Origin of the sequence: Brachymonas denitrificans, from assembly GCF_907163135.1 — a bacterium.
Classification (GTDB): Bacteria; Pseudomonadota; Gammaproteobacteria; order Burkholderiales; family Burkholderiaceae_C; genus Brachymonas; species Brachymonas denitrificans_A.
Genome location: NZ_CAJQUA010000001.1, coordinates 687,596 through 916,411 on the forward strand (window position 1 = coordinate 687,596; position 228,816 = coordinate 916,411).

The 228,816-nt window shown below is 64.1% G+C and carries 194 protein-coding genes, 6 tRNA genes, 1 pseudogene and 1 riboswitch (2 of these 202 only partly in view); of the genes and pseudogenes, 96 read left to right on the forward strand and 105 right to left on the reverse strand.

Annotation, left to right across the window (positions count from 1 at the left end):
• Positions 1-554 carry the end of a serine hydrolase gene (locus KKQ75_RS13170; RefSeq protein WP_434087716.1) on the forward strand. It extends 1,525 nt beyond the left edge of the window, so the window shows 554 of its 2,079 coding nt (coding positions 1,526-2,079); its start codon lies beyond the left edge, outside the window; the stop codon is at positions 552-554.
• Between the two features lie 92 nt (positions 555-646).
• On the opposite strand, the gene KKQ75_RS03295 is transcribed toward KKQ75_RS13170, so the two are convergent.
• Entirely contained in the window at positions 647-1,459 is an 813-nt protein-coding gene (locus KKQ75_RS03295; protein ID WP_213360277.1) for an IclR family transcriptional regulator, read from the reverse strand.
• 69 nt (positions 1,460-1,528) lie between these two features.
• Positions 1,529-2,257 carry an arginyltransferase gene (locus KKQ75_RS03300; protein ID WP_213360280.1) on the reverse strand — a complete coding sequence of 243 codons (729 nt, stop codon included), beginning with the start codon at positions 2,255-2,257 and terminating at the stop codon, positions 1,529-1,531.
• An 82-nt stretch (positions 2,258-2,339) separates the two neighbouring features.
• On the opposite strand from KKQ75_RS03300, the gene ung reads away from it, so the two are divergent.
• Positions 2,340-3,023 carry a uracil-DNA glycosylase gene (gene ung, locus KKQ75_RS03305; protein WP_250130984.1) on the forward strand — a complete coding sequence of 228 codons (684 nt, stop codon included), beginning with the start codon at positions 2,340-2,342 and terminating at the stop codon, positions 3,021-3,023.
• A 4-nt stretch (positions 3,024-3,027) separates the two neighbouring features.
• Entirely contained in the window at positions 3,028-3,510 is a 483-nt protein-coding gene (locus tag KKQ75_RS03310) for a GNAT family N-acetyltransferase (protein WP_213360284.1), read from the forward strand.
• Between the two features lie 28 nt (positions 3,511-3,538).
• Here the strand turns inward: KKQ75_RS03310 and aat are convergent, their stop codons facing one another.
• Complete coding sequence (gene aat / locus KKQ75_RS03315) at positions 3,539-4,297, reverse strand: leucyl/phenylalanyl-tRNA--protein transferase (protein WP_213360286.1); 759 nt, start codon at positions 4,295-4,297, stop codon at positions 3,539-3,541.
• A gap of 33 nt (positions 4,298-4,330) precedes the next feature.
• Between aat and KKQ75_RS03320 the strand changes: the two genes are divergently transcribed.
• Positions 4,331-4,693 (forward strand): excalibur calcium-binding domain-containing protein, encoded by a 363-nt coding sequence (locus KKQ75_RS03320; protein WP_213360288.1) that lies wholly within the window; start codon positions 4,331-4,333, stop codon positions 4,691-4,693.
• Between the two features lie 30 nt (positions 4,694-4,723).
• Here KKQ75_RS03320 and KKQ75_RS03325 read toward each other — a convergent pair whose 3' ends face one another.
• The 6 genes from KKQ75_RS03325 to KKQ75_RS03350 all read right to left on the reverse strand — a co-directional run bounded on the left by KKQ75_RS03325 (position 4,724) and on the right by KKQ75_RS03350 (position 10,697).
• Entirely contained in the window at positions 4,724-6,691 is a 1,968-nt protein-coding gene (locus KKQ75_RS03325; protein ID WP_213360290.1) for a peptidase U32 family protein, read from the reverse strand.
• Positions 6,692-6,812: 121 nt separating this feature from the next.
• Complete coding sequence (locus KKQ75_RS03330) at positions 6,813-7,625, reverse strand: hypothetical protein (RefSeq protein ID WP_213360292.1); 813 nt, start codon at positions 7,623-7,625, stop codon at positions 6,813-6,815.
• Between the two features lie 34 nt (positions 7,626-7,659).
• Complete coding sequence (locus KKQ75_RS03335) at positions 7,660-7,938, reverse strand: BolA family protein (RefSeq protein ID WP_213360294.1); 279 nt, start codon at positions 7,936-7,938, stop codon at positions 7,660-7,662.
• Between the two features lie 114 nt (positions 7,939-8,052).
• Entirely contained in the window at positions 8,053-8,595 is a 543-nt protein-coding gene (locus tag KKQ75_RS03340; RefSeq protein ID WP_213360295.1) for a septation protein A, read from the reverse strand.
• A gap of 52 nt (positions 8,596-8,647) precedes the next feature.
• Entirely contained in the window at positions 8,648-9,094 is a 447-nt protein-coding gene (gene msrB, locus KKQ75_RS03345; RefSeq protein WP_213360296.1) for a peptide-methionine (R)-S-oxide reductase MsrB, read from the reverse strand.
• Positions 9,095-9,221: 127 nt separating this feature from the next.
• Positions 9,222-10,697, reverse strand: a complete 1,476-nt coding sequence (locus KKQ75_RS03350; RefSeq protein ID WP_213360297.1) for a protein adenylyltransferase SelO — start codon at positions 10,695-10,697, stop codon at positions 9,222-9,224.
• A gap of 179 nt (positions 10,698-10,876) precedes the next feature.
• On the opposite strand from KKQ75_RS03350, the gene KKQ75_RS03355 reads away from it, so the two are divergent.
• Positions 10,877-12,502 (forward strand): 3-(methylthio)propionyl-CoA ligase, encoded by a 1,626-nt coding sequence (locus tag KKQ75_RS03355; RefSeq protein ID WP_213360298.1) that lies wholly within the window; start codon positions 10,877-10,879, stop codon positions 12,500-12,502.
• Positions 12,503-12,517: 15 nt separating this feature from the next.
• On the opposite strand, the gene KKQ75_RS03360 is transcribed toward KKQ75_RS03355, so the two are convergent.
• Entirely contained in the window at positions 12,518-13,126 is a 609-nt protein-coding gene (locus KKQ75_RS03360; RefSeq protein ID WP_213360300.1) for a hypothetical protein, read from the reverse strand.
• A 267-nt stretch (positions 13,127-13,393) separates the two neighbouring features.
• Complete coding sequence (locus tag KKQ75_RS03365) at positions 13,394-14,152, reverse strand: 3-hydroxyacyl-CoA dehydrogenase (protein ID WP_213360303.1); 759 nt, start codon at positions 14,150-14,152, stop codon at positions 13,394-13,396.
• Positions 14,153-14,387: 235 nt separating this feature from the next.
• Between KKQ75_RS03365 and KKQ75_RS03370 the strand changes: the two genes are divergently transcribed.
• Positions 14,388-15,383, forward strand: a complete 996-nt coding sequence (locus KKQ75_RS03370; RefSeq protein ID WP_250130985.1) for a patatin-like phospholipase family protein — start codon at positions 14,388-14,390, stop codon at positions 15,381-15,383.
• Positions 15,384-15,546: 163 nt separating this feature from the next.
• Here the strand turns inward: KKQ75_RS03370 and KKQ75_RS03375 are convergent, their stop codons facing one another.
• The gene (locus tag KKQ75_RS03375; RefSeq protein WP_213360304.1) at positions 15,547-16,113 is read right to left on the reverse strand and encodes a phasin family protein; all 567 of its coding nucleotides are present in this window, start codon (positions 16,111-16,113) and stop codon (positions 15,547-15,549) included.
• Positions 16,114-16,490: 377 nt separating this feature from the next.
• On the opposite strand from KKQ75_RS03375, the gene KKQ75_RS03380 reads away from it, so the two are divergent.
• Positions 16,491-17,486 (forward strand): 2-hydroxyacid dehydrogenase, encoded by a 996-nt coding sequence (locus KKQ75_RS03380; protein ID WP_213360305.1) that lies wholly within the window; start codon positions 16,491-16,493, stop codon positions 17,484-17,486.
• 3 nt (positions 17,487-17,489) lie between these two features.
• The gene (rmuC, locus tag KKQ75_RS03385; protein ID WP_213360306.1) at positions 17,490-19,142 is read left to right on the forward strand and encodes a DNA recombination protein RmuC; all 1,653 of its coding nucleotides are present in this window, start codon (positions 17,490-17,492) and stop codon (positions 19,140-19,142) included.
• Positions 19,143-19,216: 74 nt separating this feature from the next.
• Here rmuC and KKQ75_RS03390 read toward each other — a convergent pair whose 3' ends face one another.
• From KKQ75_RS03390 to efp, 3 genes are all read right to left on the reverse strand, one after another.
• Positions 19,217-19,495, reverse strand: coding sequence for a hypothetical protein (locus tag KKQ75_RS03390; protein WP_213362830.1), 279 nt, complete (start codon positions 19,493-19,495; stop codon positions 19,217-19,219).
• Positions 19,496-19,581: 86 nt separating this feature from the next.
• A complete protein-coding gene (locus KKQ75_RS03395) occupies positions 19,582-20,517 on the reverse strand; it encodes a TIGR00730 family Rossman fold protein (RefSeq protein ID WP_213360307.1) in 936 nt (311 codons plus the stop codon).
• 126 nt (positions 20,518-20,643) lie between these two features.
• Positions 20,644-21,198, reverse strand: coding sequence for an elongation factor P (efp, locus tag KKQ75_RS03400; RefSeq protein WP_091816406.1), 555 nt, complete (start codon positions 21,196-21,198; stop codon positions 20,644-20,646).
• 265 nt (positions 21,199-21,463) lie between these two features.
• Between efp and dut the strand changes: the two genes are divergently transcribed.
• Positions 21,464-21,919, forward strand: a complete 456-nt coding sequence (gene dut / locus KKQ75_RS03405) for a dUTP diphosphatase (protein ID WP_371687083.1) — start codon at positions 21,464-21,466, stop codon at positions 21,917-21,919.
• Here the strand turns inward: dut and mnmC are convergent.
• Together mnmC and KKQ75_RS03415 are read right to left on the reverse strand one after the other, a co-directional pair.
• Positions 21,903-23,711 carry an FAD-dependent 5-carboxymethylaminomethyl-2-thiouridine(34) oxidoreductase MnmC gene (mnmC, locus tag KKQ75_RS03410; protein WP_213360308.1) on the reverse strand — a complete coding sequence of 603 codons (1,809 nt, stop codon included), beginning with the start codon at positions 23,709-23,711 and terminating at the stop codon, positions 21,903-21,905. The genes dut and mnmC overlap by 17 nt on opposite strands.
• Positions 23,712-23,746: 35 nt before the next feature.
• A complete protein-coding gene (locus KKQ75_RS03415) occupies positions 23,747-24,028 on the reverse strand; it encodes an oxidative damage protection protein (protein WP_213360310.1) in 282 nt (93 codons plus the stop codon).
• Positions 24,029-24,338: 310 nt separating this feature from the next.
• Here KKQ75_RS03415 and acs point away from each other — a divergent pair, with 310 nt between their 5' ends.
• The gene (gene acs / locus KKQ75_RS03420) at positions 24,339-26,333 is read left to right on the forward strand and encodes an acetate--CoA ligase (RefSeq protein WP_213360313.1); all 1,995 of its coding nucleotides are present in this window, start codon (positions 24,339-24,341) and stop codon (positions 26,331-26,333) included.
• 90 nt (positions 26,334-26,423) lie between these two features.
• Here acs and KKQ75_RS03425 read toward each other — a convergent pair whose 3' ends face one another.
• On the reverse strand, positions 26,424-26,747 hold the full coding sequence (locus KKQ75_RS03425; protein WP_213360315.1) for a c-type cytochrome: 324 nt from the start codon (positions 26,745-26,747) through the stop codon (positions 26,424-26,426).
• Between the two features lie 105 nt (positions 26,748-26,852).
• On the opposite strand from KKQ75_RS03425, the gene KKQ75_RS03430 reads away from it, so the two are divergent.
• Genes KKQ75_RS03430 through KKQ75_RS03445 form a run of 4 tightly spaced genes read left to right on the forward strand, consistent with a single transcriptional unit; the run spans position 26,853 to position 32,033 of the window.
• Entirely contained in the window at positions 26,853-27,896 is a 1,044-nt protein-coding gene (locus KKQ75_RS03430) for an HlyD family efflux transporter periplasmic adaptor subunit (RefSeq protein ID WP_213360317.1), read from the forward strand.
• A 4-nt stretch (positions 27,897-27,900) separates the two neighbouring features.
• Complete coding sequence (locus tag KKQ75_RS03435) at positions 27,901-29,775, forward strand: ATP-binding cassette domain-containing protein (RefSeq protein ID WP_213360318.1); 1,875 nt, start codon at positions 27,901-27,903, stop codon at positions 29,773-29,775.
• On the forward strand, positions 29,772-30,911 hold the full coding sequence (locus KKQ75_RS03440; RefSeq protein ID WP_213360319.1) for an ABC transporter permease: 1,140 nt from the start codon (positions 29,772-29,774) through the stop codon (positions 30,909-30,911). The genes KKQ75_RS03435 and KKQ75_RS03440 overlap by 4 nt, the downstream gene beginning before the upstream one ends.
• A 3-nt stretch (positions 30,912-30,914) precedes the next feature.
• Positions 30,915-32,033, forward strand: a complete 1,119-nt coding sequence (locus tag KKQ75_RS03445; protein WP_213360320.1) for an ABC transporter permease — start codon at positions 30,915-30,917, stop codon at positions 32,031-32,033.
• Between the two features lie 135 nt (positions 32,034-32,168).
• Here the strand turns inward: KKQ75_RS03445 and KKQ75_RS03450 are convergent, their stop codons facing one another.
• Genes KKQ75_RS03450 through hppD form a run of 4 tightly spaced genes read right to left on the reverse strand, consistent with a single transcriptional unit; the run spans position 32,169 to position 35,598 of the window.
• Positions 32,169-33,200 (reverse strand): class 1 fructose-bisphosphatase, encoded by a 1,032-nt coding sequence (locus KKQ75_RS03450; RefSeq protein WP_213360321.1) that lies wholly within the window; start codon positions 33,198-33,200, stop codon positions 32,169-32,171.
• 34 nt (positions 33,201-33,234) lie between these two features.
• Positions 33,235-34,155 carry a phenylalanine 4-monooxygenase gene (gene phhA / locus KKQ75_RS03455; RefSeq protein WP_213360323.1) on the reverse strand — a complete coding sequence of 307 codons (921 nt, stop codon included), beginning with the start codon at positions 34,153-34,155 and terminating at the stop codon, positions 33,235-33,237.
• Positions 34,156-34,187: 32 nt separating this feature from the next.
• Positions 34,188-34,487, reverse strand: a complete 300-nt coding sequence (locus KKQ75_RS03460; protein ID WP_213360325.1) for a 4a-hydroxytetrahydrobiopterin dehydratase — start codon at positions 34,485-34,487, stop codon at positions 34,188-34,190.
• Positions 34,488-34,509: 22 nt separating this feature from the next.
• Positions 34,510-35,598: a 4-hydroxyphenylpyruvate dioxygenase gene (hppD, locus tag KKQ75_RS03465; protein ID WP_213360327.1), complete on the reverse strand. Its 1,089-nt coding sequence runs from the start codon at positions 35,596-35,598 to the stop codon at positions 34,510-34,512.
• Between the two features lie 168 nt (positions 35,599-35,766).
• Here hppD and KKQ75_RS03470 point away from each other — a divergent pair, with 168 nt between their 5' ends.
• Entirely contained in the window at positions 35,767-36,249 is a 483-nt protein-coding gene (locus tag KKQ75_RS03470; RefSeq protein ID WP_213360329.1) for an Lrp/AsnC family transcriptional regulator, read from the forward strand.
• A 355-nt stretch (positions 36,250-36,604) separates the two neighbouring features.
• Positions 36,605-36,865: a translation initiation factor IF-1 gene (gene infA / locus KKQ75_RS03475; RefSeq protein WP_213360331.1), complete on the forward strand. Its 261-nt coding sequence runs from the start codon at positions 36,605-36,607 to the stop codon at positions 36,863-36,865.
• A 178-nt stretch (positions 36,866-37,043) separates the two neighbouring features.
• Here infA and pepN read toward each other — a convergent pair whose 3' ends face one another.
• Both pepN and prfB read right to left on the reverse strand, forming a co-directional pair.
• Positions 37,044-39,749, reverse strand: a complete 2,706-nt coding sequence (gene pepN / locus KKQ75_RS03480) for an aminopeptidase N (protein ID WP_213360333.1) — start codon at positions 39,747-39,749, stop codon at positions 37,044-37,046.
• Positions 39,750-39,923: 174 nt separating this feature from the next.
• Positions 39,924-41,046 (reverse strand): peptide chain release factor 2 gene (prfB, locus tag KKQ75_RS03485; RefSeq protein ID WP_213360336.1). Its coding sequence is split into 2 segments (ribosomal slippage): positions 39,924-40,964 and positions 40,966-41,046, totalling 1,122 coding nucleotides; the frame shifts between segments, so codons are not numbered across the junction.
• A gap of 227 nt (positions 41,047-41,273) precedes the next feature.
• Between prfB and ppa the strand changes: the two genes are divergently transcribed.
• On the forward strand, positions 41,274-41,801 hold the full coding sequence (gene ppa, locus KKQ75_RS03490) for an inorganic diphosphatase (RefSeq protein ID WP_213360338.1): 528 nt from the start codon (positions 41,274-41,276) through the stop codon (positions 41,799-41,801).
• 441 nt (positions 41,802-42,242) lie between these two features.
• Positions 42,243-44,396, forward strand: a complete 2,154-nt coding sequence (locus tag KKQ75_RS03495; protein ID WP_250131106.1) for a c-type cytochrome — start codon at positions 42,243-42,245, stop codon at positions 44,394-44,396.
• A gap of 154 nt (positions 44,397-44,550) precedes the next feature.
• Here the strand turns inward: KKQ75_RS03495 and KKQ75_RS03500 are convergent, their stop codons facing one another.
• Positions 44,551-46,617: a bifunctional 2',3'-cyclic-nucleotide 2'-phosphodiesterase/3'-nucleotidase gene (locus KKQ75_RS03500; RefSeq protein WP_213360342.1), complete on the reverse strand. Its 2,067-nt coding sequence runs from the start codon at positions 46,615-46,617 to the stop codon at positions 44,551-44,553.
• Positions 46,618-46,916: 299 nt separating this feature from the next.
• Here KKQ75_RS03500 and rplS point away from each other — a divergent pair, with 299 nt between their 5' ends.
• From rplS to KKQ75_RS03515, 3 genes are all read left to right on the forward strand, one after another.
• Positions 46,917-47,294, forward strand: coding sequence for a 50S ribosomal protein L19 (gene rplS / locus KKQ75_RS03505; RefSeq protein ID WP_091816450.1), 378 nt, complete (start codon positions 46,917-46,919; stop codon positions 47,292-47,294).
• A 153-nt stretch (positions 47,295-47,447) separates the two neighbouring features.
• Complete coding sequence (locus tag KKQ75_RS03510; protein ID WP_213360344.1) at positions 47,448-48,221, forward strand: CoA pyrophosphatase; 774 nt, start codon at positions 47,448-47,450, stop codon at positions 48,219-48,221.
• Between the two features lie 89 nt (positions 48,222-48,310).
• Positions 48,311-49,363 carry a cobalamin biosynthesis protein gene (locus KKQ75_RS03515; RefSeq protein ID WP_213360345.1) on the forward strand — a complete coding sequence of 351 codons (1,053 nt, stop codon included), beginning with the start codon at positions 48,311-48,313 and terminating at the stop codon, positions 49,361-49,363.
• 7 nt (positions 49,364-49,370) lie between these two features.
• Here KKQ75_RS03515 and rsgA read toward each other — a convergent pair whose 3' ends face one another.
• The gene (gene rsgA, locus KKQ75_RS03520) at positions 49,371-50,348 is read right to left on the reverse strand and encodes a ribosome small subunit-dependent GTPase A (protein ID WP_213360346.1); all 978 of its coding nucleotides are present in this window, start codon (positions 50,346-50,348) and stop codon (positions 49,371-49,373) included.
• Between the two features lie 4 nt (positions 50,349-50,352).
• The gene (locus tag KKQ75_RS03525; RefSeq protein WP_213360347.1) at positions 50,353-51,636 is read right to left on the reverse strand and encodes a M48 family metallopeptidase; all 1,284 of its coding nucleotides are present in this window, start codon (positions 51,634-51,636) and stop codon (positions 50,353-50,355) included.
• A gap of 103 nt (positions 51,637-51,739) precedes the next feature.
• Between KKQ75_RS03525 and orn the strand changes: the two genes are divergently transcribed.
• Complete coding sequence (gene orn / locus KKQ75_RS03530) at positions 51,740-52,375, forward strand: oligoribonuclease (RefSeq protein WP_213360348.1); 636 nt, start codon at positions 51,740-51,742, stop codon at positions 52,373-52,375.
• A 34-nt stretch (positions 52,376-52,409) separates the two neighbouring features.
• Here the strand turns inward: orn and dnaG are convergent, their stop codons facing one another.
• Positions 52,410-54,404, reverse strand: a complete 1,995-nt coding sequence (gene dnaG, locus KKQ75_RS03535; RefSeq protein WP_213360349.1) for a DNA primase — start codon at positions 54,402-54,404, stop codon at positions 52,410-52,412.
• Between the two features lie 158 nt (positions 54,405-54,562).
• Between dnaG and KKQ75_RS03540 the strand changes: the two genes are divergently transcribed.
• Positions 54,563-55,861 (forward strand): Glu/Leu/Phe/Val family dehydrogenase, encoded by a 1,299-nt coding sequence (locus KKQ75_RS03540; protein WP_250130986.1) that lies wholly within the window; start codon positions 54,563-54,565, stop codon positions 55,859-55,861.
• A gap of 29 nt (positions 55,862-55,890) precedes the next feature.
• Here the strand turns inward: KKQ75_RS03540 and KKQ75_RS03545 are convergent, their stop codons facing one another.
• Positions 55,891-56,592, reverse strand: a complete 702-nt coding sequence (locus KKQ75_RS03545) for a GntR family transcriptional regulator (protein WP_213360351.1) — start codon at positions 56,590-56,592, stop codon at positions 55,891-55,893.
• A gap of 262 nt (positions 56,593-56,854) precedes the next feature.
• Between KKQ75_RS03545 and scpA the strand changes: the two genes are divergently transcribed.
• The 10 genes from scpA to KKQ75_RS03595 all read left to right on the forward strand — a co-directional run bounded on the left by scpA (position 56,855) and on the right by KKQ75_RS03595 (position 68,738).
• A complete protein-coding gene (gene scpA / locus KKQ75_RS03550) occupies positions 56,855-59,029 on the forward strand; it encodes a methylmalonyl-CoA mutase (RefSeq protein ID WP_213360352.1) in 2,175 nt (724 codons plus the stop codon).
• A gap of 97 nt (positions 59,030-59,126) precedes the next feature.
• A complete protein-coding gene (gene meaB / locus KKQ75_RS03555) occupies positions 59,127-60,152 on the forward strand; it encodes a methylmalonyl Co-A mutase-associated GTPase MeaB (protein ID WP_213360355.1) in 1,026 nt (341 codons plus the stop codon).
• 83 nt (positions 60,153-60,235) lie between these two features.
• Positions 60,236-61,768, forward strand: coding sequence for an acyl-CoA carboxylase subunit beta (locus tag KKQ75_RS03560; RefSeq protein ID WP_213360358.1), 1,533 nt, complete (start codon positions 60,236-60,238; stop codon positions 61,766-61,768).
• Positions 61,769-61,816: 48 nt separating this feature from the next.
• Positions 61,817-63,877, forward strand: a complete 2,061-nt coding sequence (locus KKQ75_RS03565) for an acetyl-CoA carboxylase biotin carboxylase subunit (protein ID WP_213360361.1) — start codon at positions 61,817-61,819, stop codon at positions 63,875-63,877.
• A 73-nt stretch (positions 63,878-63,950) separates the two neighbouring features.
• Positions 63,951-64,595, forward strand: a complete 645-nt coding sequence (gene pncA / locus KKQ75_RS03570; RefSeq protein ID WP_213360363.1) for a bifunctional nicotinamidase/pyrazinamidase — start codon at positions 63,951-63,953, stop codon at positions 64,593-64,595.
• Between the two features lie 66 nt (positions 64,596-64,661).
• Positions 64,662-64,961 carry a DUF167 domain-containing protein gene (locus KKQ75_RS03575; protein ID WP_213360366.1) on the forward strand — a complete coding sequence of 100 codons (300 nt, stop codon included), beginning with the start codon at positions 64,662-64,664 and terminating at the stop codon, positions 64,959-64,961.
• Positions 64,955-66,166 carry an 8-amino-7-oxononanoate synthase gene (gene bioF / locus KKQ75_RS03580; RefSeq protein ID WP_250130987.1) on the forward strand — a complete coding sequence of 404 codons (1,212 nt, stop codon included), beginning with the start codon at positions 64,955-64,957 and terminating at the stop codon, positions 66,164-66,166. The genes KKQ75_RS03575 and bioF overlap by 7 nt, the downstream gene beginning before the upstream one ends.
• A gap of 11 nt (positions 66,167-66,177) precedes the next feature.
• Positions 66,178-66,948, forward strand: coding sequence for a dethiobiotin synthase (bioD, locus tag KKQ75_RS03585; protein WP_349772147.1), 771 nt, complete (start codon positions 66,178-66,180; stop codon positions 66,946-66,948).
• Between the two features lie 14 nt (positions 66,949-66,962).
• Complete coding sequence (locus KKQ75_RS03590) at positions 66,963-68,189, forward strand: cytochrome P450 (RefSeq protein WP_213360369.1); 1,227 nt, start codon at positions 66,963-66,965, stop codon at positions 68,187-68,189.
• A gap of 39 nt (positions 68,190-68,228) precedes the next feature.
• Positions 68,229-68,738 (forward strand): VOC family protein, encoded by a 510-nt coding sequence (locus KKQ75_RS03595; protein WP_213360370.1) that lies wholly within the window; start codon positions 68,229-68,231, stop codon positions 68,736-68,738.
• Positions 68,739-68,744: 6 nt separating this feature from the next.
• On the opposite strand, the gene KKQ75_RS03600 is transcribed toward KKQ75_RS03595, so the two are convergent.
• The 3 genes from KKQ75_RS03600 to KKQ75_RS03610 all read right to left on the reverse strand — a co-directional run bounded on the left by KKQ75_RS03600 (position 68,745) and on the right by KKQ75_RS03610 (position 72,938).
• Entirely contained in the window at positions 68,745-69,458 is a 714-nt protein-coding gene (locus tag KKQ75_RS03600) for an RnfABCDGE type electron transport complex subunit B (RefSeq protein ID WP_213360371.1), read from the reverse strand.
• An 85-nt stretch (positions 69,459-69,543) separates the two neighbouring features.
• On the reverse strand, positions 69,544-71,406 hold the full coding sequence (gene phaZ, locus KKQ75_RS03605) for a polyhydroxyalkanoate depolymerase (RefSeq protein WP_213360372.1): 1,863 nt from the start codon (positions 71,404-71,406) through the stop codon (positions 69,544-69,546).
• A 335-nt stretch (positions 71,407-71,741) separates the two neighbouring features.
• Positions 71,742-72,938 (reverse strand): amino acid aminotransferase, encoded by a 1,197-nt coding sequence (locus KKQ75_RS03610; protein ID WP_213360373.1) that lies wholly within the window; start codon positions 72,936-72,938, stop codon positions 71,742-71,744.
• A gap of 312 nt (positions 72,939-73,250) precedes the next feature.
• Between KKQ75_RS03610 and uvrB the strand changes: the two genes are divergently transcribed.
• The 12 genes from uvrB (at position 73,251) to KKQ75_RS03670 (ending at position 83,976) form a co-directional block, all read left to right on the forward strand.
• Complete coding sequence (gene uvrB / locus KKQ75_RS03615) at positions 73,251-75,350, forward strand: excinuclease ABC subunit UvrB (RefSeq protein ID WP_250130989.1); 2,100 nt, start codon at positions 73,251-73,253, stop codon at positions 75,348-75,350.
• A gap of 237 nt (positions 75,351-75,587) precedes the next feature.
• Positions 75,588-76,127, forward strand: coding sequence for a Fe-S cluster assembly transcription factor (locus KKQ75_RS03620; RefSeq protein ID WP_213360375.1), 540 nt, complete (start codon positions 75,588-75,590; stop codon positions 76,125-76,127).
• Positions 76,128-76,178: 51 nt separating this feature from the next.
• On the forward strand, positions 76,179-77,393 hold the full coding sequence (locus KKQ75_RS03625) for an IscS subfamily cysteine desulfurase (protein ID WP_213360377.1): 1,215 nt from the start codon (positions 76,179-76,181) through the stop codon (positions 77,391-77,393).
• Entirely contained in the window at positions 77,393-77,818 is a 426-nt protein-coding gene (locus KKQ75_RS03630; RefSeq protein ID WP_213360378.1) for a hypothetical protein, read from the forward strand. The genes KKQ75_RS03625 and KKQ75_RS03630 overlap by 1 nt, the downstream gene beginning before the upstream one ends.
• A complete protein-coding gene (gene iscU, locus KKQ75_RS03635) occupies positions 77,805-78,197 on the forward strand; it encodes a Fe-S cluster assembly scaffold IscU (RefSeq protein ID WP_213360379.1) in 393 nt (130 codons plus the stop codon). The genes KKQ75_RS03630 and iscU overlap by 14 nt, the downstream gene beginning before the upstream one ends.
• 72 nt (positions 78,198-78,269) lie before the next feature.
• Positions 78,270-78,593 (forward strand): iron-sulfur cluster assembly protein IscA, encoded by a 324-nt coding sequence (gene iscA, locus KKQ75_RS03640; RefSeq protein WP_213360380.1) that lies wholly within the window; start codon positions 78,270-78,272, stop codon positions 78,591-78,593.
• Between the two features lie 6 nt (positions 78,594-78,599).
• Entirely contained in the window at positions 78,600-79,127 is a 528-nt protein-coding gene (gene hscB, locus KKQ75_RS03645; RefSeq protein ID WP_213360382.1) for a Fe-S protein assembly co-chaperone HscB, read from the forward strand.
• Positions 79,128-79,283: 156 nt separating this feature from the next.
• Positions 79,284-81,155: a Fe-S protein assembly chaperone HscA gene (hscA, locus tag KKQ75_RS03650; protein ID WP_213360384.1), complete on the forward strand. Its 1,872-nt coding sequence runs from the start codon at positions 79,284-79,286 to the stop codon at positions 81,153-81,155.
• 18 nt (positions 81,156-81,173) lie between these two features.
• Positions 81,174-81,512, forward strand: a complete 339-nt coding sequence (gene fdx / locus KKQ75_RS03655) for an ISC system 2Fe-2S type ferredoxin (RefSeq protein ID WP_213360385.1) — start codon at positions 81,174-81,176, stop codon at positions 81,510-81,512.
• A 64-nt stretch (positions 81,513-81,576) separates the two neighbouring features.
• Positions 81,577-82,299, forward strand: coding sequence for a DNA polymerase III subunit epsilon (gene dnaQ / locus KKQ75_RS03660; RefSeq protein ID WP_213360386.1), 723 nt, complete (start codon positions 81,577-81,579; stop codon positions 82,297-82,299).
• 66 nt (positions 82,300-82,365) lie between these two features.
• A tRNA-Val gene (locus KKQ75_RS03665) sits at positions 82,366-82,440 on the forward strand.
• Positions 82,441-82,614: 174 nt separating this feature from the next.
• Positions 82,615-83,976, forward strand: a complete 1,362-nt coding sequence (locus tag KKQ75_RS03670) for a TAXI family TRAP transporter solute-binding subunit (RefSeq protein ID WP_213360389.1) — start codon at positions 82,615-82,617, stop codon at positions 83,974-83,976.
• Between the two features lie 44 nt (positions 83,977-84,020).
• Here KKQ75_RS03670 and KKQ75_RS03675 read toward each other — a convergent pair whose 3' ends face one another.
• The 6 genes from KKQ75_RS03675 to KKQ75_RS03700 form a co-directional block, all read right to left on the reverse strand.
• Complete coding sequence (locus KKQ75_RS03675) at positions 84,021-85,880, reverse strand: nitric oxide reductase activation protein NorD (protein ID WP_213360392.1); 1,860 nt, start codon at positions 85,878-85,880, stop codon at positions 84,021-84,023.
• 25 nt (positions 85,881-85,905) lie between these two features.
• A complete protein-coding gene (locus KKQ75_RS03680) occupies positions 85,906-86,709 on the reverse strand; it encodes a CbbQ/NirQ/NorQ/GpvN family protein (RefSeq protein WP_213360394.1) in 804 nt (267 codons plus the stop codon).
• A gap of 36 nt (positions 86,710-86,745) precedes the next feature.
• The gene (locus KKQ75_RS03685; protein WP_213360396.1) at positions 86,746-87,009 is read right to left on the reverse strand and encodes a cytochrome C oxidase subunit IV family protein; all 264 of its coding nucleotides are present in this window, start codon (positions 87,007-87,009) and stop codon (positions 86,746-86,748) included.
• Between the two features lie 60 nt (positions 87,010-87,069).
• The gene (locus KKQ75_RS03690; protein WP_213360398.1) at positions 87,070-87,705 is read right to left on the reverse strand and encodes a cytochrome c oxidase subunit 3; all 636 of its coding nucleotides are present in this window, start codon (positions 87,703-87,705) and stop codon (positions 87,070-87,072) included.
• A gap of 108 nt (positions 87,706-87,813) precedes the next feature.
• Entirely contained in the window at positions 87,814-89,274 is a 1,461-nt protein-coding gene (locus KKQ75_RS03695; RefSeq protein WP_213360401.1) for a cbb3-type cytochrome c oxidase subunit I, read from the reverse strand.
• 43 nt (positions 89,275-89,317) lie between these two features.
• On the reverse strand, positions 89,318-89,743 hold the full coding sequence (locus KKQ75_RS03700; protein ID WP_213360403.1) for a c-type cytochrome: 426 nt from the start codon (positions 89,741-89,743) through the stop codon (positions 89,318-89,320).
• Between the two features lie 146 nt (positions 89,744-89,889).
• Here KKQ75_RS03700 and cobA point away from each other — a divergent pair, with 146 nt between their 5' ends.
• The gene (gene cobA, locus KKQ75_RS03705) at positions 89,890-90,717 is read left to right on the forward strand and encodes a uroporphyrinogen-III C-methyltransferase (RefSeq protein WP_213360405.1); all 828 of its coding nucleotides are present in this window, start codon (positions 89,890-89,892) and stop codon (positions 90,715-90,717) included.
• Positions 90,718-90,851: 134 nt separating this feature from the next.
• On the opposite strand, the gene KKQ75_RS03710 is transcribed toward cobA, so the two are convergent.
• The 11 genes from KKQ75_RS03710 to KKQ75_RS03765 form a co-directional block, all read right to left on the reverse strand.
• On the reverse strand, positions 90,852-91,112 hold the full coding sequence (locus tag KKQ75_RS03710; RefSeq protein WP_213360408.1) for a hypothetical protein: 261 nt from the start codon (positions 91,110-91,112) through the stop codon (positions 90,852-90,854).
• Positions 91,113-91,184: 72 nt separating this feature from the next.
• A complete protein-coding gene (locus KKQ75_RS03715; protein WP_213360410.1) occupies positions 91,185-91,889 on the reverse strand; it encodes a Crp/Fnr family transcriptional regulator in 705 nt (234 codons plus the stop codon).
• Between the two features lie 38 nt (positions 91,890-91,927).
• A complete protein-coding gene (locus KKQ75_RS03720) occupies positions 91,928-93,454 on the reverse strand; it encodes a nitrite reductase (protein WP_250131109.1) in 1,527 nt (508 codons plus the stop codon).
• Positions 93,455-93,588: 134 nt separating this feature from the next.
• Positions 93,589-94,854: a heme d1 biosynthesis radical SAM protein NirJ gene (gene nirJ, locus KKQ75_RS03725; RefSeq protein ID WP_213360412.1), complete on the reverse strand. Its 1,266-nt coding sequence runs from the start codon at positions 94,852-94,854 to the stop codon at positions 93,589-93,591.
• A gap of 152 nt (positions 94,855-95,006) precedes the next feature.
• Positions 95,007-96,074 carry a siroheme decarboxylase subunit beta gene (ahbB, locus tag KKQ75_RS13025; RefSeq protein ID WP_250130991.1) on the reverse strand — a complete coding sequence of 356 codons (1,068 nt, stop codon included), beginning with the start codon at positions 96,072-96,074 and terminating at the stop codon, positions 95,007-95,009.
• Positions 96,061-97,056: a siroheme decarboxylase subunit beta gene (gene ahbB, locus KKQ75_RS03740; RefSeq protein WP_213360414.1), complete on the reverse strand. Its 996-nt coding sequence runs from the start codon at positions 97,054-97,056 to the stop codon at positions 96,061-96,063. The genes ahbB (KKQ75_RS13025) and ahbB (KKQ75_RS03740) overlap by 14 nt, the downstream gene beginning before the upstream one ends.
• A gap of 9 nt (positions 97,057-97,065) precedes the next feature.
• A complete protein-coding gene (locus KKQ75_RS03745; RefSeq protein ID WP_213360417.1) occupies positions 97,066-98,274 on the reverse strand; it encodes a cytochrome D1 domain-containing protein in 1,209 nt (402 codons plus the stop codon).
• 19 nt (positions 98,275-98,293) lie between these two features.
• The gene (locus KKQ75_RS03750; protein ID WP_250130992.1) at positions 98,294-98,602 is read right to left on the reverse strand and encodes a c-type cytochrome; all 309 of its coding nucleotides are present in this window, start codon (positions 98,600-98,602) and stop codon (positions 98,294-98,296) included.
• Positions 98,603-98,764: 162 nt separating this feature from the next.
• Complete coding sequence (locus KKQ75_RS03755; protein ID WP_250130993.1) at positions 98,765-100,597, reverse strand: nitrite reductase; 1,833 nt, start codon at positions 100,595-100,597, stop codon at positions 98,765-98,767.
• A gap of 189 nt (positions 100,598-100,786) precedes the next feature.
• Positions 100,787-101,098: a c-type cytochrome gene (locus tag KKQ75_RS03760; protein WP_213360419.1), complete on the reverse strand. Its 312-nt coding sequence runs from the start codon at positions 101,096-101,098 to the stop codon at positions 100,787-100,789.
• Between the two features lie 84 nt (positions 101,099-101,182).
• Entirely contained in the window at positions 101,183-102,757 is a 1,575-nt protein-coding gene (locus KKQ75_RS03765; protein WP_213362662.1) for a cytochrome D1 domain-containing protein, read from the reverse strand.
• A gap of 319 nt (positions 102,758-103,076) precedes the next feature.
• On the opposite strand from KKQ75_RS03765, the gene KKQ75_RS03770 reads away from it, so the two are divergent.
• Positions 103,077-103,469, forward strand: a complete 393-nt coding sequence (locus tag KKQ75_RS03770) for a sirohydrochlorin chelatase (RefSeq protein WP_213360420.1) — start codon at positions 103,077-103,079, stop codon at positions 103,467-103,469.
• Here KKQ75_RS03770 and KKQ75_RS03775 read toward each other — a convergent pair.
• The 5 genes from KKQ75_RS03775 to KKQ75_RS03795 all read right to left on the reverse strand — a co-directional run bounded on the left by KKQ75_RS03775 (position 103,466) and on the right by KKQ75_RS03795 (position 110,843).
• Positions 103,466-104,809 (reverse strand): NnrS family protein, encoded by a 1,344-nt coding sequence (locus tag KKQ75_RS03775; protein WP_213360421.1) that lies wholly within the window; start codon positions 104,807-104,809, stop codon positions 103,466-103,468. The genes KKQ75_RS03770 and KKQ75_RS03775 overlap by 4 nt on opposite strands.
• Before the next feature lie 198 nt (positions 104,810-105,007).
• Positions 105,008-108,193 (reverse strand): error-prone DNA polymerase, encoded by a 3,186-nt coding sequence (locus KKQ75_RS03780; protein WP_213360422.1) that lies wholly within the window; start codon positions 108,191-108,193, stop codon positions 105,008-105,010.
• A 9-nt stretch (positions 108,194-108,202) separates the two neighbouring features.
• The gene (locus KKQ75_RS03785; protein ID WP_213360425.1) at positions 108,203-109,519 is read right to left on the reverse strand and encodes a Y-family DNA polymerase; all 1,317 of its coding nucleotides are present in this window, start codon (positions 109,517-109,519) and stop codon (positions 108,203-108,205) included.
• Positions 109,473-110,282 carry a translesion DNA synthesis-associated protein ImuA gene (gene imuA / locus KKQ75_RS03790; RefSeq protein ID WP_213360428.1) on the reverse strand — a complete coding sequence of 270 codons (810 nt, stop codon included), beginning with the start codon at positions 110,280-110,282 and terminating at the stop codon, positions 109,473-109,475. Before imuA ends, KKQ75_RS03785 begins: the two co-directional genes overlap by 47 nt.
• 60 nt (positions 110,283-110,342) lie before the next feature.
• Positions 110,343-110,843, reverse strand: coding sequence for a 3'-5' exoribonuclease (locus KKQ75_RS03795; RefSeq protein WP_213360429.1), 501 nt, complete (start codon positions 110,841-110,843; stop codon positions 110,343-110,345).
• Positions 110,844-111,083: 240 nt separating this feature from the next.
• Here KKQ75_RS03795 and KKQ75_RS03800 point away from each other — a divergent pair, with 240 nt between their 5' ends.
• Positions 111,084-112,463, forward strand: coding sequence for an L-serine ammonia-lyase (locus KKQ75_RS03800; RefSeq protein WP_213360431.1), 1,380 nt, complete (start codon positions 111,084-111,086; stop codon positions 112,461-112,463).
• 69 nt (positions 112,464-112,532) lie between these two features.
• Here the strand turns inward: KKQ75_RS03800 and KKQ75_RS03805 are convergent, their stop codons facing one another.
• The 10 genes from KKQ75_RS03805 to thrS form a co-directional block, all read right to left on the reverse strand.
• On the reverse strand, positions 112,533-112,802 hold the full coding sequence (locus tag KKQ75_RS03805; protein WP_434087717.1) for an Ohr family peroxiredoxin: 270 nt from the start codon (positions 112,800-112,802) through the stop codon (positions 112,533-112,535).
• A 398-nt stretch (positions 112,803-113,200) separates the two neighbouring features.
• Positions 113,201-113,277: transfer RNA gene (locus KKQ75_RS03810), tRNA-Pro, on the reverse strand.
• A gap of 103 nt (positions 113,278-113,380) precedes the next feature.
• Complete coding sequence (locus tag KKQ75_RS03815) at positions 113,381-113,848, reverse strand: MerR family transcriptional regulator (RefSeq protein ID WP_213360433.1); 468 nt, start codon at positions 113,846-113,848, stop codon at positions 113,381-113,383.
• Positions 113,849-114,152: 304 nt separating this feature from the next.
• Positions 114,153-114,488 carry an integration host factor subunit alpha gene (locus KKQ75_RS03820; RefSeq protein ID WP_213360435.1) on the reverse strand — a complete coding sequence of 112 codons (336 nt, stop codon included), beginning with the start codon at positions 114,486-114,488 and terminating at the stop codon, positions 114,153-114,155.
• A gap of 49 nt (positions 114,489-114,537) precedes the next feature.
• On the reverse strand, positions 114,538-116,964 hold the full coding sequence (gene pheT / locus KKQ75_RS03825) for a phenylalanine--tRNA ligase subunit beta (protein ID WP_213360436.1): 2,427 nt from the start codon (positions 116,962-116,964) through the stop codon (positions 114,538-114,540).
• A gap of 75 nt (positions 116,965-117,039) precedes the next feature.
• The gene (pheS, locus tag KKQ75_RS03830; RefSeq protein WP_213360439.1) at positions 117,040-118,092 is read right to left on the reverse strand and encodes a phenylalanine--tRNA ligase subunit alpha; all 1,053 of its coding nucleotides are present in this window, start codon (positions 118,090-118,092) and stop codon (positions 117,040-117,042) included.
• Positions 118,093-118,378: 286 nt separating this feature from the next.
• Positions 118,379-118,738, reverse strand: a complete 360-nt coding sequence (gene rplT / locus KKQ75_RS03835; protein WP_091815225.1) for a 50S ribosomal protein L20 — start codon at positions 118,736-118,738, stop codon at positions 118,379-118,381.
• Positions 118,739-118,764: 26 nt separating this feature from the next.
• A complete protein-coding gene (gene rpmI, locus KKQ75_RS03840) occupies positions 118,765-118,968 on the reverse strand; it encodes a 50S ribosomal protein L35 (protein ID WP_091815223.1) in 204 nt (67 codons plus the stop codon).
• Positions 118,969-119,121: 153 nt separating this feature from the next.
• Positions 119,122-119,727: a translation initiation factor IF-3 gene (gene infC, locus KKQ75_RS03845; RefSeq protein WP_213362663.1), complete on the reverse strand. Its 606-nt coding sequence runs from the start codon at positions 119,725-119,727 to the stop codon at positions 119,122-119,124.
• Positions 119,728-119,800: 73 nt separating this feature from the next.
• Positions 119,801-121,732 (reverse strand): threonine--tRNA ligase, encoded by a 1,932-nt coding sequence (thrS, locus tag KKQ75_RS03850; protein ID WP_213360440.1) that lies wholly within the window; start codon positions 121,730-121,732, stop codon positions 119,801-119,803.
• 401 nt (positions 121,733-122,133) lie between these two features.
• Here thrS and KKQ75_RS03855 point away from each other — a divergent pair, with 401 nt between their 5' ends.
• Positions 122,134-122,757: a DUF6806 family protein gene (locus KKQ75_RS03855; protein ID WP_213360441.1), complete on the forward strand. Its 624-nt coding sequence runs from the start codon at positions 122,134-122,136 to the stop codon at positions 122,755-122,757.
• Between the two features lie 59 nt (positions 122,758-122,816).
• Positions 122,817-124,130: an MFS transporter gene (locus tag KKQ75_RS03860; RefSeq protein WP_213360442.1), complete on the forward strand. Its 1,314-nt coding sequence runs from the start codon at positions 122,817-122,819 to the stop codon at positions 124,128-124,130.
• A 57-nt stretch (positions 124,131-124,187) separates the two neighbouring features.
• Here KKQ75_RS03860 and murI read toward each other — a convergent pair whose 3' ends face one another.
• The 3 genes from murI to KKQ75_RS03875 all read right to left on the reverse strand — a co-directional run bounded on the left by murI (position 124,188) and on the right by KKQ75_RS03875 (position 127,670).
• Positions 124,188-125,072, reverse strand: a complete 885-nt coding sequence (murI, locus tag KKQ75_RS03865) for a glutamate racemase (protein WP_213360443.1) — start codon at positions 125,070-125,072, stop codon at positions 124,188-124,190.
• A gap of 221 nt (positions 125,073-125,293) precedes the next feature.
• Positions 125,294-126,847, reverse strand: a complete 1,554-nt coding sequence (locus KKQ75_RS03870) for a fumarate hydratase (RefSeq protein WP_213360444.1) — start codon at positions 126,845-126,847, stop codon at positions 125,294-125,296.
• Positions 126,848-127,088: 241 nt separating this feature from the next.
• The gene (locus tag KKQ75_RS03875) at positions 127,089-127,670 is read right to left on the reverse strand and encodes a hypothetical protein (protein ID WP_250130994.1); all 582 of its coding nucleotides are present in this window, start codon (positions 127,668-127,670) and stop codon (positions 127,089-127,091) included.
• A gap of 254 nt (positions 127,671-127,924) precedes the next feature.
• Here KKQ75_RS03875 and KKQ75_RS03880 point away from each other — a divergent pair, with 254 nt between their 5' ends.
• From KKQ75_RS03880 to KKQ75_RS03890, 3 genes are read left to right on the forward strand one after another with little or no spacing between them, the layout of a single operon-like run.
• Positions 127,925-129,055 carry a patatin-like phospholipase family protein gene (locus tag KKQ75_RS03880; protein ID WP_213360445.1) on the forward strand — a complete coding sequence of 377 codons (1,131 nt, stop codon included), beginning with the start codon at positions 127,925-127,927 and terminating at the stop codon, positions 129,053-129,055.
• A 27-nt stretch (positions 129,056-129,082) separates the two neighbouring features.
• Positions 129,083-130,063 carry an alpha/beta hydrolase gene (locus KKQ75_RS03885; protein WP_213360448.1) on the forward strand — a complete coding sequence of 327 codons (981 nt, stop codon included), beginning with the start codon at positions 129,083-129,085 and terminating at the stop codon, positions 130,061-130,063.
• Positions 130,064-130,089: 26 nt separating this feature from the next.
• Complete coding sequence (locus KKQ75_RS03890) at positions 130,090-130,995, forward strand: YbgC/FadM family acyl-CoA thioesterase (protein ID WP_213360451.1); 906 nt, start codon at positions 130,090-130,092, stop codon at positions 130,993-130,995.
• A 60-nt stretch (positions 130,996-131,055) separates the two neighbouring features.
• Here KKQ75_RS03890 and KKQ75_RS03895 read toward each other — a convergent pair whose 3' ends face one another.
• The gene (locus KKQ75_RS03895) at positions 131,056-131,937 is read right to left on the reverse strand and encodes a universal stress protein (protein WP_213360454.1); all 882 of its coding nucleotides are present in this window, start codon (positions 131,935-131,937) and stop codon (positions 131,056-131,058) included.
• A gap of 142 nt (positions 131,938-132,079) precedes the next feature.
• Between KKQ75_RS03895 and chrA the strand changes: the two genes are divergently transcribed.
• Positions 132,080-133,306 (forward strand): chromate efflux transporter, encoded by a 1,227-nt coding sequence (chrA, locus tag KKQ75_RS03900; protein ID WP_213360456.1) that lies wholly within the window; start codon positions 132,080-132,082, stop codon positions 133,304-133,306.
• A 102-nt stretch (positions 133,307-133,408) separates the two neighbouring features.
• On the forward strand, positions 133,409-134,701 hold the full coding sequence (locus KKQ75_RS03905; protein ID WP_213360458.1) for an O-acetylhomoserine aminocarboxypropyltransferase/cysteine synthase family protein: 1,293 nt from the start codon (positions 133,409-133,411) through the stop codon (positions 134,699-134,701).
• 105 nt (positions 134,702-134,806) lie between these two features.
• Here KKQ75_RS03905 and KKQ75_RS03910 read toward each other — a convergent pair whose 3' ends face one another.
• Positions 134,807-135,403, reverse strand: a complete 597-nt coding sequence (locus KKQ75_RS03910) for a BPSL1445 family SYLF domain-containing lipoprotein (protein WP_434087718.1) — start codon at positions 135,401-135,403, stop codon at positions 134,807-134,809.
• A 101-nt stretch (positions 135,404-135,504) separates the two neighbouring features.
• Positions 135,505-136,659, reverse strand: coding sequence for a lytic murein transglycosylase B (gene mltB / locus KKQ75_RS03915; protein WP_213360461.1), 1,155 nt, complete (start codon positions 136,657-136,659; stop codon positions 135,505-135,507).
• 204 nt (positions 136,660-136,863) lie between these two features.
• On the opposite strand from mltB, the gene KKQ75_RS03920 reads away from it, so the two are divergent.
• The 5 genes from KKQ75_RS03920 (at position 136,864) to KKQ75_RS03940 (ending at position 143,247) form a co-directional block, all read left to right on the forward strand.
• On the forward strand, positions 136,864-137,820 hold the full coding sequence (locus KKQ75_RS03920) for a histone deacetylase family protein (protein ID WP_213360462.1): 957 nt from the start codon (positions 136,864-136,866) through the stop codon (positions 137,818-137,820).
• 189 nt (positions 137,821-138,009) lie between these two features.
• Positions 138,010-139,410: a mechanosensitive ion channel family protein gene (locus KKQ75_RS03925; RefSeq protein ID WP_213360463.1), complete on the forward strand. Its 1,401-nt coding sequence runs from the start codon at positions 138,010-138,012 to the stop codon at positions 139,408-139,410.
• Between the two features lie 198 nt (positions 139,411-139,608).
• Positions 139,609-140,358, forward strand: a complete 750-nt coding sequence (locus KKQ75_RS03930; RefSeq protein ID WP_213360464.1) for an electron transfer flavoprotein subunit beta/FixA family protein — start codon at positions 139,609-139,611, stop codon at positions 140,356-140,358.
• Between the two features lie 28 nt (positions 140,359-140,386).
• Complete coding sequence (locus KKQ75_RS03935; protein ID WP_213360465.1) at positions 140,387-141,319, forward strand: electron transfer flavoprotein subunit alpha/FixB family protein; 933 nt, start codon at positions 140,387-140,389, stop codon at positions 141,317-141,319.
• 122 nt (positions 141,320-141,441) lie between these two features.
• On the forward strand, positions 141,442-143,247 hold the full coding sequence (locus tag KKQ75_RS03940; protein WP_213360467.1) for an acyl-CoA dehydrogenase: 1,806 nt from the start codon (positions 141,442-141,444) through the stop codon (positions 143,245-143,247).
• A 138-nt stretch (positions 143,248-143,385) separates the two neighbouring features.
• On the opposite strand, the gene mnmH is transcribed toward KKQ75_RS03940, so the two are convergent.
• On the reverse strand, positions 143,386-144,441 hold the full coding sequence (gene mnmH / locus KKQ75_RS03945; RefSeq protein ID WP_213360470.1) for a tRNA 2-selenouridine(34) synthase MnmH: 1,056 nt from the start codon (positions 144,439-144,441) through the stop codon (positions 143,386-143,388).
• A 76-nt stretch (positions 144,442-144,517) separates the two neighbouring features.
• Between mnmH and selD the strand changes: the two genes are divergently transcribed.
• Both selD and KKQ75_RS03955 read left to right on the forward strand, forming a co-directional pair.
• Positions 144,518-145,567, forward strand: a complete 1,050-nt coding sequence (gene selD, locus KKQ75_RS03950) for a selenide, water dikinase SelD (RefSeq protein ID WP_213360472.1) — start codon at positions 144,518-144,520, stop codon at positions 145,565-145,567.
• Between the two features lie 46 nt (positions 145,568-145,613).
• A complete protein-coding gene (locus tag KKQ75_RS03955) occupies positions 145,614-146,573 on the forward strand; it encodes an NAD(P)H-dependent flavin oxidoreductase (RefSeq protein ID WP_213360475.1) in 960 nt (319 codons plus the stop codon).
• A gap of 186 nt (positions 146,574-146,759) precedes the next feature.
• Here KKQ75_RS03955 and dnaJ read toward each other — a convergent pair whose 3' ends face one another.
• The 10 genes from dnaJ to KKQ75_RS04005 form a co-directional block, all read right to left on the reverse strand.
• Positions 146,760-147,893, reverse strand: coding sequence for a molecular chaperone DnaJ (gene dnaJ / locus KKQ75_RS03960; protein ID WP_213360477.1), 1,134 nt, complete (start codon positions 147,891-147,893; stop codon positions 146,760-146,762).
• Positions 147,894-148,036: 143 nt separating this feature from the next.
• Entirely contained in the window at positions 148,037-149,962 is a 1,926-nt protein-coding gene (dnaK, locus tag KKQ75_RS03965; protein WP_213360479.1) for a molecular chaperone DnaK, read from the reverse strand.
• A 134-nt stretch (positions 149,963-150,096) separates the two neighbouring features.
• Complete coding sequence (grpE, locus tag KKQ75_RS03970) at positions 150,097-150,642, reverse strand: nucleotide exchange factor GrpE (RefSeq protein WP_213360481.1); 546 nt, start codon at positions 150,640-150,642, stop codon at positions 150,097-150,099.
• 92 nt (positions 150,643-150,734) lie between these two features.
• Positions 150,735-151,460, reverse strand: a complete 726-nt coding sequence (locus tag KKQ75_RS03975) for an amino acid ABC transporter permease (RefSeq protein WP_213360483.1) — start codon at positions 151,458-151,460, stop codon at positions 150,735-150,737.
• A 68-nt stretch (positions 151,461-151,528) separates the two neighbouring features.
• Entirely contained in the window at positions 151,529-152,392 is an 864-nt protein-coding gene (locus KKQ75_RS03980; protein ID WP_213360485.1) for a basic amino acid ABC transporter substrate-binding protein, read from the reverse strand.
• Between the two features lie 160 nt (positions 152,393-152,552).
• Positions 152,553-153,356, reverse strand: coding sequence for a phosphodiesterase (locus KKQ75_RS03985; protein WP_213360487.1), 804 nt, complete (start codon positions 153,354-153,356; stop codon positions 152,553-152,555).
• Between the two features lie 105 nt (positions 153,357-153,461).
• Positions 153,462-153,821: an FKBP-type peptidyl-prolyl cis-trans isomerase gene (locus tag KKQ75_RS03990; RefSeq protein WP_213360489.1), complete on the reverse strand. Its 360-nt coding sequence runs from the start codon at positions 153,819-153,821 to the stop codon at positions 153,462-153,464.
• A 194-nt stretch (positions 153,822-154,015) separates the two neighbouring features.
• Complete coding sequence (rpoD, locus tag KKQ75_RS03995) at positions 154,016-156,490, reverse strand: RNA polymerase sigma factor RpoD (RefSeq protein ID WP_213360491.1); 2,475 nt, start codon at positions 156,488-156,490, stop codon at positions 154,016-154,018.
• Positions 156,491-156,908: 418 nt separating this feature from the next.
• Positions 156,909-158,387, reverse strand: coding sequence for an RNB domain-containing ribonuclease (locus KKQ75_RS04000; protein ID WP_349772148.1), 1,479 nt, complete (start codon positions 158,385-158,387; stop codon positions 156,909-156,911).
• Positions 158,388-158,488: 101 nt separating this feature from the next.
• Complete coding sequence (locus tag KKQ75_RS04005) at positions 158,489-159,379, reverse strand: CoA transferase (protein ID WP_213360493.1); 891 nt, start codon at positions 159,377-159,379, stop codon at positions 158,489-158,491.
• A 192-nt stretch (positions 159,380-159,571) separates the two neighbouring features.
• Between KKQ75_RS04005 and KKQ75_RS04010 the strand changes: the two genes are divergently transcribed.
• The 3 genes from KKQ75_RS04010 to KKQ75_RS04020 all read left to right on the forward strand — a co-directional run bounded on the left by KKQ75_RS04010 (position 159,572) and on the right by KKQ75_RS04020 (position 160,374).
• Positions 159,572-159,648: transfer RNA gene (locus tag KKQ75_RS04010), tRNA-Pro, on the forward strand.
• Between the two features lie 108 nt (positions 159,649-159,756).
• Positions 159,757-159,833 (forward strand) — tRNA-Arg (locus KKQ75_RS04015).
• 28 nt (positions 159,834-159,861) lie between these two features.
• Complete coding sequence (locus KKQ75_RS04020) at positions 159,862-160,374, forward strand: disulfide bond formation protein B (RefSeq protein WP_213362664.1); 513 nt, start codon at positions 159,862-159,864, stop codon at positions 160,372-160,374.
• A gap of 87 nt (positions 160,375-160,461) precedes the next feature.
• Here KKQ75_RS04020 and ppk2 read toward each other — a convergent pair whose 3' ends face one another.
• The 6 genes from ppk2 to KKQ75_RS04050 all read right to left on the reverse strand — a co-directional run bounded on the left by ppk2 (position 160,462) and on the right by KKQ75_RS04050 (position 167,031).
• The gene (gene ppk2 / locus KKQ75_RS04025; protein ID WP_213360494.1) at positions 160,462-161,613 is read right to left on the reverse strand and encodes a polyphosphate kinase 2; all 1,152 of its coding nucleotides are present in this window, start codon (positions 161,611-161,613) and stop codon (positions 160,462-160,464) included.
• Positions 161,614-161,692: 79 nt separating this feature from the next.
• Entirely contained in the window at positions 161,693-163,042 is a 1,350-nt protein-coding gene (gene argA / locus KKQ75_RS04030; protein ID WP_213360495.1) for an amino-acid N-acetyltransferase, read from the reverse strand.
• Positions 163,043-163,259: 217 nt separating this feature from the next.
• Positions 163,260-164,336 carry a tetratricopeptide repeat protein gene (locus KKQ75_RS04035; RefSeq protein WP_213360496.1) on the reverse strand — a complete coding sequence of 359 codons (1,077 nt, stop codon included), beginning with the start codon at positions 164,334-164,336 and terminating at the stop codon, positions 163,260-163,262.
• Between the two features lie 26 nt (positions 164,337-164,362).
• Positions 164,363-166,027, reverse strand: coding sequence for a DUF4384 domain-containing protein (locus KKQ75_RS04040; RefSeq protein ID WP_213360499.1), 1,665 nt, complete (start codon positions 166,025-166,027; stop codon positions 164,363-164,365).
• Between the two features lie 70 nt (positions 166,028-166,097).
• Positions 166,098-166,523: a hypothetical protein gene (locus tag KKQ75_RS04045; RefSeq protein ID WP_213360500.1), complete on the reverse strand. Its 426-nt coding sequence runs from the start codon at positions 166,521-166,523 to the stop codon at positions 166,098-166,100.
• A gap of 82 nt (positions 166,524-166,605) precedes the next feature.
• Positions 166,606-167,031, reverse strand: a complete 426-nt coding sequence (locus KKQ75_RS04050; RefSeq protein ID WP_213360501.1) for a hypothetical protein — start codon at positions 167,029-167,031, stop codon at positions 166,606-166,608.
• Positions 167,032-167,459: 428 nt separating this feature from the next.
• On the opposite strand from KKQ75_RS04050, the gene KKQ75_RS04055 reads away from it, so the two are divergent.
• The 4 genes from KKQ75_RS04055 to KKQ75_RS04070 all read left to right on the forward strand — a co-directional run bounded on the left by KKQ75_RS04055 (position 167,460) and on the right by KKQ75_RS04070 (position 173,733).
• Positions 167,460-168,176, forward strand: a complete 717-nt coding sequence (locus KKQ75_RS04055) for a response regulator transcription factor (protein WP_213360502.1) — start codon at positions 167,460-167,462, stop codon at positions 168,174-168,176.
• A gap of 60 nt (positions 168,177-168,236) precedes the next feature.
• A complete protein-coding gene (gene hrpA / locus KKQ75_RS04060; protein ID WP_250130995.1) occupies positions 168,237-172,376 on the forward strand; it encodes an ATP-dependent RNA helicase HrpA in 4,140 nt (1,379 codons plus the stop codon).
• Between the two features lie 188 nt (positions 172,377-172,564).
• Positions 172,565-173,137, forward strand: a complete 573-nt coding sequence (locus tag KKQ75_RS13030) for a c-type cytochrome (RefSeq protein WP_250130996.1) — start codon at positions 172,565-172,567, stop codon at positions 173,135-173,137.
• Between the two features lie 233 nt (positions 173,138-173,370).
• Complete coding sequence (locus KKQ75_RS04070) at positions 173,371-173,733, forward strand: hypothetical protein (RefSeq protein ID WP_213360503.1); 363 nt, start codon at positions 173,371-173,373, stop codon at positions 173,731-173,733.
• Positions 173,734-173,736: 3 nt separating this feature from the next.
• Here the strand turns inward: KKQ75_RS04070 and KKQ75_RS04075 are convergent, their stop codons facing one another.
• The 5 genes from KKQ75_RS04075 to lptF all read right to left on the reverse strand — a co-directional run bounded on the left by KKQ75_RS04075 (position 173,737) and on the right by lptF (position 178,478).
• A complete protein-coding gene (locus KKQ75_RS04075; RefSeq protein ID WP_213360504.1) occupies positions 173,737-174,912 on the reverse strand; it encodes a pyridoxal phosphate-dependent aminotransferase in 1,176 nt (391 codons plus the stop codon).
• A 60-nt stretch (positions 174,913-174,972) separates the two neighbouring features.
• Entirely contained in the window at positions 174,973-175,914 is a 942-nt protein-coding gene (locus tag KKQ75_RS04080; protein WP_213360505.1) for a CysB family HTH-type transcriptional regulator, read from the reverse strand.
• 156 nt (positions 175,915-176,070) lie between these two features.
• A tRNA-Pro gene (locus KKQ75_RS04085) sits at positions 176,071-176,147 on the reverse strand.
• A 76-nt stretch (positions 176,148-176,223) separates the two neighbouring features.
• Entirely contained in the window at positions 176,224-177,330 is a 1,107-nt protein-coding gene (gene lptG / locus KKQ75_RS04090) for an LPS export ABC transporter permease LptG (protein ID WP_213360507.1), read from the reverse strand.
• A complete protein-coding gene (gene lptF, locus KKQ75_RS04095; RefSeq protein ID WP_213360509.1) occupies positions 177,327-178,478 on the reverse strand; it encodes an LPS export ABC transporter permease LptF in 1,152 nt (383 codons plus the stop codon). The genes lptG and lptF overlap by 4 nt, the downstream gene beginning before the upstream one ends.
• A gap of 40 nt (positions 178,479-178,518) precedes the next feature.
• Here lptF and KKQ75_RS04100 point away from each other — a divergent pair, with 40 nt between their 5' ends.
• The 3 genes from KKQ75_RS04100 to KKQ75_RS04110 all read left to right on the forward strand — a co-directional run bounded on the left by KKQ75_RS04100 (position 178,519) and on the right by KKQ75_RS04110 (position 181,953).
• Positions 178,519-180,120: a leucyl aminopeptidase gene (locus KKQ75_RS04100; RefSeq protein ID WP_213360511.1), complete on the forward strand. Its 1,602-nt coding sequence runs from the start codon at positions 178,519-178,521 to the stop codon at positions 180,118-180,120.
• Between the two features lie 13 nt (positions 180,121-180,133).
• Positions 180,134-180,577, forward strand: a complete 444-nt coding sequence (locus KKQ75_RS04105) for a DNA polymerase III subunit chi (protein ID WP_213360512.1) — start codon at positions 180,134-180,136, stop codon at positions 180,575-180,577.
• Between the two features lie 167 nt (positions 180,578-180,744).
• A complete protein-coding gene (locus tag KKQ75_RS04110) occupies positions 180,745-181,953 on the forward strand; it encodes a branched-chain amino acid ABC transporter substrate-binding protein (protein WP_213360513.1) in 1,209 nt (402 codons plus the stop codon).
• Positions 181,954-182,070: 117 nt separating this feature from the next.
• Here KKQ75_RS04110 and KKQ75_RS04115 read toward each other — a convergent pair whose 3' ends face one another.
• From KKQ75_RS04115 to dapC, 7 genes are all read right to left on the reverse strand, one after another.
• Positions 182,071-182,664 (reverse strand): hypothetical protein, encoded by a 594-nt coding sequence (locus KKQ75_RS04115; RefSeq protein WP_213360514.1) that lies wholly within the window; start codon positions 182,662-182,664, stop codon positions 182,071-182,073.
• A 67-nt stretch (positions 182,665-182,731) separates the two neighbouring features.
• Positions 182,732-182,980, reverse strand: a complete 249-nt coding sequence (locus KKQ75_RS04120; RefSeq protein WP_250130997.1) for a GlsB/YeaQ/YmgE family stress response membrane protein — start codon at positions 182,978-182,980, stop codon at positions 182,732-182,734.
• 93 nt (positions 182,981-183,073) lie between these two features.
• Entirely contained in the window at positions 183,074-185,161 is a 2,088-nt protein-coding gene (gene abc-f / locus KKQ75_RS04125; protein WP_213360515.1) for a ribosomal protection-like ABC-F family protein, read from the reverse strand.
• On the reverse strand, positions 185,158-186,048 hold the full coding sequence (gene prmB, locus KKQ75_RS04130; RefSeq protein ID WP_213360516.1) for a 50S ribosomal protein L3 N(5)-glutamine methyltransferase: 891 nt from the start codon (positions 186,046-186,048) through the stop codon (positions 185,158-185,160). The genes abc-f and prmB overlap by 4 nt, the downstream gene beginning before the upstream one ends.
• Positions 186,049-186,191: 143 nt before the next feature.
• Entirely contained in the window at positions 186,192-187,355 is a 1,164-nt protein-coding gene (gene dapE, locus KKQ75_RS04135) for a succinyl-diaminopimelate desuccinylase (RefSeq protein WP_213360518.1), read from the reverse strand.
• A gap of 97 nt (positions 187,356-187,452) precedes the next feature.
• Positions 187,453-188,280: a 2,3,4,5-tetrahydropyridine-2,6-dicarboxylate N-succinyltransferase gene (gene dapD / locus KKQ75_RS04140; protein ID WP_213360521.1), complete on the reverse strand. Its 828-nt coding sequence runs from the start codon at positions 188,278-188,280 to the stop codon at positions 187,453-187,455.
• Between the two features lie 70 nt (positions 188,281-188,350).
• On the reverse strand, positions 188,351-189,562 hold the full coding sequence (gene dapC / locus KKQ75_RS04145; RefSeq protein WP_213360523.1) for a succinyldiaminopimelate transaminase: 1,212 nt from the start codon (positions 189,560-189,562) through the stop codon (positions 188,351-188,353).
• Positions 189,563-189,714: 152 nt separating this feature from the next.
• On the opposite strand from dapC, the gene smc reads away from it, so the two are divergent.
• The 7 genes from smc (at position 189,715) to KKQ75_RS04180 (ending at position 200,571) form a co-directional block, all read left to right on the forward strand.
• Positions 189,715-193,233, forward strand: coding sequence for a chromosome segregation protein SMC (gene smc / locus KKQ75_RS04150; protein ID WP_213360525.1), 3,519 nt, complete (start codon positions 189,715-189,717; stop codon positions 193,231-193,233).
• Positions 193,234-193,292: 59 nt separating this feature from the next.
• On the forward strand, positions 193,293-194,447 hold the full coding sequence (locus KKQ75_RS04155; protein ID WP_213360527.1) for a cell division protein ZipA C-terminal FtsZ-binding domain-containing protein: 1,155 nt from the start codon (positions 193,293-193,295) through the stop codon (positions 194,445-194,447).
• Positions 194,448-194,532: 85 nt separating this feature from the next.
• Positions 194,533-196,629: an NAD-dependent DNA ligase LigA gene (gene ligA / locus KKQ75_RS04160; RefSeq protein WP_213360528.1), complete on the forward strand. Its 2,097-nt coding sequence runs from the start codon at positions 194,533-194,535 to the stop codon at positions 196,627-196,629.
• A gap of 165 nt (positions 196,630-196,794) precedes the next feature.
• Positions 196,795-198,300, forward strand: a complete 1,506-nt coding sequence (locus KKQ75_RS04165; protein WP_213360529.1) for a CHAD domain-containing protein — start codon at positions 196,795-196,797, stop codon at positions 198,298-198,300.
• A 62-nt stretch (positions 198,301-198,362) separates the two neighbouring features.
• Positions 198,363-199,280, forward strand: a complete 918-nt coding sequence (locus KKQ75_RS04170) for an EamA family transporter (RefSeq protein ID WP_371686401.1) — start codon at positions 198,363-198,365, stop codon at positions 199,278-199,280.
• A gap of 70 nt (positions 199,281-199,350) precedes the next feature.
• Positions 199,351-200,427 carry a 3-deoxy-7-phosphoheptulonate synthase gene (locus KKQ75_RS04175; protein WP_213360530.1) on the forward strand — a complete coding sequence of 359 codons (1,077 nt, stop codon included), beginning with the start codon at positions 199,351-199,353 and terminating at the stop codon, positions 200,425-200,427.
• A gap of 55 nt (positions 200,428-200,482) precedes the next feature.
• Positions 200,483-200,571, forward strand: a tRNA-Leu gene (locus KKQ75_RS04180).
• A gap of 79 nt (positions 200,572-200,650) precedes the next feature.
• On the opposite strand, the gene KKQ75_RS04185 is transcribed toward KKQ75_RS04180, so the two are convergent.
• The 3 genes from KKQ75_RS04185 to map all read right to left on the reverse strand — a co-directional run bounded on the left by KKQ75_RS04185 (position 200,651) and on the right by map (position 204,753).
• A complete protein-coding gene (locus tag KKQ75_RS04185) occupies positions 200,651-200,941 on the reverse strand; it encodes a hypothetical protein (protein WP_213360531.1) in 291 nt (96 codons plus the stop codon).
• Positions 200,942-201,086: 145 nt separating this feature from the next.
• On the reverse strand, positions 201,087-203,921 hold the full coding sequence (gene glnD, locus KKQ75_RS04190; protein WP_213360532.1) for a [protein-PII] uridylyltransferase: 2,835 nt from the start codon (positions 203,919-203,921) through the stop codon (positions 201,087-201,089).
• A gap of 13 nt (positions 203,922-203,934) precedes the next feature.
• Complete coding sequence (gene map / locus KKQ75_RS04195; protein WP_213360533.1) at positions 203,935-204,753, reverse strand: type I methionyl aminopeptidase; 819 nt, start codon at positions 204,751-204,753, stop codon at positions 203,935-203,937.
• 139 nt (positions 204,754-204,892) lie between these two features.
• Positions 204,893-205,166: riboswitch (cobalamin riboswitch) on the forward strand.
• A gap of 195 nt (positions 205,167-205,361) precedes the next feature.
• Between map and KKQ75_RS04200 the strand changes: the two genes are divergently transcribed.
• From KKQ75_RS04200 to purL, 5 genes are all read left to right on the forward strand, one after another.
• On the forward strand, positions 205,362-207,380 hold the full coding sequence (locus tag KKQ75_RS04200; RefSeq protein WP_213360535.1) for a TonB-dependent receptor plug domain-containing protein: 2,019 nt from the start codon (positions 205,362-205,364) through the stop codon (positions 207,378-207,380).
• A gap of 99 nt (positions 207,381-207,479) precedes the next feature.
• Positions 207,480-208,328 carry an ABC transporter substrate-binding protein gene (locus KKQ75_RS04205; RefSeq protein WP_213360537.1) on the forward strand — a complete coding sequence of 283 codons (849 nt, stop codon included), beginning with the start codon at positions 207,480-207,482 and terminating at the stop codon, positions 208,326-208,328.
• An 8-nt stretch (positions 208,329-208,336) separates the two neighbouring features.
• Entirely contained in the window at positions 208,337-209,341 is a 1,005-nt protein-coding gene (locus KKQ75_RS04210; RefSeq protein ID WP_250130998.1) for a FecCD family ABC transporter permease, read from the forward strand.
• The gene (locus KKQ75_RS04215) at positions 209,338-210,156 is read left to right on the forward strand and encodes a heme ABC transporter ATP-binding protein (RefSeq protein ID WP_213360541.1); all 819 of its coding nucleotides are present in this window, start codon (positions 209,338-209,340) and stop codon (positions 210,154-210,156) included. Before KKQ75_RS04210 ends, KKQ75_RS04215 begins: the two co-directional genes overlap by 4 nt.
• Positions 210,157-210,365: 209 nt before the next feature.
• The gene (gene purL / locus KKQ75_RS04220; protein WP_213360544.1) at positions 210,366-214,415 is read left to right on the forward strand and encodes a phosphoribosylformylglycinamidine synthase; all 4,050 of its coding nucleotides are present in this window, start codon (positions 210,366-210,368) and stop codon (positions 214,413-214,415) included.
• Between the two features lie 66 nt (positions 214,416-214,481).
• Here purL and KKQ75_RS04225 read toward each other — a convergent pair whose 3' ends face one another.
• Positions 214,482-215,606, reverse strand: coding sequence for an LD-carboxypeptidase (locus tag KKQ75_RS04225; RefSeq protein WP_213360547.1), 1,125 nt, complete (start codon positions 215,604-215,606; stop codon positions 214,482-214,484).
• A 148-nt stretch (positions 215,607-215,754) separates the two neighbouring features.
• Positions 215,755-216,366, reverse strand: a pseudogene (locus KKQ75_RS04230) (cation diffusion facilitator family transporter); the annotation flags it as partial.
• 93 nt (positions 216,367-216,459) lie between these two features.
• Between KKQ75_RS04230 and KKQ75_RS04235 the strand changes: the two are divergent.
• From KKQ75_RS04235 to KKQ75_RS04275, 9 genes are all read left to right on the forward strand, one after another.
• Complete coding sequence (locus KKQ75_RS04235; RefSeq protein ID WP_213360553.1) at positions 216,460-216,735, forward strand: metal/formaldehyde-sensitive transcriptional repressor; 276 nt, start codon at positions 216,460-216,462, stop codon at positions 216,733-216,735.
• A gap of 267 nt (positions 216,736-217,002) precedes the next feature.
• Positions 217,003-218,349 (forward strand): sodium-dependent transporter, encoded by a 1,347-nt coding sequence (locus KKQ75_RS04240; protein ID WP_213360555.1) that lies wholly within the window; start codon positions 217,003-217,005, stop codon positions 218,347-218,349.
• Between the two features lie 3 nt (positions 218,350-218,352).
• Complete coding sequence (dusA, locus tag KKQ75_RS04245; protein WP_213360559.1) at positions 218,353-219,363, forward strand: tRNA dihydrouridine(20/20a) synthase DusA; 1,011 nt, start codon at positions 218,353-218,355, stop codon at positions 219,361-219,363.
• Positions 219,364-219,376: 13 nt separating this feature from the next.
• Positions 219,377-220,114, forward strand: coding sequence for an AzlC family ABC transporter permease (locus tag KKQ75_RS04250; protein ID WP_213360562.1), 738 nt, complete (start codon positions 219,377-219,379; stop codon positions 220,112-220,114).
• Positions 220,111-220,449, forward strand: a complete 339-nt coding sequence (locus KKQ75_RS04255; protein ID WP_213360563.1) for an AzlD domain-containing protein — start codon at positions 220,111-220,113, stop codon at positions 220,447-220,449. The genes KKQ75_RS04250 and KKQ75_RS04255 overlap by 4 nt, the downstream gene beginning before the upstream one ends.
• A gap of 239 nt (positions 220,450-220,688) precedes the next feature.
• Positions 220,689-222,788 carry a 3-hydroxyacyl-CoA dehydrogenase NAD-binding domain-containing protein gene (locus tag KKQ75_RS04260; RefSeq protein WP_213360564.1) on the forward strand — a complete coding sequence of 700 codons (2,100 nt, stop codon included), beginning with the start codon at positions 220,689-220,691 and terminating at the stop codon, positions 222,786-222,788.
• Positions 222,789-222,820: 32 nt separating this feature from the next.
• Positions 222,821-223,996: an acetyl-CoA C-acyltransferase gene (locus tag KKQ75_RS04265; protein WP_213360565.1), complete on the forward strand. Its 1,176-nt coding sequence runs from the start codon at positions 222,821-222,823 to the stop codon at positions 223,994-223,996.
• A gap of 35 nt (positions 223,997-224,031) precedes the next feature.
• Positions 224,032-224,313, forward strand: a complete 282-nt coding sequence (locus KKQ75_RS04270) for a Dabb family protein (RefSeq protein ID WP_213360566.1) — start codon at positions 224,032-224,034, stop codon at positions 224,311-224,313.
• Positions 224,310-224,825, forward strand: a complete 516-nt coding sequence (locus KKQ75_RS04275) for a PaaI family thioesterase (RefSeq protein ID WP_213360567.1) — start codon at positions 224,310-224,312, stop codon at positions 224,823-224,825. Before KKQ75_RS04270 ends, KKQ75_RS04275 begins: the two co-directional genes overlap by 4 nt.
• Positions 224,826-224,864: 39 nt before the next feature.
• On the opposite strand, the gene KKQ75_RS04280 is transcribed toward KKQ75_RS04275, so the two are convergent.
• A complete protein-coding gene (locus KKQ75_RS04280; protein ID WP_213360570.1) occupies positions 224,865-225,383 on the reverse strand; it encodes a hypothetical protein in 519 nt (172 codons plus the stop codon).
• Positions 225,384-225,618: 235 nt separating this feature from the next.
• Between KKQ75_RS04280 and KKQ75_RS04285 the strand changes: the two genes are divergently transcribed.
• The 3 genes from KKQ75_RS04285 to KKQ75_RS04295 all read left to right on the forward strand — a co-directional run.
• Complete coding sequence (locus KKQ75_RS04285) at positions 225,619-228,015, forward strand: Tex family protein (protein ID WP_284069724.1); 2,397 nt, start codon at positions 225,619-225,621, stop codon at positions 228,013-228,015.
• A gap of 51 nt (positions 228,016-228,066) precedes the next feature.
• Positions 228,067-228,423 carry a DsrE/DsrF/TusD sulfur relay family protein gene (locus KKQ75_RS04290; RefSeq protein WP_213360575.1) on the forward strand — a complete coding sequence of 119 codons (357 nt, stop codon included), beginning with the start codon at positions 228,067-228,069 and terminating at the stop codon, positions 228,421-228,423.
• A gap of 234 nt (positions 228,424-228,657) precedes the next feature.
• On the forward strand, positions 228,658-228,816 hold the 5' portion of the coding sequence (locus tag KKQ75_RS04295) for a helix-turn-helix transcriptional regulator (protein WP_213360577.1). The gene runs 105 nt beyond the window's last position; the window shows 159 of its 264 coding nt (coding positions 1-159); its start codon is at positions 228,658-228,660; the stop codon falls past the right edge of the window.

A 228,816-nucleotide genomic window follows, 5' to 3' on the forward strand; every position in this document is an offset into this window, starting at 1 on the left:
CCCGACAGGAATTGCTGCACCTGGCGCTGATGTCCAGCGAAAACCGTGCGGCCCATGCGCTGGGTCGCACCTATCCGGGTGGCATGCCTGCTTTCGTGCGCGCCATGAACATGCGCGCCACCATGCTCGGCATGCGTGACACCAACTACGTCGAACCCACCGGCCTGAACAGCGGCAATCGCTCCAGCGCCCGCGACCTGGCGCTGCTCACCCGCGCCGCCTACAGCTTCCCGCTGATCCGCAGCTACACCACGCATCCGGGCCAGTCGTTCGATGTGGCCGGCCAAACCCGCCGCTTCAACAACACCAACCGCCTGGTGCACAGCAACAACTGGAACATCGGCCTGCAGAAAACCGGCTACATCTCCGAAGCCGGCCGCTGCGTGGTGATGCAGAGCAACATCGATGGCCGCAACGTCATCATCGTGCTGCTCGATTCCAACAACAGCTCGCTGCGCGTGAAGGATGCCGAATCCATCCGCTACTGGGTGCAGAACAACCTGGGCCGCGGCGGCAGCCGCAGCTACGGCGGCGTGGTGGCACAGGCCTACTGATTCAGCGCCCCCTCAAAAAACAAACACCCCAAACGCGTACGCCGCTTTTGGGGTGTTTTTCATGGGGCCATCTTCCCGGGCCGGAAACAGGCTCAGCGCCGCATCAAATCCTTGCCCCGATAGCCAATCGATGTCGAAATCTGGTTGGCCGCATCCCGCAGTTTCTCGATCCAGCTTTCATCGATGCGATGCGCCGGAGCCGAAATCGACAGGCCGGCGATCATGGTGCCCTGGTCGTTGTAGATGCCGGCCGCCATGCAGCGCACGCCCAGTTCCAGTTCCTCGTTGTCGCGCGCCACGCCGGACTGGCGCACATGGCTCAGTTCGCGCTCCAGTTGCGGCAGCTGCGTGATGCTGTTGCGCGTATTGCCCTGCAGGCCGGTGCGCGTGGCATAGGCGCGTACCTTCTGCGGGTCGTCCATCGACAGGAACAGCTTGCCGGTGGAAGTGAGGTGCAGCGGCGCATGGCCGCCAATGGCGCGCACCACCTGCATGCCGGAGCGCTCGCTGTTGAAGGCACGTTCGATATACACGATCTCGTCTCCCTGGCGCACGCTCAGGTTGATCGGCTGCTGGACCTGGCGATGCAGTTCGCGCATCACACTCACGGCTGCATCGCGCACGCTCAGGCGCGCCTTCACCAGATTACCCAGCTCCAGAAAGCGCATGCCCAGACGGTAGCTGCCGGTATCCGGCCGTTCCACAAAGCGGCCGATCACCAGGTCATTCAGGATGCGGTGCGTGGTGCTGGGGTGCAGTCCTGCCTTTTCGCTGATTTCCTTCAGGCTGAGGGGTTCGTCGCGTGAGGCAAGAATGTCGAGCAGGGCGAACATGCGCTGCAGTACCTGAACGCTGATTGCAGCGTACGCGGGATCAGGCACGTGGGGGAGAGGAGTGTCGGACATGATATTTACTTCGCTGCTTTCCGTTTGTGTGAAAGCAACTCAATTCTACTATGTGAAATCATGTCCTGCCTACAGCAGGTGCGTGAGCCAGACATCTCGCTCCAGCACCTCGCAGGGCCGAAAGCGTGTCTTGTATTGCATCTTCCGGCTCTCGGCGATCCAGTAGCCCAGATACACATGGCGCCTGCCTGTCTGCTGCGCAAACGCAATCTGCCACAGCACCGCATAGGTGCCATAGGCCGCGCCCGCGTCATCGGCGTAGAAGGTATACACGGCCGACAGCGCATCCGGCAGCACATCCACCAGGGCCACCATCTTCAGCACATCGCCCTGGCGGAATTCCACCAGCATGGCATCTACCGGGCTCTGCAGGATGAAGCTCCGGTAGTCCTCCGGATCGTCCTTGTCCATGCCACAGCCGGCGTGGCGCGCGAGCTGGTAGTCGCGGTAAAGCGCGTAATGGTCCGGGTATTCCTGCAGGGGAAGCAGGCGCACCGTCAGATTCTGGTGCTGGCGTTGCGCCCGGCGCTGGCTGCGGTTGGGCCGGAAATCCGCCACCGGCACGCGCAGCGGCACGCAGGCGCTGCAGTTGTCGCACCAGGGCCGGTAGGTGGTGCTGCCGCTGCGGCGAAAGCCCTTGGCAATCAGTTGCGCGTAGATGTCGGTATCCACCACATCCAGGGGCACCACCACTTGCGAGCGGGCGGTCTGCTCGGGCAGATAGCTGCAGGGATAGGCGGCCGTGGCGTACAACTGGAGTACGCGTTCCGGCAGGGGCGGGCGACGCAGGTCGGACATGGCGATAATGGTAGCGCAAGGTGGGCGCATGCGCTGTTTCAGCGTGTGCAGGCGCTTTATGATTCAGTCTATGGACTCCCTGATGACACCCACCGCTGACACGGCCTTGCACACCTGGCACGATGCCATCGGTGCCGAAAGGCAGCAGCCCTATTTCCAGCAACTGTGGCAGCGCGTGAAGCAGGCGCGGGCAGAAGGGCAGACCATCTACCCGCCATCGGCCGATGTGTTCAGCGCCTTCACCGCCACCGAGTTCGACCGGGTGCGTGTCGTCATTCTCGGCCAGGATCCGTACCACAACGAGGGCCAGGCACACGGGCTGGCGTTTTCCGTGCGGCCCGAGGTCGATATTCCCCCCTCGCTGCAGAATATCTACAAGGAGCTGGCCGAGGATCTTCCCGGTTTCGCGATTCCGCGCCACGGCTACCTGCAGCACTGGGCGGAGCAGGGCGTGCTGCTGCTCAATGCCGTACTCACGGTACGGGCCGGACAGGCGCACTCGCATGCCAACTGGGGCTGGGAAACCTTTACCGATCGCGTGGTGCGACAGCTCAACGATCACCGTCAAGGGCTGGTATTCTTGCTATGGGGCAGCCACGCACAGAAAAAAGGCGCGTTCATCGACAGAAAGCGCCACCTCGTGCTGCAAGCGCCGCATCCGTCGCCGCTATCGGCGTATCGCGGATTTTTCGGATGCCGGCATTTTTCCCGCGCCAATGTCTGGTTGCAGCAACAGGGTCTGGCGCCTATCGACTGGCAGGTATAAAACCATGGAGACAAAACCCCCCATCCGCATCCGCAAGGGCGTCGAAGCCGACATTCCGGCCCTGACCGGCATGGCAGCCAAGCTGCTGCAGGAAATCCAGCTCGCCACCCATGACCTGGATTTCGAGGTCGAGCCGCTTCCGGTGCGCCGGCATCTGGAAAACCTGCTCGAGCGCGGCAGCTACCGCGTGCTGGTAGCCGATTCGGGCAGCGAGCAGATCGGCTTTGCCGGTCTGTTCGAAGGCCATGCGCTGTATGCCGGCGGTGCGCTGGGGACGATTACCGAACTCTTCGTCAAGCCCGAATGGCGCGAAAAAGGCGTGGGCCGCGAGCTGCTGGCCGGCATTTTTGCACTCGCCCGCAACCAGGGTTGGCGCCGCGTGGAAGTCACCACGCCGCCGCTGCCGGAGTTCGAGCGCATCATGCACTTCTACCAGTGTCAGGGCTTTGCCGTCACTGGCGGACGCAAGCTGCGCAGGTTGATGTAATTTATCGGAAACCAGCGATAGCGCCATGTTATTGCTGGATTTTCTGCAGCAGGATACCCCATAGCCGGGCGCTGAACTGCCACTGCATGGCGGGCTTTTGCTGCGCCTGCGCAATGGACTCCACAAAGACCTCGCGCGCAATGGCGCTGGCGCCCAAGCTGGCCAGATGGGCCGTTTCCTGCTGGCAGTCGATCATCTCCACGCCATGCGTGCGTGAAAGGGCCACCAGTGCGGCCAGCGCAATCTTGGAGGCATCGGGCACACGGGTGAACATGCTTTCGCCGTACACGGCCCGCCCCAGCGCCACGCAGTACAGGCCACCCACCAGCGTGCCGTCGACCCAGGTCTCGACGCTGTGGGCCAGCCCGCGCCGGTGCAAGGCGGTGTAGGCGTCCAGCACATCGTCGGTGATCCAGGTGCCGGACTGATGCGCCCGCGGGCCGGCGCAGGCACGCATCACGTCCGCAAACTGCGTGTCGATGCGGATTTCGCACTGCGGCGATGCCGCAAAGCGCTGGATCGTCTTGCGCAGCGAGCGGTGCAGACGGAAGTTGTCCGGCCGCAGCACCATGCGCGGATCGGTGCTCCACCACAGAATGGGCTGGTTGTCGCTATACCACGGAAAAATCCCCTGGCGATAGGCCTGTTCCAGCGTATCGGCATCCAGCACGCCGCCGGCCGCCAGCAGACCTGGCCAGGGCGTATCGTCCTGCAGCGCCTGCTCCACGGGGGGAAAGGGCTGGTGCGGCTCGAGCCAGGGCAGGGTGGTCTTGGGGTGGTAGGTCATGGGCGATTTGTAAAGCGATGTTATCCTAACGCCATGGTTTTGCGCTATGTACTGGCGAGAATGCTGTTCCTGCTTTCCGGCACGGATGCCGAAGCCCATGGTGGCGGCCTGGATGCCCAGGGTTGCCACCACAACCGCAAGACGGGGGACTACCACTGTCATCGCGGTGGTGGAGGCGCTCGCAACCCGGCCTTGGGCACGGGTGGCTCGGCGGGTCCCGGCGTTCAGCGCTTCATGGCCGAACCATCGCCCCGCCGCGCTGCGCCTGCCGGCAGTCGGGTGTATTACCCGAATTGCGCCGCTGCCAGGGCGGCAGGTGCGGCAGCCATTCGCGCTGGCGAACCCGGCTATGCGCGGAGGCTGGATCGGGATGGCGACGGGGTGGCATGCGAGTAGTGCCGCTGCCTACTCCGCGGAACTATCGCGTCACCCCCTGAAGAACCGCACCGGCACTTCCGCGAGCTCTCCCGCCGGCACCACGCCACGCCGCTTGATATGCGGTTGCAGCTTGCCCATCACGTGCATCTCGCAGGGCTTGCAGTCGAACTTGAGGGTGTAGCTCTGGTCGCCGTGGGTGATGGTGAGCGGCTCGGCACGCACCTGGCCCTGCACGCCTTTCACGCCCTTGGCCTGCTTGGGGCACAGGCTGAGCGAGTAGCGCACGCAGTGCTTGGTGATCATCAAAGGCACTTCGTTCTCTTCCTCGTGCGCTTCGTAGGCGGCGGCAATCACCTGCACGCCATGCTTCGCATAGAAGTCGCGCGCCTTGTGGTTGAACACATTGGCCAGATAGGTGAGGGTGTCTTCCGGATACGGCGCCGGCGGTTCGACCGGCGTTGCACGCTGCGGACGCTGCCAGCCCTGCAGGCGCGCAGCGTCCAGCGCTTCCACAGCCTGGCGGCGCAGTGCGTTGACCTGAGAGGCGGGAATAAACCAGGGTTGTGCGGTGGCGATGTCCAGATGTTCGACTTCATAAATGGTCGTGCCGAGCTTGCCCAGGTTGTCACGCAAGGCCTGTTCCCCTTTGGCAGCATCGCGCGCCGGGGTCTTGTCGCATACCAGCTGCGCCGTGGCGCTGAAACCGTCGGCATCGTTCAGCACCAGTTGCACGCCATCGGCTGTGTCTTCCAGCCGCAGCCACAAGCCGATGCGGCGCTCGGCGCTCGGGCGCTCCAGTGAGCGCACCCATTCCATGTCACGGTTGCGGTTCACCACCGTATCGCGTCGCAGATCCTTGAAGCCCGCCACCGGATCCTTGGGAAACACCCGCCATTGCCCCGGCTTGCCCAGGCTTTCGGCACGGTTGATCTGCAGGCCGACCAGATTGTTGTGCAGGTCGAAATAGCACAGGCCATCGCCGTTGTGCAGTTCGGTGGCGTGGTCGTCCGTCATCAGGTCCACGCTGTTGCTGCCTACTTGCAGCACGTAGCCGATGGGCTGGCCGGGGTTCTTCGGGCTGTCGAAGGCGCCGATGTCCTGCTGGCGGCCGTGGGTGAAATAGTCGGTGCTGCCGCGGTTGAAGTTCTGGCGCGGATCGGGCTCGAAGGCAAAGCGCGTGCGGCCGCTGCTGCCGGGCGCCAGTTCGGGACGCTGCTCCAGCAGCTCGTCTAGCAGCTTGCGGTAGTGGGCGGTGATGTTCTTCACATAACCCATGTCCTTGTAGCGCCCCTCGATCTTGAAGCTGCGCACGCCCGCGTCCACCAGCGCGGCCAGATTCGCGCTCTGGTCGTTGTCCTTCATCGAGAGCACATGCTTGTCATGCGCCACGATGCGGTTCTGGCTGTCCGTCACCTGCCAGGGCAAGCGGCAGGCCTGGCTGCAGTCGCCCCGGTTGGCGCTGCGGCCGGTGCTGGCATGGCTGATATAGCACTGGCCACTGTAGGCCACGCACAGCGCGCCGTGCACGAAGTATTCCAGGATCGTCTCCGGCCGTGTCGCGGCGCGGATGGCGGCAATCTGCTCCAGATCCAGCTCGCGCGCCAGCACGATCTGGCTGAAACCCGCATCCTGCAGAAAGCGCGCCTTCTCCGGCGTGCGGATATCTGCCTGCGTGCTGGCATGCAACTGGATCGGCGGCAGGTCCACTTCCAGCAGGCCCATGTCCTGGATGATGACCGCATCCACGCCCGCGTCGTACAGTTCCCAGATCTGCTTGCGCACCGGCTCCAGCTCGTCGTCGCGCAGGATGGTGTTCTGCGTGACGAAGATGCGCGCATGGTAGCGGTGGGCGTGCTGTACCAGGCGGGCGATGTCCTGCACACTGTTGGCGGCGTTCACGCGCGCGCCAAAGGCCGGGCCGCCGATGTAGACGGCATCGGCGCCATGGTTGATGGCCTCGATGCCGATATCGGCGTCACGGGCGGGGCTGAGCAGTTCGAGCTGGTGCGGGAGCATGGCAAATCGGCACGCCAGCGAGGGCGCGCGGCAAAAACGGAAAGGGCGAAGCGCCAATGGTAGCGATTCGCCCGGAAAAACGATAGCACTCGGGCTTTGGCCCGGCGCTCCGTCAAGGGATTCAGTGGATGCGGGCCTTGGCGCGCAGTTCGTCCTGCAGCTTGACCATCTGCTGCTCGACCATGCCGTCCTTCACTTCCTGCTTGACTTGCTCGAACGGCGGCACCTGGCCGTGCGCCGCGGGGCCCATGCCGGCCACGATGCGGTCGTATTCGGCCTTGGCATCGGCGTCGGAGACGGGATTGTTCTTGCCGTACTGCTGGAACAGCAGGCCCATCAGCACCATGCCGTGGGCGCCGTCCATCTGGTTGCGGTATTCAGGCGTAAGCTGCAGGCCGCGCTGCACGGCTGCCTGCACCGGCGTCACGTTCTTGGCATTCAGCTCCGCCTCCAGCTTGCCCACCTGCTGTTCGGCCAGATCATCCTTGACCTGTTGCTTCACCTGCTCGAAGGGCGGCACCTGCTCCTTGGCGGCCGGGTCGAGACCGGCGACGATCTTGTCGTATTCCGCCTTGGCGGCTGCGTCCGACACCGGGTTCTGCTTGCGGTACTGCTCGGCCAGCAGACCCGACAGGATCATGCTGCGTGCGCCATCCATCTGCTGGCGGTATTCCGGCGTGCGATGCAGGCCGCGCTGCTCGGCCACCTGCACCATCACGGCATCGCCGATCAGCTTCTGGCGGACCTGTTCCTCCATGCCGGCGGGCAGCGGCTGGCCCATCTGGGCGGCACGCTCCTTCATGCTGGCCATCACGGCATCGAAACGGGCCTTGGGCAGGGGTTTGCCATTGACGATGGCCAGGTTCTGGGCGTGGCCGGCAACGGAGGCGGCCAGCAGCAGGGCGCCGATCAGGGCGGAAAGACGGAAAGACATGGTGAAAACTCGCTAGATCAGGACAGGGGCTGCTTCAGTCGCGCACGATTTCGATGGCCAGCGCATGCAGCCCCGCGGTAATTTCTTGTTGCAGTGCATCATACACAAGCCGGTGGCAGGCCACACGTGTCTTGCCGGAAAAAGCCGGCGCAGCCACACGCACGCGGAAGTGGGTGCCATAGCCCAGGCCATTGGCACCGGCATGTCCGGCATGGTGGCCGCTTTCGTCGATCACTTCGAGCACGGTGGGCTGCAGGGCCTGTTCCAGGCGGGACTGGAGCAGCGCGGCGGTGGGGATGGTGAAGTCATTCATGGGAGGAACTTGTTGCAGGGTTGTGAACAATGGCAGGCAGGATAGGGATGCCGGATGGTCAAGGCCTGCGACGATCATTCATGGCGGAAGTCGCAGAAAACCACGGTCGCACAATCAGCGCGGCAGGCTGTTGTCCCCTTGCCAGTGGCGCGAAATATAGACCCCTTGCCCCACCAGGAAGATCAGCGGAAACACATAGCCCCACAGCTTGAAGTTCACCCACTGCTCGGTACTGAAATACACGGCCACATAGGCATTGATGGCGGCCATGAACAGACAGTAGCCGATCCAGGCCACGGTCAGGCGGTGCCACACGGGTTGCGGCAGATTGAGCTGGGTGCCCAGCATCAGTTGCAGCACATTCTTGCGCATGCCCCACAGGGCCACGGCCAGAGCCAGCGCCATGGCGCCGTACAGCACGGTGGGTTTCCACTTGATGAAGCGTTCATCCTGCAGCACCAGCGTGAGCGTGCCGAAAACCAGGATCAGCGCCAGCGTCACCTTGTGCATGGTGCCGAGCTTGCGGTCGATGAAGTAGAGGATGGCCATCTGCGCCGTGGTCGCCGCCATCAGCACCGCGGTGGCGGTGTAGATGCCGTACAGCTTGTAGGCTGCGAAGAACAGGACGATGGGGAGAAAGTCGAGCAGTTGTTTCATCGGCAGCCATTATGCGGCCTGCGCGCGGCATGCGCACAGGTCTTGCGCAAGGTTACGGGTATTGCGGATCCACGTCCTGGCCGGGCTCACCGAGGGGCACGAATTCGAGCGAAGCCGAGTTGATGCAGAAGCGCTCGCCCGTGGGCTGCGGCCCGTCGGGGAACACATGGCCGAGGTGAGCGCCGCAGTTGCTGCACAGCACTTCGGTGCGCACCATGCCATGGCTGGTGTCTTCACGCGTGACCACTGCTTCGGCGCTGATGGGCTGGTAGTAGCTCGGCCAGCCGCAGCCGGCATCGAACTTGGTGGCGCTGGCAAACAGGGGCTGGTCGCAGCAGATGCAGCGGTATACGCCTTCGGCATAGTGGTCGGTGTAGATGCCGGTAAACGGATGTTCGGTCGCCGCAAAACGGGTGACCTGCATGGCGACGGGCTCGGCGTTCTTGGCGTTGAGCACGGCTTCCCATTCGATCGGGGTTTTCTGGACCGGAAATTCCATGACCTTGTCTCCTGGTTGTAGTGGGCGGGCATGGTGCCCGCATGCGCCGAGTGTAGAGGGTTTTGATGGCAGCCATGCTGCAGGGTAGCCCTGAGAGCTGCCAGGGCATGGTGGCCGGGGCAGCGGCTTACGAGGAGCAGCTCACGCAAATGCCCGCTGCCCAGTCGGGCGGCAGTCCGGCATAGGGGTGTTCGTCCCAGCGTGTGTCGAATGGTGTGGTACAGGCCTCGAGCAGCCGGTGGATTTCCGCGAAGTCGCCTTTCTCGGCCGTGGCAATCGCGTTCTGGCACAGATAGTTGCGCGGCACCACGGCCGGATTGGCGCGCAGCATGGCGGCGCCGGTGTCGGGCAGGGCATGCTCGTCCAGGGCGCGCAGATAGTCTGCCAGCCAGGGGTCGAGGGCATCGCCGCGCATCAGCAGAGCGCGCACGCCGTCAAAGTCCGCCTTGCCTGCGGCCACCGCCAGCGACAGGCGTCGCCAGAACAGCGTGAAGTCGGCCTGGTTCACGCTCAGCTGTTTCAGCAGGGGTTGCAGCAGTCCGGTCGCAGTGGCCGGGTCCAGCAGGCCCAGCTTGGCGGCCCAGCAGCTGGCCATGCTCTCTGCCAGCCGCGCCGGGTACACGTCCACCGCGGCCTTGGCATCGGCCACTTCGCCGATCAGCGGCAGCAGGGCCTGGCCCAGTGCATACAGGTTCCAGTAGGCCACATCGGGCTGCTGGTCGTAGGCGTAGCGGCCGCGCTCGTCGCTGTGGTTGCAGATATGGCCGGGATCGTAGGCATCCAGAAACTGGTAGGGGCCGTAGTCGATCGTGAGTGCCAGCATGCTCATGTTGTCGGTGTTCATCACGCCATGGCAGAAGCCGATGGCCTGCCATTGGGCGATCAGGTCGGCCGTGCCTTCGGCAACGGTTTGCAGCAGCGCTGCGTAGGGGTTGGCCGCCTGCCGGCAGTGCGGGTAGAACTGTTCGATCACGTAATCCGCCAGGGTGCGCAGGGGGATGTCATGCTGGCGCGAGGCGAAATGTTCGAAGTGGCCAAAGCGCACAAAGCTGGGGGCAAAGCGCGTCACCACCGCGGCGGTTTCCACCTGCTCGCGGTAGACCGGATCGCGCGACCCCGTCAGGCACAGCGCGCGCGTGGTGGGAATGCCCAGTGCCTGCATGGCCTCCGATGCGATGAACTCGCGGATCGAGGAACGCAGCACCGCACGGCCATCCCCCATGCGGGAGTAGGGGGTCAGGCCACTGCCCTTGAGCTGGATTTCCTGCAGCGTGCCGTCGGCAGCGGGCAGGGCGCCCAGGGTCAGTGCGCGTCCGTCTCCCAGCTGGCCGGCCCACACGCCGAACTGGTGACCGCTGTACACGCTGGCCCAAGGCCGCGCGCCTTCCGGCAGGGCATTGCCCGAGAACAGCTTGAGCGCATCGTCCTGCGCCAGCCAGGCTTCGTCCAGGCCCAGCCAGGCGGCAGCCGCAGGGCTGTGCGCGATCCAGTGCGGTTGCGTGAGCGGTACCGGATTGAGGAAGGTGACGAAGGCCTCGCCCAAGGCTCCCAGGCCGGGCTGCCATGTGGCTTGCGAAGAGGGGTGTGGCGCGTGTTCGGACATGTGTCGATTGTGCGGGAGCTGTCAAGTCCGTGAGGCGGGGCAGGGCTTTGCCGCCAAGGGGTAGGCCGGGTGGACACCGGCGCGCATGTTCACACGATTCCATGAAATCCCCTGCGGTCGTGCGCATTTTTGCGGGCACAATGCCTTGTGAGACCCGAAACACCTACAAGGAGACAGACATGCTGGGCCTGATGCAGAACCAACCCCTGCTGCAATCGTCGCTGATCGAATTTGCGGCAGCCAACCACGGCGATACCGAAATCGTGTCGCGCCGGGTGGAGGGGGACATCCACCGCTACACCTGGGCCGATGCGGCACGGCGTTCGCGCCAGCTGGCCCATGCGCTCGATGGCCTCGGCCTGGCCGCCGATGCCCGCGTCGGCACCCTGGCCTGGAACGGCTACCGCCACCTGGAGCTGTACTACGGCGTGAGCGGCACCGGCCGGGTCATCCACACCATCAACCCGCGCCTGCATCCCGAGCAGATGGCCTGGATCGTCAACCACGCCGAAGACGAAGCGCTCTGCTTCGACATGAGCTTCCTGCCGCTGGTGCAGCTGATTCACGGCCAATGCCCCACGGTGAAGCACTGGATTGCCCTGTGCGATGCCGACAAACTGCCAGCCGACAGCGGCATTCCGAACCTGGCGAGTTACGAAGCGCTGATCGCCAACCAGAATACCGACTACGACTGGCCGCAGCTCGACGAAAACACCGCCAGCGGCCTGTGCTACACCAGCGGCACTACCGGCAACCCCAAGGGTGCACTGTATTCGCACCGCTCGAACATCCTGCATGCCTACGCTGCTGTCATGCCCGATGCCATGGCGCTGAGTTCGCGCGATGCCGTCATGCCTGTGGTGCCCATGTTCCACGTCAATGCCTGGGGCACGCCCTTCAGCATGGCGATGACGGGTTGCAAGGTGGTCTTCCCGGGCCCGCAGCTCGATGGCAAGTCGCTGTACGACCTGATCGAGGCCGAGCAGGTCACCTTCAGTGCCGGCGTGCCCACCATCTGGCAGATGCTGCTGATGCACGTGCAATCCAAGGGCCTGCGCTTCAGCAGCCTGAAACGCACGGTGATCGGTGGCTCGGCCTGCCCGCCGGCCATGATCGACGCCTTTGCCGCACTGGGCGTGCGCGTGATCCATGCCTGGGGCATGACGGAGCTGTCGCCATTGGGCGCACTGAGCACACTCAAGCTCAAGAACGAGTCCCTGCCGGCCGAGGAAAAGCGCCGCCTGCTGGCCAAGCAGGGCCGCCCGGTGTTCGGGGTCGACCTGAAGATCATCGACGAAAACGGCGAAGACCTGCCGCATGACGGCACCACCTACGGCAACCTGATGGCGCGCGGCAACTGGGTGATCGAGCGCTACTTCAAGTTCGACAAATCGGCCGTCATCGACGGCGGCTGGTTCCACACCGGCGACGTGGCCACCATCGACCCGGACGCCTTCATGCAGATTACCGACCGCAGCAAGGACGTGATCAAGTCCGGCGGCGAGTGGATCAGCTCCATCGACGTGGAAAACATCGCCATGGGCCACCCGGCCGTGGCCATGGCCGCCTGCATCGGCATGCCGCATCCCAAATGGGACGAACGCCCCATCGTGGTAGTGGCGCTCAAGCCCGATGCGCAGCTCACGCGCGAGGAACTGCTGGCCTTTTACGAAGACAAGCTCGCCAAGTGGCAGATCCCGGATGACGTGGTGTTTGTCGACGCCATTCCGCTGGGCGCCACCGGCAAGATGCTCAAGACCAAGGTGCGGCAGATGCTGGGCGACTACAAGCTGCCCTCGCTGTAAGCAGGGCAGGCGAGATCATTCGCGGTGCGGATTGCCGCGACCACGGTCCCAGCCCAGCTGCTTGCCGCGGCCTTCGTTGCCACGCTCCCAGCCCTTGTGGCGGCGATCATTGCTGCGGTACTGGCGCTCGTATTCGTTGCGGTAGCGGCGCACTTCACGGCGCTCGCGACGTTCGTCGTAGCGGCCGTCGTCCCGGTCGCGGATCACCACCGGACGATGCACCACCACCGGATCACGCACGATCACCCTGCTGCCCGGGCGATGGATCGCATAGGCACGCGGCGAGGCGGCATTCACGAAGTACACCGGCCGGTTGCAGGCGTTGTAGCGGCTGCAGTGCTTGCTCCACTTCTTGCGGTGGCCCGGCGGCACGTACAGGTACATCGGGTCGTAGCCGACGGCAGTGCGGTGGATGATGACCGGGCGCGAACTGTAAACCGGCGGCGGCACCGCGGCGTCGCCCAGCACGATCTGGCCGTACACGCCCTGGGTAAGGGGCGCACCGACGGTGATGTTGTTGTACCAGGGATTGGCGTTGACCGTGACTTGCGCCTGGGCAGCCCCCAGGCCCAACAGGCTGGCTGCGCCCACCAGCGCGGTGGCAATCGAATGACGGATGTTCATGGAGGTCTCCTTCTGCTGCGCCATACAGGCGCCCAACCCGATTGTGGGCCCTTGGAGACGGCGCAACCCAGCCAGGCGTTGACCATACGTAACCAATTGCCAGGCCGTTAACGGTTGCCACCGATGAATGTTGCATGGCCGCCGGTGTAGCTGCTATTGCTTACGAATAGCCCAGGCATGCCCGCGGCAGGAAAGCAACACATCAGGACAGCGGCGCAGGCACGAAAAACGGCGCCGCAGCGCCGTTCCTCTCGAGCCTGGGCGAGATTACTTCATGCCCATGCGGATCGCCCCATCCAGACGGATCACCTCACCGTTCAGCAGGTCGTTTTCGAAGATGTGCTTGGCCAGCTTGGCGAAATCTTCGGGACGGCCCAGACGGCTGGGGAAGGGCACCATTGCAGCCAGCGAATCCTGCACTTCCTGCGGCATGCCGAACAGCATGGGCGTGCCCATGATGCCCGGAGCGATGGTCATGTTGCGGATGCCGGTACGGGCCAGATCGCGGGCAATGGGCAGCGTCATGCCCACCACGCCGCCCTTGGAGGCGCTGTAGGCCACCTGGCCGATCTGGCCTTCGAAGGCGGCCACGGAAGCGGTGGAGATCATCACGCCGCGCTCGCCGGTGGCTTCAGGCTCGTTGGCGCTCATGGCTTCGGCCGCCAGGCGCATCATGTTGAAGGAGCCGATCAGGTTGACGGTGATGACCTTCTGGAACAGCTCCAGGCTGTGCGGGCCTTTCTTGCCGACGATCTTCTCGGCGGGAGCGATGCCGGCGCAGTTCACCAGACCCATCAGCTTGCCCAGGCCCGTGGCAGCTTCCACCACCTTGCGGCCATCGGCCTCGTCGGCCACGTTGGCCTTGACGAACACGCCACCGATTTCCTGCGCCACTTGCTGGCCGCGCTCTTCGTTCATGTCAGCGATGACGACCTTGCCGCCATTGGCTGCCAGCATGCGCGCCGTGCCTTCACCCAGGCCGGAAGCACCGCCGGTCACGATGAAAGACTTGCCTTGAATCTCCATGTCGAGCTCCTTATGTCGAATTGAAATGGGGTCGCTGTGGTTGACGTTGACGTCAACGGAATACCGCATTGTAGGGCGAACGCGGGGCCGTACGCGAGAAAAATTCCGGATCCGCACGCGGAGCGGGGCAGGGCTTGCACTGCGGCCGCCGCTGCTTTCATCCGCGCAGGATCATTGTAGGCGGCACAGGCGGCTGTTTACTTTTGCTTGCACGGTGAATTGCCGGCGGCTTACCATGCCATGTCCGATCCAGAATCCCTCTGTATTTACCGCCATGTCGCCATCCGAAGTGCCGTCTGCTGATTCCCTGCATCTCCACCTGCAACGCCGCCAGGCCCTGCGTCTGCTGGGAGGCAGCATGGGCGCGGCGACACTGCTTGGCCTGACGGCTTGCGGCAGCGCGCCGCCGGCACCGAGCCCGCAAAAGCCCGCGGCCCCGCCGGTCGCCCGGCGCAAGCCGCGTCTGGCGCTGGCCCTGGGGGGCGGCGCGGCACGTGGCTTCGCCCACGTCGGGGCGCTGGAAGTGCTGGAAGAAGCCGGCATCCGGCCCGACATCGTGGTCGGCACCTCGGCGGGCAGCGTGGTCGGCTCCATCTACGCCAGCGGCTTGCGCGGCAGGGCGCTACGCGATGCTGCCCAGGCGCTCGACAAGAACGCCATTACCGACTGGCAGGTGCCTTTCCTGAACCGGGGCCTGCTGCGCGGAGCGGCGCTGGAGCGCTTCATCAACCAGCAGGTGGGCAACCGCCCGATCCAGGCCATGCCGGTCAAGCTGGGCATCGTGGCGACGGATCTGAAATCGGGGCAGGGCATCCTGTTTCGCAGTGGCAATACCGGGCAGGCGGTGCGCGCATCGAGTGCCGTGCCGGGCGTGTTCGAGCCGGTGCGCATCGGCAGCCGCGAATATGTGGATGGCGGTCTGGTGGCGCCGGTGCCGGTCAACTATGCGCGCCAGCTTGGCGGCGAGGTGGTGGTGGCCATCGACATCAGCAGCGAGCCGACGGCCGAAGCGGCCAGAAGCCAGGCCCAGGTGGTGCTGAAAACCTTCTCCATCATGGGGCGCAACATCAATACCAATGAACTGAAAAACGCTGATGTGGTGCTGCGTCCGGCGCTGGCGGGTGTTTCCAGTGCGGATTTCAGCAACCGCGAGCGCTCGATCGAGGCCGGCCGCGCTGCCATGCGCCAGGCTTTGCCGCGGATCCGCGCCCTGCTTGCGAAAGGGGTGTGAGGCGCATCCCTGTGCTGCCGCCAGACCTTTGAGACAAAAAAAATGCCCCACCGAGGTGGGGCAAATTGCATCTGCTAGTCCGGCATTGCACCGGTAACGAGACACAAGGAGACAACTTGTTGTGCTGGCTGGCATCTGGCCAGCCAGTCTTGCTCAGGGCCTATCAGGCGCGGGGAGCAGCAGGCTTCTTGGCAGCAGCAGCGGCCGTCTTGGTGGCGTTGATGGCCGTGTTGGTCATGGCGTTGAAGTTGGCTTCAGCAACGTCGGAAGCTTGTTTCACGGCCTTCTGCACGGATTCGAAAGCAGAGTTGGCAGCGGAAACGGCGTTCTTCATCATGGCCACGCCAGCTTCGGAACCAGCAGGAGCGTTCTTGCTCATGTTGTCCACAACGGCGTTCACTTTTTGCTGGGCTTCAACAGCCTGGGATTCCAGAACCTTGGTGAATTCAGCAGCAGCGCCGGAAGTGATGTCGTACAGATGACGGCTGTAGGCAGCAGTCTTCTCGGCCAGGGGCTGGAACAGGGAAGCTTGCAGGGCCAGCAGTTCCTGAGCGTCTTTCACGTTCATGGCAGCCTGGGTGGTTTGAGCGGCGTCGGTCAGGGCGGCCTTGGCAGCGTTCACGTTCAGGTCGATCAGCTTCTCGACGCTTTCGAAAGCCTTGTTGGTCAGACCAAACAGGGTTTCCAGGTTGGCTTTGTGGGCGGCGGCGATTTGTTCAGCGGTCAGCATGGGAGTTCCTCCAAAAAATTACACTACAGGTGAAAATAACACTGCGCTTGTTGGTGGGGCCTTTCAGCCCCTGTGCCATGCGTCGCAGCCCTCGCCGGCACTTTTGTTGCACTGCAACATGGGCTCTAGTATAAGACCAGTTTGCTGCATTGCAATATCTTTTTGTGCGGCGCAGCAAAAAAGCTGCGGTCAAATTGCAACAAGTTGTATTGAAGTGGCGGGCGGATGCGGGATGTGCCGCGCCTGCCCGGGCACAGGCTGAAGGAGTGCCATTCCTGAGTGGCTCCAGACGCTCCGTTATGATCACGCGCAGGCCATGCCTGTGGCTGACCCATATATATAGCGGCGTAATCGCGCCAGCACAAACCTTGTTTCCAATGCATACAAGCTCACCGCAACCGCGCCTGCTGGTCACGCGTGCCATTTTTCCCGATGTGGTCGATCGCCTGCGCCAGCATTTCGAGGTCATCGACAACCCGGAGGACGCGCTGTGGACGCGCGAGCAGATGGGTGACCGCCTGCAAGGCTGTGCCGCCGTGCTCACCACCCCCTCCGAGGCCATCGACGGCGAACTGCTTGCACGCAGCCCCGGTCTGCGCATGTGCGCCAACATGGCGGTGGGCTACAACAATCTCGATCTGCCGGCGCTGACGGCGCGCGGCATTCTGGCTACTAACACTCCCGACGTGCTCACCGAAACCACGGCCGATTTCGGCTTTGCCCTGCTGCTCGCCACCGCACGCCGCGTGACCGAGGCCGAGCGCTGGTTGCGGGACGGCCACTGGACCAAATGGCGCTACGACACCCTGCTGGGCCGTGACGTGCATGGCAGCACGCTGGGCATCCTCGGCATGGGCCGCATCGGCCAGGCCATTGCCCGCCGCGGCGCGCACGGCTTCGGCATGCGGGTGATCTACCACAACCGCAGCCAGCTCGATGCCGCCACCGAGCAGGCGTGCGGGGCGCGCTATGTCTCGCGCGAAACCCTGCTGCGCGAGGCTGACCACCTGGTGCTGGTGCTCCCTTACTCGGCCGGCACCCACCACAGCATCGGCATGGCCGAACTGCGCCAGATGAAGCCAGGCGCCAGCCTGATCAACATCGCGCGCGGCGGCATCGTGGACGATGCGGCACTGGCCCGTGCCTTGCGCGAAGGCGTGATCGCCGCTGCCGGCCTCGATGTGTTCGAGGGCGAGCCGCAGGTGCATCCCGATCTGCTCACGCTCGACAATGTGGTGCTCAGTCCGCATATCGCCAGTGCCAGCGAGGCCACGCGCCGCGCCATGGCCAATCTGGCGGCCGACAACCTGATTGCCTTTTTCACGCGCGGCGAGGCGCTCACGCCGCTCAACCCCGAAGTGCTGACCCGCTGAGTTATGTCCGAATCCCTGATGTTGACCGTGGCCCTGATCCTGCTGGGCCTGAACCTGCTGTTGCTGCTGGTCCTGCTATTGCGCAAGCCCGATGACCGTCCGCAGCGCGAGGCGCTGGAGTCGCTGCGCGATGCGCTTGACGACCGCATCGGCGAAAGCAATGAGCGGCTGGAGCGTGAGCTGCGCCGCGAGCTGGCCGAGACGGCGCGCACCAGCCGGCAGGAGCACGCGCAGACGCTGGGTACCTTCCAGGGCGCGCTGGTGCAGCATGCCGCCGAGTCTGCACGTACGCAGGGGGCGCAGCTCGAGGGCTTTGCCAAGCAGCTGGCGCAGATGGAGCGCATCGTGCAGGACACGCTCAACCAGCGCCTGGCCAGCCTGCATGAAGGCAACCAGCAGCGCATGAACGAGGTACGCAGCACGCTGGACGAGCAGATTACTCGCCTGGCGCAGGGCAATGCGCAGCAGCTCGACCAGGTGCGCAGCCTGGTGGGCGAAACGCTGCACAGCACGCTGCAGTCCCGTCTGGCCGAAAACGCCCAGTTGCTGCAGCAGCAATTGCAGGGCGTGCAGGGCGGCCTTGCCAGTATGCAGAAGCAGGTGTCCGACACGCTCACCAGCCAGCTCGATGCCCTGAGCGAATCCAACGCGCGCCGCCTGCAGGAAATGCGCGGCACGCTGGAAACGCAGATGGCGCAGATGCAGCACACCAACAGCGCCAAGCTCGACGAAATGCGCCAGACCGTGGACGAAAAGCTCCAGTCCACGCTGCATCAGCGCCTGGGCGAGAGCTTCCGCCAGGTGGCAGACCGGCTGGAGATGGTGCACAAGGGCCTGGGCGAGATGCAGACGCTGGCCCAGGGCGTGGGCGATCTCAAGCACCTGCTCAGCAACGTCAAGACGCGCGGCATGTTCGGCGAGGCACAACTGGGCGCCTTGCTGGAGCAGGTGTTTGCACCCGACCAGTATGCCGCGCAAGTCACCGTGCACCCCAACGCCCGCCACGCAGTGGATTTCGCCATCCGCCTGCCAGGCAAGAGCGAGGATGGCACGCCCCTTTGGCTGCCGATCGATGCCAAATTTCCGAACGAGGATTACGAACGCCTGCTGTCTGCCCAGCACCGTGCCGACGCCGAAGGTGCCGAACTGGCCGCGCGCCAGCTGGAGGCACGCATCCGCATGGAGGCCAAGTCCATCAGCGAGCGTTACATCGCGCCGCCGCACACCACCGACTTCGCCATCCTGTTCCTGCCAACCGAGGGCCTGTACGCCGAAGTGCTGCGCCGCCCCGGCCTGATGGAAAGCCTGCAGCGCGACCACCGCATCACGCTGGCCGGCCCGACCACGCTGATGGCCATGCTCAACTCGCTGCAGATGGGCTTCAAGACGCTGGCGCTGGAAAAGCGCAGCAGCGAGGTATGGCAGGTGCTGGGTGCCGTCAAGACCGAGTTCGGCAAGTTCGGCGATGTGCTCGCCAAGGTAAAGAAGCAGACGCAGACCGTGCTCAACACCCTGGACGAAGCCGAGCGACGCAACCGTGCCATGCACCGCAGCCTGCGCAGCGCCGAGGCGCTGCCGGAGCCGGAAGCACAGGGCATTCTGGGGTTGCCGCAAGCCGGCACCAGTCTGACGGCTACCGACGAAGACGCAGACTGAATCCGGAATTGGGGCGTTCTCACGTGCAAACGCCCGCTATTGCGGGCGCTTGCATGGCCTGGAGTCGGCGTCTTTTAACGCACCTCCACCCGCACAGGCTCAACGCGGATGCCGGGGTCGACAACCACCGCGCCGCTACCCGTCGAAGGTCCGCAGCGCCCCTGTTTTTTCAACCCTGGAGGGCAGAAGCCGCCCCCTGGCAGACAGTTGCCTTTCTTGGCTTGTCCCGGCGGGCAGTGCGAGCCGTTGCCGGCGCCGTAACTGCCATCGTAGTAGGGATCGCCCAGCGATACTGCGCAACCGCCAAGCAGCAGTAGCGCCGCCAGGGGCAGCGCAGACACAATCGTTTTCATGGTGTGCTCCTTTCCGGTTATGGCTGTATTGTTGCGCGCTTTCCGGAATGTGCTGTAGATCCTTGCAAACCTTGTCGCAGCCTGTATCAGGCCGGCTCGTGAGAGTTGAACACCAGGCAGGGGCCGTTGGCGACTGCGACCTTCTTGGGATCGGAACACTTGGCCAGGTAAAAATCGCGGATCTCGCGCCAGGCATCTTCCGGTGTGTCCACATAGGTGAGCAGGTTCAGATCTTCCGGCGAAATCATGCCTTCCTCGGCCAGCAGCTCCAGGTTGAGCAGTTTCTTCCAGTAGGCACTGTCATACAGCACGATGGGCACCTGGGCCGACTTGCGCGTCTGCACCAGCGTCATCACCTCGAACAGTTCATCCAGCGTGCCGAAACCGCCCGGAAACACCACCAGCGCCACGGCGCGCACCATGAAGTGCATCTTGCGCAGCGCAAAGTAGTGGAACTTGAAGTTCAGGTCCGGGGTGACATAGGGGTTGGACTGCTGCTCGTGCGGCAGCGTGATGTTCAGGCCGATGGTGGGCTCGCCCATTTCGCTGGCGCCGCGGTTGGCCGCTTCCATGATGCCGGGGCCGCCACCCGTGCAGATGTAGACATGGCTCTGGCGCGGCTTGCCCACGCTGTATTCGGCTACCAGGCGGCCGAATTGCCGTGCCGCTTCGTATGACGCTGCACCGCGCCGCCAGCGCTCGGCCTGGGCCAGCGAGGCGGCATCGCCGGTGCGTTCGGCAGCGGCAATGACCTGGGCGGCGAACTCGGGCGAGGGCACGCGTGCACTGCCATAGACGACGACGGTGTGGTCGATCTGCCGGCGCTCCAGCTCCAGCTCGGGCTTGAGCATCTCGATCTGCAGCCGGATGCTGCGCGTTTCGCGCCGCAGCAGGAATTCGGGATCGGCAAAGGCCAGGCGGTTGGATTCGGGGGGAAGGGCGATGCCTTGGTCTGCAAGTTCCTGGAGTTCCTCCCAGGCATGTGCCAGCCGCTGTTCGCTCAGGTTGCCCTTGTTCTTCATGATGTCCTTCTTGTTCCGGGTGTTCCGGCACGCGCCGGCTTGATTTCCAGTGTACACAAACAAAAAAGGCCTCCCGTCACACGGAAAGCCTTTCTTGCCGGGTTGCAGGGCCAGCCTGCAGCGCCATTACACGCGCTTGCGGTATTCGCCGGTGCGGGTGTCGATCTCGATGCGGTCGCCCTGGGCCACGAAGATCGGCACACCGACTTCGAAGCCGGTCGCGATCTTGGCGGGCTTGAGCACCTTGCCGGAGGTGTCGCCCTTGACGGCGGGCTCGGTCCAGGTGATTTCGCGCTCGACGCTGGTGGGCAGTTCGACGGAGATGGCCTTGCCTTCGTAGAACACCACTTCGGCTTCCATGCCTTCTTCCAGGTAGTTCAGGGCGTCGCCCATGTTCTCGGACTCGACTTCGTACTGGTTGTACTCGGTGTCCATCCACACGTACATGGGATCAGCGAAGTAGCTGTAGGTGCACTCTTTCTTGTCGAGCACGATGTTGTCGATCTTGTCGTCAGCCTTGAACACCACTTCGGTGCCGAAGTTGCTCAGCAGGCTCTTGAGCTTCATGCGGACGGTGGCAGCGCCGCGGCCGCCACGGGCGTATTCGGTTTTCAGCACGACCATCGGGTCTTTGCCGTGCATGATCACGTTGCCGGCGCGGATTTCTTGAGCGATTTTCATGTTCAGGTGTATCAGGTTAGTGCCGCATCAAGGCATGCCCGGAGCATGCTGGCGGCGTAGGCCATGGCGGGAATCTGCAGAGGCTCGCGCACGGCTGAAGATGCAGGGTTTTTGCTGCAGGCGCTCATTCTAGCCGCAAATGGAGGGGCGAGCCAGCCGCAGCCGCGCGAGGCGCCAATGCCTGATCAGGGTCATGCCGCATCGCGCAGTCCTATTGGCGCGCAGGCACAATAGCGTTTTTGTTTTTTCCTTGTCATTGCCCGCCATGTCCCTGCACGTCGATCTCAAATTGCTGGATGAACGCCTGAAAACGCAAATGCCTGCCTACGCAACGGCCGGCAGCGCGGGCCTCGATTTGCGCGCCTGCCTCGATGCGCCGCTCACCTTGCAGCCCAATGCCTGGCAACTGGTGCCCACCGGCATGGCCATCTACCTGCAGGATCCGGGCTATGCAGCCATGATCCTGCCGCGCTCGGGGCTGGGCCACAAGCACGGCATTGTGCTGGGCAACCTGGTCGGCCTGATCGACAGCGATTACCAGGGCCAGCTGATGGTAAGCGCCTGGAACCGCACGGACACCGCGTACACCATCGAGCCGATGGAGCGCATTGCACAGCTGGTGATCGTGCCGGTGATGCAGGCGCACTTCAACGTGGTGGACGAATTTGCAGATGTGAGTGCGCGGGGCGAGGGGGGCTACGGTTCTACCGGGCGTTCCTGAGCCAGCGGCTGGCCGACAGCATCTGGCCGAGCTTGCGCTCCTGCGGCCAGGGTTCGTCGTGCAGCAGCGCGGCCATCTGTTCGCCGCAGAGCATGGCAAGCGCCAGCCCGCGTGCGCCCATGCCCGCGCAGAGCGAGATGCCTTCCAGGCCCGGAACAGGCAGCGGCCCGACCACGGGCAGGCGGTCCGGCAGCGTGGTGCGCACGCCGGCCCAGGCACGGGCCTGGCTCTGGGCGAAGGCCGGGGCCAGCGCCTTGCCGGCAGCGGGGTGCAGGATCTGCAGCTTGGCCAGAATCTCGCCCATGTCCCTCTCGCGCGGGCTGGGGTCGGTATCGCCGCGATTGAAGGTTGATCCCGTAATCCACATCGGCCCCTGCCGCTCCGGCGTGGCGTGGGGAATGTGTGCAGCCATGCTGCCCTTGCCGTTGACGGGGAAGGGCGGCAGGGCATCCGGGTGGGGCAGATCGTCCTGCCAGCCCCAGGCAATCTGCCCGCGCAGGGGTTTGAAGGCGATGCCGAACGGCGCGTCCGTGCACGCCGGTTGGCCTGACGCTGCAGCGAGTTGCTGCAGCAGCGCCGAAGAATGGTAGGCCGCCGCAATGACGACATGCCGGGCCTGCGCCAGCACCTGGCCGTCGGCGTCCAGCGCCTGCCAGAGTCCGCTATCCGCGCGCTGCAGGGCGGCGACGCGGCCGTTGCCCTGAAAGCGGATGCCCGGACGCCTGAGCAATGCGGACACCAGTGCTGCCGGCTTGATCCAGGCAGCACCGGGATGCAGGATGGCGGTGATGTCTTGGGGCAAGCAGGCTTGGGCGATGTCTTGCGGGCTGGCGCGGTGCGCCCATTCGCTGCTGGGCCGGAGGGCGCCGGGGGCATCCGGCGCTTGCCAGGCGCGGGCCAGTTTGCTGTCGCCATCCACACAGTGTTCGAGCACACCGCCTTGCGACCATTCCAGGCCCGGCTCCAGCAGCGCCTCGGCACGATGCAGCATGCAGCGTACGCCGGCCCGGCTGATCTGGGAAATGCGCGTGTCGTCGGCCGAGGTGTGCGGCACGACCAGGCCCACGGGCAGGCCGGACGCGCCGGCAGCCGGTGCCGGGCCGGCATCCAGCACGGTGACCTCCCAGCCGCGGCGCGCCAGGCTCCAGGCACTGGCAGCGCCGCTCAGACCTGCGCCGATAACGATGGCAGTTGATGGTACAACGCTGGATCGGGAACTTTCATCTATCCAGTGCGGGCTATAAAAGTATCCATTCGGTTGGCCGTCGGCCGTTTGCCATCCTTTGCTGCGCAGGGCGTGGCGCCAGTCGGCGTCTGTGATGTCGGCAGCATGCACAGCATCCGCGATGTCTGCAGGACAGGATGCGGTGCCGAGATGCAGCCGCGTGCCATGCCGGCTGAGTGCGGCAAGTGCAGCGGCCAGATGTGCTGGCTCAAGCCCGGGCGTGCGGAATAGCCCCGAGCCTGCGTGGATGGAATCGAAAACACCGGTACAGCCTGCCAGTGCCTCGCGCACGGGCACCAGCGCGAGCTGGAGGATCAGCCGCTCATCCTCCAGTGGAAGACGATGCCATCCGGGAATCAGCCCCCACCAGTGCGCCTGCAGCTGCCGGGCCAGCGGTTCCCCATCCGCGCCCAGACGCGCTTCGATGGCACGGGCCACCTCGCTCCATGCTGGAAGCCGGTCGGCTTGCCAGACAAAATGATGGATGCCTGCTGCGGCGCGATGCTGCTGCCACCAATCCAGAAACAGCGCGATGTCCGGTACGGACAGGCAGAGGCTATGGGACATGGGGCAGCAGGGTGTTCAGGCGGGCCTCCGGAGAATCAGGATTCTTCCTGCGTCGGCGGCACGTAGCCTGCGGCCTGGTCGGCGCCGGCGCCGAAGAAGTGGTTTTCCATCTGGCGGGCCAGGTACTGGCGGGCGCGGGCGTCGGCCAGGTTCAGGCGGTTTTCGTTCACCAGCATGGTCTGGTGGCGGATCCAGTCGGCCCAGGCCTGCTTGCTCACGTTGTCGAAAATGCGCTTGCCGAGTTCGCCGGGGTAGGGGGCGCGATCCAGGCCTTCGGCCTCCTTGCCCAGCTTGATGCATTGAACCATGCGAGTCATGGAAACTCCTCAATATGTGTGATTGGCCGCACAGCCGGCCGGATGGGGCATTTTAAGCCGGGCCCGGGCAGCCTTGAGGCGGGCAGGGGCTTGCATCCTGTCGGGAGATGCCTGCAATCAAGGGACAGGCGGGGAAGCCAGTCAGCCGCACAGCCTCGGAACAGGGGAAATCTCAAGGGTTTGTACTTGTATTGACGTTTACGTCAATAGAAGAGTAAGAGGAATGTAAGTGCTAGCATGCACATTGCTTGGTGATGCGGGAAACAACCCGCACAGTATTGAACACACCCCCTAATGCGAGGAGACATATATGACAGCGCAGCCTGGATCGATTGAGTCCGTTTTGGTCGAAAACCGCGTTTTTCCCCCTTCCGAAGCCACCATGGAAGGTGCGCGCATCAAGGGCATGGAAGCCTATCAGGCACTCTGCGACGAAGCAGAAAAAGACTATGAAGGCTTCTGGGCACGCCTGGCGCGCGAAAACGTGGTCTGGACCAAGCCCTTCACCAAGGTGCTGGACGAATCCAACGCGCCGTTCTACAAGTGGTTCGAAGACGGCGAGCTGAACGCTTCCGCCAACTGCCTGGACAAGCACATGGGCACGCCGGTCGAGAACAAGACCGCCATCATCTTCGAAGCCGACGACGGCAAGGTCACCAAGGTCACCTACAAGGAGATGCTGGAGCGCGTCAGCCAGTTTGCCAATGCGCTCAAGGCCGAAGGCGTCAAGAAGGGCGACCGCGTCATCATCTACATGCCGATGACCATCGAGGGCATCGTTGCCATGCAGGCCTGCGCCCGTATCGGCGCCACCCACAGCGTGGTGTTCGGCGGCTTCTCTGCCAAGGCCGTGCACGAGCGCATTGTTGACGCCGGCGCCGTCTGCGTGATCACCTCCAACTACCAGATGCGTGGCGGCAAGGAACTGCCGCTCAAGTCCATCGTGGACGAGGCCCTGGCCGAAGGCGGCACCGAGTGCGTGAAGAGCGTGCTGGTGTTCGAGCGCACGGCCACCCCGTGCAACATGGTCGAAGGCCGTGACAAGACCTTCAGCCAGGTGCTGGAAGGCCAGAGCACCGTGTGCGAGCCGGTGTCCGTGGGCGCGGAGCATCCGCTGTTCGTGCTCTACACCTCCGGTTCCACCGGCAAGCCCAAGGGCGTGCAGCACAGCACCGGCGGCTACATCCTGTGGGCCAACACCACCATGCAGTGGACCTTCGACGTGCATCCCGACGACGTGTTCTGGTGCACTGCCGACATCGGCTGGATTACCGGCCACACCTACATTACCTACGGCCCGCTGGCTGCCGGCGCCACGCAGGTGGTGTTCGAGGGCGTGCCCACCTATCCGGACGCTTCCCGCTTCTGGAAGATGATCGAAGCCCACAAGGTCACCATCTTCTACACGGCTCCCACCGCCATCCGCTCGCTGATCAAGGCAGCCGACAGCAACGAGGCCGTCCATCCGAAGAACTTCGACCTGTCCAGCCTGCGTATCCTGGGCAGCGTGGGCGAGCCGATCAACCCCGAAGCCTGGATGTGGTACTACAAGAACATCGGCGGCGAGCGCTGCCCGATCGTGGACACCTTCTGGCAGACCGAAACCGGCGGCCACATGATGACGCCGCTGCCGGGCGCCACGCCGCTGGTGCCGGGTTCCTGCACGCTGCCGCTGCCGGGCATCACGGCTGCCATTGTCGACGAGGCCGGCAATGAGCTGCCCAACGGCTCTGGCGGTATCCTGGTGATCAAGCGTCCCTGGCCGTCCATGATCCGTACCATCTGGGGTGACCCCGAGCGCTTCAAGAAGAGCTACTTCCCCGAAGAACTGCAGGGTGCCTACCTGGCTGGCGACGGCGCCGTGCGCAGCGAAGACCGTGGCTACTTCCGCATCACCGGCCGTATCGACGACGTGCTGAACGTCTCCGGCCACCGCATGGGCACCATGGAAATCGAATCCTGCCTGGTGGCCAAGAGCGACCTGGTGGCCGAAGCTGCCGTGGTGGGCCGTCCCGACGACCTGACCGGCGAAGCCATCTGCGCCTTCGTGGTGCTCAAACAGGGCCGTCCGTCTGCCGAAGAGGCTCCGAAGATCGCCAAGGCGCTGCGCGACTGGGTGGCCCACGAGATCGGCCCCATCGCCAAGCCCAAGGACATCCGCTTCGGCGACAACCTGCCCAAGACCCGCTCCGGCAAGATCATGCGCCGCCTGCTGCGCAGCCTGGCCAAGGGCGAGACCATCACGCAGGATACGTCCACGCTGGAGAACCCGGCGATTCTGGATCAGCTGGGTGATGCCTACTGATCGATGAAGTGCCCATCCCGCCATGCTGTGGCGGGACGGACAATCAGCCACGACAAAGCCACCGCAAGGGTGGCTTTGTCATTGATGGGTTTACTTCAGGCCGAGAATCCACACCGCCAGCCGCCGCGCCTCGGCATCCGTCACCTGAGGGCTGGCCGGCATGGGCACGGCGCCAAAGCTGCCGCTGCCACCGGCACGAATCAACGGCGCGAGCTTGTCGACCGCTGCGGGATCATTGCGGTATTTCTGCGCCACCGACTTGTACGAAGGCCCGACCACGCGGCGCTCCACGGTGTGGCAGGTCATGCAGTTGCGGGAGGTGGCGAGCTTGAGTTCGTCGGCGGCCTGTGCGGGCTGTGCAGCCAGAAGGGTGCCGAATACTGCAGCCATCAGCCAGGCGCTTGCTTGCTTCATGGGGTGACTCCTTGTGGTAATGCCCGTTGCTTCCATTCTAGTGAATCTGCTTCGCTGCATGCAGGAGGTTAGACTAAAGTCTGTCGCAAGCTAGCTGGAGCCCGCATGGAGCCTACTGCCTCGAAGAAGAAATTGCTGATGGCCGCAGCCGTGGGGCTGGCGCTGGTGGCGGGCGGATTCTGGTATTTCAATGGCCGCAGCCAGGGCGAGGATCCGGACACCCTGGTGCTGCAGGGCAATGTGGACATGCGCCAGGTGTCGCTGGCCTTCAATGGCAGTGGGCGCATTGCCAGCCTGCCGGCGCGTGAAGGCGAGCGGGTGCAGCAGGGGCAGTTGCTGGGCGAGCTGGACAGTACCACGCTGGCGTTGCAGGTGAAGCAGTCCGAGGCGCAACTGGCCGCGCGCGAGCAGCTGGTACGCAAGCTCAAGGCAGGCGCGCGCCCGCAGGAGCTGGCGCAGGCCAATGCCAATGTGCGTGCGGCCGAGATCGAGGTGGATCTGGCCGGCAAGCAATTGCGACGCATGCAGCAATCCAATGCCGGCAGTGCCGGCGAAGCGGTCAGCCGTAACGAGATCGATGCGGCGCGTGCACGGCTGGAAATGGCGCAGGCCCGGCGGGATTCCGCGCGGCAGGCCAGTTCCTTGCTGCGTGCCGGGGCGCGCACCGAGGATATTGCCGAAGCATCGGCGCAGACCGATGCGGCCCGGGCGCAGCTTGATCTGCTGCGCCGCAATCTGGAGGACACGCGGCTGCTGGCGCCCAGCGGCGGTGTGATCCGCAGCCGCCTGCAGGAAGTGGGCGACCTGACTTCGCCGCAGAAGCCGGTGTATGCCCTGGCGCTCGATGATGCCAAATGGGTGCGCGTGTATGTGCCCGAGCCGGCACTGGGCAAGGTGCGCGAGGGCATGGCCGCGCAGGTCCGCATCGACAGTGCGCCCCAACAGCCGCTGGCGGGGCGGGTGGGTTATATCGCCTCGGTGGCCGAATTTACGCCCAAGACGGTGCAGACCGAGGAGTTGCGCAGCGCACTGGTGTATGAGGTACGCGTACATGCGCAGGATCCGCAGAACCAGTTGCGGCTGGGCATGCCCGCTACCGTGACGATTGACCTGAAGGGCGCGCCTGGGGCGGCGGCATCCGGAAAGTAAACCCATGACAGCGCAAGCATTGCCCGACTTCGCGCTGGACGTGCGCGGGGTGTACAAGCGCTTTGGCGGCCGCAAGGGCGAGCCCGAAGTGCATGCACTGGCCGACGTGAGCCTGCAGGTGCCGCATGGCAGCCTGGTGGCGCTGGTCGGGCCGGACGGTGCAGGCAAAACCACGCTGCTGCGGCTGGCTGCGGCGCTGATGCCGGCTGATGGGGGCACGTTGCGCGTGCTCGGGCTCGATCCTGCCACGCAGTCGCAGCAGGTGCAGGACCGTATCAGCTACATGCCGCAGCGTTTCGGCCTGTATGAAGATCTGACGGTGCAGGAGAACCTCGATCTGTATGCCGACCTGCACGGGGTGCCGCTGGACGAGCGGCGCCGTCGCTATGAGCGCTTGCTTCACATGACCGACCTGACGCAGTTCACTGCACGGTTGGCGGGCAAGCTCTCGGGTGGCATGAAGCAGAAGCTGGGTCTGGCCTGCACGCTGGTGCGCTCGCCGGAACTGCTGTTGCTGGATGAGCCTACCGTTGGCGTTGATCCGTTGTCGCGCCGCGAGCTGTGGCAGATCGTGCAGCAGCTGGTGCAGGAGGAAAAGCTGAGCGTGGTCATCAGTACCTCCTATCTGGATGAAGCAGAGCGTTGCGAGCAGGTGGTGGTGCTGCATCAGGGGCAGGTGCTGGCGCAGGGCAGTCCCGGCGAGTTGCGCTTGCCGGCGCAGGGGCGTGTGTGGATGGCCAAGCCGCGGCAGGGCTTGCCGGCACGGCTGTTGCAGGCGCAGTTGATGGACTTGTCGGCAACCATGGATGCCGTGCCGCAGGGCGGCGACGTGCGCTGGTTGCGTGCCGATCGGGTGGATATGGAGCGCGGAGCTGCCGGCTTGCCGGTAGTGGCCGTGGAGCGCGTGCCGGAAAGGCTGGAAGATGCCTTCATGCTGATGCTGCGCCACAAGGGGGATGCTGGACACGTTGCGAAGGTGGTCGCTGGCGCACCCGCCGAGTCTGGCGTCGCGCCGGAGCAGGAGTCGTTTTTGAACGGTGTTTCCGCGATGGAGCAACTGGGCGAAGCGGGAGATTCGGGCCCGCATGTACCGCAGCAGACGGGTTCTGCAGTGATCGAAGTGCATGATCTGGTGCGCCGCTTTGGCGATTTCGTTGCGGTGGACCATACGACTTTCGAGGTGCATCGCGGCGAGATATTCGGCCTGCTCGGCCCGAACGGTGCCGGCAAGACGACCACCTTCCGCATGCTCTGTGGCTTGCTGCCAGCCAGCAGTGGCAGCTTGCGTGTGGCAGGTGTGGACCTGCGCACCGCCCGCGCAGAGGCGCGCCGCCACGTCGGCTACGTGGCGCAGAAGTTCTCCCTGTATGGCGACCAGACGGTGCGCGAGAACCTGCAGTTTTTTGGCGGCGCATATCGCCTGTTTGGCGCAGAGCTGCGCCGGCGCATGGCGGCCGTGGTGGAGGAGTTCGGCTTGCAGGCCCAGCTCGACCAGATGGCCGGCAAGCTGCCCGGAGGCTACAAGCAGCGCCTGGCCATGGCCGCGGCGCTGCTGCACCAGCCGGACATCCTGTTTCTGGATGAAGCCACCAGCGGCGCCGATCCGCTGGCGCGTCGCGACTTCTGGCGCCGCATCACGCGGTTGGCGCAAGAGGGTACCACCATCGTGGTGACCACGCATTTCATGGAAGAGGCTGAATACTGCGACCGCATCCTGATCCAGGATGCCGGGCGGATGCTGGCGCTGGGCACGCCGCGGGCGGTGCGCGAGCAGGCGGCTGCCGGGGGCGCCGCCGTGAGCGACATGGACAGCGCCTTCATCGCCATCGTCGAGCAGCGGCGCCGCGAGGCGGGACGGCAGGTGGAGGTGGCGGCATGAACGGCTTCTGGCGCCGCCTGTGGGCCCTGGTGCGCAAGGAGGTGCGCCAGCTGCTGCGCGATCCCGGCAATCTGGGCGTGGGTATGGGGCTGCCCATCATCCTGATCCTGCTGTTCGGCTACGGCCTGTCGATGGATGTGCGCGATGCGCCGGTGGCGGTGGTGCTGCAGGACAGCTCCTCGGCCAGCCAGGAACTGATCGCGGGCCTGGGCGGCAGCCCCATCCTTCATCCGGTGGTGGTGCGCAGCATGGCGCAGGCGGAACAACTGCTCAATGCCCAGCAGGTGGACGCCATCGTGCAGATTCCGCCGGATTATGCGGCCCGCGCGCAGGCCGGGCAGGGCAGTGCGCAGCTGATCGTCAATGGAGTGGATGCCAACCGCGCGCGGCTGGTGATGGGCTATGTGCACACCGCGCTGTCGCAGGCGGCCTTGCGCCAGCTGGACCGCTCCGGTGCCGATCCCGCCACGCTGCCCGGGCGCATCGGCCAGGCCGGCATCGAGCCGCGCGTCTGGTTCAACGCGGCCAACAGCAGCACCTGGTATCTGGTGCCGGGGCTGGTGGTGATCATCATGACGCTGGTGGGCGCCTTTCTCACCGCGCTGGTAATGGCGCGCGAATGGGAGCGCGGCACGCTGGAGTCGCTGTTCGTCACGCCGGTGCGGCCGACCGAGATCCTGCTGGGCAAGATCATTCCGTATTTCGGCGTTGGCATGGTGGGCCTGATATTGTGCATGGGCGCGGCGCGCTGGCTGTTCCATGTGCCGGTGCACGGATCGCTGCCGATCCTGCTGGGTGTGTCGATGCTGTACCTGCTGGTGGCGCTGGGCATGGGGCTGGTGATTTCGTCGATCACGCGCAGCCAGTTCCTGGCCAGCCAGCTGGCGCTGCTGCTGAGTTTCCTGCCGGCGCTGATGCTGTCGGGCTTTCTGTTCGACCTGCGCAGCGTGCCTACAGTGGTGATGCTGATCGGCCAGTTGTTGCCGGCGACTTATTACGTGGAGCTGCTCAAGAACCTGTTCCTGGCCGGCAATGTCTGGCCGGTGATCCTGAAGAACTCTGCGGTACTGCTGGGCTATGCCACGCTGTTCCTGCTGCTCGCGTTGCGGCACACGCGCAAGCAACTGAAAGGCTAGGGCATGCGAGACTGGCTTCTGTCCCTGCTTTATCTGTGCCGCAAGGAGCTGCTGGCCATCGTCAAGGATCCGCGCAGCAGGCTGCTGCTGTTCATGCCGGTGATCGTGCAATCGCTGCTGTTCGGCTACGTTGCCACCTACGACATCACGCGCGCCAGCTACGCCTTGCTGGATGAAAGCCGCAGTGCCGAATCGGCCGCGCTGGTGGCGCGCTTCGAGGGCGGTGGCACCTTTGTGCGCACCGAAAACCTCGCCAATGCCAATGCGATTGCCGATGCGATCACCGACGAGCGCGTGATGCTGGTCCTGCACATCGGCCCGCGCTTTGCCCAGCAACTGCATGCGGGCGAGACGGCGCCGGTGCAGCTGATTCTGGACGGCCGCAACAGCAACACGGCGGCGGTCGCCATGGGCTACGCGCAGGCGGCGGTGCAGTCCTTCAATGCGCAGTGGCGGCAGGACCATGGCGGTGTGGCCGAGCCCTTGCGCATCGAGACGCGTGCCTGGTTCAACCCGCAACTGGAAACGCGCTGGCAGTTTCTGCCGGGACTGATTGCCACGCTCAGCATCCTGCAGACCTTGCTGCTCACAGCCATGTCGGTGGCGCGCGAACGCGAGCAGGGTACCTTCGATCAGCTGCTGGTCACGCCGCTATCGCCCGCGCAGATCATGATCGGCAAGGCCGTGCCGCCGGTGCTGGCGGGCATGATGCAGGCGATTCTGGTGGTGCTGATCTCGCGCTTCTGGTTCCAGGTGCCGATGGCCGGCAGTCCGGTGGTGCTGCTGCTGGGCGTGTTCCTGTTTACCCTGGCCAGCGTGGGTATCGGGCTGGCGCTGTCTGCGTTTTCGGCCAATATGCAGCAGGCCATGCTGTATACCTTCCTGCTGATCCTGCCGATGATCATGCTGTCGGGGCTGGCCACGCCCATCCGGAACATGCCGGAGGCGATGCAGACGCTCACCCTGATCAATCCGGTACGCTATGCGATCGAGCTGATCCAGCGGGTGTATCTGGAAGGGGCGGGGCTGGCGGCCGTGTGGCGCGATATCTGGCCGCTGATGCTGATGGCGGTGTTGACCTTGCCGGGGGCGGCCTGGTTGTTCCGGCACCGGATGCAGTGAGGTATTGCACGGTCAGATGACAAGCGCAGCCCGAATCCAGCGTGTGTGGTTCCGCTGGGTTCGGACGGTAGTCAGAGGCATGAAACAAAAAGGGCCGTCCCAAGACGACCCTCTCCTGCGGCTTTCAATAGGCCATCAACCCTGTTGCGCAGCTTCCAGGTGGTACTGCTGCACGCGCTCCACCTCGTTCTTGCTGCCCAGAATCACGCTCACGCGCTCGTGCAGCGCGCCGGGCTGCACATCCAGAATGCGCTGTTGGCCGTTCACCGCAGCGCCGCCGGCCTGTTCCACCAGCCAGCTCATGGGGTTGGCTTCGTACAGCAGGCGCAGCTTGCCCGGCTTGGAGGGCTCGCGCTTGTCCCAGGGGTACATGAAGATGCCGCCACGGGTCAGAATGCGGTGCACGTCGGCCACCATGCTGGCCACCCAGCGCATGTTGAAGTCCTTGCCGCGCGGGCCTTCCTTGCCCTGCAGGCATTCGTCGATGTAGCGCTTGACCGGGGCATCCCAGTGGCGCATGTTGCTCATGTTGATGGAGAACTCTTTGGTGTCTTCCGGAATCTTCACGCAGTCCTGGGTCAGCACGAAGCTGCCCAGTTCGGTATCGAGCGTGAACATGGCCACGCCGTCACCCACGGTCAGCACCAGCATGGTTTGCGGGCCGTACACGCAGTAGCCGGCGGCGACCTGCTGGTTGCCGCACTGCAGGAAGTCCTTCTCGCACACCGGGTCGATCAGGGTGGGATCATCATGGTGCTTCTTGAACACCGAGAAAATGGTGCCGATGCTCACGTTCACGTCGATGTTGCTGGAGCCGTCCAGCGGATCGAACATGAGCAGGTATTCGCCCTGCGGGAAGCGGTTGGGCACCACGTAGATGCTGTCCATTTCCTCGGAAGCCATGGCCGCCAGGTGGCCGCCCCATTCGTTGGCCTCGATCAGCACCTCGTTGGCGATGATGTCGAGCTTCTTCTGCACCTCGCCCTGCACGTTCTCGCTGCCGGCCGTGCCCAGCACCTCGCCCAGCGCACCCTTGTTGACGGCATGGCTGATGCGCTTGCAGGCGCGCGCCACCACTTCGAGCAGCAGGCGCAGCTCGGCAGGGATGCGATTGTGCAGGCGTTGTTGTTCGACCAGATAGCGGGTCAGACTGATGCGTGAAGGCATGGAGAACTCGTTTCAGGTTGGTATAACCCTCCAATTATAAATTTTCCCCACGGCGTGCGGCATGGTAGCTGCCGTCGCCGCGCTGGATCACGCGATCCTGCAGCAACACCCTGCCAGGTGCGTATTCCGGCCCTTCGCCCAGGCGCTGGTAGAGCGGCTCGAAATCCACATCGGCCAGGTGCAGCAGGTCGTCCAGACTGTCGAGCACGAAGTAGCTTTCCTGGAAATCGTCGATGCGGTAATTGGTGCGCATCACGCGTTCCAGCTCGAAGCCGATGCGGTTGGGCGAGGGGCTTTGCACGGCAAACCGGCTTTCGGTAAAGGACGAGGCGATACCGGCGCCATAGATGCGCGGCGCGCCTTCCTGCATGACCAGGCCGAACTCCACCGTATACCAGTACAACCGCGCCAGTTGCGGCAGCTTGCCGAGGCTTTGCGCGCGCAGGCCGCCCTGACCGTAGGCCTGGATAAAGTCTGCCATCACCGGGTGCATCAGCATGGGCACATGGCCGAACACGTCGTGGAACACATCGGGCTCTTCCAGATAGTCCAGCTCGTCCGGCTTGCGGATGAAGTTGCCGGATGGAAAACGCCGGTTGGCCAGGTGGTAGAAAAATACATCGTCCGGCACCAGACCCGGCACGGCCACGATCTGCCAGCCGGTCTTGCGCATCAGCACCTCGCTCAGGCGGCGGAAATCGGGGATGCGGTCGGGCTCGAGTGGCAGGGCGCGCATGCCTTGCACGAAGGCATCGCAGGCCAGTTCAGGCAGCAGGCGCGTCTGACGCTCGAACAGGGTCTTCCAGACGGCGTGCTCGGCTTCGGTATAGGCCGACCAGCCCTGGTCGATGGTCCAGTCGGCACTGGGGGGTGCAGCGGCATCGCCGGCGGCCAGGCCGTGCTTGGTGCGCACGGGTTCGGCACCGGAATAGCTTGCGGGTCGGGGCTCCATCATGGCAAGCCTCCAGGAAAGAGGGACTCAGTTCATCAGGCGGGCAGCAACTGCCGTGCCAGGCCATCCGCAATGCGGGCCAGCGTCACGTCGCGCTCGGTCAGGCCGCCCGCGTCGTGCGTGGTCAGCACAATATCCACGCGGTTGTAGACATTGCTCCACTCGGGATGGTGGTTCATCTTCTCGGCGTGCAGCGCCAGTTGGGTCATGAAACCGAAGGCCTGCACGAAGTCCGCAAACACGAAGCTGCGGCTCAGGCAGCCGCCGCGCTCGGAGCTGTAGCTCCAGTCGGGCAGGGCGGCGGAAGCGATCTGGTCGGTGGTCAGGGGTTGCATGGCGTACTCCTCATACTGGGTTTCAGGCAGTGGCTTTTTCGCCGACCACTCCACGCTGGATCTGGTCGCGTTCGATGGACTCGAACAGGGCCTTGAAGTTGCCCTCGCCAAAGCCTTCGTCGCCCTTGCGCTGGATGAACTCGAAGAACACCGGGCCGCCGAACTGCGTCTGCGAGAAGATCTGCAGCAGCAGGCGGCGCTGGCCTTCGCCCGTGCTGCCATCGAGCAGAATGCCGCGAGCCTGCAGCTCGGCCGGGTTTTCGCCGTGGCCGGGCAGGCGCTCGTCCAGCATCTGGTAGTAGGTGGCGGGCGGGGCCGTCATCAGCTCCACGCCGGCCTTGCGCAGCGCGTCCACGCTGGGCAGCAGGTCGTCCGTCAGCAGGGCGATGTGCTGGATTCCCTCGCCGTTGAACTGCATCAGGAATTCCTCGATCTGGCCGCCGCCCTTGGACGATTCCTCGTTCAGCGGAATACGGATCAGGCCGTCCGGCGCCGTCATGGCCTTGGAGGTCAGGCCGGTGTATTCGCCCTTGATGTCAAAGTAGCGGATCTCGCGGAAGTTGAACAGCTTCTCGTAGAACTTGGCCCAGTATTCCATGCGGCCGCGGTACACGTTGTGCGTCAGGTGGTCGATCAGGCGGAAGCCATGGCCCTTCGGATGGCGGTCGACGCCTTCATGGAAGACGAAGTCGATGTCGTAGATGGATTTGCCATCCTCGAAGCGGTCGATCAGATAGAGCGGGGCGCCACCAATGCCCTTGATGGCAGGCAGCTTCAGCTCCATCGGGCCGGTAGGAATGTCCACCGGCTGCGCGCCCAGCTCCAGCGCGCGCTGGTAGGCGTGGTGCGAATCCTTCACGCGGAAGGCCATGCCGCAGGCGCTGGCGCCATGCTCGGCGGCGAAATAGGCGCCGACGCTGCGCGGTTCGCGGTTGACGATGAAGTTGATGTCACCCTGGCGGTACAGCACCACATCCTTGGAGCGGTGTTTCGCCACTTCGGTAAATCCCATGCTCTCCAGCACGGGCTCGATCACGCCCGGCGTGGGCGATGCGAACTCCACGAATTCGAACCCCATCAGGCCCATCGGGTTGTCGAAAAGATCTGCCATTGTTGTCTCCTGCTTTTGTGTTTTGCCTAGTGTGCATGCGTCTGGCGATGCGAATGGGTGGCATTCGCTGCACGAACCTATGCACTGTAGGGGTATGGGCGCGCAGGATTGTTGCAAAATCCATCGTGAATGCTGTGCGGATTGCAGATTTCCTGCATAATTCGTCGTATGGGCAACGAATCCGATATCGACAATATCGACAGGCGCATTCTTCGTGCACTGCAGCAAGACGGGCGCATGACCTTCGATCAGCTTGCAGAGCAGGTGCAACTGTCGCCTTCGGCCGCCTTGCGCCGCGTGCGCAAGCTGGAGGAGGGCGGTGCCATCGACGGCTACGTGGCCGTGCTGGATCCGGCCCGCGTCGGTCTGGGCCTGACCGCCTATCTCAACGTGCGCATCGCCCGCCAGCCCGACAGCCAGCGGCGCGACCCGATGGAATCCTTCCGCGCTGCCGTGCAGACCTGGCCGGAGGTGGTCGAATGCGCGGCGCTCTCGGGCGAAATGGACTATCTGTTGCGCGTGGTGGTGGCCGACATGCAGCACTATTCCCGCTTCGTGCTGGAAACCCTGCTCAAGCATCCCAGCGTGCAGGATTGCCGTACCAGCTTCGTGCTGGACTGGGTCAAGCGCACCACGGCACTGCCGGTGTGAGTGGCGGCCTTGACAGCTAGGTACGAAAGATGTAAAATTTAAAGATACCGCGTATTGCAGCGCCGATTGAGGCGGCATGCAAGCGGTGTGCCGCGCCATTGCGCGCATGAACCACAGATCGGGAAGCGCCACCTTCTCCATCCGTTTGGCGCGTTTCACGCACCGCCAACCCTGATTCCGCACACCGTCGCGCGCCGGCCCTGCACCACGCATTGCTGCAGCGGCCATCATGTGTTTACCCGTTTTTCCATTGGCTGCCTGCAATTCGGCTGAGAGCGGCAATGGATGGTTTTCGCCGGCCCGTGCCCACAAAGCGCTGCCCGGCCAGTTTTCAAGCATAGGCAAGGAGGTAACTATGGCCAAGGAAGATTTGATCGAGATGGAAGGCAAGGTCGACGAGGTCCTGCCCGATTCGCGCTATCGCGTCACGCTGGAAAATGGTCACCCCATCATTGCCTACTCCAGCGGCAAGATGCGCAAGCACCACATCCGCATTCTGGCAGGCGATACCGTGCTGCTGGAGCTGTCGCCCTACGATCTGGACAAGGGCCGCATCACCTTCCGTCGCCTGGAGCCGCGCTCCGGTGGTGGCGGTGGCGCTCCGCGTCGTCGTTGATCGCTTCAGCGCAGGGATACACTGCGCAAGCAAATGGCCCGAAAAATTCCGGGCCATTTTTTTTCAGGTTTCCAGCCATGGCTGGCTTGACGCCAGGAGGGGCAAGGGCGGAGCGCGCAGCAAGTCCGATGGAGCTTGTCCCTTGAACGCTCACCAATGACGCTGGCTCGTTACCCCCTCACACCGCGCTGTCCTGCAGCGCGCGCGTCACCACCTCGCGCACATCGGCGCTCAGGTCCGGCTTGGCGGCCACGCGGCGGATCGCCTCGCATGCGGCGCTGCGGTAGGGTTCGGCCAGACGCTTCCAGTGGTCCATCGCACGCGCCAGACGGGCGGCGATCTGGGCGTTGATGCCGTCGAGCGCCAGCACCTGGTCGGCCCAGAACACATAGCCCGCCGCATCGCTGCGGTGGAAGGCGCCCGGGTTGGCATGGCAGAACGCGGTGATCAGGCTGCGCACGCGGTTGGGGTTGGAGAGCTGGAAATCCTTGTGTTGCAGCAGCGCGCGCACCTGGGCCAGCACCTTGCCGTCCAGGTCGTTGCGCGTGGCCTGGAGGCGGAACCATTTGTCCAGCACCAGCGGCTCGTTCTGGAACATGGCGTGGAAGCGCTCCAGCGCCTGCGCGGCCAGCGGGCTTTGGCCTTCCAGCAGTGCGCGCAGGGCGCCGATGCGGTCGGTCATGTTGGCAGCATCCTTGAAGCGCTGGTAGGCCTTGCCCGGCCACACCACGTCACCGGTATCGCGTGCGATGCGGCACAGGTTTTCCAGCGCCAGGCTGGCCAGCGCGCGGCGGCCGGCGCTGACCGGTTCGGGCACATAGGCGCCGGTATCCTCGTGGGCCTCGTACAGCGCCAGCCAGTCTTCGGCAAGCGCGTGTGCCACTTGCTGGCACAGCGCCTCGCTCACCAGCTTGATGCGCTGCGGATCGACGGTGTCGAGTTCTTCCGCGATTTCCAGCTCATCCGGCAGGGTCAGCACCAGCTGCTTGAAGGCGGCATCCAGCGCCGGGTTGCGCAGCACGGCACGCAAGGCTTCCAGCGTGGAGGCATTCAGGACCTGTGCAGGCGGCTCGGTGGCCTGCACGGCGGCCACGGCCTGCGTCATCATCAGGCGCTGGGCAGCTTCCCAGCGGTTGAAGGCGTCGCTGTCATGCGCCAGGCGGTGCAGCTGGGCGGCTTCGTCTTCGCCCTCCAGCTCCAGCCAGACGGGTGCCGAGAACTGGCGCAGCAGCGAGGGCACCGGTTCTTCGGTGATGCCGGTGAAGGTGAAGCTGGCTTCTGCATCATCCAGTACCAGTACCCGTTCCAGCAGGGGCGGCGCGGCATCACCCTGCAGTTGCAGCGGCAGGGGTTGGCCGCTACGGCCGATCAGGCCCATGCGTACCGGAATCAGGAAGGGTTGCTTGGCCGGCTGATTGGGCGTGGCTGGGCAGGTCTGACGCAGCGTCAGCGTGCAGGTTTGCGCGGCGGCATCGTAGCTGCTGCGCGCATGCAGCGTGGGTGTGCCGGCTTGGCTGTACCAGCGCTTGAATACCTCGAGGCGGCTTGCCAGGGCGCTGTCCGGATTGGCATCGGCCATGGCCTGGGCAAAGTCGTCGCAGGTCACGGCCTGGCCGTCATGGCGCTGGAAGTACAGGTCCATGCCCTTGCGGAAGCCGTCGCGGCCCACCAGCGTCTGGTACATGCGCACCACCTCGGCGCCTTTTTCGTAAACGGTGGCGGTGTAGAAATTGGAGATTTCCTGGTACTGGTCGGGGCGTACCGGATGGGCCATGGGGCCGGAATCCTCGCTGAACTGCACGGCGCGCAGGCCGCGCACGTTGCCGATGCGGCAGACGGCGCGCGCACTCGGGCTGCCGGCCAGATCCTCGCTGAATTCCTGGTCGCGGAATACCGTCAGGCCTTCCTTCAGGCTCAGCTGAAACCAGTCGCGGCAGGTGATGCGGTTGCCGGTCCAGTTGTGGAAGTACTCATGCCCGATCACGCTGGTGATGCCGTCATAGTCCTCATCGGTGGCGGTGGAAGGCTTGGCCAGCACGTACTTGGTGTTGAAGATATTCAGGCCCTTGTTCTCCATGGCGCCGGCGTTGAAGTCGCTGGTGGCCACGATCATGAAGCGCTCCAGATCCAGCGCCAGGCCAAAACGGGCTTCGTCCCAGGCGATGCTCTGCAACAGCGCCTGCATGGCGTGTTCGGTCTTGTCCAGGTCGCCGGGGCGCACGAACACCTGCAGCAGGTGCTCCTTGCCGCCACGGCTGACGATGCGCTGCTCGCGTGCCACCAGCTGGGCTGCCACCAGCGCGAACAGGTAGCTCGGCTTCCTGAACGGGTCGTGCCAGACGGCGAAGTGGCGGCCATCTTCCAGCTCGCCCTGTTCCAGCAGGTTGCCGTTGGAAAGCAGCACCGGATACGCCTTTTTGTCGGCGCGCAGCGTGACCTTGTAGGTGGCCATCACGTCGGGGCGATCCAGGAAGTAGGTGATGCGGCGGAAGCCCTGCGCCTCGCACTGCGTGAAGAAACCGCCTTCGCTGGTGTACAGGCCCATCAGCTCGGTGTTCTTGCTGGGGTTGCAGGTGGTGAAGATTTCCAGCGCGATCGGCTCGCTGCCTTCGGGCAGGTTCTCCAGCACCAGCTGGCCGCCTTCCAGCTTGAAGGACGTGCCCTGGCCGTTGACCAGCACACGCGCCAGGTTCAGCTCCTCGCCATCCAGGCGCAGCGGTTGTGCCGGCACATCGGGGTTGCGGCGCAGCGTCATCCTGTTCAGCACGCGCGTCTTGGCCGGGTCCAGGTCGAAAGTGAGGTCTACCGTGTCGATCCAGAACGCCGGTGCCTGGTAATCGTGGCGGTAGATGGTGGGGGAGGGGGTGGTGGCTTCGCGGAACATTGGTGAAATCTCCGGTCATACTCAGTGCCCTGCACATGGCGTCAGGACATGAAAGGGATGGGGTGTGCCACAGGCAAACCCGGTGAGAGGCGCACGTGCCACTGGCGTTGCGGCCACTCCATGAAATGCCATGATCCGCCGTGAGCGGATCATGGTTGCGACGGGATCACTGTATCAGGCGGGTCTTACGCTGCCCACGCCGGCCTTCAGCGAGGCTTCGATGAAGGCATCGAGATCGCCGTCCAGCACCTTCTGCGTGTTGCTGATTTCGACGTTGGTGCGCAGGTCCTTGATGCGGCTGTTGTCCAGCACGTAGCTGCGGATCTGGTGGCCCCAGCCCACGTCGCTCTTGCTGGCTTCCAGTTTTTCCTGCTCTTCCATGCGCTTGCGCATTTCGTGCTCGTACAGGCGCGAGCGCAGGCGCTGCCAGGCCACGTCGCGGTTGCTGTGCTGGCTGCGGCTGTCCTGGCACTGCACCACGATGCCGGTGGGCACGTGCGTGAGACGCACGGCGGAGTCGGTCTTGTTGATGTGCTGGCCGCCCGCGCCGGAGGCACGGTAGGTATCCACGCGCACATCGGCCGGGTTGACTTCGATCTCGATCGAATCGTCGATTTCCGGGTAGACGAAGATGCTGGCGAAGCTGGTATGACGGCCGCCCGAGGAGTCGAACGGGCTCTTGCGCACCAGACGATGCACGCCGGTTTCGGTGCGCAGCAGGCCGAAGGCGTAGTCGCCGTCGATCTTCAGGCTGGCACTCTTGATGCCGGCCACATCGCCCGGGGTTTCTTCCTGGATCTCGACGCTGAAGCCCTTGCGTTCGGCATAGCGCACGTACTGGCGCAACAGCATGCCGGCCCAGTCGCAGGCCTCGGTGCCGCCGGCGCCGGCCTGGATGTCGAGGAAGGCATTGTTCGGGTCGGCCGGCTGGCTGAACATGCGGCGGAACTCGAGCGCTTCCACGCGCTCGGTGATCGCGGCAACGTCGGCCTCGATCGCTTCGAGGCTGGCGTAGTCGTCTTCGTCGCAGCTCATTTCGTACAGCTCGGTACTGTCTGCCAGTTCCTGCGTGAGCTCGTCCAGCACGACGACCACGTCATCGAGCGATTTCTTTTCCTTGGCCAGCTCCTGGGCTTTTTTCGGATCGTTCCAGACCGCGGGATCTTCCAGCGCAGCGTTGACGGTTCTCAGGCGTTCGGCTTTGGCAGGGTAGTCAAAGATACCCCCGTAGTTCCTGCGTCCGCTCGGACAGGTCTTCCAGGGCGGTGCCAATGGCGTTGATGCGTTCTGCTTCCATGAAATCTTCCTTGTATTTTGTAGGGGCGAAGGCCCCGGATGGCGGGCCTGCCGCATCCATGGCAGCAGGCAGGATGAGGGGCTGCCGTCAGCGCGGCAGCAAGAGGGCTATTGTCGCATGCTTTGCCGTGCCGGCGTATGCAGCCGTAAGCCAGCCGTAGGGAGGTTTCGGCTAAAATCAATCGATTACATTTGTTCCAGTTTCATCCTCAACGAAAGAGAAATCCCATGTCCCTCGACAAAGTGACTCCCGGTTCCAAGCTGCCCGAAGCCTTCAACGTCGTGATCGAGATTCCGGCAGATGCCGCACCGGTCAAGTACGAGGTCGACAAGGAATCCGGCGCCGTGTTCGTGGATCGTTTCATGACGACCGCCATGCACTATCCGGTCAACTACGGCTACGTGCCGCAAACCCTGTCCGGCGACGGCGACCCGGTCGACGTGCTGGTGATGACCCCGTTTCCGCTGCAGGCCGGCGTGGTGGTTCCCTGCCGTGCGCTGGGCATCCTGAAGATGGAAGACGAAGCCGGCGTGGACGGCAAGGTGCTGGCCGTGCCCACCGCCAAGATCTGCCCGCAGTACAACCACATCAACAAGCTGGAAGACCTGAACCCGCTGACGCTGCAGACCATCAGCCACTTCTTCGAGCACTACAAGGACCTGGAAAAGGGCAAGTGGGTCAAGGTGCTGGGCTGGGAAGGCCTGGAAGCCGCCACCAAGGAAGTGACCGACGGCGTGGCCAATTACAAGGGCTGATCGGAATCCATTCGATTCTTGCCAAGGGCGCCTGCGGGCGCCTTTTTCGTACCTGCCTTCCGCTCAACATCCTGCTCCTTTGTGGTGGCGCAAACTCGCGGCGGATTTGCATGCTCGTACAGTTTGTTTGTCATGAAACTGAAGGTATGCTGGCACATGTCATCCAAGTGATGCCTGGCGGGTAAGTACACGGCCGCCTTGTCGTGTCTGCCCCTTCTTTCTCAAGCAGTTGGAGATTTGAAGGAGAGTTTCATGAGACGTTTTGTCCTGGCGGTTTTACCGCTGGCGCTGGGTGGAGCCCTTGCGGTCGCGCAGGGTGTGGGAACATCGGCCTCCGCACCTGCAGCTTCTGCTCCCGCTCCCGCCGGTGCGGCTTCGGCGGCCGCTGTTGCGGCATCGGTAGCCAGCGCACCCGCGTCGCTGCCGACCGCAGCCGCTTCGATGGCGGCACAAGCCCCGGCCTCGGCCGCTTCGGCCATGGTGGTCACAGCGCCCACCGTCAATGCCGTGGCGCCCACGGTGATCGATGACCTTCCGGCCAATTACGCCGCCAACATGGATCCCGCCACGCGCGCGCAGGTCGAGCGCGGGCGTTATGTGGCGCGCCTCGGCGATTGCGTGGCCTGCCACACCGCCAAGGGCGGCAAGCCCATGGCAGGCGGTCTGGCGCTCGAAACGCCATTCGGCCAGCTGCACTCCACCAACATCACGCCCGATCCCGAAACCGGCATCGGCAAGTACACCTTCGAACAGTTCGACCGCGCCATGCGCAAGGGCGTGGCTGCCGACGGGCACAACCTGTATCCGGCTATGCCGTACCCTTCCTATGCCAAGATGACGCAGGACGACATGCAGGATCTGTATGCCTACCTGATGAAGGGCGTGGCACCGGTCCATCAGGCGAACGAGCCGCTGGGCCTGGGCTTCCCGTTCAACCAGCGCTGGGGCCTGAAGCTCTGGAACTGGATGTTCCTGGATGACACTCCGTACCAGGCCGATGCCGGCAAGGACCCGCTCTACCAGCGTGGCGCCTATCTGGTGCAGGGTCTCGGCCACTGCGGCGCCTGCCATACCCCGCGTGGCTGGGGCTTCCAGGAAAAGACCATGACCGAAACCAGCCCCAAGGGCGAATACTTCCTCGCCGGCGAGACGGTGGAAGGCTGGCGCGCATTGAGCCTGCGCAACCTGTGGACGGTGGACGAAACCGTGAAGATGCTCAAGACCGGCCAAAACAGCTACGGCTCCGTCTCGGGCAACATGGTGGACGTGGTGCAGCACAGCACCCAGTACATGACGGACGAAGACCTGCGCGCCATCGGTACCTTCCTGAAGGCGCTGCCGCCCGGCAAGCATGACAAGCCGATGGTGGTGGCTGCTGCCGGCGGCGCTTCCGGCATGGGCGCTCCGGGCGCATCGGCTCCTGCTGCAGGCGCGTCCACGCCGGCATCGGGCGCTGCTGTTGACACAACAGGCGGCATTCCGGCCTCCATCTACACCACACGCGGCGGCCTCGGCTACCTGCAGTTCTGCGTGGATTGCCACCGCACCAATGGCAACGGCGTACCGAACGTGTTCCCGCCGCTGACCGGCAACGCTACTCTGCAGTCGGAAGACCCGTCGACGCTGATTCACATCATGCTGACCGGCTCCAGGTCGGCCCAGACCATGGCACATGCCCGCGTCTGGACCATGCCCGGCTTCGCCCGCCTGAACGATGAGGAAATCGCGGAAATCCTGAACTTCACCCGCTCCAGCTGGGGCCAGGCATCGAAGGAGATTACCGCCAAGGATGTGGCATCCCTGCGCAAGAGCCTGGACGTGAAGGTGGACCAGAGCAAGTTCGAGACCCCGCGCCTGGCCGACATGCTGAAGGAAAAGAACGCCGACCAATTGGTGCAGGGCGCGCGCCTGAACATCCAGACGCATGAACTGCTGCCGAAGAACGTGGGCAACGCGCTCAACTGCACCAGCTGCCACATGAACGCAGGTACGGTGGCCGATGGCTCTCCGTACGTGGGCGTGTCTGCCTTCTTCCCGAGCTATGGCGCACGTGCCGGCCGGGATATCACGCTGGAAGACCGGATCAACGGCTGCTTCCGCCGCTCGATGAACGGCAAGCCGCTGCCGCTGCAGTCCGAAGAGATGAAAGCCATGGTGGCCTATTTCGACTGGATGAAGCGCGAAACCAAGCCGGAAGACAAGGTGGAAGGCCGTGGTGTCGGCAAGATCAGCCGCGACATCAAGCCCAATGTGGACAACGGCAAGCGTATCTATGACAACCAGTGCGCAGCCTGCCACGGAGCCGATGGCGAAGGCATCAAGGACGCGGCCGGCAAGTGGGTCTACCCGCCGCTGTGGGGCGACATGTCCTTCAACATCGGTGCCGGCATGGCCCGTACCTACACGGCTGCCGCCTTCGTGAAGCGCAACATGCCGATCGGTTTCCATGGCAAGTTCCCGCTGGGCCAGGGTGGCCTGACGGACCAGGAAGCCGTGGACGTGGCCGAATACTTCAGCCACATGCCGCGCCCGGACTTCCCGGACAAGGTGAAGGACTGGCCGAAGGGCGGCAAGCCGGCTGACGCACGCTACTGAGTGTGTTCTCCGGACGGGTGGCAGTCTTGCGTGACTTGCCACCTGGGCCAACACACAAGTCCCCTGCCAGCCGGTTTCCGGCGCGCATTGGCACCCCATGAGACAGGTTTTCATGGGGTGCTTTTTCGTGCGCGTAGGGATGCGGTCTCCCGACTTACTTGCTCAGGTCGATGCTGTACAGCGACATGTTCTTGCCCGAACCATCGTCCTGTTGCTCGAGCATGATGTTGTTCAGGCCCGCATCCACTGCCAGTTGCAGCTTGTCCTGGCCGGAGCTGAATACCACCTTGCCGGCAATCGCCACCGGCTTGAAGCGCCAGCTGCGGGCGCTGCCATTGGCGGCGCGCGTCATGCTCTGCACCTGCTTGATGTACTGGATCAGCACATCGCGGTTGGCATCGGGAGATGCATAGATGGTCGAGCGGCCATCCAGGGCGGCGATGAAGGTCTTGCCGCTGGTGGCGCGGTAGTTGTTGGTCGCAATGATGAAGCTGGCTGCCGGGTCGATCGGGGCACCCTTGTATTGCAGGTCGACGATGCGCTGGCCGACCGGCTGCGTCACATCGACCATATAGCTCACGTCCGGCGTGGTGAACATGTCGTGGTTGTAGCCGGGGAAGGTGCTGATCAGCTTCTGCTGCGTGGCCACGGCAGGGTCGATCCGGTTGAAGCGCTTGGCAGCGCCTTCCAGCCAGCCCTTGATCTCGCTGCCGGTCACCTTCACGGCATAGACCGTGTTGGGGTACAGGTAGAGGTCAGCCGCGTTGTAGATGGCGATCGGGCCGGCTGCCACATCGGTAAAGTCGGCGCCACCGCCATAGCCGGACTTGAAGGGCGCGCTCACCGACAGCACCGGCAGATCCTTGTATTGCGGCAGGTTGGCTTGTACGTAGCGGGCCACGTAGTCCTGCTGTGCCTGGCTCACGATCTGGATGGCGGTCGGGTCTCCCACGTCGGCGAAGTAGGTGCTCATGCGGAAGTCGGAGCTGCCGATGGGTGTTTTCACGTAGGTGATGGTGGCCTGATGCTGCGCTTCCACCAGTTCGGCTACCTTCGGATCGGGAGCCACATAGGCGGTGGCCTTGCCTTTGGCATCGCGCTCGGTCACGGTCTCGCGCGCCTCGACCAGCGTCTTGCTCTTGTCGATCACCCAGGCCTTGGCCTTGGCATCGCGCACCAGTTCGAGCTTGATCACGCCCAGTGCCTTGCCCCAGAAGCTGGGCATGGTAGCCGGCACGCCATGGATGGTGCCGGCGGCGTTGTCCACGCCTTCCATGGTGTAGGCGGGGTTGGCGCCGCGATCGGGGAACAGGCTGTGCGAGTGGCCCATGAACATGGCATCGATGCCGGGCACCTTGGAAAGATGCAGCGCCGGGTTTTCCATCGTGGCAGAGTAGGGGACACTGCTCAGGCCGCCGTGCACCAGTGCCACCACCACGTCGGCGCCTTTCTGCCGCATTTCGGGCAGGTATTTCTGCGCCGTTTCTACGGCACCGTCGATGCGCAGTTTGCCTTCCACAAAGCGCTTGTCCCAGTTCATGATGCCGGGCGTGGTGAAGCCGATCACGCCGACCTTGACCGGCACTTTCACGGTCTTGCCATCGGGCGTGGTGGCGGTGAATTCGCGCTGCAGGATGGTGTAGGGCTGCACCAGCGGCTGGCCTGTCTTCAGGCTGTACACATTGGCCAGCACCATGGGAAACTCGGGGCCCTTGCACTTCTGGCCGGGGTCGACGCCGCCCACGTTCAGGCCGCCGCCCAGCACCTGGCTCAGGAACGGCAGGCCGTAGTTGAACTCATGGTTGCCCAGCGTGCCCACGTCGTACTTGTAATGGTTCATGACCCTGTACATCGACAGGGTCTGCTCGCAGCTGACGGGGTTGACCGTGGCCTCGTAGTCGGCCAATGCCGTGCCCTGGATGGTGTCGCCATTGTCCAGCAGCACGTTGTTGGCAAATTCGCTGCGCGCCTGCTGGATCAGCGTGGCGGTTCGCTCGAAACCGTAGCTCTGGTCTTCGGCGAGTTTGAAATAGTCGTAGCTGCGGATGTTGCTGTGCAGGTCGCTGGTTTCCAGCAGCGCTACCGTGGCACGCGTGCCATCGGCGATCTGCGGTGCCGGAACAGGTTTCTCGGAGGTGTTGCTGTCGCCACCGCAGGCTGCCAGTACGGCAGCAGTGGCGAGGGGCAGGACCCAGCGGAACAGGGAATGGGGCAGGGGCATCGGGCGACTCCATGACGGGAAAAGTCCGCAGTCTAGAAAGCGCATGTGAAGCTTCATTGAAGCTTTCATGGCACGCCCATGACGCAGCCTGTATCTGCGCGCCAACATTGCGCTTTTTCTTGACCGGTACCGCGAGGCCGGAATATAATGCGCGGTTTCGATCCTCTGTTAGCCGCCTCGCTGGGCGAGCCATCCTGTCAGGCAGGAGCCGCCAGCAGCAGCCAGCCATCGCCGTGATGGTTGTGTGAAGAGGCCTTTTGTGTAGCTTGAATACGATCGGAAAGCATTAGGAACTGACAATGAACCTGATCCAGACCCTGGAAAAAGAAGAGATCGAGCGTCTCGGCAAGAAGATCCCCGAATTCGCCCCCGGCGATACCGTGATCGTGTCCGTGAACGTGGTTGAAGGCACGCGCAAGCGTGTGCAGGCTTACGAAGGCGTGGTGATTGCCAAGCGCAATCGCGGCCTGAACAGCGGCTTCACCGTGCGCAAGATCTCCAGCGGCGAAGGCGTGGAGCGTACCTTCCAGACCTACAGCCCGCTGATTGCCGGTATTGAAGTGAAGCGCCGTGGTGACGTGCGTCGTGCCAAGCTGTACTACCTGCGCGAGCGCAGCGGCAAGTCGGCCCGCATCAAGGAAAAGCTGCCGTCTCGCGTCAAGGTCGCTGCAGAGTAATCTGTCGCAACTTGGCATTGTGGCTGCCTCGTGCAGCCGCAGAAGGAACCGCTTGCCGCCCTGTGCTGCAAGCGGTTTTTTCTTGGCGCTACACTGTGTGGCGCAAGTGCTCCGTGCCAGCCGCCTGGCAGCGGGGTATCCAGGGTGGCATCAATGACAAGCTCCACAAAGAAGTCCCAGGAAGTTTCTCCCGACAATGACCACGCCGTGCAGCCGGGCATTTTCGATCCGCGCGACGTGCCGATATGGCAGGAGGCGACCGAGAACGTGCACCGTCAGATCGCGGTGCCGGGCGAGCGCCTGTCCGTGCCGGCGCTGCAGCAGCGCTTTGCCGAGCCGCCCCCCTGGGAGCAGGAACTGCGCCGCGAGCTGTATCCGAAGGAGCATTCGCCGCGCGATGCTGCCGTGTTGATCGGCCTGCAGCCCTGGCAGCCGCCCGAGATCACGGCCCCCACATCCGGCCTGCGCGTGGTGCTCACGCAGCGCACGCCGCACCTGCGATCGCATGGCGGCCAGATCGCCTTTCCCGGTGGCAAGATCGACGACGAAGACCCGGATGCCGTGGCTGCGGCCTTGCGCGAGGCCCATGAAGAGGTCGGCGTGCCGTCGGAGGGCGTGGAGGTGCTGGGCCAGCTGCCGCTGTATATCACCGGCACCGGCTACCACGTGACGCCGGTCGTGGCCGTGCTGCCGCCCACGCTCGAATTTGCCCCCAATCCCTTCGAGGTGGACGAAGTGTTCACCGTTCCACTGGATTTCCTGATGGATCCGCAGCATCACCGCCTGCATCAGTGGCAGCCGGCGCACAACCACCGGCGCGAGTGGTTTTCCATGCCGTATTACGACCTGCAGGCGGGGCGCGAACGTTACATCTGGGGCGTAACTGCCGGCATCTTGCGCAATCTGTATCGCTTTCTTGCCGCATGAGCGGCCTTCACGCGTCATGCCGAAATCGGTGCTATCCTGCCGGATAGTTGCGGGCCTGGTCCCGCGTCAATGATCGCTTTCTACGCTCCATGGCATTCTTTGCAATCGTCTGTGCCCTGCTGATCGAGCAGGTCTATCCATTGCCCCTGCACAACCCGGTCTACCACCTCTACCGCCAGTTGGCGGACTGGGCTGCGCGCAACCTGACCGCCGGCAAGCCCGGCCAGGGCTGGCTGGCCTGGGGGGCAGCCGTGGCGCTGCCCACCATCATGGTCGCGCTCGTCTATGCCACCCTGCATGAAGCGGGCTGGTTGCTGGCGTGGCTGTGGAGCACGGCAGTGCTGTTCGTCACCCTGGGATTCCGCCAGTTCAGCCATCACATCACGGGTATCCGTGACGCGCTGGACATGGGCGACGAAATCCGTGCACGCCAGTTGCTGGCGGAGTGGAAGAGTGTGGAAACGGCACATCTGCCGCGCAGCGGCATCATGCGGCAGGTGATCGAGCATGCCGTGCTCGATGCGCATCGCCATGTATTCGGCGTGCTGGTGGCTTTCCTGATCGGGGCGGCCCTGGGGCTGGGCCCGGCTGGTGCCGTGCTGTTCCGCGCGTCCGAATACGTGGCGCGCTACTGGCGCGAGCAGCGCAATGCCGGCGATGGCCAGATGGCCGACAGGCTGCCGGATCAGGCGCAGGCCGCCTGGAACTGGATCAACTGGATTCCTGCCCGGGCCACGGCTGCGAGCTTTGCAGTAGCCGGCAACTTCGAGCAGGCGGTGGACAACTGGCGCCAGGCGGCCAGTACCCCCGGCACCATCGCCAGCACCGATGCCGAAGCTGTGGTGCTGGCATCGGCCATGGGTGCGGTGGATCTGCCCTGGCCGCTGGCGCTGGACAACCAGCAGGATCTGGCACGCCTGCCCGCACCTGCCGGGCGCGAGCGTGATGCCGCGGTGGCAGAGGACGGCGTTTCGGAAACGGGCGTGGAGGCCTATGGAGCGCCGCAGGTCACGCAGGCTGCACCGGCGGCGATCACCGTGGGCATGCAGCACCTGCAATTGCTGGTCGGCCTGGTCTGGCGCGCCATCCTGATGTGGGGCGGCCTGATTGCGTTGGTGGGGTTTACTTCCTGGGTCAGCTGAGGCCGGATCAATAACGCTGGTCCGCCACCCGTTCCGCGAACAGCTCGGCATAAAACTTGTGCCGCAAGGGATGGATGCCGCCATCGTCCAGCGGTGCGCCTACCTGCGCCAGCACGCCGCAGCCCGGCTCGTGCAGATGGGTGCAGTTGTAGAACTTGCACTGCGACACATGCTGGCGCAGGTCCGGCATGTAGGAGGCCAGATCGGTCGGCTGCACATGGTGCAGGCCGAACTCCTGAAAGCCCGGTGAGTCGATCACGGCGGTCTGGTTGTCGCGGCCGATCCAGTACCAGTGCGTGCTCGTGGTGGTGTGCTTGCCCGAATTGAGTGCCTGCGAGATTTCTCCCGTCTGCACATTGGCGCCGGGCAGCAGCCAGTTGATGAGCGTGCTCTTGCCTGTGCCGGAGGGGCCGAGCACCAGCGTCGCCTTGCCCTGCAGTGCCTCGCGCAGCGCCTGCAGCGCGGCATCGTCCGGGCGGTGCCCGGCATCCGCCAGCGACAGGCCCAGCACCGGGTAGCCCATGGCGCGGTAGGGCGCCAGCCGTTCCCAGCCGCGCGCATGCAGTTCACCCAGATCGGACTTGTTCAGCACGATCAGCGGAGGAATATGGGCCGCTTCGGCCGCGATCAGGGCCCGTGCCAGCAGCTTGTGCGAAAACTCCGGCTCGGCCGCCAGCCAGACCAGCACCTGGTCGATATTGGCGGCAAAGGCCTTGGTGCGCATCTCGTCCTGCCGGTAGAACAGGTTGCGGCGCTCTTCCACGCGCTCGATGGTGCCGTCGTCTCCCTGGCCCTCGGGCTGCGCCGCCCAGGCAATGCGGTCGCCTACCACGGCCTGGTTCTTCTTGCCGCGCGGATGCACGATGCGGCGGCTGCCGTCCGGGCATTCGATCACGCTGTGACGGCCATGGCTGGAAACCACCAGACCTTGCTGCAAGGCGTTTGAGGCGGCGGGCGCGTTGCGGGAGCGGGAGGGCCTGGCCATGGTCTCAGGCCGCCTGCGCCATGCGTGCCAGCCGTTCGCTGGCGGGAGGATGCGAGTAGTAGAACTTCACATACAGCGGATCCGGCGTGAGCGTGGAGGCATTGTCCTCGTAGAGCTTGAGCAGGGCGGCGGGCAGGGCGGTCTTGCCGGTCTGGCGCACGGCATAGGCATCGGCCTCGAACTCGTGCCTGCGCGAGAGCTGCGCCATCAACGGCGACAGGAAGTAGCTGAACACCGGTGCCATCAGCATGAACAGGATCAGCGCCAGCGCGGCGTTAGGCGACATCATGTTGGGCACCACCCCCAGACCGGTGTAGAACCACACCCTGCTGTAGAGCCAGCCGAGCAGGGCAAAGGCGGCCAGGCTCAATGCGAACATGGCGACCAGGCGCTTGGCGATATGGCGGAAGTGGAAATGGCCGAGCTCATGGGCGAGCACGGCCTCCACCTCGTCCGGCTGCAGGCGAGCCAGCAGCGTATCGAAGAACACTACCCGCTTGGAGCTGCCCAGCCCGGTAAAGTAGGCGTTGGCATGCGCACTGCGCTTGCTGCCATCCATCACGAACAGCCCCTTGGCGTTGAATCCGCAGCGCTGCATCAGCGCCTTCACGCGCTGGGCCAGTTCGCCGTCTTGCAGCGGCTTGAACTTGTTGAACAGCGGCGCGATGAACGTCGGGAAAATCACCATCAGCAGCAGGTTGAACACCACCCAGATGCCCCAGGCCCACAGCCACCACAGGCTGCCGGCCTGCTGCATCAGCCACAGGAACAGGGCGGCCAGTGGCAGGCCGATCACGGCAGCCATCAACGTCCCCTTGACGAGGTCGGCCAGCCACAGGCCGATCGTGCTCTTGTTGAAGCCAAAGCGCTCTTCCAGTCTGAAAGTCTGGTACCAGCCCAGCGGCAACTCCAGCAGGCCGTTGATCAGGAAGAAGCCCGCCAGCAGGGCCAGCTGCTGCCACATCGGGTGCTCGATGCGGCTCAACAGGGTGTAGTTGAGCAGCGCCAGTCCGCCAAGCAGCGTCCAGCCAATCAGGATGGCGGCCGAATACACCGACTGCCACAGGTCGAACTGGTTCTTGGCGATGGTGTAGGCAGCGGCTTTCTGGTGGGCGGCCTGGCTGATCACGCCGGCAAATGCTTCCGGAACCTGTTCGCGGCGCCAGGCTACGTGGCGCATCTGGCGTGTGGCCAGCCAGAAGCGCACCAGCAGTCCGGCCAGCAGAACGATCACGAACAGTCCGGTAAAGCCGTTCAGGTAACTGATATCGAAGAGTTGGGCATCCATGCCCGCAAGTGTAACGGCCGACAGGCTCCCGGCGCGTATCAAACAGTTGGTTGCCGCAGCAATGCAGGCGCCGAAACCGTCCCGCTTGCGAGACAATACGGGGATGAAATCCGACCATCTGCCTGCCACTGCCGAAACCCCGGCCGAGCCCGTGCCTCACCTGCCCAAGAACGATGACAACCTGATCTGGCTCGACTGCGAGATGTCCGGCCTGGACCCGGAGAAGGAGCGACTGCTCGAGATTGCCGTCATCATCACCAGCCCGGATCTGTCCATTCGCGTGCCCGGCCCTGTGGTGGTGATCCATCAGGACGATGCGGTGCTCAATGCCATGGATGCCTGGAACAAGGGCACGCATGGCCGCAGCGGCCTGACGGAAAAGGTCAAGACCAGCACCACCAGCGAGGCCGATGCCGAGAAGCAGCTGTTGGCGTTCATCAAGAAGTACGTGAGCAAATCGAAGTCGCCCATGTGCGGCAACACCATCGGGCAGGATCGGCGCTTTCTGGTCAAGTACATGCCCAGACTGGAGGCGTATTTCCACTATCGCAACCTGGATGTGAGCACGCTCAAGGAGCTGGCCCGCCGCTGGCGCCCCGAACTGCACGCGGCTTTCAAGAAGCACCAGAAGCACACGGCGCTGGCCGATGTGGAGGAATCGATCCAGGAACTGGTTTATTACCGGGATACTTTCCTGCGCCTGGAGGCGGCCACACCGGTGCAGGAAGGCGCCGCCTGATCACTGCGTTGGCGGCCAGTGCGCGCTGGCGGGCTCAGTCGCGATCCGCTTCTTCCTGTCCGGGCGGCCCGGACAGCGCAGCGCGCTGCTGCTGCAGCTGCCGCATGCGTGCCAGATCGCCTTCCTGCGCTGCCTGGGTTTCCTGGCGCTTGAGTTCTTCCAGTTGCAGGCCGCGCAAGGCCGAGCGCAGGTCCACCCGCACTTCCTGCAGTTCGGGCGACAGGCCCAGCGCCTGATACTGTTTCACCAGACTCAGTCCTGTGTCCCCGAACGGCGCCTGCGGCAGGGCCTGTTCCAGTGCACCCCAGGCCAGGGCGCCATGTTCCTGGTACTGGCTGTCTAGCCAGACGAACAGCGGACCGTGCGGGGCCGGCAGGCCGCAGAGCAGGGCATGGCTGTCCGGCGGCAGCGACTCCCACAGCGGCATGTGCAGCAGCAGCAGGCGCAAGGCATGGTCGGCACCGCTGGTGGGGCGCACGCGGCCGCGCGGTGCCGGTGGCGAAGAGTTGCGGTTCCAGCTGCCGGAGCGTTTGGCGCCGCCGGTGCCGGAGCGGCCCGGTGTCCAGCTGCGCTGGCGGGAGGCAGGTTCGGGAGCATCCCAGCCTCCCTGCATCCAGGGCGGCTCCTGCGAGGATGGCGGAGTGCCGTAATCGCCGGAAAACTCGGGCGGCCTGGAAGGCTCCTCATGCCGTCGTGGCGCCGGGCTGGCGTGGGCTGCCTGGGTCTGCCAGAGCGAACGCAACTCGTCCACCTGCAATTGCGTCCTGGCCGCCAGCTCGGCCAGCAGCTGGCTGCGCAGTGCCCCTTCCGGCAGCGCCTGCCACAGCGGCCGTGTCTGGCTCGCCATGCGGGCACGCCCCTCGGCCGAATCCAGATCGCAATCCTCGCTGCCCACCTGCTGCAGGAACACGCTCAGCGGCGTCGCCTGCCTGATCAGCGCGGCAAATGCTTCCGGCCCATGGGCGCGGATATAGCTGTCGGGATCGTGCTCGGGCGGCAGAAACAGGAACTTGATGCTGCGTGTGTCGGTGGCATAGGGCAGGGCGGCCACCAGCGCCTTGTGCGCGGCCCGGCGCCCGGCATTGTCGCCGTCGAAACTGAACACCACCTGATCGGTATAGCGGAACAGCTTGTGCATATGGTCGGGCGTACAGGCCGTGCCCAGCGTGGCCACGGCATTGGCAAATCCGAGCTGGGCCAGCGCCACCACGTCCATATAGCCTTCGGTCACCAGGGCAAAACCCTGCTCGCGCAAGGCATCGCGTGCCTCGTACAGACCGTACAGCTCGCGCCCCTTGCTGAAGACCGGCGTTTCGGGCGAGTTCAGGTATTTGGGCTTGTCGTCGCCCAGCACGCGCCCGCCAAAACCGATGCATTCACCCTTGATATTCCTGATGGGGAACATGACGCGATGTCGGAAGCGGTCATAGCGTTTGTCTTCGCCATGCTCCCCGTCTTTCTCGTGCCGGATCACCAGGCCGGCTTCTTCCAGCAGCGGCTCGGTGTAATCGGGAAACACGCTGGCCAGGTGGTGCCAGCCAGGCGGGGCATAGCCCAGGCCGAAGCGGGCCGCGATGCGGCCTGTCAGCCCGCGCTGCTTGAGATAGTCGATGGCCACCTGCGCCGTGCGCAGCTGCTTGCGGTAGTCATCACAGGCCTTTTCCAGCACGTCGGTCAGCGTGGCCTGCTTCTGCTTGCGCTCGGCGGCACGCGCACGCTCTTCCGGGGTAGCATGGTCATCGGGCACCTGCAGGCCATGCTGCTGGGCCAGATCCTGCACGGCCTCGACGAAGCTCATGCCGTTGTGCTCCATCAGGAAGCGGATGGCATCGCCGTTCTTGCCGCAGCCGAAGCAGTGGTAGAACTGCTTGGTCGGGCTGACGGTGAAGGAGGGCGATTTCTCGCCATGGAAGGGGCAGAGCCCGAGAAAGTTGGCCCCCGTCTTGCGCAATTGCACGTAGCGGCCCACCACCTCGACCACGTCGACGCGGGCGAGCAGATCCTGGATGAAGCCGTGGGGAATTGCCATGCGGGGATTTTATAGGGTGGGCGCGGCCGGGTTGCCGCCGCGGATGCCCATGGTGCGGAAGGGCTCTTTGCGTAATTTCAATCGCTTTGCGCAAACCGCTTTGGCATACTGGCAAAGCCCTTCACGAGAGGGTGTTACATACAAGGAGACTTCGCAAAATGACAGAACAATTGTCCGCACAATCCGCCCACGCGCTGCCGTCCTATCTGGATCCGGCCCATCTCGGTCCCTGGGACACCTACCTGCGCCAGGTCGACCGCGTCACGCCCTACCTGGGCCACCTGTCGCGCTGGGTGGAGACGCTCAAGAGGCCTAAGCGGATCCTGGTGGTGGATGTGCCGATCGAGATGGACGACGGCCGCATCATGCACTACGAAGGCTATCGCGTGCAGCACAATATTTCCCGCGGCCCCGGCAAGGGCGGCGTGCGCTTCCACCAGGACGTGACCCTGTCCGAAGTGATGGCGCTGTCGGCCTGGATGTCGATCAAGAACGCGGCCGTCAACGTGCCCTATGGCGGTGCCAAGGGTGGCATCCGTGTCGATCCGCGCCAGCTGTCGCGTGGCGAGCTGGAGCGCCTGACGCGCCGCTACACCAGCGAGATCGGCATCATCATCGGCCCCAGCAAGGACATTCCCGCGCCGGACGTGAACACCAACGAGCAGGTCATGGCCTGGATGATGGACACCTATTCCGTCAACCTCGGCGAAACAGCCACCGGCGTTGTTACCGGCAAGCCGATTTCGCTGGGTGGCAGCCTGGGCCGCCGCGATGCCACCGGCCGCGGCGTGTTCGTGGTCACCTGCGAAGCGGCGCACGACCTGGGCATGGAACTCAAGGGTGCGCGCGTGGTGGTGCAGGGTGCCGGCAACGTAGGCGGAACGGCGGCACGCCTGTTCCATGAAGCGGGCGCCAAGGTGATTGCCTTGCAGGACCACAAGGCCACGGTGTATGCCGAACAAGGCCTGGACATCCCGGCGGCGCTGGCGCATGTGGCACAGAACGGCAGCCTGGAAGGCTTTGCCGCGACCAACATCACGCCGGAAGAGTTCTGGGCGCTGGAATGCGAATTCCTGATTCCGGCGGCTCTGGAAGGCCAGTTGCATGCCGGCAACGCCGGCACCGTGCGTGCCAAGGTGGTGGTGGAAGGCGCCAACGGCCCGACCACGCCCGAGGCGGACGACATCCTGCAGGAAAACGGCGTCCACATGGTGCCCGACGTGCTGGCCAACGCCGGCGGCGTGACGGTGTCCTACTTCGAATGGGTGCAGGATTTCTCCAACTTCTTCTGGAACGAGGACGAAATCAACCAGCGCCTCACGCGTATCATGCGCGAGGCCTACAAGTCTGTGGCGGCGACCGCACGCGAGCACAATGTCAGCCTGCGCACGGCGGCCTTCATCGTGGCATGCACACGCATCCTGCAGGCCCGCGAAATGCGCGGCCTGTATCCTTGATGGGGTAGACGGGGAGCGGCGCCCGCCGCTCAGCCAATCGCCTGCAGGCCTTGCGCGAAGTGCATGCGCATGGCCTGGGCCGCCGCCTGCGGATCGCGTGCCACCAGCGCCAGCAGGATGGCCGCATGTTCTTCCATGGACTGCTGCACCCGCCCCTGCTTGAACAAGGAGTGGTGGCGGCCCAGTTGCATCACCTTGCGCAGGTCATTCACGATCTGGGTGCGCCAGCGGTTGCGGCTGGCATCGAGCAGGAACTGGTGAAACGCCTGGTTGGTGGCAAAGAACTGGTCGATCAGCGCGGTATCGCCGGGCAGCTCCACCAGTTGACGCCCCTGGGCTTCCAGCTGCTGATGCAGGCGCGTGAGGTGCTGCAATTCGGACTCCGTGGCCGTGCGCGCCACATCGGCGGCCGCGTCGCTTTCCAGCAGGCCCAGCAGGTGGTAGATTTCGCGCACCTCGTCCTCGGGGATTTCTGTCACATAGGCGCCACGCCGCACCTTGATGGTGACCAGGCCTTCGGCCGCCAGCACCTTGATGGCCTCGCGCATCGGCGTGCGGCTGATGCCCATTTCCTCGGCCAGCTTCATCTCGTCGATCCAGGCGCCGGGCATCAGTTTCTGCTGCAGGATGCGCTGGCGCAACAGGTCCGCCACCTCGGCATAGAGCGGACGTGCCGAGCCCGGCCGGACGTCGGCCGCCGAACGCTGGAAGGGACGGGCAGTACTCTGCATGCGAATGTGAAATTTAGATGACGGTTACGCTCGGATTGTAAGCGTGATGGAGGATTTTGCATTCATAATTATGAATTGTTGCCCTTGGTAAGGATGGGTAGCATACGCACAGACATGCAGTCATGCGGGTAAACGCCGACTGCAGTCGTGCCATGCCTATTTGTGCCAGCCCTTGCTAGCGTTCGCGGCCTTGTGCCTGCGTGCCGGAGCGGGGTGTTCAGTAAACAGGGCCCTTAGATTTAGTACCAGAAGGAACGTCGTTATGGCATCGTCAGACCAAACCTCCTCCCAAGCTCCCGTCTTCGCCAGCAGCACGCTGGAAGACTGGCACAAGGCTGCAACCAAGTCGGCACCCGGCGGCGATGTCAATGCGCTGAACTGGATCACGCCCGACCACATTACGGTCAAGCCGCTGTACACGGCCGAGGACATCAAGGATCTGCCCTACGCCAACACGCTGCCCGGCTTCGAGCCCTTCCTGCGCGGCCCGCAGGCCACCATGTACGCGGTGCGCCCCTGGACCATCCGCCAGTACGCGGGCTTTTCCACCGCAGAAGAATCCAACGCGTTCTACCGCAAGGCACTGGCTGCCGGCGGGCAGGGCGTGTCCGTGGCGTTCGACCTGGCCACGCACCGCGGCTACGATTCCGACCATCCGCGCGTCACCGGTGACGTGGGCAAGGCCGGCGTGGCCATCGACAGCGTCGAGGACATGAAAATCCTGTTCGACGGCATCCCGCTCGACAAGGTGTCCGTCTCCATGACCATGAACGGCGCCGTGCTGCCCGTGCTGGCCGGCTACGTGGTGGCGGCCGAAGAGCAGGGCGTTTCGCAGGACAAGCTCAGCGGCACCATCCAGAACGACATCCTCAAGGAGTTCATGGTCCGCAACACCTACATCTACCCGCCGCAGCCGTCGATGAAAATCATCGGCGACATCATCGAGTACACGAGCCAGAACATGCCCAAGTTCAACTCGATCTCGATCTCCGGCTACCACATGCAGGAAGCGGGCGCCAACCAGGCGCTGGAGCTGGCCTTCACGCTGGCCGACGGCAAGGAGTATGTGAAGACGGCGCTGGCCAAGGGCATGGACGTGGACGCCTTCGCCGGCCGCCTGTCCTTCTTCTGGGCCATCGGCATGAACTTCTATCTGGAAATCGCCAAGATGCGCGCCGCACGTCTGCTGTGGTGCCGCATCATGAAGGAGTTCAACCCCAAGAACCCGAAGAGCCTGATGCTGCGCACGCACTGCCAGACTTCCGGCTGGTCGCTCACCGAGCAGGACCCGTACAACAACGTGGTGCGCACCACCATCGAGGCCATGGCAGCCGTGTTCGGCGGCACCCAGTCGCTGCACACCAACGCGCTCGATGAGGCGATTGCGCTGCCGACCGAATTCTCCGCCCGCATTGCCCGCAACACGCAGCTGATCATTCAGGAAGAAACCCACATCACCAACGTGATCGACCCCTGGGCCGGTTCCTACATGATGGAAAAGCTGACCCAGGAAATGGCAGATGCCGCCTGGAAGATCATCGAGGAAGTGGACGCCATGGGCGGCATGACCAAGGCCGTGGACAGCGGCTGGGCCAAGCTCAAGATCGAGGCCGCCGCTGCCGAGAAGCAGGCGCGCATCGACTGCGGCAAGGACGTCATCGTCGGCGTCAACAAGTACAAGCTGGCCAAGGAAGACAACGTCGACATCCTGGAAGTCGACAACGTCAAGGTGCGCGAGGCGCAGATCGCCCGCATCAACAGCATCAAGGCTTCGCGTGACAACGCTGCCGTGCAGGCCGCGCTGGACGCGCTGACTGCCGCTGCCGAATCCGGCCAGGGCAACCTGCTGGACCTGTCCATCAAGGCCGCGCGCCTGCGCGCCACCGGTGGCGAAATCTCTGACGCCCTCGAGAAGGTGTTTGGCCGCCATCGTGCGGATACGCAAAAGGTGACTGGTGTGTACGCTGCCGCTTATGACTCCGCCGAGGGCTGGGAAAAGCTCAAGTCCGAAATCGCCGAATTCGCCGAGCAGCAGGGCCGTCGTCCGCGCGTGATGATCGCCAAGCTGGGCCAGGACGGTCACGACCGCGGCGCCAAGGTGGTCTCTACCGCCTTTGCCGACCTGGGCTTTGACGTGGACATCGGCCCGCTGTTCCAGACGCCGGAAGAGTGTGCACGCCAAGCCATCGAGAATGACGTGCATGCCGTGGGCGTGTCCACGCTGGCTGCCGGCCACAAGACGCTGGTGCCGGCCATCATCAAGGCGCTGAAGGACCAGGGCGCGGACGACATCGTGGTGTTCGTCGGCGGCGTGATTCCGCGCCAGGACTACGACTACCTGTTCGAAGCCGGCGTGAAGGGCGTCTATGGCCCCGGCACGCCGATCCCGGCCAGCGCCAAGGACGTGCTGGAGCAGATCAAGAAGGCCAACGCCTGAGATCGACAACTCCGGGCGGCGCCTGCGCTGCCCGGTCTGTTACGCGGCCAGGCCATCGCCTGGCTTCTTGCCACCTAGTTTCTGGACAAGAGAGTTCATGCAAATCAATGTCCCGCAGATGGCGGAGAGTGTGGTGCGTGGCGAGCGGCGCGGAGTGGCGAAAGCCATCACGCTGCTCGAATCGACGCGCCCCGACCATCGCGTGCTGGCCGACGAGCTGCTGACCGCCTTGCTGCCCCATACCGGCAAAGCCTTCCGGCTGGGCCTGAGCGGCGTGCCCGGCGTCGGCAAGTCGACCTTCATCGAATCCCTGGGTCTGTACCTGATCGGGCAGGGCCTGAAAGTGGCCGTGCTGGCCATCGATCCGTCCTCCAGCCTGTCCGGCGGCTCCATTCTGGGCGACAAGACCCGCATGGAGCGCCTGAGCACCGAGATCAACGCCTATATCCGCCCGAGCCCGAGCAGCTGCAACCTGGGCGGCGTGGCCGAGAAGACGCGCGAAGCCATGCTGGTGTGCGAAGCCGCCGGCTACGACGTGGTCATCATCGAGACCGTGGGTGTGGGCCAGAGCGAAACCGCCGTGGCCAACATGACCGACATGTTCGTGGTGCTGCAGCTGCCCAATGCGGGTGACGACCTGCAGGCCATCAAGAAAGGCGTGATGGAGATGGCCGATTTGGTCGTCATCAACAAGGCGGACATCGACCCGGTGGCCGCCACGCGCGCGCAGGCGCAGATTACCTCCAGCCTGCGCCTGTTCGCCATGCACGGCAATCCCGAGCATGGCGCCCATGATGCTGCCAGCCAGAAAGCACAATGGCAGCCTAAAGTGCTCCAGATCAGTGCTCTGCAGGGCAGCGGGGTGGATAATTTCTGGAATACGGTGCAGGAGTACCGCCAGATCAATGCCGACAACGGCCATATCGGCCAGCGGCGTCAGGATCAGTCGCTCGCATGGATGTGGGAACGCATCGATGCCGGCCTCAAGCAGGCATTCCGCCAGAATGCCGGCGTGCGAGACACCCTGCCGCAGTTCACCGAGCAGGTGCGCGACGGCAAGATGGCTGCATCCACGGCCGCGCGCCAGTTGCTGCAGGCATTCCAGGGCCAGGCGGGGCAGTAATCCGCAGGAATTGCGGCGCTTGCCCCCAGGGCGGGCGCCAACCAGTTTGATTTAGTTAATGCAACCTTTCAGAAGGACTTGTGATGAAAGAAATCCTTGAACAACTCGAACAGAAGCGTGCTGCGGCCCGCCTGGGCGGCGGCCAGAAGCGTATCGACGCCCAGCACAAGAAGGGCAAGCTGACCGCACGTGAGCGCATCGAGGTGCTGCTCGACAGTGGCAGCTTCGAGGAATGGGACATGTTCGTGGAGCACCGCTGTGCCGACTTCGGCATGGACGAGAACCACATCCCCGGCGACGGCGTGGTGACCGGCTACGGCACCATCAATGGCCGCCTGGTGTTCGTGTTCAGCCAGGATTTCACCGTGTTCGGTGGCGCCCTGTCCGAAGCCCATGCAGAGAAGATCTGCAAGCTGATGGACCAGGCCATGAAGGTCGGTGCGCCGGTGATCGGCCTGAACGACTCCGGCGGCGCCCGCATCCAGGAAGGCGTGGCCTCCCTGGCCGGCTATGCCGAGGTGTTCCAGCGCAACGTGATGGCCTCCGGCGTGGTGCCGCAGATCTCCATGATCATGGGCCCCTGTGCCGGTGGTGCGGTGTATTCCCCTGCCATGACCGACTTCATCTTCATGGTCAAGGACAGCTCCTACATGTTCGTGACCGGCCCCGAAGTGGTCAAGACCGTGACGCACGAGTCCGTGACGGCCGAGGAGCTGGGCGGTGCCGTGACGCACACCAGCAAGAGCGGCGTGGCCGACCTGGCCTTCGAGAACGACGTGGAAGCGCTGCTGATGCTGCGCCGCCTGTACAACTACATTCCGTCCAACAACCGCGAAAAGGCTCCCTACCGCCCGACGCTGGATCCGGTCGATCGCGCCGACAAGAGCCTGGACACCCTGGTTCCCGACAACGCGAACAAGCCCTACGACATGAAGGAGCTCATCACCAAGACCGTGGACGATGGCGAATTCTTCGAGCTGCAGCCTGACTATGCAGCCAACATCGTGATCGGCTTTGCCCGCATGGACGGCAACGTGGTCGGTATCGTGGCCAACCAGCCGCTGGTGCTGGCCGGCTGCCTGGACATCAAGAGCTCCATCAAGGGCGCGCGTTTCGTGCGTTTCTGCGATGCGTTCAACATTCCGGTCCTCACCTTCGTGGACGTGCCCGGCTTCATGCCCGGCACCAGCCAGGAATACGGCGGCATCATCAAGCACGGCGCCAAGCTGCTGTACGCCTACGCCGAGTGCACGGTGCCGAAGATCACCGTCATTACCCGCAAGGCCTACGGCGGCGCCTATGACGTGATGTCTTCCAAGCACCTGCGCGGCGACGTCAACCTGGCCTGGCCGAACGCCGAGATCGCCGTGATGGGCGCCAAGGGTGCGGTGGAAATCATCTTCCGCGAAGACAAGAACGATCCCGAGAAGCTGGCCGCGCGCGAAGCCGAGTACAAGGCCCGTTTTGCCAACCCGTTCGTGGCCGGTGCCCGTGGCTTCATCGACGACGTGATCCAGCCGCACGAAACGCGCAAGCGCATCTGCCGCAGCCTGGCAATGCTCAAGGACAAGAAGCTGGAAAACCCGTGGCGCAAGCACGGCAACATTCCGCTGTAATCCGTCCCACCGCGAACCGTTTCGAATTCATTATTGGAAGAGCACTTCATGTTTACCAAAATCCTGATTGCGAACCGCGGCGAGATTGCATGCCGCGTGATCGCCACTGCCAAGAAAATGGGCATCGCCACCGTGGCGGTGTATTCCGACGCCGACAAGGACGCGCGCTTCGTGCAGATGGCCGACGAGGCCGTGCGCCTGGGCCCGCCGCCTTCCCGCGAGTCCTATCTGCTGGCTGACAAGATCATCGAGGCTGCCAAGGCCACCGGCGCCCAGGGTATCCACCCCGGCTATGGCTTCCTGAGCGAGAACGAGGCCTTTGCCCGCCGCTGCGAGGAAGAGGGCATTGCCTTCATCGGTCCCAAGTTTGAGGCCATTGCCGCCATGGGCGACAAGATCGCTTCCAAGAAGCTGGCCAACGAAGCCAAGGTCAACACCATCCCCGGTTACAACGACCCGATCGACACGCCCGAGCAGGCCGTCGAGATTGCCAAGGGCATCGGCTACCCGGTGATGATCAAGGCCTCCGCCGGCGGCGGCGGCAAGGGCCTGCGCGTGGCCTTCAACGACAAGGAAGCACACGAAGGTTTCGCTTCCTGCCGTAACGAGGCCCGCAACAGCTTCGGCGACGACCGCGTCTTCATCGAGAAGTTCGTCGAGCAGCCGCGCCACATCGAGATCCAGGTGCTGGGCGACAGCTTCGGCAACGTGATCTACCTGAACGAGCGCGAGTGCTCGATCCAGCGCCGCCACCAGAAGGTGATCGAGGAGGCTCCGTCCCCCTTCATCAGCGACGAAACGCGCAAGGCCATGGGCGAGCAGGCTGTGGCACTGGCCAAGGCCGTGAAGTACCAGTCTGCCGGTACGGTGGAATTCGTGGTCGGCAAGAACCAGGATTTCTACTTCCTGGAAATGAACACCCGCCTGCAGGTGGAGCACCCCGTCACCGAACTGATCACCGGCCTCGACCTGGTCGAGCAGATGATCCGCGTGGCGGCCGGCGAAAAGCTGACCGTGACCCAGGCTGATGTCAAGAAGGAAGGCTGGGCCATCGAGTGCCGTATCAACGCCGAGGATCCCTTCCGCAACTTCCTGCCCTCGACTGGCCGTCTGGTGCGCTTTGTGCCGCCGGAGCAGAACCTGTTCCAGGGCGAAGCCACGACCGACTATGGCGTGCGCGTGGACACCGGCGTGGTCGATGGCGGCGAAATCTCCATGTACTACGATTCCATGATCGCCAAGCTGATCGTGCACGGCAAGGACCGCAACGACGCCATCGCGCGCATGCGTGAAGCCCTGAACGGCTTCGTGATCAAGGGCGTGCAGAGCAACATCCCGTTCCAGGCCGCGCTGCTGGCACATCCCAAGTTCGTGAGCGGCGATTTCAATACCGGCTTCATCGCCGAGAACTACGCCGACGGCTTCCGTTCCGAAGACGTGCCGCACTCCGATCCGTACTTCATGGTGGCCATGGCTGCGCGCCTGCACATGTGGTACCGCAACCGTGCACAGGGCCTGCAGGGCAAGTTCTGGGAAGGCTACAAGCGCCTGCCCAGCCGCGAGTTCGTGGTCTGCACGCTGGACAAGGACGGCAACAACACCTACACCGCTGTGGATCTGGGCGAAGTGGAACTGGGCAAGCCCAGCACCGTGACTGTGCATACGCCCGAAGGCGAGCGCGTGTACGAGGTGCTGGCCGAGTACATGCTGGGCGATTCCCGCATCACCGGCATGGTCAACGGCGAGCCCTTCGTGCTGCAGATGGAGCGCGGCAACCACAAGAATCCGCTGGCTACCCGCGTGACGCACAACGGTTCCCAGATCGATGCCGTGGTGATGCACCCGCGCACGGCCGAACTGCACAAGCTGATGCCCTACAAGGCACCGCCAGACATGAGCAAGTACGTGCTGTCGCCCATGCCGGGCCTGCTGGTGAACGTGGCTGTGCAGCCCGGCCAGAAGGTGCAGGCGGGCGAGCGCGTGGCCGTGATCGAAGCCATGAAGATGGAAAACATCCTGTTCGCCACTGCCGACGGCGTGGTGAAGGCCATCATGGCCAAGGAAGGCGAAAGCCTGTGGGTGGACCAGCCGATCGTTGAATTCGAGTAAGCTGTAGCCCGTGGTGGCCGGCGCGCGAGCGCCGGCCTTTTGTTTTTGTAGCGTGCCCGAGGGGGAGGTGGCCATGCCCAGTTCGCAATCCCGCATCGATGAAAGCTGCTGCCTGCTGGTGGTGGATGCCCAGAACGGCTTCATGCCGGGTGGCGGGCTGCCAGTGGCCGACGGCGATGCCGTGGTGCCGGTGATCAACCGTGTGGCGCCGCTGTTTGCCAATGCCGTGCTCACGCAGGACTGGCATCCGGCGGACCATGTGTCCTTTGCTGCCAACCATCCGGGGCGCGCTCCGTTCGAGACGATTGCCTTGCCCTACGGCACGCAGGTGCTGTGGCCCACGCATTGCGTTCAGGGCACACCCGATGCCGAACTGCATGCCGGCCTGCGCGTGACGCAGGCGCAGCTCGTCCTCCGCAAGGGTTTTCATCGCGAGGTGGACAGCTACTCTGCCTTTGTCGAGGCGGACGGCACGACGACGACCGGCCTGGCCGCCTATCTGCAGGCGCGCGGCATCCGCCATGTGTACCTGTGCGGGCTGGCAACGGATTACTGCGTGGCCTGGAGCGCACTGGATGCGCGCAAGGCCGGTTTTGCAGCGACCGTGATCGAGGATGCCTGCCGTGCCATCGATCTGGACGGCTCGCTGGCCAGGGCCAGGGCCGACATGGAGGCAGCAGGGGTGCAGCGCATCCTCTCTGCGGACCTGACTGGCTGAACTTGCTGCACGGAATGCGGCCGCTGCTGTGGCTGCAACCGCCTCCTGTTGACTGAATCCTCCTGCATGTCCCACATTCTCAAGATTGCCATCCACGCCACGCCAGGGGCCAAGCGCACAGAGGCCGCCGGCCTGTATGGCGACGCGCTGCGCGTCCGCCTGGGCGCGCCACCGGTGGATGGCAAGGCCAACGAGGCGCTGATCGCCTGGGCGGCCGAGACTTTCGGCGTGGTGCGCAAGCAGGTGGAATTGCTGCACGGCGCGGCAGGACGGCAGAAGGTGCTGGCGGTGGCATTTGCCGATGCGGCAGCCTTGAACAAGGGCCAGGCCTTGCTGGCCCGATTGCGTGGAGAAACAACGTGTTGATTGCGCACTTGCGTGAGGAGCTGGACCGGCTGGCGGGCGAAGGCCTGCAGCGACGGCGTCGCGTCGTGCAGATGCCCTGCGGACCGGAGCAGCGGCTGGCGGGACAACAGGACGAATTGCTGTCCTTCTGCAGCAACGACTACATGGGCCTGGCACAGCATCCAGTGCTGATTCAGGCCCTGGCGGAAGGCGCGCAGCGCTGGGGTGCCGGCAGCGGAGCCTCGCATCTGGTGAGCGGACACATGCAGGTGCACGAGGACCTGGAAAACGCCTTTGCGCGGTGGCAGCAAGCCCATATTCCGCAGGCACAGGGGCTGCTGTTTGGCAGTGGCTTCATGGCCAATATGGCGTTGATGACGGCGCTGGGCGACGGCAACACCACCATTCTTGCCGACAAGCTGAACCATGCCTCGCTGATCGACGGCTGCCGTCTGGCCAAGGCCGAGGTGCGGCGCTATCCCCATGGCGATGTGCAGCAGCTGGAGCGCCTGCTGCAGCGCTGCAGCACGCCGGTGAAGCTGATCGTGACCGATGCAGTGTTCAGCATGGATGGCGATATCGCGGACCTGCCGGCGCTGCTGCGTCTGGCCGAGGCCTACGATGCGTGGCTGGTGATCGACGATGCCCATGCACTGGGCGTGCTGGGAGCGCACGGACATGGCAGCCTGGAACATTTCGGCCTGCACAGCGAACGCCTGATCTGGATGGGTACGCTGGGCAAGGCCATGGGCGTGGGCGGTGCCGTGGTGGTGGCGCATGAAACCATCATCGACTGGCTGGTGCAGCGTGCGCGGCCTTACATCTACACCACCGGCATGCCGCCCTCGCTGGCGCAGGCGCTGCTGGCGTCGATGGTGCTGGTCGAGTCGGAGGAGGGCATGGCGCGACGGGCGCACCTGCAGGCGCTGATCGGGCGCCTGCGTGCAGGGCTGGCTGCCTTGCTGCCGGCGCATCCGCACTGGAGCCTGCCGGAGTCGTCCACGGCGATCCAGCCGCTGGTGGTGGGCAGCAATGCCGAGGCCTTGCGTCTGTCTGCGGCGCTGGAGCGCGCGGGCATCTGGGTGCCGGCCATCCGTCCGCCCACGGTGCCTGCGGGGACGGCGCGGCTGCGTTTCACGCTCAGCGCTGCCCATACCGGCGAACAGCTGGATCGTCTGCTTGGCGTGCTGAACGGCCTGCTCGAAGAATCGCGAGAAAAGTTGTGATGGATGTGACGGTGAAACCCGTCCTGCGCGGCTGTTTTGTCACCGGGACCGATACCGAGGTTGGCAAGACGCGCATCACTGCCGGGCTGCTGCGCTGGCTGGCGCGCCAGGGCGTGCGGTCCGCCGGCTACAAGCCGGTGGCGGCGGGCATGGAGCAGGATGCAGATGGCCGCTGGTCGAACGAGGATGTGCGCGAACTGCAGGCAGCAGCATCAGTAGCTCTGGAGGCTGACCAGATTTGCGGAGCGCAGTTCCGGCTTGCCTGTGCGCCGCATATTGCGGCGGAGCGCGAAGGTCGCCAGATTGATCGCACTGCGCTGCATGCGGGTACCCATGCGCTGGCCCCGCTGGCCGACCGCGTGGTGGTGGAGGGCGCCGGAGGCCTGTGCGTGCCACTCGGTGACGACTGGGACAGTGCCGACCTGATGACCGATCTGGGCCTGCCCGTGGTGCTGGTGGTGGGCATGCGCCTGGGTTGCATCAACCATGCGTTGCTCACGGCCGAAGCAGTGTGCGCCCGCGGACTCACGCTGGCGGGCTGGGTGGCCAACAGCGTGCAGCCGTCCATGCCGTTCTTCGAGGAAAACCTGCAGACCCTGACGCAGCAGATGGAGCGTCGCTTCGACGCCCCCTGCCTGGGGGTGGTGCCGTACCTGACACCCTTAACGGCCGATGCAGTGGCCGACAATCTGGATACCCGGCAGCTGTGCCGCGTGTTTGCGCTCGATCAGGAACCACAGGTTTCTCCGGAAGCAAACTCCGTGAAAACCCTGAACCGGTAGACAATACCCTTGCCATGAGTGCCGTACTTGAACAACCTGCAGAACTGCTGCCGGACTTTGATGTGAACCCCTATGCCACCTATGCGCTCTGGCGCGAGGCGGCACCGATTGTGTGGAGCGACGCCTTTTTTGGCGGCGCCTGGCTGCTGACGCGCCATGCCGATGTGGAGGCCGCCCTGCGCGACCCGCGCCTGTCGGCCCAGCGCACCGGTGGCTGGGTGATGGATGTGGCCGAAGGTGACCGGGCCGCGCTGGGTCCGTTCCAGCGCCTGTTTGCGCGGGCGCTGCTGTTCCTCGACCAGCCCGAGCACCCGCGCCTGCGCCAGGTGCTGATGCCGGCATTCCGCCCGCAGCGCTTGCAGGCCCTGCAGCCCGAGATTGCGCAGTTTGCGGCCGAGCTGGTCGATGCGCTGCCGGCAGCGGAAACCTTTGATTTCATGGAGCGCATTGCGCGCCCGCTGCCGGTGCGTGTGATCGCGCGCATCATGGGCGTGGATCTTGCGCTCGAAAGCGATTTCATGCGCTGGGCAGACGATCTGGCGGCCTTTATCGGGGCCGTCAAGCCCACTGCCGAGCAGGCGCGCGTGGCGCAGAAAAGCCTGCTGGAAATGGCCGCCTATTTCGAACAGGACCTGTTGCCGCGCCGGCGCCGCAAGCCCGAGGACGATCTGGTCACCGAACTGGTGCAGGCGCGTGACGATGGCCGCATCACGTCGGACACGGAATTGCTGGCGCAATGCGCCATGCTGCTGTTTGCCGGCTACGAAACCACACGCAACCTGCTGGGCAACGGCATGCTGGTGCTGATGGAGCACCGCGACCAATGGGAGCTGCTGTGCCAGGACCCGGCGCTGGTGCCAGGAGCCGTGCGCGAACTGCTGCGCTTCGACAGCCCCGTGCAGTGGACCGGCCGCCGCGTGATCAGCAACATGGTGCTGCACGGCCAGCCGCTGCGCCGCGGCGATCTGGTGCTGCCGCTGATCGGCTCGGCCAATCATGATCCGCGCCGCCATGAACAGGCCGAAAGCCTCGACGTGCGTCGTGCCAATCCGGGAGCGCTGTCCTTCGGCAGTGGGGCCCATATCTGCATCGGCGCGGCGCTGACCCAGATGGAAGCCCAGACCCTGTTCACCCAGCTGGTGCAGAAGCGCCCCGACCTGGTACAGGCCGGGCCGGTGGTACGCAATGGCAATCCGGTGTATCGCGGGATTCTGTCGCTGCCGGTGCAGGGCACTACTTAAAATATGAACCAGCAAACCATGCAACAAGGAGAAAAACCCATGACCACAGCCCCCATCGCCAAAGGCAGCCCGCGTCCGTTCAAGGTGCTGGGCATCCAGCAGATCGCCATCGGCGGCCCGAGCAAGGAGCGCCTGCAGACCCTGTGGGTGGACATGTTCGGCCTGGAAAAGACCGGCACCTTCCAGAGCGAGCGCGAGAACGTGGACGAGGACATCTGCGCCATCGGAAGCGGCCCGTTCAAGGTGGAAGTGGACCTGATGCAACCCATGGATCCCGAGAAGAAGCCGGCCGTGCACGCCACGCCGCTCAACCACATCGGCCTGTGGATCGACGATCTGCCGGTGGCCGTGGAATGGCTGACGGCGCAGGGCGTGCGTTTTGCCCCGGGCGGCATCCGCAAGGGCGCTGCCGGGTTCGACATCACCTTCATCCACCCCAAGGGCAATGAAGAACTGCCCATCGGCGGTGAAGGCGTGCTGATCGAGCTGGTGCAGGCGCCCGAAGAGGTGGTCAAGGCCTTTGCGGCGCTGGCCAACGGCTGCTGCTGATTTCTGTCAGCCTTGCCCTTCGCGGCGCGCCTTGGCCTTGGCCAGCGCGGCTGCGATGATGGCGCGTTTCTTGTCCAGCACGGCCGGGTCGGTGTGCTGGCTTTGTTCTTCCAGGTGCGCCAGCTTGTGGCGCGCCTTGTCTTCCAGCCGGGCGGCGTTTTCCTGTTCCGCCCGTGCCGTCTGGAACTGGTGAAAGGCATAGCGCTGCAGCGCTTGCTCCGCCAGCGCGGGTGACCAGGCATCCCAGCCCGTGAGCGTGCCGCGGACGGGCTCCATCGCAATACAGTCGACCGGGCAGGCCAGCACGCACAGGTCGCAGCCGGTGCAAAAGGGCTCGATCACCGTGTGCATGCGCTTGTTGCTGCCCAGGATGGCATCGGTCGGGCAGGCCTTGATGCACAGCGTACAGCCGATGCACCAGTTCTCGTCGATGACGGCAACCGTCATCGGTCCCTCGGCACCAAATTCCGGATTCAGCGCTACGCCTTCGGCGAGCGCCGGTTCGTCCAGCGCTTGCGCAATGCGGCGAATGCCGTCTTCACCGCCGGGCGGGCACTGGTTGATGTCGGCGCTGCCGTCTGCCACGGCCTGCGCATAGCCGGCGCAATCCGGATAACCGCAGCGCTGGCACTGGGTTTGCGGCAGCACGCGATGCACGGCAAGCGCGTGGCCGGAAAGCGGAACGGACAGGTCGGGAGAAACGGGGGGCTGCAATGGCATGGCGGAATTATGCCTTTCCGACAGGCCGGAATGGAAAAAGCCCGGTGCATCGGCACCGGGCTTTGGCGGTCGGGATCAGGGCAGATCAGGACTGCTGGCTGTCTGCCAGGGCCTGCTCGGTCTGTTCCTCGGCAGCACCAGGGTGGCGCCAGGTGGTGACCGGCTTGTCAGCGTCCGCCTGCTGGAGGAGGGCGCTGCTGGCTGCCTGCTGCGGCGGCACTTCGACAGAAGCGGGCTTGCTGTCTGCCTGCGGCGTGGCGGCAGCCGTGCGCCCGGGTTTGGCAGCGGCCTCGTTGCCGGCTGCGCCCTGGGTGGTTTCGGGAGCCTGGGTCGCTGCGACTGCGGCAGCGGCCTTGGCCACCGCTTCGCCTGCCACAGCAGAGGCTGTCTGGGCAGCGGTCTTTGCAGGAGCAGCAGGCGTTTCGGCCACGGTGGCCTTGGCAGCCGGCTTGCGCGTGCGGGTGGCTGCGGGCTTGGCTGCCGGTTTTGCGGCCGCCTTGCGCGTGGTGGTGCGCGCCTGCGGAGCCGGCTCGGCGGCCGGAACGGCTGCTTCGGTAACCGCTGCATCCGGCTGCTTGTAGGCCGATTCGTGGGCCAGCTGCAGCTGTTCGTAGATTTCCTCGCGCTTGGCCAGGTCATCCAGGTTGGGTTGCGAGGCCCTGCGGCGCTTGGCGGTGACGATGCCGCTGTGGTGCCTCAGGATGAAGTCGCGCAGCACCGGGTAGGCCATTTCGCGCCAGCGGCGGCCACTGAAGATGCCGTAGTGGCCGGCACCCTTGACTTCGTAATAGAGCTTTTCGCTGTCCGGAACGCCAGTGCACATTTCCAGGGATGCCTGGGTCTGACCGAGGCCGGCGATGTCGTCCAGTTCGCCTTCGATCGCCATCACGGCCGTCCTGGTGATGTCCTGCGGGCGCACGCGCTCGATCTGACCGTCCACGCCCTTCACGTCCCAGGTGCCGTTGACCAGCTTGAACTCCTGGAACACGGTCTCGATGGTGTCCAGGTAATACTCGGCATCCATGTCGAGCACGGCGTTGTACTCGTCGTAGAACTTGCGGTGCGCTTCCGTGCTTTCGCCATCGCCGCGAACGAGATCCTTGAAGTAGTCGTAGTAGCTGGTGGCGTGGCGGTTGGGGTTCATGGCCACGAAGCCGGCGAACTGCAGGAAGCCGGGATACACGCGGCGACCTTCGCCCGGATAGCCGGAGGGCACGCGGTAGATCACGTTGTTCTCGAACCACTCGATGCTGCGCTTGACGGCCAGATCGTTCACGGCGGTGGGGGACTTGCTGGCATCCACCGGGCCGCCCATCATGGTCATGGTGGCAGGGGTCTGCTCGCCGCGCGAAGCCATCAGCGAAACGGCCGCCAGCACCGGAACGGTGGGCTGGCACACGCTCACAACGTGGCACTCGCCGTTTTCCTTCTGCAGATAGCGGATGAATTCCTGCACGTAGTTGACATAGTCGTTCAGGTTGAAGCCGCCTTCGGACAGCGGCACGTCACGCGCGTTCTTCCAGTCGGTGATGTAGACCTTGTGGTCCTTCAGCATGGTGCGGACGGTGTCGCGCAGCAGGGTGGCGTAGTGGCCGGAGAGCGGCGCCACGATCAGCACGACCGGGTTGCGCAGCAGTTTTTCCAGGGTTTCGGTGTCGTCGGCGTAGCGCTTGAAGCGGCGCAGTTCGCAGAAGGGCTTGTTGATCTCGACACGCTCATGGATGGTGACTTCGGCGCCGTCCACGTCCACCGATTCGATTTCGAAGCGGGGCTTTTCGTAATCCTTGGCCAGACGGTGCAGCAGGTTGTAGCCGGCCGCCATGCGGTTGGCACCCGGGGCGTGGCTGAACGGGAGCACGGGATTGGTGAACATGCGGGATGCCGCCAGGGCAAGTTCCGCGAACGGTTCCATCAGAGAACGTTGAGTCTCGTAGATCTGGTAAAGCATGGAGAAACCTTCGGGCGTGTAATGCTGCAGTGCAGCAATTTTATCAGTAATTATCAAATGCCAGCTGTCAGACTGTATCCACTACGGATGCAGGCGCAGCAATGTCACATTTTGCAACTGCGTTTTGCCCCTGCACCATAGCAGCAACCCTAGTTTTTGGCACGGTCATGCGAAGAATCACGCGGTTCTGTCACATGAGTTTCATGTAATTGATATAAAGCCGGATCTGGCCCGCCGAAGCGGCGGGCGAAAGTGCAGCTTGTCGATGCCAGCACCATGAAAAAAAGCCACCGGCCTTGCGGACGGTGGCTTTGCGGCTGTGGCACAGGAGCGCCTTACAGCACCTTGGCGATGCTCTCGCAGACGTAGGCGACGTTCTTGCTGTTGAGCGCAGCCACGCACATGCGGCCGGTGTCGGTGCCGTACACGCCGAACTCGTTGCGCAGGCGCACCATCTGGTCCTTGGTCAGGCCGGAGTAGCTGAACATGCCGATCTGCTTGGTGATGAAGGACATGTCGCGCTGTACGCCGGCAGCCTTCAGGCCGTCGACCAGGGCCTGGCGCATGGCCTTGATGCGGGTGCGCATCTCGCCCAGCTCCTGCTCCCACTGGGCGCGCAGCTCGGGGTTGTTCAGCACGGTGGCAACCACGGTGCCGCCATGCGTGGGCGGGTTGCTGTAGTTGGTACGCACCACGATCTTGAGCTGGCTCAGCACGCGGGCGGCTTCTTCCTTGCTCTCGCACACCACGCTCAGGGCGCCTACGCGCTCGCCGTACAGGCTGAAGCTCTTGCTGAAGGAGGTGGAGACGAAGAAGTTCAGGCCGGCGGCCACGAACTTGCCGATCACGGCGCCGTCTTCGGCGATGCCGTGGCCGAAGCCCTGGTAGGCCATGTCGAGGAAGGCAACCAGACCCTTGGCCTTGACCACTTCAACGACCTTGTCCCACTGCTCGGGGGTAATGTCGTAGCCGGTGGGGTTGTGGCAGCAGGCGTGCAGCACCACGATGGTGCCGGCTTCGGCCGCGTTCAGGCTGGCCAGCATGCCGTCGACGTTCACGCCCAGCTTGTCGGCATCGTAGTAGGCATAGGTTTCGACCGTGAAGCCGGCGTTGGTGAACAGGGCGCGGTGGTTTTCCCAGCTCGGGTCGCTGATCAGCACCTTGGCGTTGGGGTTGAGCTTCTTCAGGAAGTCGGCGCCGATCTTCAGGCCACCGGTGCCGCCCAGGGCCTGCACGGTGGCCACACGGCCGTCCTTGACCACGGCGCTGTCGGCGCCGAACACCAGCGCCTTGACAGCGTTGTCGTAGGCGGCCAGGCCGTCGATCGGCAGGTAGCCGCGGGCGGCGGGCTTGTCCATCATGGCCTTCTCTGCAGCCTGCACGCACTGCAGCAGGGGCAGCTTGCCGTTGTCGTCAAAGTACACGCCCACGCCCAGGTTGACCTTGTTGGGGTTGGTGTCGGCGTTGTACTGTTCGTTCAGGCCCAGGATCGGGTCGCGGGGGGCCATTTCGACGGCGGAGAAAAGGGACATGAGGTACCTCTGGCTGGTGTTTGGGGAGAAAACAGGCCCGCACACCACACTCGCAGCAGTATTGCGGACAACTTTTCTATTGTAAGAGCGTGGCCTCTCATTCGAAAAGCGCGGCGTGGAGGATGGGGCAACTTAATCGCGGTAGCAGGGCGCACCTGTGGCGGCACGGCAAAACGCTGGCTGGCACGGATCACAGTCGACAGCCAGCGCGCGCCGGGGATCCGGGCGATGCTGTGTGGCCTTCCATGCGATTGCCGGCATCCGTGCGGGCCGGATGCTTTACATTGCACGTTTGGTCCCCACCTGATTGCCATGTCCGCAAGCCCCCACACCGAAATCCTTGCCGATCCCGCCCAGGCTACCGCACCTGCGGGAGAGTTCGTGCAGTTTCCCGATTCGCCGTTCCAGCTGTTCCAGCCGTATCCGCCGGCAGGCGACCAGCCCACGGCCATCAACGAACTGGTGGAGGGCATCCACGATGGCGAGGCCTACCAGACCCTGCTGGGCGTGACCGGCTCGGGCAAGACCTTCACCATGGCCAACGTGATTGCCCGCCTGGGCCGTCCGGCCATCGTGTTTGCGCCGAACAAGACGCTGGCGGCGCAGCTTTACAGCGAATTCCGCGAGTTCTTTCCGAAGAACGCGGTGGAATACTTCGTGAGCTACTACGACTACTACCAGCCGGAAGCCTATGTGCCGCAGCGCGACCTGTTCATCGAGAAGGACAGCGCGATCAACGAGCATATCGAGCAGATGCGACTGAGTTGCACCAAGAGCCTGCTGGAGCGGCGCGACGTGGTGATCGTGGCGACCGTCTCGGCCATCTACGGCATCGGCAAGCCCGAGAGCTACCACCGCATGATCATGACGCTGCGCGCCGGTGACCAGTACAGCCAGCGCGACATCATCGGGCAGCTGGTGCGCATGCAGTACCAGCGCAACGAGATGGAATTCACGCGCGGCAAGTTCCGCGTGCGGGGCGACACCATCGACGTGTTTCCTGCCGAGCACAGCGAACTGGCGCTGCGCATCGAGCTGTTCGATGACGAAATCGAGACGCTGCAGCTGTTCGACCCGCTCACCGGCAAGGTGCGGCAGAAACTGGCGCGCTTTACGGTGTATCCGAGCAGCCATTACGTCACGCCGCGCGAGCAGGTGCTGAGCGCCGTGGAGGGCATCAAGCTGGAGCTGGCGGATCGTCTGAAGTACTTTTACGACGAAGGCAAACTGGTGGAGGCGCAGCGGCTGGAGCAGCGCACGCGCTTCGACCTGGAGATGCTGGCCGAAGTGGGGCACTGCAAGGGCATTGAAAACTACTCACGCCATCTGGCGGGCACGCTGCCGGGCGAGGCGCCGAGCACGCTGACCGACTATCTGCCGGCTGATACCGTCATGTTCCTGGACGAGAGCCACGTGATGATCGGCCAGCTCGGCGCGATGTACAACGGCGACCGTTCGCGCAAGACCACGCTGGTGGAGTATGGTTTTCGCCTGCCGAGTGCGCTGGACAACCGGCCGCTCAAGTTCGAGGAATTCGAGCGCAAGATGCGGCAGGTGGTGTTCGTCTCGGCCACGCCGGCGGACTACGAAAAGACCCATGCGGGCCAGGTGGTGGAGCAGGTGGTGCGTCCCACCGGCCTGGTCGATCCCGAAGTGGAAGTGCGCCCGGCCACCAGCCAGGTGGACGATGTGCTGCAGGAAATCCGCAACCGCACGGAGCAGGGCGACCGCGTGCTGATCACCACGCTGACCAAGCGCATGGCCGAGCAGTTGACCGACTATCTGACCGAGAACGGCGTGAAGGTGCGCTATCTGCACAGTGACGTGGATACCGTGGAGCGCGTCGAGATCATCCGCGACCTGCGCCTGGGCAGTTTCGATGTGCTGGTGGGCATCAACCTGCTGCGCGAGGGACTGGATATTCCGGAAGTGTCGCTGGTGGCGATTCTGGATGCGGACAAGGAAGGCTTTCTGCGCAGCGAGCGCAGCCTGATCCAGACCATCGGCCGCGCCGCGCGCAACGTGAACGGCAAGGCCATCCTGTATGCCGACCGCATCACGGACAGCATGCAGCGCGCCATTTCCGAGACCGAGCGTCGCCGTGCCAAGCAGATGGCCTTCAACGAGGCGCACGGCATCACGCCGCGCAGCGTGGTCAAGCAGGTGCGCGACCTGATCGATGGCGTCTACAGCGAAAAGGCCAGCAAGGCGGCGCAGCAGCAGGAAATGCAGCGCGCCTATGCCGAAGAGCTGAGCGAGAAGGATCTGGCGAAGGAAATCAAGCGGCTCGAGAGGCAGATGATGGAGCACGCGAAGAACCTGGAGTTCGAGCAGGCGGCGCGTACGCGCGACCAGCTGGCGGCGCTGCGCGAGCGCGTGCTGGGCGGGGCGGGGCACGACGTGGTCAATTGAGGGCACATGCGCGCTTCCGAGGCGCGTGGATGGCACACGCGGAGCGGCGTACGCGACGCCATGTTTGGAGCGCGGAACCGGTCCTTTGTCGCCCGGATGGCAAAAAATCACCTTGTACCCTAGCAAGGTACAAGGTTATCGGTTATACTTGACCTAAATAGTCGGGTTAGAGGCTATTTCAGCCCGGCCGCACGCCGGCCCCAGGCTGCCCGCTCACCCTTCAACAGAGAGAATGCCATGCGACTTACCACCAAAGGACGCTTCGCCGTTACCGCCATGATCGATCTGGCCCTGCGTCAGAGCGGCGGCCCGGTGACACTGGCCGCCATCAGCCAGCGCCAGCAGATTTCGCTGTCGTATCTGGAGCAGCTGTTCGGCAAGCTGCGCCGTCATGAACTGGTCGAATCCACCCGTGGCCCGGGCGGCGGCTATACGCTCGCGCGCAAGGCGGGCGACATCACCGTGGCCGACATTGTCGTGTCGGTGGACGAGCAGCTCGATGCCACCAGCTGCGGCGGCAAGGCCAACTGCATGGGCGAGAACAACGGCCCCTGCATGACGCACGACCTGTGGACCAGCCTGAACGACCGCATGCTCGACTTCCTGCGCTCCGTCTCGCTGCAGAAGCTGGTGGACGAACAGATCGCCAAGGGCGTGCGCATCGAGGACAAGCCCATGATCAAGCGCGCCATCTCTTCCGCGCCCGTGCTCAAGCCGGTGCGCGTGAATGCGCCCAACTCGGTTTTCGCCCTGGGCACCGTGCCGCTTTCCAAATAAATACAATGCGGGCCTTCGCGGGCCCGCTCTTCTGCAATCACGAGTACGACAATGACGCCTCATTTCCCCATTTACCTCGATTACGGCGCCACCACGCCGGTGGACCCGCGCGTGGCCGAAGCCATGATTCCCTGGATCAGCGAGCATTTCGGCAACGCGGCCTCGCGCAGCCATGCCTGGGGCTGGGAAGCCGAAGCGGCTGTCGAGAAGGCGCGCGAACAGGTGGCCGAACTGATCGGCGCCGATCCGCGCGAGATTGTCTGGACCAGCGGCGCGACCGAATCCGACAACCTGGCCATCAAGGGCGCTGCACACTTCTACAAGAGCCGCGGCAAGCACCTCATCACCGTCAAGACCGAGCACAAGGCCGTGCTGGACACCATGCGCGAGCTGGAGCGTCAGGGCTTTGAAGTGAGCTATCTGGATGTGCAGGAAAACGGCCTGCTGGATCTGGACGTGCTGAAGGCCACCATCCGTCCCGACACCATCCTGATCAGCGTGATGTTCGTGAACAACGAGATCGGCGTGATCCAGGACATTCCGGCCATCGGCGCACTGTGCCGCGAGAAGGGCATCGTGTTCCATGTGGACGCGGCGCAGGCCACCGGCAAGGTGGAGATCGACGTGAAGACCATGCCGATCGACCTGATGAGCCTGGCCAGCCACAAGACCTATGGCCCCAAGGGCATTGGCGCTCTGTACGTGCGCCGCAAGCCGCGTGTGCGCATCGAGGCGCAGATGCACGGCGGTGGCCACGAGCGCGGCATGCGCAGCGGCACGCTGCCCACCCATCAGTGCGTGGGCATGGGCGAGGCCTTCCGCATCGCACGCGAAGAGATGCAGAAGGACCACGAGCATGCCGCCCGCCTGCAGAAGCGTCTGCTGGACGGTCTGAGCGGCATCGATCAGGTGTTCGTCAACGGCGACATGGAGCACCGCGTGCCGCACAACCTGAACATGAGTTTCAACTTCGTCGAGGGCGAGTCGCTCATCATGGGCATCAAGGGCCTGGCGGTGTCCAGCGGCTCTGCCTGTACCAGCGCCAGTCTGGAACCCAGCTACGTGCTGCGCGCCCTGGGCCGCAGCGACGAGCTGGCGCACAGCAGCCTGCGCATGACCTTTGGCCGTTTCACGACGGAAGAGGAGGTGGACTATGCGATCAATACCATCAAGGAAAACGTCGCCAAGCTGCGCGAACTGAGCCCGCTGTGGGAGATGCACCAGGAAGGCATCGACCTGAGCACCATCGAATGGGCGGCCCACTGATGAGCCACCTCGTCCTTGCCCCACGCGCGTTGCTGCGCACCGCCCCGGCGGTGGTGCTGCTGGCCGGCGCGTGGATGGCGCAGCCCGCGCAGGCTTCCACCCAGGTGGCCTGCCTGCTCGCCGGCAAGGTGCAGCAGGTGCAGCAGCAGCCGCTCAACGAGCGTATGGTGCGTGTGCAACTGCAGCAGGTGAAGGACGACAACACCGTGCGCAACGACGTGGAATGCAGCAAGCAGTTCCGCACCGGCGACTCCCTGTGGGTGAGCCTGGATGTGCGCACCAATGACAACACCAAGCTGCCCCGGGCGGGCGACCGCATCTGGCTGAGCTTTCGCTACGGCGATGACCGCAGCGGCACCGTCTGGCGGAAGTATGAATCCATCCCGCTGGGCAAATATCTGGAGAGAAAAAATGGCATACAGTGACAAGGTCATCGACCACTACGAGAACCCCCGCAACGTCGGCTCCTTTGACAAGTCCGACGAGTCCGTCGGTACCGGCATGGTGGGTGCACCGGCCTGTGGCGACGTGATGAAGCTGCAGATCAAGGTCAACCCGAGCACCGGCGTGATCGAGGATGCGCGTTTCAAGACCTATGGCTGTGGTTCTGCCATTGCCAGCAGCTCGCTGGTGACCGAGTGGGTCAAGGGCAAGACGCTGGACGAGGCCGCGGCGCTCAAGAACAGCCAGATTGCCGAAGAACTGGCACTGCCACCGGTGAAAGTGCACTGCTCCATCCTGGCGGAAGACGCCATCAAGGCGGCCGTGAACGACTACAAGAAGAAGCACGACGCAACTGCCTGATTTCCTGAACGGGAACAGCGCGATCTGACTGGCGGCTTGCCCTTTGGGTGGGCTTCTGCAATGGACAAAGACATGGCAATCACAATGACTGAAGCGGCGGCCCGCCACGTGAACCGCTCGCTCACCAAACGCGGCAAGGGTCTGGGAGTGCGCCTCGGCGTGAAGACCACGGGTTGCTCCGGCCTGGCCTACAAGCTCGAATATGTGGACGAGGCCGAGCCGGAAGACGTGATCTTCGAACAGCACGGCGTGAAAGTGCTGGTCGATCCGAAGAGCCTGTCGTACATCGACGGCACTGAGCTCGACTATGTGCGCGAAGGCCTGAACGAGGGCTTCAAGTTTCTCAATCCGCGCGAGCGCGACCGTTGCGGTTGCGGCGAGAGCTTCCGCGTCTGACGCAGCATGAACCTGCAGGACAACGATTTCGAACTGTTCCAGTTGCCGCTTCGGCAACAGCTGGATCTGGCCGACCTGGACCAGCGCTGGAAGACGCTGCAGCGCCAGGTGCACCCGGACCGCTTCGTGGCGCAGGGGGCTGCGGCGCAGCGGGTGGCCATGCAGTGGTCGGTGCGTATCAACGAAGCCTACCAGCGGCTGAAGGATCCGCTCAAGCGCGCGGCCTATCTGTGCGAACTGGCGGGTGTGCCCGTGGAGGCGCACAGCAACACGGCCATGCCGGCGGACTTTCTGATGCAGCAGATGGAATGGCGCGAGGCGCTGGATGATGCGGACGATGCAGGAGCCTTGCAGAGCCTGGCCGGCGAAGTGGAACAGGCACGGCGCGATGCATTGCAGCAGGTGACGAGCGCCATCGACGAACAGCAGGACATGCCCGCCGCGGCTGCGCTGGTGCGCCGCATGATGTTCATCCAGAAGTTTGCACAGGAAGTGCGTCAGCGGCAGTTGCAGCAGCAATTGCAGCAGGGCTGATCGTTCTGTCGGTGGCATTCACGCACCGCCGGTAAGGCTGCCGATGGGCAGGGTGGGGCGGGGCTCCAAGTCTGGGACAATACGGCCTGCCTCCAGAAGGCGGCCGGTTTTCCCCTCGTGCAGCGCAAACCGGCGTTGCACAGAAACAGTTTCTTTATGGCACTCCTCCAGATCTCCGAACCCGGGCAATCGCCCAATCCGCACGAGCGGCGCATTGCCGTCGGCATCGACCTGGGCACCACGCACTCGCTGGTGGCCTCCATGCGCCACGGCCTGGCCGAGTGCCTGCCGGATGCGGATGGCAAGGTGATTCTGCCTTCGGCGGTGCGCTATCTGGACAACGGTGGCCGCCAGATCGGCGCCGAGGCCTTGCGCCATCTGACAGATGATCCGCAGAACACCATCGTGTCGGTCAAGCGCTTCATGGGGCGCAGCCTGGACGATATCCGCGCCAGCCATGGCGAGCATCTGCCCTACGAGTTTGTGGCAGAGGATCCGGCCAAGGGCATGGTGCGCATCCGCACGCGCGGCGGCGACAAATCTCCGGTGGAGGTGAGCGCCGAGATTCTGGCTACGCTGCGTTATCGCGCGGAAGATACTTTCAATGACGACCTGTACGGTGCCGTGATCACCGTGCCGGCCTATTTCGATGACGCCCAGCGCCAGGCGACCAAGGATGCGGCCCAGTTGGCCGGCCTGCAGGTACTGCGCCTGATCAACGAACCGACCGCGGCGGCCATTGCCTACGGGCTGGACAACGCCAGCGAAGGCGTCTATGCCGTGTTCGACCTGGGCGGCGGTACCTTCGATATTTCCATCCTGCGCCTGGCGCAAGGCGTGTTCGAGGTGATTGCCACCAGCGGCGATTCCGCGCTGGGCGGTGATGACTATGATCGCGCGCTGGTGCAACAGGTGCTGGAGCGCGCCGGCGTGTCGGTCGGCACTGCCGAAGACCGCGCGGCGTTGATGGTGGCGGCGCGAGCCTGCAAGCATGCGCTGACGGAAAGCGAAAGCGCAGAGTTCATCGCCGAGCTGTCCACCGGAACGCTGCAGCAGACCGTTACCCGTGCGGACTTCGACGCCGCTACCGCAGCCCTGACGCAGCGCTGCATGCAGGTGGTGCAGACCACGCTGCACGATGCGCAATTGCTGCCGTCGGATGTGCAGGGCGTGGTGATGGTGGGCGGCTCCACCCGCATGCCGCACATCCAGCAGGCCGTGGGCCGCTTCTTCGGCACCACGCCGCTGACCAACCTGAATCCCGACGAGGTGGTGGCGCTGGGCGCCGCCATCCAGGCCAACCAGCTGGCCGGCAACAGCACCAACGGCGAATTGCTGCTGCTGGACGTGATTCCGCTCTCGCTGGGCATCGAGACCATGGGCGGGCTGGTGGAGCGCATCATCCCGCGCAACCAGACCATTCCGGTGGCCATGGCGCAGGATTTCACCACCTATCAGGACGGCCAGACCGCCATGAGCCTGCACGTGGTGCAGGGCGAGCGCGACATGGTGCAGGATTGCCGCAGCCTGGCGCGCTTCACGCTGCGCGGCATTCCGCCGATGGCGGCCGGTGCAGCGCGCATCCGCGTGACCTTTACCGTGGATGCCGACGGCCTGCTGCACGTGAGCGCCCGCGAGCAGGGCAGTGGCGTGGAGGCCAGCATCGAGGTCAAGCCGAGCTACGGCCTGAGCGATGACGCCATCGCCACCATGCTGCAGGAAAGCTTCACTACCGCCGAACAGGACATGGCCGCGCGTGCGCTGGCAGAGGCCCGCGTCGATGCCGACCGCATGGTGCTGGCAACGCGCAGTGCCCTGGCGGCCGATGGCGACCTGCTCACAGAAGCCGAACGCCAGTCCATCGAATGGCTGATCGTGGCCCTGCAGGAAACGGCCAAGGGCAGCCAGCCAGCCGACATCGAGGCAGCCACCAAGGCGCTGGCTACCGGCACCGAAGCCTTTGCCGCCATGCGCATGAACCGCGGCATCCAGCAGGCGCTGGCCGGCCACAATATCGAAGAAATCTGATTTTCAGGAGCGGCACCCATGCCTATCATCAAGATCCTGCCCCACGCGGAATACTGTCCCGAGGGCACCGAAGTCCAGATCCCGACAGGCACCACCATCTGCCAGGGCCTGCTGGACAACAACATCAACATGGAGCACGCCTGCGACATGGTCTGCGCCTGCACCACCTGCCACGTCATCGTGCGCGAGGGCTTCAACAGCCTGAGCGAGCAGGACGAGTGCGAGGAAGACATGCTGGACCGTGCCTGGGGCCTGGAGCCCAACTCGCGCCTGTCCTGCCAGGCCATGGTGGGCACGCAGAACCTGACGATCGAGATCCCCAAGTACTCGATCAACCACGCCAAGGAAAACCACTGAGCGGCGGGTACTCACCCTGCATGTTTCACCCAGGGCTGCCGCGTGCAGCCCTTATCATTGCCCCATGCGCCAGATCATTCTCGACACCGAAACCACCGGCCTGGAAGTTTCCGACGGCAACCGCATCATCGAGATCGGCTGCGTGGAGCTCATCAACCGCCAGCTTACCGGCAACAACCTGCACCTGTACATCAACCCCGAGCGCGACAGCGAGGAGGGCGCGCTGCGGGTGCACGGGCTGACGACCGAGTTCCTGAGCGACAAGCCGAAGTTTGCGCAGATCGTGGAGGACTTTCTCGCCTATGTGCAGGATGCGGAAGTCATCATCCACAACGCGGCGTTCGATACGCGCTTTCTGGACCACGAACTGCAGTTGCTGGGCCGCGATCCCTTCCGCGCGCATGTGACCGGCGTAGTCGATTCGCTGGCGCTGGCCAAGGAGCAGTTTCCGGGCAAGCGCAATTCGCTGGATGCGCTGTGCGACCGTTTCGGCATCGACAACTCCAGCCGTACGCTGCACGGCGCCTTGCTGGACGCGGAGCTGCTGGCGGATGTATACATCAGCCTCACGCGCGGGCAGGAATCACTGATGATGGAGACGGGGCCGGGCGACGACAGCCAGGGCCCGGGTGCGGTGCTGGTGGATCTGAGCGGCATCCAGCTGCCGGTGCTGCGCGCCAGTGCGCATGAACTGGAGGCGCATGCCGCCATGTTGCTGGTGATCGACAAGGCCAGTGGCGACAAGACCATCTGGAAAAAAATTTCGACGGGCTTGCAGACAAGCTGAAAACCGTGCCATAATAGCGGCTTCAGCGGTTGACGAACACAAGTTCTTCAGCGGCAAACAAGACAAGGGTGATTAGCTCAGCGGTAGAGCACTGCCTTCACACGGCAGGGGTCACATGTTCGATCCATGTATCACCCACCATATAAAGGCACTTGATGGCGACATCAGGTGCCTTTTTCTTTGGCGTGCACTCCCGGCGACATCGGCAGGCGGGATGCTGCGTGTAGTATTGCCTCACTTCCATCTCCAAACCCTGGACCGGCAGAAACGGCTGTGCTTCAGACAAGACGCCAGCAAGGCGCACAAAGAGGGTGTATGAGCGCAGACAACCATCCCCGCCAGGAAAACCCGCGCATCGGGCGCTATCTGGGCAATGCCGTGCGGCACGAAGTCATGGCGACGCTGTGGGTGATGCGGCGGGAGTGGGTGCTGTGGCTGGTGCCGCTGGCTGTGTTGCTGGTGCTGGCCTTCCTGCTGCTGCCGTTTCCGCCGGATACGCTGCGCATCGCCAGAGGACAGCCGGATTCCGGCATCGAGGCCATGGCCCGGCGCTATGCGGCGGAGCTGGCGCTGAGGGGCGTCAAGGTGGAGTTTGTCGATTCCCAGGGCGCCCCCGACAATCTGCGACTGGTGAGCGAGGATCGGGCGGAGGTGGGTTTTTCGCAGGCGGGACTGCCGCCGGTAAAGGAGGTGGAAAGCCTGGGCAGCGTTGCGTACCAGCCGCTGTGGCTGTTCCATCGTCCGTCCGTGGTGTCCGGGGAAAGCCTGGGTACCGCCTTGCGCGGCAAGCGGGTGGCGATCGGCTCGTCGGGAAGCGGTACGCAGCTGATGGCAAGGCGCCTGATGGAGCATCTGGCGCCCGAGGTCCGGCAGTCCATCGAGACGGTGCCGCTGAGCAATGCCGAGATGGTGGCAGCACTGCAATCGGGGGCGGTGGATGCGGGGTTTCTGGCGTCCAGCTATGAAGCGGGCCATGTGCAGTCCTTGCTGCGCAATCGGGGGCTGGGGCTGTGGAATTTTTCCCATATGGATGGCCATGCCAGGCTGGAACCGAATATCTATCCGGTGGTGATGCCGTCCGGTACGGCCATGCTGGAGCCGCCCTTGCCGGCGCAGGATATCCATATGGTGGCGGGCACCATGACGCTGGTGGTGCGACCTGAACTGCACAGCGCAACCAAGTATCTGCTGCTGGACATCAGCCGGCGTCTTGCGGCGGAGGAACTCGATCCGTTTACGGAACCGGGGGATTTTCCGGTGCTGGCGAGGGATGGGCTGGAGCATGGCAAGGTGGCGCGGCGCTACTACGAGAGCGGCTTGCCCACGGCCTGGAATTACCTGCCGTACTGGCTGGCCACGCTGATCGACTCGGCCTGGCTGGGGCTGCTGGCGTTGCTGGGGCTGCTGTTCCCCTTGTTCAAGAGTTTGCCGAACAACCGCAGCCTGTATTACTCGGCGCTGGAGAGCGAGCGTTATCACGATCTGCTGGAACTGGAAGCGGCACTGAGCCGGGCACGCGGGCGCAGCGACTTGCTGGCATTGCTCAAGCGGGTGCACGCCCTGCAGGAGCGGCTGCGATCCATGTGGCTGCCTCAGGGCGCAAAGCAGAAGTTCGGCACGCTGCTGACGGCCAGCATGGAGCTCGAGGCCAAAATTCGGGAGGCGTTGCGGCGCTAGGGCTCGGCACAGGGCCGGTCACAACCGCTTGGACATGCTGGCGCTTACTGCGACAGCGTCGAATACAGCCGTGTCAGCACCTTGGGCAGGCGCGTCGCATCCGGCACCACCACGTAATGGTGCGTGCCGAACAGGTGCGGCAGGTATTCGCCCGCCTCGCGGTCGATCGTCACGCAGAAGGGCACCAGCCCGGCCTTGCGCGCTTCCAGGACGGCCTGGCGCGTATCCTCGATGCCGTAGCGGCCTTCGTAGTGGTCCAGGTCATTCGGCTTGCCATCGGTCACCAGCAGCAGCAGGCGCTTGTGCGCGGGTTGCTTGAGCAGGATCTCCGTGGACTGGCGGATGGCCGCGCCCATGCGGGTGTAGAACCCCGGAGTCAGGGCAGCAATGCGGCCGCGCGTGACTTCGTTGTAGGATTCGTCAAAGCCCTTGAGCGTGAGGTAGCGCACCTGCTTGCGTTTGAGCGACGAAAAACCGTACAGCGCAAACGCATCGCCCGAGGCCTGCAGCGCCTCGGCAAACAGCATCAGGCTGTCCTTCACCACATCGATCACCGAGCTGGCTTGCTGGCCCTTGCCGACCCAGGCTTCGGTCGATAGCGACACGTCTGCCAGCAGCAGGCAGGCGAGGCTGCGCTCATTGCGCGGGGTATCCAGATAGAAGTTGCCGGTGGATTCGGCCTTGCCGGACTGCACTTCGGTAAAGAAGCGCACTACCCGATCCAGATCGAGGTCCATGCCGTCGATCTGGCCGAAGCGGCGGTTGCGCTGCGGTGCCAGCGCCTGGAACTGGCGGCGCAGGCGGTGCGCGCTGCGCTGCAGGCGTTCCGGCAGCTCGGTGGGGTGCGAGTTCTTCGGCAGCATGGGCTGCACGCAGCAATGTTCCGGCACCAGTTGCTGGGTGCGGTAATTCCACTCGGGCAGCAGAATGCCGGGGCCGAGCGGCGTGTCATCATAGTCGCTGGCCGGCAGGTCCAGATCGAGCTTGAGGCGGGAGGAGCGCTTCTTGGTGTCGCGCGCAATGGCCAGTTCGTCCATATCGTCGGCGGCGCGAAGGTCGCCCAACTCGTCATCGTCGTCGTGCCGGTTCACCTTGACGAAATTGTCCCAAGTGAAGATGGATTCGGCGCGGAAAATCATCAGCGGGCCGTTCTTGCGCTCGTCCTGCTCGGCCTGCTTGGCGCGGTAGCGGCGCTTCTTCTTCGACTCGGCCTGTTGGTGCTGGACTGCTTCGGGGTCGGTATCCTCGTCGTCACTTTTGCGCTGGGGTGTCGGCATGGACGGCGGCGCAGGGTGCGACCACAGATGCACCGGCATGATACCTTCCAGGCTGTTGACCGGGGTTGCGACGGGCTGGCCAGGATGCTCCAGCGCCGCGCGGATGGCCTTTTCCGTGTCGGCCTGGGCGGCCGGCATCATGGCCAGGTTGCCGCGCAGCGGAAGATAGGCTGCTACCAGTTCCCGATACACCTCTGCCAGCCCGGGCATGGCCGTCAGGCAGCGCTGCGTGGCCTCCTGGTTGGTGCGCAACCAGTCGCTTCGGGCTTCGCTCAGCTCGGGCACGTATTCGGCGCTGAGTGCCAGCAGCCAGAAGTACAGCTTGCGGTTCAGATCCTTCTGCGGAAACAGATCGATCTGCTCGGGCAGGAAGAGCGATTTGTCGTCGGCCCACGCCAGTTCCACCCGGTCATTGGTGCCGGCGATGCGTTCCAGCAAGGAGCGCTTGCCCTGGTGCTCGGTACCCACCGTGCTGCGCAGGCCCAGCGCAGGGTTGCCGCCCATGGCGCGGAAAAATATCGGCGCGAGTTTTTCCATGCTGTCCAGCCGCACGGAGGCCTGCGGATAGCCGCGATAGGCGGCTTTCCGGATCAGTGAGTCCCACCAGCTGCCGACTTTCTCTTCCATGGCCGTACTTCCTTCAGGCGATCAGTCAGGCCGGAAACTGCGTGTCGACAATGGATTGCAGTGCGGCAACCGTATCGGCTTCGTCCGACAGCGGCTCGACCAGCGCGGCGCTGCAGGCCATGCGCGGCGGCATGCCGGCGGCGATCAGCTTGGCGGCGTACACCAGCAGACGCGTGCTGACCGATTCTTCCAAGTCGTAGCCCTGCAGGCGGCGCAGGCTGGTGGCCAGGCCGACCAGGCGCTGGGCCACTTCGGCGCTCACGCCGCCTTCCTGCTGCACCACGCCGATTTCCACCTGCGGCGGCGGAAAATCGAAGGACATGGCGACGAAACGCTGGCGCGTGGACGGCTTGAGCGTCTTCAGCACGTGCTGGTACCCGGGGTTGTACGACACCACCAGCATGAAGCTGTCGGGTGCATGCAGCACCTCGCCGGTGCGCTCGATCGGCAGGATGCGGCGGTCATCGGTGAGCGGGTGCAGCACCACGGTGGTGTCCTTGCGCGCCTCGACCACTTCGTCCAGATAGCAGATGCCGCCCTTGCGTACGGCTTGCGTGAGCGGGCCGTCGCACCACACGGTGCTGCCGGCGGTGATCAAATGGCGGCCGATCAGGTCGGCAGCGGTGAGGTCGTCATGGCAGCTGACGGTGTACAGCGGCAGCTTCAGGCGCGCTGCCATATGGGCCACGAAACGGGTCTTGCCGCAGCCGGTGGGGCCTTTGATCAGCATGGGCAGGTGCTGCTTCCAGGCCTCCTCGAACAATTCGCATTCCTGGCCGGTGGGCTGGTAGTAGGGGATATCGAAGACGGGTTCGTTCATGGCGTTCATCAGGGGTACTCCAGAATCGTTGCGAAGCGCGGGCGTTCACCAGAAGGCCAGCATCAGGCCGCCACAGGCCAGCGCGAGCCAGAGTTGCACGAAAAGGCGCAGGTAGAGTGGGGCGTGGCGCAATTCCATGAAATGCTCGGCCACCAGAAAGCCCTTGATCCAGGCCATGGCCAGGGCGACGATGCCAAGGCGGAAGGGCCAGGCAATGCCGGACTCGGCAAGAAAGGCCGCGACGCCCGTGAGGGTCAGCAGAATCGCCGTGATGATGGCGATCCCGACGGGAAAACTGGAACTGCGCATGGGGGCACTATCTCCTGAACAGGCAGGCGCCGCATTGACGCCGGCGAAGAAAACGGGGCTTCAGTGGGCGATGTAGACCAGTGCAAACAGCACCAGCCAGACCAGGTCGACCATGTGCCAGTAGGACGCCACGGTTTCCACCCAGTAGGCCTGCTCTTCGCCGCAGCTTGCCACGGATCGCAGGCGCACCCACACCATGCCGATAAAGACCATGCCCAGAATGACGTGGAGGTAGTGGAAGAAGGTGAGCGAGAAATAGAACATCCAGTAGTCGTCGGTGGCCATGTCGTAGCCGGCATTGAGCTTCACCACGAAGTCGGTCATTTTCAGCATGAGAAAGCCGGCGCCGAAGGCCAGCGCCGTCATCAGCGCCTTGCGTACCTGGGCCGGCTGCGCCTGCGGCCGCGTGGCCAGCGATACGGCCCAGGCGGCAGCGGCACTGCCGAGAATCAGCAGCACGGTGTTGATCAGGGCCAGCGTCAGATCCAGTTGCGCCTGGCCCTGCAGGAAGACTTCGGGCTGCTTCGCGCGCGACCAGGCATAGGCACCGAAGAAGAAGCCGAACACGGCCAGCTCGATCATGATGAAGATCCACATCGCCATGTCGCCGGGGATGTTGCGTTCGCCGGGGATACGGCGTGGAGCCGGGGGCGTGGTGTCGGGGGGAAGGGGGGTGGACCTTGCGTCGGACTGCATGCAATGCCTCCTGAAAGCCGGAGCATGGCCCGGCAGAAATAAAAAGGGGCGGCGTTGCCGCGCCGCCCCAAAGCCGCCCCGGAAAGCGGCTGGGTGAAAATCCGGTGATCAGCGCAGGGCCTTGGCTTTCTCGCCTCCGTTGAAGAAGCTCCAGACATAGGCACCCAGGCCAGCCAGGAAGGTGAAGCCGGCAATCAGGCGCAGGTAGTAGAAGATCACGATCTTGTCCTGCGTCATCATGAAGTTCAGCGGCGTGTCGCTATAGCGCTGCAGCCAGACCTGCACGATGCCGGCGCCCGTCAGGAACAGGGTGATGAACACCATGGAGACGGTCATCAGCCAGAAGCCCCACATTTCCCAGATCTGCGACCGGTTGCTGTTGGCTTCGCGGCCGTTGATGATGGGCATGGTGTAGGAGATCATGCACATCACGACCATGGCGTAGGCACCGTAGAAGGCCATGTGGCCGTGGCTGGCAGTGATCTGCGTACCGTGCGTCCAGTAGTTGACGAAGGACAGGGTGTGCAGGAAGCCCCACACGCCGGCGCCCAGGAAGCCCATCACGGCGCAGCCCAGAGCCCACAGCACGGCGGCCTTGTTGGGGTGCTCGCGGCGGCGCTTGTTGACCACGTTGAAGGCGAAGATCGTCAGCATGAAGAAGGGGATCGGCTCCAGGGCGGAGAACACGGAACCCCACACCAGCCAGAAGCCGGGCGTACCAATCCAGAAGTAGTGGTGGCCGGTACCGATGATGCCGGAGATCAGCGTCATGGCGATGATCAGGTACAGCCATTTTTCGATCACTTCGCGGTCGACGCCGGTCACCTTCACCAGCACGAAGGCCAGCATGGCGCCCATGATCAGTTCCCACACGCCTTCCACCCACAGGTGCACCACCCACCACCAGTAGAACTTGTCACGGGCGAGGTTGTGCGGGTTGTAGAACGCGAACAGGAAGAAGATGGCCAGGCCCCACAGACCGATCATCATCACCAGGCTGATGGTGGTCTTGCGACCCTTGGCCATGGTCATGGACAGGTTGTACAGGAAGCCCAGGGCCACGACCACGATGCCGATCTTGGTGATCAGCGGCTGCTCCAGGAACTCGCGCCCCATGGTGGCCAGCAGGTCGTTGCCGGTCATCTCGGCCAGCGTGGAGTAGGGCACCATCAGGTAGCCGACGATGGTCAGCGCACCGGCAACCAGGAAGATCCAGAACAGCGCAAGCGCCAGTTTCGGGCTGTGCAACTCGCGTTCGCACTCTTCGGGAATCAGGTAGTAGCCTGCGCCCATGAAGCCGAACAGCAGCCACACGATCAGCAGGTTGGTGTGCACCATGCGGGCGATGTTGAACGGAATCGCCGGGAACAAGAAGTCGCCCCAGATGTACTGCGCGCCCATGATCAGGCCGAAGATGATCTGGCCGACGAACAGGCCGATGGCGGCGATGAAATACGGCTTGGCGACCGCCTGTGAGGCGTACTTAACTTTGGCCGGGCTGGGAGCCACGTCGGCCGGCGCCACGGGTGCCAGTCTTTCGGCATCCACAGGCAAGGTTACGCTTGTCATGCTTTTCTCCTCAATCGTTTAAAGAATAGTTCCGGACCGGGGGTCAGCCTTCCTTGTTGGGCGGCCAGTTGTGGGTCTTGATTTCGGAGCTGTATTTCAGGAATGCCACCAGATCGTCGAGCTGGGCGTCGGTCAGGTGGAAGTTGGGCATCTGGCGGCGGCCGGGAACCTTGCTCGGCTGGGATTTCATCCAGGCCTTGATGAACTCGGGACCACGGCGCGGGTACACGTTGCCGAGTTCGGGCGCGAAGTACGCGCCTTCACCCAGCATGGTGTGACAGCCGATGCAGTTGTTGGTTTCCCAGATCTTCTTGCCGCGCACCACCTGGTCGGTAATGGCGGCGCGGTTGTCGTACTGGGGGAAGCTCCGCTCGGTCTGGAATGTGAGTGCCAGAAAGAGCAGGAAGAAGAACGTCGATCCGCCGTAAAAGATATTACGGGCCGTCGACTTGGTGAAGCTAGCTGCCATGCCACATCCTTTCTGTAAGTGCCTTTGCAACACGATGTAATGTAAGTTTCACGCGGCTCCGGAGGCATTGACCCCAATCAATCAAAAACCGGCCGGTCCGTTTGTACACTGGAGCCTCGAAATCGGCAGTACAAGGATGGTTATTCATGAAGAACACCAAGAATGCATGCACAGTGGAGACCACCGGTGCTTCGCGGCCCGAATCGGGGCCGCTGGTCAGCCTGGTAGGAGCAGGCCCGGGCGACCCGGAGCTCCTGACGCTGCGGGCGCTACGGCGGCTGCGCGAGGCAGACGTGGTGCTTTACGATCTGCTGGTTTCGCAAGAGATCCTCGACTTGATTCCCGAACGGTGCGAATGCATTTGCGTAGGCAAGCGTGCAAACAGGCATATGTTGCCACAGGAAGAGACAAACCGCATGATTGTCAACAAGGCGCGTAAGGGCTTGCGGGTGGTTCGCCTCAAGGGCGGCGATCCGTTCATGTTCGGCCGCGGCGGCGAGGAGATGCAGGAACTGGCCAGCGAGGGCATTCCCTGCGAGGTGGTGCCGGGTGTGACGGCGGCCATGGGGGCGGCATCCAGCACCGGCATTCCGCTCACGCACCGCGATCATGCGCAGATGGTGAGTTTCGTGACGGGACACCGCAAGAAGGACTGTGATGATCTGGAATGGGTGCGCCACCTCAACCCGGCGTCCACGCTGGTGGTGTACATGGGTTTGGGCGAGGCGCCGCGCATTGCGGCCGAGCTGATGGCGCACGGCCACGCTGCCGAAACGCCGGTGGCGGCTGTGGCCAGTGCCACCACGCCGCAGCAGCGCGTGGTGACGACCACGCTGGGTGCGCTGGCGCAGACGCTGGCAGGCTCAGGACTGGAGTCGCCGGTGCTGCTGATCATCGGCAGCGTGGTGACGCTGCATGGGGATCTCTACCCGCTGATCGAGCAGGCGAAGCGGGGCATGCCGGAAATGGCCTGAGCAGCCAGCTTGCTTGCCCTGCTCGGAGTGTTCGGGCGGATGACCGCCCAGCGCAGCACACGGTCACTCGGCTGGCGGCAATCGGCAGGCGGAACAGTGGCGCCGCTTTTTGTTGGACACGCGTGCGCGCCCCGTCAGTCTTCCTCGGGAAATTCTGGCGCGATGCGCATCAGCACGCCGTCGTAATTCTCCTCGGGCTCGACGCGATAATCCAGCCCGCGATCGGCCAGCATGGACACCAGCGGCTGCGGAAAGCGCGGCAGCAGGAAGGCCCAGTAGCCGCAGGCGGGCACGGGGTCGGCAATGGCGTCCATGATGACCAGCATGGGTTCTGGCGGCGGCAACTTGCGCAGGTCGATCGGCTTGACCGGTTCGGATGCGTGGCTGTCAGTCATGGAGGCTCCCGGGGAATGTTGTTATTGGCTGGTGGGCTGGATGGCCCGGACCTGCCGGACATCCGGCAGGGATCAGGACTTGGTCTTGGCAGAGGTTTGTGCGAACAGCAGCATGCCCGAGGGGTTGCTGACGGTGATGTCCTTGCCGTCGACCTGGATGAAGCCGGCCGTGGTGAGCTGGTTGAGCACGCGCGAGAAGGTCTCGGGTGCCAGGCTCAGGCGCGAAGCGATCAGGTTCTTGTTGACGGGCAGGCTGACGGTGAAAGCCTCTGCTTCCGGCGTCTCGCTCAGTTGTACCAGATAGCCCGCAACGCGCTGCAGCGGGTTTTCCATGGAGTAGCGCTCCACGTCCTGCACGAAGGTGTGCAGGCGCATGGACAGGCCGGCCAGCAGGTGGCGCGCGAAGGACTTGTCGGTTTCGATGGCGTCGGAAATCACGCTCTCGCTCACGTGCAGCAGCATGCTGTCTTCGAGCACATGGGCGCTGACCGGATAGGGGCGACGCAGGAACATGACGGCTTCGCCGAAGCTCTGGCCGGTCTGCACGATCTCGATGACCTTCTCGTTGCCCTGCGGCGAGGTGATGAAGAGCTTGACGCGGCCATAGACCACCAGCCAGAGCCCGTCGCAGGGGTCGTCGCGGTGGAACAGGTCGCGGCCTTTTTCGATGCGGATTTCCCGGATGCCGGGCATGAGGGACTCGATCTGGGCGTCGTTCAGCTCCTGGAACAGGGGTTGGTAGCGAACCAGCTTGCGGACGTCGACTTCTTTTCTCATGCCTCGGATCTGACAGGGGGGTTGGGACTGGCCGCCAATCAGTGGCTGGTGCCCTCCGATCGCGTGACCTTGTTGTAGACATTGTATTTGCCAATCGGCTTGGACATGGGCAATGCCTTGACCTCGCGGAAGGTCTTTGCGTCGACAATGACCAGTTCTCCGGGATTTTCCATGATGCTGACCAGCGCGTAGCGGCCGTCGCGCGTGAATTCGACGTGGGCGTTGGTCTTGCCGGGGCGCAGCCTGAGCTGGCGCACGACTTCCAGCGTGCGCTTGTCGATGATGGAGATGGTGTCTTTCGCCGTCGGCGACATCATGGAATCGACCCAGGCGTAGGGCGTGTCTTCATGGCTGCGCAGGAAGAAGCCGGGGCCGGGGATGGGGATCTCCTTGGCCACTTTCCAGCTCTGCATGTCGATCACGGTGACCGTGGGCGTGTTCAGGTTTGTGGAGGCCATGTAGAGGCGGCCGTTGGCCTTGAAGGTGATGCCCGAGCCCAGGTGCGGCATGCCGCGCAACGGCAGTTCGGCGACCTTGCCACGCGAGACCAGCGAGATGACTTGCGCCTTGCCGTCGCGCGAGGCACCCATGACGTACTTGTAGTCGGGGTCGAAGTAGAAGTCGTCCAGCACCATCTGCAGCGGCGTGACGCGCGGATTGAGGAAGCCCTTGGTGGGGATGCCTTCCTTCATCTTGTAATCGTGCACGAAGCCGGAGTAGAAGGGCTCGGCCTTGGGGTCGTAGGAGATGCTCCAGAGTTCGGGGGCGTCCTTGAGGGCGACGACGAAGCTGTTGCGGGGGGCGGCGTCATACACGGCGGAGACGCGAGAAGACTTGCCTTCGCGGTCCTTCACCGGGTAGGTGCGCACCGGCTTGAGGCCGCGTGCGTCCAGCAGTACCAGATTCTGCGGCAGGGTGTTGCCGGCCAGCACCCACTTGCCGTCGGAGGAGACCGCCACGTTGCGCGTGTTGATGCCGACGCGAATTTCCGCCACCTTCTTCAGCGTGTACAGGTCGTACTGGCTGACCCAGCCGTCGCGGCTGGCGAAGTAGACGAAGCGGCCATCCGGCGTGAATTTCGGGCCGCCGTGCAGCGCGAAATGCGATTGGAAGCGCGTGATGGGGGTGAAGGTGTCGCCGTCGATCACGCTGACATGGTGGTCGCCGGCTTCCACCACCACGAACAGGTTGTGCGGATCATTGACCTTGAAGGCGGGCTTGACCTTGTCGGAGTAGTCGGGCTTGACGAACTCGCGGTGCGAGGCGCGCATTTCGGCCGCGGTCCAGCCGACCGGCTTGGCGGGGGGCTGCTGGACCCAGCGCGCCAGGCCCTGGATTTCGGGTTCGCTGAGTTTTCCGGCGTAGCCTGCCATCTGCGTGGCGGGGCGGCCTTCGCGGATCACGCGCAGTACTTCGGCGGGCTTGATGCGCTCCAGATTCTCGGGCAGCAGGGCGGGGCCCATGGCGCCGAGGCGCTCGCTGCCGTGGCAGGTGGCGCATTGCTGGCGGTAAAGGGTGGCGAGACGGATGTCGGGGATGGCGGCCGGCTGGTGCGCGCGCTGCATCCATTCCAGCATCTGGGAGTTGCCGCTGCCAGGCGCAGCCTGGGCGCAAGCGGTGAAGGTCAGGCCGGCAAGGCTGCCCAGCCCCAGCATGGCGGTGGCAAGGGTGCGTGCCAGGGGGCTGGCCCTGCGGGAAATCATGCCTGGGCGCATGGTGCGACCTCCTGTTCGTCGAGGGAAAGCGGCTGGATCGGAATGCTGCGCAGGCGGCGGGCCAGACGGTGTTCTTCTTCGGAATAGCTGCCGGGCGCAATGCCCAGTTCGGCATCGCTCAGGTAGCAGGCCGGGTCGGCGGCCCAGTAGTCGCCCGTCAGTTCCCAGGCGCGCACGCGGGTGTTGCCGTTGCACAGCGTGAGGTACTGGCAGCTGGCGCAGCGGCCGGTGACCGGGCGCGGCGCCTGCTTGAGGCCCGCCATGAGCGGGTGGCTGGTGTCCTGCCAGATGTCGCCGAAGCTGCGCTCCTTCACGTTGCCGAGGCGGATCTTCCACCACATGGTGTCGGGGTGCACATAGCCGCGGTTGTCGATGTTGGCCACGTTCACGCCGCTGCTGTTGCCGCCCCAGCTGTAGAGTTTCTGCTCGAGTTGGGCAATCTTTTCTTCCTTTTCGGGAAAATGCTTGCGTGCCCATTGCAGCAGATAAACACCATCGGCATCGTTGTTGCCGGTCACGAACTCGCGCGGGCGGCCGTTGCGGATGCTGGCCGCGCAGGCGTCGATCAGCATGTCCATGGCCCAGCGTGTGCGCTGGTGCAGGGCGTCGGTCTCGCGGTTGGCATTGCCGCGGCCGGCGTAGTTGAGGTGCGAGAAATAGAACTTGTCGATGTCCTCGTCATCCACCAGTTGGAGCAGGGCGGGCAGGTCGTGCGCGTTTTCTTCCGTCATGGTGAAGCGCACGCCCACTTTCATGCCATGGTCGTGGCACAGGCGGATGCCGCGCATGGACTGCTCGAAGCTGCCGGGCAGGCCGCGGAAGGCGTCATGCGTGGCGCCGATGCCGTCCAGGCTGACACCGATGTAGTCGAAGCCGATCGAGGCGATATGGCCCACGTTGTGTTCGTCGATCAGCGTGCCGTTGCTGGACAGGCCGGTGTACATGCCCTTGGCCTTGGCGCGGGCGGCAATCTCGAAAATGTCCGGCCGCATCAGCGGCTCGCCGCCCGAAAGGATCAGTACGCGCACGCCGCTGTCATACAGGTCGTCCATCACGCGGAAGACTTCGGCGGTGTCCAGCTCGCCGGCAAAGTCCTTGTTGGCGGCGCTGGCGTAGCAGTGCTGGCAGGTGAGGTTGCAGCGCCGGATCAGGTTCCAGATGACGACCGGGCCGCTGGGCTTGCGGGCTGGAACGAATCGGTCGGGCTGCTCGGACAGCAGGCCTTGCAGATAGGTGGTGAGGCGCAGCATGGGGGTACTCCGTAAACTTCAACGAAAGTAGATCACAGACGGCCGCGGGTGCACTTAATTGCCGTCAATCCTCTGGAAGCTCGCTCGGGCTGCGCCCGGCATGAGGCAAGTGCCCGATCCCGCATTTTCCGCTATTTGCACAGTCCGGCCATTTAAACACGCAGGCCGGATTTTTTCAGGATGCGGGTGGAAAACAGGGCGTCATGCCGGCGGCAGTCGGGGCCGAGCAATTGGCGCACCTGATCGATCTGCTCCAGCACGCTTTCGCGGCTGGCGCCGTGGCACATGGCGAACAGGTTGTAGGGCCACAGCGGCAGATCGCGCGGGCGGCGGTAGCAGTGGGTGACGAAATCCAGCGCGCCAACCTGCGGGCCGAGGCGCGCGATGGCGGCATCGTCCACGTCGAACACGCCCATGGCATTGAAGCGGTAACCGATGGCGTAGTGGTTGGGCACCACGCCGATGCGGCGGATGATGCCGGCATCGAGCAATTGCTGCAGGCGCTGCAGGACGCGTTGCTCGGGCCAGCCGAGTTGCGCCGCCAGCGTGGCGTAGGGGGTATCGGTGTCGAGCGCGAGGCCGGCCTGGCTGGCGCGGATCAGGGGCCAGTCTTCGTCCTGCAGTGCGAATGCCGCATCAGTCGGGAAGGTCATCGGTCCGCCTGCCTGGGGCTCCAGCATGCCCACCGGGGCTTCGCCCCCTACGGTGAACCGCATGCCGACGAAGTATTCCTCAAGCTTGGGAAAGGCATGCACCGGCAGTCCGGTAGCCTGTTCGATCTCGGCAATCGCCTGTTGCATGGCGGCGGGAGTGGAGGTGGCCAGCACGAACCACATGTTCAGCGCATGTTCGCGCCGGTAGTTGTGGGCCACGGCGTCGAAGGCATTGACCTGGGCAGTGACGGTTTCGTAGCGTTCTTCGGGCACCTGCAGCGCAGCCAGCACAAACTGGCCGCCCATGCGCTCGATCTGGAACAGCGGGCCGAAGCGGGTCAGCACCTTGCGTTCGAGCAGGCTGGCGATGGCGTCGCGCAATTGCGGGCCGCTGATGCCAAGGCGTGCGCCAGCTTGCTCGAACGGCCGGGTGTGCAGCGGAAAACCGCCCTGCAGCGTATTGACGATGTGGGTTTCCGGTTCCGTCAGCGTCACCGCTTGGCGCCGGGAGTCCGAAGAGGCTCGGGCCGGTGTGTCGGGGTGCGGGGGGGCGTCAGCTTGCGGCATAGGGGCGCGTCCTTCCATACAGGGCGCCGCTCTGCTTGAAACGGCGGGTGGAAAACAGCACGGCGTGCGGCATCTGCTGCAGGCCGGCAGCCTGGTTCAGTTCGGCCACGCGCAGGCTCACTTCGGAGCGGTCCTTGCCGTGCACCATGCAGAACAGGTTGTAGGGCCAGTGGTTGCCGCGCGCCGGGCGCGCATAGCAGAGGTTGACGCCATGCTGCGCGGCCAGTGCTTCGCCCTTGGCATCGCGCTGCCCGGCCGGCACCTGCCAGACGCACATGGCATTGGCGGTGTAGCCGAACTCGTGGTGGCGCACGATCAGGCCGAGGCGGCGCAGCACGCCGCTGTCCAGCCACTCGGTCAGCTGGTCGAGCACTTGCTGTTCGCTCCAGCCCATGGATTGCGCCACGGCGGCATAGGGCTGGAGTACCAGCGGCAGGCCATGGCCGAGGGCGGCCATCAGCTGGCGTTGTTCGGGGCTGATGTGCAGCAAGGCCGCAGGGGCAGGGCGGTGGGCCACCTTGCTGCCGTCATGCAGCGAAAAGCCGAGGTCCACGTGGTATTCGGCTTCCAGCGGCAGGTCGAGCACGGTCTGGCCCAGTGCCTGGCCGATTTCTGCGAGCACGCGCTGCAGCCCGGTGCGGTCCAGCGTCGCTACTACGAACCACAGGTTATAGTGGTGCTCGCGCAGGTAGTTGTGGTTGACTTCCGGGTAGCGGTTGATAAGCGCGGCGGCTGCTTCGATCTGCCCGGGCGGCACGGTCACCGCTGCCAGCGTGCTGGCGCCGACGGTGTTGGGAGCAAAAATGCCGCCAACCCGGCTCAGCAGCTTCTGGTCCAGCGCCTGTTGCAGCAAGGCGAGCAGCGCCGCTTCATCCAGACCATGCGCAGCAGCCATGCGCGCAAAAGGCCTGGATTCGAGCGGAAAATCCCGTTGCCAGGCATCCAGCAAGGGCATGTGCGGCGAGGCCGTGGGGTACTGCATGGCGGGAATTTACATGCCCATGCGACTGGCGCGCCAGGTGAAGAAAATCCCGGACGGGCTTTCTGCCGGCAGCACCTTGCGCGTGGCGTAGCTCTGCGTGTCGATCACCACCACCTTGTTCTCGTCGCGGCTGGAAACCCAGATCTCGTCGCCCTTGGGGGAAAACTCCATGTGCAGGATGGCCTTGCCCGGCTTGAGCGTCTGCACCACCTGCATGCTGGGCACGTCGATCACCTGCAGCGTGTCGTTGTGCGGGAAGGCGAAGTTGACCCACACCTTGCGACCGGAAGGTTCGGCCATCACGAACACCGGCTGGCCGTACACCGGCACGGCGGTCACCTGGTTCCAGCTGCGGTTGTCCGCCACCAGTACCTGCTTGTGGCCGATGGCCGGCAGGAAGGCGTAGTCGCCCGAGATGGCCCAGCCGCGCAGGTGCGGCATCTTGTAGACGGGCTGTTTTTCGCGGCCCTTGCCGTAATCGGGCAGGATGCGGCGCACCTGCAGGTCCCTGGCCCAGGTATCGAGCATGGCCAGGCCATCCTCGCCGTACAGGCCGGCAATGTAATAGCGGCCGTTGGAGCTGCCCAGGCCGTCATATGGCTGCTTGCCGACGTTGGGAAATTTGGTGATCTTGGGCTGGCGCGGGTTGCTGGCGTCGATCATCCAGATTTCGCCGGCCTCGAACAGGCTGTAGGCAAAGCGCTGGCCGGGCAGGTCGGCCAGGCCGACCACCTTGGAGTGCTTGCCGTCGGGGCCTACGGCGGGGATGTCGGCCAGCAGTTCCAGCGTGTCGGCATCGAACAGCTTGACGCCGCCGGGTTCGTAGTTTTGTGCGGCGAGGATGCGGCCGTCGGTCGATACCGCACCGCCGATGCTGTTGCCGGCCTGGATCACGCGCTTGACCAGCTTGTGCGTGAGCATGTCGACCTTGCTCAGGCCGCCATCGCGGCCGAATACATAGGCGTAGCGCGTGTCGCGCGAGAACACGACGGAGGCGTGCGACAGGTCACCCAGGCCCTTGACGCGGGCGAGGCTGGTGTCCTGGCTGTTTTCGACGATCTGCACACTGCCGGTGGCACGCTCGATGACGACGCCGAGGTCGCCAGTGCCACGCACGGCGCCGCCGCTGGTGGCGCAGCCGGCCAGCGCCAGAGCGGTCACCAGGGCGGAGAGGGCGCCCGGCAGGCGGCGCAGGGTGTTGCTGGAGAAGTTGGTCATGGTGTGCTCCCTGAATGTCTTACGGATGCTTTCCGGCCTGCAGCAGCTCCACCATCCAGCGGGCTTCCTGCTCGTTCATGAACGGATGCCAGGGTGGCATGGCGGTGCCGGGGCGGCCACCCATGATGGTGGCGACCAGGCTGTCCACCGGCTTGCCGCGCAGGGCCTCGGCAGTGAGCGGGGTGCCCAGGCCGCCCTGCATGGTCATGCCATGGCAGGCGCCGCAATCCTGCTTGAGCAGGTGCAGCAGTTCACGCTGGCGGGCTTCGGTGGGAACGGGGGCAGATTCCTGCGCTTGGGCCAGGCTGGCCAGGCAGGCGCCACACATCACGAGGATTCTTATCAACTGCAACATCTCGCGGCACCATGGGGTTGGGTTGAGGTCAAGTATAGGAGGGAGCCGGCCATGCTTCCTTGATTGCCGGCAACCCTGAAAAAAGGCCGGACGGTTGCCCGCCCGGCCTGTGCTCCTTTCAGGAAAGGGCGTGGATCAGTACACGTCGTGCTGGGTGTTGTAGACGTTGAACTTGCCGGTCGGCGTGATCAGGCGCTTGTCCTTGATCACGGTCTTGCAGGCGCGGGTCTTGTCGTCCACCACCACAATGGCGGATTCCTTGTCCTTGGCGCTCCAGACGGAGAACCAGATCTCGTCACCGGCCTTGTTGTACTCGGGCTGTACCACGCGCTTGGCACCGTCGTCGCCGATCTTGGCGCAGGCTGCGATGTCGATCACCTGTGGCTTGTCGTCCAGCTTGTTGATGTCATACACGACCACGCTCTGGCTGATCTTGGCATCCGGGTGGAGCGGGGTGTCGATCCACAGGTTCTTGGACTTGGGATGGGTCTTGATGAACAGCGAGCCGCCGCCCTGGCCCTTGATGGTCTGCACCACTTTCCAGGCGTTGGCCTTGTTCTTGACCGGATCCGTACCGATCAGGCTGATGCTCTCGTCACCCAGGTGGGACGTTGCCCACACCGGACCGAACTTGGGATGCTTGAAGTTGGCGCCACGGCCCGGGTGCGGGGTCTTGCCCACATCGACCAGAGCGGCCAGCTTGTCTTCCTTGGTGTCGACCACGGCGATCTTGTTGGAGGCGTTGGCTGCCGTCATGAAGTAGCGGCCGGTGCTGTCGAAGCCACCGTCGTGCAGGAACTTGGCAGAATCCAGCACCGTCATCTTCAGGTTGGCCAGGTCGGAGTAGTCGACCATGTAGATCTTGCCGGTTTCCTTGGCGTTGACCAGGAATTCGGGACGGTAGTGGCTGGCCACGATAGCAGCGACGCGCGGTTCGGGGTGGTACTCGTTGTCCACCGTCATGCCACGGGTGGAAACCACCTTGCGCGGCTTGAGCGTATCGCCGTCCATGATCACGAATTGCGGCGGCCAGTAGGTGCCCGCAATTGCCAGCTTGTCTTCAAAGCCCTTGAACTTGGAGGTTTCCACCGAGCGGGCCTCCAGACCGACCTTGACTTCGGCCACGTTGTCCGGCTTCTCCATCCACAGGTCGATCAGGTTCAGGCGTGCGTCGCGGCCGATCACGTACAGGTAGCGGCCGGACTTGGACATGCGGGAGATGTGCACCGCGTAGCCGGTCTTGACGATGTTGATGATCTGCTTGGTGTCACCATCGATCAGCGCCACTTCGCCGCTGTCACGCAGGGTGACGGAGAAGATGTTGTCGATGTTGAAATTGTTCATCTTCTTGGTCGGACGCTTGTCGACCGGAATGTACTCCTTGCGGGAGCTCTCGATGTCGGCCAGCGAGAATTCCGGCGGGGTGGGCGGTTCCTGCTGGATGTAGCGGGCCATCAGGTCCACGTCTTGGGCGGACATTTCGCCGCTGGTCTGCCAGTTGGGCATGCCGGCAGGGCTGCCGTAGGCAATGAAGGTCTTCAGGTACTCGGTGCCGCGCTCCAGCGTGATGTCGGTGGTGAGCGGCTTGCCGGTGGCGCCCTTGCGCAGCACGCCGTGGCAACCGGCACAGCGCTGGAAGTAGATTTCCTTGCCGCGCTCGAATTCGGCCTGCGTCATCTGCGGGGCCTTGGGGTTGACGTTCTGGTGCAGGGCTGCTGCGCCTACCGGCGAGGAGCCGGCGTTGGCATAGGTGGCGGCAGTGCTGTCGCCGTGGCTGGCTGCATCGGCCTTGGCAGCGGCGTTTTCAGCCGTGGCGGCTGGAGCCTGTGCACTGGCCGCAGCCGCAGCAGAAGCGGTAGAGGCAGGAGCGGCCGTGGGGGCTGCGTCCTGTTTGTTGTTGCATCCGGCTACGGAGAGGCCGACGACTGCCAGGGCGGCAGCAAGGTACTTCAGCTGGAACGGGCTCATATAAAGACTCCAGGTTGTTGGCGAGGGGTTCGGTAAGAATCATCGCCTTGGCGTGGGGTTATTGCATTGACTGCCGTCAATCGGTTGAATGATGCATCAAAACGTTTGTTTTTGCTACCAATTTGCGCGTTCAGGAAATAAAAAAAGCCGACGCGTAGGCGTCGGCTGATAAAGCGCGTAAGAGCAGTCTTACAGGGAGAGAACCCACTTGGCCAGGGCGGCGGCTTCTGCATCCGTCACGTTGTTGGGGGGCATCGGCACGTTGCCCCATGCACCCACGCCGCCTTTCTTGATCTTGCCGGCCAGGGTGGCTTCTGCGCCCTTGCCCTTGTATTTGGCAGACACATCCTTGTAGGACGGGCCTACCATTTTCTTGTCCACTGCGTGGCAGGCCATGCAGTTCTTGGACTTGGCCAAGGCTTCGCTGGCCTGCACGTTGCTGGCGATGCCGAACAGCAGGCCGACGGCGACGAGCGCGGGAGTAATAAGACGCTTGCTCATGATGGTTCACTCCAGTTGAAAAACCTTTTTCGGTTCAGGCCCATTGTGGCGGGGCCTGAATCGCGGCTCATTGATTGCAGTCAATCAGTACACGTCGTGCTGGGTGTTGTAGACGTTGAACTTGCCGGTCGGCGTGATCAGGCGCTTGTCCTTGATCACGGTCTTGCAGGCGCGGGTCTTGTCGTCGACCACGACAATGGCGGACTCCTTGTTCTTGGCACTCCAGACGGAGAACCAGACTTCGTCGCCGGCCTTGTTGTATTCGGGCTGTACCACGCGCTTGGCGCCGTCATCGCCCAGCTTGGCACAGGCTGCGATGTCCACGATCTGCGGCTTGCCGTCCAGCTTGTTGATGTCATACACGGCCACGCTCTGGCTGATCTTGGCATCGGGGTTCAGGGCCGTATCCACCCACAGGTTCTTCGACTTGGGATGGGTCTTGATGAACAGCGAGCCGCCGCCCTGGCCCTTGATGGTCTGCACCACTTTCCAGGCGTTGGCCTTGTGCTTGACCGGATCGGTACCGATCAGGCTGATGCTTTCGTCGCCCAGGTGGGAAGTCGCCCACACGGGACCGAACTTGGGATGGGTGAAGTTGGCGCCACGGCCCGGGTGCGGGGTCTTGCCCACATCAACCAGAGCGGCCAGCTTGTCTTCCTTGGTGTCGACCACGGCGATCTTGTTGGAAGCGTTGGCAGCCGTCAGGAAGTAGCGACCAGTGCTGTCGAAGCCGCCATCGTGCAGGAACTTGGCCGCGTCGAGCGTGGTGCTCTTGAGGTTGTTCAGGTCGGTGTAGTCGACCATGTAGATCTTGCCGGTTTCCTTGGCGTTGACCAGGAATTCGGGGCGGTAGTGGCTGGCCACGATGGCAGCAACGCGCGGCTCGGGGTGGTACTCGTTGTCCACCGTCATGCCGCGGGTCGAGACGATTTTGCGCGGCTTGAGCGTATCGCCGTCCATGATCACGAACTGCGGCGGCCAGTAGGTGCCGGCCACGGCGATCTTGTCCTCGTAACCCTTGAACTTGGACGTTTCCACCGAGCGGGCTTCCAGGCCGACCTTGATCTCGGCGACGTTGTCCGGTTTCTCCATCCACAGGTCGATCAGGTTGATACGCGCATCGCGGCCGATCACATACAGGTAGCGGCCGGATTTGGACAGGCGGGAGATGTGCACCGCGTAGCCGGTTTTGACGATGTTGATGATCTGCTTGGTATCGCCATCGATCAGTGCCACTTCGCCGCTGTCACGCAGGGTGACGGAGAAGATATTGTCGATGTTGTATTTGTTCATCTTCCTGCTGGGACGTTTGGACACGGGGATGTATTCCTTGCGTGTCTTTTCCATGTCGGCCAGTGAGAATTCCGGCGGCGTGGGAGGCGTTTGCTGGATGTAGCGCGCCATAAGGTCGACGTCGGCCGCGGTCATCTCGCCGCTGGTCTGCCAGTTGGGCATGCCGGCCGGGCTGCCGTAGGCGATGAAGGTCTTCAGGTATTCGCTGCCGCGCTCCAGCGTGATGTCGGGCGTCAGCGCCTTGCCGGTGGCGCCCTTGCGCAGCACGCCGTGGCAGCCGGCACAGCGCTGGAAGTAAATCTCCTTGGCGCGCTCGAACTCGGTCTTGGACATGGGCGGCGCCTTGGGATTGACGTCCTGGTGCATGTCGGCCTTGCCTACGGGGGAGCTGCCCGCGTTCTCGTAGGTCGCCTGGACTGCCGTGGTATGGCTCTGGCCATCCGACTTGGCAGTGGCGCTGGTCTGGGCCTGTGCGCCGACGGCAAATCCTGCCAGAATCAGGCTGGCGCTCAGCAATTTCAACTTGTATGAACTCATCGTGTGCTCCCGTAGTGTTTGCTTACATTGCAGGGGTGATCATCCGGAGAGCGCGTTTCTGCGGCATTGACGGCAGTCAATGGATCAAAACATGCAAACAAATGTAATTAAGGTCTGCAAACCTGAAAAGACACGGAGTTGACACACTATGGTGGAAATGGATGGCGCATTGCTGGTGGCGCATGGATCACGTGATCCGGACTGGAGCCAGCCCTTCGAGACGGTGGCGCAATTGCTGCGCGATGGCCGGCCGGGGCTGGCGGTAGAACTGGGTTTCGTGGAGATCCAGGAGCCGCGCAGCCTGGAGGCGGGCGATGCGCTGGCGCGCCAGGGCTGCCGGCATGTGCTGGTGGTGCCCATGTTCCTGGGTGCCGGCCACCATGTGCGCGTGGACATGGCGAAGCTGCTGGAGCAATTGCGCGAAAACTGGCGTGGCGTGGAATGGCGCCTGGCGCCGGCGATCGGCGAGATGCCGGTGTTTCACCGGGCGGTGGCGGGCGTGCTCGATGAGGCGCTGCGCACCGGGCTGGAGGGGCCTTAACCCTCCTTGCCATCCACCCGCGGCTTGCCGTACCACGGCACCAGGCGGTTGCCCCAGATCAGCACGATGCCGAACCAGGCCGCAGCCGCCAATGGCAGCAGTGCCGACAAGCCCGGAAAAGCGCCCGCCAGACGCAGCACCACGGCGACTTGCAGCAGCAGGAACAGGCGCCACACCGTATCGTCGGCCACCAGCGTGCGGCCGCTGTGCCCGCAGGACACCCGCGTCACCATGGCCACCACGAGCGATCCCAGGCAACCCATGGTGAGCGCATGCAGGGGCGCCAGCAGCAGCGCGCCCTGACCGTAGCGCAGTGCGGCAAACTGCGTCAGCCCGAACAGCACGAAGGTGATGCCGAGCCAGACAAAACCGATGTGCAGCATGGCCAGCAGGCGGATTTTCAGGCTTTGCGCCAGCCCCCAGACCACGGCCAGCCACAGCAGCATGCCGCCCAGCACGATCTCGACCACGCCGCGCACCACCAGCCAGGCCGTGCCCTGTATGCCAAAGGCCTGCAGCCACAGTGCCAGAATCTCGAAACCGGCAGCTCCCAGCATCAGCCACAGCACCCAGAACGGGCGCCACACCTCTATCAGCGGCAGCACGTTGGAGGTGAAGAACGGAATCATGCGGTGCGCCACCGCCACGAACACGAACAGGATGAATCCCCACAGCCCCGTCTGCACCCAGAGCAGGGCGGTCGGGACATTGTCCATCAGCAGGCTCACGATCATGCCGATCAGGCTGATGCAGCCGATGATGCCGGCAATGCCGACGGTGCGGGCGTGCACCTGATCCTTGACCTTGCTGGAGCGCACCAGTTTCCACCAATAGGCAAACATCCACGCCAGACCGAGCAGGGCGATGATGGCGCCGGCGATGGCCAGGCCATACAGGCCTTGTCCGCCCATGAGCCACAGCAGCCAGCCGCCGGCCTGCATCAGCATCATGCCGCGCACCTGGCGGGTTTCAGGGGCCTCCACATGCAGCCACTTGGGCCCGGCCGTGAACAGAAAGCCGGCAAAGTAGAGCGGCATGAAACCCAGCACCATCATGGCGGAATGCAGCAGCGTGGGGGGAATGGCATACGACGGCTGGAACAGGCCGGCCACACGGGCAATCTGCACCCAGGCCCACCAGCCCGAAAAAACGAACAGCAACACCATCGCCAGGAAGAAACCCAGCCGGTGCGGCGCGGCATTGAGCATCTCCATGCGCCAGGGCATGGCTTCGTACTTGGCGCGCAGGGCTTCGCGCTCGGCGGCCTTGTCAGCCGCTTTAGGCGGCGCACTGCCGATCGGAATGCTGCGGCGCGGGGGTTGGGGGGTGGTGGAGGTCATGCAAGTACTCCTGATCTTGCGTGTCGGTAGCAACAGGGCAATGTCGAGGCGGGTTTTGCGTGCGGCTTCAGCAAGGCAAATGCCATCGGGGGAATGCCATCAAGGATGAAGTTTAGATAAAAGTTGAGTAATCTTCTCGGATTTTGTTCTTGACGGTACTGCTGTTGCGGGTTTGCTTGATGGGGGTCAAGCAGGGGCTCAATGAAAATCCCGGCTTTCCGTGGGCAGGCGCCCGAGCAGCGGGGTCAGGTCGGTCAGTTGGAAGGCGATCAGGTTGGTGACCTGGCCTTCGCGCTGCCAGCGCCCGTACACAGCCATCAGGCGCGCATGCAGCAGCACGGAACGCTGCGCATCGCGCACACCTTTCCAGCAGATGACTTGCACCACCCCTATTTCGTCCTCCAGCGTGACGAACACCGTGCCCTTGGCCGTCTGCGGCTGCTGGCGCAGGGTGATGATGCCGGCATGGCGCACCAGTGCACCGTCCGGCTGCTGCGCCAGTTGCGCACTGGTCAGCAGGCGCCGCCGTGCCAGTTGCGGGCGCAGCAGGGCCAGCGGATGGCGGCGCAGGGTGAGACCGGTGGCGGCGTAGTCCCACAGCACTTCCTCGCCTTCGGGGGCGGCGGGCAGTTCGAATTGCGCCTCGTTGACGGGCGCCTCGCGCAGCAGGCGCGGCATGGCATGCAGGCCGGCCGCTTCCCACACCTGGTTGCGACGATGGCCGCTCAGGCTCCTCAGGGCGTCGGCGGCGGCGAGCAGCTTCATGGCGGTGTGGTCCAGCCCGCAGCGGCGAGCCAGGTCCTCGGCGCTGCGGAGTGGGGCGCGTTCGCGCTCCGCCACAATCCGCAAGGCTGCGGCGCGCGGGAGCTTGTCGATCAGGCGCAGGCCCAGGCGGACGGGGGGAGGGGATGCGTGGTCCTGCTGCATCCCGGGAAACCGAGTGCGGTCTGGTTCGATCCCGCGTGCCGCAGGAGCATCTAGCGAAGGCAGCGGCTCTTCCAGCGTGCAATCCACTGCACTGTGCACCACATCCACCGGCCGCACCTCCACCCCATGCCGGCGCGCATCCTGCACCAGCTGGCTGGGCGTATAGAAGCCCAGCGGCTGGCTGTTGATCAGGGCCGCCAGAAATTCGGCAGGATAGTGGCACTTGAGCCAGCTGCTGGCATATACCAACAGGGCAAAACTGGCCGAATGGCTTTCCGGAAAGCCGTACTCGGAAAACCCCTTGATCTGCTCGAAGATCGACTCGGCAAACGCACGCTCATAGCCGCGCTCGAGCATGCCATCCACGATCTTCCGGTAGTACTTCTCCATGCCCCCCTTGCGCCGCCAGGCCGCCATGGAGCGGCGCAGGCCATCGGCTTCCCCGGCGCTGAAACCGGCCGCCACCATGGCAATCTGCATCACCTGTTCCTGAAAAATCGGCACACCGAGCGTGCGCTTCAGCACTTCTTGCAGGGCTTCGCTGGGATAGCTCACTTGCTCCAGTCCCTGGCGGCGCCGCAGATAAGGATGCACCATGCCCCCCTGAATCGGCCCCGGCCGCACGATCGCCACTTCAATCACCAGATCGTAGAAGCACTTCGGCTGCAAGCGCGGCAGCATGCTCATCTGCGCCCGGCTCTCGATCTGGAACACGCCAATAGTGTCGGCCCTGCTGATCATGGCGTAGGTGGCCGGGTCTTCCGGCGGAATATCCTGCATCCGGAACTCCACCCCCTTGCGCCGGCTGACCAGATCCAGCATCTTGCGCAGTGCCGTGAGCATGCCCAGGGCCAGCACGTCCACCTTGAGCAGCCCCAGCACATCCAGATCGTCCTTGTCCCACTCGATCACCGTGCGGTCCTGCATGGCGGCATTCTCGATAGGCACCATGCGCGACAAGGCACCCTTGGTCAGCACAAAGCCGCCCACATGCTGCGACAGATGGCGCGGAAAACCCATCAGCGTGCGCGTCAGCTGCACCAGCTGGCGCACCGCCAGATCGTCTGCCGACAAGCCCAGCCGCTGCAGCGCCTCCGGCTGCACGCCACTGCCATCCCACCAGTGGTGGTCCTGGGCCAGTGCGTCCACCACCGCTGCAGCGAAGCCCAGCGCCTTGCCCACATCACGCATGGCCGATTTGGAACGGTAGCTGATCACGGTCGCCGTCAGTCCGGCGCGATGGCGGCCGTATTTCTGGTACAGGTACTGGATCACCTCCTCGCGCCGCTCGTGCTCGAAATCGACGTCGATATCCGGCGGCTCATTGCGCTCCTTGCTCATGAAACGCTCGAACAGCAGCGTGCTGCGATCTGGATCCACCTCCGTCACGTGCAGGCAATAGCACACCGCAGAATTGGCTGCCGAGCCGCGCCCCTGGCACAGGATGCGCTCGCTGCGCGCAAACTGCACGATGTCGAACACGGTGAGAAAATAGTGTTCGTATCCCAGTTCCGAGATCAGCGCCAGTTCATGCTCGATCAGGCCGCGCACCTTGGCGCTGATGCCGCCCGGCCAGCGCAGGCTGGCCCCTTCGTAGGTGATGCGGCGCAGGTAGGACGCTGGCGTTTCGCCCGCAGGAACCACCTCGTCCGGATACTGGTAGCGCAACTCCTCCAGACTGAAATTGCAGCGGTCGGCCACCCGCAAGGTCTCCGCCAGCAAGTCCGCGGGATAGGTCTGCGCCAGCCGCAAGCGCGTACGCAGATGCCGCTCGGCATTGCCCTGCAGGGCGTAGCCGCAGGCCGTGAGCGGCTTGCCGATGCGTGTGGCCGTCAGCACATCCTGCAGCGGCTTGCGCGAGCGCACATGCATGTGCACATCGCCCGCCGCCACCAGCGGAATCGCCGTCAACGCCGAAACCTCGCGCATCTGGTGCAGCCACAGTTCGTCTCCGAGTTCGCGCAACAGCCGCACGGCCAGCCAGCAGCGCCCGCTGAAGCCGTCCAGCAGCCAGCGCGCCGTAGCCTGCAACTGCTCCGGCGTAGCCGGACGCCGTGGCGCCGCCAGCACCACGCAATCATCCAGCGCTCTCGGCACAATTTCGTGCCGCTCCAGCCGGTAGCTGCCCTTGTCGGCCCGCCGGCGCAAGCCGGTGATGAACTCGCACAGATTGCCATAGCCATCCAGGTTGCAGGCCAGCACGATCAGAGTGAAGGGCGCCGCATGCTCCACCTCGAACTGCGCGCCGATCAGCAATTTCAGCCCCGTTTCCCCGGCCGCTTCATGGGCACGCACCACCCCCGCCAGCGAACACTCATCCGTCACCGCCAGCGCCTGGTAGCCCAGCTGCTGCGCACGCTCGACCAGTTCGCGTGGATGGCTGGCCCCGCGCAGAAAGCTGAAATTGCTCAGGCACCAGAGTTCGGCATAAGCCGGAATCACAAAAGGGCGTGACATGGCAGCTCCTCAGGCAAAGAAGCCATGCAGATACCAGGCCGTACCCTCATGGGCCAGCCGCGTCTGGTACAGCCAGAGCACACCCGCCTGTTCACTCTGCGCCACCCAGTAATCCCGCACGGCCGTTACCGCATGCTGGCTGCCATCCGCCTCCTGCACCCGGTGCCACCAGCCCCCCTCGATGCGATGCGGCCCCGAAAGCAGCTTCAGCGCGCCGTGGTACAGCGGCTGGCCGGCAGCATTGATCCCCAGCTTCACCGGCTGCGGCAGCAGAAAACCCGGCTGCGGCAAGCCCTGCCAACTGGCGCCAGCACGGGGCAGCGCCTCTTGCGCCGGCTGCCACTGCACCTGCCATTCGGGCCGATGGTCTTCGCACAGCACGGGACGCAGCACCCGCGCATTGCCCAATCGCGCCGCCATGCGCTCCAGCACCAAGGGCAGCGGCTCGTCATCCGGGCGTTCATTGGGCAGCAGCGAAGCCGGTGTTTCCTCGAAAGGCTGTACTTCATCGGCCAGCAGGTGCAGCTCGCCCACCGGCGCCTGCAACTCCACCCTGGCCAAATGCTCGGTCAGCAGCCGGCCCAGATGCCCGATCTGTCGCGTCGGCTGCGCCGTGCGGATAGTCAGCTCCCCGCCATCCTCCACATGGCGCGAACGCATGCCGTCATGGCACCAGCGCAGGGTGAATACCGTCACGCCACAGCAGCGCGCCGCCAGCCAGCCGCACAGCTGCAACAACAGGCGCCGCGCGCCATGCATCAGCGCGGGGGCGGTTTCCACCCGCGCCATCAGTTCCAGCCGGCCATGGAAACGCTCCGGCAACTGCTCCCACACCGGCGTTTCGGGACGCAAGCCATACGCCTGATCCAGAGCCTCCAGCAAGCCCGCACCAAAGCGCCGCCCCAGGCCGGCGCGGGGCAGGACGCGCACCTGCCCCAGCGTGCGGCAGCCCAGCCGTGCCAGCGTGGCAGCTTCCTGATGCACGGCATCCAGGCTGGACAAGGGCAGGGCATCCAGACACTGCGCCAGCGGTGCACCAAAACCATGCCGCACACCGCCTCGTGCCAGGGCCAGTGCCCCCAGCCCGGTCGTCGCCCAGCTCAGCGCCGTTGCGCCCAATTCGGCGCTTTCGCTTCGCATTCTTGCCGCCAGCCGGCGCCGCCCGCCAAACAGGCGCACGCTGCTTTCCAGCTCCATCAGCACGGCTGGCGCAAAGCCTAGCTCCGAACGGACGATGGCCACCCGCGGCGTGAACTGCAGGCCCCACACCACCAGTCCCTCAATGCACGACGGAGACGGATCGGACAGCAGCGCGGCCCACAACATGGGACACCTCGACAGCAGGAACAGGCAGGGGCAAACCCGGCTGGAGCAGGCGCGGCGGCAACACCTCTGCCAGCCCGCCCGGCACCGAAGGCAGCAGGATGGCATCCTCATGCAAGGCGCCGCGCCGCTTGAGAATCTGCACCTCCAGGGCCCAGCCAGCTCTTGGCGCCACACGCAGGCGCAAGGGCGCCGCAGACGCCTGCTGGCACACCGAATCGGGCCGGAACACAAACACCAGCCCCTCGCAGCGCAAGGCGCTGATCTGCAGTCGCCGGATCTGTTCCGACCGGGCCTGCGGCACCCAGGCCAGCACCGCAGCCGCCGCATTGGCGCGGATCAGCTGCTCTGCCGCCCACAGCCGCTCCGCTACCTTCTCGGCCTGGATCCACACCAGATCCCGCGCCCCTACACCCGCGTGCATCAGGCCCGGCACATGCGGCGGAACCGGCGGACCGATCAGCACAATCGGCCCATGATTGGCCGCCACGGTACGCAGGGCAGGGCCAGTCAAGCGCCATTCACAGCTGGCAGTGCACGGCAGCAAAATCTCCGTCAGCGCCTGGCACGGCCAGCCACCTCCCGGCAACTCGGCATCCAGCTCCGCCCAGCCCGAAGCACGCACCGGTGCCGGCGCAGTCCCCAGTTCCGAAGCGCGCCAGACCGACGCCGGCAATGCCGCAGCCAGGCGATCAGCAGATGGCCGGGAAGAGGGCAAAGGCGGCGGCGTTGCAAGCGCAGCCTGCTGGAGAGAGGGAGCATTCATGCCTGCAAATATACTGTATAAAAATACAGTAATCAAGCATTTTCAACCCACAAAAAACCACTAGCGCGACTTCCGTGCCACCGCCTCCCAGGCCAGCACCCCCGCCCGCAGACTGCGCGCATCCGCCAGCGCATGGTGCGGCATCCATTCCAGCGAATACACCGCCGCATGTGCCTCCCGAAACGCCGGATGGTGCAGCGTATCTGCCCACACAAACTCGCGCGATTGCAGCGTCGTGGGCAAACGCAGCCGCTCCTCGGAGATCAGCGTTTGCGTCAGCAGCAGCCAGTCATCCGCATAGTCATACACCATGCACACCGGCTCGCCCAGCGCCTCCAGCCAGCCATGCAGCCGCTCCCCGAGCGTTCCGGCATCGCAGGCTGCCCCCGGCACGCGCCCCAGCAAGGGCAGCACATGCGCATGCACAAACGCGCTGCACGCCTCGCGCGAAAAATCGGTGCGCTCGGCATAGAACTCCCGCCCGTCTTCCGTCACCAGCCCCAGGCTGATCAGCTCGGGCAGATTGAAATTGGTGAATTCGGTATCGAGAAAAACACGCATGAATCTTCCTGATTGGGAATGACGAGCCGCCAGCCTTGCTTGGGACTTACCCTCCGTCTGCTTGGCTTAATCTGCCATCATCCGGCAGCGCCGCCACATACGCAAGTAGCCGTGCGGCGCGCAGCAATCACACCGATGGATTTACTCGCACCTGCAGGGGCAAAGCCGCGCCAGTTTGCCTTGCCGACGACAATACCCCAAGATGCCGTCCCATCATCATTACCGCATTTTCAGGCATCCATGATCAGCGCGCTCGACCTGTTCAAGATCGGCATCGGCCCCTCCAGCTCCCACACCGTCGGCCCCATGCGGGCGGCCTGCAATTTCGCCCGCCATCTGCAGGAGGCCGGCCTGCTGTCTGCCGTGCAGCGTGTGCAGATCAGGCTCTACGGCTCGCTCTCGGCCACCGGCGTCGGCCACGGCACTGACCGTGCCATCATCGCCGGCCTGATGGGTCAGCAACCCGACCAGGCTGATCCCGACCAGATGACCCAGGCCGTGGATGCCGTGCAGCTGGACGTCAGCCTGCCCCTGGCAGGCGCCCACCCCATTGCCTTTGACTGGCAGCGCGACCTGCAGTTCCAGCCCGTCAGCCTGCCGCGCCATCCCAACGCCATGCGCCTGACCGCATTCGGGCAGGAGGGGCAGACCGTTTACGAAAACACTTACTACTCCATCGGCGGCGGCTTCGTCATCGATGAAGCCCAGGCCGTCGAAGGCCAGACCGGCGCCCCGCGCGAGGAAGTCGAACTGCCTTTCGACGATGCCGAACAGATGCTCACACTCTGCCGCCAGCACAATCTGCGCCTGGCCGACCTGGTGCTGCGCAACGAGCGCACCTGGCGCCCCGAAGCCGAAACCCGCGCCGCCTTGCTCGACATCTGGGCCACCATGCGCGCCTGCGTCAGCCGCGGCCTGCGTCAGGAAGGGACGCTCCCAGGCGGTCTCGACGTGGAACGCCGCGCCCCCGGCATGTACCGCCGCCTCCACGCGCGTGACGCGCTGCCCAACCTCATCACCCAGACCTTCTCCGCCATGGACTGGGTCAACCTCTACGCTCTGGCCGTCAACGAGGAAAATGCCGCGGGTGGCCGCGTCGTCACCGCGCCCACCAACGGCGCCGCAGGCATCATCCCGGCGGTACTGCACTACTTCATGGATTTCCAGCGCGGCGCCAATGACGACGACGTGGTCGACTTCCTGCTTGCCGCCACTGCCATCGGGGTGCTGCTCAAGCGCAATGCTTCCATTTCGGGGGCGGAAGTCGGCTGTCAGGGCGAAGTCGGCTCTGCCTGCGCCATGGCTGCGGCAGGCCTCACCCAGGTGTTGGGAGGCACGCCGGAACAAGTCGAAAACGCCGCCGAAATCGGCCTGGAACACAACCTAGGCCTTACTTGCGATCCCGTGGGCGGCCTGGTGCAGGTGCCCTGCATCGAGCGCAACGCCATGGGCGCCATCAAGGCCATCAACGCCGCTCAGCTTGCGCTGTCGGGTGATGGCAGGCACAAGGTCAGCCTCGACACAGCCATCCGCACCATGCGCGATACCGGGCGCGACATGCTGGACAAGTACAAGGAAACGTCGCGGGGCGGGCTGGCCGTGGCCTATGCCGAATGCTGAAGCAGGCAGGTCTGCGCTGACGGTACGCAGTTTCTTGCTCGAACAGGGCCAGGTCGCCCTGGTTACGGCTTACGTGGTCGAGACATGCAGCCGCACATCGATATTGCCGCGCGTTGCGTTGGAGTAGGGGCAAACCTGATGCGTGGCTTCCACCAGCTTGCGAGCCTCTGCCTCTGGCAGACCCTCAACATGGACATACAGGTCCACATCCAGGGCATAACCGCCACTGGCCGTTTGTCCGATGCCGACCTCCACCGAAGTCCACGTGCTCCTGGGCTCCAGCTTCAATTGCTTGGCAGCAACCGGCAGGGCATTGTCGAAGCAGGCCGCATAGCCCATCGCAAACAGCTGCTCGGGATTGGCGCCGGCTTTCCCCGAGCCCGGAACGGCCGATCCAGCGCCAGACTGCCGTCGTCCAGCGCAGTGCGGCCGGAACGTCCCCCGATGGAGGTAGCACGAGTCTTGTAGAAGATTTTCATGAAGATTTCCTGTTATGCAAGAGTGGGGCAGCAGCTGCCGTTATCGGCCATGCCCTGCCATTGGTTGACTTTTCATCGTTCGGAGGCATGGCAAATTTCCAGCTTTTCCATGACACCGCAAGTAATGAGAATGGAAATCATAAATTGAATAGACCGGTCGTCTAAAACGGCAACGACAAATCCCTGCCTGTGAAAGGTGTTTGCTGATGGTGCGCAAAAGAAAAACGGACTACGGTGTTAACCGTAGTCCGTTGATTATGGTCGGCGTGGCGGGATTCGAACTCGCGACCCCTTGCACCCCATGCAAGTGCGCTACCAGGCTGCGCCACACGCCGAGAACATCAATTATATGCTGATTTTTGAGGTTTTGAAAAGATGCAGAAAATTTTCTGCAGCAGCGTTCGGGCAGGGCGCCAGACGCCTCCAGCTCGCCCAGCTTCAAGCCAGAAACGACAGGATCGCCTCCAGCTCACGGCGCAGGCTGGCCACATCCGCAATCGGTTCAGACCCGGTGTTCGCCGGGATGCCATCGCCCCCAGCCACTCCTGCGGCGTCAATCGCAGCAGCCCCGGCCGCCACACCGGCAACTGCAGCCCCATTCGTTCCATTCACCTCGGCCGCAGCAGAAGCCGCCGCCTTGCCCTTGCTCATCTCCAGCTGATGCCGCGCGCCGCTGATGGTGAAACCCTGCTCATACAGAAGATCGCGGATGCGGCGCACCATCAGCACCTCGTGGTGCTGGTAGTAGCGGCGGTTGCCGCGGCGCTTCATGGGGTTGAGCTGGGTAAATTCCTGCTCCCAGTAACGCAGCACATGCGGCTTGACACCGCAGAGTTCTGCGACTTCGCCGATGGTGAAGTAGCGTTTGGCAGGAATGGCGGGAAGATTCGGAGTGAGGGTGCTCATGGCAACAACAATGCACGCAGCAAGCAAGGCGCTGCAAACCGATAGCATAGCCTAAAGTTGCGCCTGTTTGTGAAGGTAGGGTTTCAAAAAGTCCGCTTAGAGGATGATTCTGCAGGGATTTTTCAAAAAGACTGACGATGCAAGTCACCAGCGTGCAGTGCACGCATCAGCGCCTCCTCACTTCCCCATACTTCAAGTAATTCCTGAACTCACCCCGCATACACGCCTGGAGCTAGTTGAGAAAATACATGAAAAAAGGACCGCAACCGCGGCCCCTGAAAGAGAAATTTCCATTAACGGAAAATTATTCCTCGTCGCCAGCCCCTTCATCGCCCTGCACAATCGCCTTGAGCTTGTGGCTGGCATGAAAAGTCACCACCCGGCGTGCCTCGATCGAGATCAGCTCGCCCGTGCGCGGGTTGCGTCCCGGCCGTGGCGATTTGGCGCGCAGCTGGAAGTTGCCAAAGCCGGAGATTTTCACGTCATTGCCCTTGACCAGTTCCTGCGCGATCAGGTCGAAAAAGGCGTCGACCATGTCCTTGGCCTCGCGCTTGTTCAGGCCGATGTTGTCGAACAGCTTTTCGGCCAGCTGGGCCTTGGTCAGCGTCGGGGTTTCGAGGGAGTCGAGTGCGATTTCCATGACAGTCGTTTGATTCAGTTCCGGTGATTCTCGCAGAAATTACGCCAACTTAGCCGCGCAGGCGGGCGCCGACGCTGCTTGCGAGTTGCTGCAGCACCGCCTGGCGCGCGCTTTCCAGCGATTCGTCGGTATGCGCGGCCGCCTCGTTCAGGAACTGCAGGCGGATCGCCACGCTCTTTTCGCCGGCGGCCAGCCAGTCGGCCTGGCTGTTCTTGCCGGCGCGGAACACGTCGAACACCACGGCGCTGCGCAACGTGCCGTTTGTGGGCGCCGCCATGGCGGCAGCCACCAGCGCGTCGTGCGTCACCGATTCCTTCACGATCACGGCAATGTCGCGCTCGGCGGCCTGGTACTTGGAGACGGACGCAAACTTCGGCAGCGGGCGCTGCAGCACGGCATCCCAGTCCAGCTCGAACACCACCGGCGCCTGCGGCAGATCATAGGCCTGGCGCCAGCGCGGATGCAGCTCGCCGACAAAGCCGATCGCCTTGCCATCGACCAGCACGCGTGCGCAACGGCCCGGATGCAGGGCAGGGTGCTCGGCCGGCTCGAAGGTGGCGCGCAGCGGAGCCAGCAGCGCTTCCACATCGCCCTTCACATCGTAGAAATCGACCGCGCTGTCCTTGCTGCTCCACTGCAGCGCCTGCACCGGCCCGTAAGCCATGCCGGCCACGCGCGTGGGCTGGGCAAAGCCGGCCACGCTGCTGTCGCTCTCCACCACAGAGTCGTCACGCAGGAACACCGCGCCCACCTCGAACACCCGCACGCGGCTGGCCTTGCGGTCCAGATTGAACTTCACCACGTTCAGCAGCGAACCGATCAGCGAGGAGCGCATCACGCTCATCTGGCTGGCGATCGGGTTCATCAGCCTGATCGGGTTGGCGTTGCCCGCCAGCTCGTTCTCCCAGCGTTCTTCCACGAAGCTGTAGTTGATGGTTTCCTGATAGCCCAGGCCGGCCAGTTGGCGGCGCACGGCATAGGGGTTGCGCTCGGTCTCGCGGCGCAATTTGGGCGTGATGGGCGCCTGCGGCGGCGTGGTCGGCAGCTTCTCGTAGCCGATCACGCGGATCACTTCCTCGATCAGGTCCTCTTCCAGTTGCAGGTCGAAGCGGTAGGTCGGCGGCGTGACGGTGATCACGCCATTCTGAGCCGTGGCCGGCAGGCCCAGACCGCGCAGGGCGTTCAGGCACTGCTCCTCGGTCACCGGCATGCCGATCACCTTGCAGGCGCGTTCCACGCGCAGCGTCACCGGTTGCGGCTGCGGCATATTGGGCTGCACATCGCTGGCCGGGCCGGCCTGGCCGCCACAGATCTCCAGAATGAGCTGGCTGATGCGCTCTACCACCTGTGCGGTGCGCGCCGGATCGACGCCGCGCTCGTAGCGGTGGCCGGCATCGGTGCTGAAGTTGTAGCGGCGCGAGCGGCCGGCAATCGCCTTGGGCCACCAGAAGGCGACCTCCACGTACACGTTCTTGGTGTCGTCGCTCACCGAAGTGGCATCGCCGCCCATGATGCCGGCCAGCGATTCGACTTCCTTGGTATCGGCGATCACCCCGACCGTCTCGTCCAGGGTCACGGTGTTGCCGTTGAGCAGCTTGAGCTGTTCGCCGGGCTTGCCCCAGCGCACCTGCAGCTGGGAACCGGCAATCTTGTCGGCATCGAAGATGTGCGAGGGCTGGCCCAGCTCGAACATCACGTAGTTGGAGATGTCCACCAGCGCCGAGACGCTGCGCTGGCCGCAACGCGCCAGGCGATCCACCATCCAGGCAGGCGTCTGGGCATCGGTATTCACGCCGGTGATCACGCGGCCGCTGAAGCGCCCGCACAGATCCGGCGCCTGCACTTCCACCTTCACCTGCTCGCTGGCGGTGACCGGTACCTGCGCTTCGGGCAGAGCCTGCAGCGGCGCGCCGGTCAGGGCAGACACTTCGCGCGCCACGCCATACACGCTCAGGCAGTGCGCCAGGTTGGGCGTGAGCTTGAGCGTGAACAGGGTGTCGTCCAGATCCAGATGCTCGCGGATGTTCTGGCCGACCGGGGCATCAGCCGCCAGTTCCAGCAGGCCGCCGTGGTCTTCCGACAGGCCCAGTTCGCGTGCCGAGCACAGCATGCCGTAGCTCTCCACACCACGCAGTTTGCCCACCTTGATCTTGAACGGCTTGCCATCCTCGCCCGGAGGCAGCTCGGCGCCAACCAGCGCGCAGGGCACGCGGATGCCGACGCGGGCATTGGGCGCACCGCAGACGATTGGCAGCAGCTCCGGCTGACCTACATCCACCTTGCACACGCGCAGGCGGTCGGCGTCGGGATGCTGCTCGGCCTCCTTGATCTCGCCCACCACGATGGAGGAGAAGGGCGGAGCGACGGGCGACAGCTCTTCCACTTCCAGGCCGGCCATGGTCAGGGTATCGGCCAGTTGCTGGGTGGTGAGCGAAGGATTGCAGAAACTGCGGAGCCAGGATTCGGGAAATTGCATGATGCTCTCGGAAAATGCGGGGACGGTCGGACAACGGGGCTTGGCAGGGCGGCGCCCACGGGCGCCGGCAGCCGATCAGCGGAACTGGCTGAGGAAGCGCACGTCGCCGTCGAAGAACAGGCGCAGGTCGTTCACGCCATAACGCAGCATGGTGAAACGGTCCAGGCCCATGCCGAAGGCAAAGCCGATGTACTGCTCGGGGTCCAGCCCCATGTTGCGCACCACGTTGGGATGCGTCTGGCCGCTGCCGGCCACTTCCAGCCATTTGCCGGCCAGCGGGCCGCTCTGGAACTGGATGTCGATTTCGGCGCTCGGCTCGGTGAACGGAAAGAAGCTCGGGCGGAAGCGCAGCACCAGGTCATCGCTCTCGAAGAAGGTGCGGCAGAAGTCGGTAAACACCACCTTCAGGTCCTTGAAGCTGATGTTCTGGCCGATCCACAGGCCTTCGCACTGGTGGAACATGGGCGAGTGCGTCGCATCGCTGTCCACGCGGTAGGTGCGGCCCGGGGCGATGACGCGGATCTCGGGCATGGTCTGGCCGGCATCGATCAGGCCGCGGTGACGCTTCACGTGCTGCACCGCATGGCGGATCTGCATCGGGCTGGTGTGCGTGCGCAGCAGGTTGGGAGCCTTCTCGCTGCCGCCTTCCACATAGAAGGTGTCGTGCATGGAGCGCGCCGGATGGTCTTCGGGCGTGTTCAGCGCGGTGAAGTTGAACCAGTCGGACTCGATCTCGGGGCCGCGTGCCACTTCAAAGCCCATGGAACCGAAGATCGACTCGATGCGCTCCAGCGTGAGCGTGACCGGGTGCAGACCGCCAGCGCCGCGCGTGCGGCCGGGCAGCGTTACATCCAGCGCCTCGGCCTGCAGCTGCGCCTGCAGCTCGGCTTCGGCCAGCGCGTTGCGGCGCGCCGTCAGCGCAGCCTCGATCGCCTGCTTGGCCTGGTTGATGGCGGCGCCGCGGGTCTTCTTTTCTTCCACCGACAGCTTGGCCATGCCCTTCATCAGCTCGGTGATCTGGCCGGCCTTGCCCAGGAAGCGCGCCTTGGCGTTTTCCAGGTCGTTCGGGGTGGCGGCTTCGGCAAAACTCTGCTGCGCGCTGGCAACAATGGCGTCCAGGTCGTTCATGGTGGCAATCAGGAGAAAAAAGGGCGCTGGCAGGCGTCGGGCATCTGCCGGCGGTTCAACAACAAGGGGCGGACAGCAGCGCTGTCGCCCCACCGGCAGACCGGGCTGCCGGATCAGGGAGGCATGCGTCAGCACGGCAACCGGGGAGGGCGCTGCACTGGCGGATGCCATCCGGACAAGTCTAAAGAAAAAGGGCTGGCACTTTGCAGAACCAGCCCTTGTTTCTTGGCTCGGAACCCTGTTGGTCGTGTTGAGGCAACAGTGACTGGCAGGGTTCCTCGTGCAATCAGGCGGCCAGCTTGGCTTTGACCTGGTTGACGATGGCTGCGAAAGCGGCTTCGTCATGCACGGCGATGTCGGCCAGCACCTTGCGGTCCAGACCGATGGCAGCCTTGTTCAGACCATTGATGAACTGGCTGTAAGTCAGGCCATTGGCACGGGCTGCGGCGTTGATACGCGCGATCCACAGCTGGCGGAACACGCGCTTCTTGGTACGGCGGTCACGGTAGGCATACTGGCCAGCCTTCATGACGGCCTGTTTGGCTACGCGGTAGACGTTACCACGACGACCACGGAAACCTTTTGCAAGGGCGAGAACTTTCTTGTGACGGGCACGTGCCGTTACACCACGTTTGACGCGAGGCATTATCTATCTCCTTGTTCGTCGGTTGATTACAGGCCTTGCTTGGGCAGCATCTGTGCCATGTGACCCATGTTGGTCTCATGCACGTTCACTGCACCGCGCAGGTGGCGCTTGTTCTTGGTGGTTTTCTTGGTCAGGATGTGGCGCTTGAAAGCCTGGCCACGCTTGACGCTGCCACCGGGACGAACGCGGAAACGTTTTTTCGCGCTGCTCTTGGTCTTCATCTTGGGCATTGGAATGCTCCTATTTGTTGTGCTCGTGAGGCGGAATGCCACCTTGGCATCCTCTTGCTGGCCCCGAGCCACTTGTTGTGCCCCGGCACGAATGCCCGGGCAGTGCTGAAGGCAGGGCGCTTGCGCGTCCTGCCCTCGAACCTCTTGCAGAATTTACTGCTTGGCTTCTTCAGCCGGTGCAGCCGGCTTGGCTGTGGCAGTCGGCTTCTTGCGGCCGGGGGCGATCATCATGATCATCTGGCGGCCTTCCAGCTTGGGGAAGGACTCGACCGTGATGGCATCACCCAGTTCGTCGCGGATGCGCTGGAGCAGGGCCATGCCGATCTCCTGGTGCGTGATCTCGCGGCCGCGGAAACGGAGCGTGATTTTACACTTGTCGCCGTCTTCCAGGAAGCGGCGGATGTTGCGCATCTTGATGTTGTAATCGCCGTCGTCGGTGCCGGGGCGGAACTTGATTTCCTTGACCTCGATGACCTTCTGCTTGGCCTTGGCCTCGGCTGCCTTCTTCTGCTCCTGGTACTTGAACTTGCCGTAGTCCATCAGGCGGCAGACCGGGGGATTGGCCATGGCGGCAATCTCGACCAGATCCACGTCCAGGTCACCGGCCATGCGCAGGGCTTCCTGGATGCTGACGATGCCCAGCGGCTCGTTGTCGGGGCCCGACAGACGTACTTCGGGGGCATTGATTTCACGGTTCAGGCGATGCTTGCGCTCTTCACGGTGACGGCGATCACGGTATTCGGTAGCTATGGTAAATATCCTTTCAACGTTGTCTCAGTACGCCAGAAAGGCGGCTGGCCTTTCACTCGGGTGAAAAACCGCCGCCAAGTGCTCAAGCCTGCTCCGGTGTGGAAACGGCGGATTTGCGGGCGATGTCGTCCTGCAGCAGCTTGGCGAAGCTCTCGACCGACATCACGCCCAGATCCTGATTGCCTCTGGCGCGTACCGCCACGTTGCCATTTTCCTTTTCCTTGTCGCCGACGACGAGGATGTACGGCAGCTTTTGCGTGGCGTGACTGCGTATTTTATAGGTAATCTTGTCATTGTGCAGGTCTGTGATGACCCTAACACCTTGATTTCGCAGCATCCGAGCCACGTTTTGGGCATATTCGGCCTGTGCGTCGGTGATATTGAGCACCGCCACCTGCACCGGAGCGAGCCAGGCGGGCAGGGCGCCCGCATATTGTTCGATCAGGATACCGATGAAACGTTCCAGGCTGCCGACGATGGCGCGGTGCAGCATCACCGGGCGATGGCGGTTGCCGTCCTCACCCACGAACTCGGCATCCAGCCGCTCCGGCATGGAGAAATCGACCTGGATGGTGCCGCACTGCCATTCACGGCCGATGGCGTCCTTGAGGGTGTATTCGATCTTGGGGCCATAGAAGGCGCCGTCGCCGGGAGAAATCACGTACTCGCAGCCGGAGGCGCGCAGGCTTTCCATCAGCGCGTGCTCGGCCTTGTCCCAGACCTCGTCCGAGCCGATGCGCTGTTCGGGGCGGGTGGACACCTTGTAGATGATGTTGGTGAAGCCGAAGTCGGCATAGACCTTCTGCAGCAGGCTGGTGAAAGCGCTGCATTCGGACAGGATCTGGTCTTCGGTACAGAAGATGTGGCCGTCGTCCTGCGTGAAGGCGCGCACGCGCATGATGCCGTGCAGGCCGCCGCTGGGTTCGTTGCGGTGGCACTGGCCGAATTCGCCGTAACGCAGCGGCAGGTCACGGTAGCTGCGCACGCCCTGCTTGTAGATCAGGATGTGGCCCGGGCAGTTCATGGGCTTCAGGGCATAGTCGCGCTTTTCACTCTCGGTGGTGAACATGTTCTCGCGGTACTTGTCCCAGTGGCCGGTCTTTTCCCACAGGCCCTTGTCGAGCAGCTGCGGGCCTTTCACTTCCTGGTAGCCGTTGTCGCGGTAGACGTTGCGCATGTACTGCTCCACCTGCTGCCAGATGCTCCAGCCCTTGGGGTGCCAGAACACGGTGCCGGGGGAGTGCTCGTCGATGTGGAACAGGTCCAGTTCGCGCGCCAGTTTGCGGTGGTCGCGTTTCTCGGCTTCTTCCAGCATGTGCAGATAGGCTTTGAGCTCATCCTTGCTGGCCCACGCGGTGCCGTAGATGCGCTGCAGCATCTCGTTCTTGCTGTCGCCGCGCCAGTAGGCACCGGCCACCTTCATCAGCTTGAAGTGCTTGAGCTTGCCAGTGCTGGGCACGTGCGGGCCGCGGCACAGGTCCTCGAAGGCGCCTTCGCGGTAGAGCGACACATCCTCGTTGCTCGGGATGCTGGCGATGATCTCGGCCTTGTAGTTCTCGCCCAGGCCCTTGAAGTAGGCCACGGCCTCGTCGCGCGGCAGCACGCGGCGCACCACCGGCTCGTCCTTGTTGGACAGCTCGGTCATCTTCTTCTCGATGGCGGCCAGGTCTTCCGGCGTAAACGGGCGCTTGTAGCTGAAGTCGTAGTAGAAGCCGTTGTCGATCACCGGACCGATGGTGACCTGGGCGTCGGGGAACAGTTCCTTGACGGCATAGGCCAGCAGGTGGGCGGTGGAGTGGCGGATCAGCTCCAGACCGTCGGCATCCTTGGCGGTGATGATGGCTAGCGGCGCATCCTGCTCGATCAGGTAGCTGGTGTCGACCAGCTTGCCGTCCACCTTGCCGCCGAGGGCGGCCTTGGCCAGACCGCTGCCGATGCTGGCGGCCACGTCGGCCACGGTCACGGCCTGTTCAAAACTGCGTTGCGAGCCGTCGGGGAGAGTGATGGTAATCATGGTGCTGCGGAAAAAGGAGACAACAAAAAAGCGCGGACAGTGCCGCGCTTTGCTCGGAGTGCCTGGAAAGGATTCAGGCGGGCGTGCCAGCAAGCAGCGGCCCGACACCTGTGATAAGGGTGCCGGAAAAGGAAGAGGGCGTAGTTCGCGGTGTCATAACCCGTGCTGCCTTTCTCGCTCTTGGCTGTGTGGTCAATGCATATGCAGTAAAACCCCATTCTAGCGCGTCGCCATGCAGGCGTCATGAAACGGCCGCAATTTACTGATCATGCCTGTGGACGCAGCGGCACACCTGTGCGGGCAAGCTCCGGTACACTTGGACGATGTCCGGCAGCCGTGTGCTCCCGGCACTGCCCGGCAGCCTGGCTGCCGGAGGACAAGACAATCTGCAGAGAAATCCTATGGCACATTACGACCCCCCCTTTGAGATTCATGTGCACGGCGAGGTCTCTTTGCATCCCGACGTGAAAGTGGCCGACGTGCAGGAGGCCCTCAAGCCCCTGTGGCAATATGCCGGCGCCCGCTCGCTGGCCGAAGGCGCCATCAGCCACTACGAGGAAGAACCCGGCCTGCAGTTCGACCAGCGCCAGCACCTGCTGCGCATGTGCTGGACGGTGCGCGGCGACGAGGACTTCCGCCGCAATGTCGACGACATGTGCATGAACCTGAACGAGCTTGCCAGCACCGGCGCGCCGATCGAGGTCACTTTCTACGACGCAGAATTCGACGAGGAAGACGAAGAGATGCGCGACGAGGACTCGCGTGACGACTTCATGATCGTCTTCGTCGGCCCCACGCCCGCGGCCATCATGCAGGTGCAGCGCGACCTGCTGGTACAGGACGTGATCAGCCTGATGGAGCGCCATTTCGATGCGTCCGAGCTGACCGGTGTGGTGGGCGAGGTGGACAAGCTGTTCACCCAGCGCTTCGATGCGCTGGTGGAATCGCTCGAGATCGGCAAGCCGCCGCGCGGCAGCGGCAATGGCGGCCATCGCGGGCGCAACAAGCCGCGGCACCTGCACTGAACGGAACCGTCACGCGAGTCTGGCAGACTGTCGGCTTTTCCATGCTGTCTGCCTGATTCATGCGCCTGCTTCCCGATTCCGCCCTGAACCCCGGCGTGCGCCGCCGCGAGGTGTTCGGCTGGGCGATGTACGACTTTGCCAACTCGGGCTACACCACCGTGGTGCTCACGGCGGTGTTCTCCGCCTATTTCGTGGCGGGGATTGCGGGCAAGGCGGATTGGGCGACGCTGGCCTGGACGCTGGCGCTGGGCGTTTCCAATGCCGTGGTGATGCTGCTCATGCCGGCGATCGGTGCCTGGGCGGATGCGCATGCGCAGAAGAAGCGGCTGCTGATGCTGACCACGGCGGGCTGTGTGCTGGCCACGGCGGCGCTGGCGCTGGCGCAGCCGGGCATGGTGGCGCTGGCCGTGGGGCTGATCATTGTCTCCAACATCTTCTACAGCTTTGGCGAGTCGCTGACGGCTTCCTTCCTGCCGGAACTTGCGCGGCCGGAGGCCATGGGGCGCGTGAGCGGGCTGGGCTGGGGACTGGGCTATCTGGGCGGCATGCTGACGCTGGGGCTGTGTCTGGCCTACGTGCTGTGGGCGCAGCAGCGGGGCGAGCCGGCAGCGCGCTTTGTCCCGGTCACCATGCTGCTCACGGCCGTGATGTACGGCTTGCCCGCGCTGGTCACCTTCGCCTTGCTGCGCGAACATGCGCGCCCTCCGGTGGCAGGCACCCGGGCGGCCGTGACCGTGGGTGATGCGCCGCGGCACCTGCGACAGACCTACCGGCAGGCCGCGCACTTGCCCGACCTGCGTCTGCTGCTGGGCAGCACTGTCTGCTACCAGGCGGGCGTGGCGGTGGCCATCGCGCTGGCAGCCATCTATGCCGAACAGGTGATCGGCTTTGCGCCGCAGGAAACCATGGTGCTGATTCTGGTGCTGAACCTGGCGGCGGCACTGGGCGCGCTGGTGTTCGGCTATGTGCAGGACCGTATCGGCCACCGGCTGGCCCTGTCGCTCACGCTGGTGGGTTGGATCGCGGTGTGCGTGATCGCGGCGCTGGCGCAGAACAAGGCGCAGTTCTGGGTGGCGGCCACGATTGCCGGCCTGTGCATGGGCAGCAGCCAGTCGGCGGGGCGGGCCATGGTTGGCCTGTTTGCGCCGCCGCAGCAACTGGCGGAATTCTTCGGGCTATGGACCACGGCGACGCGCATTGCCAGCATTGTCGGGCCGATCAGCTACGGGCTGATTACCTGGCTGGCGGGGGGCAACCAGCGCATTGCCATCGTGGCCTGCAGTGCCTTCTTTGTCGCCGGATTGCTGTTCCTGTGGCCGATGCGGGTGCAGCGCGGGCGCGAGGCGGCGCTGGCGTCAGTGCAGGGGGCATGAGCCCGCAGGAGTCCTGCAGGATCTCCGTGAGGTTTTTGCGCAAAGACCGGGCAGCGCTCAGTGGGCGGTGTAAGCCTGCAGCAGCTGTGCCTGCGGATGGGGCAGATGCAGCCACTGGCTGGCGGCCAGTTCCAGGCGCCTGGGCGCGGCGGTGCAGAGCAGCTCCAGTCGGCCATGGTGCAGGGGCGAGTGCTCCAGCGTGGCCTGGCGCAGCAGGTGCGCTTGTTCCAGCAGCCGAGCCGTCTGGCGCGCCACGGGCTCGCCGGGCTCGATCAGGCGCACCCCCGGGCCGACCAGCGGGCGCAGCACATCGGCCGCAAACGGGTAGTGCGTGCAGCCCAGCACCAGCGTATCGATGCCGTTCTGCGCATCGTCCTGCACGAACGGGCCCAGGGCCTGCACGTAGCGGCGGCACAGGCTGTCCACGGTTTCGCCGTCGGGATTGGCCTGGTTGTCGAGGGCGTTCTCGATGGCCAGCGCCAGTCCGTTGCAGGCCTGGATATGCATCTGGCGGTCACCGGACCATTCCTGCACCAGCCGCTGGAAACGCTGGCTTTTCACTGTGGCGTGCGTGGCCATGATGCCGATATGGCCGGTCATGGTCAGGGCGGCGGCGGGCTTGATGGCGGGCTCGATGCCGACGATGGGCAGCTCTGGCCAGGCCGCACGGATCGCGTGTACGGCTTGCGCCGTGGCGGTGTTGCAGGCCACGACAAGCAGTTTGATGCCATAGGCATCGACCAGATGACGCGTGATGGCCAGGCTGCGTTGCTGGATTTCTTCCGTGCTGCGTTCGCCGTAGGGTGCCCAGGCGGTATCGGCCAGATAGACGAAATCCTCCTGCGGCAGCAGGCGCAGCAACTGGCGCAGCACGCTCAACCCGCCCACGCCACTGTCGAAAACGCCAATGGGACGGGAGGCAAGTGCGGGATCGGGCTGCATGATCAATCGGTCTGGACAGGCGGAGCAAACACTTCACTCCGCGATGGAAGCATGATGCCAGAAATGGCGTGCCGCCACGGGGTGCGGGCTGGGCGGCGGACACAAAAAAGCCGCCGCACCGGCCTTGCTCACGAAAACAGCGGGTTTTCGCAGCAAATACCGTGCAGGCGGCCGGCTGGCAGGAGCCGCGCGAAACAGCCCCGCCCGCAGTACGACGTGCCTCAGGCCGACGTGATGTCGATGCCCTTGAACTCGCCGCTGGCGATGCGCTTTTCCCACTCGGCCGGGCCGGTGATGTGGGCGCTGGTGCCGCCGGCATCCACGGCGACAGTCACGGGCATGTCGACCACGTCGAATTCGTAGATGGCTTCCATGCCCAGGTCTTCAAAGCCGACCACCTTGGCGGCCTTGATCGCTTTGGATACCAGATAGGCGGCGCCACCCACGGCCATCAGGTAGGCCGACTTGTGGTTCTTGATCGACTCGATGGCGACCGGACCGCGCTCGGCCTTGCCGACCATGGCGATCAGGCCGGTCTGCTCCAGCATCATGTCGGTGAACTTGTCCATGCGGGTGGCGGTGGTCGGGCCGGCGGGGCCGACGACCTCGTCACCGACCGGATCGACCGGGCCCACGTAGTAGATCACGCGGTTGGTGAAATCGACCGGCAGCTTTTCGCCCTTGGCCAGCATGTCCTGGATGCGCTTGTGCGCGGCATCGCGGCCGGTCAGCATCTTGCCGTTGAGCAACAGGGTCTGGCCCGGCTTCCAGCTGGCGACTTCTTCCTTGGTCAGGGTGTTGAGGTCGACGCGCTTGCTGGTTTCGGTGTTGGGCGTCCAGTCGACCTTGGGCCACAGGTCCAGGCTCGGGGGATCCATGTAGACCGGACCGCTGCCGTCCATCACGAAGTGGGCGTGGCGTGTGGCGGCGCAGTTCGGGATCATGGCGACCGGCTTGGAAGCTGCGTGCGTGGGGTACATGTTGATCTTCACGTCCAGCACGGTGGTCAGGCCGCCCAGGCCTTGTGCGCCGATGCCCAGTGCGTTGACCTTCTCGAACAGTTCCAGACGCAGCTTCTCGACGTCGGACAGTTCCGCGCCGGAAGAGGCCTTTTCCTGCAGCTCGTACATGTCCAGGTCTTCCATCAGCGCCTGCTTGGCCATCAGCATGGCTTTTTCGGCAGTGCCGCCGATGCCGATGCCCAGCATGCCGGGCGGGCACCAGCCGGCGCCCATCAGCGGCACGGTCTTGAGCACCCAGTCCACCAGGTTGTCGCTGGGGTTGAGCATGACGAATTTGGTCTTGTTTTCGGAGCCGCCGCCCTTGGCCGCCACGGTCACGTCCAGCTTGTCGCCGGGTACCAGCTCGACGTGGATCACGGCGGGGGTGTTGTCCTTGGTGTTCTTGCGGGCAAACTGCGGATCGGCCACGACGGAGGCGCGCAGGCGGTTGTCGGGGTTGTTGTAGCCGCGGCGCACGCCTTCGTTGATGGCGTCATCAAGGCTGCCGGTCAGGCCTTCGAAGCGCACGTCCATGCCTACTTTGAGGAACACGTTGACGATGCCGGTGTCCTGGCAGATCGGGCGGTGGCCGGTGGCGCTCATCTTGCTGTTGGTGAGGATCTGCGCCATTGCGTCCTTGGCGGCGGGCGATTGCTCGCGCTCGTAGGCACGCGCCAGGTGCTGGATGTAGTCGGCCGGGTGGTAGAAGCTGATGTACTGCAGCGCCGCAGCAATCGATTCGATCAGGTCATCCTGCTTGATGATGGTGGTCATGGGTGTTCCTTGGGTCTGTTCAAGTAATGGCAATACCTCACTGGCCGACTGCGCCAGCGTTTTGCAGGCGTTATTGTGCCTTGTCTGGCTGACGGCTTGCTAACTGGGTGCAAACGCGTCCCTGCCCGGCATCGGCGCGCACCGGGTGGCTTTGCATGCACCAGACAAAAATGGCCACGCATCAGCGTAGCCATGGTGTCGTTAGCATCCCGGAATGGATTCAGGACGCCAGCCAGCGCATTCAGGTGGCTGAATCCTGACCCGGGCGCCCCAGCCATTTGCCCAGCGTGCGCTTGCGTGCCGGGGTTTCCAGGGGCAATTCCAGCGACTGCGCGGGCGGCAGCAGTTCGGCCAGCCCGGCTTCGCGCAGCACCCGCACGCAGTCGCGGATGTGTTGCTCGCCCAGATAGCGCAGGGCGGTATAGCCCAGCGCGGCGGCCGCCATCTGGCCCGCCAGCGGCACGTACTTGACGGCCTGCTTGGTCGTCAGGCGCATGCCCACCATGCGCGCGGCGCGCAGCACCAGCTCCTTGGTCACCAGGCGGCCCACCATCACCGCGCCGACGGCGGCAATCGCTTTCTGGATGCGCTCCTGCTTCTGCGGATCGAGCCGGGCGATCTGCGCCTGCGTCAGGCCGAACTCCTGGTTGATCTGCGGAATCACCTTGGTCATGAGCGAGGCGTCCACCAGCCAGTCCACGCCCGGAATCGGCACCATGCTGGTGACGGCGCCCGTCATGGCCTTCTTGTGCAGCAGCTTGCGCGAACGGACGATCGCTGCTTCCAGACGGGGATCTCCCTGGGCCATGTCCATGGCATTCATGTGCGTACTCCTTGTGGTGGGCGACGATGCCGCATGCGCGGCCATCCCATATGCGGGGGAGCGCAAACCGCTTCAATCCCCGGGCGGAGCCTGATTGTTACGGCTTGCATCCGGCGCTGCAAGATGCGCTTGCCGTGCGTTGCGGCGGAAAGCGGTACTGCATCACGTTTTCCGGCAGGTGAATGCTGCATTCAGCTTCGGCCATCCGGGCTGGCTACACTTGCTGCTTACTTTCCACTTCGAGCCCATTTGCCATGCAAGCCCTAGCCATTTACGCCGGACCTGCCGCCTTGCGCCATGTACAGCAGCATGGCCTGTTGCCCAGGCACATCGGGGTGATTCCCGCTGCGGCGGGCGGGCCCAAGGGGCTGATGCTGCTGCGCATGGACCAGTTCCTGTTCGGTGACTGGCTGCCACGCAGTGCGCAGCCGGTGCATCTGGTGGGTGCCTCGATCGGCGCCTGGCGCATGGCAACCGCCTGCCTGCCCGATGCGGTGCAGGCCTTCCAGCTGCTCGAGTACAACTACATCAACGAGGAATTCCAGACGCGCACGGTACGCGGGCGCAAGCGCCTGCCGCCGCCATCCGAAGTGAGCGCAGCCTTTGCCCGCAATCTGCAGCAGTTCTATGGCGGCCGCGTCGAAGAGGTGCTGGAACATCCGCGCTACCGCCTGCATGTGGTCACGGCACGCGGGCGGCATCTGCTGGCGCGCGAGGGGGCAGGGCGCAGCCATCTCGGCTATCTGGCGGCCTATGGTGCCAACGCCTGGAACCGGCAGGCACTGTCGCACTGGCTGGACCGCGTGGTGTTCTCCGCGCCGACGGTGGAGCGCAACGGGCTGGGTGCACTTCCTTTTGACACCGCCGATTTCCGCACGCACCAGGTGGCCCTGACGCCCGACAACTTCATGCCTGCGCTGCAGGCCAGCGGCTCGATTCCCTTCGTGCTGCAGGCCGTGCACGACATCCCGGGCGCGCCGCGCGGCGCCTACTGGGATGGCGGCATCACCGACTACCACCTGCACCTGCGCTATCTGCAGGGGCAGGCCGCCGCCCCGGCCAGCGCGGACGGTACCGGCAGCATCGTGCTCTATCCCCACTTCCAGCAGGCCGTGGTGCCGGGCTGGCTCGACAAGGCGCTGCAATGGCGCCATGCCAGCACGTCTGCGCTGGACCACATGCTGCTGCTCGCGCCCGATCCGGATTGGGTGCGCCAGCTGCCCAACGGCAAGCTGCCGGACCGCAACGACTTCAAACACTATATCGACGACCACGCAGGCCGCGTCAAGGCCTGGACGCAGGCGGTGGCGGCCAGCCAGCAGCTGGTGGAAGAATTCGCCGAATGGCTGGAGCGTCCCGATCCATCGCGCATCAGGCCACTATGATGGCAGGCTGATTCTTCCGAAATTTCCATGCACCTGCCCGATCCCCATATTCAGCCTGAAGCCTGGCGCCATCTCAAGCCGCACGTCCGCCATCTGTTGCAGCGCATCCACCGCAAGCCGCGTCCACCCATGGAATCGCTGCCGGTCGATCTGGCGCGCGAAGCCTATGCCATGGGCTCGCATGTGCTCGAAGTGGATGCCCCCGCGCTGGCGCGCGTCGAAGACCTGCAGATTCCCAACCGCGACGGCCATCCCCTGCCGGCGCGTCTGTATGCACCGCTGGCCGAAGGGCAGGGCGTGCTGCCTGTGCTGGTGTTCTTCCATGGAGGCGGCTTCGTCGTGGGCAGCGTGGAGACGCATGACACGCTGTGCCGCGTGCTGAGCCACCTGAGCGGCTGCGCCGTGCTGTCGGTGGATTACCGTCTGGCGCCCGAACACAAGTTCCCTGCAGCCTTCAACGATGCCTGGGATGCGGTGCACTGGGTCTCGCAACACGCAGCCGTGCTGGGCCTGGATGAAACCCGCATCGCAGTGGGTGGCGACAGTGCCGGCGGCACACTGGCGGCGGGCTGTGCCGTACAGGCCGCGCAAGAGGGCATTTCGCTGCGCCTGCAGCTGCTGTTCTACCCCGGCATGCAGGCCGAGGCGCTCACGCCGTCCCGCAAGCTCTATGCCGAAGGCTTTCTGCTCACCGAACCGCAGATCCAGTGGATGTTCCACACCTTCGTCGAGGATGCTGCACAGTTTGCCGACTGGCGCTTTGCCCCCATCCACGCCGAGCATGTGGATGGCGTGGCGCCGCTGTGGCTGGGCCTGGCGGAATGCGATCCGATTGCGGACGACAGCCTGCTCTGGGCCGACAAGCTGCGCCATGCCGGCGTGCCGGTGGAGCTGGAGGTCTACCACGGCGTGATCCACGAATTCATCAAGATGGGGCACGCCATTCCCGAGGCAAGACAGGCACACCAGGATGCGGCGCGCGCCCTGCGCGAGGCGCTGCAGCCCTGATTTGCACGTACAAGGAAGTCATTGCCATGAGCCAGGCCGTTTTCTCGGCGTCCAGCCGTTCCTCCTTCCGCCACGTCACTCGCCTGCGTGTGCGCTGGTTGGAGGTGGACATGCAGAACATCGTCTTCAACGCGCACTATCTCGCCTGGTATGACACCGCCTTCAGCGACTACTGGCGCAGTCTCGGCCTGGCCTATGGCGACACCATGCGCCGCTTTGGCTGTGACGTGTACCTGAAGAAGGCGACGACCGAGTTTCACGCCAGCGCAAAACTGGATGATCTGGTCGAGGTCTGCCTGCGCTGCGAGCGTATCGGCAACAGCAGTTTGCTGTTCACCGGGGCGGTGTTTGGCGGCAACCAGCTGCTCAACAGCGCGGAGCTGCTCTACGTCTATGCAGATCCGGTGCAGCAGCGCGCCATGCCGGTGCCGGAGCCCTTGCGGGATCTGTATGGCACCTTTGAATCCGGCGTGGAGATGACCCACTGCCGCACCGGCGACTGGTCAACCCTGAGCGAACTCGCACGCGCGGTGCGCGAACCCGTCTTCGTGCAGGAGCAGGGCTTCGCACCCGAAGAGGAATACGATGGCCTGGACGAAACCGCGCTGCATGCGGTGGTGAGCAACCGCATCGGCATGGCGCTGGCCACCGCCCGTTTGCTGCCCACGCTGGAGCTGGAGGAAGAGGGCAGGCCGCTGCGCATCGGTCGCATCGGCCGCGTGGCCGTGCTGCAGCCCTTGCGCGGCACGGGCGCCGGCCAGTTGGTGATGCAGGCCCTGCAGCAAAGCGCGCGCATGCGCGGCGACAGCCATATCCAGCTGGGCGCGCAGCTGTCGGCAGCCGGTTTCTATCGCCGCCTGGGGTACCAGCCCTTCGGCCCTGTCTACGAAGAGTGCGGTGTGCCGCACCAGGACATGCGTCTGGCGTTGTAAAACAGCTCAGGTCGCCACCGGGCTGGCGGCGGGATAGGGCAAAGCAATCCGCAGAAAGGGTCAGACCGAGATCAGCACGTCGCTCTGCACTTCGGTCAGCACGCGCTTGGTGACGCTGCCGAGCAGCATCTCGGTCAGCGCGTTTTCGCCGTGTTTGCCCAGCACGATCAGCTCGGCGTACTGTTCCTGCTCCTGCTCGACGATGCGCATCACCGGGTCGCCCTGCAGCACGAGCAGGCGCGTGCTGTCCAGCGGCAGGCCGGCGTCGTCGCGCAATGCCTGCAGCTTCTGCGTGGCTTCCTGGCGGGCCTGGTCACGGTAGTGGGCGAAGGTGTCGTGCTCAACGCTGGCGTAGCGCAGGTAGCCGGCAAACGGCACCTCGTACACATGCAGCAGCACCAGTTCCGCCCCCGGGGCAATCTGCTGCGCATGGCGGATGGCCTGCAGCGAGGCCTTCGAGAAATCCACCGGAACCAGCACGTTGCGGTAGGGCTCGTGCATGGGCTGCTTCACCACCAGCACCGGACAGGCGGCGGTATTGAGCAGGCGCTCCGCCGTCGAGCCCAGCAGCAGGTGCCGCATGAAACTTTCGCCGCGCGAGCCGCACACCAGCAGGTCGGCATTGCGCGCGTATTCGCCCAGTACCGGCAGCAGCGAACCGAATTCGACATGCGCGTTCATGGGCAATTCGCCCAGACGCTTGTGCAGGGCGAACCGCAACTCGTCCAGCTTCTCGCTGGCACGCGTGGCCACGCGCTCCTTCAGTTCCTCGGGCCCCACGCCCATCATGTGGCGCAGTTTTTCCAGTGGCGTCAGATCCGCCACGTGCACGACTTCCATTTGCGCCTCCACTTGTCGCGCTAGCAGGGCGGCGCGCTCGACGGCGTGGCGGGCTGGCGCGGAAAGGTCGGTGGCGGCAAGAATGTGCTTGAAATCGGGCATTGTCGGGACGTGCGGATGCAGTGAGGGGCTGAAAACGGACTTGCCGGCCATGACAGGATGCGTCAAACGGCCGGTGCCGGTTCAGGGCGGGAATTTGTCATCTGTGCCCCGTATCATGACATGCTTGTTCCCATGCCTTGCCATGCCCCTGTCTTCTTCATCCCCTTTGCCTGACACCAGCCGGCCTTCCGTGCGGGAGGTATTCCTTGTTTTCCTGCAGCTGGGCTTGACCAGTTTTGGCGGCCCGGCGGCGCATTTGGGCTATTTTCGCGAGGCCTTCGTGGTGCAGCGGCGCTGGCTGGGCGAGCAGGCCTATGCCGATCTGGTGGCTTTGTGCCAGTTCCTGCCCGGCCCGGCCAGCAGCCAGGTGGGCATGGGGCTCGGGCTGATGCGGGTGGGCTATGGGGGTGCCCTGGCGGCCTGGGCGGGTTTTACCTTGCCCTCGGCCATTTTGCTCGTGCTGGCCGCGCAGGGGCTGGTGCACTGGGGCAGTGCGGTGCCGCCAGGCCTGCTGCATGGCCTGCACCTGGCCGCTATTGCCGTCATCCTGCAGGCAGTATGGAGCATGGGCAAGGCGTTCTGCCGTGGTCCGGTGCAACTCGCACTGATGCTGGCCGCCACCCTGGTCGTCATGGGGTGGGGAGCGCACTGGGCCGGCTGGGTGATCGTGATGCTGGCGCTGGCCGGCGTGGCGGGTGTACTGCTGTTGCGGTCGGGCAGCACGGGTGCGGCCGGCTCGCTCCGGGTGCCGGTGGGCAGCCGCGCGGCCGTGGGCTGGCTGATGCTGTTTGCGGCGCTGCTTGCCCTCAGCGTGATGACGTGGACGGGGCAGGCGGCGCAGTTGCTGGCGGCGTTTTATCGCACCGGCAGCCTGGTGTTCGGTGGCGGGCATGTGGTGTTGCCGCTGCTGGAAGGCGAGTTGGTGCAGCGTGGCTGGGTCGAGGCGCCGGTATTCCTGGCCGGCTACGGGCTGGCGCAGGCCGTGCCGGGGCCGCTGTTCACGTTTGCTGCCTTTCTGGGGGCGACGATGCAGTCGGCGCCCACTGGCTGGACAGGCGCCAGCCTGGCGCTGCTTGCCATTTTCCTGCCGGCTTTTCTGCTGGTGGCGGGCGCACTGCCGTTCTGGGAGCGCTGGCGTCACCTGCGCTGGCTGCGCAGCGCTCTGCAGGGCATCAATGCCGCCGTGGTGGGCTTGCTGCTGGCTGCACTCTTGCAGCAGGGCGCAGCCAGCCTGCATCAGTGGGCGGACCTTCTGGTTACGGGGCTGGCCCTGTGGCTGCTGATGCGCCTGCGCTGGGCGCCGTGGCTGGTGGTGCTGGTTAGCGCGCTGGCCGGCTGGGCATCATCCGTCCTGCTGCCCGTTGCATAAGCAAATCACCATTGTGTCTAGGGGCAGCGGCCCGCCAACGTGGTGGAAGGTTGTACCATCCCACCTTCCAGAAGAACCGTATTCCCCAGGAGAATTCCACCCATGGCGCTCGATCCCAGCACCTTCAAGCCCGAAACCATTGCCGTGCACGGTGGCTACAGCAGCGAACCCACCACCCGCGCCGCGGCCGTGCCGATCTACCAGACCACGTCCTACACCTTCGACAACACGCAGCACGGTGCGGACCTGTTCGACCTGAAGGTGCCGGGCAACATCTACACCCGCATCATGAACCCGACGCAGGACGTGCTGGAAAAGCGCGTCGCAGCCATGGAAGGCGGCATTGCCGGCCTGGCCGTGGCCTCGGGCATGTCGGCCATCACCTATGCCATCCAGACCATTGCCGAGGCGGGGGACAACATCGTCACGTCGTCCACCCTGTATGGCGGCACCTACAACCTGTTTGCCCATACGCTGCCGCAGTACGGCATCGAGGTGCGCTTTGCCGACTACCGCCAGCCCGAGCAGTTCGCCAAGCTGATCGACGGCAAGACCAAGGCGATCTTCTGCGAATCCATCGGCAACCCGCTCGGCAACGTCACCGACTTCGAGAAGCTGGCCGAGATCGCCCATGCCCACGGCGTACCGCTGATCGTGGACAACACCGTGCCCAGCCCCTACCTGTGCCGCCCGATCGAGCACGGCGCCGACATCGTCGTGCATGCCCTGACCAAATACATCGGCGGCCATGGCACCAGCATCGGCGGCATCATCGTCGATAGCGGCAAGTTCCCCTGGGCCGAGCACAAGGAGCGCTTCCACCGCCTGAACACGCCTGAAGTCAGCTACCACGGCGTGGTCTACACCGAGGCGCTGGGCCCGGCGGCCTACATCGGCCGTGCCCGTACCGTGCCGCTGCGAAACATGGGCGCCGCCATCAGCCCCTTCAATGCCTTCCTGATCCTGCAGGGGCTGGAGACGCTGCCGCTGCGCATGGACCGCATCGGCGACAACTCGCGCAAGGTGGCCGAGTTCCTGCAGCAGCATCCCAAGGTGAACTGGGTCAACTACTCCGGCCTGCCGGATCACAAGGACTATCCGCTGGTGCAGAAATACATGAAGGGCAATGCCTCCGGCATCCTCAATTTCGGCGTGAAGGGTGGCCGTGAAGCCGGCGCGCGTTTCCAGGATGCGCTGCAGCTGATCCTGCGCCTCGTCAATATCGGCGATGCCAAGACCCTGGCTACGCACCCCGCCAGCACCACGCACCGCCAGCTGTCGCCGGCCGAGCTGGAAAAGGCCGGCGTGAGCGAAGACATGATCCGCCTGTCCGTGGGCATCGAGCACAGCGATGACATTATCGCGGATCTGGATCAGGCGCTGGCTGCTGCCTGATGGCCGACGCGCGCGGACAGGATTTTCCTGTCCGGACTGACGCAAAAATAAACCCCGTTCGGAAAGCCGATACGGGGTTTATTTTCTGTTGGCAACAGTGGGGACTTACAGGGCGATCTTGGAAATCTTTGCACCCTGCAGCGACACGCCGGCTTCCAGGCCCGCGTTGTTCAGCACAAAGGCCACCACCGGCTGCTGCAGCGTCTGGGTATCCACCGTGCCGTTGGCGCCGATCTGGGCCACTGCCACGGTTGCATCGATACCGGCCGTCCAGCCCTTGCTGGCGCGGAACTTGTCCAGAGCTTCCTGGGTGGTAAAGACGTAGTACACGGCCTTGGACTGGGCGCCGGCCTGCAGGCCGATCGAGGCCGCGGTGGTGCTGTAGTAATCCAGTGTCTTGCCGTCCACGCGCAGGGCGCCGCGACCGTATTCACCGCCTACGATGAAGGAGCCACCCACCACGGCCGGGAACACGAGCACGCCCTTGGAGCGCGCCACCAGTTCACGCGAGCCGGGTACGGTGTTGTACAGGCGGTTCAGTGCAGCGTCCACCTGAGTGTCCACGGACGCGCGCGTGTTGGACGGAATCGTCGGCGTGGGCGAAGTGGTGGAAGGCGTGGTGGTACACGCGGCCAGGCCCAGGGAGCCGGCCGCAATGGCGCCAGCCAGACCGATTGTGCGCAGGGAAGCGGGGAAAGTCATCATGTTCTCCAGTAGCCAAAACATGGAAACCACTCTAACTGTCCCGCTGCTTGCAGCCTGTCAGACCAGAGCGCCTTCCTCTGCAGGCATTCGCCCCCGACTTAGCGCGCCTGCAGCCCCATCGCACGCTCGACTTCATTGGCCAGATCGATCACTGCCTTGGCGTAGTAGCTGCTGTTGTTGTAACGCGTGATCACGTAGAAGTTGTCGGTGCCGGCGTAATACGAGGCCGGTGCATAGCCATTCTCCAACTCGATCAGCGCCAGCTTGCGGTTGAAGCCGGCGGGCAAGCCCACGGCCGTGGCGCCCAGTTCGCTGAACTGTTCCGGCGTGAAGCTTGGCGTGATGTCCGGGCCGAGCAGCGTTTCCAGCTGCAGGCGGCTCTGGTCGAAGGTTACGTCGAAGACCGGCTCCAGCCCGCTCACCCAGCCGTACTGCTTGAAGTAGTGCGCCACCGAGCCCACCACGTCGGTCGGGCTTTCGAACAGGTCAATATGCCCGTCGCGGTCGAAGTCGACGGCATGCTTTACCCAGCTGGACGGCATGAACTGCGGCAGGCCCATGGCGCCGGCATAGCTGCCACGCAGCGTGAGTGGATCATCGCGGTTTTTCCAGGTGAGCTGCAGATAGTGTTCCAGTTCGCTGCGGAAGAAGGCGTTGCGGTCCGCCGCGCGCGGATGCGCCTGCGGAAAATCGAAGCTCAGCGTGGCCAGGGTATCAATCACCCGCATGTTGCCCACGTTACGTCCGTAGATGGTTTCCACGCCCACGATGCCCACAATGTACTTGGCCGGCACGCCGTATTCGCGCTCGGCGCGCTGCAGCTGGGTGGCGTTCTCGTTCCAGAACTGCACGCCTGCACGGATGCGCGTGTTGTCGATGAAGCGGCTGCGGTACACGCGCCAGCTGCGGCGAACTCCCTTGCCGGCCGGCAGGATCAGGCGCGGGACGCTGGGCAGGAAGTCGGCATTGCCGATGGCATTGCGCACAAAGGTTTCCGGTAGGCCGAGGCGGCGGGCCATGTTCGGCACCTGCGCCATCACGTCGGCGCGCTGGGCGTAGCTGCCGTTGAGAGCCAAGGAGGCGGGTGCCGGTTGCGGGTGAGGGGCGGGCGCGGGAGTGGCGCCCTCGTCGGGCTTGGGTGGCGTGCCGCAGCCTGCCAGGGCCAGCGCAGAGGCTCCGGCCAGTGCGCCCAGCAGGTGCAGGCGGCGGCGCTCGGGGGCAGGGGATAGAGGAGTATGCAAGTCAGGAATCATGGGGCTGGAGCGTGGAAAAGCGTACGATGAAAGCGGCATGCCGACGGTCTGACCGGACAGTTTAGCGGATCGTTCCGCACGGTAGCGGCGTGCCCGAAACCCGCCTTGCACGACAGTGTGCAGGGGGCAGGGGATGGTTTGCGCGCCACGCAACAATCCATTACACTTTGTAGTGATAAGAATAGACACCGAGGAGACAAAAGAATGGGCGCCACTGGCTACTACATTCATTCGGACTGCAAGCTGCACAATATGGGTGCAGGCCATCCCGAATGCCCCGAACGCATCGATGCGATCGAAGACCGCCTCCTGATTACCGGCGTGGCCGACGCGCTGGATCGCCGTACCCCCGGCGAGGCCAACCTGGCCGAGATCAAGCTGGCGCACCGCCGTCTGCACATTGCCGCCATTCGCGGCATGAGCGACTGGCTGGAAGAGGACGACGTTGCCGCAGGTTCCTCGCAGCACTTCTCGCTCGACACCGACACCTCCATGAACAGCAAGACCTATCGTGCAGCCTTGCTGGCGGCCGGCGCAGCCGTCGAGGCCACCGATGCGGTGCTGGCCGGCGAGCTCGAAAACGCCTTCTGCTGTGTGCGTCCGCCCGGGCACCATGCCTGCGGCAACCGTGCCATGGGTTTCTGCTTCTTCAACAACGTGGCCATTGCCGCCAAGTACGCCGTGGCCCGCCATGGCCTGGAGCGCGTGGCCATCATCGATTTCGACGTGCACCATGGCAACGGCACCGAGGACATCGTCGCTGGCGACGATCGCATCCTGATGCTGAGCTACTTCCAGCACCCGTTCTACCCCGAAGACTGGCCGCTGCGCCACGACGACAACCTGGTCAACGTGCCGGTGCCGGCCTATACCAAGGGCATGGACATCCGTGAACTGGTCGATGCCATGTGGATTCCGCGCCTGGACGAGTTCAAGCCGCAACTGATCTTCATCAGCGCAGGCTTTGATGCCCACCGCGAGGACGACATGGGCCAGCTCGGCCTGGTCGAGGCTGACTACCAGTGGATGACGCAGCGCATCAAGGACGTGGCCAAGCGCCACTGCGAAGGCCGCATCGTCAGCTGCCTCGAAGGCGGCTACAATCTCAGCTCGCTGGCGCGCAGCGTCGAGGCGCACCTGCGCGTGCTGGCAGACGTCTGACGACGGCGGGAATCAACCGTTGCAAAGCCGGGCCACGCCCGGCTTTTTATTGCCTTGTCCGAAGTCCGGCTGCGAGCAGCCGTGTAGCCGTGTAGCCGTGTAGCCGTGTAGCCGCGCCAGTGCACGCAGCTTGAAGCGGACGCCTGTGCCAGAATGGCATTTTTTTGCCGATACGCTGGAAAGGACACAATGGGCAGCACAAGCCTGGGCTTCGATGACTGGATCGAGTGGTACAGCCGCATCTCGCGCCCCGAAACGCTGACGCAGCTGGGAGCCATCCTGGTAGCGGGCCTGCTGGCACTGTTGCTGACGCACCTGGGACGCAGACTGTTTCTGGGGCGCGCCAGTGCGCAAGACCGCCACTTTTCCGTGATCTTCGGGCGCCGCGATTTCGACGGTGTGCTGTTCCCTGCGCTCTGGCTGCTGCTGGCCAACGTGGCGCCATACGTGCTAGACGTTCCCCTGCGGTATTCGCTGTTCCGCGTGGCGCTGCCGGTGCTGGTGGCTCTGGTGCTGATCCGCCTGGGCGCCAAGATCCTGCGCGCCGCCTTCCATGAGGCGCGCTGGGTGCTCACGCTCGAGCGGCGCGGCTCCTGGCTGATCTGGCTGGGCATGGTGCTGTGGGTGAGCGGTATCCTGCCGGTTTTCCTGGAGCAGCTCGAGAGCATCAGCTTCAAGCTCGGCAACAGCCAGTTCGACGCGCGCTCATTGCTGGAAGGGGCGCTGATGGTGGGCCTGACGCTGTTGCTCACGCTCTGGCTGTCGGCGTTGGCCGAGCAGCAGCTGATGCGCAATGCCACCGGCAGCATGCTGTCGCTGCGCAAGATCATGAGCAATGTATTGCGTGCGGCCATGATGATCGTGGGTACCATCGTGTCGCTGTCGATCGCCGGCATCGACCTGACCGCGCTGTCGGTGTTTGGTGGCGCGCTGGGCGTGGGCATCGGCCTGGGCCTGCAGAAGCTGGCCTCCAACTACGTGAGCGGCTTCGTCATCCTGGCCGAGCGCAGCATCCGCATCGGTGACACGGTCAAGGTGGACGGTTTCGAGGGCCGCATTTCCGACATCACCGCGCGCTACACGCTGATCCGCTCCCTCACCGGCGTCGAGGCCATCCTGCCGAACGAAACCCTGGTCACACAGCGCGTGGAGAACAACTCGCTGGCCGACCGGCAGGTATGGGTGTCCACGACCGTGGCTGTGGGTTACGACAGCGAGATTGATCTGGTGCAGCGGCTGCTGGTGGAGGCAGCGCTGGGGCAGCCGCGCGTACTGCGCGAGCCGCCTCCGGCGGCCAACCTGGAAAACTTCGGTGCGGACGGGCTGGAATTCCGTCTGGGCTTCTGGATCCGCGACCCCGAAAACGGCACCGGCCTGCTGCGCTCGGAGATCAACAAGCAGATCCTGCAGTCGCTGCGCGCCCACAAGGTCGAGATTCCCTTCCCGCAGCGTGTGGTGCATCATCAGGGGCTGTATGCATCGGGCGGCGGCGTCGAAAGCACCGCGGCAGCACTGCATTCGCAGGAAGAAGGCGGGCATGCTCCGGCAGCGAAGGCCCTGTCACAGGCAAGTCAGACGGAAGGCCGATAATGGGGCGCAACCGAGTGGCCGGAAGGTAGTATACTCATTAAAAGCACGATCGTTCTATTATCCGCAGGCAAAGCCGAGGAAAACCAACGTAAAATGCTTGTTGATTGACGTTTACGTCAATAGATATAACGCGATAAGATGTTCGTGTGTTACACGCGAATTTTCCAAAATATCAACACACCCTCAGGAGATAAACTCATGAAAGCATTGGTCGCTGTCAAGCGCGTGGTGGATTACAACGTCAAGGTCCGCGTCAAGTCGGACAACACCGGCGTGGACATCGCAAACGTCAAGATGAGCATGAACCCCTTTGACGAAATCGCCGTGGAAGAGGCGGTGCGACTGAAGGAAAAGGGTGTTGTGACCGAGATCGTCGCCGTGTCCTGCGGCCCGACCCAGGCTCAGGAAACCCTGCGTACCGCCATGGCCATCGGCGCCGACCGCGGCATTCTGGTCGAAACCGGCGAAGAACTGCAGCCCCTGGCCGTGGCCAAGCTGCTCAAGGCCGTGCAGGACAAGGAGCAGGCGCAGGTGATCATCCTGGGCAAGCAGGCAATCGACGACGACGCCAACCAGACCGGCCAGATGCTGGCTGCCCTGGCCGACCTGCCCCAGGCAGCGTTTGCCAGCAAGGTCGAACTGGCCGACGGCAAGGCAACTGTCACGCGTGAAGTGGACGGCGGCCTGGAAACCATCACCGTGGGCCTGCCCGCCGTGATCACCGCCGACCTGCGCCTGAACGAGCCGCGCTACGTCACGCTGCCCAACATCATGAAGGCCAAGAAGAAGCCGATCGACACCATGAAGCCCGAAGATCTGGGCGTCGACGTCGCTCCGCGCCTGAAAACCGTGAAGGTGTCCGAGCCTGCTGCCCGCAGCGCCGGCATCAAGGTGCCCGATGTGGCGACCCTGGTGGACAAGCTGAAGAACACCGCCAAAGTCCTCTAAACCACAACAAGATTTCAGGAGATACCCCATGACTGCACTCGTGATTGCTGAACACGACAACGCTTCCATCAAGGCTGCCACGCTCAACACCGTGACTGCTGCTGCCCAGTGCGGCGGCGACGTGCACGTGCTGGTTGCCGGCTCCAACGCCGCCGCTGCTGCCCAGGCTGCTGCACAGATCGCCGGCGTGAGCAAGGTGCTGCACGCTGACGGCGCTTCCGTTGCCGAAGGCCTGGCCGAGAACCTGGCCGAGCAGGTGCTGGCTGTTGCCGGCAACTACAGCCACATCCTGTTCCCCGCTACCGCTTCCGGCAAGAACGTCGCTCCGCGCGTTGCTGCCAAGCTGGACGTGGCCCAGATCAGCGAAATCACCAAGGTCGACAGCCCCGACACCTTCGAGCGCCCGATCTACGCCGGCAACGCCATGGCCACCGTGCAGAGCAGCGATGCCACCAAGGTCATCACCGTGCGCGCCACCGGCTTCGACGCCGCCGCCGCTACCGGTGGCAGCGCCGCCGTCGAGAGCGTGGCCGCTGTTGCCGACACCGGCAAGTCCGCCTTCGTGGGCCGCGAGATGTCCAAGTCCGACCGTCCCGACCTGACTGCCGCCAAGGTGGTGGTGGCCGGCGGCCGTGCCCTGGGCAGCGAAGAGCAGTTCCAGGCCGTGCTGACTCCGCTGGCCGACAAGCTGAACGCCGCCATCGGCGCCAGCCGCGCTGCGGTGGATGCCGGTTACGCTCCCAACGACCTGCAGGTCGGCCAGACCGGCAAGATCGTTGCCCCCGAGCTGTACATTGCCTGCGGCATTTCCGGTGCCATCCAGCACCTGGCCGGCATGAAGGACAGCAAGGTGATCGTCGCCATCAACAAGGATCCGGAAGCCCCGATCTTTGCCGTGGCGGACTATGCGCTGGAAGCCGATCTGTTCACCGCCGTTCCGGAGCTTGTCAAAGCCCTGTAATGTAGGCGTAGTAAACTACGATCAAGCAGCCGTTCTTCTGCCGTAAAGCAGCTGGACGGCTGTTGTATTTGAGCGGTCCGTAAAAACCCGCATAACTATTTCAACAACTCAAGGAGTTCCTGATGAGCTTTACCGCACCCGTGCAAGACATGCTGTTCGACATGCAGTATCTGGCAAACCTCGACAAGCTGGCACAGGACGTGCCTGCTTACGCAGATGCCGGTATGGAAACCGCTCAGGCAGTGCTGCAGGAAGCCGCCAACCTGGTGCAGGACGTCATCGCCCCGATCAACTTCCAGGGCGACAAGAATCCCTCCACCTGGAAGGATGGCGTGGTCACCGCTGCCCTGGGCTTCAAGGAAGCCTACAAGCAGTACGTGGAAGGCGGCTGGCAAGGCCTGCAGCATCCCGGCCAGTACGGCGGCCAGGATCTGCCCAAGACCATCGGCGCGGCCGTGGGCGAAATGTGCAACGCTGCCAACATCAGCTTTGCCCTGTGCCCCATGCTGACCGACGGCGCCATCGAGGCCCTGCTGACGGCTGGTTCCGACGAGCTCAAGGCCAAGTACCTGCCCAAGCTGGTTTCCGGCGAGTGGACCGGTACCATGAACCTGACCGAGCCCCAGGCCGGTTCCGACCTGGCTGCCGTGCGCAGCCGTGCCGAGCCCGTGGGCGACGGCAGCTACAAGATATTCGGCACCAAGATCTTCATCACCTGGGGTGAGCACGACATGGCCGACAACATCATCCACCTGGTGCTGGCCCGCGTGGCTGGCGCTCCGGAGGGTGTGAAGGGCATCAGCCTGTTTGTCGTACCCAAGGTCATGGTCAACGACGACGGCAGCCTGGGCGCTCGCAACGACGTGCAGTGCGTGAGCATCGAGCACAAGCTGGGCATCAAGGGCAGCGCAACCTGCGTGCTGCAGTTCGGTGACAATGGCGGTGCCACCGGCTACCTGGTCGGCGAAGAAAACCGCGGCCTCGAGTACATGTTCATCATGATGAACGCTGCCCGCTACGCTGTAGGTGTGCAGGGTATCGCCGTGACCGAGCGCGCCTACCAGCACGCCGTGAACTATGCCCGCGAGCGCGTGCAGAGCCGTCCGGTGGATGGTTCCGTGAAGGCTCCCGTGGCCATCATCAACCACCCCGACATCAAGCGCATGCTGCTGACCATGCGTGCCACTGCCGAAGGCACGCGCGCCATGGCCATCTACGCCGCTTCGCTGTATGACGTCGAGCACAACCACCCCGATGCCACCATCGCTGCCGACAGCCAGGCGCTGTACGAGTTCATGGTGCCGCTGATCAAGGGCTACAGCACCGAAACCAGCCTGGAAACCACCAGCCTGGGCGTGCAGGTGCACGGCGGCATGGGCTTTATCGAGGAAACCGGCGCTGCCCAGTACTACCGCGATGCCAAGATCCTGACGATCTACGAAGGTACCACCGCCATCCAGGCCAACGACCTGGTCGGCCGCAAGACCGTGCGTGACGGCGGCGCCGTTGCCAGGAAGATCGCCGGCATGATCGAGCAGACCGAAGCCGAACTGGCCCAGAGCGGTTCCGAAGAAGCCAAGGCCATGCTGGAGTCCCTGACGGCTGCCCGCAAGTCTTTCCTGGAAGTGGTGGACTTCGTGGTTGCCAATACCAAGGCAGACCCCAATGCCGTGTTCGCAGGCAGCGTGCCCTACCTGATGCTGGCAGGCAACCTGGTGTCCGGCTGGCAGATGGCCCGTTCGCTGCTGGTGTCCGAACAGAAGCTGGCTGAAGGCGGCAATGACGACTACGGTCCGGCTTTCTATCAGAACAAGATCCAGACGGCGCGTTTCTACGCCGACCAGATCCTGAGCCGCGTGCCTGGCATCGGCTACAGCATCGTGAAGGGGCACGGTGCAACCAATGCGTTCAACGTGGACGCATTCTGATGGTGACTTCCGGCATGCCCGCAGGCATGCCGGCTCCATGCAGCAAAAAACCGGCTTCGGCCGGTTTTTTCGTGCCCGCAGCGAAGCGGGCGTGGTCGGTGCGATCGGAACCTGTGATCTTGCTGGCCGGCGAGGTTGTCAGCTTTCCACCGCCCGCAGCATGCGTGCAGCCACGTCTGCGATGCCGGCTTCGGACAGATCGCTGGCTTCGAAGGTGGGCCACGGGCGCACGCCGGTATAGTTCTGGCCTTGCGACTGGCGGTAGAGCGGGTCGTAGTGCTGGGTCAGCAGTTCTTCCACCAGCAGCGGCCACTGGCCGTGCTCGGCCAGCTCATGCCAGTGTTCGATCACCTTGGTGCCCTGGCGCTCCTTAAGCTTGGCCAGACGCGGCAGCAGCCACTCGTTGTCCTGCTGGGCGTAGGGATAGTCGCGCAGCAGGAAATTGACGCGGGCATGCATGCTGGCCTGTACGTCCAGACATGGGCTGGCGCGCATGGCCTCGATCACAGGTTCGGGAATATGCAGGTTGCCGACCTTGCGGCTTTCGGCTTCCACGAAGACGGGCCGGGACGGGTCCAGTTGGTCCAGGCGATCCCACACCAGGGTTTCAAAACCCTTCTGGCTGGGCTGGGGCTGCCCGGGCAGATTGCCCAGCACCGAGCCCTTGTGGCTGGCCAGTGTCTCCAGATCCAGGATTTGACCGCCCTGGGCCTCGACCTGCTGCAGAATGCGCGTCTTGGCGCTTCCGGTGGCGCCGCAGATGATGAAGAAGTCGAACTGTTCAGCCAGGTACCGGGTATCTTCCATCACATGATTGCGAAATGCCTTGTAGCCGCCTTCAATCCGGTCGGCGGTCCAGCCGATCTGGCGAAGAATCACCTGCATGGCGCCGCTGCGCTGGCCACCGCGCCAGCAGTAGATCAGCGGGCGCCATTCCTTGGGCTTGTCCAGCATCTGCTCTTCGATGTGGCGCGCGACATTCCTCGAAATCATGGCAGCGCCCATCTTCTTGGCCTCGAAGGGCGAGACCTGCTTGTAGGTGGTGCCAACCACCACCCGCTCTTCGTTGCTCAGGACTGGAAAATTGACAGCACCCGGGATGTGGTCGAGGGCAAATTCTGCCGGCGTACGCACGTCGATTATCATGTCGTAGCCGTGGAGGGCAGAGGGGGGAACCAGCCAGTTGTTTTTCATGGAAAGCCGCATTTTCGATAACCTCTCATCTTAAGACGTATCATCGGCATGATCCAGTTGAAACTGTAAACACATCATGGAATTTCCCAAACTGACTTCGCTCGCCCACGGTGGCGGTTGCGGCTGCAAGATCGCACCCTCCGTGCTGCAGGACATCATGGCATCGGTGCCCGCCGGCATTGTTCCGCCGCAATTGCTGGTCGGCACCGAGGCATCGGATGACGCGGCCGTGTACCGCCTGAACGATCAGCAGGCCCTGGTGGCCACCACCGACTTCTTCACGCCCATCGTCGACGATCCGCATGATTTCGGCCGCATAGCGGCCACCAACGCGATTTCCGACATCTACGCCATGGGGGGCACACCCATCCTGGCGCTGGCGCTGGTCGGCATGCCGCTGGACAAGCTGCCGCTGGAGACCATCGGCCGCATCCTGGAAGGGGGTGCTTCCGTCTGCCGCGACGCCGGCATTCCGATTGCCGGTGGCCACTCGATCGACGTGGTCGAGCCGATCTATGGCCTGGTGGCGCTGGGCCTGGTGCATCCGGATCAGGTCAAGAAGAATGCCGCGGCCAGGGCAGGGGACGTGCTGATCCTCGGCAAGCCGTTGGGCATCGGCATCCTGTCGGCGGCGCTCAAGAAGGAGCTGCTCAGTGCGGACGGCTATGCCCGCATGGTGCAGCTGACCACACAGCTCAACCGCGTCGGCGCGCAGCTGGCAGCCATGCCCGGCGTGCATGCCATGACCGATGTGACCGGCTTCGGTCTTCTCGGCCATCTGCTGGAAATGTGCCGTGGCTCCGGCCTGGCAGCCAGTGTCGACTATGCGGCGGTGCCCATGATCGGTGAAGCCGTGGCGCTGGCACAGCAGGGCATTGCCACTGGCGCCTCCACCCGCAACTGGGCCAGCTATGGTGCCGAGATAGTGTTGCCGGACGGCACTCCGGAATGGAAACAGAAGCTGCTATGCGATCCGCAGACCTCGGGCGGCCTGCTGGTGAGTTGCGCGCCCGAGGCTGCTCAGGAAGTGCTGGATGTTTTCCGCCAGGCAGGGTTTGCTGATGCGGCCATTGTCGGCCAGCTGGAAGAGGGTGACGCGAAAGTGAACGTTCGTTCGGTTTTGTGATATCTTCATCATCCTGCAGAACAACGCCTTTCAGGAGACAAGTTTCATGAGCCGCACACTTCCCGGCGCGCTGGCGCGCGTGCCTTTTCCCGTCATTGGTTCTCCGCTGTTCATCATCAGCAACCCCAAGCTGGTGATTGCGCAGTGCAAGGCCGGCATCATTGGTGCCATGCCGGCACTCAACGCGCGTCCGGCTTCGCAACTGGATGAATGGCTGGCCGAGATCACCGAAGAGCTGGCTGCGCACGACAAGGCGCATCCGGATCATCCGGCAGCACCGTTTGCCATCAACCAGATCGTGCACAAGAGCAATGCCCGCCTGATGGAAGACATGGCGCTGTGCGTGAAGTACAAGGTGCCGGTGGTCATCACCAGCCTGGGTGCAGTGGAAGAAGTGAACCAGGCCGCGCACAGCTACGGCGGCGTGGTGATGCACGACGTGATCAACAACCGCTTTGCGCGCAAGGCGGTCGAGAAGGGCGCTGATGGCCTGATCGCCGTGGCGGCCGGCGCCGGTGGCCATGCCGGCACAAAGAGCCCGTTTGCGCTGGTGCAGGAAATCCGCACCTGGTTTGACGGCCCGCTGGCACTGAGTGGCTCGATTGCCTCGGGCCGTTCCATCCTGGCGGCGCAGGCCATGGGCGCGGATTTTGCCTATATCGGCAGTCCCTTCATCGCCACCGACGAGGCACGCGCCAGCGACGCCTACAAGCAGTGCATCGTGGATTCCAACTCGGATGACGTGGTGTATACCAACCTGTTCACTGGCGTGCACGGCAACTATCTGGCGCCATCTATCCGTGCTGCAGGGCTGGATCCGGCGCATCTGCCGGAAGCAGATCCGAGCAAGATGGATTTTGGCGGCGGGGCGGCCAAGGCCTGGAAGGACATCTGGGGCTGCGGGCAGGGCATTGGCGCCATCGACAAGGTGCAGCCGGCCGGCGAACTGGTGGAGCAGTTCAAACGCGAATATGCGCAGGCACGCAAGGAGCTGTGTGGCGCCTGATCCCGGGGCTGCCCCCTGGCGTTGAACGAGAACGGGTTGTCATGATGGCAACCCGTTTTTTCAAGCGCAACATGCATGGATCCAGGGCGGGCGGCCTAGTCTGCGGCCGTAGGGGTCACATGCACATCCGCGATGAAAAAAGGGCCAGCAGTGATGCCGGCCCCATGCGTTCACGAGCGTGCTGGCTCAGGAGAAGAAGTCCTTCGCCTTGTCGAACCAGCTCTTCTCGTTCGGGCTGTGCTTGCCACCGCCTTTTTCCAGCGACTCATCGAGTTGCTTGAGCAGCTTGCGCTGGTGCTCGGTGAGTTTCACCGGCGTTTCGATGCTGATATGGCAGTACAGGTCGCCGGTGCTGGCCGAGCGCACGCCCTTGATACCCTTGCCGCGCAGGCGGAACTGCTTGCCATGTTGCGTGCCTTCGGGAATGTCGATCACGGCCTTGCCATTGAGCGTGGGCACCTCGATCTCGCCACCCAGCGCCGCCTTGGTGAAGCTGATCGGCACCATGCAGTGCAGGTCATCGCCATCGCGCTCGAACACGGGGTGTTTGCGGATGCGGATCTCGATGTAGAGGTCACCCGGAGGGCCACCGTTCGGGCTGGGCTCGCCATTGCCGGCGCTGCGGATGCGCATGCCGTCGTCGATGCCGGCGGGGATTTTCACTTCCAGCGTTTTCTGCTGCTTGATCTTGCCCTGGCCGTGGCACGTCGTGCAGGGATCGGGAATGATCTTGCCGGTGCCGTGGCAGTGCGGGCAGGTCTGCTGCACGCTGAAGAAGCCCTGGCGCATCTGCACCACGCCGGAGCCGTGGCAGGTCGGGCAGTCCTTGGCGCTGGTGCCGGGCTTGGCGCCGGTACCGTGGCAGGTGTCGCAGTCATCCCAGCTCGGGATGCGGATCTGCGCTTCCTTGCCGGCAGCGGCTTCTTCCAGCGTGATGTCCATGGCGTAGCTGAGGTCGTTGCCGCGGTGCACCTGGCGGCCGCCGCCACGGCCGCCGCGGCCCTGGCCGAAGATGTCGCCGAAGATGTCGCTGAAGCTCTCGAAGCCCCCGCCAAAACCGCCGCCAAAGCCGGCGCCGCCCATGTTGGGATCGACCCCGGCATGGCCGTACTGGTCGTAGGCCGCCTTCTTCTGTGGGTCGGACAGCATCTCGTAGGCTTCCTTGACCTCCTTGAACTTGGCTTCGGCTTCCTTGGCCGCATCACCCTGGTTGCGGTCCGGGTGGTACTTCATGGCCAGCTTGCGGTAGGCCTTCTTGATCTCGTCGTCGCCGGCATTGCGCGGAACGCCGAGCACTTCGTAATAGTCGCGTTTAGACATGACACTTCCTGAGGGGGCGGTCGGGGCAGCGCCAAAAAGCCGGCTGCCTCAACACAAACGCCGCGTGGCCCGGGGCAGCACGCGGCGCAGCTGATGCCATGGGCAAAAGCGTGAAAGGTTTCACGCTTTTGCCCCGATCGGCATCAGTCCTTCTTCACTTCCTTGACTTCGGCGTCGACCACATCGTCGTTGCCGGCTGCTGCGGAGGCGTCTGCACCGGGGCCGCCTGCTGCACCGGCAGCAGCGGCCTGTTCGGCGTAGATCTTCTCGCCCAGCTTCTGGCTGGCTTCCATCAGGGCGTTGTTCTTGGCTTCGATGGCGTCCTTGTCGTCGCCCTTGATCGCCTCTTCCACGTCCTTGATGGCGGCTTCGATCTTTTCCTTCTCGGAAGCGTCCAGCTTGTCGCCATGCTCGGCCAGGCTCTTCTTCACGCTGTGCGCCATGGCATCAGCCTGGTTGCGGGCCTGCACCAACTCGACCTTCTTGTGGTCTTCGGCGGCGTTCAGCTCGGCGTCCTTCACCATCTTCTGGATCTCGTCCTCGGACAGGCCGGAGTTCGCCTTGATGGTGATCTTGTTTTCCTTGCCGGTGCCCTTGTCCTTGGCGCTGACGTGCAGAATGCCGTTGGCGTCGATGTCGAAGGTCACTTCGATCTGGGGCATGCCACGCGGAGCGGGAGCGATGCCTTCCAAGTTGAATTCGCCCAGCAGCTTGTTGCCGGCCGTCACTTCACGCTCGCCCTGGAACACCTTGATCGTCACCGCCGGCTGGTTGTCTTCGGCCGTCGAGAAGGTCTGTGCGAACTTCGTCGGGATCGTGGTGTTCTTCTGGATCATCTTGGTCATGACGTTGCCCATGGTCTCGATGCCCAGGGACAGCGGCGTCACGTCCAGCAGCAGCACGTCCTTGCGGTCGCCGGAGAGTACCTGGCCCTGGATGGCGGCACCGACGGCCACGGCCTCATCGGGGTTCACGTCCTTGCGCGGCTCCTTGCCGAAGAACTCCTTGACCTTGTCCTGCACCTTGGGCATGCGGGTCTGGCCGCCGACCAGGATCACGTCGGAGATGTCGCTCAGGCTGATGCCGGCATCCTTCAGCGCGATCTTGCAGGGCTCGATGGAGCGCTCGACCAGATCTTCCACCAGGGCTTCCAGCTTGGCGCGGGTCAGCTTGATGTTCAGATGCTTGGGACCGGACGCATCGGCCGTGATGTAGGGCAGGTTGATGTCGGTCTGCGTGCTGTTGGACAGCTCGATCTTGGCCTTCTCGGCGGCTTCCTTCAGGCGCTGCAGGGCCAGCACGTCGTTCTTCAGATCGACGCCTTGTTCCTTCTTGAATTCGCCGATCACGTAGTCGATGATGCGCTGGTCGAAGTCCTCGCCACCCAGGAAGGTGTCGCCGTTGGTGGACAGCACTTCGAACTGCTTCTCGCCGTCGACGTCGGCAATTTCGATGATGGACACGTCGAAGGTACCGCCGCCCAGGTCATAGACGACGATCTTGCGGTCGGCCTTGTCCTGCTTGTCCAGGCCGAAGGCCAGGGCGGCAGCGGTAGGCTCGTTGATGATGCGCTTTACATCCAGACCGGCGATGCGGCCTGCATCCTTGGTGGCCTGGCGCTGGCTGTCGTTGAAGTAGGCCGGCACCGTGATCACGGCTTCGGTCACGGGCTCGCCCAGGTAGTCCTCGGCGGTCTTCTTCATCTTGCGCAGAATCTCGGCGCTGACCTGGGGCGGTGCCAGCTTGTTGCCGCGCACTTGTACCCAGGCGTCGCCGTTGTCGGCCTTGACGATCTCGAAGGGCATCAGGTCGATGTCCTTCTGCACTTCCTTCTCGGAGAACTTGCGACCGATCAGGCGCTTGATGGCGTACAGCGTGTTCTTCGGGTTGGTGACGGCCTGGCGCTTGGCGGACGCGCCGACCAGCACTTCGCCGTCGTCCTGGTAGGCGACGATGGACGGCGTGGTACGCGCACCTTCGCTGTTCTCGATCACGCGGGTGGTGTTGCCTTCCATGATGGCCACGCACGAGTTGGTGGTGCCCAGGTCAATACCGATGATTTTTCCCATGTCTGGATTCTCCTGATCTTTCAATATCTGCCAGTCCTGCTTTGTTCACCTCGAGGCTGGCTGCTGGTCTGAACTTGCGGATCACTGGCGGTTTTTCAAGCCGTGTCCGCAATATTTTTGAGGGAGTGTCTGGTTCACGCGGGCGTCACGGTTACCAGGGCCGGGCGCAGCACGCGCTCGGCAATCAGGTAACCCTTCTGCAGCACGGTGTTGATGCTGTTCGGGGGCAGCTCGACGCCCGCAGGAGCAGGCACCACGCTGATGGCCTGGTGCTGGTTGGGGTCGAACTTCTCGCCCTGGGCCGGGTTGACCACCACGACCTTGTTGCGCTCCAGCGCGCTCAGCAACTGGCGCAGGGTGGCGTCGGTGCCTTCGCGGAGCTGCGCGGCGGTGGCATTGGGCACCGCCAGGCCGGCTTCCAGGCTGTCGATCACGGGCAGCATGCTTTCGGCGAAGCTCTCGATGCCGAATTTGCGGGCCTTCTGCACTTCCTCGTCGGCACGGCGGCGGGCGTTCTGCACTTCGGCCTGGGCGCGCAGGTACTGGTCCTGCAGTTCGGCGACCTGGGCCTGCAGGGTAGCGACGTCGACGGCGGCGTCGGCTGCCGCTTCAGGTGCTGCGTCGGCGGGGGCTTGCGTTTCGGGCTGGAGGGAATCGGGTTGTTGTTCGGGGTTCGTCATGGGGCCTTGCTTTCAATAGTCCGATGGCAGGGCAGCAGGACTGCTGCGTCTCGGGATGCAGATGGGCACGGGTGCCGCAATTTCAAGAAGCTTCAGCGCCCGCGCTGTTCCTCGGAGGTTTCCAGCCGGCGCGCCGCCAGCGTGATCACTCCGGTCATCACCAGATAGACCAGCGAAATGGCCAGGTAGGGCTCCCAGTAGCGCGAGTAGGCGCCTGCGACCGTACGCGCGGCCATGGCCAGTTCGGCCAGGCCGATGGCAGAGACCAGGGAGGAGTCCTTGAGCAGCGTGACCGCCTCGTTCACCAGCGGCGGCACCATGCGGCGCAGCGCCTGCGGCAGCACGATGTAGCGCATGGTCTGGTATTCGTTCATGCCCAGGCTTTCGGCCGCCTGCACCTGGCCGCGCGCGATGGACTGGATGCCGGCGCGCACGATTTCGGAAATGTAGGCACTGGCATTGAGCGTGAGGGCCAGTGCGCCGGAGAAGAAGGCGCCGTAGGTCTGGCGGAAAGTGCTGGCAGCCTCGCCGGTGAGCAGAAGACCGGTTTCCGGATGGATCAGGGTGGGGGTGAGTGCAAAGTGCACCAGCAGGATCTGCACGAACAGCGGGGTGCCGCGCAGTACGCCGACATAGGCGGTCAGCAGGGCGTGGGGAATGCGGCGCCAGCCCTTGGGCTTGCGCGAGGTGACCAGGCCGATCATCATGCCGGCGGCCAGGCCCAGCACCAGGGCGATGACGGTGAGCTTGATCGTCATCTGCACGCCCGAGATGAACAGCGGGGCGTAGGGAGCGAGAATATTCCAGCGTAAGTCCATGCGCTTCTACCAGAAAGAACATGCCCTGCCGGGAGGGGGCAGGGCAATGCGGGTTGTCAGACTACGCGTCAGTTGGAAGCGGCAGAGGCGGCGGCAGAAGCGGGGGCCAATGCAGCGGCAGCGGCCGGAGCAGCTTCAGGCGCACCGAACCACTTGCTGTAGATGGTGGTGTAGCTGCCGTCCTGGCGGATGGCGCTCAGGCCGTCGTTGACCTTCTTCAGCAGCTCGGTATTGCCCTTCTTGATCACGATGCCGTAGCGCTCGGGGGTGAAGCTCTGGTCGTTGACCAGCTTGAACTTGCTGCCGCTGTTGTTCTGGATATAGTGCTTGACCACGCCGTTGTCGCCCACCACGGCCTGCAGGCCGCCGGCTTCGAGCTCCTTCAGGGCCAGCGGCATGGATTCGAAACGCTTGATGTTGGGGTTGGTCTTGCCGATCAGCTTGGACACGACTTCGTCACCCGTGGTGCCGTTCTGCACGCCGATGGTCAGGGCCTTGATGTCTTCCAGAGAAGCCACCTTGGAGTCCTGCGGGACGGCGATCAGTTGCACGGCATCGAAGTAGGGCTCGGAGAACTCCATGCTTTCCTTGCGCACGTCGGTGATGGTCACGGCAGACATCACGATGTCGCTCTCGCCGCTGTTCAGCGTGTTGAAAATGCCTTCCCAGGGGGTGTTGACGAAGCGGATCTTGAATCCGGCCTTGTCGGCAACGGCCTTGATCACGTCGGCGTCGAACCCTTCCACTTCGCCGCTGGATGACAGGGACTCGAACGGGGCAAAGGCGGCGTTGGTGGCAACCACCATCACCTTGTCGGCCGCGGCGGCGGGCGTGCCGGAAGCGGCAGTGGCAGGCGTTTCGGACTTGGAACAGCCGGCAAGTGCGGCGGCCACGGCCAGGGAGAGGGCAAATCGACGGGTGAATGCGTGCATGAAAGGTCTCGGGTTAAGGACATGCGGAAAGATCCGCCGGAGCCGGCCTTGTGGGCCGGAAGTCGGGAATTTGTAACCTTTCATTATACGAGAGCGTGCATATGTGAGTCATGCAAAATATGTTGCGGGCGCCTGCATGGATTGCAGGCAAGGGCGCGCGTCAGACGAACGGAAAGGGTCCTGCAAACGCCAGCGTCGTCATCTCGTGCGTCACCAGCCGGCCTTCCGGCGAGAAGGCGTGCAGCAGCAAGCCGGGCGGCTCCAGGGTCCAGGCCAGCGGGGCATCCGGAGCAAGATCCAGCGCCACCTGGTGGGCCGTGGAAGGCGCCACGATGGCACGAGTGTGGGCGAACCCGGTCTGGATATGACGGTGCATGTGGCCGGATATCAGTCCGTGCACGTGCGGGTGGCGCTGCACGATGGCCTCCAGCTCGGCAGCCCCTTCGATCAGCCCGATTTCGTCCATGCCGTCGATCAGCGTCCGGAAGGGAGGGTGGTGCAGGGCGATCAGCGTGGGGCGCTCCGAACATTGGCCAAGCGCGTTGTCGAGCCACGCCAGGCGTTCACTGCAGAGGTGGCCCTGGTCACGTCTTGGCACCACGGTATCCAGCGCGATCAACTGCATAGTACCGATGGGGACGCTGTATTGGGCAAAGCCGCCGGACATCCACGCCGGCTGCTCCGGAAAGGCGTCGCGCAGCGTGGCACGGTCGTCGTGGTTGCCGGGCAGCAGATAGACGGGAACCGGGTCGAGCGGGGTCAGCAGATCTTTCAGCTGACGGTATTCTTCGGCCTGCCCGCGATCCACCAGATCGCCGGTAATGACGACGGCATCCGGGCGCTGCGGCAAACGCTGAATGACCGTGACGGCCTGGCGCAGAAAGGTGGAGGTGTCGATGCGGCCATAGGCCAGTTCGCCCGGCCGGCTGATATGGGTATCGGAAAGCTGGACGATCAGGGTCATGATGATGAGGTCGAGTTTGAACTGCAATTTTCATCGTACCTGATTCCGCCGCTCCATGAAAAACGCCCCGTCGAGGCGGGGCGTTTTGAAGTGCAGTGTGTGCGATCAGCGCAGATCCAGCAGTTCCACGTCGAACTTGAGCGTGGCATTGGGCGGAATCACGCCGCCGGCGCCGCGGGCGCCATAGCCCAGCTCGGGCGGAATGATCAGGGTGCGCTTGCCGCCCACTTTCATGCCGGCCACGCCTTCGTCCCAGCCGGCGATCACCATGCGCTGGCCCAGGCCAAAGGCGAAGGGCTGGCCACGGTCCTTGCTGGAGTCGAACTTGGCGCCTTGCTCGCCGTTGTTGTACAACCAGCCAGTGTAGTGCACCAGCACGTTCTGGCCGGCCTTGGCTTCGGCGCCGGTACCGACTTCGGTGTCGATGTACTGCAGGCCGGTGGGGGTGGTCACGGTATTGCTCATGGAAGCGTCCTTGTTGGGAGTAGAAGCTGAAGAAGCGGGGGCGGTTGCCGCAGAGGCTGCCGCAGATGCGGCATCTGCGCCGGCCAGCCTGGCCGGTTCGTTGGCGGGCTTGCACCCTGCCACCAGCACGGCAACTGCAATGGCGCATGCGGCGCCTGTCCTGGAGAAATTCCTGGTCGAGATCATGTTCGCCATCAGTCGTTGCCACCGAGGAAGGTGCGCAGCTTGTCGCTGCGGCTCGGGTGCTTGAGCTTGCGCAGCGCCTTGTGCTCGATCTGGCGGATGCGCTCGCGCGTCACGTCGAACTGCTTGCCGACTTCTTCCAGGGTATGGTCGTTGTCCATCTCGATGCCGAAGCGCATGCGCAGCACCTTGGCTTCGCGCGGGGTGAGCGAGTCGAGGATGTCCTTGACCACGTCGCGCAGGCCGGCCTGCATGGCGGCCTCGATCGGAGCGGTGTTGACGCTGTCCTCGATGAAATCGCCCAGATGCGAATCGTCGTCGTCTCCGATGGGGGTTTCCATCGAGATCGGCTCCTTTGCGATCTTCATGATCTTGCGGATCTTGTCTTCGGGGATGTCCATCTTCTCGGCCAGGATGGAGGCGTCCGGTTCGAAGCCGAATTCCTGCAGGTGCTGGCGCGAGATGCGGTTCATCTTGTTGATGGTCTCGATCATGTGCACCGGGATGCGGATGGTGCGGGCCTGGTCCGCGATGGAGCGCGTGATGGCCTGGCGGATCCACCAGGTGGCATAGGTCGAGAACTTGAAGCCGCGGCGGAATTCGAACTTGTCCACCGCCTTCATCAGGCCGATGTTGCCTTCCTGGATCAGGTCCAGGAACTGCAGGCCGCGGTTGGTGTACTTCTTGGCGATGGAAATCACCAGGCGCAGGTTGGCCTCGATCATTTCCTTCTTGGCGTTGCGCGAGAAGCGCTCGCCGTCGATCATGCGCTTGTTGATGTTCTTCAGCTCTTCCAGCGGCACCACGACGCGTTTCTGCAGGTCGATCAGGCGCTGCTGCAGCTCCTGCACCGGCGGGATGTTGCGTTCCAGCGTGGCGCTCCAGGGCTTGCCGGCTGCGGCCTGCTGCTCCACCCACTGCAGGTTGAGCAGGTTGTCGGAGAATTCGGCAACGAACTTTTCCTGCGGCATGTGGCACTTGTCCACGATGATCTGGCGCAGCAGGCGCTGGTTCTTGCGCACCTCCTCGACCTGTTCGCGCACGGTGTCGCACAGCTTCTCGATGGTCTTGGCGGTGAAACGGATGGTCATCAGCTTGCTGCTGATGGCCTTCTGCGCCTGCACGTAGGCGGGCGAGCCGTAGCCGTCCTTCTCGTAGGCGGCGAGCATGGTCTCGAAGCTGGCGCGGATATCGTCGAAACGGCGCAGCGCCTCGTTCTTGACCATTTCCATCATCTTGGTCTGGGACTTGGTACCGCCGTCGTCATCATCGTCGACCTCGTCCTCGTCTTCTTCGGCCACGTAGTCGTCGTTCTCGTCGGCATCGGTAAAGCCGTCGACCACGGTCGTGATCACGACCTTGTCTTCACGGATTTCGTCTGCCATGGCGAGAATCTCGTCGATGGTGGCGGGAGAGCCGGAAATGGCTTCCATCATGTCCATCATGCCGCCCTCGATGCGCTTGGCGATCTCGATCTCGCCTTCGCGCGTGAGCAGTTCGACCGTGCCCATTTCGCGCATGTACATGCGGACCGGGTCGGTGGTGCGGCCGAATTCGTTGTCCACGTTGGACAGGGCGGCTTCGGCTTCTTCCTCGGCTTCCTCCTCGGTGGCGGCGGTGCCGGTGGCGTTGTTCAGCAGCAGGGTTTCGGCGTCGGGGGTCTGTTCATAGACGGAAACGCCCATGTCGCCCAGCATGGAGACCACGACTTCCAGCGTCTCGGCATCGACCAGCTTGTCGGGCAGGTGGTCGGAGATTTCGGCGTTGGTGAGGTAGCCGCGCGTCTTGCCCAGCTTGATCAGCTCTTTCAGGCGCTGGCGGCGGGTGGAAACTTCCTCTTCGGACAGGACGGCTTCGTCCAGACCGAATTCCTTCATCAGCGCGCGCTCCTTGGCCTTGGAGAGTTTCATGCGCAGCGGCTTGACCTTCTCGGCGGTTGCGGCCTGCTCGGGCGCGGCTTCTTCTGCCACTTCCTCTTCGGCGAATTCGGCTTCGACGTCGCTGAAATCCTCGTCGAGGTCGTCGCCCTTGGCCTTGCGGCCGCGCTTGGCTGCGGGGGTGGAAGCCGTCTTGGCGGCGGCTGCAGGCTTGGCCCTGGCTGCGGTGGTGCGGCGGGTCGTCGTCTTCTTGGGAGCAGCCGCGGCTGCTTCAGGCGCTTCGGTCTCGGCGTCGGCAGGGGCGGGCTTGGCGCGGGTGCGGCGCGTGGTGGTCTTCACGGTTTGTTCGGCCGCTTCGGCAGCGGCTGCCTCGGTCGTGGCCTTGGCCGCACGCACGGTGCGGGTACGGGGAGTCTTGGGGGTGGATTCGGTCGTCATTGCTTCGGTCTCTGCCGCGGGCGTGGTACGCCGGCGGCTGGTCCTGGTGGGGGCGGGGGTCTCGACGGGTGCGGCTGCCGTTCTGGCCGTGCTGCTTGTGCGGGGTGCAGTGGTACCTGCTTCGGCGGCCTCGGGGGCCGTTGCCGTGCTGTCTTTCTTTCTGGTAGCCATGGATAACCCTTCCACATCCTTCAAGTGAGTGAATACAGCCTGCCGGATGCAGGGCGCGCAACAGAGTGCTTCCCATATGGGGAGCACATGCCGGAATTTCCAGTGGGGGAGTCAACCCCGCCTTACGAAAATGCCTTCGCGGCTGCAGTTGCACAGGCAACCACAGGGGATGGCAGACGTGGGCAAGGGGGAAGGGCGAACATTTGGGATACAGTCCTTGCGAATGGGAGGCCGGTCGGGGTGCCGTGTTGACCCGCTGTTGGCCATGTTCGGAGGTGCTGCTGTCGCACTTGCCATGTCGAACTTTGGATTATACCAATTGCATGGTTTTTCTGCAAGGTGCAAAAGGCCTGCCCGAGCCCTGCACCGTGCTGTCATTCAGAACGCCGGCCGGGTGCCGGCCGGCGCGCCTGGGCGTTCAGGACTGACATACCAGTTCGAAATCGATGAAGCCGCGTTCCACATCGGTAGACAGCAGCCGGGCACGCACGCGCTCGCCGACCTTGACGCGATCCCCGGCCGCCACCAGCAGCTTGCCTTCGGCCGGCGGCAGGAAGATACGCACCCAGGTGTTGCCGTTGGAGGAGCCGGTGACGATGCCGTCGAAGATCTCCCCCAGGTACTTGTCCAGCACCAACGCAGCTTCGGACTTGCGCATCTGGCGCTCGACCTTGTTGGCTGCGCCTTCCTGGCGCGTGCAGTGCGTGGCGAGGCTGGCCAGCTCGTCGATGGAGTAGGGGGCCGGCTGCTCCTTGAGCGTGGCCTTGAGCAGGCGTGCCGTGACCAGGTCGGGGAAGCGGCGGTTGGGGGCGGTGGAGTGCGAGTAGTCGCGCACTGCCAGGCCGAAGTGGCCCAGCTTGGGGCCGCCCGGCACTTCCACCACGTATTCGCCTGCGCCCATCAGCTTGATGATGGTAAGCGAGAGATCCGGGAAGCGCTCGGGATCGAGCTTGCGGCGCTTGGCGAGGAAGTTTTCCAGCGCCAGTGCGTCGGGCTCTTCGGGCAGGGTTTCGTTGTATTCGGCTGCCACTGCCACGATCTTGAGCCAGCGTTCGGGCGATCGCACCACGCGGCGCAGCGAGGGGCGGCGGTGCGCGGCCAGGAAGCGCGCGGTGACGCCGTTCGTGGCGATCATGAATTCCTCGATCAGCTGGCGGGCGCGGTTCTGCACCTGCTGGCGGATCTCGATCACCTTTTCGCCGTCGAACACGGCCTTGGGCTGGAAGGTCTGGAATTCGAGCGCTCCCTGTTCGCGGCGGCATGCGCGCAGCTGCTGGGCGATCGAATCCTGCGTGCGCAGCTGCTGGTCCATGCCTGGAACGGCGGCCGCAGCGGGTGGCAGCGGACCGTCGCCGTCGATCCAGGCCGAGACCGAATCGTAGGCCAGCTTGGCCTTGTTATGGACGCGGGCGCGATAGATGCTGGAGGCGGACATGCTGCCATCGGGCTGGAAGCTCATGTCCGTCACCATGGCCAGGCGCGGGCCGTCGGGGTTGAGCGAGGTGAGATCGGTGGAGAGCTTCTCGGGCAGCATCGGAAAGATCACGGCCGAGGTGTAGACCGAGGTGGTGTTGTGGCGGGCGTGCTGGTCGATGGGGGTGTCCTTGCGCACCAGCGCGTCCACATCGGCGATGGCCACCAGAATGCGCACGGCGCCGCCGGGCAGCATTTCGCTCACGGTGAGCTGGTCGAGGTCACGCGAATCGTCGTTGTCGATCGAGCACCACAGCAGGTCCGTCAGGTCGCGCACTTCGCCGCCGTGCGGTTCGCCGAGATGGGTGATGGCGGCGAGCTGGTCCAGGGCAGCGGGCGAGAATTCGGGCTTGAGGCCGCGTTCGCGCATGGCGCGGACGGCAAGGGCTTCCAGGTCGTGCTTTTCGTGGGCGGAGTGTTTCACGCGGGGGTCCTTTGTTCCGGGCGGAGGAATCGGCGGGAGCGGGTTTTCTGGCTGGACATGGGTTCCCCGGTTTGTCATTCGGGGGTGGAGGCGTTGCGGTGTCAGTCCCGGGGCAGGGTCTCCAGCGGAATGTCCTTCTCCAGTGCCAGCTTGTCGAGCTGCTTGCGCGTCTTGCCCGCCAGCCACTTCTCGATGGCCTGGCGCGAGCTGTCGAGCAGGATGCTGTCGGGCACGGTGGGGTCGATGCCGGCTTCGGCGCAGACGCGCTGGTAGAAGTGCGGCTCCAGCGCAGCCAGGGCGACGCGGCCGTCCTTGCAGGCATAGACGCGGTAGCCTACATGGCCTCCGCCGGTCAGGGCCTTGGGATGCTGCATGTCGAAGCTGGTGCGGGGACGTGCCAGATAGGACACGGCCTGGCTGAGGCCGACTTCGATCAGCGTGCCCTTGGCGTGTTTCTGGCGATGCAGCACGCACTGCAAAACGGCCTCGCTCGCCATGAGCGAGCCGGCCATGTCGGCAAACAGCGTGGGCGGCAGGTTCAGGCCGGTGACCAGGCCGTTCTGGGCCTGGTAGGTCAGGTCGTGGCCGGCTTCATCGGGGTTGGTGGTGCTGCCGTAGATGGCGACCAGCGAGAGGTGCGGATGCTGCTTGTGCAGGGTCTTCCAGTCCACGCCGAGCTTCTGCATGGCGCTCTGGCGAAAGGACGTGATCAGCACATCGGCTTTTTCGAGCTGCCTGTGCAGCTGGCGCTGGCCCTGTTCGGTCTTGAGGTTGACGGGCAGCACCTTGATGCCGTCATGCATCTCGGCGTGGCCGGCCGGGCTGTAGATGTGCATCGGGTCGCTGGTGGTCTGGCCCGCGGGGGCAGGGGGTTCCAGCTTGATGCAGGTGGCGCCCATCTCCTTGCAGCGTTGCAGGGCAGCGGGGCCGGGCAGGTTGAGGGCGAGGCTGACGACGCGCACGCCGCGCAGGACCTTGAGGGGTTTGCTCATGGAGTCTCCGGATATTGTTCTGGCTCTGTGTCCGCGCGGAAAGCAGGCTCGCACGGATGACTCACTTTAACGCAGCAACGTGGCGGTTTGCCGTGGGGTCAATGCGCGACGCGGCAAGGATGCGGAAATTTGCCAAAAATTTGGCGGCGGCTTGCCGGATGGGCGTACAAAAGGCTACAATCACCGTCTTTGCGGAGCATAGCGCAGTCTGGTAGCGCATCTGGTTTGGGACCAGAGGGTCGGGAGTTCGAATCTCTCTGCTCCGACCAAGACATGACAAAGGACTGGCGAAATGCTTTGCCGGTCCTTTTTCTTTTCCTGCCTTGGCCTGCAGCTTCTTGCTGCTGTGTGCGCTGGGTAGAATGGCAGCCGTTTCACTGCCCGTAGCTCAACTGGATAGAGCAGCTGCCTTCTAAGCAGCAGGTCGGGGGTTCGAGTCCCTCCGGGCAGGCCAATTTTCTGCAGGTGGCCCCATGCAAGCGCTGATTTCCCTGTTCTTCGACACGCCGCGACGTACTCTGGCCTGGATTGCTGTTGTGGTTGCGGGCATGCTGGCGTTTGGGCTGAACCTGCAATACAACGGTGGACTCACGCCATGTCCGATGTGCATCGTGCAGCGCTACCTGTATATTCTGGTGCTGCTGCTGGCGCTGGCCGGCTGGGCGGGCAAGGGGTGCCGCTGGCATGCGGCGAGTTATCTTCTGATCGTGCCGGTGGCGGCTGCGGGGGCGTTTGTGGCGGCGCGCCAGTCCTGGCTGCAGTGGTATCCGCCCGAGTTCTACAGTTGCGGCCGCGACTTCTACGGCATGATCGAGCAGATGCCGCTGAGTCAGGCGCTGCCCAAGATCTTTGCCGGCAGCGGTGATTGCACGGCGGTGGACTGGACTTTTCTCGGCGGCACGATCGCCAACTGGTCTTTCGTGGGCTTTGTGGCCCTGATCGTGATCGGCATCGGCTGGCTGCTGCGCATGCGCAGGCAATGTGCGGCAAAGTAACAGGCACAATAAGGCAAGGCCTCTGGAAATCCAGTGGCCTTGCTGTTTCAGGAGGCCGACCATGCCAGCCTCTTGCCGGACCGGCGCTTACTTGTTCTTGGCCAGCAGTTCGAAGGCGTTGCGCACTTCACCCATGGGGCGCTCGCCCGTTTCGTAGATGTTGTTGGCGCGACCGACCAGCAGGGTGTCGAGCGTGCCGATGTTGTCCAGAGCCTTGTTGGCGTAGGGCACCTTGTTCAGCACGTAGCGCATGGCGTTGAGGCGGGCGCGCTTCTTGCAGTCGGACTTGATGACGGTCCAGGGGGCGTCCACGGTGTCGGTTTCGAAGAACATGGCTTCCTTGGCGCGGGTGTAGTCGTCCCACTTGTCCAGCGAGGCCTTGTCGATCGGGCTGAGTTTCCACTGCTTGAGCGGGTGCAGCTCGCGCTCCTTGAAGCGGCGGCGCTGCTCGTCGCGGCTGACGGAGAACCAGAACTTGAACAGGAACACGCCGCTGCGGGTGAGCATGCGCTCGAACAGCGGGGCCTGCAGCATGAATTCGCGGTATTCCTCATCGGTGCAGAAACCCATCACGCGCTCGACGCCGGAACGGTTGTACCAGGAGCGGTCGAACAGCACGATTTCCCCGTGCGTGGGCAGGTTCTTCACGTAGCGCTGGAAGTACCACTGGCCACGCTCCTCGTCGGTCGGCTTTTCCAGGGCCACCACGCGCGCGCCGCGCGGGTTCAGGTGCTCCATGAAGCGCTTGATGGTGCCGCCCTTGCCGGCTGCATCGCGGCCTTCGAACACGATCACCACACGGGCGCCGGTCTCCTTGACCCAGGCCTGCAGCTTGAGCAGTTCTACCTGAAGCGAGTACTTCTGCTTCTCGTAGTTCTTGCGGCTCATCAGGTTCTTGTAGGGGTAGCCGCCCTTGCGCCAGTCGGGAGCCAGCTCCTCGTCGGCAGAGACGTTCTGGCGTACCACGGAGCTGTCGATGGCCAGCATGCGCTTGAGGGCTTCGACCTCGTCCTTTGAGGCGCGGGACAGCAGCGTCTGCATGGCCTCGAGCTTGTCCTCGGCCTGTTCCAGGATCTGCTCGATGGCAACACTGCGGCGCGTCATGGCGGACATGGAGGCATCATGCGTGGCGACCTTGTCGATGTTCTCGACGGCACTCTTGCCGATCACCACGTCACCGGAACGCACCAGACGTGTGGGATCCTTGAGGGAGATGGGGGTGGTTTTGCGGGTCACCATGCAGGAAACTCCTTTTTCAGATTGACATTCGATACGGGCCACGGGCACGGCAGCAATTGCCTGCCGCGGGATGCGTGGCTTACTGCAGCTTCTTCACCAGCACCAGGCTCTTGCGGTCCCAGTTGTACTTGCGCTTGCGGGCTTCCGGAAGCCAGGTCGGATCAACCACGGTGAAGCCGCGCTTGATGAACCAGTGCATGGTGCGGGTGGTGAGGACGAAAATGCTTTTCAGGCCCATTGCGCGGGCGCGCTGCTCGATGCGGCGCAGCAGCTTGTCGCCGTCGCCCTGGCCCTGCACTTGCGGGCTGACGGTGACCGAGGCCATTTCGCCGGTGCCGTCTTCGGGGTAGGGATAGAGCGCGGCGCAGCCGAAGATCACGCCGTCGTGCTCGATGATGGTGTAGTGGTCGGCATCGCGCTCGATTTCGGTGCGGCTGCGCTTGACCAGGGTGCCGTCCTTCTCGAAGGGCTCGATCAGCTGCAGGATGCCGCCCACGTCCTCGATGGTGGCTTCGCGCAGGCTTTCGAGCTTTTCGTCGACCACCATGCTGCCGATGCCATCGTGCGTGTAGATTTCAAGCAGGATGGAGCCATCGACCAGATAGGGCACGATGTGGCTGCGTTCCACGCCGTTCTTGCAGGCAGTGACGCAGTACTGCAGATGAAAGCCCATGTCGGACGGCTTTTCGGCCGGCGGCAACTGCGCCAGCAGCTCTTCGGCGTAGGCCAGGGGCAGTTCGGTGTCAATGGGGTTGTCGTCCGCCGGGGGATCGAGCGGGCGCAGGCGGATGCCGCCGTTGTCCGTCAGGAAGATCAGCTTGTCGGCATGGAGTTCGCTGGCGACTTCGGTGGCCACGTTCTCCATGGTGAGGTTGAAGGCTTCGCCCGTGGGCGAAAAACCCAGCGGAGACAGCAGTACCATGGCGCCGCCATCGAGCATGGTCTGGATGGCGGTGGCGTCGACCTTGCGCACGAGGCCTGAGTGCTGGTAATCGATGCCGTCGACGATGCCGACCGGGCGTGCCGTGAGGAAGTTGCCCGAAATGATGCGTACGGTAGCGCCGGCCATGGGCGTGTTGGGCAGGCCCTGGCTGAAGGCGGCTTCGACTTCGTAGCGCAGCTGGCCGGCGGCCTCGAGCGCGCAGTCCAGCGCCACGCTGTCGGTGACGCGGGTGCCCTTGTAGAAATGGGGTTCGTAGCCCTTGGCGCGGAGCTGTTCGTTCACCTGCGGACGGAAGCCGTGCACCAGCACGATCTGCACGCCCATGCTCTGGATAAGTGCCAGATCCTGCGCGATGTTGCCGAGTTTGCCGGCAGCAATGGCCTCGCCAGGCACCCCGATCACGATCGTCTTGCCACGGTGCATGTGGATGTAGGGCGCAACGGAACGGAACCAGGGAACAAAGGTGAAGTTGAAGACGCCGGACATCGGAGGGCAGGGGATTTCTTGTTCGATTCTTGCAGGAGCTTGCAGGTCGCTTGCGGGAATAAATTTCGCGCGCGCGACTGCCATGCCCGGATTGTCCGCCTTTTCCTTTCGGGGTAAAAGGTCTTGCGTGCTCCAGCATGTGAATTAGTTACGCAAGTGTTGCCCTGATGCAGCCTGTGTTGTCAACTTTGGTGATATGAGGAGTTTCCCGGAGTTGTCAGGGGCCTGCCAGAGGTACGCGCTTCTGCCATTGGGGAGGTAACAGGTCGAACAACGGGGTGGGGTCGCGTTGCAGGCGGCGTGCGTCGGGAGCTGGCGAACCGTCGATGAAGGGCGACGCTGGGGCCAGGTTGACGTTGGCAAGTTGCGACATCCAGCCAATGTCGACACCACCCGCACTGTTCGGACGGGAGTAGATCAGTTCCAGCATCCTCCTTGCCGGGAGGTTCCCCTTGGCGCTGGCCAGCCGATAGAGCCGTATGGCTTCCGTGAAATTTCTGGGTCGACCGTCGCCACGATGGTTGGCGCGGGCCGCACGGTAAATGTCCTCCGCCGGACTGTTGGCATCCGGGTAGCGTCCTTGTCTCGTGCTATCCGGTTGCTGGACAATGCGGATGTCGGCTTGGGCGGATGCTGCGTGCGGGGCGTCCTGCCGGACATGTCCGGAGGCCTTTGGCAGATTGTTGCTGGTTGCCGCACGCAAGCCCAGCTCGATTTCTGCCTGTACATCGCCGGAGCGTGCCGCACGTCGCAGCAGTTGCCTGGAACTGGCAGTGTCACTGCTACGGAAGGCCGTACCATGGCGGGTGCTAAGCAGCCAGGCAAGGTAATCGGCTCGGCCTGGATGCGTATGCCTGAGTTCCGTGATATGCACGGATGCAGCCTCGAGGTTCTTCTCTCCGTTGCAGGCCTCCATGTGACACCATGCAAGCCCGGCATGTGCCCAGCCTTGCCCGCCCAGATCCAGTGAGCGGGCGAACCAGTCGAAGGCTTGCGGAAGGTCTGCGCGCGTGCCTGCACCATGCAGGTAGATGAGGCCCAGCAGCCAAGCCGCATCGGCAGCGGAAGCGCTTCCACGGGGTGATCCATTCACTTCCCACTTCAGGCGGGATATTTCCTGCTCGAATGCCGGGTCAGGGATCGTCAGGCTGGTAGAGGCAGTCGGGCCAGCGCCGGGGAAGGGCTTGTCCATGCCTTGTGCACACGCTGCACCATTACCGCCCAAGGTGAACAGCAGGATGACAGCGGAAGTTGCAGACTTGCCGTGGCGAGTCAGAGTGGACAGTTTGGACATGCTCGACAGAGGTCTTGTGGTTCGTATCAAGGCTTGGGCAGGACTTGCCACTTCAGCGTCCTGGATGCGACTGCCTCTTTGCCGAATGCCTGCTCGAATTGCTGGCGCACGCCTTCGACGCCGCTGGCGCCTTGGACCAGCGTCAGGGCGGGAACCTGGTAGGGCGCCGGCAGCTTCTTCATGGGATCTTCGCTGGTGGCCAGGCAGATCGCAGATTCAGTGCCAGGGGCGCCCGTATCCAGTACGAACGGCGGATTGGGCGACATCCAGTCGGGAATGCGGATGGTCTGGTTGGCCGATACCAAGGACGCAGGATTCGACATGTTGGGAAGCAGGCGAATTACGTTCCCCTGCGGGCTGGCGTGGTAGCACGAAAGGTGCGAGGCCCGAGACAGGCGTACCGACAAGAATAGCGGGGTGCCGGAATAGAACTGTGTCTTGTCAATGACCGGGTTTTCGATCTGCAAGTCGATTTTCAGGGGGGCGGAAGCTTCTGGGAGAGGACTGCCGGCATCACGTTTGTCAGCCTTGGTGTTTTGCCACCCGATGCGCTCGAAGTTGCCATCCCCATCCAGCTTCACGAAGTTGCGCAGGACGCGGTCATAAGTGGTGTAGTCGATGATGCCATTGACCACAATACCCTGATCTGCCTGAAACCTAGCGACTGCGTCGCGCAGAATGGGGCTATTGGCGAGCAGCAGGGCCTCGCTACGGGGAAGATAGCCCTGGGCGATGAGGGAGCGCTGTATCAGTCGCTGGCGCGTCAGTGGATCGCTGGATTCATACCATTCGCGCAGCTGTCGCTGGAAGGCAGGGTGGGTTTGTTCCAGTGTCAGGCATTGCCAGTAGGGCACGCGCGCCCATTTGCCTGTCAGTTCGATCATGGCCAGTTCGACCAGGGTACGTACTGCGGCGCCTGTACCCAGCGCATAGTCGCGACCGACATTGAAATCCCATCCATACTTGCCGATCCGACCGGAAAGATCCAGGCCTTGTCCGCCGTTTCCAATGATGACTTCATTCGCGGAGTCGAGTCCGGGAATAATGGTGCGGGATTTGAAATCTCCCAGGTGCAATTCCAGGCCCACCACGGTGGCACTGCGATTGGAACCCATGCCGCTTTCAAAGCGGGTGGCCGAAGTGCCCAGCTGCATGCGGTTGTTGATGACGTTCTGGTCGACAAAGGACATTGCGCCCGACACGTACAGTGCCGGTCGTTGCAACTGCATCTGGTTGTTGTTCAGCAGGATGGTGGTCAGGTTCTGGACGGTGTCTTGGCGTGCTATGTCCACCTCGAAGTCCACATAGCGGAAGGCATTGCTCAGGCGCGACATCTGCGACAGCGCAGTGATGATCATTTCCTTGGTGGCGACGGGCACTCGCGTGGAGTAGTCGGGGATAGACTTGCTGCTGATCAGGGTCGTGGGGACCCGCGCCTCCTGGAACAGCTTGTCCATGCACATTAGCGAGTCGGAGAAGCTCGAAATTGACCGGACCGGGCGGGTGACCGGTCGGGATGACATGCTGGCGTAGGACTGGAACTCGGCATCCCGTGCCGGATTGATGGGCAGGCTGCAGCCTGTGGCGAGCAGTGTCGTCAGTGCAGGAACAAGAAAACGCCGGAAGGACGGGCGCGTGCCAGCCAGGCACGGCAAATGGGAAGAAATTGCTTTCTGGATCTGAATCGGCATGACTGACTTTCGGGGCTGTGCGTGACTATCCTGGATGTTGCTCTGCAACCGGCATCGCAGCGTGAACAGCTTAGTTGCAAATGTTGATGACATCCCCGCGCAGGACGACGATCTGGTCTCCCTTGCCCTTGGTTGCGCCAGGCACTCCCGGCGTGGTGGCAAAGGTATTGCTTGCAACTTCCTGTACGCAGGTGCGCTGGAGGGCGTTGCCGGAGCTTCTGGAAATCACGTCTTTCTCGGTATAGATCGTGCCGTCGCCAGACATCTGGGACTTGGCCTTGGCCTGGTAGCGCGCCACTTTTGCGCGTAACGACGCAGGCATGCCATCCGTCTTTTCAAGCGGGCTGGACTTCTGCACGGAATAGTTGGGCAGTTTCAGATACTGCACGGGCCGGCTCAGAGTAATTGTGTCCTCCCAGGGCCCTGCGAGCAGGGGGCTGGTGGCGGAGCCGGCGACGAGCAGGACGGCAATCAGCGGAATGCGTTTGAAGAACATGCCGATCTCCTGGTGGTGATAATGACCAGGATGCAGCTGCCTGTCATCTAGTTAGGCAGCTGCACCACGGAGGGCCGGACGCTTACGGAGCGGGAGCGTAGTTGTTGGCCAGGTTCTGCACGGCTTCGGTCATGAAGCCGAGTGATTCGTTGGCGATGTTGCTGCCATTGGCATAAACGACCTGCAGTTGCGGAGCGTCAACGGTCACGTTGCCGTCGTTGGTGGCCAGGTTCTGCTTCGCAGTGCTCAGGAAGCCGCTGGCTTCGTTGCTCAGGCTGGAATCGTTGGCAATTGTCAGCTGAATGGACGGGCTGTTGATTTCAACGCCAGCCGTGTTGGTGGAGACGTTCTGCTGTGCCTTGACCATGAAGCCAGCAGCCTTGTTGGTGATGGAAGACTGGATGGCAGCGACGCCCTGGATGGAGGGGGCGTTGATCTGCACTTCACCCGGAGCTGCGAAAGCAGCGGTAGTGGCGAAAGCAGCGGCAATGATTGCGAGGCGTTTCATGTTGGTTTCTCCAAGGATTGTTGATGGATACGGCTGCCAGGAGGGGCCTGCCAGCCGGACGGGCTGCCGGTGTTTGCGTTGTGTTACACCGTTTGCTCGACGACTGCAGTTTGTTTCGTCTGCCAGGCTTTGGAAATCGCCAGATCTGGGTACCCATCCTTCCGGGCTACCGTTCGCAAATGAAACACAAGCCTTTGATTTATATGGATAAACACAAATGAATAAATACAAAAGTGCACATGTAACTTAATGTAAGATTCATGTTTATTTGAAAAAATACAAGAAAACCCAAAAAGTTAACGGTGTTTCCCGCTAGAAAAGTTGGTAACAATCTTGATAAATTTCGGAGCATGTGTAAAGCATCAAGAAATTTCGCCCGTTGACGAAAATTTTGTGTGACGGTTTTGTTACTTTTGTGGTATTTTCTCATGCGACGCTATGTTGGCAGGATAGATCGTCCGATTCAGGTCGTTTTGGTGGAAGGTAATACACACGCCCAGCGTGTGATTGCTGGCGAGTTGCAGAAAGATCCGCGGATCGATTTGCGTGCCATAGCCAGTTCCCTGCAGGATGTGAAGCGCATACTGGCTCAGCAGGAGTTCGATGTGATGCTGCTCGATTTGCAGCTCCAGAGCGGACAATGTCTTGATGTCATCGATCAGGTCAAGCAATGTATGCCGCTGGTGGAGGTGGTTGCCACCTCCATCGATGACGATGAAGCACTGGCCATGCTAGCGTTCGAAAAAGGCGCCACCGGGTATCTGGTCAAGAGTTCTTGGTTCGTCAGCTATGGCGATGCCATTCTCGAAGTGGTCCACGGTGGGGCTCCCGTGACGGCCAGCATCACCCGCCGCCTTTTGCCACGGTTGCGCAATGGGGCGGGAGCCCGGGGCGCACGTCTCGATGGCAGGGCTTCGCAAGGAGAGGAGTGTCTTACCCTCCGCGAGCAGGAGGTGTTGCAGATGGTGGCGAAAGGCCATACCAGTGCTGAAGTGGCGACGGAGTTGGGCATCAGCGTGCAGACGGCGAACGCACACCTGAAGAATATCTATCGCAAGCTGCAGGTTCGCTCGCGTGCGCAGGCGGTCAGCAAGGCGATTGCCCTCGGCCTTCTGCTGCAAGCCAGGGGTGCAACAGGAGCGTGATCAAGGATAATCACGCTTTTCCCTATTCGCTGGCGGGCTTGCGGCCGCCAGGCATCCATTTTGCTGATTGAATTCCCCGAAAACCTGCCGGTATCTTCCCGGCGCGACGAGATCATGACAGCGGTGCGCGAGCACCAGGTCGTCATCGTCTGCGGCGAGACCGGCTCGGGCAAGACCACCCAATTGCCCAAGATTGCGCTGGCGCTGGGCCGCGGCGCCATACATGCGCGCGCAGGCGAAAAACCGCGCCTGATCGGCCACACCCAGCCGCGCCGGATCGCCGCCAGCAGCGTGGCCAAGCGCATTGCCGAAGAGCTCAACACGCCGCTGGGCGAGGTGGTCGGCTACAAGGTCCGTTTCCAGGACCGGCTGCAGAAGGGCGCTTCCGTCAAGCTGATGACGGATGGCATCCTGCTGGCCGAAACGCAGAGCGACCCGCTGCTCAAGGCCTATGACACCCTCATCATCGACGAGGCGCATGAACGCAGCCTGAACATCGACTTCCTGCTCGGCTACCTCAAGGAAATCCTGCCGCGCCGGCCGGACCTGAAGGTCATCGTCACCTCGGCCACCATCGACGCCGACCGTTTTGCCCAGCACTTTGCCTCGCGCAAGGGGCCGGCGCCAGTGCTGATGGTGTCCGGACGCCTGTATCCGGTCGAGACGCGCTATCGCCCCTTCGAGGAAAGCAAGGATACCGACCTGAACACGGCCATAGCCGATGCGGTGGACGAGCTCTGGCGTTCCCCAGGAGATAGCGGCGACATCCTGGTGTTCCTGCCCGGCGAACGCGAAATCCGCGAAGCGGCCGACCATCTGCGCAAGCACCTGAGCCACAGCCCGGTGTTGCGCAACACCGAAGTGCTGCCGCTGTTTGCACGCCTGAGCCAAGCCGAGCAGGACCGCGTGTTCGACAGCCACGGCGGCCGCCGCATCGTGCTGGCCACCAACGTGGCCGAAACCTCGCTCACGGTGCCGGGCATCCGCTACGTGATTGACAGTGGCACGGCGCGCGTCAAGCGTTACAGCTACCGCAACAAGGTGGAGCAACTGCTGGTCGAATCCGTCAGCCAGGCCGCGGCCAACCAGCGTGCCGGTCGCTGCGGCCGTGTCGCCAACGGCATCTGCATCCGCCTGTATGACGAGAAGGATTTCAACAGCCGCCCGCGCTTTACCGATCCCGAAATCCTGCGCTCCTCACTGGCGGGCGTGATCCTGCGCATGCAATCGCTGCATCTGGGCGATGTGGAGCGCTTTCCCTTCCTGGAGGCGCCGCGCCCCAAGGCAATCGCCGATGGCTACCAGTTGCTGAAAGAGCTGGGTGCGGTCGATGCTGCCAACCAGCTGACCGACGTGGGGCGCGCACTGGCACGCCTGCCGCTGGATCCGCGCATCGGGCGCATCCTGCTGGAAGCCAATGCGCGCGGCGCGCTGGACGAAGCGCTGGTGATTGCCTCGGCGCTGAGCGTGCAGGACGTGCGCGACCGTCCGCTGGAACAGCAGACCCAAGCCGACCAGGCGCAGGCCAAGTTCGACGACGAGAAAAGCGAATTCGTCAGCACGCTCAAGCTGTGGCAATGGCTGCATGAGGCGCGGGGTGGTTCCCCTTCGCTGCCTTCAGCGCGTGCGCAACAATTGGCGCTGTCCCGCAAGGGCGCCTCGCAGGCGGTGCTGCCGGTGGCGCAACGCCTGGTGGCTGCCGGGCAGGTGACACAGGCACTGGAAGGCCAGGGCCATCGAGGCCAGACGGGCACACCGCAAGGCCCCACTGGCAAGCGGGAAACAGCGCAGGCCGGGCGTGTTCAGCCAGCCGGTGCCGCAAGTGCATCCGCAGCTGCGCCTACCCACAGGCTCAGCAACCGCCAGTACGAGTCCCTGCTGCGCCAGAATTTCATCAACGTGCGCCGCGTGCGCGAATGGCGCGACATCCACAGCCAGCTGCTGACAGTGGCCGGCGAACAGGGCTGGAAGCACAACGTGGCCCCCGCCAGCTATGCCCAGCTGCACCAGAGCATGCTGGCCGGCCTGCTGGGCAACGTGGGCTTCAAGAGCGAGGATGAAGACTGGTACCTGGGTGCGCGCGGCATCAAGTTCTGGCGCCATCCTGGTGCCCACCTGCGCAAGAAGCCGGGGCGCTGGATTGCCTGCGCGGAACTGGTCGAAACCACGCGCCTGTTCGGTCGCGGCATCGCCAACATCGAGCCGCAATGGCTGGAAGAGGTCGGCGCACATCTGCTGCGCAAACAGTTGCTGGACCCGCATTGGGAAAAGAAGGCCGGCAAGGTGGTGGCGCTGGAACGTGCCACGCTCTACGGCATCGTGGTCTACAACAACCGGCGCGTCGATTACGACCGTATTGATCCCGTTAGCGCGCGCGAGATCTTCATCCGCCAGGCGCTGGTCGGGGATGACTGGGAATCCTCCCTGCCGTTCCTGGCAGCCAACCGCAAGATGGTGCGACAGGTCGAGGAGCTGGAGCACAAGTCGCGTCGCCAGGACGTGCTGGTCGACGACGAGCTGATCTATGCCTTCTACGACGCGCAGATTCCGGCAGACGTCACCAACGCCCACCAGCTCGAAAAATGGTTCCGCAGCGCGAGCCGCGGCAACCCGAAGCTGCTGCAGATCAGCAAGGAAGAGCTGATGCGGCACGAGGCGGCCGGCATCACCACAGAGCTGTTTCCGCGCACCATTCGCCTGGGTGGCGTGGACTGCCGCGCCACCTATCTGCACGAGCCGGGCGATGCGCGCGACGGCGTGACGGTGGAATTGCCGCTGTTCGCCCTCAACCAGGTCAGTGAGGACCGCGCCGAATGGCTGGTGCCCGGCATGCTCAAGGACAAGATCCAGGCCCTGCTCAAGAGCCTGCCGCAGCGTCCGCGCAGCCGTTTCGTGCCGCTGCCGGAAAGTGCCACGCGGCTGGCCGCCCAACTGCAGGATGAGCCCGGCTTTGCCCACGGCAGCCTGCTGGATGCCTTGCTCAAGGCCGTGCGCGACCACACCAGCCTGGACGTGAAGCGCAACGATTTCAAGCTGGACATGCTGCCGGCACACCTGTTCATGAACCTGCGCGTGACGGACGAGCACGGCCGCCAGCTGGGCATGGGACGCAATCTCGGTGCGCTCAAGGCGGAGCTGGGCAGCCAGGCGCGCGGGGCTTTCCAGGCGCTGGCCGTGCTGCGGCAGGAATTGCGCAGCACGTCGGGTGGCACGAGCGAGACAGGTGATTCCGGCAAGCGCCCGCAGGCGCCGGATAAGGCGGACTCCCGCAAGGCGCCGCTGGAAACCGCAGCGGGGAAGGCATCCAGAGGGCAGGACTCAGGCGCTTCCATGGCCAGCAATCTGGCCGAAGACCAGCGCTACACCGCCTGGACCTTCGGCGAACTGCCCGAAATCATGGAAATGCGCCGCGGCCGCCAGACGCTGATCGGCTTTCCCGCCCTGATCGACCAGGGCAACGCCGTGAGCATCGAGGTATTCGACGAACCGGAAGTGGCAGCCGCACGTCACCGCAGCGGCCTGCGCCGGCTGTTTGCCCTGCAGGTCAGGGACGCACTCAAGTATCTGGAAAAGAACTTGCCGGATTTCCAGAAAATGGCCGCCGCCTATATGCCGCTGGGAACGGCAGAGGAACTGCGTCAGCAGATCCTGGACGTGGCCATGGATCGCGCCTTTCTCGCTGATCCGCTTCCCTCCGATTCCGAGGCGTTTGCCAGGCGCGTGGAAGAGGGCAGGAGCCGCCTCAGTCTGATCGCGCAGGAAGTGGCACGACAGACGGGCGTGGTGCTGGCCGAATTCGCCGTCGCCACGCGCAAGATCAAGGACACGAAGATCCAGCCCGATGCCGTGGCAGACGCCACGCAGCAGTTGCAGCGTCTGTGCAGCAAACGCTTCCTGGCAGAAACCCCCTGGTCGCAACTGCAGCACCTGCCGCGCTACCTCAAGGCCATCACCCTGCGACTGGACAAGCTGCGCACCGATCCTGCCCGCGATGCGCAGAAAATGGCCGAACACAAGCCGCTGGAGCAGCGCTACTGGCGCTTGCTGGCCGAGCGCAAGGGCCAGACGGATGCGCGCATGCAGGAGTTCCGCTGGCTGCTGGAGGAGTTGCGCGTCAGCTTCTTTGCGCAGGAACTGCGCACTCCCCAGCCTGTGAGCGTAAAACGACTGGAGAAGGCGTGGCAGCAACTCGTGTATTGAGTCAAGTCAAGACTTCGTTGTAAGACTGCACCGTGTAACAGCAAAGCTGACAATAAACTCACAAATCGGCGTTGTCTGACACACAATGGAACTGGTGTCCGTTAAAGTGGCACTGGTCGGCAGCGCTTGCCCAGCAGTTTGCGGAAAGTGCCTGACTCTGATTTTCCAATGAACCGAAGGAACAACTCATGAACGTTCAACGCTCTCTGCTCGTCCTGACCCTGGCTGCCGCTGCAGCCCTGACCGCTTGTGGCAAGAAGGAAGACACGGCTGCCGCCAGCCAGGCTGCCTCCGCTGCCGACATGGCCGCTTCTGCCGCTGACATGGCTGGCTCTGCGGCCGTGACCGCCGCTTCCGCTGCAGTTGACACCGCCGCCTCTGCAATGGATAGTGCCGCTTCCGCCGTCGATAACGCTGCGTCCGCTACGGCCGCTGCTGCCGCCTCCGCCGTGAACGCCGCTTCCGCTGCCGTGACCGGTGCTGCTGCAGGTGCCGCTGCCGGCCTCGACCTGGCCAAGGGCGAAGCCCTGTACAAGTCCACCTGCCAGGCCTGCCATGCTGCTGGCGTTGCCGGCGCTCCCAAGCTGGACGACAAGGCCGACTGGGCTCCCCGTATTGCCCAGGGCGAAGAAACACTGTTCAAGCACTCCATCGAGGGCTTCACCGGCCAGAAGGGCGTGATGCCTCCCAAGGGTGGCTCCACCGCTCCTGACGAGGACGTGAAAGCTGCCGTGATGTACATGGTCAGCCACGCCAAGTAATCACGCCATCCGCGTCGCACAAGGCCGCCCGCTCAGTCGGGGCGGCCTTTGTTTTTGGTGCCAACCATGCAACGATCCGTTGCCCGATTACATTCCGTTGCAGACAGCGTTGCCACATCCGGCGCAGTTCCATTACAGTCTGCCTTGTCGGGATGTCATGAAATTGTCAGCTTCCGACGACTCTGCGCTTGGACTCCCGCGCAGCCATTCATCCCATCGATTCGAGGACCATCATGAAATTCCAACGCACGCTGCTTGTTGCCTCCCTGGTTGCCGCCATGTCCGTGGTGGCTTGCGGAAAGAAGGAAGAAACTCCCAAGGATGAGCGCGCTGCCGCCCAGGCCAGCGCTGCGGTGGATCAGGCTGCTTCGGCTGCCGAGATGGCCGGCAAGGCCGCTGCCACGGCAGCCTCTGCCGCTGCGGAAAAGGCCGCTGCTGCTGCCGATCGTGCCAAGGCTGCGGTGCAGGAGGCCACGGCCGAAGGCAAGGCTGCCGCCAAGCAGGCAACGGAAGAAGGCAAGGCAGCTGCCAATGCGGCCCTGGAGAAGGCCGAAGCCGCGGCCAAGCGTGCCCAGGACGCAGCCGCCAGCAAGTAAGCCTTACAGGCTGGCAAGGCGCTGCAGCGCCAGTGCCAGCGTTTCATCCCGCTTGGCAAAGCAGAAGCGGATGATTTTCTGCTCGAAGCCTTCGGCGTAGAAGGCCGAGAGCGGAATCGCGGCAACACCCACCTCCCGCGTCAGCCACTGGCAGAACTCGCCTTCTGGCAGGTCGCGCTCGGTCACGGCGAGGGCGTCATAGCGCACGCACTGGAAATAGGTGCCGGTGCAGGGCAGCAGTTGCAGGCGGGTGTGGCGCAGCCCTTCGGCAAACAGGTCGCGCTTGCGCTGGTAGAAGGCGGGCAGTTGCAGGTAGGGCTGCGGATCACGCATGTACTGTGCCAGCCCGTGCTGCATCGGCGTGTTGACGGTGAACACGTTGAACTGGTGGATCTTGCGAAACTCGGCCATCAGCGCCGGGGGCGCCGCCACATAGCCCACCTTCCAGCCCGTCACATGGAAGGTCTTGCCGAAGCTGCTCACGATCATGCTGCGTGCTGCCAGGGCCGGGTAGCGCGCCACGCTGCAGTGCGGAGCGCCATCGAACACCATGTGCTCGTACACCTCGTCGCTGATCACGATCACCTCGGTGCCGTCCAGCAGGTCCTGCAGCCGCAGCATGTCGGCCTCGCTCCACACCGTGCCGGAAGGGTTGTGCGGGGTGTTGATCATGATGGCGCGTGTGCGCGGCGTGATTGCCGCGGCAATGCGGTCGAAATCCGGGCGAAAGCTGCCGGGCCTGAGCGGCACACGCACCGGGATGCCGCCGGCCATGGCAATGCCGGGCAGGTAGCTGTCATAGCAGGGTTCCAGCACGATCACCTCGTCACCGGGCTGCACCACGGCGAGCAGGCAGGTCAGCAGTGCCTGCGTGGCGCCGGCCGTCACCGTGATGCCGGCATCGGCATCGTAGCGCTGCCCGTAGAGGAGGCTGATCTTGTCCGCTATGGCCTGACGCAACGCCGGCACGCCGGGCATGGGCGGATACTGGTTGTGCCCCGCCAGCATGGCCTGGTGCACCTCGTCGACCAGCGCCGGGTCGCACGGAAAATCCGGAAAACCCTGTCCGAGGTTGACCGCTTCATGCTGCTGGGCCAGCGCAGACATGACGGAGAAAATCGTGGTGCCTACCGCTGGCAGGCGCGAGGAAATGGCGGGGGTGTGCAGGGCGGCGCTCATGGAGTCTCCGGAACCGCGCCGGCGTGACGGCGGCGCGGGGGGCAGGTGGGGCGGGTGTGCTTACAGCTCGTAGTCGTCGAACTGGCCGGTCATGGCCTTCATCACGAGCTGGCGCGGCAGGCGGTCACTCAGGTACTCGGCAAACTCGTACACGTAGTTGCGCAGGTATACGCCGCGCTTGAAGGCCACGCGCGTGACGTTGCTGCCGAACAGATGCCCCAGCGGGCGGTACACCAGTCCCGGTTTGGGATCATGCGTCATCGCCATTTCGGCCACGATGCCGACGCCCAGTCCGTGCGTCACGTAAGTGCTGATCACATCCGAATCGATGGCTTCCAGCACCACTTCCGGCGTCAGGCGACGCTGCGCAAAGGCCTGGTCGATACGGGTGCGTCCGGTGAACGAGGGATGGTAGGTGATGAGCGGCTGCTGGGCCAGCATCTCCAGCGTGATGCGCTCTTCGTGCGCCAGCGGATGCGCTTCGGGCACGACCAGCACGTGCTGCCAGTTGTAGCAGGGCAGGGTGACCAGGTCCGCGTAGTCGGCCAGCGACTCGGTCGCAATGCCGATTTCGGCGGATTCTTCCTGCAGCATGCGCGCCACCTGCTCGGGCGTGCCCTGATGCAGGCTCACCTGGACCTTGGGATAGCGCTGGCGCAACTGGGCCACGCGCAGCGGCAGCACGTAGCGGGCCTGCGTATGGGTGGCGGCAATGCTCAGGCGCCCGCTGTCCTGCGTGCTGAACTGCTCGCCGATGCGCTTGAGGTTGGCCACTTCGCGCTGGATGATCTCGATGCTGGCCAGGATGTGCTGGCCGGGCTCCGTCACATGCTTCAGGCGCTTGCCGTGGCGCGCAAAGATATCCACGCCCAGTTCCTCCTCCAGCTCGATGATGGCCTTGGACACCCCGGGCTGCGAGGTGAACAGCGCCTTGGCGGTTTCCGTGAGGTTGAGATTGCGGCGGACCGCTTCCTGGACAAAGCGGAATTGATGGAGGTTCATGGTGCCCGATGAAGAAAAGGACCGGCTGCGGTCGTTATGGGCGATATTGTATAAGAGGAATGAGTCTTATGCTTTGCATGCATGTGGTATGGCCGCAATGCCTGTCATGCAAAAAGAAAAAGGGTTGCAACATTGCGCTGCAACCCTTTTCATGGATGGTCGGAGTAAAAGGATTCGAACCTTCGACCTTCTCGTCCCGAACGAGACGCGCTACCAGGCTGCGCCATACTCCGAAGACATCGATTATAGCCTCGGTTTTTGGTGATTTTCAAGGCCTGCGAAATTTTTCCGGGCAAATCTGCGACGGTACTAGCGCTTCAGCACCAGCCAGACAAATGCACCCAGCGAGATCAGCGTATAGATCACGCTGGGTATCGCTGCCGCCACCCACGGCACCCAGCCATTGAGGTTGCCGATGTAGCCGAACACGTTGTTGAGCAGGAAGAAGCTGATGCCGATCACCACGCCGCCAAATACCGCCGTGGTGATGTTGCCCGAGCGGAAATGCAGGTAGGCAAAGGGCAGGGCCAGGATCACCATTACCAGGCAACTCAGCGGGTAGAACACCTTGCGCCAGAACTGGATTTCGTAGTTCTGTGCCGACTGGTTGTTGCTCTTGAGGTGCGAAACGTACTGGTACAGCTCCAGTGCCGACATGCGGTCCGGTTCGAGCAGGGCCGACGCCACCATGCTCTGTGCGATTTCCGTCGTCATGTGCATGGTTGGCAACTGTTCGCGCTTGATGCGGTATTGCTCTTCGGCCGCTCCCGTCAGCACGGTGTGCTGCACATTCTGCAGATGCCAGCTGCCGTCCTTGCCGAAGGTGCCGGATTCGGCCTTGACGATATCGGACAAGGCACCATCGGCCCCGAAGTTGAACACGCGCACATTGCGCATCTCAGCCTGGGGTGTGAGTTGCTGCACGTTGACGATGCGGTCGCCTCCACCCGCGCTCTCCTTCATCCACGCACCGGTACGCCCGGACGTGAGGTTGCCTTCGAAACGGGCCTTGTAGTTCTGGGCGAACTTCTCTGTGCGCGGCGCGACGTAGTCGCCGACCAGAAAGGTGAGCACGCCAAAAATGGCGCCGATCCACAGCAGGCTGCGCAGGGCGCGTGCAGGGCTCAGGCCGCTGGTGCGCAGAATGGTGAATTCGGAGTTCTGCGCCAGGCTGGCCATCACGAAGATGGTGCCGATCAGCACGGCGATGGGCAGCAGTTCGTACACATGGCCGGGAATCAGCATGCCCACATAGGACAAGGCATTCACGATGGTGTACTGCAGCACCGGATTGCGGCTGGTGTACGAGATGTCGTTGACCGCATCAAAGAAGAAGAACAGCGCCAGAAAGCCGATTGTCACGAACAGAACGGCCAGATAGATCTGGCGGTGGATATAGCCTTGTGCCGTTTTCATGCTGCACTTCCCGTTTCACGCGTGCGGCGACGCTGCCACAGATGGCTGAAAGACCATTGCATGTGGCGCTTCCACAACCACAGCAGCGAGGCCACGAAGACACCACCATGCAGCACCAGCAGCATCATCGGCATGCCGATCTTGCCGGTGGCCACCCAGTTCTTGCCGAAGTTGAGCAGGTTGAAATAGGCGACGAAGAACAGCAGGGCCACGATCAGCCCGCCGCTGCGTCCCGAGCGCGGGTTGACGCGCGAGGACGCCAGCGCCAGCAGCATGAAGTTGATGCCCGCCAGCGCCATACCCAGGCGCCAGCCCAATTCGCCCTGGAAGCGTCCTTCCGGAATGCGGAAAAGGGCCGGAGTGGGGATGATGCGCGGCGAAATGCCGATCAGGGTGGTCGGGTCGTTGAGGTTGACGTCCTTCACCTCCACCGGCTTGCCCCCGATGCGGATGCCGTATTCCTGGAAACGGCTGATGGTCAGTGTCTGGTCATCGTGGATTTCGGTGCTTTGCCCGTTGTTGAGGACGGCAAAGCGCTCGTTGCCCACCATGCGGATATGCCCGTTGCTGGCCGACACCACCACTTCGCTCTTGGGCTGGCGGGCAAAGATGAACAGCTTGCTGGCCTTGTCCGGGGTGCCGCGCTCCTTCATGTCCTTGTTGTCGATGTAGAACACGCGGCTGCCGTCACGCGATTCCTGGAACTGGCCGGGGGCAATGCGCTCGAGGTCGCCGCGGCTCTGGTAGCGGTTGAGCAGCTCCTGCGACTTGGCATTGGCCCAAGGCCAGCCAAACACCGACAGCAGGGCAATCACCACGATGACCGGCGCTGAAAACTGCAGCACCGGCCGCAGGAAGCGGAACAGGCCCTGTCCGGCAGAAAACCAGACATCCATCTCGCTGTCCCGGTACATGCGTGACAGCGTGTAGACAATGCTGATGAACAGGCTGAGCGTGAGGATGGTCGGGAAATAGGCCAGTACGGTAAAGCCCAGCACCAGCGACACCTCGGACGGATCCACCGTACCCTTGTTGGCGAAGTTGAGCGTGCGGATCAGCATCATCGTGAGCACGATGATGAGCAGCACGAACAGCGTCGCGCCAAAGGTGCGGGTCAGTTCGCGGCGTATGGAAGAATCGAATAACATTAGTCCCGCGCTTGCAATCCAAGAACAAACCGACATTATCATGAATTTCCAACTCTCCCCCTCCGACCTGCTGGCTCCGAGCAAGGCTGTGCGCAGTGATGTCTTGCTCGTCCTGCTGCGTGATGGCTACGAAGTGCTGCCGGAGCGCATGGCCGGCCTGCCCGGTACCATTGCCCGCGCCATGCAGTGCGGCCACTGGAGCCCGGCTGCGGGCAAGCGCCTGTCGCTCTACCTGCCCGACGATGCCTTTGCCTCCCGCGTAATCCTGCTCGGGATCGGCCAGGGCAAGCAGCAGGACATCCGCGAGGCACTGTCCAAGGCGGTGAAGGAACTGGTCAGCGAGGACGTGCGTCTGGCCGTGTATTTCGCGCAGGACGCCACGATCGACCAGGTGCGTACTGCCATGCTCGCCGTGGGGGGCGCCGGCTATGTGTACAGCAACACCAAGCCTTCGGCCAAGGGCGGGCTGAAGAAGGTCGTTATCGGCGCGCCGAATGCCAATGACTGCCGTACGGGTTTCGAGGAAGGTCGTGCGCTGCTGGCCGGCATGGGCCTGGCGCGCGAATGGGCCAACCGTCCTGCCAACCATGCCACCCCCACGCTGCTGGGCAAGGTCGCCGAGGAGATTGCCCGTTCCGGCAACGAAGGCCATGGCGACGCACGTTTCAAATGCGAACTGCTGGACGAGGCCAAAGTGCGCAAGCTGGGCATGGGCGCTTTCCTGGCCGTGGCCAAGGGCTCCAGCGAGCCACTGCGCTTCATCGTGCTGCAGTACCACGGCGCTGACCGCAAGCAGGCGCCGCTCGCCTTTGTCGGCAAGGGCATCACCTTCGACAGCGGCGGCATTTCCATCAAGCCGGGCGCCGGCATGGACGAGATGAAGTTCGACATGTCGGGTGCTGCCAGCGTGCTGGGGCTGTTCGAGGCGCTGCGCCACCTGCGTCCGGCCATCAACGTGGTGGGCCTGATTCCCGCCTGCGAGAACATGCCCAGCGGCGAAGCCACCAAGCCGGGCGATGTAATCACCAGCATGAGCGGCCAGACCATCGAGGTGCTCAATACCGACGCCGAAGGGCGCCTGATCCTGTGCGATGCGCTGACCTATGCCGAACGCTTCAAACCGCTGGCGGTGGTGGATATCGCCACGCTGACCGGCAACTGCGTGATGGCGCTGGGCAACCTGCGCTCGGGCCTGTTCAGCCAGCACGATGAGCTGGCGCGCGCCATCGAGCAGGCGGCGGACGAGTCGGCCGACCTGTGCTGGCGCATGCCTATGGACGATGCCTATGGCAAGGGACTGAAATCCAATTTCGCGGATATGGCGAACATCGCAGGGCGTACCGCCGGGGCGATTTCTGCAGCCAAGTTCCTGGAACGCTATACCTCGGCCTATCCCTGGGCGCATCTGGACATTGCCGGCACGGCCTGGGACGAGGGCGCCGCCAAGGGGGCTACCGGCCGCCCGGTGCCCTTGCTGGTGCGGCTGGTGCTGAACCTGGCGAAGACGCCGGTGCAGTTTGCCCTGCCTGCACCCGAGGGGGGCAAGGCGACAGCAAGGGATACCGGCAAGACGGGCAAACCGGCGGCCCGCAAGCCTGCAGCAGCCAAGGGCAAGGGCGCCGCAGCAGGCAAGCGCGGATGATTCAGGCCCTGGCATGACCGAAATCGCCTTCCATTTCAATATTCCCGACCGGGTTGCCTACCTCAGCCGCCTGCTGCGCAAGGCGGTGGGGCGTGCCGATTCCATCGTGGTGGTGGCCGAGCCGGCAACGCTGGACAAGCTCGACCGCAAACTGTGGGAGCTGTCCGCGACCGATTTCATCGGCCACTGGCGCGAAGGGCAGGAAGGAGGTGCGACGGCGGCTGCCATGCAGGAGTGTGCGCGCGTCTGGCTTACGGGCGACGTGGGCAGCTGCGCACGCCATGATGTGCTGGTCAGTCTGATGCCGCAGGTGCCGGCCGGGTTCGAGCAGTTCGCACGGCTGATCGAGGTGGTTTCGCAGGACGAGGCGGACCGTGCCCAGGCGCGCGAGCGCTGGCGCTATTACACCAGCCGTGGCTACCAGATCCAGCGGCATGATGTGCAGGTGAAGGGCTGAGAAAGCCGGGTTCTCGGTGTTTGCCCTAGAACGTGCAAATAGGACGAGTGAACGGTAACTGGCGCATTACAATTTTTTCGCTGTCGTTGAAGGATTTGCAAACAGGCAGACCAGGCGGCGGGAAAGCCCGGCTTTCGAAGACACACCTATATCTGGAGACAAACATCATGCACTATCAGTTGCGTTTCAGCGTTGCGGCCACCCTGGCTGCTGCCGCCTTGCTGGCATCCTGCGGCAAGAAGGAAGAGGCACCCGCCGCTCCGGCCAGCGGAGCCTCCGTATCTGCCGCACCTGCCGCTCCCGCGGCCGGTGGTGACGTGCAGGTGGTGAAGATCGCTTCCGTTGCGCCCATGTCCGGCAGCCAGGCACACTACGGCAAGGACAATGCCAACGGCGTGCTGATGGCCGTGGACGACATGAACCAGAAGGGCATGACCCTGGGCGGCAAGAAGATCCGTTTCGAAGCCGTGGTGGAAGATGACGCTGCCGATCCCAAGCAGGGCACGGCCGTGGCGCAGAAGCTGTGCGACTCCAAGGTGGCAGGCGTGGTTGGCCACCTCAACTCCGGCACCACCATTCCTGCCTCCAAGATCTACAACGACTGCGGCATTCCGATGGTGACGGGCGCCGCCACCAACCCTGCGTTGACCAAGCCCGGCTACAAGACCACCTTCCGCATCATCGCCAACGATGACGCCCTGGGTGCCGCACTGGCCAATGACGCCAAGAAGAACAACCTCAAGCGCGTGGCCGTGATCGACGACCGCACCGCCTATGGCCAGGGCATTGCCGAGGTGTTTGCCAAGGTGGCCAAGGCCAACGGCATCGAGATCGTGAGCACGCAGTTCACCACCGACAAGGCGACCGACTTCATGGCGATCCTGACTGCCACCAAGGCCGAGAAGCCGGACGGCATCTTCTATGGAGGCATGGACGCCCAGGCCGGCCCGATGCTGCGCCAGATGGAGCAGCTCGGCTTGACCACGCAGAAGTTCTTTGGTGGCGACGGCATTTGCACCATGGAACTGGCCAAGCTCTCCGGCGGCGCCAAGCCGCTCCAGAACGTGGTGTGCGCGGTTGGCGGCTCCTCCATCACCAAGATGCCCGGCGGTGAAGAATGGAAGAAGCGCTATGACGCGGCCTACCCTGGCCAGTACCAAGTCTACAGCCCCTACACCTATGACGCTGCCATGCTGATCATGGACGCCATGAAGCGCGCCGACTCCGCCGATCCGGCCGTGTACCTGCCCAAGCTGGCAGAGTCCAACTACAAGGGCGTATCTGCCACCATTACTTTCGAGCCCAGCGGCGAGATGAAGGATCCGGCAGCGACCCTGTTCCACTATCCCAAGGGCGTCAAGGAAGCTATCGAATAAGCAGACCCTGTTCGCAGGAGTGCGGGGCTTGCGGCAGGGCCGCAAGCCTTCGCCCGGATGCTGCTTTCTGAACAAGGCCGGATCATTGCCGATCTGGCCTTTTCGTTTTTTGGGCTGTCAGCCTGCCTTGCGGCGGGCAGCGGGGGCAGAGGCTGGTTGCGAGGCGGCGTCCATGGCGGCCGATGCCGGCTCGGAAGCGGGCTCTGCCGGCGGGGTGGGGACCTCGATCAGCTTGCAGCCGGAAGGCACCTCGGCGTTGCTGGCAATCACTTCCTGCAGCTCGACCACGCCGTCATACTCGACGGCGAAGCCATCTGTGGCCTGGCCCTTGCGGATCACGCGCAACTCGGCGTAGATGGGCTGGTAGGCCTCGTTGGCGCGGTTGGCCTTGTCGAGCGCCATTTCCTCCAGGGGTGCGAGCGCGCTTTCGCTGCCATCCAGCCAGAAGGTCCGGTTGGTGTTGCAGGGAGAGATGGTTTCCACTTCCGGTCCCCAGAAGTAGATGCCCTTGATCACTTCGGATGCGCTGGCCGGCAGCGATGCCGCCGAGGCCGGCAGCACCGCACTCGGGCCGACCAGGCTGGAAGACATGGAGGCCGGGGCGGGCGTTTCCGTCTTCTGGCAGCCGGCAACCAGGGAGAGGCCGGCAAGCAGCAGGGGCAGGGTCAGCAGGGATCGGTGCAAGGGCATGGACGACAGGCGTAAAGGCATGAGAAAGGGGGCTGATGACAGCCCCCCTGCATATTAACCTGCCGTCAAGCCGGCAGCCGGCCCGGCATCACTTTTTGGCGATCATGCCGTAGAGGAACAACAGCACGATGCCGCCCAGGATGGAGGCAATCCAGCCGGCGGCCTCGCCAGGACGGTACAGGCCGAGTGCGGAGCCGGCAAAGTTGGCCACGGCGGAGCCGGCAATGCCCAGCACGGTGGTCATCAGCAGGCCGAGCTTGTCGTCGCCGGGCTTGAGTGCGCGGGCCAGCAGGCCCACGATGAAGCCGACAACGATGATGGAGATGATTTGCATCATGGTGGGGATTCCCTTTGTTGAATGATGAACACTCCTACTGTAGCGGCTTTTTTTGTCGTTCAGATTAAAAATCGCTGAACAGCAGGAACCTTGTCACGCTGTGCCGGCCTCGTAGGCCGTTTCCACGGCTTCCAGTTCGGCGGACACCTCCAGCCAGTTCATTTCTGCTTCCTCCAGCGCGTCGGTGCACTGCTTGAGCTTGCGGCCGGCTTCGGCGATGGCTCCTGGGTCCAACGGTTCGCACAGGCGGGCTTCGAGCGACGCTTTTTCCACGTTGAGCTTGTCCATCTGCTGCTCGAGCTGTTGCTGACGCTTGGCCAGCGGGCGGCGCTGCTCCAGATACTGCTGCCGCTGTGCGGCCTGCAGTTTGCGCTGTTCGGCGCCACTGAGGGCCGGCTTGTCGGTGGGGGCAGCAGCCTGTTTCGCTGCACCGGCGGCTTCGGCCAGGCTTTCGCGCTTCTGGCGGGCCATGTCGAGCAGGTAGCGCTGGTAGTCGTCCAGGTCGCCGTCGAACGGGGCGATGGTGCCGTGGCCGACCAGCCAGAAGTCGTCGCACACGGCGCGCAGCAGGGCACGGTCGTGGCTGACCAGCATCACGGTGCCTTCGAACTCGTTCAGCGCCATGGCCAGCGCCTCGCGCGTGGTCAGGTCGAGGTGGTTGGTCGGTTCGTCCAGCAGTAGCAGGTTGGGGCGCTGCCAGACGATCATGGCCAGCACCAGGCGGGCTTTTTCGCCGCCGCTCATGCTGCCGACGCGCTGCGACACCATGTCGCCGCTGAACTGGAAGCTGCCGAGGAAGTTGCGCAGATCCTGCTCGCGGCCGGCCTGGGCGGCAATGTCGGGGTGCGCCTTGGCCAGGCGGATCATGTGCCCGAGCGGGGTATCGTCGAGCTGCAGTACGTCCAGTTCCTGCTGGGCAAAGTAGCCCAGGCGCAGGCCCTTGCCTTCGGTGATCTGGCCAGCGAGCAGCGGCAGGGCATGCGCGATGGTCTTGACGAAGGTGGATTTGCCCTGGCCGTTGGCACCGAGCACGCCGATGCGCTGGCCGGCCAGGACGGAGCGGTCGACGTTGCGCAGGATGACGGTGTCGCTGGCGCTGATATCGGCCAACGCTTCGCCGGTCTGCAACTGGTGCTCGCGCAGGGTGTGGCTGGTGCTGAAGTCCTCCACATCGCCGGCCTGGGAGGCATCGGGTGCCACATAGTCGGCTCCGCGGTAGCCGAAGCTGGCATTGCGGATGGCGAGCATGGGGTTGGGCAGTTGCGGCGGCTCCTGGAATTCGAAAGTGAAGTCCGCACTGGTGAGCACAGGCGCCAGGCGCTCCATGCGCTCGAGCGCCTTGACGCGGCTTTGCGCCTGCTTGGCCTTGGTGGCCTTGGCCTTGAAGCGGTCGATGAATTTCTGCAGGTGGGCGATCTTTTCCTGCTGGCGCGAATAGGCTGCCTGTTGCAGGGTGATCTGCTGGGCGCGCATTTCCTCGAAAGCGGTGTAGTTGCCGCCGTAGCGGTTCAACTTGGCGTGTTCGATGTGCACGGTCACCTGGGTGACGGCATCGAGGAATTCGCGGTCGTGGCTGATGATGAGCAGGGTGCCGGGGTAGCGCTTGAGCCAGCCTTCCAGCCAGACCAGGGCGTCCAGGTCCAAGTGGTTGGTGGGTTCGTCGAGCAGAAGCAGATCGCTCGGGCACATCAGCGCGCGCGCCAGTTGCAGGCGCATGCGCCAGCCGCCGGAGAAGCTGTTGACGGGCTTGTCCAGCTCGTTCACCTGGAAGCCGAGCCCGAGGATCAGGGTCTGGGCACGCGAGGCGGCATCATGGGCGCCGGCGTCCTGCAGCAGTGTGTGGGCGTGGGCGATGGCCATGCCGTCGCCGCTGGCCTCGGCGGCGGCGAGGGCTTGTTGGGCTTCCTGCAGTCGCGTGTCGCCGCCCAACACGAAGGCGGTGGCGCTTTCGCTGGTTTCGGGCATGTTCTGCGCGACCTGGCCGAGGCGCCAGTGGGCCGGCACCACCACTTCGCCGCTGTCTTCGTGCAGCGTGCCATTGAGCAGGCCGAACAGGCTGGACTTGCCGGCTCCGTTGCGGCCGACCAGCGCCACGCGCTCGCCGGGGTTGAGGGTGACCGAAGCCTTGTCCAGCAGCACCTTGGTGCCGCGCTGCAGGGTGACATCCTGGATGACAATCATGCGGCTTGCTCCAGCAGGGCTTCGCGCGTGAGCAGCAGCACCTGGTCACCACCGGCGCTGGTTTCGAGCCAGAGCGGGTTCAGGTGCGGGAAGGCTGCTTCGAAATGGTCGCGCTCGTGGCCGATTTCCAGCACCAGCACGCCACGCTCGCTCAGGCGTGCAGGGGCGGCAGCCAGCAGCGGGCGGATGAAATCCATGCCGTCTTCGCCGCCGGCCAGGGCCAGATCGGGCTCGGCCTGGAATTCGGGCGGCAGCGCCGCCATGCTGTGCGCGTTGACGTAGGGCGGGTTGCACAGGATCAGGTCGTAGGGGCCGGTGCAGTTGGCCAGGCCGTCACTCTGAAGCAGGCGGATGCGTTGCTGCAGGCCGTGCTTTTCCACGTTGATGGCGGCCACGGCCAGCGCGTCGGTGGAGATATCGGCGGCCTCGACCACCACATCAGGCCACGCCAGGGCCGCCAGCACCGCCAGGCTGCCGTTGCCGGTACACAGGTCCAGCACATGACAGGTTTCGGGGTGCAGAAAAGCATCGATGCTGCCATCGGCCAGGGTCTCGGCGATCAGGCTGCGCGGGATGATGGCGCGTTCGTCCACGTAGAAGGCCACGCCTTGCAGCCAGGCTTCGCGCGTGAGGTAGGCAGCGGGCTGGCGCGTCTGGATGCGGCGGGTGACGAGCTGGTCGACCTGCTGCAGTTGCTCCTGCGTGGGAGTCGGCTGGGCCGGGCCGTCCAGGTCGGTGTCCAGCGGCAGGCCGAGTTGCCACAGCACCAGCCAGGCGGCTTCGTCAAAGGGCGTGGCCGTGCCGTGTCCCAGGGCCACGCCGGCGGCTTCGAGGCGTTCGGCCTGCTGGCGGACCAGCGCATGCAGGGGGGTGAGGGTATCAGTCATGGAGAGGCAGAAAATCTTCTGGCCGCCGGATGTGCGGCCATGGCAATGGGAAGCGCAGTTGCAGCAGCAAGCCTTGTGCGATCGCGTTCATCCCGACAGCGTACACGCTTCTGGCCATGCCGCTGCGGCGAGCGCGCACGGTTTCACGCGTGTTCCGCTTTTGCCAGGTTGGTCAGAATGCGGCGATAGATGCCGGTCAGGGGGGCGATATCCGCCAGCGCCACATGCTCGTTGATCTTGTGGATGGTGGCATTCGGGGGGCCGAGCTCGATCACCTGCGGGCACAGTTGCGCGATGAAGCGGCCGTCGCTGGTGCCGCCGCTGGTGGACAGTTCGGTTTCGATGCCGGTTTCGTCGCGGATGGCCTGCTGCACGGCGTTGACCAGATCGCCCGGCTGGGTGAGGAAAGGTAAGCCGCTGATGGTCCAGTCGAGCGTGTATTCGAGTGCGTGTTTTTTCAGCACCGCTTCCAGGCGCTGCTGCAGGCTCTCGGGGGTGGACTCGGTGCAGAAGCGGAAATTGAAGTCGATCACGACCGAGCCGGGAATGACGTTGCTGGCGCCGGTGCCGCCGTGGATATTGCTGATCTGCCAGCTGGTGGGCGGGAAGAAGGCATTGCCCTGATCCCAGGTGATGCCGACCAGCTCAGCCAGCGCAGGGGCAGCGAGGTGAATCGGGTTCTTCGCCAACTGCGGATAGGCGATATGGCCCTGCACGCCGTGCACGGTGAGCTTGCCGCTCATGGAGCCGCGACGACCGTTCTTGATCATGTCGCCGGTGCATTCCACCGAAGTGGGCTCGCCCACCACGCAGTAGTCCAGGCGCGTGCCGCGCTCGCGCAGCACCTTGCAGACGGCAACTGTGCCATCGGTGGCCGGGCCTTCCTCATCGCTGGTGAGCAGGAAGGCGATGTTGAGAGAGGTGTCCGGCTCGGCAGCCAGATAGTCGCGCACGGCCATCACCATGGCGGCGAGCGAGGTCTTCATGTCGCTGGCGCCGCGGCCGTAGAGCTTGCCGTCGCGGTGCGTGGGCAGGAAGGGCGGGCTGGTCCACTCGGCTTCGGGGCCGGTGGGGACCACGTCGGTATGCCCTGCGAAAACCAGCGTCTTGCCGGCTTCACCCCGGCTGCCCAGGCGCAGCGCCCACAGGTTGCTGACACGGAAGTGGTCCGGGCCGCTGTCGATGCGCTCGCACTGAAAACCCAGGGGTTCGAGATGGCTGGCGATCAGCGGCAGGCAGCCGGCATCGTCCGGCGTGACGGAGGGCAGGGCGATCAGTTGTTCGGCAAGAAGAAGGGTGTCGGACACGGTGAAAATTCCGGGATCTTGAAGACAGAAAGGCACCGCGCAGGCGGTGCCGGGCAAACGCAGCCAGATGGCAGTGTAGCTGCCATCCGCGCATCCATCAGTCGCGCAGCAGGTCGTTCAGGCTGGTCTTGGCACGGGTCTGTGCATCGACGCGCTTGACGATGATGGCCGCGTACAGGCTGTAGCGGCCATTGTCCTTGGGCAGGCTGCCGCTGATCACGACGGAGCCGGCCGGCACGCGGCCATAGCTGATTTCGCCCGTGGTGCGGTCGTAGATCGGCGTGCTCTGGCCGATGTACACGCCCATGCTGATCACGGAGTTCTCTTCCACGATTACGCCCTCGACGATCTCCGAGCGGGCGCCAATGAAGCAGTTGTCCTCGATGATGGTCGGACCCGCCTGCAGCGGCTCAAGCACACCACCCAGACCCACGCCGCCGCTCAGGTGCACATGCTTGCCGACCTGGGCGCAACTGCCCACGGTGGCCCAGGTGTCGACCATGGAGCCTTCATCCACGTAGGCGCCGATGTTGACATAGGACGGCATCAGGATGGCGCCCTTGGCGATATAGCTGCCGCGGCGCGCCATGGCCGGCGGTACCACGCGCACGCCTGCAGCCTGCAGTTCGTTGGCGTTCATGTTGCCGAACTTGGTGGGCACCTTGTCGTAAAAGGTCAGATCGCCGGCTTTCATCACCTCGTTGTCGCGCAGGCGGAAACTCAGCAGCACGGCCTTCTTGATCCACTGGTGCACCGTCCACTGGCCCACCGCCTCGCGCGTGGCCACGCGCAGGGTACCGGCATCCAGCTCGGCCAGCACATGTTCCACCGCATCGACGATTTCCTTCGGAGCGCTGGAGGGAGAAATTTCGGCGCGATGGTCCCAGGCGTTTTCGATGATGGTCTGCAGTTGGATGGTGCTCATGGCGAGTCCTTGTTATGGGTGAGGAGACAACGAAAAAATCAGGCCGCAGGAGGCGGCCGGAAAAGGAGAGTCAGGAAGAAAGGGACTGGACGAAGTTGCGGATGCGCTGGGCGGCTTCCATGCACTGTGCGGTCTCGGCCACCAGGGCCATGCGGATGCGGCCGGCGCCGGGGTTGTGGCCATGCGCCTCGCGGGCGAGGAAGCTGCCGGGCAGCACCGTCACGTTGACCTGTTGCAGCAGCTGGCGGGCAAACTCGGTATCCGAGCCATCGCAGGTCTTGCCGACATGGGCCCAGAGGTAGAAGCCGGCATCGGGCAGTGCCACGTCCAGCACGTCGGCCAGCACGGGCGTGACCTGCGCGAACTTGTCGCGGTACATGCGGCGGTTGTCCTCCACATGGGCCTCGTCGCCCCAGGCGAGGGCGCTGGCCTTTTGCACCACCGGATTCATGGCGCTGCCATGGTAGGTGCGGTACAGCAGGAAGGACTTGACCAACGCGGCGTCGCCTGCGACAAAGCCGCTGCGCAGCCCCGGCACATTGCTGCGCTTGGACAGACTGGTGAACATCAGCAGGTTGCGGAAATCATGGCGCCCCAGCTTCTGCGCGGCTTCCAGGCCGCCGAGCGGAGCCTCGTCGCGGAACCAGATCTCGCTGTAGCACTCGTCCGAGGCAATCACGAAACCGTAGCGGTCGGACAGGGCGAACAGCTTCTGCCATTCGTCCAGCGGCATCACGGCGCCGGTGGGGTTGCCCGGCGAGCAGACATAGATCAGGCGCGTGCGTTGCCAGATATCTTCCGGCACGCTGTCCCAGTCCACTGCAAAGTTGCGCTCCGGCACGCTGGGGGCATACCAGGGCGTGGCGCCGGCGAGCAGGGCGGCGCCTTCGTAGATCTGGTAGAACGGATTGGGGCACAGCACGATGGCGTTGCCGGTGGGGTCGATCACCGTTTGCGCGATGGCAAACAGTGCCTCGCGCGAGCCGTTCACGCTCAACACCTGCGTGGCGGGATCGACCGTCACGCCGTAGCGGCGCTGCATCCAGTCGGCACAGGCCTGGCGCAGGCCCGGTTCACCCACGGTGGCCGGGTAGCCGGCCAGGCCAGGCTGGCCCATGGTGGCATCGCAGAGTGCCTGCTGGATGAAGGGCGGCGTGGGATGTTTGGGTTCACCGATGCCCAGGCTGATGGGGGCGTAGTCCGGGTTGGGCGTGATGTCGGCAAACAGCTGGCGTAGCCGCTCGAAGGGGTAGGGTTGCAGCAGGGACAGGCGGGGATTCATGGATGACGCTGGCACGCAAACACCCTGCGGCCCGCAACAGGCAGCAGGTATGATGCGTTCTTTGATGATTCAACTATTGTAAGAGGCCGAAGCGTGGTACGGATTGCGTAATTACGAACGTAATCTGGCACAGCGCGGCCGATGTTGCAGCCGTGCGCCTCAATTCGATCAAACTTTCCGGATTCAAGTCGTTTGCCGAACCGACCAACTTCATGCTGCCAGGGCAGCTGGTGGGCGTGGTCGGCCCCAACGGCTGCGGCAAGTCCAACATCATGGATGCCGTGCGCTGGGTGCTGGGTGAGAGCAAGGCGAGCGAACTGCGCGGCGAATCCATGCAGGATGTGATCTTCAACGGCACCACCTCGCGCAAGCCGGCCAGCCGCAGCAGCGTGGAGCTGGTGTTCGACAACGCCAGCCACCGCGCTGGCGGGCAGTGGAACCAGTTCTCCGAAATCGCCGTCAAACGCGTGCTGACGCGCGATGGCGGCAGCAGCTACTTCATCAACAACCAGCCGGTGCGCCGGCGCGACGTGCAGGACGTGTTCCTGGGCACCGGCCTGGGGCCACGGGCCTACGCCATCATCGGGCAGGGCACCATCAGCCGCATCATCGAGAGCCGGCCGGAAGAACTGCGCCTGTTTCTGGAAGAGGCGGCGGGCGTCAGCAAGTACAAGGAACGCCGCCGCGAGACCGAAAACCGCCTGCACGATACGCGCGAGAACCTGACGCGCGTGGAGGACATCCTGCGCGAACTCAACAGCAACCTGGAAAAGCTGGAAAAGCAGGCCGAAGTGGCGCAGAAATACCAGGGGCTGCAGCAGACCGGCACGCGCCGCCTGCACCAGTTGTGGTATCTCAAACGTGAGGATGCGGCGGCAGACCAGCACAAGGTCAAGGCCGACGTGGATGCCGCGCACACTGCGCTGGAAGCGCGCATGGCCGAAATGCGCCGTACCGAAAGCGAGCTGGAGGCGATCCGCCAGGCCCATTACGCCGCCGGTGACCAGGTCAACCTGGCCCAGGGCAAGCTGTACGAGGCCACAGCAGAGGTCGGCAAGTTGGAAGCAGAGATCCGCTTCGTGGTGGAAAACCGCCAGCGTGCCGAGCAGCGCCTGCAGCAACTGGGTGAACAGCTGTTCCACTGGAACGAACGCCAGCTCGAGGCCGAGGCCGAGCGCGAAGCGCTGGCAGCGCAGGACATGGAGTCCGAAGAGAAGGCAGCTATCCTGGCCGCGCAGGTCGAGGAACAGGCCATGCAGCTGCCGGAGCTGGAAGATGCCCTGCGGCAGGCGCAGCAGAAGTCGGCCGAGCAGCGCGGGGCTGTGGTGCAGGTGCAGCAGCAGATCCAGGTGCTGGCTGCCGAGCAGCGCAGCATCGACGAGCAGGTGCGCCAGCAGGAGCAGCGCCGCGAGCGCCTGCTGGCCGACCGCAAGGCCCTGGCCGCACCCGAGGAGGCACGGCTGCTGCAGATGCAGACCGAGCTGGCCGGCAGTGCCGAGCAGCTGGAGATCGTGCAGGCGCGCCTGGCCGAACTGCAGGACATGGTGCCGCAGCTGGACGAGCAGCGCCGCACGGCGCAGCAGGCCCTGAACGAGGAAACGCGCAAGCAGGCTGATCTGTCGGCCCGCCGCGAGGCGCTGCGGGCGCTGCAGGAGAAGGTCAAGTCCGATGGCAAGCTGGCGCCCTGGCTGCACAAGCACGGTCTCGGCGAGATGCACCGCCTGTGGTCGCGCCTGCACGTGCAGCCGGGCTGGGAAACTGCGCTGGAAGCCGCGCTGCGCGAACGCATGGGCGCGCTGGAAGTCAGCCGGCTCGAATCCGTCCGCGCCTTCGCCAGCGATGCGCCGCCTGCCAAGCTGAGTTTCTACGCCACGCCGGTCGCCCCGGCAACCGCAAGCGCGGGCAGCCTGCCGCGTATGGTCGATCTGCTGCGCGTGCACGAGTCCGGCCTGCTGGCGATCCTGACCGAGTGGCTGCATGGCTGCTACACCGCCGGTTCGCTCGACGAGGCACTGGCCCAGCGCGACAAACTGCAACCCGGCGAAGCCATCTACGTGCAATCCGGCCATGCTGTTACTGCGCACAGCGTGGATTTCTACGCGCAGGACAGCGAGCAGGCCGGCCTGCTGGCGCGCGCACAGGAAATCGAGAACCTCGACAAGGAACTGCGCGCACAGCAATTCATCCACGAGGAATCGCGCACCGCGCTCAACCGCGCCGAAGCCGCCTATGCCGATGCCAGCCAGCGTCTGTCGCAGGCGCGCCGAGAGGCGAGCGAAAGCCAGACCGCCCACCACCAACTGCAGGTGGAAGTGCTGCGCCTGAGCCAGCAGGCCGAGCAGATGCGTGCCCGCAGCGACCAGATCGGTACCGACCTGGAAGAAATCGACGCCTTGCTTGAAGACCTGCAGGAACGCCGCATGACGGCCGAAGGACGCTTCGAGGAACTGGACATGCAACTGGCCGATGCGCAGGAGCGCCACGCCCAGTTCGATGAAAAAGTGATCGAAGGCGAGCGCAAGCTGGCAACCTGCCGCGAGCAGCAACGCAGCCTGGAGCGTGCCGCGCAGGAGGCCACCTTCGCACAGCGCAGCGTGCAAGCGCGCGCCGCCGAACTGCAGCGTACCCTGGGCACGGCAGCCCAGCAGCTGCAGGCCCTGCAGGCCGAGCAGCAGCGCGCCCGGCAGGATCTGGAATCGCTCACCGCCGCCACGGCCGAAAACGGCCTGCAGCAGGCGCTGGATGCCAAACTGGAGCGCGAGCAGCAACTGGCCGCCCAGCGCAGCACCTACGAAGACCTGACCAGCAAGCTGCGGGCCAGCGATGAGCGCCGCCTGGCGCTGGAACGCGAACTCGAACCGCTACGCCAGCGCATCACCGAACTGCAGCTGAAGGAGCAGGCCGCCCGCATCGGCGTCGAGCAATACGCGCAATCGCTGGCCGAGGCGCAGGTGGACGATGCGGAGATCGCCCGCAGCATCGAGGAAGAGGGCGTGCGCCTGCACGGCCTGCAGACCGAGATTGACCGCATCCAGCGCGAAATTGCCGCCCTGGGGGCCGTCAACCTGGCTGCCATGGAAGAATTGGCCAGCTCGCGCGAGCGCAAGACCTTTCTGGATGCGCAATCGGCCGATCTGATGGACGCCATCGACACCCTCGAAGACGCCATCCGCAAGATCGACGGCGAAACGCGCGAACTGCTGGGCTCCACCTTCGAGACCGTGAACGAGCACTTCGGCCGCATGTTCCCCGAACTGTTCGGCGGCGGCCAGGCCCGGTTGATCATGACCGGCGACGAAATCCTCGACTCCGGCGTGCAGGTGATGGCACAGCCTCCGGGCAAGAAGAACCAGACCATTCACCTGCTCTCCGGCGGCGAAAAGGCGCTGACGGCCATCGCGCTGGTATTTGCCATCTTCCAGCTCAACCCGGCACCGTTCTGCCTGCTGGACGAGGTGGACGCGCCGCTGGACGATGCCAACACCGAGCGCTATGCCAAGCTGGTGACGGCCATGAGCCGCCAGGGCACGCAGTTCCTGTTCATCAGCCACAACAAGATCGCCATGGAAATGGCCGAACAGCTGATCGGCGTGACCATGCAGGAGCAGGGCGTTTCGCGCATCGTGGCGGTGGACATGGAGTCGGCCGTTTCCATGGCGGAAGTGGCCTGAGTGCCCGGAAGCCGGCGCTTTTCGCTCTAAGATATGCGCGATCCCAGATTGGACCTTCCATGAGCAATACCCTACAAATCGGATTGGCCGCTGCAGGCGCCCTGGTTCTGGCCGGACTGGTCGCCCACAACGCCTGGCAGGCGCGCAAGAGCCAGCCGCGCCGGCCCGATCCTGCACCGCAGGCCAGCGCCACCGTGTCCGAAGCCGATGGCGTGGATGCCGCCCTGCAGGCCACTGACATGCTGCCTCCGGGGGCCGGCCCCGAGCTGGCAGGGCAGGACGATGCAGCGCCAAATCACCCGGCGGCAAATGGCGGGTCCGCTCCGGAACACGGCGAATCCGATGCCATCACCCAGAAAATCAGCCTTAATACCGGCCCCGACCGCAAGCTGCTGCTTGATCCGCTGCTGGATGCCATGGCCACCATCGTGCTGGATCAGGGCGCCGTGGTTTCGGGCGAGGCGGCCCAGGCGGCACTGCCCGCTACCCGTCGCGTCGATACCAAGCCGTTCGCCGTGGAAGGCCGCAACCGCGACAGCGGCCTGTGGGAGCCGCCGGTTGCCGGGCAGTTCTACGACCAGTTCCAGGCCGGTGTGCAACTGGCCAACCGCAGCGGTCCGCTCAACGAGATCGCCTTTTCCGAATTCACGCTCAAGACCCAGGCCGTGGCCGATGCCATCAACGGCACGCCGCATTTCCCCGAAATGCTCGAAGAAGTGGCCCGTGCCCGCGAACTGGACCAGTTCGCCAGCGCCAACGACGCGCGCCTGAGCTTCGTGCTGCGTGCGCGCCAGGCCGCCTGGAGCCCCGGTTACCTGCAGCAATGTGCTGCCCGCCACGGTTTCGTGCCCGGCGTGCTGCCAGGCCGCCTGGTGCTGCCGGCATCGGTCGAAGGCGCGCCGCCGTTGCTCAGCCTCGAGTACGACACGCAGGCCGCGCTGGCCGAAGACCTGGAACAGGCAGCCCTCTACGAAGCCCTGCTGTGCCTGGAAGTGACTCACGTGCACCGCGAGGAACAGCCCTTTGCGCGCATGTGCGAGGCGGCACTGCATCTGGCCAAGGACATGGACGGCAATATCACCGACGGCAACGGCCAGCGCATCACGGCCGACACCATGGATGCCATTGCCAATGATCTGGAAGGCCTGTACAACACGCTGGAGCAGCATGATTTCGCGGCCGGCTCGGCACTGGCCCGCCGCCTGTTCTCCTGATTTTTGGCATGCCCGATGCCCAATGGCTGGCCACAACGCCGGCCGTTTGGCGTTCGGGCTTGCGTACTGACACCCCGGATTCCGCATGACCACCCAGGACCTGTTCGCCGACACTCCCGGCCCCACGCCCGCGCAACAGGAGCGCGCCGCAGCGCTGCGCGCGCAGCTGCAGCATCACGCCCATCTGTACTACACGCTGGATGCCCCCGAGCTGCCCGATGCCGAGTACGACCGCCTGTTCCAGGAACTGCAGACACTCGAAGAAGCCCATCCCGAGCTTCGCACGCCTGATTCGCCCACCCAGCGTATCCTGGGCCAGATCCTGCCCGGATTTGCCACGGTGCGCCATGCCGTGCCCATGCTCTCCATCCGCACCGAAACGGACACGGAAGCCAGCGGCGCCATTGCCTTCGACGTGCGCGTGCGCAAGGAACTGGGCCTGTCGCCGCTGGACCCGTCCGTCGAATACGAAGCCGAACTGAAATTCGATGGACTGGCTGTTTCGCTGCGGTACGAGCACGGCGTGCTGGTGCAGGGTGCCACGCGCGGCGATGGCGAAGCTGGCGAGGACGTGACGCAGAACATCCGCACGCTGCGCCAGATTCCGCTGCGCCTGCAGGGCAGCGCCGTGCCCGAGGTGCTCGAAGTGCGCGGCGAAGTCTTCATGCGCCGCGATGATTTCGAAGCCCTGAACGAGCGTCAGCGCGAGAAGATCGCCGCCGGCGCACGCAACGAGAAAACCTTCGTCAATCCGCGCAACGCGGCTGCCGGCGCCTTGCGTCAGCTCGATCCCGCCATTGCCGCCAGCCGCCCGCTGAGCTTCTATGCCTACGGCTACGGCGAGGTGCAGGGCTGGGATGCCATGCCCGAAACCCACAGCGGCATCCTGGATGCGCTGGTCCGGTTCGGCTTGCCGGTGTCGGATCACCGCACGGTGGCGGCCGGCGCGCCGGAACTGGTCGAATTTCACAAGAAGATCGCCGCGCTGCGCGACAGCCTGCCGTTCGACATCGACGGTGTGGTCTACAAGGTCAACGCACTGGCGCTGCAGCAGCGCCTGGGCTTCGTCAGCCGCGAGCCGCGCTGGGCCGTGGCGCACAAATATCCGGCGCAGGAGCAACTCACTACCGTGCAGGCCATCGACGTGCAGGTTGGCCGCACGGGCAAACTCACGCCGGTGGCCAAGCTGGCGCCGGTATTCGTGGGCGGCGTGACGGTCACCAATGCCACCCTCCACAACGAGGAAGAGGCGCGCCGCAAGGACGTGCGCATTGGCGATACCGTGGTGGTGCGCCGCGCCGGTGATGTGATCCCCGAAGTGGTCTCCGTGGTGCTCGATCGCCGGCCCGAGGGCACGGTGCCGTTCTCCATGCCCGATGCCTGCCCGGTCTGCGGCAGCGCCGTGGGCCGTGAGGAGGGCGAGGTCGATACACGCTGCACGGCAGGCCTGTTCTGCAGTGCCCAGCGCAAGCAGGCCGTGCTGCACTTCGCCCAGCGCCGCGCCATGGATATCGAAAACCTCGGCGAAAAGCTGGTCGACCAGCTGGTGGACGGCGGCCTGATCCACAGCCTGCCCGACCTGTACGAGCTCCAGCTCGACACCCTGGCCGGGCTGGACCGCATGGGGGAAAAGTCCGCACAGAATCTGCTCGACGGCCTGGAAAAAAGCCGCCACACCACGCTCGCCCGTTTCATCTACGGCCTGGGCATCCGCCATGTGGGTGAAACCACGGCCAAGGATCTGGCACGCCATTTCGGCCGGCTCGATGCCTTGCTGGCTGCCGACGAACAGGCGCTGCTGCAGGTGCCGGACGTGGGGCCGGTCGTTGCCAGCAGCATCCGCCATTTCCTCGAAGAACCGCACAACCGTGAAGTCATCGAGCGCCTGCGTGCCCATGGCGTGACCTGGCCCGAATCCGATGGCGCCGTGGACAGCATGGCACCGCAGCCGCTGGCCGGCAAGACCTTCGTGCTCACCGGCACGCTGCCGGGCATGAGCCGCGACCAGGCCAAGGAACTGCTGGAAGCCGCCGGCGCCAAGGTGGCGGGCAGCGTGAGCAAGAAAACCGATTACGTGGTGGCCGGCGCCGAAGCGGGCAGCAAGCTGGAAAAGGCCCAGGCGCTGGGCGTGGCCGTGCTCGATGAGGCAGGCATGCTCGAACTGCTTGCGCAGGCCGTGTGAAAGGCCCGAGCAGGGCGTGTGCGGGATGGGGGCAGCAGGCTTCACACAGCAATAGCCGAGCCGCCCCTTGCGGATGGGCAGTTGGCCTACCCACGTTGTAACGGATTCGTGTTAGCCTGTCCCCTTGTTGTCTGCAGCCAGCGGCTGCATCCAGGAGCCCGAAGAATGAGCACTGAAATCGAGTTGAGCCTGTCCCTGTCGCCTTCGCAGAATGCGGAGTTCAAGCGCAAGGTGGCCAAGCTGTTGCCACAGGCGTCCAAGCCGGTGGAACAGCCACTCGTCAGCATCTATTACGACACGCCTGCCCTTGATCTGGCCAAGCGCCGCATGGGCCTGCGCCTGCGCCAGCAGGGCAACCAGTGGATCCAGACCGTCAAGTTCGGCCAGAAGGGTGGCGGCGGCCTCAATGCGCGCACCGAGGTCGAGCACATCACCCATGGCCAGATGCTGGAACTGGCCAACATCGGCCACGTCGAGGCGCGCGATTTTCTGTGCGACGACAAGATCGCGACCCGTCTGCAACCTACCTTCGCCACGCGGGTTGTCCGCACGCAATGGGAAGTCGAGGACAAGCAGGGCAATGTGGTTGAAATCGCCCTGGATGTCGGCCACATCGAATGCGATGGCCGCAAGCATCCCATCAATGAAGTCGAAATCGAGCTCAAGCACGGCACGACCGAGGCGGTGTTTACCGTGGCCCTGATGCTGGCCCGCAACTTCGCCCTGCTGCCTCAGCAGCGCAGCAAGGCCGAGCGCGGCTATCGCCTGTTCGAGCAGATTCCAACCACACCCGTGGGTGCGCAGGATGTTCCGCTGGATCCGGAGATGACGCCCCACCAGGCACGCCGTGTGATCATGCTGGAATGCATGCGACAGTTGCAGTTCAACCTGGTCGAACTGGGGCAGGGCGATGACATGGAGTTTGTGCATCAGGCGCGCGTGGCCATTCGCCGCATGCGTTCGGCCGACAAGGCCTTTGCGGCCCTGCCCACCGATTCGGTGTGGAACCAGCTCGAGACCAAGCTGCAGGCGCTGGCCCAGCAGCTCGGCGAAATCCGCGACCGCGATGTGCTGGTGCGCGAAACCATTGCCGCCGTGGAGCCCTCGCTGGCCCACCGCGTCAAGCTCGAGCCCGTCAAGAAGCATCTGATGACCCAGCGTGAAGCCCTGATGCGAGCCATGCGGGAGGATCTGGATTCGCCGCGTATCGGCATGCTGCTGCTGCAGGTGCTGCACTGGCTCTACCAGGAGCCGCCAGCCAATGCAGAGGAAGACAAGCTGCGCGCCTTCACCCGCGATGCGCTGAACCGCCGCGCCAATTCGGTCGACAAGCTGGCGCGCCGCTGGCACAAGCTCAACGAGGAGCAGCGCCACACCCTGCGCAAGCAGGTGAAGAAATTGCGTTATGCGGCAGAGTTTTTTGCGTCGCTGTACGATGCCTACAAGGTGAAGAAATACCTGTCTTCGCAGCAGGCCATGCAGAAGGTGCTCGGCACTATGAATGACGCGGCCGTATGTCGTCACATGCTCGAAACCTTGGCCAGCCAGCACCCCGAAACGGCATTTGCCGGCGGGGCCGTGGCCGGTTGGTACGAGCACATCGACATGGAATCCAGCCAGCAAACCGAGCAGGCACTGGAATCGCTGAAGGAGGCGCGGCCTTTCTGGTAAGCCCGCGCCGCGGGCTGCCGCACCTGTCCTGATTCCTCCTGCTGCTGCCCGTTTTCCATTTCATGCAATCTGTCATCCCCGCGCGCCACCTGCTGCTGGCGCTGGCCGTCGTGTTCGTCTGGGGCACGAATTTCGTCGTCATCCGGCTGGCGCTGGACGCCTTGCCGCCGCTGCTGTTTGCCACGCTGCGCTACCTGCTGGCGGCCTTGCCCTTCATGCTGCTGGTGAAAAGGCCGCAGGTGCCCTGGCGCAACCTGGCGGCCTACGGCGTGCTGATCGGGGTAGGGCAGTTCGGTTTGCTGTTCATCGCCATGCAGCGCGACATTTCGCCGGGGCTGGCTTCGCTGGTGATCCAGTCGCAGGTGTTTTTCACCATGGGCATGGCGATGGCTCTTTCGGGTGACCGGCCGCGGCTGTTCCAGTTGGTGGCCAGCATGGTGGCGGCGGCCGGCATGGTGGTGATTGCCGTGCGCACGGATGGATCGACCACGCTGCTCGGACTGGTGCTGATCACGCTGGCGGCCATCAGCTGGGCCGCAGGCAATATCGTCAACCGGTCGGCCGCACTGGCGCAGCAGGCCCGTGGCGGCGAGCAGCTGAACATGCTGGCCTACGTGGTATGGAGCAGCGCATTTGCGGTGCCGCCGCTGTTCCTGCTTTCGCTCTGGTTCGAGGGCTGGCCGCGCATCGTCGAGGGCGTCACGCAGACCAGCTGGAGTACCTGGCTGGCCGTGCTGTGGCAATCGTACGGCAACACCATTTTCGGCTACGGCGCCTGGGCCTGGCTGCTGAGCCGTTATGCAGCTGCCTCGGTCAGCCCGATGGCACTGCTGGTGCCTGTGTTCGGCATGGCCGCTTCGGCGCTGCTGCTGGGCGAGGGCATGCCGGGGTGGAAGTTGCTGGCGGCCGGGCTGGTGCTGTTGGGACTGACCATCAACGTGCTGTGGCCGCATGTGCAGCGGCGCTGGGCTGCGCGCTGAGCAAGCAGGACGGCTGCCGAGCCGCTACAATGATCTGCTGCATTGCAGCAATCCTGAACACTGTACCGGCATGACTTCCTCTACCCACGACACCACCCGCATCGACGACACCCGTATCAGCGCCGTCCGCCCGCTGCTCACTCCTGCCCTGCTGCAGGAAAGCCTGCCCATCAGCGATGTGGCGCTGGAGCGCGTGGAGCAGCAGCGTCGCGCCATCAGCGATGTGCTGCACGGCCGCGATGACCGCCTGATTGTGGTGGTGGGGCCGTGCTCCATCCACGATCACGACCAGGCCATCGAGTACGCCCAGCGCCTGCTGCCGCTGGCGCAGGAGCTCGCAGGCGAACTGCTGGTGGTCATGCGCGTGTACTTCGAAAAACCGCGCACCACCGTGGGCTGGAAAGGCTACATCAACGACCCGCATCTGGATGGCACCTTCGCCATCAACGTAGGCCTGGAAAAGGCGCGCCGCCTGTTGCTGGATGTGATCGAGCTGGGCCTGCCGGCAGGCACTGAATTTCTGGATCTGCTCAGCCCGCAGTTCATCAGCGACCTGATCGCCTGGGGCGCCATCGGCGCCCGCACCACCGAAAGCCAGAGCCACCGCCAGCTGGCCTCGGGCCTGAGCTGCCCGGTCGGCTTCAAGAACGGAACCGATGGCGGCATCAAGGTGGCGGTGGACGCCATGGTGGCGGCACAATCGCCCCATGCCTTCATCGGCATGACCAAGATGGGCCAGGCCGCGATCTTCGAGACGCGAGGCAATGCCGACTGCCACGTGATCCTGCGCGGCGGCAAGGCGCCCAACTACGATGCAGCCCATGTGCAGGCCGCCTGCGAGGCGCTGGCCAAGGCCGGCCTGACCGAACAGGTCATGGTCGACCTGTCGCACGCCAACAGCAGCAAGCAGCACCAGAAACAGATCGACGTGGCCGCCGACGTGGCCGCCCAGATCGCCGGCGGCGAGCGCCGCATTACCGGCGTGATGATCGAGAGTCATCTGGAAGAAGGGCGGCAGGACCTGGGCGATGGCGAACTCAAGCGTGGCGTATCCATTACCGATGCCTGCATCAGCATGGATCAGACCGAGCCGGTGCTGCGTCAGCTGGCCGAGGCTGTGCGCACGCGTCGTGAGGCGGCACGCTGAGTCTGCCCACCGTATAATCGCAGGCTTTCCGGCGCATCTGTATCAGATGCGCCACGCCTCGATGGTGAAATTGGTAGACACAGCGGACTTAAAATCCGCCGACGGTAAAACGTCGTACCGGTTCGATTCCGGTTCGAGGCACCAAATAGAAAGACCTGCTTGCATCGTTCAAGCAGGTCTTTTTCTTTGCGGGTTCAGGGCAGCGACAAACTGCCCTTCAAAATCACCACTTCTTGCCGCGGCCCATATTGCCAGCCCCCTTGCGCTTGCCCTTGCCGGCATTCTTGTATTGGCCGTAATGGTTGCCCTGGTTCACATGTGCCTTGCGCTGGCCCAGATGCAGGCCGTTGTCGCCCCGCGCCGCAACCGGCGGGTTCACGACAACGCCGGGGGTGGATACCACCACGCCGGGCACGCCCACGTTGACGGAAGGCGGATTGATATGGACGGTAGCAGCCGATACGCCAAAGGCGGCGGCTGTGGTGGCAATCAGGATGGCGATTTGTTTTTTCATGGTTATCTCCGTTGGGCGCGTGCCTTGATCAGGCAGCACGCCATTATTCAATCAGAGCGGTGCTGCACGGGCTTTACGAAGAGCCCCAAAGTGTGTGTAAATGCTAATTGCACTGATGCTTTTTGCCTAGGCTGTGACAAATGTCTCAGTGGATGGCAATCGCATCCAGCAGCGCGCGTTCCAGTTCGGCCTGGAAGCGTGCCGACGCGAGCGAAGGCGACGCGATCAGGAAGGTGTCTTCCACCCGCTCGCCCATGGTCGAAATCTTGGCCAGTTGCACGCTGATCTGGTGCTGGCTGAGCACGCGGGCAATGCGATAGAGCAGGCCGAGACGGTCGCTGGTGGTGATGGTCAGCACCCAGTGCTGGGCTTTTTCATCGGCAGAAAGCTGCACCGCCGGCGTGATCGGGAACATGCGCACGCGGCGCGAAACACGGCCACGCGCGGGTTCGGGCAACGGGCCGTGCTGTTCGATGGCGCGCGCCAGCGAGGTTTCCACCATGGTGATGAACTCGCGGTAGTGCTCGGGCATGAGCGAGGTCACGACCTGGAAGGTGTCGAGCGCGTAGCCATCGCTGGTGGTGTGCACCTTGGCGTCCAGAATGCTGAAGGCGGCCTGCTCGAAGTAGCCGCAGATGCGGGCGAACAGTTCTGGTTGGTCGGGGCTGTAGACCAGCACCTGCAGGCCTTCGCCATGCGGGGCCGGGCGGGCACGCACCACCGTCTTGCCCTGGCCGGCATGGCGGGCGATGTGGCGTGTGTGCCAGGCGATGTCGCCGCTGTCGTGGCGCATGAAATAGCCCACGTCCAGCGTGTTCCACAGCTTCACATGGCCCTCGAAGGGCATGGAAAACCGCGCCATTTCCACCAGCGCGCCGCGCTTGTGCGATTCCACCAGCGAATCCTGATCTGGATGGTGACCGCCGAGCACGCGCAGGGTGGCCTGGTACAAGTCTTCCAGCAGCTTGCCTTTCCAGCCGTTCCACACCTTGGGACTGGTGCCGCGGATATCGGCCACGGTCAGCAGGTACAGCGCCGTCAGGTAGCGCTCGTTGCCCACCTTGCGCGCAAAGGCGAGGATCACTTCCGGGTCACTCAGATCCTGCTTCTGCGCAATGGTGCTCATGCTCAGGTGTTCGCGCACCAGAAAGGCCAGCAGGCTGGTGTCGGGCTTGCTGATGCCGTGGTTCTTGGCAAAACGGCGGATTTCGCGCTCGCCGAGCAGCGAATGGTCACCGCCGCGGCCCTTGGCAATGTCATGAAACAGTGCGGCGGTGGACAGGATCCAGGGCGAGTCCCAGCCGGCGGCCAGTTGCGAGCACAGCGGATACTCGTGCGCATGCTCCACCTTGAAGAAGCGCCGCACGTTGCGCACCACCATCAGGATGTGCTGATCCACGGTGTAGACGTGGAACAGGTCGTGTTGCATCTGGCCCACGATCTTGCGGAACACCCACAGGTAGCGGCCCAGCACGGAGGTCTGGTTCATCAGGCGCAGCGCCTGTGTCACGCCGCTGGGCGCCTGCAGGATCTGCAGGAACTGCTGCCGGTTGACCGGATCGCGCCGGAAGGCACTGTCCATCAGCACGCGGGCGTTGAACAGGGCGCGCAGCGTGCGTGCCGACAGACCCTTGATGCCGACCGTCTGCTGCAGTACCAGAAAAGTTTCAAGAATGGCGTGCGGCTGCTCGCGGTAGAGCGTGTCGCTGACCACTTCGAGCAGGCCGTTGTTGTCGAGAAAACGCTCGTTGATCGGCCGCATTTCGCGCCGCTGCGCGCCCAGCGCCAGGTAGTCGGTGTGTGGCGTGGCCGTGCTTGCCACGGGGTTGACCACTTCCTGCGCGGCGAGCTGGGCGCCGGGTTCGCTCGCCTGCGGATCGCGTGCGGAGCTGCGTGCCTGCAGCGCACGCATGGCGCGGGTGACGGGCGCCGGGTCGTAGTTGCGTGTGTGGCCGGAATCGCGCAGGCGTTCGGCAATGTTCAGCAGCAGGATCTGGCTGAGCTGCGTGACGGCCTTGGCCGTCCAGTAATAGTGCCGCATCAGCGCTTCGCTGGGGCGGATCGGGCTGCGATCGTGGCCCTGGCGCGTCTGGCGTTCGATCGGGGTGTAGCCGAAAAGCTCGGCCACCAGTGTCTGCATGTCGAACACCAGCCGGTCTTCACGCCGGTTGGCCACCATGTGCAGGCGGGCGCGGATCAGGCTGAGCAGGGTGTAGTTGCGCTTGATCTGCTTGGCCTCGTAGCGTGTCATCAGGCCGTGGCGCGTCAGCGCATCCCAGGTGGTGCCGTAGCCGGCTGCCTTGGCCACCCACAGCACGATGTGCAGATCACGCAGGCCGCCGGGAGATTCCTTGCAGTTGGGCTCCAGCGCATACGGCGTGTTGTCGAACTTGGCGTGGCGCTGACGCATTTCCAGCGTCTTGGCCAGGTAGAAGGCATAGGGCTGCATGGCGCTGTCGTAGGCCGCGCTCAGCTGGCGGTACAGGGCCTGCGGGCCGAAAATCAGCCGGCGCTCCAGCAGCGAGGTCTGCACCGTGATGTCGCCCGCGGATTCGCTCAGGCACTCCGACAGGGTGCGTACGGCGGAGCCGATCTGCAGGCCCAGATCCCAGCAACTGCCGATGAAGGCGCTGACGCGGGCCTGGACAGGATCCTGCGCCGGGGCAGGGTGCGCCGCATCGGGCAGCAGCACCAGCACATCGACATCCGAATGCGGAAACAGCTCGCTGCGTCCGTAGCCGCCCACTGCCACCAGTGCGGCCTTGTCCCGGTCCAGCCCGTGCAGGCGCCACAGCGCCAGCAGCACGGCGTCAGTCAGCTGGGTCAGCTTCCGCAGCGTGCCCAGCACGCCGCGCATGCGGCGGTAGCCGATGTCCGGATCCCGGAAGTGCGCAAGCAGGGCTTCCTTGTCGCGCGCATAGCCATCCCGCAGCGCCTGCAGCGCCTCTGGGGCAACGGCGTCCGGGCTCTGCGCGTGCATGGTCAGGCCGGGTTCAGGTGCGGATGGCGCTGACGAAATCCGGCAGCGCAGGCATGCCTTCGGATACGGTCAGCACTTCGTAGCCGGTTTCGGTCACGACGATGGTGTGCTCGTACTGGGCCGACAGCGAACGGTCCTTCGTCACGATGGACCAGCCGTCGTTCGATTCCTTGATCTCGCGGCGGCCGGCGTTGACCATCGGTTCAATCGTGAAAATCATGCCGGGCTGCAGCTCTTCCAGCGTGCCGGGCTTGCCGTAGTGCAGTACCTGCGGTTCGGTATGGAATTCCTGTCCGATGCCGTGGCCGCAGAATTCGCGCACCACGCTGTAGCCGTGGCTTTCGACGTATTTCTGGATGGCGCTGCCGATATCGCCCAGGCGCGCGCCCGGCTTGACTTCGACAATGCCTTTCCACATCGACTCATGGGTGACGCGGCACAGACGGCGCACGAACGGGGGCGCAGCATCTTCGCCGCCCACGATGAACATGCGGCTGCTGTCGCCATGCCAGCCGTTGGTGATGGGGGTCACGTCAATGTTGACGATATCGCCTTTTTTCAGCGGCTTGTCGTTGGGGATGCCGTGGCACACCTGCTGGTTGACCGAAGTGCAGATGGACTTGGGGTAGGGCGTGTGGCCCGGGGGCGCGTAGTTGAGCGGCGCAGAAACGGAACCACGGCTGGAGGTGTACTCCTCGCACAGGCGGTCGATCTCGTTGGTGGTGACGCCGGGGACGATGTGCGGGCCGATATAGTCGAGCAGCTCGGCCGCGAAACGGCAGGCCACCCGCATGTGATCGATTTCTTCGGGTGTATGAATCTTGATGGTCATGGGGCGCAATTATCCTGCAATGCGGCATCCCGCGTGGGCAAAGGGGCGTTGCGTACAGGCACTTGAACGGCAATGTCTTGCCCATTTCGTGGGCAGCGACAGGGTTTGTAATTACAATCGGTCACGCATCGGCGTGTGGCCGGTGCACTAGACCACAGGTGCCTGCAGGCGCCGGCTGCGGCCGGAATGCGCAGGTTAAACGGGAACCGGGTGCGCGTTGCATGGCAACGTCAGGCCCGGACTGCCCCCGCAACGGTAAGCGAGTGTGGGTGTATCAGGCTGCGCCAATCGATGGCGCGGCAGCCACTGCAGGTGCGGTGCGGCGTTGTGCAAGGCAACGCGCGCGCCGCCTGTGGGAAGGCGATGCACCAGAACTTGCGAGTCCGGATACCGGCCTGTTGTTGTGGATGCTGTCGGATCAGGGTTGCGACAGCTTGAACCTGGCCGTCTGCGGGGAGCAGACAGAACATCGCTTGTTTCTTCCGGCATCGTCGTGACAACGCAAGCAGGCTTTGCATGGCCTGTGCGATGTCGTGCAATGCCTGCAGCGAAACTGTCTGCGTGCAGCGTGGCCATCAGGAAAATCGAGAGTGGCTTTGAAAATGAAAATGGAATCCATCCGCCTGGCAGGCTTGCTTTTCTGCCTGACGCCGGTTGCTGCTGCCGTGGCGCAGACGGCAGGGCCTGTTGAGGTTGTGGCTGCATCGCAAGACACTGGCGCCAATGCAGACACCTATCGCGTCGTCGTAACGGGCGCACGATCGGAAATGCGCCTGAAGGATACGCCACAGCGTATCGAGGTGGTTACCCGCAAGGAAATCGAGCAGACACCCCACCACGATCTGGCTGACCTGCTGGACAAGACCGCCAACGTCGATATCAAACAGTATCCGGGCATGAATGCTGCCGTTTCCGTGCGCGGTTATACGCCCAGTTCTCCGATGGTGGGTGAGTCGTGGCAGACGCTGTTTCTGCAGGACGGCATCCCTGCCATCAAGGACAACATTGGCCTGATTCCCAGCCAGGGGGCCGCTCGGGTCGAGGTGCTGCGCGGACCGTCTTCTGCTTTGTATGGCGCACAAGCCATGTCTGGCGTTATCAATGTGATTCCGGTTCGCCGTACTGGCGATCTGCAGGGCGGGGTTGGCGTTTCTGTCGGCAACTTCAAGCATCGTTCGGTGCAAGCGGATATTGGCGGTGCACTGACTCCGTGGCTGAACCTGGACTATTTCGGATCATGGCAGAAGCAGGGTGACTACAAGTCCGGCGATGGCACGCGCTGGAACAACAGCGCTGCCACTCAGTACAGTCACGGACTCCGGCTCGGTTTTGAACTTGCTCCGGGCTGGACACTTGACGCTCGTGCAGATGTGGCGCGCGGCGATGATGTTGGGAACCCTGGTGCCTGGTCGGAGTATGACGGCAAGCCTACTGTCAAGGATGTGAAGCGCGATTTGTACAGTGCCAAGCTCAAGGGGGTGATGGGGCAACATGCGTTGAGCGCGGCTGTCTATTCCGGCAAGGAAACCAACACTACTTACAAGGCGCCGCCAAGCGGCCAGCGTCCGCTGGATTTCGATGCAAAAATCACCTGGCAGGGCGCACAACTCAAGGATGAATGGACCTGGGCGGATGGCTACAAGCTGGTGTATGGTGTGGATTACGACCAGACCAAGGCCGGATCGGTCAGCTACCTGTTCGGTCCCGCAACGGTTTACAACCCCGACAGCAAGCTGCAGACGACTGCCATCTACGCGCAACAGCATATGGCATTCAATAACGATCAGACCAACGTGTACGTGGGTGGACGTTATGACCGCTTCAAGCTGTCCACCTTGCCGACGGCCCTGCTGCCCAACAATACGCCGCAAAGCCGGACATTCAACCAGTTCAGCCCGAGCGCGGGTATCAAGCACTACTTTACGCCGATGGTGGCCGTGCACGCCTCGGCCGGCAAGGGCTTCATGGCGCCCAGCGCATGGAAGCTGGCAGGGGACTACTCCACGTTCTCGAACTACCGTGGCAACCCCAACCTGAAGCCCGAGAGCAGCCGCAGCGCGGATATCGGCGTCACGCTGGAACAGCCTGACTGGAACGTTGACCTGACCTTTTATGACACCCGCGTCAAGGACAAGATCGTCAGCTACAAATATCAGGAAGCAGGCAAAGGCTACACCAGTTGGATCAACGCAGATCAGGCCCGCATGCGCGGACTCGAACTCACGGCAGGCTGGGACATCAATCCCAATCTCAAACTCGGATTGGGTTATACCCATAGCCTCCGCGCCGAATCAGAGAGCAAGGGTGTATGGAAAGATCTTGAGTACGTACCCAAACACAGTGCACGCTTGACACTGGACGGCAACTGGGACAAGTTGCACACGCGAGTGGGCGCCCGTTATACCGGCAAGGCCACCAAGAGCGCCTTCTTTGCCGACTGGAGCAGTACCACCAAGCAGTACCCGGGCTACACCCTGTGGGACGCCAGCGTGGCCTACCGCTTCCTGCCGAATCACACCCTGAGCTTCAGTGTCGACAACCTGTTCGACAAGTATTACGAGTCGGTTCCCGGCTATGCCATGCCCGGCCGCGAGTTCAAGCTGGGTTACCGCTGGGACTTCAAGTAAGCTGCCGGCATGACTGTGTGGCACACGCCCGAATCCGCTGAATGTTCGCCCGTTCCGCCGCCTCGGCGGGGGCGGTGGGGCGTTACGGTGGCGGCTGGCGTGTGTCTGCTGGCAACGCTAGGGGGCTGCCAACCGGCCGACAAACCCGCTCCGCTTGGGGCGAGCAAGGCGGCCATTACCGCCAAGCCCCAGCGCATCGTCTCCCTCAACCTCTGCGCCGACCAGTTGCTGCTGCAGCTGGTCGAGCCGCAGCGTATCGCGGCACTGAGCAAGCTGGCGCATGATCCCGAGCTGTCCATGCTGGAGACGAAGGCGCGCACCTTGCCGATTGTCCGTGGCGATACGGAAGAAGTGCTGCTGCTCAAGCCCGATCTGGTGCTGGTAGGTGCCTACACCACGCGTTACACCAGCCAGATGCTGCGCGATCTCGGCATCCGCGTGGTGGAGGTGCCGCTGGCGCACAAGCTGGACGAAGTGGTCACGCAGACTGAGCTTGTCGCCGCTGCCGTCGGCGAGCCAGAGCGCGGGCAGAAGCTCGTGCAGACCATCCGCGAACAGGAGCAGGCGCTGCGCACCACCGTGCAGGGCGATCCAAAGCCCTGGCCGATCGCCGCCGAGCGCAGCTGGCAGGGCTACAGCACCGGCAAGGGCACCATGATGGATGAGCTGCTGCAACTGGCCGGCTATCGCAATGCCGGCGTGCTGGCAGGCCTCAATGGCTACGGCTATTTGCCGCTGGAGCGCCTGGTCGAAGCCCAGCCCGACCTGATGATGACCCCCGATTACGCGCGCAAGCTCCCCAGTGTGGAACCGCGTGAGCAACTGCATCCCGCGCTGGCCGGTACCAGCCTGAGCGAGACCATCCTGCCGACGCGCATGACCATCTGCGGCGGCTACTGGAGTCTGCAGGTGGCGCGCATGCTGGCGCAGCGCAAGAGCGCTTCATAATGCGGGCCATGCAAGAAACCGGAATTCGCTCCAGCCTGTGGTGGCTGCCAGCATGGCTGCTGCTGGCGGCGTTGGCGCTCGCCTCGCTGGCCGTGGGCTATGCCGACATGAAACCGCTGCGCCTGCTGCAGGGCGCGCTGGCGGGTGAATGGGTGCCGTCGCGCATCCTGTGGGACTTGCGCGTGCCCCGCACCGTGCTGTGCGTGGCGGTGGGGGCGTCCCTGGGCATGTCCGGTGCGGCCTTGCAGGGCCTGCTGCGCAATCCCCTGGCAGAACCCGGGCTGCTGGGCGTGACAGGCGGCGCGGCGCTGGGCGCCGTGGTGGCGCTGTATACCGGTCTGGCCCAGGCGATGGTGCTGGCCTTGCCACTCGCAGGCATGGCCGGCACGGCGCTGGCCGTTGCGCTGGTGTTTGCGTTGGCGCGCCGCAACGATGACACCACCACGCTGATTCTGGCCGGTGTGGCAATTTCGGCGCTCAGCAGCGCCCTGATCGCGCTGGTGATGAACTGGTCGCGCAATGCCTTTGCCTTGCAGGAAATCGTGTTCTGGATGATGGGCTCGCTGGCCGACCGCAGCATGCGCGAAGTCGGGCTCGCCGTGCCCGCGATCCTGGTCGGGATGCTGTTGCTGTGGCAGTCCCGCCGCGGCCTGCAGGCACTGGCACTGGGCGAGGAAACGGCGCACTCGCTGGGCATCGATCTGCGCCGACTGCGCCTGCTGGTGCTGGTCGGGACGGCCTGCAGCGTCGGTGCGGCCGTATCGGTGGCGGGATCGATCGGCTTTATCGGACTCGTTGCGCCGCACCTGATGCGCCCCTGGGTCAAGGCCGATCCGGCTCGATTGCTGCCCGCTTCCGCATGGGCGGGTGCCGTGCTGCTGCTGCTGGCGGACATGGGCGTGCGCCTGCTCTACAACGAAGGACAGGAGCTCAAGCTGGGTGTGCTGACGGCGCTGATTGGTGCGCCGTTCTTCCTGTCGCTGATTCTGCGTCTGCACCGGAGGGAAGCATGAGCGCAGTGATGCAGGATCAGGCCATGCAGACGCAAGTAGCCGGCAAGGCTTCACTGTTGCAGGCCAGCGGCCTCGTGGTCAAGGCCGAGGAGCGCCGTCTGCTGGACGGCGTGCATCTCGAACTGCAGCCAGGCCAGTTGCTCGGCGTGCTGGGTCCCAACGGAGCCGGCAAGACCACGCTGCTGCGCGCCTTGCTCGGCGTGGTGCAGCCGGAGCAGGGCGCCATCACGCTGGAAGACAAGCCCCTGCAGCACTGGTCCGCACGCGAGCGCGCACGGCGCATGGCCTATCTGGCGCAGGGCCAGCAGGTGCACTGGCCGCTGCCGGTGCGTGATGTGGTCGCCTTGGGCCGTCTGCCGCATGGCGATGGTCACACCGCGTCCGGCCGGCAGGCAGTGGAGCAGGCCATGGAACTGGCCGACTGCCACACCCTGGCCGCGCGCAACGTGCAGACGCTTTCGGGCGGCGAGCGCGCCCGTGTGCTTCTGGCCCGTGCCCTCGCCACGCAGGCCCCGGTCCTGCTGGCCGACGAGCCACTGGCGGCGCTCGATCCGGCCCACCAACTCCACATCATGGCCTTGCTGCAGCAACTGGCAGGGCAGGGCATGGCTGTCGCCGTGGTGCTGCACGATCTGACGCTGGCCTCGCGCTTCTGCACGCAGGTTTGCGTGCTGCAGCAGGGCCGCATGGTGGCCCGGGGTGCACCGCATGCCGTGCTGGACGACGATCTGCTGCAGCAGGTGTTCAACCTGCAGGTGCTGCGCATGGAGCAGCCCGGCGCTTCCTGCGTCGTGCCGTGGGAAGTCTTTGCCTGAACCGTTGTAATCGCCCTGGATGGCAGCAGTTTTGGCCGTCGCGGGGGCACTCGCATTACACGTGACGTTTACAATGGAGTCTGTCATGCCGGTAGCAGTACCGGCAGGTTTTTTCATTGGCAGAATCCTGGCACTGGCGGCTTGCGCCGACAGCTTGCATCCCTGATTCCAGACCCTCCAGCGGCCTCATGTCCACTGCGTCCACCCCCATGCAAACATTCATCACATCCTTCGAGGGCGGCAATGCCCTGACCGCGTTTCGTGCACGCCAGTTGCTGAACCAGATCCAGGCGGTGGCGCCGGGTGTGCAGGCCATCAGCGCGCGCTTTGCCCACTGGGTGGAAAGCGATACCGAACTCGATCCCGCCAGCCGCACCTCGCTGGAGCAATTGCTGACCTACGGCGAGGCCTACAACGAGCAGGGCGCTGCCAACACCACCCTCGTCGTCACCCCCCGCATCGGCACCGTGTCGCCCTGGGCGTCCAAGGCCACCGACATTGCCCGCAACTGCGGCCTGACCGAAACTGCCGGTGTGCGCCGCGTGGAGCGTGGCACCGAATACTTCCTGCACGGCGCCAGTCTGAGCGACAGCGAACGCGAAGCAGTGGCGGCTTTGCTGCACGACCGCATGACAGAAAGTGTGTTGCCTTCGCTCGACGCCGCCAAGGATCTGTTCACCCACCTCCCGGCCGCTCCCATGGAGCAGGTCGACGTGCTGCAGGGCGGCCGCGCGGCGCTGGAAGTCGCCAACAAAAACTGGGGCCTGGCCCTGGCCGATGATGAAATCGACTACCTGGTGGATGCCTTCACCACGCTGCAGCGCAACCCGACCGACGTCGAGCTGATGATGTTCGCCCAGGCCAATAGCGAACACTGCCGCCACAAGATTTTCAATGCCGAGTTCACCATCGATGGCGAGAAGCAGGTCAAGTCGCTGTTCGGCATGATCCGCAACACCGAGCAGGTGTCGCCGCAGCACACCATCGTGGCCTACAGTGACAACGCCGCCATCATGGAAGGCCGTAACAGTGAACGTTTTGTGGCCAATCGGGATACTTGCGAAGGCATGGCCTACGCAGGCGAAGAGGTGCTGCAGCACGTGCTGATGAAGGTCGAGACGCACAACCACCCGACGGCGATTTCTCCGTACGCGGGCGCAGCCACCGGCGCCGGCGGCGAGATCCGCGACGAAGGCGCCACCGGCCGCGGCTCCCGTCCCAAGGCCGGCCTGACCGGTTTTACCGTCTCCAAACTGTGGGACGGCATGAGCGATCAGCCCGGCGGCAAGCCGGCGCATATCGCCAGCCCGCTGCAGATCATGATCGAGGGCCCGCTTGGCGGCGCCGCCTTCAACGACGAATTCGGCCGCCCGAACCTGGCCGGTTACTTCCGCGAGTATGAGCAGACCATCGTCAGCAGCACTGCCGATGGCGTGCAGGTACGCCAGATGGGCTACCACAAGCCCATCATGATTGCTGGCGGCCTGGGCTCCATCGACGCCACGCAGACGCACAAGATCATGTTCCCGGCCGGCACCCTGCTGGTGCAGCTCGGCGGCCCCGGCATGCGCATCGGCATGGGCGGCGGCGCGGCCAGCTCCATGAGCAGCGGCGCCAACGCCGCGCATCTGGACTTCGACTCCGTGCAGCGCGGCAACCCCGAAATCGAGCGCCGTGCCCAGGAGGTGATCAACCACTGCTGGGCCATGGGCGACAACAACCCGATCCTGGCCATCCACGACGTGGGCGCCGGCGGCCTGTCCAATGCCTTCCCCGAGCTGGTCAACGACGCCGCACGTGGTGCCCGTTTCGACCTGCGCCAGGTGCCGCTGGAAGAAACCGGCATGGCGCCCAAGGAAATCTGGTGCAATGAGAGCCAGGAACGCTACGTCATGGCCATCGCGCCCGAGAGCCTGGCCAAGTTCCGCGCCCTGTGCGAGCGCGAGCGTTGCCCGTTTGCGGTCGTCGGCGTCACCACTGAAGAGCGTGAGCTGAAGGTGGGCGACATCGATCTGGAGACTGGCGCTGCCGCCAGGGAAGGCCAGCAGCCGGTCGATATGCCGATGAACGTGCTGCTGGGCAAGCCGCCCAAGATGCAGCGCAATGTGCAGACCATCCAGCACAAGGGCATGCCGCTGGACGTGAGCGATATCACCCTGCAGGACGCCGTGATTCAGGTGCTGAGCCACCCGACCGTGGCCAGCAAGCGCTTCCTGATCACCATCGGCGACCGCGCCGTGGGGGGCCTGACGCACCGCGACCAGATGGTCGGCCCCTGGCAGGTACCGGTGGCCGATGTAGCCGTGACCCTGACCGATTACTCTGGCGTGGCCGGCGAGGCCATGAGCATGGGCGAGCGCACCCCGCTGGCCGTGCTCGATGCTCCCGCCTCTGGTCGCATGGCCGTGGCCGAAGCCATCACCAACCTGCTGGCCGCGCCGATCGAACTGTCGCGCGTCAAGCTCAGTGCCAACTGGATGGCAGCCTGCGGCGAAGCCGGCGAAGATGCCGCGCTGTACCGCACGGTCGAGGCCGTGGGCATGGAACTGTGCCCGCAGCTGGGTGTTTCGATTCCGGTGGGCAAGGACTCGCTCTCCATGCGCACGCAGTGGCAGGATCCGACGGCTGAAGGCGCCGCCCAGAGCCGCAAGGTGGTATCGCCGGTGAGCCTGATCGTTTCCGCTTTCGCCACAGTGGACGACGTGCGCGGCACGCTCACGCCGCAACTGAACAACGAGGAAGCCGAAACCCATCTGCTGCTGGTCGACCTGGGCCACGGCCAGAATCGCATGGCCGGCAGCATTCTGAGCCAGGTGCTGGGGCAGGGCGGCGACGTGGTGCCGGATCTGGATTCTCCGCAGGATCTGGTGGAACTGGTCAAGGCCATCAACCAGCTTCGCAGCGAAGGCAAGATCCTGGCCTACCACGACCGCAGCGACGGCGGCCTGCTGGCGGCCGTGGCCGAAATGGCCTTTGCCGGCCATGTGGGCGTGGCGCTGAATATCGACATGCTGATGAGCGCCGGCGACGGCGTGAGCGACAGCCGCATGGACAGCGGCGAGAGCAAGAACTGGGCGCAGCAGGTCAGCGGCCTGCGCCACGAGCAGACGCTCAATGCCCTGTTCAACGAGGAACTCGGTGTGGTGCTGCAGGTGCGCAGTGCGGATCGCAGCGCCGTCATGCAGGTGCTGCGTGAGCACGGTCTGGGCGCCAGCAGCCATTTCATCGGTACCGTGCGCTCGGACGCCTCCGCCATGGAACTGGGCAAGGGCCAGCTCTCCATCTGGCGCGATGCGCAGCAGATCTTCGCGGCCGACCTGTTTGACCTGCATCAGGTCTGGGACAGCGTGAGCTGGAAAATCTGCCAGCTGCGCGACAACCCCGAGTGCGCAGACAGCGAGCACGCAGCCGCCGGCGTCAAGGAAGACCCGGGCATGCACGTGCACCTCACCTTCAAGCCTGAAGCACCTGCGGTGCATACCAGCCGCCCGCGCGTGGCCGTGCTGCGCGAGCAAGGCGTTAACTCGCACATCGAGATGGCCTATGCCTTCGACCGTGCCGGTTTCCAAGCCTTCGACGTGCACATGACAGACCTGCAGTCCGGCCGCGTCAAGCTGGCCGACATGCAGGGCGTGGTGGCCTGCGGCGGCTTCAGCTACGGCGATACCCTGGGTGCCGGTGTGGGCTGGGCGCGCTCCATCACCTTCAACCCGATGCTGCGCGACGCCTTCGCCCAGTTCTTCGGCCGCAATGACACCTTCGCGCTGGGCGTGTGCAACGGTTGCCAGATGTTTGCCGAACTGGCCAGCATGATCCCGGGTGCCGAGCACTGGCCGCGTTTCACTCACAACCAGAGCGCACGCTTCGAGGCGCGCCTGAGCATGGTCGAGGTACTGGAATCGCCCAGCATCTTCCTGCAGGGCATGGCCGGCAGCCGCCTGCCGATCGCCGTGGCGCATGGCGAAGGCTATGCCAACTTCACGGTGCAGGGCAACGAGAACCAGGTGCTCAAGGCCATGCGCTACGTGGACAACCACGGCCAGCCGACCGAGGTCTACCCGTTCAACCCCAACGGCAGTGCCGGCGGCCTGACGGCCGTAACCACCGCCGATGGCCGCTTCACCGCCATGATGCCGCACCCCGAGCGCGTGTTCCGCCAGATCCAGATGAGCTGGACCGATCCGAAGCAGGCGGGCGACCGCAGCGGCTTCAGCCCGTGGATGCAGATGTGGGTGAATGCGCGCAAGTGGGTGGTGTGACCTGCCCGTTGCGTAGTCCGTGAAACAGGAGCCGGCGAGAGTCGGTTCTTTTTTACATGCGTCTGGTCATTCGACCGGCTCCTGGGGCAAGGTTTGCCTCTGAGATGGCGTGATTCCTTCTGGCACCTCAAGCAGGGAGGGCAGGTTCAATTGGGATGTTTCCAGGATCGGATGGCCTGAAAACCGCACGCTATATCCTTGAGCGCCGGTTTGCAGCGCCGCAGGATAACCCAACGGCACCGTTACCTTGTCCCGAATATGCCCCGACGGGAACCCTGTCAGCACAGGCAGCCTGGTCAGGCGCCGCAGCGTATCAATCACCGTATCCAGATCGTAACTCTCGTCATACAGGTCGCGTTCCTTGCTCAGCCGAAAAGTGCCGAAAACGATGGCCTGCTGCTGTTTGAAAACTCCGGCCAGATACAGTGTTTGCAGCATCCGCTCGATGCGATAAGGCTGCTCGCCGACGTCCTCCACAAACAGAATGCCTCCTGGCACGTTCGGCAGCCACGGGCTCCCTGCCAGCGACGACAGCACGGACAAATTGCCGCCCCACCAAGTGCCGTGCAGCTTGAGCTGCCTTTCCACTGGCGCCGTAACGTCGATCTGCAACTCGCGGCTGGTCACCGTCCGGATGAACTGCTGCAGCGTATACAGGCTGGGATTCGGGCTGCCGAATTCACTGTAGAGCAGGGGTCCGGCGAAGCTGCCTGTTCTGCCCTGAGCCAGCAGCGCGAGTTGCACGGCACAGATATCGCTGTAGCCCAGCAGCAGTGTCCCAGCCTCGCGCATGCGGCCGCCCAGGGAGACCCAGTCGATGTGCGGCAGCAGGCGCATGGCGCCATACCCGCCGCGTGCGCCCAGCAAAACCTTCGGCACAGGCGCCCGCCCGCCGGCCACATCTTGCAGATCAGCAATCCGTTCGATATCCGTGCCGGCAAAGCGCTGGTGGCGGCGATAGAGTGCCTGGGTGTTATCCAGCTTGAAACCGGCGGCAAGCAGGCGATTGATTCCAGTGTGGATACGTTCCGGGTCCGCGAGGTAGCCAGAGGGCGCAAAGAATCGCAGCAAGTTGCCGTTCTCCGCCCCCGCTGCAGCCGGCGTGCGGAGCGCAAGCGTACCTCCCAGCGCCAGGGAAAGGCCCGAGCGCAGAACGGAGCGGCGAGTGGGAAAGAGGCGGTCTGGATGCATCGGGCAGGCACAATGGATGCGGAAGTTTCAGCTATCCTACACTGTCGTCAGGAATCGCCATGCGACCAGGCACCCTGATCACCAGCTTCGCTGGCGCTCGTGCGAGCACAACTTCCGGGCGGGCAGGGCATTCCCCCGGCCGCGACTTGCCGGCAAACAGCGCCACGATGGCCAGCACAGAAGTTGCGGCGTCGGTCAGCACATGGATGTAGGCGGCATGCAGGTTCAGATCATGGTGCTGTGCGCCATGAGCATCGTGCCCATGCCCATGGTCGTGGTCGTGGTCGTGTCCCCCATGCAGTAGCTTGGCGCATACAAGATTCACCCCCAGCCCGATGATCGCCACCGTGATCGCTTCGTTGTAGTGAATCGCCACGGGATTGAGCACGCGCTCCACCGATTCATACAGCATCAGCGCAGCAATCCCGAGCAGCAGCAGGGCACTGGTGTAGCTGGCGAGCACCTCCACTTTCCAGGTGCCAAAGGCAAAACGCGGATCGGCTGCATGCCTGCGCGCGTAAGCGTAGGCGAAAGCGGCAAGCCCCAGTGCGATGGCGTGTGATCCCATGTGCCAGCCATCCGCCAGCAGCGCCATGGAGCCATACCACCAGCCTCCGACAATCTCCGCCACCATCATCACGATGGTGAGCCACATGGCCAGCCGGGTGCCACGTTCCGCCAGCGGATTGCCGGTATCAAAGCAATGCCCGTGTTTGCAGGGCTGGCGCACGGGGGTGGAAGAAGTGGAAGAGAGGGACATATGCAATGCAGAAGCGGGCAAAGCGCTAGTGAAAAATAGTATACCCCCCTATACTATTTCTGCAGATCCGAAAGGGCTGCTAAGATGCCCGCCATGAGCCACACAGTTTCCGACAAGAAGCGCCTGCAGGCGCGCGTGCGCCGCATCGAAGGGCAGGTGCAGGCGCTGGGCAAGGCGCTCGACTCAGAGGCCGAATGCATGACGGTGCTGCAGCAGATTGCGTCCATCCGTGGCGCTGTCAATGGCCTGATGCTGCAGGTGCTCGAAGGGCATATCAGCGGCCACATGAGCGACCCTGACGCTAGCGTGCAGCAGCGCGAGGCCGACACGGAACAGTTGCTGGAAGTGCTGCGCAGCTACCTCAAATGACCGACATCGTGGGACTATCGTTTGCTTGGGGATACTGCCTAGGGTTTCCTCTCGGGCCCCTGGGCTAAAATGTCGGCCACCCGACGCTTTGGCCACCATCCCGGCCAAGGCACGGTAATTGCCTGATCTGCCTCCACGGCACTGGCCTATTACCAATTTTTTCTCCTCCCGCAAACTTGCGACTGCGCGCTGCAGGCTATCCCTGCAGCCGTGCGACGGCATTTGCCGGGCTTTGCATCCACGAGATCAAAGAAAGGTTCCAGCATCATGACATCCACTCATGCCCAGTGGGGCTCGCGGCTTGGCTTCATCCTGGCCGCTACCGGCTCTGCCGTCGGCCTCGGCAATATCTGGAAGTTCCCCTACATGACCGGCGTGAGCGGCGGCTCGGCCTTTGTCATCACCTATCTGCTGTGCATTGCGCTGATCGGCGTGCCCATCCTGGTGATGGAGTGGCTGATCGGCCGTCGCGCGCAAAAGAACCCGATCCAGGCCATGGAGCACGTGGCCGTGAGCGAAAACCGCTCCCGCGGCTGGAAGTGGCTGGGCATTTCCGGCGTGCTGGGCGCCTTCCTGATCCTGTCGTTCTACAGCGTGATCGGCGGCTGGGCGCTGGACTACCTGCTGCTCACGGGTAGCGGTACGTTCAGCGGCATGACGGGCAAGGAAACCGGCGCCGTGTTCGAAGGTTTCCTCGCCAACTCCAACAGCCTGCTGGTGTGGCACACGGTCTTCATGGCGCTGACCATGGGCATCGTCGCCATGGGCGTCACGTCCGGCCTGGAGCGCGCATCCAAGATCATGATGCCGGCGCTGGTCGTCGTGCTGCTGATCCTGGTGGCCAACGGCATTCTCGCCACCGACTCCTTCGGGCGCACGCTGCAGTTCCTGTTCACGCCGGACTGGTCCGCCGTGAATGGCAACGTGGTGCTGGCCGCACTGGGCCATGCCTTCTTCACGCTGTCGTTGGGCATGGGCATCATGACCGCCTATGGCGCCTACCTGGGCAAGGATGTGAACCTGCTGGGCGCGGCACGCACGGTAGTGCTGCTGGATACCTTAATCGCGCTGATGGCGGGCCTGGCGATCTTCCCGCTGGTGTTCTCGCACGGTCTCGAGCCCAGCTCCGGCCCCGGCCTGATCTTCGTGACGCTGCCCATCGCCTTCGGCAACATGCCGGCCGGCACGCTGCTGGGTACGCTGTTTTTCATCCTGCTGACCTTTGCCGCGCTGACGTCCTCCATGTCGCTGCTGGAGCCGGTGGTGGCGCTGCTGGAAGAGAAGACCCCGCTCGGCCGCAAGTCGGCCACCCTGCTGGCGGGTAGTGTGATCTGGCTGCTGGGCGTGGCCTCGCTGCTGTCCTTCAACCACTGGAGCGATGTGCAGATCATGGGCAACAACATCTTCGACTTCCTGGACAAGCTTACCAGCAAGTTCATGCTGCCGCTGACCGGCCTGGGCATCATCATCTTCGCCGGCTGGTTCATGAACCAGGAAAGCATCCGCAAGGAACTGGGCCTGGAAGGCACCGGCTACACCATCTGGAGCGTGGTCAGCCGTTTCGTGGCACCGCTTGGCGTGATTGCGGTGTTTGTCAGCATGCTGCTGGGGTAATACATGGGTGAGCGTCCGCGCCTGGCCACTGCGCCGCTGTTGGATGTTTCCGACCGGCACGCCCGCTATTTCTGGCGGCTGCTGAGCAAGAACGCCTTGCTCTATACGGAGATGATCAACCAGGGCGCCATCACGCGCGGCGCGGCCGACAGCCATCTGCGCTACAACGCCGAGGAGCATCCGGTGGCGCTGCAGCTTGGCGGCAGCGATCCGGCCATGCTGGCCGAAAGCGCGCGCATGGGCGAGCAGTGGGGTTATGACGAGATCAACCTCAACTGCGGCTGCCCGAGCGAGCGTGTGCAATCCGGTGCCTTTGGGGCCTGCCTGATGCGCGAGCCGGATCTGGTGGCCGATTGCGTCAAGGCCATGCAGGACGCGGTGCAACACGTGCCGGTCACGGTCAAGCACCGCATCGGGCTGGACAAGGACGAGAGTTACGCCATGGTGCGCGATTTTGTCGGCACGCTGGCGGACAGTGGCGTACAGCACTTCATCGTGCATGCGCGCAATGCCTGGCTCAAGGGCCTGAGCCCCAAGGAAAACCGCGAAATCCCGCCGCTGCGCTACGACGTGGTGTATCGCCTGAAGCAGGATTTTCCGCAGCTCGATATTTCACTCAACGGCGGCGTAACGACTGCGGAGCAGATCCAGGAACACTGGCGCCACGTCGACGGCGTGATGATCGGCCGCGAGGCCTGGCACAACCCGTGGTCACTCACCCGGTGGGACGGGTTGATGGCCGGCGAACCAGACCGCGCCGTCACGCTCACGCGCGACGAGGTGGAACTGGCCATGGTGGACTACATGGAGCGCGAAGCCGCCCGGTACGACACCTGGTGGTATGCCGTGGCCCGCTGCATGCTGGGCCTGCGCCACGGCCAGCGCGGGGCGCGGCGCTGGCGCCAGGTATGGAGCGACCATCGCCTCAAGAGTGCACGTGCGCGCGAGGTGTACGACCTGGCGCAGAAGGCATTACACTCGTCGCCGCCGGCGCTGGAGCAGGACGCGGACTGACGCGCACGCCCTCATGTCTGCACGTATTCACTTTCCCACGGTCGGCAAGGGGCTGACGGACAGCCTGTCGATCGGACTGGGCTATTTTCCGATTGCCGTCTCGTTCGGCCTGGCCGCGATCCAGGCGGGTTTCGCTCCCTGGCTGGCGATTCTGGTCTCGCTCACCGTGTACGCGGGCGCTGCCCAGTTCGTGCTGGTGGCCCTGGCTGCGGCCGGGGCAGGGGCCTTTGGCATCATTTCCACCGTGCTGCTGATGAATGTGCGTCATCTGTTCTACGGGCCGTCCGTTCTCGACAAGCTTGGCAGTACGCGCCAGCGCCTGCCTTTGCCGGTTTTGGCTTTCGGCCTGACGGACGAAGTCTATGCCACCTCCATCGGCCGGCTGGACCGGATCGCCCCGGAGCAGCGGCAGGACTGGTATCTGGGCATGCAACTGGGCGCCTATGCCTCGTGGGTGTCGGGCACGGCAGTCGGTGCCTTGCTGGGTCACCAGCTCGGCCAGCAGGCACCGTGGCTGCGCGAGACGCTGGATTTCGTGCTGCCTGCGCTGTTCTTTGCCTTGCTGCTGGAAATCCTGCGCCACACGCGTTTGCGCGTTACGCTTGGGGCTATGCTGGCCACGGCCGTCCTGCTGTGGTTGCTGCCGGGGCATATCGCCATGCTTGGCGGACTGGCCAGCGGCGCCATTCTGGGCGCGTGGGATGGCGCGCGTGATCCTGATCCGGCCACCGAAGCGGAGGGCGCACCATGAACACCGCCAACCTGTGGTGGATCATCCTGCTCTGCGGCCTGGGGACCTTCGTGCTGCGCCTGTGGCCCATGCGCTGGCACCAGGGGCGGGGCGACGAGGCCATGCAGCCCTGGCTGCGCGGAGCCTTGCAGGCACTCGGCCCGGCGGCCATCGGCGCCTTGCTGGTGGCTTCGCTCTGGTCGCAATGGCAGTGGGGGCAGCCGGTCTGGCCGCTCGCGCGGGTGCTGCTGTCCCTGCTGGCCATCGTGCTGGCGCGCCGTGTCGCCGGCGGTGTTGCACTGCCGACGCTGGCGGGGATTCTGGCCTACGGCGGTCTTTCCTACGCGCTCGCCTGAGCCCTTGCTCGGGCTTTCCCGAGTCCGGCAGAGTGCACTACCTCCGTAGAGCCCGGCGCAAGTCGCGTTCTTTCGTACTCCATGGGTTTACCCTTGTAGGGACTTCACATTTAATGTGCGATTTCTCCCCTACAATCGGCTGAAAATAAAACGACCGTACTTTTCTGCTTGTCGGCAGATGCGGTTTTCCGTTCCGTCTGCCGCAGGGAAGACGGAACTCCAGCCGGAGACTCACTTCCATGACAGCGCATTTCGCCAAGCGCGGCCCGGTGGCCGTCATCACTCTCGACAACCCGCCCATGAACGGGCTGGGCCTGGCCACCCGCAAGGCCTTCATGCAGGCCCTGCAGCAAGCCGAACAGGACGCAGACGTCCGGGCCATCGTCATCAATGGTGCAGGCAAGCAGTTCTGCAGCGGGGCAGACATCAAGGAGTTCGGCACCGATCTCGCCTTTGCCGAACCCAACCTGCACACCATGATCCACGCGGTCGAGCATGCCACCAAGCCTGTCGTGGCGGCCCTGCATGGACTGACCATGGGCGGCGGCCTGGAACTGTCGCTGGGCTGCCATTACCGCGTGGTGGCGGCCGGCACGCAGATTGCTCTGCCCGAAGTCAAGCTCGGGCTGCTGCCTGGCGCAGGCGGCACGCAGCGTCTGCCGCGTGTGCTGGGGGTGGAGCCGGCACTGAACATGATCATCACGGGCAACAGCGTGCCCGCCGAGATGCTGGCCCAGGCTCCGGGCCAGAAGCTGTTCGACAAGCTGGTCCCCAGCGCAGAGACCCTGCTGCACGAAGCCGTCGCCTTTGCCGAAAGCATCGCCGACGTGCGTCCGCTGCCGCAAGTGCGCCAGCTGCCTTGCGCCCATCCGCAGGGCGAAGCCTATTTCCAGTTCGCCCGCAACATGGCGCGCGGCATGGCCAAGAACCTCCCCGCACCCGCCAAGTGCGTGGACGCCGTGCAGGTCGCCACGCAAACCCGCCTGGACGAAGGTCTGCTCAAGGAGCGCGACCTGTTCCTGGACCTGATGATGACGCCCGAATCGCGTTCGCTGCGCCATCTGTTCTTCGCCGAGCGCGCCACCAGCAAGATTGCCGACGTTCCGGCCGACACGCCGCTGCGTCCGGTGCAGAAGGTCGGCATCATCGGCGCCGGCACCATGGGCGGCGGCATTGCCATGAACTTCCTCAACGCCGGCATCCCGGTGCTGCTGCTCGAAATGAAGCAGGAGGCGCTGGACCGCGGTGTTGCCACCATCCGTGGCAATTACGAAGCCCAGCTCAAGAAAGGCAAGCTCAAGGCCGACAAGCTGGAGCAGCGCATGGGCCTGCTGCACACCACGCTTGACTACGCTGATCTGAAAGACGTCGATCTGGTGATCGAAGCCGTATTCGAGGACATGGGCGTGAAGGAGCAGGTGTTCCGCAAACTGGATGAAGTCTGCAAGCCCGGCTGCATCCTGGCCAGCAATACCTCCACGCTGGATCTGAATCGCATTGCCTCCTTCACCCATCGTCCGCAGGACGTGGTGGGCCTGCATTTCTTCAGCCCCGCCAATGTGATGAAGCTGCTGGAAGTGGTTCGTGGCGAACAGACTGCCAAGGACGTGCTGGCTACCGTCATGGCTCTGGCCAAGAAGATCCGCAAGATTGCCGTTGTCTCCGGCGTGTGCGACGGGTTCATCGGCAACCGCATGGTCGGCGAGTACCTGCGCCAGGCCGGCTTCCTGCTGGATGAGGGTTGCACGCCGCAGCAGGTCGATCGCGCGCTGGAGCAGTTCGGCTTCCCGATGGGCCCGTTCCGCATGTCCGACCTGTCCGGCAACGACATCGGTTGGGCCATCCGCAAGCGCCTGTATGTCGAGCGCCCCGGCTACCGCTTCAGCGGCACCGCCGACAAGCTGTGCGAAATGGGCCGTTTCGGCCAGAAGACCGGCGCCGGCTGGTACGACTACGCTGCCGGCAAGCGCGACGCGCAGCCAAGCGCGCAGGTCAACCAGATGATCGAGGACCATCGCAAGGAAAAAGGCATCACGCCGCGCAAGGTGAGCAATGACGAAATCGTCAAGCGCCTGGTGCTGGCACTGGTGAACGAGGGCGCACGCATCCTCGACGAAGGCATTGCCAGCAAGTCCGGCGACATCGACATGGTCTACATCGCAGGCTATGGCTTCCCGATCCACCGCGGCGGCCCCATGCACTACGCCAACGAACTGGGCCTGAACCAGGTACTCACGGCCATGCGCGACTTTGCACGCAACCCGCTGGACGATGCCGAATTCTGGCAACCCGCCCCCTTGCTGCAGCGTCTGGTCGCCGAAGGCAAGCAGTTCGCCTGACCCATAAACAGAACAACGAGGAGATTTTTGCCATGACCTCTGCCGTCATCGTATCCACTGCACGCACCCCGCTGGCCAAGAGCTGGAAGGGTTCCTTCAACCTCACGCACGGCGCCACGCTGGGCGGCCATGTGGTGCAGCACGCCGTCCAGCGCGCCGGCATCGACCCTGCCGAAGTGGAAGACGTGATCATGGGCTGCGCCTTGCCCGAAGGCGCCACCGGCGCCAACATTGCACGCCAGATCGTGATTCGCGCCGGTCTGCCGGATTCCGTTTCCGGCATGACGGTGAACCGCTACTGTTCCTCGGGACTGCAGACCATTGCGCTGGCCGCACAGCGCATCATCGCAGGGGAGGGCAGTGTCTATGTTGCCGGTGGCCTGGAAAGCATTTCCTGCGTGCAGCAGGAGATGAACCAGCATATGCTGCAGGACCCGTGGCTCGCCGCAAAGCGCCCCGACATCTACCTGAACATGCTGCAGACTGCCGAAGTCGTGGCCAAGCGTTACGGCATCGCGCGCGAAGCCATGGACGCTTACGGCGCCGTCAGCCAGCAGAAGGCCTGCGCCGCTCAGGCAGCCGGCCTGTTTGAGGCCGAGATTGCGCCCATCACCGTCACCGCCGGCATTGCTGACAAGACCTTGGGCCTGATCACGCGCGAAGTCACCGTCAGCAAGGACGAGGGCCTGCGTGAGGGCACCACGCTCGAAGCCGTCGCCGGCTTGCGCTCCAGCCTGCCGGGCGGCACCATTTCCGCCGGCAACGCCAGCCAGTTCTCTGACGGTGCCGGTGCCTGCGTGGTGATGGACGAGAAGCTGGCCGAACAGCGTGGCCTGCAGCCGCTGGGCCGCTTCCTCGGCTTTGCCGTGGCCGGCTGCGCGCCCGACGAAATGGGCATCGGCCCGGTGTTTGCCGTGCCCAAGGTGCTGGACCGTCTGGGACTGAAAGTGGACGATATCGACCTGTGGGAACTGAACGAAGCTTTTGCCGTGCAGGTGCTGTACTGCCGCGACCGCCTCGGCATTCCCGAAGATCGCCTCAACGTGAACGGCGGCGCCATCGCCGTCGGCCACCCTTACGGCATGAGCGGTCAGCGTCTGGTGGGCCATGCGCTGATCGAGGGCAAGCGCCGTGGCGCGAAGCGCGTTTGCGTCACCATGTGCATTGGTGGCGGCATGGGGGCTGCGGGCGTGTTCGAAGTGCTGTAAGCTGTGCGCTTTTCTGCACTTCGTTACCGCACACCATGATCAAGCACATCGTCATCTGGACCCTGCACAACCCCGCCGACGCACCGCGCATGAAAGCGCTGCTGGAAAGTTGCCGCAACGTGGTGCCCGGCATCCTCGCGCTGGAGGCGGGCATCCGCACCGACGGACTGGAGGCCAATGCCGATGTGGTGCTGTATTCGGCCTTCGAAAGCAGGGAAGTGCTGGACGCCTACCAGGAGCATCCGGATCACATGGCGGTGAAGGCGCAAGTCAAGCCGCTGTGTTCCAGCCGTACCGTGGTGGATTACGAGGTATGAGCGGCGGGCACGACGTGTCCGCCGCGGCACCTGCTGGCGACAGCCTGGCGAAGCAGCCCGAACGCATCAACGTGCCCCATATACCCTTCGTGGAACATCTGGGCATCGTCACGGAAAAATCAGCCAACGGCGAATCCCTGTTGCGCTACACCCCGCAGCCGGAGCACCTCAATTCCTTCAACGTGGTGCACGGTGGCGTCTGCATGACCCTGCTTGATGTGACGCTCGCCGCCTCGGCGCGCTGCCTGGAGCCCAATATGGGCGTGGTCACCATCGAGATGAAGACCAGCTTCATGCAACCGGCACAGGGCACGCTGATTGGCAAGGGCCGCCTGATCCACCGCACCGCCACCATGGCGTTTACCGAAGGCACGCTCTACAACGAAGCGGGCAAGCCGTGCGCACATGCCACCGGCACATTCAAGTTCGTGCGCAAGCTGGCCGTGGGCAGCAAGAAGGCGCAGGAACTGCACCTGCCGAAAGAGTTGGATCAGGTAATTTCTTCTGACTGATTTCGGGATGCGGGCTTGCTTGCCCGCCCCAAGCCAGACTCAGACGCGCGGCGTCACGTCCTCGACTGTCCGGGTTGCCGTAGGTCGCACACGACCCTCGAACCGGTCTTCCAGTTCGCCCATATAGGCCGCAAGCGTATTGCCGCTGCTGTCGACTTTGGCGCTCACCTCCTGCTGGAGCGTGGCCATGCGCTGCTCGAACCACTGTTTCAGTTCGTTCTGGCGCGTCTTCGAGTCGGCCTCGATCTGGTCGATCACGCCGCGCAGTTCGGTAAAGCGGCTGATTTCGGCCTTGTTGGCCAGCTCGCGCTGGGCGTTCAGTTCCTTGGTGTGGTTGCGCGATTCCAGCAGGGACGCGGTCTGCAGGGTGACGGCATAAACCAGGAACAGGATCACCGCCAGCCCCAGAATGCCCAGCATCACCAGGCCGAGCGGCCCCTGCACCTCGGACATGCCCAGATTCAGCGTCGTCTGGCGCGACAGCTCGCCCCAATTCAGGGCCACGAAAGCCGCGACGAGGATGAAAAAGATGATCATCAGAATGGTGCGGTTGCGCATGGTGTTCTCCTTGTGCCTGTGGCCAGCCTTCTGGTGACCTTTCGGGAGAATATAACGGATGCAGGGCCGCTGAAACAATGCCTCCGGAGCAAGGTGCTACGGCACGTGAACTTGTGCCTGTTTTTGTATCCTGCTCGCACGCCAGCGAGTGGCTGCATTTGTGGCACACTGGTGCGTTTTTCGGACAGTGAACCACGCGAACTGCGAGTGAACGGTGGTTCTGAGGATGCTTCCAGTGCAAAAAATCATCGAACAAATCGCCAGTGAAATCAAGGTGCTGCCACGTCAAGTTCAGACTGCAGTTGAACTTCTGGACGGCGGCGCAACCGTGCCCTTCATCGCCCGCTACCGCAAGGAAGCCACCGGCGGCCTGGACGATGCGCAACTGCGCGAACTGGAAACCCGCCTGTCCTACCTGCGCGAACTGGCCGACCGCCGCGCGGCCGTGCTCAAGAGCATCGACGAGCAGGGCAAGCTGACGCCCGAACTGCGTGCGGCCATCGAGATGGCCCCCACCAAGCAGGAGCTGGAAGACCTGTACCTGCCTTACAAGCCCAAGCGCCGCACCAAGGGCCAGATCGCGCGTGAATTCGGTATCGAACCACTGGCCGACAAGCTGTTTGCCGACCCATCGCTCGACCCGCAAGTCGAGGCGCAGGCCTTCGTTCAGGCCGAAAAAGGTGAGGGCGGTGAAGACTTCACCACCGTGCCGGCTGTGCTCGACGGTGTGCGCGACATCCTGAGCGAGCGCTGGGCCGAAGACGCTGCGCTGGTGCAGAACCTGCGCGAATGGATGTGGCACGAGGGCCTGTTCCAGAGCAAGTTGATGGCCGGCAAGAACGAGAATGACGCCGAAGTGGCCAAGTTCCGCGATTACTTCGACTACGACGAGCCGATCGGCCGCGTGCCGTCGCACCGTGCCCTGGCGGTTTTCCGCGGCCGCGCACAGGACATCCTCGACGCCAAGCTGGTCCTGCCCGACAGCATCCTGCCCGAAGGCGAAAAGCCCAAATTGGGCCAGCCCAGCCTCGCCGAGGGCAAGATCGCCCTGCATCTGGGCTGGAGCCACCAGAACCGCCCGTCCGACGACCTGCTGCGCAAGTGCGTCGCATGGACCTGGCGCGTCAAGCTGGCCCTGTCCATCGAGCGCGACCTGTTCGCCCGTCTGCGGGAAGAGGCCGAAAAGGTCGCCATCAAGGTGTTTGGCGACAACCTGCGCGATCTGCTGCTGGCTGCACCGGCCGGACAGAAGTCCGTCATGGGCCTCGACCCGGGCATCCGCACTGGTGTGAAGGTGGCCGTGGTCGATGCCACCGGCAAGCTGGTCGATACCGCCACGGTGTTCCCGCACGAGCCGCGCAAGGACTGGGAAGGGAGCCTGCATACGCTGGCGCGCCTGTGCGCCAAGCATAGCGTCAACCTGATCGCCATCGGCAATGGCACCGCCAGCCGCGAAACCGACAAGCTGGCGGGTGACCTGATCAAGCTGCTGGACAAGATGGCGGCCTCCAACAACGTCGAGAAGCTGGCCATTCAGAAGGTGGTGGTGAGCGAAGCGGGGGCTTCCGTCTACAGCGCCAGCGAATACGCCAGCCAGGAAATGCCCGATGTGGACGTCAGCCTGCGCGGCGCCGCCAGCATTGCACGCCGCCTGCAGGATCCGCTGGCCGAGCTGGTCAAGATCGATCCCAAGAGCATCGGCGTGGGCCAGTACCAGCACGATGTGAACCAGAGCGAACTGGCACGCACGCTGGACGCCGTGGTGGAAGACTGCGTGAACGCGGTTGGCGTGGATCTGAACACCGCCAGCGTTCCGCTGCTGAGCCGCGTCTCCGGCCTGTCCGCCACCGTGGCCAAGTCCGTAGTGCGCTGGCGCGAAGCCAACGGTGCCTTTGCCAACCGCCAGCAGCTGCTCAAGGTGACCGGCCTCGGCCCCAAGACCTTCGAACAGAGCGCCGGCTTTCTGCGCATCCGGGGCGGCGACAACCCGCTGGACCTGACCGGCGTGCACCCGGAAACCTATCCGGTGGTCCAGCAGATCATCGCCAAGGCGGGCAAGCCGGTGCAGGAGGTGATGGGCCGTGCCGAACTGCTCAAGACACTGCGCCCCGAGCTGTTCGCCAATGAACAGTTCGGTGTCATCACCGTCAAGGACATCCTGCAGGAACTGGAAAAGCCCGGCCGCGACCCCCGCCCGGACTTCGCCGTGGCCCGCTTCAATGACGGCGTGGAAGACATCGCCGACCTGAAGGAAGGCATGGTGCTGGAAGGCACGGTCAGCAACGTGGCCGCCTTCGGCGCATTCGTCGATCTGGGTGTGCACCAGGATGGTCTGGTCCACGTCAGCCAGCTGGCCAACAAGTTCGTCGAGGATGCGCGCGAGATCGTCAAGACCGGCCAGATCGTCAAGGTCAAGGTGCTGGAAGTGGACGTGCCGCGCAAGCGCATCAGCCTGACCATGAAGCTGGATGCCCCCACCGGCAAGCGCGAGCCGCGCGAGAACCGCTACGAGGGCGCGGGTCGCGGCCAGCAGCAACGCCATGGCGGCTATGGGCGCGGCCAGTCGTCACAGCCGCAGGCCACGGCGATGGCCTCAGCCTTCGAAAAGCTCAAGGGGTTGCAGAAGCGGTGATTCATCCTCGCTTGCTATAGTTGGTTCTTTCATTACCAATCAGGAAAACCCATGCAGAACATCCTCTTCATCGTCAACGCCCCGCCGTACGGCAGCGAACTGAGCCTTTCCGCCATGCGCCTGGCCCTGGCTCTGGCCGGCAAGGAGGAGAACAAGCCGCAGATCACGGTGTTCCTGATGTCCGACGCCACCGTCATGGCGCTGCCCAACCAGCAGCATGCCAGCGGCAACACCATGCAGGAAATGATTGAAACCCTGGTGGAGCTGGGCGGTGTGGTCAAGCTGTGCCGTACCTGCGTGCAGAGCCGCGGCCTTCTGGATCTCCCGCTGATCGAGGGTTGCAGCGTCGGCAACCTGGGCGAACTGGCCGACTACACGCTGGCGGCCGACAAGGTCCTGACCTTCTGATGGCACGGCGGGCCCGTGGAGGCCCGCATCTACGGCGCCGGCAGTCGGTCCGGCTAGCGCCAGGGCAGGGCGTATGCCCGGCTTGGCTCCGTGCCGTCATTTCAGCACGAGGCTGCTGACGGGAACATCGCCTTGGGCATCGCCTTCCCTGCGCACGCATGCACACCACCGCTTGTCATTCACCTAACGAATTTGTAAAATAATGTGCATGAAAACCCCGAGCGGGAAATAGATATGCAAAAAGTCGCCTTGCAACCCATAGATTGTCCCCAAGATTTGGGGTTGGCGTTGTACCGGGCACGCAAGGCCTTGGGTCTGACCCAGGCCGACGTGGCGCTCGCCGCGGGTGTCGGACTGCGCTTTGTGGTCGAACTCGAAGCCGGCAAGACCACC

Bases quoted from the DNA above. Each gene is read 5' to 3' on its own strand.
- KKQ75_RS03815 (WP_213360433.1), bottom strand. From the start codon at position 113,848: ATGAGCACCCTCACTCCGAATCTTCCCGCCATTCCTGCCAAACGCTAC.
- mltB (WP_213360461.1), bottom strand. From the start codon at position 136,659: ATGATTCCTGACTTGCATACTCCTCTATCCCCTGCCCCCGAGCGCCGC.
- KKQ75_RS04040 (WP_213360499.1), bottom strand. From the start codon at position 166,027: ATGCCGATTCAGATCCAGAAAGCAATTTCTTCCCATTTGCCGTGCCTG.
- purL (WP_213360544.1), top strand. From the start codon at position 210,366: ATGCAAACATTCATCACATCCTTCGAGGGCGGCAATGCCCTGACCGCG.
- imuA (WP_213360428.1), bottom strand. From the start codon at position 110,282: ATGAATGCTCCCTCTCTCCAGCAGGCTGCGCTTGCAACGCCGCCGCCT.
- KKQ75_RS03975 (WP_213360483.1), bottom strand. From the start codon at position 151,460: ATGGACTTACGCTGGAATATTCTCGCTCCCTACGCCCCGCTGTTCATC.
- map (WP_213360533.1), bottom strand. From the start codon at position 204,753: ATGACCATCAAGATTCATACACCCGAAGAAATCGATCACATGCGGGTG.
- orn (WP_213360348.1), top strand. From the start codon at position 51,740: ATGAAATCCGACCATCTGCCTGCCACTGCCGAAACCCCGGCCGAGCCC.
- KKQ75_RS03820 (WP_213360435.1), bottom strand. From the start codon at position 114,488: ATGGAAATCGCACTCGACTCCCTCGAAACCCCGACGCTGACCAAGGCC.
- KKQ75_RS03415 (WP_213360310.1), bottom strand. From the start codon at position 24,028: ATGACTCGCATGGTTCAATGCATCAAGCTGGGCAAGGAGGCCGAAGGC.
- KKQ75_RS03745 (WP_213360417.1), bottom strand. From the start codon at position 98,274: ATGACCAACTTCTCCAGCAACACCCTGCGCCGCCTGCCGGGCGCCCTC.
- KKQ75_RS04270 (WP_213360566.1), top strand. From the start codon at position 224,032: ATGATCAAGCACATCGTCATCTGGACCCTGCACAACCCCGCCGACGCA.
- pheT (WP_213360436.1), bottom strand. From the start codon at position 116,964: ATGCAATTTCCCGAATCCTGGCTCCGCAGTTTCTGCAATCCTTCGCTC.
- KKQ75_RS04110 (WP_213360513.1), top strand. From the start codon at position 180,745: ATGCACTATCAGTTGCGTTTCAGCGTTGCGGCCACCCTGGCTGCTGCC.
- KKQ75_RS13030 (WP_250130996.1), top strand. From the start codon at position 172,565: ATGAACGTTCAACGCTCTCTGCTCGTCCTGACCCTGGCTGCCGCTGCA.
- KKQ75_RS03365 (WP_213360303.1), bottom strand. From the start codon at position 14,152: ATGGAGATTCAAGGCAAGTCTTTCATCGTGACCGGCGGTGCTTCCGGC.
- KKQ75_RS03940 (WP_213360467.1), top strand. From the start codon at position 141,442: ATGAGCTTTACCGCACCCGTGCAAGACATGCTGTTCGACATGCAGTAT.
- KKQ75_RS03435 (WP_213360318.1), top strand. From the start codon at position 27,901: ATGACAGCGCAAGCATTGCCCGACTTCGCGCTGGACGTGCGCGGGGTG.
- KKQ75_RS03500 (WP_213360342.1), bottom strand. From the start codon at position 46,617: ATGCCCCTGCCCCATTCCCTGTTCCGCTGGGTCCTGCCCCTCGCCACT.
- prmB (WP_213360516.1), bottom strand. From the start codon at position 186,048: ATGACTGATACCCTCACCCCCCTGCATGCGCTGGTCCGCCAGCAGGCC.
- KKQ75_RS03525 (WP_213360347.1), bottom strand. From the start codon at position 51,636: ATGGATGCCCAACTCTTCGATATCAGTTACCTGAACGGCTTTACCGGA.
- glnD (WP_213360532.1), bottom strand. From the start codon at position 203,921: ATGCACGCGCAGAGCCCGGACGCCGTTGCCCCAGAGGCGCTGCAGGCG.
- argA (WP_213360495.1), bottom strand. From the start codon at position 163,042: ATGTCCGGCGTCTTCAACTTCACCTTTGTTCCCTGGTTCCGTTCCGTT.
- KKQ75_RS03860 (WP_213360442.1), top strand. From the start codon at position 122,817: ATGCGCCTGCTTCCCGATTCCGCCCTGAACCCCGGCGTGCGCCGCCGC.
- iscU (WP_213360379.1), top strand. From the start codon at position 77,805: ATGGCATACAGTGACAAGGTCATCGACCACTACGAGAACCCCCGCAAC.
- KKQ75_RS04175 (WP_213360530.1), top strand. From the start codon at position 199,351: ATGACTTCCTCTACCCACGACACCACCCGCATCGACGACACCCGTATC.
- KKQ75_RS03395 (WP_213360307.1), bottom strand. From the start codon at position 20,517: ATGAAGAACAAGGGCAACCTGAGCGAACAGCGGCTGGCACATGCCTGG.
- KKQ75_RS03355 (WP_213360298.1), top strand. From the start codon at position 10,877: ATGCTGGGCCTGATGCAGAACCAACCCCTGCTGCAATCGTCGCTGATC.
- KKQ75_RS04155 (WP_213360527.1), top strand. From the start codon at position 193,293: ATGAGCAATACCCTACAAATCGGATTGGCCGCTGCAGGCGCCCTGGTT.
- KKQ75_RS03780 (WP_213360422.1), bottom strand. From the start codon at position 108,193: ATGTCACGCCCTTTTGTGATTCCGGCTTATGCCGAACTCTGGTGCCTG.
- ung (WP_250130984.1), top strand. From the start codon at position 2,340: ATGACACCCACCGCTGACACGGCCTTGCACACCTGGCACGATGCCATC.
- KKQ75_RS04225 (WP_213360547.1), bottom strand. From the start codon at position 215,606: ATGCATCCAGACCGCCTCTTTCCCACTCGCCGCTCCGTTCTGCGCTCG.
- KKQ75_RS03440 (WP_213360319.1), top strand. From the start codon at position 29,772: ATGAACGGCTTCTGGCGCCGCCTGTGGGCCCTGGTGCGCAAGGAGGTG.
- lptF (WP_213360509.1), bottom strand. From the start codon at position 178,478: ATGTTATTCGATTCTTCCATACGCCGCGAACTGACCCGCACCTTTGGC.
- KKQ75_RS03575 (WP_213360366.1), top strand. From the start codon at position 64,662: ATGTCCCACATTCTCAAGATTGCCATCCACGCCACGCCAGGGGCCAAG.
- KKQ75_RS03885 (WP_213360448.1), top strand. From the start codon at position 129,083: ATGCACCTGCCCGATCCCCATATTCAGCCTGAAGCCTGGCGCCATCTC.
- hscB (WP_213360382.1), top strand. From the start codon at position 78,600: ATGAACCTGCAGGACAACGATTTCGAACTGTTCCAGTTGCCGCTTCGG.
- rplS (WP_091816450.1), top strand. From the start codon at position 46,917: ATGAACCTGATCCAGACCCTGGAAAAAGAAGAGATCGAGCGTCTCGGC.
- phaZ (WP_213360372.1), bottom strand. From the start codon at position 71,406: ATGCTTTACCAGATCTACGAGACTCAACGTTCTCTGATGGAACCGTTC.
- KKQ75_RS03540 (WP_250130986.1), top strand. From the start codon at position 54,563: ATGACAGAACAATTGTCCGCACAATCCGCCCACGCGCTGCCGTCCTAT.
- KKQ75_RS03380 (WP_213360305.1), top strand. From the start codon at position 16,491: ATGCATACAAGCTCACCGCAACCGCGCCTGCTGGTCACGCGTGCCATT.
- KKQ75_RS04290 (WP_213360575.1), top strand. From the start codon at position 228,067: ATGCAGAACATCCTCTTCATCGTCAACGCCCCGCCGTACGGCAGCGAA.
- rplT (WP_091815225.1), bottom strand. From the start codon at position 118,738: ATGCCTCGCGTCAAACGTGGTGTAACGGCACGTGCCCGTCACAAGAAA.
- ahbB (WP_213360414.1), bottom strand. From the start codon at position 97,056: ATGCAGTACCCCACGGCCTCGCCGCACATGCCCTTGCTGGATGCCTGG.
- dut (WP_371687083.1), top strand. From the start codon at position 21,464: ATGTCCCTGCACGTCGATCTCAAATTGCTGGATGAACGCCTGAAAACG.
- KKQ75_RS03325 (WP_213360290.1), bottom strand. From the start codon at position 6,691: ATGCTCCCGCACCAGCTCGAACTGCTCAGCCCCGCCCGTGACGCCGAT.
- ppa (WP_213360338.1), top strand. From the start codon at position 41,274: ATGTCCCTCGACAAAGTGACTCCCGGTTCCAAGCTGCCCGAAGCCTTC.
- KKQ75_RS04185 (WP_213360531.1), bottom strand. From the start codon at position 200,941: ATGAAAAAACAAATCGCCATCCTGATTGCCACCACAGCCGCCGCCTTT.
- msrB (WP_213360296.1), bottom strand. From the start codon at position 9,094: ATGGAATTTCCGGTCCAGAAAACCCCGATCGAATGGGAAGCCGTGCTC.
- uvrB (WP_250130989.1), top strand. From the start codon at position 73,251: ATGTCCGCAAGCCCCCACACCGAAATCCTTGCCGATCCCGCCCAGGCT.
- hppD (WP_213360327.1), bottom strand. From the start codon at position 35,598: ATGGCAGATCTTTTCGACAACCCGATGGGCCTGATGGGGTTCGAATTC.
- KKQ75_RS03425 (WP_213360315.1), bottom strand. From the start codon at position 26,747: ATGAAGCAAGCAAGCGCCTGGCTGATGGCTGCAGTATTCGGCACCCTT.
- KKQ75_RS04070 (WP_213360503.1), top strand. From the start codon at position 173,371: ATGAAATTCCAACGCACGCTGCTTGTTGCCTCCCTGGTTGCCGCCATG.
- KKQ75_RS03695 (WP_213360401.1), bottom strand. From the start codon at position 89,274: ATGACAAGCGTAACCTTGCCTGTGGATGCCGAAAGACTGGCACCCGTG.
- pheS (WP_213360439.1), bottom strand. From the start codon at position 118,092: ATGAACGACCTGGACGCCATTGTTGCCAGCGCGCAGCAGAGTTTTGCC.
- KKQ75_RS03300 (WP_213360280.1), bottom strand. From the start codon at position 2,257: ATGTCCGACCTGCGTCGCCCGCCCCTGCCGGAACGCGTACTCCAGTTG.
- fdx (WP_213360385.1), top strand. From the start codon at position 81,174: ATGCCTATCATCAAGATCCTGCCCCACGCGGAATACTGTCCCGAGGGC.
- KKQ75_RS03905 (WP_213360458.1), top strand. From the start codon at position 133,409: ATGGCGCTCGATCCCAGCACCTTCAAGCCCGAAACCATTGCCGTGCAC.
- KKQ75_RS03710 (WP_213360408.1), bottom strand. From the start codon at position 91,112: ATGACTGACAGCCACGCATCCGAACCGGTCAAGCCGATCGACCTGCGC.
- KKQ75_RS04260 (WP_213360564.1), top strand. From the start codon at position 220,689: ATGACAGCGCATTTCGCCAAGCGCGGCCCGGTGGCCGTCATCACTCTC.
- KKQ75_RS03690 (WP_213360398.1), bottom strand. From the start codon at position 87,705: ATGCAGTCCGACGCAAGGTCCACCCCCCTTCCCCCCGACACCACGCCC.
- KKQ75_RS04035 (WP_213360496.1), bottom strand. From the start codon at position 164,336: ATGTCCAAACTGTCCACTCTGACTCGCCACGGCAAGTCTGCAACTTCC.
- pncA (WP_213360363.1), top strand. From the start codon at position 63,951: ATGCCCAGTTCGCAATCCCGCATCGATGAAAGCTGCTGCCTGCTGGTG.
- dnaG (WP_213360349.1), bottom strand. From the start codon at position 54,404: ATGGCAATTCCCCACGGCTTCATCCAGGATCTGCTCGCCCGCGTCGAC.
- KKQ75_RS04210 (WP_250130998.1), top strand. From the start codon at position 208,337: ATGCAAGAAACCGGAATTCGCTCCAGCCTGTGGTGGCTGCCAGCATGG.
- KKQ75_RS03760 (WP_213360419.1), bottom strand. From the start codon at position 101,098: ATGAGCAAGCGTCTTATTACTCCCGCGCTCGTCGCCGTCGGCCTGCTG.
- nirJ (WP_213360412.1), bottom strand. From the start codon at position 94,854: ATGCTGCGCCTCACCACCTATCTGCAAGGCCTGCTGTCCGAGCAGCCC.
- mnmC (WP_213360308.1), bottom strand. From the start codon at position 23,711: ATGTCCCATAGCCTCTGCCTGTCCGTACCGGACATCGCGCTGTTTCTG.
- ppk2 (WP_213360494.1), bottom strand. From the start codon at position 161,613: ATGGTGACCCGCAAAACCACCCCCATCTCCCTCAAGGATCCCACACGT.
- KKQ75_RS03610 (WP_213360373.1), bottom strand. From the start codon at position 72,938: ATGTCCCTTTTCTCCGCCGTCGAAATGGCCCCCCGCGACCCGATCCTG.
- KKQ75_RS04265 (WP_213360565.1), top strand. From the start codon at position 222,821: ATGACCTCTGCCGTCATCGTATCCACTGCACGCACCCCGCTGGCCAAG.
- KKQ75_RS03805 (WP_434087717.1), bottom strand. From the start codon at position 112,802: ATGGGCTATGCGGCCTGCTTCGACAATGCCCTGCCGGTTGCTGCCAAG.
- KKQ75_RS03955 (WP_213360475.1), top strand. From the start codon at position 145,614: ATGAGCCGCACACTTCCCGGCGCGCTGGCGCGCGTGCCTTTTCCCGTC.
- KKQ75_RS03680 (WP_213360394.1), bottom strand. From the start codon at position 86,709: ATGAACGCCATGAACGAACCCGTCTTCGATATCCCCTACTACCAGCCC.
- KKQ75_RS03755 (WP_250130993.1), bottom strand. From the start codon at position 100,597: ATGAGCCCGTTCCAGCTGAAGTACCTTGCTGCCGCCCTGGCAGTCGTC.
- KKQ75_RS03620 (WP_213360375.1), top strand. From the start codon at position 75,588: ATGCGACTTACCACCAAAGGACGCTTCGCCGTTACCGCCATGATCGAT.
- KKQ75_RS04105 (WP_213360512.1), top strand. From the start codon at position 180,134: ATGACCGAAATCGCCTTCCATTTCAATATTCCCGACCGGGTTGCCTAC.
- KKQ75_RS03590 (WP_213360369.1), top strand. From the start codon at position 66,963: ATGAGTGCCGTACTTGAACAACCTGCAGAACTGCTGCCGGACTTTGAT.
- KKQ75_RS03515 (WP_213360345.1), top strand. From the start codon at position 48,311: ATGGCATTCTTTGCAATCGTCTGTGCCCTGCTGATCGAGCAGGTCTAT.
- KKQ75_RS04050 (WP_213360501.1), bottom strand. From the start codon at position 167,031: ATGAAACGCCTCGCAATCATTGCCGCTGCTTTCGCCACTACCGCTGCT.
- KKQ75_RS04055 (WP_213360502.1), top strand. From the start codon at position 167,460: ATGCGACGCTATGTTGGCAGGATAGATCGTCCGATTCAGGTCGTTTTG.
- KKQ75_RS03880 (WP_213360445.1), top strand. From the start codon at position 127,925: ATGCAAGCCCTAGCCATTTACGCCGGACCTGCCGCCTTGCGCCATGTA.
- mnmH (WP_213360470.1), bottom strand. From the start codon at position 144,441: ATGAAAAACAACTGGCTGGTTCCCCCCTCTGCCCTCCACGGCTACGAC.
- KKQ75_RS03925 (WP_213360463.1), top strand. From the start codon at position 138,010: ATGGGCAGCACAAGCCTGGGCTTCGATGACTGGATCGAGTGGTACAGC.
- cobA (WP_213360405.1), top strand. From the start codon at position 89,890: ATGAAGAACACCAAGAATGCATGCACAGTGGAGACCACCGGTGCTTCG.
- KKQ75_RS03595 (WP_213360370.1), top strand. From the start codon at position 68,229: ATGACCACAGCCCCCATCGCCAAAGGCAGCCCGCGTCCGTTCAAGGTG.
- KKQ75_RS03630 (WP_213360378.1), top strand. From the start codon at position 77,393: ATGAGCCACCTCGTCCTTGCCCCACGCGCGTTGCTGCGCACCGCCCCG.
- KKQ75_RS03310 (WP_213360284.1), top strand. From the start codon at position 3,028: ATGGAGACAAAACCCCCCATCCGCATCCGCAAGGGCGTCGAAGCCGAC.
- KKQ75_RS03430 (WP_213360317.1), top strand. From the start codon at position 26,853: ATGGAGCCTACTGCCTCGAAGAAGAAATTGCTGATGGCCGCAGCCGTG.
- KKQ75_RS03495 (WP_250131106.1), top strand. From the start codon at position 42,243: ATGGCGGCACAAGCCCCGGCCTCGGCCGCTTCGGCCATGGTGGTCACA.
- ahbB (WP_250130991.1), bottom strand. From the start codon at position 96,074: ATGCCGCAAGCTGACGCCCCCCCGCACCCCGACACACCGGCCCGAGCC.
- pepN (WP_213360333.1), bottom strand. From the start codon at position 39,749: ATGTTCCGCGAAGCCACCACCCCCTCCCCCACCATCTACCGCCACGAT.
- KKQ75_RS03360 (WP_213360300.1), bottom strand. From the start codon at position 13,126: ATGAACATCCGTCATTCGATTGCCACCGCGCTGGTGGGCGCAGCCAGC.
- KKQ75_RS03330 (WP_213360292.1), bottom strand. From the start codon at position 7,625: ATGTCTTTCCGTCTTTCCGCCCTGATCGGCGCCCTGCTGCTGGCCGCC.
- KKQ75_RS03890 (WP_213360451.1), top strand. From the start codon at position 130,090: ATGAGCCAGGCCGTTTTCTCGGCGTCCAGCCGTTCCTCCTTCCGCCAC.
- dnaJ (WP_213360477.1), bottom strand. From the start codon at position 147,893: ATGTCTAAACGCGACTATTACGAAGTGCTCGGCGTTCCGCGCAATGCC.
- rmuC (WP_213360306.1), top strand. From the start codon at position 17,490: ATGTCCGAATCCCTGATGTTGACCGTGGCCCTGATCCTGCTGGGCCTG.
- KKQ75_RS03765 (WP_213362662.1), bottom strand. From the start codon at position 102,757: ATGCACCAGGACGTCAATCCCAAGGCGCCGCCCATGTCCAAGACCGAG.
- KKQ75_RS03460 (WP_213360325.1), bottom strand. From the start codon at position 34,487: ATGCAACCCCTGACCACCGACCAGATCGCTTCCGCCGCCCTGCCCGAC.
- KKQ75_RS03720 (WP_250131109.1), bottom strand. From the start codon at position 93,454: ATGCAGCGCGCGCACCAGCCGGCCGCCATCCCCGACATCCGTCTCGCC.
- iscA (WP_213360380.1), top strand. From the start codon at position 78,270: ATGGCAATCACAATGACTGAAGCGGCGGCCCGCCACGTGAACCGCTCG.
- KKQ75_RS03750 (WP_250130992.1), bottom strand. From the start codon at position 98,602: ATGTGTGGCGCCTGCCTGGCCAGCCTGGCCCAAGCGCAGGAATCTGCC.
- KKQ75_RS04170 (WP_371686401.1), top strand. From the start codon at position 198,363: ATGCAATCTGTCATCCCCGCGCGCCACCTGCTGCTGGCGCTGGCCGTC.
- KKQ75_RS03470 (WP_213360329.1), top strand. From the start codon at position 35,767: ATGGGCAACGAATCCGATATCGACAATATCGACAGGCGCATTCTTCGT.
- KKQ75_RS04255 (WP_213360563.1), top strand. From the start codon at position 220,111: ATGAACACCGCCAACCTGTGGTGGATCATCCTGCTCTGCGGCCTGGGG.
- KKQ75_RS03565 (WP_213360361.1), top strand. From the start codon at position 61,817: ATGTTTACCAAAATCCTGATTGCGAACCGCGGCGAGATTGCATGCCGC.
- KKQ75_RS03985 (WP_213360487.1), bottom strand. From the start codon at position 153,356: ATGACCCTGATCGTCCAGCTTTCCGATACCCATATCAGCCGGCCGGGC.
- KKQ75_RS03340 (WP_213360295.1), bottom strand. From the start codon at position 8,595: ATGAAACAACTGCTCGACTTTCTCCCCATCGTCCTGTTCTTCGCAGCC.
- KKQ75_RS04215 (WP_213360541.1), top strand. From the start codon at position 209,338: ATGAGCGCAGTGATGCAGGATCAGGCCATGCAGACGCAAGTAGCCGGC.
- selD (WP_213360472.1), top strand. From the start codon at position 144,518: ATGGAATTTCCCAAACTGACTTCGCTCGCCCACGGTGGCGGTTGCGGC.
- KKQ75_RS04200 (WP_213360535.1), top strand. From the start codon at position 205,362: ATGGAATCCATCCGCCTGGCAGGCTTGCTTTTCTGCCTGACGCCGGTT.
- thrS (WP_213360440.1), bottom strand. From the start codon at position 121,732: ATGATTACCATCACTCTCCCCGACGGCTCGCAACGCAGTTTTGAACAG.
- KKQ75_RS04045 (WP_213360500.1), bottom strand. From the start codon at position 166,523: ATGTTCTTCAAACGCATTCCGCTGATTGCCGTCCTGCTCGTCGCCGGC.
- rsgA (WP_213360346.1), bottom strand. From the start codon at position 50,348: ATGGCCAGGCCCTCCCGCTCCCGCAACGCGCCCGCCGCCTCAAACGCC.
- KKQ75_RS04005 (WP_213360493.1), bottom strand. From the start codon at position 159,379: ATGAGCAAACCCCTCAAGGTCCTGCGCGGCGTGCGCGTCGTCAGCCTC.
- KKQ75_RS04080 (WP_213360505.1), bottom strand. From the start codon at position 175,914: ATGAACCTCCATCAATTCCGCTTTGTCCAGGAAGCGGTCCGCCGCAAT.
- KKQ75_RS03445 (WP_213360320.1), top strand. From the start codon at position 30,915: ATGCGAGACTGGCTTCTGTCCCTGCTTTATCTGTGCCGCAAGGAGCTG.
- dusA (WP_213360559.1), top strand. From the start codon at position 218,353: ATGGGTGAGCGTCCGCGCCTGGCCACTGCGCCGCTGTTGGATGTTTCC.
- KKQ75_RS03600 (WP_213360371.1), bottom strand. From the start codon at position 69,458: ATGCCATTGCAGCCCCCCGTTTCTCCCGACCTGTCCGTTCCGCTTTCC.
- dapD (WP_213360521.1), bottom strand. From the start codon at position 188,280: ATGAGCACCATCCAACTGCAGACCATCATCGAAAACGCCTGGGACCAT.
- KKQ75_RS03295 (WP_213360277.1), bottom strand. From the start codon at position 1,459: ATGTCCGACACTCCTCTCCCCCACGTGCCTGATCCCGCGTACGCTGCA.
- KKQ75_RS03370 (WP_250130985.1), top strand. From the start codon at position 14,388: ATGCCATGTCCGATCCAGAATCCCTCTGTATTTACCGCCATGTCGCCA.
- KKQ75_RS04120 (WP_250130997.1), bottom strand. From the start codon at position 182,980: ATGATGCAAATCATCTCCATCATCGTTGTCGGCTTCATCGTGGGCCTG.
- KKQ75_RS04280 (WP_213360570.1), bottom strand. From the start codon at position 225,383: ATGCGCAACCGCACCATTCTGATGATCATCTTTTTCATCCTCGTCGCG.
- KKQ75_RS03560 (WP_213360358.1), top strand. From the start codon at position 60,236: ATGAAAGAAATCCTTGAACAACTCGAACAGAAGCGTGCTGCGGCCCGC.
- KKQ75_RS04165 (WP_213360529.1), top strand. From the start codon at position 196,795: ATGAGCACTGAAATCGAGTTGAGCCTGTCCCTGTCGCCTTCGCAGAAT.
- KKQ75_RS03350 (WP_213360297.1), bottom strand. From the start codon at position 10,697: ATGTCCGAACACGCGCCACACCCCTCTTCGCAAGCCACATGGCAGCCC.
- abc-f (WP_213360515.1), bottom strand. From the start codon at position 185,161: ATGATTGTCATCCAGGATGTCACCCTGCAGCGCGGCACCAAGGTGCTG.
- KKQ75_RS03875 (WP_250130994.1), bottom strand. From the start codon at position 127,670: ATGAATGCCATGGACATGGCCCAGGGAGATCCCCGTCTGGAAGCAGCG.
- KKQ75_RS04075 (WP_213360504.1), bottom strand. From the start codon at position 174,912: ATGAGCGCCGCCCTGCACACCCCCGCCATTTCCTCGCGCCTGCCAGCG.
- KKQ75_RS03670 (WP_213360389.1), top strand. From the start codon at position 82,615: ATGAGCGCAGACAACCATCCCCGCCAGGAAAACCCGCGCATCGGGCGC.
- KKQ75_RS04100 (WP_213360511.1), top strand. From the start codon at position 178,519: ATGAATTTCCAACTCTCCCCCTCCGACCTGCTGGCTCCGAGCAAGGCT.
- KKQ75_RS03785 (WP_213360425.1), bottom strand. From the start codon at position 109,519: ATGTTGTGGGCCGCGCTGCTGTCCGATCCGTCTCCGTCGTGCATTGAG.
- KKQ75_RS03510 (WP_213360344.1), top strand. From the start codon at position 47,448: ATGACAAGCTCCACAAAGAAGTCCCAGGAAGTTTCTCCCGACAATGAC.
- KKQ75_RS03795 (WP_213360429.1), bottom strand. From the start codon at position 110,843: ATGCGTGTTTTTCTCGATACCGAATTCACCAATTTCAATCTGCCCGAG.
- aat (WP_213360286.1), bottom strand. From the start codon at position 4,297: ATGACCTACCACCCCAAGACCACCCTGCCCTGGCTCGAGCCGCACCAG.
- KKQ75_RS04240 (WP_213360555.1), top strand. From the start codon at position 217,003: ATGACATCCACTCATGCCCAGTGGGGCTCGCGGCTTGGCTTCATCCTG.
- KKQ75_RS03775 (WP_213360421.1), bottom strand. From the start codon at position 104,809: ATGACCTCCACCACCCCCCAACCCCCGCGCCGCAGCATTCCGATCGGC.
- meaB (WP_213360355.1), top strand. From the start codon at position 59,127: ATGCAAATCAATGTCCCGCAGATGGCGGAGAGTGTGGTGCGTGGCGAG.
- dnaK (WP_213360479.1), bottom strand. From the start codon at position 149,962: ATGGGAAAAATCATCGGTATTGACCTGGGCACCACCAACTCGTGCGTG.
- efp (WP_091816406.1), bottom strand. From the start codon at position 21,198: ATGAAAATCGCTCAAGAAATCCGCGCCGGCAACGTGATCATGCACGGC.
- phhA (WP_213360323.1), bottom strand. From the start codon at position 34,155: ATGATGGAGCCCCGACCCGCAAGCTATTCCGGTGCCGAACCCGTGCGC.
- KKQ75_RS03545 (WP_213360351.1), bottom strand. From the start codon at position 56,592: ATGCAGAGTACTGCCCGTCCCTTCCAGCGTTCGGCGGCCGACGTCCGG.
- KKQ75_RS03895 (WP_213360454.1), bottom strand. From the start codon at position 131,937: ATGCCCGATTTCAAGCACATTCTTGCCGCCACCGACCTTTCCGCGCCA.
- KKQ75_RS04275 (WP_213360567.1), top strand. From the start codon at position 224,310: ATGAGCGGCGGGCACGACGTGTCCGCCGCGGCACCTGCTGGCGACAGC.
- acs (WP_213360313.1), top strand. From the start codon at position 24,339: ATGACAGCGCAGCCTGGATCGATTGAGTCCGTTTTGGTCGAAAACCGC.
- KKQ75_RS03335 (WP_213360294.1), bottom strand. From the start codon at position 7,938: ATGAATGACTTCACCATCCCCACCGCCGCGCTGCTCCAGTCCCGCCTG.
- KKQ75_RS04235 (WP_213360553.1), top strand. From the start codon at position 216,460: ATGAGCCACACAGTTTCCGACAAGAAGCGCCTGCAGGCGCGCGTGCGC.
- KKQ75_RS03390 (WP_213362830.1), bottom strand. From the start codon at position 19,495: ATGAAAACGATTGTGTCTGCGCTGCCCCTGGCGGCGCTACTGCTGCTT.
- KKQ75_RS03715 (WP_213360410.1), bottom strand. From the start codon at position 91,889: ATGAGAAAAGAAGTCGACGTCCGCAAGCTGGTTCGCTACCAACCCCTG.
- KKQ75_RS03700 (WP_213360403.1), bottom strand. From the start codon at position 89,743: ATGGCAGCTAGCTTCACCAAGTCGACGGCCCGTAATATCTTTTACGGC.
- rpmI (WP_091815223.1), bottom strand. From the start codon at position 118,968: ATGCCCAAGATGAAGACCAAGAGCAGCGCGAAAAAACGTTTCCGCGTT.
- chrA (WP_213360456.1), top strand. From the start codon at position 132,080: ATGCCCCTGTCTTCTTCATCCCCTTTGCCTGACACCAGCCGGCCTTCC.
- KKQ75_RS04115 (WP_213360514.1), bottom strand. From the start codon at position 182,664: ATGCCTTTACGCCTGTCGTCCATGCCCTTGCACCGATCCCTGCTGACC.
- KKQ75_RS03870 (WP_213360444.1), bottom strand. From the start codon at position 126,847: ATGACCACCATCATCAAGCAGGATGACCTGATCGAATCGATTGCTGCG.
- infA (WP_213360331.1), top strand. From the start codon at position 36,605: ATGGCCAAGGAAGATTTGATCGAGATGGAAGGCAAGGTCGACGAGGTC.
- KKQ75_RS03930 (WP_213360464.1), top strand. From the start codon at position 139,609: ATGAAAGCATTGGTCGCTGTCAAGCGCGTGGTGGATTACAACGTCAAG.
- KKQ75_RS03675 (WP_213360392.1), bottom strand. From the start codon at position 85,880: ATGGAAGAGAAAGTCGGCAGCTGGTGGGACTCACTGATCCGGAAAGCC.
- hscA (WP_213360384.1), top strand. From the start codon at position 79,284: ATGGCACTCCTCCAGATCTCCGAACCCGGGCAATCGCCCAATCCGCAC.
- murI (WP_213360443.1), bottom strand. From the start codon at position 125,072: ATGCAGCCCGATCCCGCACTTGCCTCCCGTCCCATTGGCGTTTTCGAC.
- KKQ75_RS03770 (WP_213360420.1), top strand. From the start codon at position 103,077: ATGGTGGAAATGGATGGCGCATTGCTGGTGGCGCATGGATCACGTGAT.
- grpE (WP_213360481.1), bottom strand. From the start codon at position 150,642: ATGACGAACCCCGAACAACAACCCGATTCCCTCCAGCCCGAAACGCAA.
- KKQ75_RS03685 (WP_213360396.1), bottom strand. From the start codon at position 87,009: ATGCGCAGTTCCAGTTTTCCCGTCGGGATCGCCATCATCACGGCGATT.
- scpA (WP_213360352.1), top strand. From the start codon at position 56,855: ATGGCATCGTCAGACCAAACCTCCTCCCAAGCTCCCGTCTTCGCCAGC.
- KKQ75_RS03980 (WP_213360485.1), bottom strand. From the start codon at position 152,392: ATGCACGCATTCACCCGTCGATTTGCCCTCTCCCTGGCCGTGGCCGCC.
- KKQ75_RS03320 (WP_213360288.1), top strand. From the start codon at position 4,331: ATGGTTTTGCGCTATGTACTGGCGAGAATGCTGTTCCTGCTTTCCGGC.
- rpoD (WP_213360491.1), bottom strand. From the start codon at position 156,490: ATGGCTACCAGAAAGAAAGACAGCACGGCAACGGCCCCCGAGGCCGCC.
- KKQ75_RS03935 (WP_213360465.1), top strand. From the start codon at position 140,387: ATGACTGCACTCGTGATTGCTGAACACGACAACGCTTCCATCAAGGCT.
- KKQ75_RS03910 (WP_434087718.1), bottom strand. From the start codon at position 135,403: ATGACTTTCCCCGCTTCCCTGCGCACAATCGGTCTGGCTGGCGCCATT.
- ligA (WP_213360528.1), top strand. From the start codon at position 194,533: ATGACCACCCAGGACCTGTTCGCCGACACTCCCGGCCCCACGCCCGCG.
- lptG (WP_213360507.1), bottom strand. From the start codon at position 177,330: ATGAAAACGGCACAAGGCTATATCCACCGCCAGATCTATCTGGCCGTT.
- KKQ75_RS03855 (WP_213360441.1), top strand. From the start codon at position 122,134: ATGGCACATTACGACCCCCCCTTTGAGATTCATGTGCACGGCGAGGTC.
- dnaQ (WP_213360386.1), top strand. From the start codon at position 81,577: ATGCGCCAGATCATTCTCGACACCGAAACCACCGGCCTGGAAGTTTCC.
- dapC (WP_213360523.1), bottom strand. From the start codon at position 189,562: ATGAATCCCCGCCTGTCCCTGCTGCAACCCTACCCCTTCGAGCGGCTA.
- KKQ75_RS03450 (WP_213360321.1), bottom strand. From the start codon at position 33,200: ATGCCTTCACGCATCAGTCTGACCCGCTATCTGGTCGAACAACAACGC.
- KKQ75_RS03625 (WP_213360377.1), top strand. From the start codon at position 76,179: ATGACGCCTCATTTCCCCATTTACCTCGATTACGGCGCCACCACGCCG.
- KKQ75_RS03800 (WP_213360431.1), top strand. From the start codon at position 111,084: ATGATCAGCGCGCTCGACCTGTTCAAGATCGGCATCGGCCCCTCCAGC.
- KKQ75_RS03990 (WP_213360489.1), bottom strand. From the start codon at position 153,821: ATGAGCAATACCGTGACCACCCCCACCGGCCTGCAGTACATCGACACC.
- KKQ75_RS03375 (WP_213360304.1), bottom strand. From the start codon at position 16,113: ATGCTGACCGCTGAACAAATCGCCGCCGCCCACAAAGCCAACCTGGAA.
- KKQ75_RS03920 (WP_213360462.1), top strand. From the start codon at position 136,864: ATGGGCGCCACTGGCTACTACATTCATTCGGACTGCAAGCTGCACAAT.
- KKQ75_RS04250 (WP_213360562.1), top strand. From the start codon at position 219,377: ATGTCTGCACGTATTCACTTTCCCACGGTCGGCAAGGGGCTGACGGAC.